This window comes from Curvibacter sp. EU05-FHT14A10 (assembly GCF_058791075.1).
Genome location: NZ_JBYTDE010000004.1, coordinates 56,566 through 281,008 on the forward strand (window position 1 = coordinate 56,566; position 224,443 = coordinate 281,008).

At 65.8% G+C, this 224,443-nt stretch carries 202 protein-coding genes and 1 pseudogene (1 of these 203 cut by a window edge); 116 read left to right on the forward strand and 87 right to left on the reverse strand.

Annotated features, from left to right (window positions below):
• Window positions 1-92 precede the first annotated feature (92 nt).
• Window positions 93-2,645 (forward strand): putative bifunctional diguanylate cyclase/phosphodiesterase, encoded by a 2,553-nt coding sequence (locus AC3WUT_RS08865; protein ID WP_492346723.1) that lies wholly within the window; start codon window positions 93-95, stop codon window positions 2,643-2,645.
• Between the two features lie 43 nt (window positions 2,646-2,688).
• Here the strand turns inward: AC3WUT_RS08865 and AC3WUT_RS08870 are convergent, their stop codons facing one another.
• Window positions 2,689-3,585, reverse strand: coding sequence for an NAD-dependent epimerase/dehydratase family protein (locus tag AC3WUT_RS08870; RefSeq protein ID WP_492346724.1), 897 nt, complete (start codon window positions 3,583-3,585; stop codon window positions 2,689-2,691).
• Between the two features lie 11 nt (window positions 3,586-3,596).
• On the reverse strand, window positions 3,597-5,663 hold the full coding sequence (locus AC3WUT_RS08875) for a sensor domain-containing diguanylate cyclase (RefSeq protein WP_492346725.1): 2,067 nt from the start codon (window positions 5,661-5,663) through the stop codon (window positions 3,597-3,599).
• 169 nt (window positions 5,664-5,832) lie between these two features.
• On the opposite strand from AC3WUT_RS08875, the gene AC3WUT_RS08880 reads away from it, so the two are divergent.
• Both AC3WUT_RS08880 and AC3WUT_RS08885 read left to right on the forward strand, forming a co-directional pair.
• Entirely contained in the window at window positions 5,833-6,738 is a 906-nt protein-coding gene (locus AC3WUT_RS08880) for a dienelactone hydrolase family protein (RefSeq protein WP_492346726.1), read from the forward strand.
• 144 nt (window positions 6,739-6,882) lie between these two features.
• On the forward strand, window positions 6,883-7,803 hold the full coding sequence (locus AC3WUT_RS08885; protein WP_492346727.1) for a ZIP family metal transporter: 921 nt from the start codon (window positions 6,883-6,885) through the stop codon (window positions 7,801-7,803).
• Between the two features lie 2 nt (window positions 7,804-7,805).
• On the opposite strand, the gene AC3WUT_RS08890 is transcribed toward AC3WUT_RS08885, so the two are convergent.
• From AC3WUT_RS08890 to AC3WUT_RS08900, 3 genes are all read right to left on the reverse strand, one after another.
• Window positions 7,806-8,819, reverse strand: a complete 1,014-nt coding sequence (locus AC3WUT_RS08890; protein WP_492346728.1) for a Bug family tripartite tricarboxylate transporter substrate binding protein — start codon at window positions 8,817-8,819, stop codon at window positions 7,806-7,808.
• A gap of 75 nt (window positions 8,820-8,894) precedes the next feature.
• On the reverse strand, window positions 8,895-9,731 hold the full coding sequence (locus AC3WUT_RS08895; protein ID WP_492346729.1) for a class III extradiol dioxygenase family protein: 837 nt from the start codon (window positions 9,729-9,731) through the stop codon (window positions 8,895-8,897).
• 44 nt (window positions 9,732-9,775) lie between these two features.
• A complete protein-coding gene (locus AC3WUT_RS08900) occupies window positions 9,776-10,144 on the reverse strand; it encodes a protocatechuate 4,5-dioxygenase subunit alpha (RefSeq protein WP_492346730.1) in 369 nt (122 codons plus the stop codon).
• Between the two features lie 86 nt (window positions 10,145-10,230).
• Here AC3WUT_RS08900 and AC3WUT_RS08905 point away from each other — a divergent pair, with 86 nt between their 5' ends.
• Window positions 10,231-11,157 carry a LysR family transcriptional regulator gene (locus AC3WUT_RS08905; protein WP_492346731.1) on the forward strand — a complete coding sequence of 309 codons (927 nt, stop codon included), beginning with the start codon at window positions 10,231-10,233 and terminating at the stop codon, window positions 11,155-11,157.
• Here AC3WUT_RS08905 and AC3WUT_RS08910 read toward each other — a convergent pair.
• Window positions 11,124-12,101 (reverse strand): helix-turn-helix domain-containing protein, encoded by a 978-nt coding sequence (locus tag AC3WUT_RS08910; RefSeq protein ID WP_492346732.1) that lies wholly within the window; start codon window positions 12,099-12,101, stop codon window positions 11,124-11,126. The genes AC3WUT_RS08905 and AC3WUT_RS08910 overlap by 34 nt on opposite strands.
• 114 nt (window positions 12,102-12,215) lie before the next feature.
• On the opposite strand from AC3WUT_RS08910, the gene AC3WUT_RS08915 reads away from it, so the two are divergent.
• From AC3WUT_RS08915 to AC3WUT_RS08930, 4 genes are all read left to right on the forward strand, one after another.
• Window positions 12,216-13,394 (forward strand): cytochrome P450, encoded by a 1,179-nt coding sequence (locus tag AC3WUT_RS08915; RefSeq protein WP_492346733.1) that lies wholly within the window; start codon window positions 12,216-12,218, stop codon window positions 13,392-13,394.
• Window positions 13,395-13,409: 15 nt separating this feature from the next.
• Window positions 13,410-13,733, forward strand: coding sequence for a 2Fe-2S iron-sulfur cluster-binding protein (locus tag AC3WUT_RS08920; RefSeq protein WP_492346734.1), 324 nt, complete (start codon window positions 13,410-13,412; stop codon window positions 13,731-13,733).
• Complete coding sequence (locus AC3WUT_RS08925) at window positions 13,730-14,995, forward strand: NAD(P)/FAD-dependent oxidoreductase (RefSeq protein WP_492346735.1); 1,266 nt, start codon at window positions 13,730-13,732, stop codon at window positions 14,993-14,995. Before AC3WUT_RS08920 ends, AC3WUT_RS08925 begins: the two co-directional genes overlap by 4 nt.
• A gap of 139 nt (window positions 14,996-15,134) precedes the next feature.
• Window positions 15,135-16,598: a flavin-containing monooxygenase gene (locus AC3WUT_RS08930; protein WP_492346736.1), complete on the forward strand. Its 1,464-nt coding sequence runs from the start codon at window positions 15,135-15,137 to the stop codon at window positions 16,596-16,598.
• A 49-nt stretch (window positions 16,599-16,647) separates the two neighbouring features.
• Here the strand turns inward: AC3WUT_RS08930 and AC3WUT_RS08935 are convergent, their stop codons facing one another.
• The 11 genes from AC3WUT_RS08935 to AC3WUT_RS08985 all read right to left on the reverse strand — a co-directional run bounded on the left by AC3WUT_RS08935 (window position 16,648) and on the right by AC3WUT_RS08985 (window position 25,875).
• Entirely contained in the window at window positions 16,648-17,637 is a 990-nt protein-coding gene (locus AC3WUT_RS08935) for a Bug family tripartite tricarboxylate transporter substrate binding protein (protein WP_492346737.1), read from the reverse strand.
• Window positions 17,634-18,647, reverse strand: a complete 1,014-nt coding sequence (locus tag AC3WUT_RS08940) for an aldo/keto reductase (RefSeq protein ID WP_492346738.1) — start codon at window positions 18,645-18,647, stop codon at window positions 17,634-17,636. Before AC3WUT_RS08940 ends, AC3WUT_RS08935 begins: the two co-directional genes overlap by 4 nt.
• Window positions 18,648-18,671: 24 nt before the next feature.
• On the reverse strand, window positions 18,672-19,085 hold the full coding sequence (locus tag AC3WUT_RS08945; protein ID WP_492346739.1) for a putative toxin-antitoxin system toxin component, PIN family: 414 nt from the start codon (window positions 19,083-19,085) through the stop codon (window positions 18,672-18,674).
• Window positions 19,082-19,354, reverse strand: coding sequence for a type II toxin-antitoxin system Phd/YefM family antitoxin (locus tag AC3WUT_RS08950; RefSeq protein WP_492346740.1), 273 nt, complete (start codon window positions 19,352-19,354; stop codon window positions 19,082-19,084). The genes AC3WUT_RS08945 and AC3WUT_RS08950 overlap by 4 nt, the downstream gene beginning before the upstream one ends.
• Before the next feature lie 87 nt (window positions 19,355-19,441).
• Window positions 19,442-20,404 (reverse strand): Gfo/Idh/MocA family oxidoreductase, encoded by a 963-nt coding sequence (locus AC3WUT_RS08955; protein WP_492346741.1) that lies wholly within the window; start codon window positions 20,402-20,404, stop codon window positions 19,442-19,444.
• Window positions 20,401-21,273 carry a class III extradiol dioxygenase subunit beta gene (locus AC3WUT_RS08960; protein ID WP_492346742.1) on the reverse strand — a complete coding sequence of 291 codons (873 nt, stop codon included), beginning with the start codon at window positions 21,271-21,273 and terminating at the stop codon, window positions 20,401-20,403. The genes AC3WUT_RS08955 and AC3WUT_RS08960 overlap by 4 nt, the downstream gene beginning before the upstream one ends.
• 1 nt (window position 21,274) lies before the next feature.
• A complete protein-coding gene (ligA, locus tag AC3WUT_RS08965; protein WP_492346743.1) occupies window positions 21,275-21,712 on the reverse strand; it encodes a protocatechuate 4,5-dioxygenase subunit alpha in 438 nt (145 codons plus the stop codon).
• 1 nt (window position 21,713) lies between these two features.
• Window positions 21,714-22,646: an amidohydrolase family protein gene (locus AC3WUT_RS08970; protein ID WP_492346744.1), complete on the reverse strand. Its 933-nt coding sequence runs from the start codon at window positions 22,644-22,646 to the stop codon at window positions 21,714-21,716.
• A 75-nt stretch (window positions 22,647-22,721) separates the two neighbouring features.
• Window positions 22,722-23,405 carry a 4-carboxy-4-hydroxy-2-oxoadipate aldolase/oxaloacetate decarboxylase gene (ligK, locus tag AC3WUT_RS08975; RefSeq protein WP_492346745.1) on the reverse strand — a complete coding sequence of 228 codons (684 nt, stop codon included), beginning with the start codon at window positions 23,403-23,405 and terminating at the stop codon, window positions 22,722-22,724.
• Window positions 23,406-23,431: 26 nt separating this feature from the next.
• The gene (locus AC3WUT_RS08980; RefSeq protein ID WP_492346746.1) at window positions 23,432-24,460 is read right to left on the reverse strand and encodes an amidohydrolase family protein; all 1,029 of its coding nucleotides are present in this window, start codon (window positions 24,458-24,460) and stop codon (window positions 23,432-23,434) included.
• Between the two features lie 44 nt (window positions 24,461-24,504).
• Window positions 24,505-25,875 (reverse strand): MFS transporter, encoded by a 1,371-nt coding sequence (locus tag AC3WUT_RS08985; RefSeq protein ID WP_492346747.1) that lies wholly within the window; start codon window positions 25,873-25,875, stop codon window positions 24,505-24,507.
• 208 nt (window positions 25,876-26,083) lie between these two features.
• Between AC3WUT_RS08985 and AC3WUT_RS08990 the strand changes: the two genes are divergently transcribed.
• Window positions 26,084-27,094 carry a LysR family transcriptional regulator gene (locus tag AC3WUT_RS08990; protein ID WP_492346748.1) on the forward strand — a complete coding sequence of 337 codons (1,011 nt, stop codon included), beginning with the start codon at window positions 26,084-26,086 and terminating at the stop codon, window positions 27,092-27,094.
• Window positions 27,095-27,116: 22 nt separating this feature from the next.
• Here the strand turns inward: AC3WUT_RS08990 and AC3WUT_RS08995 are convergent, their stop codons facing one another.
• The 5 genes from AC3WUT_RS08995 to AC3WUT_RS09015 form a co-directional block, all read right to left on the reverse strand.
• On the reverse strand, window positions 27,117-28,280 hold the full coding sequence (locus AC3WUT_RS08995; protein WP_492346749.1) for an acyl-CoA dehydrogenase family protein: 1,164 nt from the start codon (window positions 28,278-28,280) through the stop codon (window positions 27,117-27,119).
• On the reverse strand, window positions 28,277-28,690 hold the full coding sequence (locus AC3WUT_RS09000) for a cupin domain-containing protein (RefSeq protein ID WP_492346750.1): 414 nt from the start codon (window positions 28,688-28,690) through the stop codon (window positions 28,277-28,279). The genes AC3WUT_RS08995 and AC3WUT_RS09000 overlap by 4 nt, the downstream gene beginning before the upstream one ends.
• 23 nt (window positions 28,691-28,713) lie before the next feature.
• Window positions 28,714-29,709 carry a Bug family tripartite tricarboxylate transporter substrate binding protein gene (locus AC3WUT_RS09005; RefSeq protein ID WP_492346751.1) on the reverse strand — a complete coding sequence of 332 codons (996 nt, stop codon included), beginning with the start codon at window positions 29,707-29,709 and terminating at the stop codon, window positions 28,714-28,716.
• A 253-nt stretch (window positions 29,710-29,962) separates the two neighbouring features.
• Window positions 29,963-30,715 (reverse strand): LytR/AlgR family response regulator transcription factor, encoded by a 753-nt coding sequence (locus AC3WUT_RS09010; protein WP_492346752.1) that lies wholly within the window; start codon window positions 30,713-30,715, stop codon window positions 29,963-29,965.
• A 56-nt stretch (window positions 30,716-30,771) separates the two neighbouring features.
• Window positions 30,772-31,830: a sensor histidine kinase gene (locus AC3WUT_RS09015; protein ID WP_492346753.1), complete on the reverse strand. Its 1,059-nt coding sequence runs from the start codon at window positions 31,828-31,830 to the stop codon at window positions 30,772-30,774.
• A gap of 71 nt (window positions 31,831-31,901) precedes the next feature.
• On the opposite strand from AC3WUT_RS09015, the gene argH reads away from it, so the two are divergent.
• The 3 genes from argH (at window position 31,902) to AC3WUT_RS09030 (ending at window position 35,413) form a co-directional block, all read left to right on the forward strand.
• Window positions 31,902-33,344 (forward strand): argininosuccinate lyase, encoded by a 1,443-nt coding sequence (gene argH, locus AC3WUT_RS09020; protein WP_492346754.1) that lies wholly within the window; start codon window positions 31,902-31,904, stop codon window positions 33,342-33,344.
• A 78-nt stretch (window positions 33,345-33,422) separates the two neighbouring features.
• The gene (locus AC3WUT_RS09025) at window positions 33,423-34,082 is read left to right on the forward strand and encodes a response regulator (RefSeq protein WP_492346755.1); all 660 of its coding nucleotides are present in this window, start codon (window positions 33,423-33,425) and stop codon (window positions 34,080-34,082) included.
• Window positions 34,079-35,413, forward strand: a complete 1,335-nt coding sequence (locus tag AC3WUT_RS09030; RefSeq protein ID WP_492346756.1) for an ATP-binding protein — start codon at window positions 34,079-34,081, stop codon at window positions 35,411-35,413. The genes AC3WUT_RS09025 and AC3WUT_RS09030 overlap by 4 nt, the downstream gene beginning before the upstream one ends.
• A gap of 33 nt (window positions 35,414-35,446) precedes the next feature.
• Here the strand turns inward: AC3WUT_RS09030 and AC3WUT_RS09035 are convergent, their stop codons facing one another.
• Window positions 35,447-36,328 (reverse strand): alpha/beta fold hydrolase, encoded by an 882-nt coding sequence (locus AC3WUT_RS09035; RefSeq protein ID WP_492346757.1) that lies wholly within the window; start codon window positions 36,326-36,328, stop codon window positions 35,447-35,449.
• 259 nt (window positions 36,329-36,587) lie between these two features.
• On the opposite strand from AC3WUT_RS09035, the gene AC3WUT_RS09040 reads away from it, so the two are divergent.
• The 4 genes from AC3WUT_RS09040 to AC3WUT_RS09055 all read left to right on the forward strand — a co-directional run bounded on the left by AC3WUT_RS09040 (window position 36,588) and on the right by AC3WUT_RS09055 (window position 47,973).
• Window positions 36,588-38,108, forward strand: coding sequence for a DegQ family serine endoprotease (locus AC3WUT_RS09040; RefSeq protein ID WP_492346758.1), 1,521 nt, complete (start codon window positions 36,588-36,590; stop codon window positions 38,106-38,108).
• 193 nt (window positions 38,109-38,301) lie between these two features.
• On the forward strand, window positions 38,302-44,286 hold the full coding sequence (locus tag AC3WUT_RS09045) for an alpha-2-macroglobulin family protein (protein ID WP_492346759.1): 5,985 nt from the start codon (window positions 38,302-38,304) through the stop codon (window positions 44,284-44,286).
• Complete coding sequence (pbpC, locus tag AC3WUT_RS09050) at window positions 44,283-46,616, forward strand: penicillin-binding protein 1C (RefSeq protein ID WP_492346760.1); 2,334 nt, start codon at window positions 44,283-44,285, stop codon at window positions 46,614-46,616. Before AC3WUT_RS09045 ends, pbpC begins: the two co-directional genes overlap by 4 nt.
• A gap of 205 nt (window positions 46,617-46,821) precedes the next feature.
• Entirely contained in the window at window positions 46,822-47,973 is a 1,152-nt protein-coding gene (locus AC3WUT_RS09055; protein ID WP_492346761.1) for a LysR family transcriptional regulator, read from the forward strand.
• Window positions 47,974-47,982: 9 nt separating this feature from the next.
• Here AC3WUT_RS09055 and AC3WUT_RS09060 read toward each other — a convergent pair whose 3' ends face one another.
• The gene (locus tag AC3WUT_RS09060; RefSeq protein ID WP_492346762.1) at window positions 47,983-49,350 is read right to left on the reverse strand and encodes an MFS transporter; all 1,368 of its coding nucleotides are present in this window, start codon (window positions 49,348-49,350) and stop codon (window positions 47,983-47,985) included.
• A gap of 287 nt (window positions 49,351-49,637) precedes the next feature.
• Window positions 49,638-50,258 carry a phenylacetic acid degradation protein PaaY gene (locus AC3WUT_RS09065; protein WP_492346763.1) on the reverse strand — a complete coding sequence of 207 codons (621 nt, stop codon included), beginning with the start codon at window positions 50,256-50,258 and terminating at the stop codon, window positions 49,638-49,640.
• Window positions 50,259-50,453: 195 nt separating this feature from the next.
• Here AC3WUT_RS09065 and AC3WUT_RS09070 point away from each other — a divergent pair, with 195 nt between their 5' ends.
• The 18 genes from AC3WUT_RS09070 (at window position 50,454) to AC3WUT_RS09155 (ending at window position 67,480) form a co-directional block, all read left to right on the forward strand.
• Window positions 50,454-51,257, forward strand: a complete 804-nt coding sequence (locus tag AC3WUT_RS09070) for an enoyl-CoA hydratase-related protein (RefSeq protein WP_492346764.1) — start codon at window positions 50,454-50,456, stop codon at window positions 51,255-51,257.
• A 7-nt stretch (window positions 51,258-51,264) separates the two neighbouring features.
• Complete coding sequence (paaI, locus tag AC3WUT_RS09075) at window positions 51,265-51,702, forward strand: hydroxyphenylacetyl-CoA thioesterase PaaI (RefSeq protein WP_019575059.1); 438 nt, start codon at window positions 51,265-51,267, stop codon at window positions 51,700-51,702.
• A gap of 19 nt (window positions 51,703-51,721) precedes the next feature.
• Window positions 51,722-53,038, forward strand: coding sequence for a phenylacetate--CoA ligase PaaK (paaK, locus tag AC3WUT_RS09080; protein ID WP_492346765.1), 1,317 nt, complete (start codon window positions 51,722-51,724; stop codon window positions 53,036-53,038).
• 28 nt (window positions 53,039-53,066) lie between these two features.
• Entirely contained in the window at window positions 53,067-54,077 is a 1,011-nt protein-coding gene (gene paaA / locus AC3WUT_RS09085) for a 1,2-phenylacetyl-CoA epoxidase subunit PaaA (RefSeq protein ID WP_492346766.1), read from the forward strand.
• Window positions 54,078-54,101: 24 nt separating this feature from the next.
• Window positions 54,102-54,392, forward strand: a complete 291-nt coding sequence (gene paaB / locus AC3WUT_RS09090; RefSeq protein ID WP_019575056.1) for a 1,2-phenylacetyl-CoA epoxidase subunit PaaB — start codon at window positions 54,102-54,104, stop codon at window positions 54,390-54,392.
• An 8-nt stretch (window positions 54,393-54,400) separates the two neighbouring features.
• A complete protein-coding gene (paaC, locus tag AC3WUT_RS09095; RefSeq protein ID WP_492346767.1) occupies window positions 54,401-55,174 on the forward strand; it encodes a 1,2-phenylacetyl-CoA epoxidase subunit PaaC in 774 nt (257 codons plus the stop codon).
• A complete protein-coding gene (gene paaD, locus AC3WUT_RS09100) occupies window positions 55,168-55,701 on the forward strand; it encodes a 1,2-phenylacetyl-CoA epoxidase subunit PaaD (RefSeq protein ID WP_492346768.1) in 534 nt (177 codons plus the stop codon). The genes paaC and paaD overlap by 7 nt, the downstream gene beginning before the upstream one ends.
• A gap of 53 nt (window positions 55,702-55,754) precedes the next feature.
• Window positions 55,755-56,837, forward strand: a complete 1,083-nt coding sequence (gene paaE / locus AC3WUT_RS09105; RefSeq protein ID WP_492346769.1) for a 1,2-phenylacetyl-CoA epoxidase subunit PaaE — start codon at window positions 55,755-55,757, stop codon at window positions 56,835-56,837.
• A gap of 26 nt (window positions 56,838-56,863) precedes the next feature.
• A complete protein-coding gene (locus AC3WUT_RS09110; RefSeq protein ID WP_492346770.1) occupies window positions 56,864-57,481 on the forward strand; it encodes a TetR/AcrR family transcriptional regulator in 618 nt (205 codons plus the stop codon).
• Between the two features lie 81 nt (window positions 57,482-57,562).
• Complete coding sequence (locus tag AC3WUT_RS09115; protein WP_492346771.1) at window positions 57,563-58,708, forward strand: ABC transporter substrate-binding protein; 1,146 nt, start codon at window positions 57,563-57,565, stop codon at window positions 58,706-58,708.
• Window positions 58,709-58,813: 105 nt separating this feature from the next.
• A complete protein-coding gene (locus tag AC3WUT_RS09120) occupies window positions 58,814-59,842 on the forward strand; it encodes a branched-chain amino acid ABC transporter permease (RefSeq protein ID WP_492346772.1) in 1,029 nt (342 codons plus the stop codon).
• A complete protein-coding gene (locus AC3WUT_RS09125) occupies window positions 59,839-61,665 on the forward strand; it encodes a branched-chain amino acid ABC transporter ATP-binding protein/permease (RefSeq protein WP_492346773.1) in 1,827 nt (608 codons plus the stop codon). Before AC3WUT_RS09120 ends, AC3WUT_RS09125 begins: the two co-directional genes overlap by 4 nt.
• A gap of 11 nt (window positions 61,666-61,676) precedes the next feature.
• On the forward strand, window positions 61,677-62,408 hold the full coding sequence (locus AC3WUT_RS09130) for an ABC transporter ATP-binding protein (protein WP_043329808.1): 732 nt from the start codon (window positions 61,677-61,679) through the stop codon (window positions 62,406-62,408).
• Between the two features lie 39 nt (window positions 62,409-62,447).
• The gene (paaZ, locus tag AC3WUT_RS09135; RefSeq protein ID WP_492346774.1) at window positions 62,448-64,490 is read left to right on the forward strand and encodes a phenylacetic acid degradation bifunctional protein PaaZ; all 2,043 of its coding nucleotides are present in this window, start codon (window positions 62,448-62,450) and stop codon (window positions 64,488-64,490) included.
• Window positions 64,491-64,627: 137 nt separating this feature from the next.
• Window positions 64,628-64,984: a type VII toxin-antitoxin system MntA family adenylyltransferase antitoxin gene (gene mntA, locus AC3WUT_RS09140; protein ID WP_492346775.1), complete on the forward strand. Its 357-nt coding sequence runs from the start codon at window positions 64,628-64,630 to the stop codon at window positions 64,982-64,984.
• Complete coding sequence (locus tag AC3WUT_RS09145) at window positions 64,974-65,240, forward strand: hypothetical protein (RefSeq protein ID WP_492346776.1); 267 nt, start codon at window positions 64,974-64,976, stop codon at window positions 65,238-65,240. The genes mntA and AC3WUT_RS09145 overlap by 11 nt, the downstream gene beginning before the upstream one ends.
• A gap of 226 nt (window positions 65,241-65,466) precedes the next feature.
• The gene (locus tag AC3WUT_RS09150) at window positions 65,467-66,228 is read left to right on the forward strand and encodes a hypothetical protein (protein ID WP_492346777.1); all 762 of its coding nucleotides are present in this window, start codon (window positions 65,467-65,469) and stop codon (window positions 66,226-66,228) included.
• Between the two features lie 94 nt (window positions 66,229-66,322).
• Window positions 66,323-67,480 (forward strand): alpha-hydroxy acid oxidase, encoded by a 1,158-nt coding sequence (locus AC3WUT_RS09155; RefSeq protein WP_492346778.1) that lies wholly within the window; start codon window positions 66,323-66,325, stop codon window positions 67,478-67,480.
• Here AC3WUT_RS09155 and AC3WUT_RS09160 read toward each other — a convergent pair.
• Window positions 67,474-68,511, reverse strand: a complete 1,038-nt coding sequence (locus tag AC3WUT_RS09160; protein ID WP_492346779.1) for a BLUF domain-containing protein — start codon at window positions 68,509-68,511, stop codon at window positions 67,474-67,476. The two genes, AC3WUT_RS09155 and AC3WUT_RS09160, sit on opposite strands and share 7 nt — an antisense overlap.
• Window positions 68,512-68,638: 127 nt before the next feature.
• Here AC3WUT_RS09160 and dinB point away from each other — a divergent pair, with 127 nt between their 5' ends.
• The 3 genes from dinB to AC3WUT_RS09175 all read left to right on the forward strand — a co-directional run bounded on the left by dinB (window position 68,639) and on the right by AC3WUT_RS09175 (window position 72,627).
• A complete protein-coding gene (dinB, locus tag AC3WUT_RS09165; protein WP_492346780.1) occupies window positions 68,639-69,874 on the forward strand; it encodes a DNA polymerase IV in 1,236 nt (411 codons plus the stop codon).
• Between the two features lie 119 nt (window positions 69,875-69,993).
• Window positions 69,994-70,827 carry an enoyl-CoA hydratase-related protein gene (locus tag AC3WUT_RS09170; RefSeq protein WP_492346781.1) on the forward strand — a complete coding sequence of 278 codons (834 nt, stop codon included), beginning with the start codon at window positions 69,994-69,996 and terminating at the stop codon, window positions 70,825-70,827.
• 240 nt (window positions 70,828-71,067) lie between these two features.
• Window positions 71,068-72,627 (forward strand): methyl-accepting chemotaxis protein, encoded by a 1,560-nt coding sequence (locus AC3WUT_RS09175; RefSeq protein ID WP_492346782.1) that lies wholly within the window; start codon window positions 71,068-71,070, stop codon window positions 72,625-72,627.
• Between the two features lie 24 nt (window positions 72,628-72,651).
• Here AC3WUT_RS09175 and queF read toward each other — a convergent pair whose 3' ends face one another.
• The 5 genes from queF to AC3WUT_RS09200 form a co-directional block, all read right to left on the reverse strand.
• Window positions 72,652-73,500, reverse strand: coding sequence for an NADPH-dependent 7-cyano-7-deazaguanine reductase QueF (gene queF, locus AC3WUT_RS09180; protein WP_492346783.1), 849 nt, complete (start codon window positions 73,498-73,500; stop codon window positions 72,652-72,654).
• Between the two features lie 5 nt (window positions 73,501-73,505).
• Entirely contained in the window at window positions 73,506-74,378 is an 873-nt protein-coding gene (locus AC3WUT_RS09185; RefSeq protein WP_492346784.1) for a 2OG-Fe(II) oxygenase, read from the reverse strand.
• A 94-nt stretch (window positions 74,379-74,472) separates the two neighbouring features.
• Entirely contained in the window at window positions 74,473-75,276 is an 804-nt protein-coding gene (locus tag AC3WUT_RS09190; RefSeq protein ID WP_492346785.1) for a carbonic anhydrase, read from the reverse strand.
• Window positions 75,277-75,397: 121 nt separating this feature from the next.
• Window positions 75,398-76,174, reverse strand: coding sequence for a peroxide stress protein YaaA (gene yaaA / locus AC3WUT_RS09195; protein ID WP_492347056.1), 777 nt, complete (start codon window positions 76,172-76,174; stop codon window positions 75,398-75,400).
• A 204-nt stretch (window positions 76,175-76,378) separates the two neighbouring features.
• The gene (locus AC3WUT_RS09200) at window positions 76,379-79,405 is read right to left on the reverse strand and encodes an Rne/Rng family ribonuclease (RefSeq protein ID WP_492346786.1); all 3,027 of its coding nucleotides are present in this window, start codon (window positions 79,403-79,405) and stop codon (window positions 76,379-76,381) included.
• A 541-nt stretch (window positions 79,406-79,946) separates the two neighbouring features.
• Here AC3WUT_RS09200 and AC3WUT_RS09205 point away from each other — a divergent pair.
• From AC3WUT_RS09205 to AC3WUT_RS09220, 4 genes are read left to right on the forward strand one after another with little or no spacing between them, the layout of a single operon-like run.
• The gene (locus AC3WUT_RS09205; RefSeq protein WP_492346787.1) at window positions 79,947-80,960 is read left to right on the forward strand and encodes an RluA family pseudouridine synthase; all 1,014 of its coding nucleotides are present in this window, start codon (window positions 79,947-79,949) and stop codon (window positions 80,958-80,960) included.
• On the forward strand, window positions 80,957-81,628 hold the full coding sequence (locus AC3WUT_RS09210; protein ID WP_492346788.1) for an HAD family hydrolase: 672 nt from the start codon (window positions 80,957-80,959) through the stop codon (window positions 81,626-81,628). The genes AC3WUT_RS09205 and AC3WUT_RS09210 overlap by 4 nt, the downstream gene beginning before the upstream one ends.
• A gap of 42 nt (window positions 81,629-81,670) precedes the next feature.
• Entirely contained in the window at window positions 81,671-82,036 is a 366-nt protein-coding gene (locus AC3WUT_RS09215) for a Rieske (2Fe-2S) protein (protein ID WP_492346789.1), read from the forward strand.
• A gap of 1 nt (window position 82,037) precedes the next feature.
• Window positions 82,038-83,084 (forward strand): S49 family peptidase, encoded by a 1,047-nt coding sequence (locus AC3WUT_RS09220; protein ID WP_492346790.1) that lies wholly within the window; start codon window positions 82,038-82,040, stop codon window positions 83,082-83,084.
• A gap of 33 nt (window positions 83,085-83,117) precedes the next feature.
• Here AC3WUT_RS09220 and AC3WUT_RS09225 read toward each other — a convergent pair whose 3' ends face one another.
• Entirely contained in the window at window positions 83,118-83,930 is an 813-nt protein-coding gene (locus AC3WUT_RS09225; protein ID WP_492346791.1) for an SAM-dependent methyltransferase, read from the reverse strand.
• Window positions 83,927-84,541 (reverse strand): Maf family protein, encoded by a 615-nt coding sequence (locus tag AC3WUT_RS09230; protein ID WP_492346792.1) that lies wholly within the window; start codon window positions 84,539-84,541, stop codon window positions 83,927-83,929. The genes AC3WUT_RS09225 and AC3WUT_RS09230 overlap by 4 nt, the downstream gene beginning before the upstream one ends.
• Before the next feature lie 26 nt (window positions 84,542-84,567).
• Between AC3WUT_RS09230 and AC3WUT_RS09235 the strand changes: the two genes are divergently transcribed.
• The 22 genes from AC3WUT_RS09235 (at window position 84,568) to nagZ (ending at window position 104,199) form a co-directional block, all read left to right on the forward strand.
• On the forward strand, window positions 84,568-85,110 hold the full coding sequence (locus AC3WUT_RS09235; RefSeq protein WP_492346793.1) for a YceD family protein: 543 nt from the start codon (window positions 84,568-84,570) through the stop codon (window positions 85,108-85,110).
• A gap of 197 nt (window positions 85,111-85,307) precedes the next feature.
• Window positions 85,308-85,490 (forward strand): 50S ribosomal protein L32, encoded by a 183-nt coding sequence (gene rpmF, locus AC3WUT_RS09240; protein WP_005794249.1) that lies wholly within the window; start codon window positions 85,308-85,310, stop codon window positions 85,488-85,490.
• Between the two features lie 107 nt (window positions 85,491-85,597).
• Complete coding sequence (gene plsX, locus AC3WUT_RS09245; protein ID WP_492346794.1) at window positions 85,598-86,653, forward strand: phosphate acyltransferase PlsX; 1,056 nt, start codon at window positions 85,598-85,600, stop codon at window positions 86,651-86,653.
• On the forward strand, window positions 86,650-87,627 hold the full coding sequence (locus tag AC3WUT_RS09250; RefSeq protein WP_492346795.1) for a beta-ketoacyl-ACP synthase III: 978 nt from the start codon (window positions 86,650-86,652) through the stop codon (window positions 87,625-87,627). Before plsX ends, AC3WUT_RS09250 begins: the two co-directional genes overlap by 4 nt.
• Window positions 87,628-87,772: 145 nt before the next feature.
• Window positions 87,773-88,723, forward strand: coding sequence for an ACP S-malonyltransferase (gene fabD / locus AC3WUT_RS09255; RefSeq protein ID WP_492347057.1), 951 nt, complete (start codon window positions 87,773-87,775; stop codon window positions 88,721-88,723).
• Window positions 88,720-89,463 carry a 3-oxoacyl-ACP reductase FabG gene (fabG, locus tag AC3WUT_RS09260; protein ID WP_492346796.1) on the forward strand — a complete coding sequence of 248 codons (744 nt, stop codon included), beginning with the start codon at window positions 88,720-88,722 and terminating at the stop codon, window positions 89,461-89,463. The genes fabD and fabG overlap by 4 nt, the downstream gene beginning before the upstream one ends.
• 104 nt (window positions 89,464-89,567) lie before the next feature.
• The gene (gene acpP, locus AC3WUT_RS09265; RefSeq protein WP_019575021.1) at window positions 89,568-89,807 is read left to right on the forward strand and encodes an acyl carrier protein; all 240 of its coding nucleotides are present in this window, start codon (window positions 89,568-89,570) and stop codon (window positions 89,805-89,807) included.
• Between the two features lie 115 nt (window positions 89,808-89,922).
• A complete protein-coding gene (gene fabF, locus AC3WUT_RS09270) occupies window positions 89,923-91,170 on the forward strand; it encodes a beta-ketoacyl-ACP synthase II (RefSeq protein WP_492346797.1) in 1,248 nt (415 codons plus the stop codon).
• Window positions 91,171-91,238: 68 nt separating this feature from the next.
• Entirely contained in the window at window positions 91,239-91,706 is a 468-nt protein-coding gene (locus AC3WUT_RS09275) for a hypothetical protein (RefSeq protein WP_492346798.1), read from the forward strand.
• Window positions 91,707-91,728: 22 nt separating this feature from the next.
• A complete protein-coding gene (gene rpoE, locus AC3WUT_RS09280; protein WP_492346799.1) occupies window positions 91,729-92,364 on the forward strand; it encodes an RNA polymerase sigma factor RpoE in 636 nt (211 codons plus the stop codon).
• 18 nt (window positions 92,365-92,382) lie between these two features.
• Window positions 92,383-93,015 (forward strand): RseA family anti-sigma factor, encoded by a 633-nt coding sequence (locus AC3WUT_RS09285; RefSeq protein WP_492346800.1) that lies wholly within the window; start codon window positions 92,383-92,385, stop codon window positions 93,013-93,015.
• A gap of 23 nt (window positions 93,016-93,038) precedes the next feature.
• A complete protein-coding gene (locus AC3WUT_RS09290) occupies window positions 93,039-94,106 on the forward strand; it encodes a MucB/RseB C-terminal domain-containing protein (RefSeq protein ID WP_492346801.1) in 1,068 nt (355 codons plus the stop codon).
• A 95-nt stretch (window positions 94,107-94,201) separates the two neighbouring features.
• On the forward strand, window positions 94,202-95,686 hold the full coding sequence (locus AC3WUT_RS09295; RefSeq protein WP_492347058.1) for a DegQ family serine endoprotease: 1,485 nt from the start codon (window positions 94,202-94,204) through the stop codon (window positions 95,684-95,686).
• Window positions 95,687-96,189: 503 nt separating this feature from the next.
• On the forward strand, window positions 96,190-97,998 hold the full coding sequence (gene lepA, locus AC3WUT_RS09300; protein ID WP_492346802.1) for a translation elongation factor 4: 1,809 nt from the start codon (window positions 96,190-96,192) through the stop codon (window positions 97,996-97,998).
• A gap of 2 nt (window positions 97,999-98,000) precedes the next feature.
• A complete protein-coding gene (gene lepB / locus AC3WUT_RS09305) occupies window positions 98,001-98,981 on the forward strand; it encodes a signal peptidase I (protein ID WP_492346803.1) in 981 nt (326 codons plus the stop codon).
• Between the two features lie 64 nt (window positions 98,982-99,045).
• The gene (locus AC3WUT_RS09310; protein ID WP_492346804.1) at window positions 99,046-99,396 is read left to right on the forward strand and encodes a DUF4845 domain-containing protein; all 351 of its coding nucleotides are present in this window, start codon (window positions 99,046-99,048) and stop codon (window positions 99,394-99,396) included.
• Complete coding sequence (gene rnc / locus AC3WUT_RS09315) at window positions 99,397-100,080, forward strand: ribonuclease III (RefSeq protein WP_492346805.1); 684 nt, start codon at window positions 99,397-99,399, stop codon at window positions 100,078-100,080.
• The gene (gene era, locus AC3WUT_RS09320) at window positions 100,077-101,096 is read left to right on the forward strand and encodes a GTPase Era (RefSeq protein ID WP_492346806.1); all 1,020 of its coding nucleotides are present in this window, start codon (window positions 100,077-100,079) and stop codon (window positions 101,094-101,096) included. Before rnc ends, era begins: the two co-directional genes overlap by 4 nt.
• 11 nt (window positions 101,097-101,107) lie before the next feature.
• Window positions 101,108-101,872, forward strand: a complete 765-nt coding sequence (gene recO / locus AC3WUT_RS09325; protein WP_492346807.1) for a DNA repair protein RecO — start codon at window positions 101,108-101,110, stop codon at window positions 101,870-101,872.
• The gene (locus AC3WUT_RS09330) at window positions 101,869-102,642 is read left to right on the forward strand and encodes a pyridoxine 5'-phosphate synthase (protein WP_492346808.1); all 774 of its coding nucleotides are present in this window, start codon (window positions 101,869-101,871) and stop codon (window positions 102,640-102,642) included. Before recO ends, AC3WUT_RS09330 begins: the two co-directional genes overlap by 4 nt.
• Window positions 102,643-102,657: 15 nt before the next feature.
• The gene (gene acpS, locus AC3WUT_RS09335; RefSeq protein ID WP_492346809.1) at window positions 102,658-103,074 is read left to right on the forward strand and encodes a holo-ACP synthase; all 417 of its coding nucleotides are present in this window, start codon (window positions 102,658-102,660) and stop codon (window positions 103,072-103,074) included.
• A 42-nt stretch (window positions 103,075-103,116) separates the two neighbouring features.
• Window positions 103,117-104,199 carry a beta-N-acetylhexosaminidase gene (gene nagZ, locus AC3WUT_RS09340; protein ID WP_492346810.1) on the forward strand — a complete coding sequence of 361 codons (1,083 nt, stop codon included), beginning with the start codon at window positions 103,117-103,119 and terminating at the stop codon, window positions 104,197-104,199.
• 54 nt (window positions 104,200-104,253) lie between these two features.
• On the opposite strand, the gene AC3WUT_RS09345 is transcribed toward nagZ, so the two are convergent.
• Both AC3WUT_RS09345 and lysS read right to left on the reverse strand, forming a co-directional pair.
• On the reverse strand, window positions 104,254-105,249 hold the full coding sequence (locus AC3WUT_RS09345) for a GGDEF domain-containing response regulator (protein WP_492346811.1): 996 nt from the start codon (window positions 105,247-105,249) through the stop codon (window positions 104,254-104,256).
• 137 nt (window positions 105,250-105,386) lie between these two features.
• Window positions 105,387-106,922, reverse strand: a complete 1,536-nt coding sequence (lysS, locus tag AC3WUT_RS09350; RefSeq protein WP_492346812.1) for a lysine--tRNA ligase — start codon at window positions 106,920-106,922, stop codon at window positions 105,387-105,389.
• 227 nt (window positions 106,923-107,149) lie between these two features.
• Here lysS and AC3WUT_RS09355 point away from each other — a divergent pair, with 227 nt between their 5' ends.
• Window positions 107,150-107,704 (forward strand): YggT family protein, encoded by a 555-nt coding sequence (locus tag AC3WUT_RS09355; RefSeq protein WP_492346813.1) that lies wholly within the window; start codon window positions 107,150-107,152, stop codon window positions 107,702-107,704.
• Window positions 107,705-107,716: 12 nt separating this feature from the next.
• Here the strand turns inward: AC3WUT_RS09355 and chrA are convergent, their stop codons facing one another.
• The 16 genes from chrA to grpE form a co-directional block, all read right to left on the reverse strand.
• Complete coding sequence (gene chrA, locus AC3WUT_RS09360) at window positions 107,717-109,063, reverse strand: chromate efflux transporter (protein ID WP_492346814.1); 1,347 nt, start codon at window positions 109,061-109,063, stop codon at window positions 107,717-107,719.
• 62 nt (window positions 109,064-109,125) lie between these two features.
• Entirely contained in the window at window positions 109,126-109,998 is an 873-nt protein-coding gene (gene accD / locus AC3WUT_RS09365; RefSeq protein WP_019575003.1) for an acetyl-CoA carboxylase, carboxyltransferase subunit beta, read from the reverse strand.
• A 28-nt stretch (window positions 109,999-110,026) separates the two neighbouring features.
• Window positions 110,027-110,845 carry a tryptophan synthase subunit alpha gene (gene trpA, locus AC3WUT_RS09370; RefSeq protein WP_492346815.1) on the reverse strand — a complete coding sequence of 273 codons (819 nt, stop codon included), beginning with the start codon at window positions 110,843-110,845 and terminating at the stop codon, window positions 110,027-110,029.
• Window positions 110,842-112,125, reverse strand: a complete 1,284-nt coding sequence (gene trpB / locus AC3WUT_RS09375) for a tryptophan synthase subunit beta (protein ID WP_492346816.1) — start codon at window positions 112,123-112,125, stop codon at window positions 110,842-110,844. Before trpB ends, trpA begins: the two co-directional genes overlap by 4 nt.
• On the reverse strand, window positions 112,103-112,828 hold the full coding sequence (locus AC3WUT_RS09380; RefSeq protein ID WP_492346817.1) for a phosphoribosylanthranilate isomerase: 726 nt from the start codon (window positions 112,826-112,828) through the stop codon (window positions 112,103-112,105). Before AC3WUT_RS09380 ends, trpB begins: the two co-directional genes overlap by 23 nt.
• Complete coding sequence (gene truA / locus AC3WUT_RS09385) at window positions 112,825-113,658, reverse strand: tRNA pseudouridine(38-40) synthase TruA (protein WP_492347059.1); 834 nt, start codon at window positions 113,656-113,658, stop codon at window positions 112,825-112,827. The genes AC3WUT_RS09380 and truA overlap by 4 nt, the downstream gene beginning before the upstream one ends.
• Window positions 113,659-113,687: 29 nt before the next feature.
• On the reverse strand, window positions 113,688-116,255 hold the full coding sequence (locus AC3WUT_RS09390; protein WP_492346818.1) for a motility hub landmark protein FimV: 2,568 nt from the start codon (window positions 116,253-116,255) through the stop codon (window positions 113,688-113,690).
• A 196-nt stretch (window positions 116,256-116,451) separates the two neighbouring features.
• Window positions 116,452-117,588 carry an aspartate-semialdehyde dehydrogenase gene (gene asd, locus AC3WUT_RS09395; RefSeq protein ID WP_492346819.1) on the reverse strand — a complete coding sequence of 379 codons (1,137 nt, stop codon included), beginning with the start codon at window positions 117,586-117,588 and terminating at the stop codon, window positions 116,452-116,454.
• 81 nt (window positions 117,589-117,669) lie between these two features.
• Entirely contained in the window at window positions 117,670-118,758 is a 1,089-nt protein-coding gene (gene leuB / locus AC3WUT_RS09400; protein ID WP_027475758.1) for a 3-isopropylmalate dehydrogenase, read from the reverse strand.
• Between the two features lie 61 nt (window positions 118,759-118,819).
• Window positions 118,820-119,470 (reverse strand): 3-isopropylmalate dehydratase small subunit, encoded by a 651-nt coding sequence (gene leuD / locus AC3WUT_RS09405; protein WP_492346820.1) that lies wholly within the window; start codon window positions 119,468-119,470, stop codon window positions 118,820-118,822.
• Between the two features lie 21 nt (window positions 119,471-119,491).
• Entirely contained in the window at window positions 119,492-119,620 is a 129-nt protein-coding gene (locus AC3WUT_RS09410; RefSeq protein WP_019574995.1) for an entericidin A/B family lipoprotein, read from the reverse strand.
• A 20-nt stretch (window positions 119,621-119,640) separates the two neighbouring features.
• Window positions 119,641-121,062: a 3-isopropylmalate dehydratase large subunit gene (leuC, locus tag AC3WUT_RS09415; protein WP_492346821.1), complete on the reverse strand. Its 1,422-nt coding sequence runs from the start codon at window positions 121,060-121,062 to the stop codon at window positions 119,641-119,643.
• Window positions 121,063-121,095: 33 nt separating this feature from the next.
• Window positions 121,096-122,085, reverse strand: coding sequence for a LysR family transcriptional regulator (locus AC3WUT_RS09420; RefSeq protein ID WP_492346822.1), 990 nt, complete (start codon window positions 122,083-122,085; stop codon window positions 121,096-121,098).
• Window positions 122,086-122,274: 189 nt separating this feature from the next.
• Entirely contained in the window at window positions 122,275-123,408 is a 1,134-nt protein-coding gene (gene dnaJ, locus AC3WUT_RS09425; protein WP_492346823.1) for a molecular chaperone DnaJ, read from the reverse strand.
• Between the two features lie 87 nt (window positions 123,409-123,495).
• Window positions 123,496-125,451, reverse strand: coding sequence for a molecular chaperone DnaK (gene dnaK, locus AC3WUT_RS09430; protein ID WP_492346824.1), 1,956 nt, complete (start codon window positions 125,449-125,451; stop codon window positions 123,496-123,498).
• A 126-nt stretch (window positions 125,452-125,577) separates the two neighbouring features.
• On the reverse strand, window positions 125,578-126,138 hold the full coding sequence (grpE, locus tag AC3WUT_RS09435; protein ID WP_492346825.1) for a nucleotide exchange factor GrpE: 561 nt from the start codon (window positions 126,136-126,138) through the stop codon (window positions 125,578-125,580).
• A 214-nt stretch (window positions 126,139-126,352) separates the two neighbouring features.
• Here grpE and rpsF point away from each other — a divergent pair, with 214 nt between their 5' ends.
• From rpsF to AC3WUT_RS09465, 6 genes are all read left to right on the forward strand, one after another.
• The gene (gene rpsF, locus AC3WUT_RS09440; protein ID WP_019574989.1) at window positions 126,353-126,727 is read left to right on the forward strand and encodes a 30S ribosomal protein S6; all 375 of its coding nucleotides are present in this window, start codon (window positions 126,353-126,355) and stop codon (window positions 126,725-126,727) included.
• 38 nt (window positions 126,728-126,765) lie between these two features.
• Window positions 126,766-127,053 carry a primosomal replication protein N gene (priB, locus tag AC3WUT_RS09445; protein WP_019574988.1) on the forward strand — a complete coding sequence of 96 codons (288 nt, stop codon included), beginning with the start codon at window positions 126,766-126,768 and terminating at the stop codon, window positions 127,051-127,053.
• A gap of 16 nt (window positions 127,054-127,069) precedes the next feature.
• On the forward strand, window positions 127,070-127,351 hold the full coding sequence (rpsR, locus tag AC3WUT_RS09450; RefSeq protein ID WP_011794373.1) for a 30S ribosomal protein S18: 282 nt from the start codon (window positions 127,070-127,072) through the stop codon (window positions 127,349-127,351).
• Window positions 127,352-127,362: 11 nt separating this feature from the next.
• Window positions 127,363-127,815, forward strand: coding sequence for a 50S ribosomal protein L9 (gene rplI / locus AC3WUT_RS09455; RefSeq protein WP_019574987.1), 453 nt, complete (start codon window positions 127,363-127,365; stop codon window positions 127,813-127,815).
• Window positions 127,816-127,993: 178 nt separating this feature from the next.
• On the forward strand, window positions 127,994-129,484 hold the full coding sequence (gene dnaB / locus AC3WUT_RS09460) for a replicative DNA helicase (RefSeq protein ID WP_492346826.1): 1,491 nt from the start codon (window positions 127,994-127,996) through the stop codon (window positions 129,482-129,484).
• 19 nt (window positions 129,485-129,503) lie between these two features.
• Window positions 129,504-130,424 (forward strand): alpha/beta hydrolase, encoded by a 921-nt coding sequence (locus tag AC3WUT_RS09465; protein ID WP_492346827.1) that lies wholly within the window; start codon window positions 129,504-129,506, stop codon window positions 130,422-130,424.
• Between the two features lie 96 nt (window positions 130,425-130,520).
• On the opposite strand, the gene AC3WUT_RS09470 is transcribed toward AC3WUT_RS09465, so the two are convergent.
• The 3 genes from AC3WUT_RS09470 to AC3WUT_RS09480 form a co-directional block, all read right to left on the reverse strand.
• The gene (locus AC3WUT_RS09470) at window positions 130,521-132,314 is read right to left on the reverse strand and encodes a PhoH family protein (protein WP_492346828.1); all 1,794 of its coding nucleotides are present in this window, start codon (window positions 132,312-132,314) and stop codon (window positions 130,521-130,523) included.
• Window positions 132,315-132,501: 187 nt separating this feature from the next.
• The gene (locus AC3WUT_RS09475; RefSeq protein WP_027475765.1) at window positions 132,502-132,987 is read right to left on the reverse strand and encodes a peroxiredoxin; all 486 of its coding nucleotides are present in this window, start codon (window positions 132,985-132,987) and stop codon (window positions 132,502-132,504) included.
• Window positions 132,988-133,107: 120 nt separating this feature from the next.
• On the reverse strand, window positions 133,108-133,497 hold the full coding sequence (locus AC3WUT_RS09480; protein ID WP_492346829.1) for an Mth938-like domain-containing protein: 390 nt from the start codon (window positions 133,495-133,497) through the stop codon (window positions 133,108-133,110).
• A gap of 124 nt (window positions 133,498-133,621) precedes the next feature.
• Between AC3WUT_RS09480 and AC3WUT_RS09485 the strand changes: the two genes are divergently transcribed.
• The 7 genes from AC3WUT_RS09485 to AC3WUT_RS09515 all read left to right on the forward strand — a co-directional run bounded on the left by AC3WUT_RS09485 (window position 133,622) and on the right by AC3WUT_RS09515 (window position 141,034).
• Complete coding sequence (locus tag AC3WUT_RS09485) at window positions 133,622-134,851, forward strand: pyridoxal phosphate-dependent aminotransferase (RefSeq protein ID WP_492346830.1); 1,230 nt, start codon at window positions 133,622-133,624, stop codon at window positions 134,849-134,851.
• 27 nt (window positions 134,852-134,878) lie between these two features.
• Window positions 134,879-135,895 carry a DUF1176 domain-containing protein gene (locus AC3WUT_RS09490; protein WP_492346831.1) on the forward strand — a complete coding sequence of 339 codons (1,017 nt, stop codon included), beginning with the start codon at window positions 134,879-134,881 and terminating at the stop codon, window positions 135,893-135,895.
• Between the two features lie 41 nt (window positions 135,896-135,936).
• Entirely contained in the window at window positions 135,937-137,259 is a 1,323-nt protein-coding gene (locus tag AC3WUT_RS09495) for a homoserine dehydrogenase (RefSeq protein WP_492346832.1), read from the forward strand.
• A gap of 120 nt (window positions 137,260-137,379) precedes the next feature.
• Window positions 137,380-138,810 carry a threonine synthase gene (gene thrC / locus AC3WUT_RS09500; RefSeq protein ID WP_492346833.1) on the forward strand — a complete coding sequence of 477 codons (1,431 nt, stop codon included), beginning with the start codon at window positions 137,380-137,382 and terminating at the stop codon, window positions 138,808-138,810.
• A gap of 147 nt (window positions 138,811-138,957) precedes the next feature.
• Window positions 138,958-139,506, forward strand: a complete 549-nt coding sequence (gene mobB / locus AC3WUT_RS09505; RefSeq protein WP_492346834.1) for a molybdopterin-guanine dinucleotide biosynthesis protein B — start codon at window positions 138,958-138,960, stop codon at window positions 139,504-139,506.
• Complete coding sequence (locus tag AC3WUT_RS09510; RefSeq protein ID WP_492346835.1) at window positions 139,503-140,774, forward strand: molybdopterin molybdotransferase MoeA; 1,272 nt, start codon at window positions 139,503-139,505, stop codon at window positions 140,772-140,774. The genes mobB and AC3WUT_RS09510 overlap by 4 nt, the downstream gene beginning before the upstream one ends.
• On the forward strand, window positions 140,771-141,034 hold the full coding sequence (locus AC3WUT_RS09515) for a MoaD/ThiS family protein (RefSeq protein WP_492346836.1): 264 nt from the start codon (window positions 140,771-140,773) through the stop codon (window positions 141,032-141,034). The genes AC3WUT_RS09510 and AC3WUT_RS09515 overlap by 4 nt, the downstream gene beginning before the upstream one ends.
• Here the strand turns inward: AC3WUT_RS09515 and AC3WUT_RS09520 are convergent, their stop codons facing one another.
• Both AC3WUT_RS09520 and AC3WUT_RS09525 read right to left on the reverse strand, forming a co-directional pair.
• On the reverse strand, window positions 141,035-141,382 hold the full coding sequence (locus tag AC3WUT_RS09520) for a hypothetical protein (RefSeq protein ID WP_492346837.1): 348 nt from the start codon (window positions 141,380-141,382) through the stop codon (window positions 141,035-141,037).
• Between the two features lie 21 nt (window positions 141,383-141,403).
• Window positions 141,404-141,658, reverse strand: a complete 255-nt coding sequence (locus AC3WUT_RS09525; RefSeq protein WP_492346838.1) for a hypothetical protein — start codon at window positions 141,656-141,658, stop codon at window positions 141,404-141,406.
• Between the two features lie 99 nt (window positions 141,659-141,757).
• Between AC3WUT_RS09525 and AC3WUT_RS09530 the strand changes: the two genes are divergently transcribed.
• Window positions 141,758-141,985, forward strand: coding sequence for a hypothetical protein (locus tag AC3WUT_RS09530; protein WP_492346839.1), 228 nt, complete (start codon window positions 141,758-141,760; stop codon window positions 141,983-141,985).
• Between the two features lie 15 nt (window positions 141,986-142,000).
• Window positions 142,001-142,960: a methylglyoxal synthase gene (locus AC3WUT_RS09535; protein ID WP_492346840.1), complete on the forward strand. Its 960-nt coding sequence runs from the start codon at window positions 142,001-142,003 to the stop codon at window positions 142,958-142,960.
• On the opposite strand, the gene AC3WUT_RS09540 is transcribed toward AC3WUT_RS09535, so the two are convergent.
• Entirely contained in the window at window positions 142,948-144,261 is a 1,314-nt protein-coding gene (locus AC3WUT_RS09540; RefSeq protein WP_492346841.1) for a DUF4397 domain-containing protein, read from the reverse strand. The two genes, AC3WUT_RS09535 and AC3WUT_RS09540, sit on opposite strands and share 13 nt — an antisense overlap.
• Before the next feature lie 187 nt (window positions 144,262-144,448).
• On the reverse strand, window positions 144,449-145,363 hold the full coding sequence (gene dapA / locus AC3WUT_RS09545) for a 4-hydroxy-tetrahydrodipicolinate synthase (RefSeq protein ID WP_492346842.1): 915 nt from the start codon (window positions 145,361-145,363) through the stop codon (window positions 144,449-144,451).
• A gap of 303 nt (window positions 145,364-145,666) precedes the next feature.
• On the opposite strand from dapA, the gene AC3WUT_RS09550 reads away from it, so the two are divergent.
• Window positions 145,667-146,155, forward strand: coding sequence for a molybdenum cofactor biosynthesis protein MoaE (locus tag AC3WUT_RS09550; protein WP_031255025.1), 489 nt, complete (start codon window positions 145,667-145,669; stop codon window positions 146,153-146,155).
• A 15-nt stretch (window positions 146,156-146,170) separates the two neighbouring features.
• Here AC3WUT_RS09550 and AC3WUT_RS09555 read toward each other — a convergent pair whose 3' ends face one another.
• The gene (locus AC3WUT_RS09555; RefSeq protein WP_492346843.1) at window positions 146,171-146,779 is read right to left on the reverse strand and encodes a hypothetical protein; all 609 of its coding nucleotides are present in this window, start codon (window positions 146,777-146,779) and stop codon (window positions 146,171-146,173) included.
• 87 nt (window positions 146,780-146,866) lie between these two features.
• Between AC3WUT_RS09555 and clpB the strand changes: the two genes are divergently transcribed.
• The 4 genes from clpB (at window position 146,867) to AC3WUT_RS09575 (ending at window position 152,403) form a co-directional block, all read left to right on the forward strand.
• Window positions 146,867-149,473, forward strand: coding sequence for an ATP-dependent chaperone ClpB (gene clpB, locus AC3WUT_RS09560; RefSeq protein WP_492346844.1), 2,607 nt, complete (start codon window positions 146,867-146,869; stop codon window positions 149,471-149,473).
• A gap of 108 nt (window positions 149,474-149,581) precedes the next feature.
• Complete coding sequence (locus AC3WUT_RS09565) at window positions 149,582-149,938, forward strand: hypothetical protein (RefSeq protein WP_492346845.1); 357 nt, start codon at window positions 149,582-149,584, stop codon at window positions 149,936-149,938.
• Between the two features lie 159 nt (window positions 149,939-150,097).
• On the forward strand, window positions 150,098-150,985 hold the full coding sequence (locus AC3WUT_RS09570; RefSeq protein WP_492346846.1) for a formyltransferase family protein: 888 nt from the start codon (window positions 150,098-150,100) through the stop codon (window positions 150,983-150,985).
• A 74-nt stretch (window positions 150,986-151,059) separates the two neighbouring features.
• Entirely contained in the window at window positions 151,060-152,403 is a 1,344-nt protein-coding gene (locus tag AC3WUT_RS09575; RefSeq protein ID WP_492346847.1) for an amidase, read from the forward strand.
• A gap of 54 nt (window positions 152,404-152,457) precedes the next feature.
• Here AC3WUT_RS09575 and AC3WUT_RS09580 read toward each other — a convergent pair whose 3' ends face one another.
• The gene (locus AC3WUT_RS09580) at window positions 152,458-154,626 is read right to left on the reverse strand and encodes an FUSC family protein (RefSeq protein WP_492346848.1); all 2,169 of its coding nucleotides are present in this window, start codon (window positions 154,624-154,626) and stop codon (window positions 152,458-152,460) included.
• 95 nt (window positions 154,627-154,721) lie between these two features.
• Window positions 154,722-155,639, reverse strand: coding sequence for an AraC family transcriptional regulator (locus AC3WUT_RS09585; protein WP_492346849.1), 918 nt, complete (start codon window positions 155,637-155,639; stop codon window positions 154,722-154,724).
• Between the two features lie 111 nt (window positions 155,640-155,750).
• Between AC3WUT_RS09585 and AC3WUT_RS09590 the strand changes: the two genes are divergently transcribed.
• A complete protein-coding gene (locus AC3WUT_RS09590; protein WP_492346850.1) occupies window positions 155,751-157,010 on the forward strand; it encodes an MFS transporter in 1,260 nt (419 codons plus the stop codon).
• A 22-nt stretch (window positions 157,011-157,032) separates the two neighbouring features.
• Here AC3WUT_RS09590 and AC3WUT_RS09595 read toward each other — a convergent pair whose 3' ends face one another.
• Window positions 157,033-158,094: an ABC transporter ATP-binding protein gene (locus AC3WUT_RS09595; protein ID WP_492346851.1), complete on the reverse strand. Its 1,062-nt coding sequence runs from the start codon at window positions 158,092-158,094 to the stop codon at window positions 157,033-157,035.
• 52 nt (window positions 158,095-158,146) lie between these two features.
• Here AC3WUT_RS09595 and AC3WUT_RS09600 point away from each other — a divergent pair, with 52 nt between their 5' ends.
• The 8 genes from AC3WUT_RS09600 (at window position 158,147) to AC3WUT_RS09635 (ending at window position 167,509) form a co-directional block, all read left to right on the forward strand.
• Window positions 158,147-159,763: an ABC transporter permease gene (locus tag AC3WUT_RS09600; protein ID WP_492346852.1), complete on the forward strand. Its 1,617-nt coding sequence runs from the start codon at window positions 158,147-158,149 to the stop codon at window positions 159,761-159,763.
• 156 nt (window positions 159,764-159,919) lie between these two features.
• Window positions 159,920-160,966 carry an extracellular solute-binding protein gene (locus tag AC3WUT_RS09605; RefSeq protein WP_492346853.1) on the forward strand — a complete coding sequence of 349 codons (1,047 nt, stop codon included), beginning with the start codon at window positions 159,920-159,922 and terminating at the stop codon, window positions 160,964-160,966.
• A 142-nt stretch (window positions 160,967-161,108) separates the two neighbouring features.
• A complete protein-coding gene (locus AC3WUT_RS09610) occupies window positions 161,109-163,361 on the forward strand; it encodes a TonB-dependent receptor (RefSeq protein ID WP_492346854.1) in 2,253 nt (750 codons plus the stop codon).
• A gap of 12 nt (window positions 163,362-163,373) precedes the next feature.
• On the forward strand, window positions 163,374-164,060 hold the full coding sequence (locus AC3WUT_RS09615) for a Fe2+-dependent dioxygenase (protein WP_492346855.1): 687 nt from the start codon (window positions 163,374-163,376) through the stop codon (window positions 164,058-164,060).
• Complete coding sequence (locus AC3WUT_RS09620; protein WP_492346856.1) at window positions 164,045-165,148, forward strand: alpha-hydroxy acid oxidase; 1,104 nt, start codon at window positions 164,045-164,047, stop codon at window positions 165,146-165,148. Before AC3WUT_RS09615 ends, AC3WUT_RS09620 begins: the two co-directional genes overlap by 16 nt.
• Window positions 165,149-165,217: 69 nt before the next feature.
• Complete coding sequence (locus AC3WUT_RS09625; RefSeq protein WP_492346857.1) at window positions 165,218-166,930, forward strand: thiamine pyrophosphate-binding protein; 1,713 nt, start codon at window positions 165,218-165,220, stop codon at window positions 166,928-166,930.
• Between the two features lie 76 nt (window positions 166,931-167,006).
• The gene (locus AC3WUT_RS09630) at window positions 167,007-167,249 is read left to right on the forward strand and encodes a type II toxin-antitoxin system Phd/YefM family antitoxin (protein WP_492346858.1); all 243 of its coding nucleotides are present in this window, start codon (window positions 167,007-167,009) and stop codon (window positions 167,247-167,249) included.
• Window positions 167,246-167,509, forward strand: a complete 264-nt coding sequence (locus AC3WUT_RS09635) for a Txe/YoeB family addiction module toxin (RefSeq protein WP_492346859.1) — start codon at window positions 167,246-167,248, stop codon at window positions 167,507-167,509. The genes AC3WUT_RS09630 and AC3WUT_RS09635 overlap by 4 nt, the downstream gene beginning before the upstream one ends.
• Before the next feature lie 42 nt (window positions 167,510-167,551).
• Here the strand turns inward: AC3WUT_RS09635 and AC3WUT_RS09640 are convergent, their stop codons facing one another.
• Window positions 167,552-168,604 carry an MBL fold metallo-hydrolase gene (locus AC3WUT_RS09640; protein ID WP_492346860.1) on the reverse strand — a complete coding sequence of 351 codons (1,053 nt, stop codon included), beginning with the start codon at window positions 168,602-168,604 and terminating at the stop codon, window positions 167,552-167,554.
• A 17-nt stretch (window positions 168,605-168,621) separates the two neighbouring features.
• Window positions 168,622-169,548 carry a LysR family transcriptional regulator gene (locus AC3WUT_RS09645; protein WP_492346861.1) on the reverse strand — a complete coding sequence of 309 codons (927 nt, stop codon included), beginning with the start codon at window positions 169,546-169,548 and terminating at the stop codon, window positions 168,622-168,624.
• Window positions 169,549-169,716: 168 nt separating this feature from the next.
• On the opposite strand from AC3WUT_RS09645, the gene AC3WUT_RS09650 reads away from it, so the two are divergent.
• From AC3WUT_RS09650 to AC3WUT_RS09665, 4 genes are all read left to right on the forward strand, one after another.
• Complete coding sequence (locus tag AC3WUT_RS09650) at window positions 169,717-170,583, forward strand: alpha/beta hydrolase (protein ID WP_492346862.1); 867 nt, start codon at window positions 169,717-169,719, stop codon at window positions 170,581-170,583.
• Between the two features lie 206 nt (window positions 170,584-170,789).
• Window positions 170,790-172,070, forward strand: a complete 1,281-nt coding sequence (locus AC3WUT_RS09655; RefSeq protein ID WP_492346863.1) for an efflux RND transporter periplasmic adaptor subunit — start codon at window positions 170,790-170,792, stop codon at window positions 172,068-172,070.
• A gap of 31 nt (window positions 172,071-172,101) precedes the next feature.
• Window positions 172,102-175,341: an efflux RND transporter permease subunit gene (locus AC3WUT_RS09660; protein ID WP_492346864.1), complete on the forward strand. Its 3,240-nt coding sequence runs from the start codon at window positions 172,102-172,104 to the stop codon at window positions 175,339-175,341.
• A 12-nt stretch (window positions 175,342-175,353) separates the two neighbouring features.
• Window positions 175,354-176,862, forward strand: a complete 1,509-nt coding sequence (locus tag AC3WUT_RS09665) for an efflux transporter outer membrane subunit (RefSeq protein WP_492346865.1) — start codon at window positions 175,354-175,356, stop codon at window positions 176,860-176,862.
• On the opposite strand, the gene AC3WUT_RS09670 is transcribed toward AC3WUT_RS09665, so the two are convergent.
• From AC3WUT_RS09670 to ppsR, 7 genes are all read right to left on the reverse strand, one after another.
• Window positions 176,850-179,081 (reverse strand): TonB-dependent siderophore receptor, encoded by a 2,232-nt coding sequence (locus AC3WUT_RS09670; RefSeq protein WP_492346866.1) that lies wholly within the window; start codon window positions 179,079-179,081, stop codon window positions 176,850-176,852. The genes AC3WUT_RS09665 and AC3WUT_RS09670 overlap by 13 nt on opposite strands.
• Window positions 179,082-179,181: 100 nt before the next feature.
• Window positions 179,182-179,547, reverse strand: a complete 366-nt coding sequence (locus tag AC3WUT_RS09675; RefSeq protein WP_492346867.1) for a DUF3325 domain-containing protein — start codon at window positions 179,545-179,547, stop codon at window positions 179,182-179,184.
• Window positions 179,540-181,135 carry a PepSY-associated TM helix domain-containing protein gene (locus AC3WUT_RS09680; RefSeq protein WP_492346868.1) on the reverse strand — a complete coding sequence of 532 codons (1,596 nt, stop codon included), beginning with the start codon at window positions 181,133-181,135 and terminating at the stop codon, window positions 179,540-179,542. The genes AC3WUT_RS09675 and AC3WUT_RS09680 overlap by 8 nt, the downstream gene beginning before the upstream one ends.
• 12 nt (window positions 181,136-181,147) lie before the next feature.
• Window positions 181,148-181,423: an iron transporter gene (locus AC3WUT_RS09685; RefSeq protein ID WP_492346869.1), complete on the reverse strand. Its 276-nt coding sequence runs from the start codon at window positions 181,421-181,423 to the stop codon at window positions 181,148-181,150.
• A gap of 12 nt (window positions 181,424-181,435) precedes the next feature.
• The gene (locus AC3WUT_RS09690; RefSeq protein WP_492346870.1) at window positions 181,436-183,565 is read right to left on the reverse strand and encodes a TonB-dependent receptor; all 2,130 of its coding nucleotides are present in this window, start codon (window positions 183,563-183,565) and stop codon (window positions 181,436-181,438) included.
• A gap of 348 nt (window positions 183,566-183,913) precedes the next feature.
• Entirely contained in the window at window positions 183,914-184,390 is a 477-nt protein-coding gene (bfr, locus tag AC3WUT_RS09695; RefSeq protein ID WP_492346871.1) for a bacterioferritin, read from the reverse strand.
• A 78-nt stretch (window positions 184,391-184,468) separates the two neighbouring features.
• On the reverse strand, window positions 184,469-185,290 hold the full coding sequence (gene ppsR, locus AC3WUT_RS09700; protein ID WP_027475805.1) for a posphoenolpyruvate synthetase regulatory kinase/phosphorylase PpsR: 822 nt from the start codon (window positions 185,288-185,290) through the stop codon (window positions 184,469-184,471).
• Window positions 185,291-185,499: 209 nt separating this feature from the next.
• Here ppsR and ppsA point away from each other — a divergent pair, with 209 nt between their 5' ends.
• The 4 genes from ppsA (at window position 185,500) to AC3WUT_RS09720 (ending at window position 191,038) form a co-directional block, all read left to right on the forward strand.
• Window positions 185,500-187,893: a phosphoenolpyruvate synthase gene (ppsA, locus tag AC3WUT_RS09705; protein ID WP_492346872.1), complete on the forward strand. Its 2,394-nt coding sequence runs from the start codon at window positions 185,500-185,502 to the stop codon at window positions 187,891-187,893.
• 85 nt (window positions 187,894-187,978) lie between these two features.
• The gene (locus AC3WUT_RS09710; protein WP_492346873.1) at window positions 187,979-188,287 is read left to right on the forward strand and encodes a DUF4212 domain-containing protein; all 309 of its coding nucleotides are present in this window, start codon (window positions 187,979-187,981) and stop codon (window positions 188,285-188,287) included.
• On the forward strand, window positions 188,287-190,392 hold the full coding sequence (locus tag AC3WUT_RS09715; protein ID WP_492346874.1) for a VC_2705 family sodium/solute symporter: 2,106 nt from the start codon (window positions 188,287-188,289) through the stop codon (window positions 190,390-190,392). Before AC3WUT_RS09710 ends, AC3WUT_RS09715 begins: the two co-directional genes overlap by 1 nt.
• 133 nt (window positions 190,393-190,525) lie before the next feature.
• Window positions 190,526-191,038: a hypothetical protein gene (locus AC3WUT_RS09720; RefSeq protein WP_492346875.1), complete on the forward strand. Its 513-nt coding sequence runs from the start codon at window positions 190,526-190,528 to the stop codon at window positions 191,036-191,038.
• Between the two features lie 23 nt (window positions 191,039-191,061).
• On the opposite strand, the gene AC3WUT_RS09725 is transcribed toward AC3WUT_RS09720, so the two are convergent.
• From AC3WUT_RS09725 to AC3WUT_RS09740, 4 genes and pseudogenes are all read right to left on the reverse strand, one after another.
• Entirely contained in the window at window positions 191,062-191,391 is a 330-nt protein-coding gene (locus tag AC3WUT_RS09725; RefSeq protein WP_492347060.1) for an FKBP-type peptidyl-prolyl cis-trans isomerase, read from the reverse strand.
• Between the two features lie 27 nt (window positions 191,392-191,418).
• A pseudogene (locus AC3WUT_RS09730) lies at window positions 191,419-191,763 on the reverse strand (FKBP-type peptidyl-prolyl cis-trans isomerase); the annotation flags it as partial.
• 85 nt (window positions 191,764-191,848) lie between these two features.
• Window positions 191,849-192,160, reverse strand: coding sequence for a winged helix-turn-helix transcriptional regulator (locus AC3WUT_RS09735; RefSeq protein WP_492346876.1), 312 nt, complete (start codon window positions 192,158-192,160; stop codon window positions 191,849-191,851).
• Window positions 192,161-192,325: 165 nt separating this feature from the next.
• The gene (locus tag AC3WUT_RS09740; protein WP_492346877.1) at window positions 192,326-192,787 is read right to left on the reverse strand and encodes a MarR family winged helix-turn-helix transcriptional regulator; all 462 of its coding nucleotides are present in this window, start codon (window positions 192,785-192,787) and stop codon (window positions 192,326-192,328) included.
• Between the two features lie 180 nt (window positions 192,788-192,967).
• On the opposite strand from AC3WUT_RS09740, the gene ahpC reads away from it, so the two are divergent.
• From ahpC to AC3WUT_RS09755, 3 genes are all read left to right on the forward strand, one after another.
• On the forward strand, window positions 192,968-193,531 hold the full coding sequence (gene ahpC, locus AC3WUT_RS09745; protein WP_019574930.1) for an alkyl hydroperoxide reductase subunit C: 564 nt from the start codon (window positions 192,968-192,970) through the stop codon (window positions 193,529-193,531).
• A 175-nt stretch (window positions 193,532-193,706) separates the two neighbouring features.
• Window positions 193,707-195,275, forward strand: coding sequence for an alkyl hydroperoxide reductase subunit F (gene ahpF, locus AC3WUT_RS09750; protein WP_492346878.1), 1,569 nt, complete (start codon window positions 193,707-193,709; stop codon window positions 195,273-195,275).
• Window positions 195,276-195,378: 103 nt separating this feature from the next.
• A complete protein-coding gene (locus tag AC3WUT_RS09755) occupies window positions 195,379-195,597 on the forward strand; it encodes a SlyX family protein (protein WP_492346879.1) in 219 nt (72 codons plus the stop codon).
• A gap of 305 nt (window positions 195,598-195,902) precedes the next feature.
• Here AC3WUT_RS09755 and AC3WUT_RS09760 read toward each other — a convergent pair whose 3' ends face one another.
• Window positions 195,903-197,126, reverse strand: a complete 1,224-nt coding sequence (locus AC3WUT_RS09760; RefSeq protein ID WP_492346880.1) for an HD-GYP domain-containing protein — start codon at window positions 197,124-197,126, stop codon at window positions 195,903-195,905.
• 131 nt (window positions 197,127-197,257) lie between these two features.
• Window positions 197,258-198,157: a LysR family transcriptional regulator gene (locus AC3WUT_RS09765; RefSeq protein ID WP_492346881.1), complete on the reverse strand. Its 900-nt coding sequence runs from the start codon at window positions 198,155-198,157 to the stop codon at window positions 197,258-197,260.
• Between the two features lie 111 nt (window positions 198,158-198,268).
• Here AC3WUT_RS09765 and AC3WUT_RS09770 point away from each other — a divergent pair, with 111 nt between their 5' ends.
• A complete protein-coding gene (locus AC3WUT_RS09770; RefSeq protein WP_492346882.1) occupies window positions 198,269-199,267 on the forward strand; it encodes a Bug family tripartite tricarboxylate transporter substrate binding protein in 999 nt (332 codons plus the stop codon).
• A 10-nt stretch (window positions 199,268-199,277) separates the two neighbouring features.
• The gene (locus AC3WUT_RS09775) at window positions 199,278-200,483 is read left to right on the forward strand and encodes a M20 aminoacylase family protein (RefSeq protein ID WP_492346883.1); all 1,206 of its coding nucleotides are present in this window, start codon (window positions 199,278-199,280) and stop codon (window positions 200,481-200,483) included.
• Window positions 200,484-200,589: 106 nt separating this feature from the next.
• Here AC3WUT_RS09775 and AC3WUT_RS09780 read toward each other — a convergent pair whose 3' ends face one another.
• Complete coding sequence (locus AC3WUT_RS09780) at window positions 200,590-200,892, reverse strand: c-type cytochrome (protein ID WP_492346884.1); 303 nt, start codon at window positions 200,890-200,892, stop codon at window positions 200,590-200,592.
• A gap of 64 nt (window positions 200,893-200,956) precedes the next feature.
• Entirely contained in the window at window positions 200,957-203,662 is a 2,706-nt protein-coding gene (locus AC3WUT_RS09785) for a molybdopterin-dependent oxidoreductase (protein WP_492346885.1), read from the reverse strand.
• A 366-nt stretch (window positions 203,663-204,028) separates the two neighbouring features.
• Between AC3WUT_RS09785 and AC3WUT_RS09790 the strand changes: the two genes are divergently transcribed.
• Window positions 204,029-205,135 carry a sensor domain-containing diguanylate cyclase gene (locus AC3WUT_RS09790; RefSeq protein ID WP_492346886.1) on the forward strand — a complete coding sequence of 369 codons (1,107 nt, stop codon included), beginning with the start codon at window positions 204,029-204,031 and terminating at the stop codon, window positions 205,133-205,135.
• A 63-nt stretch (window positions 205,136-205,198) separates the two neighbouring features.
• Here AC3WUT_RS09790 and AC3WUT_RS09795 read toward each other — a convergent pair whose 3' ends face one another.
• The 5 genes from AC3WUT_RS09795 to AC3WUT_RS09815 form a co-directional block, all read right to left on the reverse strand.
• Window positions 205,199-206,944, reverse strand: a complete 1,746-nt coding sequence (locus AC3WUT_RS09795; RefSeq protein WP_492346887.1) for an acyl-CoA dehydrogenase family protein — start codon at window positions 206,942-206,944, stop codon at window positions 205,199-205,201.
• A 76-nt stretch (window positions 206,945-207,020) separates the two neighbouring features.
• Entirely contained in the window at window positions 207,021-208,016 is a 996-nt protein-coding gene (locus AC3WUT_RS09800; protein ID WP_492346888.1) for a Bug family tripartite tricarboxylate transporter substrate binding protein, read from the reverse strand.
• Between the two features lie 44 nt (window positions 208,017-208,060).
• Window positions 208,061-208,825 (reverse strand): SDR family NAD(P)-dependent oxidoreductase, encoded by a 765-nt coding sequence (locus tag AC3WUT_RS09805; RefSeq protein ID WP_492346889.1) that lies wholly within the window; start codon window positions 208,823-208,825, stop codon window positions 208,061-208,063.
• A gap of 2 nt (window positions 208,826-208,827) precedes the next feature.
• Window positions 208,828-210,714, reverse strand: a complete 1,887-nt coding sequence (locus AC3WUT_RS09810; RefSeq protein WP_492346890.1) for a feruloyl-CoA synthase — start codon at window positions 210,712-210,714, stop codon at window positions 208,828-208,830.
• A gap of 38 nt (window positions 210,715-210,752) precedes the next feature.
• On the reverse strand, window positions 210,753-211,547 hold the full coding sequence (locus AC3WUT_RS09815) for a crotonase/enoyl-CoA hydratase family protein (protein ID WP_492346891.1): 795 nt from the start codon (window positions 211,545-211,547) through the stop codon (window positions 210,753-210,755).
• A 115-nt stretch (window positions 211,548-211,662) separates the two neighbouring features.
• Between AC3WUT_RS09815 and AC3WUT_RS09820 the strand changes: the two genes are divergently transcribed.
• Both AC3WUT_RS09820 and AC3WUT_RS09825 read left to right on the forward strand, forming a co-directional pair.
• The gene (locus AC3WUT_RS09820; protein WP_492346892.1) at window positions 211,663-212,538 is read left to right on the forward strand and encodes an amidohydrolase family protein; all 876 of its coding nucleotides are present in this window, start codon (window positions 211,663-211,665) and stop codon (window positions 212,536-212,538) included.
• 134 nt (window positions 212,539-212,672) lie between these two features.
• On the forward strand, window positions 212,673-212,957 hold the full coding sequence (locus AC3WUT_RS09825; RefSeq protein ID WP_492346893.1) for a late competence development ComFB family protein: 285 nt from the start codon (window positions 212,673-212,675) through the stop codon (window positions 212,955-212,957).
• A 9-nt stretch (window positions 212,958-212,966) separates the two neighbouring features.
• Here AC3WUT_RS09825 and AC3WUT_RS09830 read toward each other — a convergent pair whose 3' ends face one another.
• The 3 genes from AC3WUT_RS09830 to AC3WUT_RS09840 form a co-directional block, all read right to left on the reverse strand.
• A complete protein-coding gene (locus tag AC3WUT_RS09830; protein ID WP_492346894.1) occupies window positions 212,967-214,277 on the reverse strand; it encodes an MFS transporter in 1,311 nt (436 codons plus the stop codon).
• A 26-nt stretch (window positions 214,278-214,303) separates the two neighbouring features.
• Window positions 214,304-216,223, reverse strand: coding sequence for an alpha-amylase family glycosyl hydrolase (locus AC3WUT_RS09835; protein WP_492346895.1), 1,920 nt, complete (start codon window positions 216,221-216,223; stop codon window positions 214,304-214,306).
• 146 nt (window positions 216,224-216,369) lie between these two features.
• Entirely contained in the window at window positions 216,370-218,616 is a 2,247-nt protein-coding gene (locus AC3WUT_RS09840; RefSeq protein ID WP_492346896.1) for a TonB-dependent receptor, read from the reverse strand.
• A gap of 414 nt (window positions 218,617-219,030) precedes the next feature.
• On the opposite strand from AC3WUT_RS09840, the gene AC3WUT_RS09845 reads away from it, so the two are divergent.
• The 7 genes from AC3WUT_RS09845 to AC3WUT_RS09875 form a co-directional block, all read left to right on the forward strand.
• Entirely contained in the window at window positions 219,031-219,696 is a 666-nt protein-coding gene (locus tag AC3WUT_RS09845; RefSeq protein WP_492346897.1) for an energy transducer TonB, read from the forward strand.
• A gap of 65 nt (window positions 219,697-219,761) precedes the next feature.
• Window positions 219,762-220,583: a MotA/TolQ/ExbB proton channel family protein gene (locus tag AC3WUT_RS09850; protein ID WP_492346898.1), complete on the forward strand. Its 822-nt coding sequence runs from the start codon at window positions 219,762-219,764 to the stop codon at window positions 220,581-220,583.
• Window positions 220,584-220,632: 49 nt separating this feature from the next.
• A complete protein-coding gene (locus AC3WUT_RS09855; protein ID WP_492346899.1) occupies window positions 220,633-221,055 on the forward strand; it encodes an ExbD/TolR family protein in 423 nt (140 codons plus the stop codon).
• Between the two features lie 33 nt (window positions 221,056-221,088).
• Window positions 221,089-221,520, forward strand: coding sequence for an ExbD/TolR family protein (locus AC3WUT_RS09860; protein WP_492346900.1), 432 nt, complete (start codon window positions 221,089-221,091; stop codon window positions 221,518-221,520).
• Window positions 221,521-221,622: 102 nt separating this feature from the next.
• Complete coding sequence (locus AC3WUT_RS09865; RefSeq protein WP_492346901.1) at window positions 221,623-222,843, forward strand: hypothetical protein; 1,221 nt, start codon at window positions 221,623-221,625, stop codon at window positions 222,841-222,843.
• Between the two features lie 72 nt (window positions 222,844-222,915).
• On the forward strand, window positions 222,916-223,947 hold the full coding sequence (locus AC3WUT_RS09870) for a LacI family DNA-binding transcriptional regulator (protein ID WP_492346902.1): 1,032 nt from the start codon (window positions 222,916-222,918) through the stop codon (window positions 223,945-223,947).
• A gap of 49 nt (window positions 223,948-223,996) precedes the next feature.
• Window positions 223,997-224,443, forward strand: partial view of a carbohydrate kinase family protein gene (locus tag AC3WUT_RS09875; protein ID WP_492346903.1) — the 5' portion only. The gene runs 546 nt beyond the window's last position; the window shows 447 of its 993 coding nt (coding positions 1-447); its start codon is at window positions 223,997-223,999; its stop codon lies off the right edge, out of view.

Below are 224,443 nucleotides of genomic sequence, written 5' to 3' on the forward strand. Positions count from 1 at the left end.
GATTTCGCATCGGGCGCAATCAGTGTCAACGGGGCCTGCTATCGGGCAATTCGGCACCAGACGCCGATTGAAACTGGGTTTCAGGAGTTGTCATGTCCAGATGGAGGATGCCGCTGTGGGTCGCACTGGCACTGCCTTTCGGGGGCGTGCTGCTGACCACGATCGGCATCCTGATCGGTGCGCAGCGCCTCACCTCGGCCCGACTCATCGAGGCCAGTGGCCGCAACCTCCTGTTTGCCACCAGTGATCACATGCGTGCCGAGGTGATCAGTCACCTCAACGTCATCTACACCTTGCAACTCAGCATGGCTGACCTGCTGACGCGCCAGGACCTTGTCCACGGCGGCGACATGAGCGCTGTGCAGTCCCTTTTCAGCGGTCACTTCAAGTCCATCTACCGTCCCCACTTTCCCCAGGTCGGCATGATCCAGCTGGGCACCGAGCAGGGTGATTTCTTCGGCATCAAGATCGGCCCCGACGGTCGGCTGCAGACCTTTCTCAAAGACCGCCGCACGGCCGAGCGCCTGATCAGTTACGACACCGACAGCGGGACTGAGCAAGCCGTGATCCAGCGCTACGACCCGCGTCAGCGCCCTTGGTACACCCCAGCCGCCCGCCTGGGGCAGCCGCGCTGGACGGAGGTCTATGTCTCCAGCTTTGGCGACTCCACCTCGATTTCGGCCACCACGCCGGTGTACCGCGCCAATGGCCGCCTGTTGGGGGTGCTGGGCACCGACGTGTCCCTCAACGACCTGTCGGCCTTGCTGCGCCATCTGCCTTTGTTGCAAGAGCATCCCTCGGCCTTGGCCTATGTGGTGGATCCGCAAGGGCGCATGCTGGCCTATTCGCACGTGGAGGAGGCCCGACCGAGCGGCAAGGGGCAGATCCTGACCGCAACGCAAAGCCATCAACCCCTGGTCAAGGCCAGTTTTGAGGCGCTCGGCCCGCTGGGCGGGGCCGATGCGGCAGAGTTCAGTGTGGCGCAGGAGGGGCAGCGCTACTTTGGCCGCAGCACCCTGTTGCACGATGCGCGCGGTCTCAACTGGCGCCTGGTGGCCCTGGTGGCCGAGTCCGACCTCAATGGGAAGGCGCGTGACACCGCTCGACTCGCGCTGGTGCTGGTGCTGTCGATCTCGGGCGCTGGCCTGCTGGTCGGGCTGCTGGTGCTGCGCCGCATCGCCCATCCGATTCGCCAGGCCGCCCGGGCCGCCACCCTGCTGGCGGCTGGCCCCGAGGCGCCGCCGGCCGTGATCGAGGCCAGCCACGTGCACGAGATTGCCACCCTGACCCATGCCTTCAATGCCATGTCGCAACGCATCCGGGCCCAGTTGGACAAGCTGCATGACATGGCCCTGCTGGACGCCGTCACCGGCCTGCCCAACCGCGAAGGCTTGATGGCGGCCTGCCGTTGGCCTGAACACCGTGACGTGACCCTGTTGCTGTTCGGTGTGGACCGGTTTCGGGCCGTCAATGCCTCGCTGGGCCCGCGCGCGGGTGACGAACTGCTGCGCCTGATCGGCATGCGGTTGCGTTCGATCTGCCCGGACGAGGCCTTGGTGGGGCGGGTTTCGGGTGACGAGTTCCTGGTGGTGCTTTTCGGGGCCGCAGACGAGGGCCGTACCGAGTCTTTCATCCGCCTGCTGCGGGGCTGCTTCAACGAGCCTTTTCAGACCGACACCGACGAGGTGCTGGTGGGCGCCAGCCTGGGTGTGGTCAGCGCCCAGGCGAGCGGGCAGACGTTCGAGCGCGACCTGCTGCGCTTTGCCAGTGCCGCGTTGCAAAAGGCCAAGTCGGGTGAGCGCGGCCAGCGGGTCGATTTTGATGAATCGCTGCTGGAGCGCAATCGCCTGGCCGCCGAATTGACGGCTGACATGCATGTGGCCCTCGCGCAGGGCCAGTTCCAGGTTTACTTTCAGCCGCTGGTCAGCCTGGACACCGGCGCCCTGTGCGGCTTGGAGGCCCTGCTGCGCTGGCAGCACCCCCAGCGCGGTGCCATCGGCCCGGCCCAGTTCATTCCACTGGCCGAAGAGTCTGGCCTGATCATCGAACTGGGGCATTGGGTGATGCGCCAGTCGGCTGTCGAGGTGGCCCAGTTGATGCGCGAGCACCGGCTGGCCGACGGCTTCATCGTGCACGTCAATGTGTCCCAGCGGCAACTGGTGCAGGCCGACTTCGTCGACCGGGTGCGCGAGGTGCTGGCGCGCAGCAGCCTGCCGGCCCAGGCCTTGGTGATCGAGATCACTGAAAGCCTGCTGGTCGAGGACGACCCGGTGATGCGCGCCACGCTGGGCGAACTGCAGGCGCTGGGCGTGGGCCTGGCCCTGGACGACTTCGGGACCGGGTACTCCTCGCTGTCCTACCTGAACAAGTTTCCTTTCACCGAGATCAAGATCGACCGCAGCTTTCTGGTGGCGGCCCAGCAAAATGCGCGCAGCGCGGCCATTCTCAAGGCCTTCATCGACATCACCCACGGCTTGCAGGTGCCAGCGATTGCCGAGGGGGTGGAGACCGAGGAGCAGGCCGAGCTGCTCAGGTCACTCAACTGCACCCTGGGGCAGGGTTACCTGTTCGGACGCCCGGCGCCCATGGCCGAGATGTGGCGGCAGTGGGTGCAGTCGCACCCCGTGGCCGACGTCAGCGCATGACCTGTCCCTGACCAGCCCTTGACCCTGGGCGCTGCTGGCCTCTTCAGCCGCGCCAGGCCCGGGCCACCAGCTCGCCGCTGGGGGTGGCCGCATGGCCCAGCAGGGCCTCGAAGCGGGCAGGGTCACCCACGTTGTCGCTGCCCAGCATGGCCAGGGTCTCGCTGCACCAAGGCACCGAGGCCGGGGCCAGGTCACCCAGGCGGGCGCTCAGTGCGGTCAGCGCATCCGGCAGGCGCAGCACCCAGGCCGGTCGGTGGCCCGACTGGGCCCGCAGGCTGGCCACCAGGTCGCCCAGGCTCAGGGGGGCCGGCCCGGTGCATTCAATGATGCCGCGCTGGTCCAGCGCCGGGCCCAACAGGGCCACCACGGCCTGGGCCAGGTCGTGCACCGACACCGGCTGCACCCGCGCCGTCAGCATGGGGCCCGGAAACACCGCCACGGGCAGCCGCGCCAGGCCCATGAACATCGCGCTGCTGGCCCCCCCGTGGCCAAACACCACGCTGGGGCGCAGCACCACCGCGCCGGGCCCACCGGGGGCGGCGGCCAGGGCCAGCAGGTGCTGGTCGGCGGCGCGTTTGGTGCTGGCGTAGCGGGTCGGACTGCCCTCGATGCCCAGCGCTGAGATCTGCACCACCCGCTGGACACCGGCCTGAGCGCAGGCGCTGAACAGGGCCATGGGCGTGTCACGGTGCACCGCATCGATCGGGCGGCTGCGGCTGTCGCGCAGCACACCCACGGTGTTGATGACGGCATCCACCCCTTGCAGCCGGGGCAGCCACACCTCGGCACGGGTGTCGCGGGCAAAGTCCATCGTGCATTCGCCCGGTCCGGGTGGGCGGCCTGGCGAGATCCCGCCCAGCACCGTGTGGCCCGCCCGCTCAAGCGCCTGTTTGAAGGTGCGACCGATGAAGCCGCGTGAACCGGTGATCAGGATGTGCATGGGGCGCATTGTCAGTGATCGGTGCCTGACAAGGTGGGCGGTTCGCTCGTGTCCTTCAAGTCGCTGGCCAGGACATAGCGGGCTCGTCCGTTCTGCTTGGCGTGGTAGAGCGCGGCATCGGCCGCGTTGATCAGTCGGTGCGTCTGGTGCACATGGGCTTTGCCGTCCGGCACCCAGGCGGCCACGCCGATGCTCAGCGTCAGCCGGGGGCTGGTGGGCGAGGCGGCATGGGGAATGTTTTCGGTGCGGATGCGCTCCAGGCAACGTTGGGCCACCTCGCGGGCGCCCTCCAGCGCGATGCCGGGCAGCAGCAGCACAAATTCTTCGCCGCCATAGCGTGCCACCACCTCACCAGTGCGCCTGAAATCGGCATTCAGCACCTGGGCCACCCGCCGCAGGCAATCATCGCCCGCCAGGTGGCCGTAATGGTCGTTGTAGAGCTTGAAGTGGTCGATATCGACCAGCAGCAGGGCCAGTGGCAACTCGTGGCGGGCACAGCGCTGCCACTCGGCCGCCAGGGCCTCGTCAAAGCTGCGCCGGTTGTGCAGTCCGGTCAGGCCGTCGGTGGCCGACAGCGTGGCCAGCAATTGGTTGGCATGGGCCAGTTGCTGCTCTTTGAGCACCAGCTCGGTCACGTCCACATGCACGCCCACGGTCATCTTCTCGGCGGTCTTGCGCTCGTGCACCCGGAACCAGCGCCCATCGTGCATGGGCACCAGCATGGCGGGCCCGGGCTGGCGGTGTGAGGCCAGGCGCTGGGCAGCCCAATCTTCGGCCGTTTCGCCGCTTTGCGGGGCCCGCCCGAAATGCTGGTGAGCCACTGAATATTCGATGAGTTCTTCGAAGGATCGGCCGGCTTGCAGCAGGTGGGCCAGCCCGCTGTACATCACCCGGTACTGGGTGTTGCACAACAGCAGGCGGTCGTCGGTGTCGTACACGGCCAGGCCTTCGGGCAGGGCCTCCAGTGCGTCCATCAGCAGTTGCCGAACGCGCTGGCCCTCCAGTTGGGCCTGTTCCAAGGCCTCGCGTTGTTTCACCTGTTCGGTCATGTCCAGCCGGATCGCCACCACATAGCCCTCGGGCGTGCGGCTCTCGTAGGCCTGCACCCAGCGCCCACCCGACAGCTCTTGCAGAAAGCTGCGGTTGCTCATGCTGGCACGGGTCTGCAGGCGCTGCGCCAGCCATTGTTCTTCCTGGCCCACGGCCTCGACCACCGCATGGTGGCGCAAGCTTTCGGCGGCCATCTCGGCAAAGGGGCGCCCCACCGATCGCGGGTAGTCGATGTGCGGGAACATGTTCTGCAGGGCCCGGTTGTAGATCACCAGGTGGTCTTGCTCGTCAAAGATCTCCAGCGCCGCGGGCAGGGCGTCCAGGGCCCGCACCAGCAGCCGGCGGGCCTGCTGCGCATCGCTGCGGGCTTCTTGCAGGGCCTGTTGCTGGCGCACGAAGTCGGTCACATTGGTGCGCAGGCCGATCAGCCCACCGTCCGGCGTACGGCATTCATTGACCCGCACCCAGCGGTTGCCTGCCAGGCTCTGCAGAAAGTCCTGCCGCAGGCTCTGGTGCTGGCTCATGCGCTGGCGCACCCAGTTTTCTTCGTTGCCCACGGCCTCCACGACCTCACCCGCGGCCGCGGCGGCACGCAAGATGCGCTCAAAAGGCACGCCGGGCTGCAGCAAGGGGGCCACTGCGGGGTTCATGCTGCGGTAGCGGTCGCTGGCCAGCACCAGACAGTCTTGGGCGTCGAACAGGGCCACTGCGTCCGGAAAGCAGCGCAGCGCACCCTCCAGTCGTTCACTGCGCGCCTGGGCCTCGATCAATGCCGCCTGTTGCTGTTGACTGTGCTCGCGCACCTGCCGAACGTGTTGCCACAGCCACATCAGCCCGATGCCGGGCAGGACCATGGCCAGCACGCACAGGACCAGGCCTGCGGCATCGTGTTCCAGCGCCAACAGCCAGGCCGAGCGGGCCAGCGCCACCAGGATCAGCAAGGCCCCGGCCGTGCACAGGATCAGGGGCCTGCCCAGGCGGTGCAACAGGGGGTCGGGGGTGGGGGCTGGGCTGGAGGTGGCTGGCATGGCGTGAGGGGCAGGTGTCTCAGTCTACGTCTTTGTCATTAATTGTTACAAAAAGCCGGGGTAGGGGGCTCACCGAACGCCTTCCCGAGGCCGATCGTCGGCAGGGTTGGCGCGAATTGCCTACACTGCCATGCCTCATCGACCTGCACCTCATCACCTGGAGCGTTTCATGCTGTCTGACGATCTGAAGACTGAATTCGAGGCCTTGCTGCCGGCCGGCCAGAGTGGCGTGGCGGGCCCCAGTCGGCGTACTGCGCTGCAGGCGGCACTGGGCATCGGGCTGGGTTATGCGGCCGCAGCGCAGCCGCTGCAGGCCCAGACGGCCATCCACACCACCGCCGAAGGCCTGGAGGCCGGGCGTGTGAGCATCGACGTCAACGGTTTTGCCCTGTCGGCCTACTGTGCCTCGCCCACCGGAAAGACCCACCTGCCGGTGGTGCTGGTGGTGCAGGAGATCTTCGGGGTGCACGAGTACATCGCGGATGTGTGCCGACGCCTGGCGCGCCATGGCTACATGGCCATTGCCCCTGAGCTGTACAGCCGCCAGGGCGATGCCTCCAAGTACACCGACATGGCCCGGCTGATGAGCGAGTTGGTGTCCAAGGTGCCGGATGCCCAGGTGCTGTCCGATCTGGACGCCACCCTGAAGTGGGCCGGTGCCAACGGCGGCAACCTCGACAAGACGGCCATCACCGGCTTTTGCTGGGGTGGCCGCATCGCCTGGCTGTATGCGGCGCATGCACCCGTCAAGGCGGCGGTGGCCTGGTACGGCCGCCTGGTGGGTCAGCCCAGCGAGCTGACCCCACAGCACCCGATCGACCGTGTGGCCAGCCTCAAGGCGCCGGTGCTGGGCCTGTACGGTGGTGCCGATACCGGCATCCCGCTGGACACCGTGGAGCGCATGAAGACCGCGCTGGCGGCGGGCCCGGAGGCCGCCCGCGCCTCGCAGTTCGTGGTCTACCCCGACACCCCGCACGCCTTCCATGCTGACTATCGCCCCAGCTATCGCAAAGAAGCCGCCGAAGAGGGCTGGAAACGCATGCTGGAATGGTTCAAACAGCATGGGGTGGCCTGAACCCGGCCGGCCCAGCCGCTAAACTGCCCCAAGGCCTGGTTGGCCTGCCGGGCCCAGGCAAGCGGTTTGCCTGATGCGGCGGGCCCGGTCCAGATGCGCAGGGCCCGGCCGTGACCCGTGACCGGCCCCGCCCGACGATTGCTTATGACTTTGCTCCAAATCATTCTTGCCACCCTGACTGCCGGCATCGGCAGTGTCTGGGTGGCCGCTTTCCTGATGCGTGCCGGCGTGGACTCGGGGCGTGGCGGCATCAATGCCCAGCACCTGCTGAGCCTGGCGGCCGGTGCCCTGCTGGCCACCGCCTTCATGCACCTGTTGCCCGAGGCCTTTGAGGGCCAGGCCAGCCCGCACGCCTTGTTTGCCACCCTGCTGATCGGGGTGGTGTTCTTTTTCCTGCTCGACAAGGCCGAACTGTGGCACCACGGGCATGAACATGGGCATGACCACGGGCCGGCTGCGACGGACCCGGCGCAGGCTGACGCGCATGGGGGGGTGCTCCCGCAGGGGCACGCCCACGAAGGGCATGCCCACGCGCACGCCGCCTCCCATGCCCACTCTCACGCCCATGCGAACGCCCATGTGAACGCCCATGCACACGACGCCCGCCCCAGCCTGTCCGGCGGCTGGTCGCTGATCACGGGCGACAGCGTGCACTGCTTCGGTGACGGCATCCTGATCGCCTCGGCCTTCGTGGCCGATCCGCGCCTGGGCGTGGTGTCGGCGCTGGCCGTGCTGGCCCACGAGGTGCCACACCACATGGGCGACCTGGTAGTGCTGCGGCGCGCCAGCCGCAACCGGCGTCTGGCGCTGATGAAGGTGTCGCTGGCGGGCGCCGTGACGGCCCTGGGCGGGCTGGTGGGCTTTTTCCTGGTCGAGCAGTTGGAAGACCTGCTGCCTTACTTTCTGACCGTGGCCTCCAGCAGCTTCATCTATGTGGCCCTGGCCGACCTGATCCCGCAACTGCAAAAGCGCCTCACGGCCCGCCAGACCCTGGCCCAGGTGTTCTGGCTTGGGCTCGGCATCGTCTTGGTCACCTGGGCCAGCGGCCTGGCCCATGGGCACTAGCCTCAATCCGGCTTGATGTTCCCGGCGCGGACGGCCTTGTCGTAGCGGGCACGTTCGTTGTGCAGCAGGGTGGCAAAGGCGTCGGCGCTGCCGGGTTCGACCTCGCCGCCGGCGGCGCTCAGTTTGTCGCGCACATCTTTCTGGGCCAGGACCTTTTGCAGGGCCGCATTCAGTTGGGCCAGCACGGGCTTGGGGGTGGCGGCGGGGGCCAGCAGGCCATACCAGACCGAGGCTTCAAAACCGGCAAAGCCCGATTCGGCCAGGGTCGGGGCCTCAGGGAACAGGCTGCTGCGTTTGGCGCTCATCACCGCCAGCACCTTGAGTCTGCCGGCGCGCACCTGGGCCACGGCTTCGAGCGCGTTGACCGCCACCAGGGGTAACTGGCCGCCCACCACATCGGTGATGGCCGGGCCGCCGCCGCGATAGGGCACATGGGCCAATTGCACGCCGGCAGCGCGCTCGAACAGTTCCACCGCCAGATGCGGGGTCGAGCCATTGCCCGGGGTGGCGTAGTTCACGCTGCCCGGCTTGTCCTTGGCGGCTTTCAGCAATTGGGCCAGGGTGTCGAAGCCGGCACCGGGGTTGACGGCCAGCACCACCGGTACGCGGCCAATCAGGCCCACCGGGGCCAGGTCGCGCTCGGCGTCAAAGGGGGCCGGTTGGTACAGCGCCATGTTGGCGGCCAGCGCATTGGCGGCCACCAGCAGGGTGTAGCCATCAGCCGGGCTGTCGATCACCGACTTGATGGCGATGTTGCTGCCCGCGCCGGGCTTGTTGTCGACGATCACCGGCTGGCCCAGCAGCGTGGCCATGGCCTGGCCCACGGTGCGGCCCACGATGTCCACCGCCCCCCCGGCGGGGTAACCGACCACCAAGTGCACGGGTTTGGCCGGGTAGCTGCCTTGGGCCTGGGCGGCCTGCCCGCATGAAAACGCCGCCAGGGCCCCTGCGGTCTGCAGGAGGGCCTGGCGGCGGTTGGGGGTCGCAGTGCCCGGGCGGGCTTGGCGTTCGGTCATGTTCGAGTCTCCAACGAGGGTTGTCGCCGCGATTCTAGGCAGAACGCCCGCACTCGGCGGGCAGGCCGGCGAGCTTTACGCGGCGGCAAAGGCCATGGTGCCGGCCGCGGTGTTGGAGATCGGGATGTGGTAGTTGGTGTGCACCTTGCGCACCTGGCCCGGCACGGCGGCCCGGGTGGCCAGCCACATCAGCAACTCCACGCCCTGGGTGCCGGTCTTCTCGACCAGTTCGGGGATGCTGAACTGGGTGGCCCACTCGGGGTCATTGAACAGGCTGTCCATGAACTTCAGGTCGAAGGGCTTGTTGATGAAGCCGGCACGCTCGCCATCGAGCTGGTGGCTCAGGCCACCGGTGCCGATCACCACCACCTTCTTGTCGCTGTCCCAGTTGGCGATGGCCTGGCCCACGGCCTTGCCCAGGGCCAGGCAGCGCTTGGCGCTGGGCAGGGGAAACTGCACGGTGTTGATGCAGATCGGCACGGTCAGCACCGGGCACTCGCCTTCGGGCCAGAACAGCTTCAGCGGCAAGGTGAAGGCGTGGTCCACCAGCATTTCCTGGCAGGTGGTGATGTCGAACTCCTGTTCCACCAGGTGGTTGATGATGTGCCACGACAGGTCGGTGGCGCCTTTGAACGGCGGCAGGGTGGGGATGCCCCAGCCTTCATCGGCATTGTTGTACTGAGGCGCGGCCCCCACGGCGAAGGTGGGCATCTTGTCCAGGAAGAAGTTCAGGCCGTGGTCGTTGTAGAACACCACGGCGATGTCGGGCTTGACGTCGTCCAGCCACTGGCGCACCGGCAGAAAGCCATCGAAAAAGGGCTTCCAGTAAGGCTCGTTCTGAATGCCCTTGGCCATGGCGCCACCGATGGCGGGCACGTGGGAAGTGGTCATGCCACCAACAATCTTTGCCATTTTGTTTCTCCGTTGTCGTTGTGATCGTGCTTGTGGGGGATGGCTCAGGCGGCCAGGGTGTCGGGTTGCTGGTTGTGGGCCACCAGCATGGCCTTGAAGGCGTCCTTGCTCATGCCGGTCTGGGCCGCGCCCAGGTCTTGCACGTCCAGGCCCAGGATGCCGGCAAACTTGGCCAGGTAGTACACGTTGCCGCCGGCAGCCAGCAGGCCCAGCACGTCGCGTTCACGGATGGCTCGCGACTGTTCTTCGTTCAGGCCGTAGGCGGCCATGTAGGCAGCTTCGTTGGCCTTGAAGGCGTTGCGCTGGTCGGCGCTGTTGAACGAGAAGCACATCTTGTTCAAGGCGTAGCCTTTCTGGGCCTGGTCGCCGTCAAACAAGGTGGTGCCCGGAATCTGGGGCTTGGTGGCGGTCATCGGGGTCTCCTGCGGTTGATCTGTGTCAGGGCTGGAGTATTCCGAGGCCATTGCCAAAGATAAACAGATGGATACTCATACATCTCATGAACAAAATCGATTGGTTGAGCCTGGATGCCCGTCTGCTGCAGCTGCTGGTGACGGTGCAGGAGGCCGGCAGCGTGACCGGTGCGGCGCAGCGCCTGGGCCTGACCCAGTCGGCGGTCAGCCACGGCCTGGACCGGCTGCGCGCCATCGTGGGCGACCCCCTGTTCGTCAAGTCGGGGCGGGGCATCGTGGCCACGGCGCAGGCGGGCCTGCTGGCCCAGCGGGCCCGGCACCTGCTGGATGAACTCGAGGCCTTCAGCGTGGCGGCCGGCTTCGAGCCGGCCCGGCTCAACACCTGTTTCACCATCGCCGCCAATGACTTGCAGCGCGATCTGCTGCTGCCGCCTCTGCTGCGAAGCCTGCGCGAGCAGGCCCCGGGTGTCACCTTGCGGGTGATCAAGTCGGGCGCGCCCGGCCCAGCCTTGCTGCGCGACGAGGTGTGCCAGTTGATCATCACGCCACGCCCCCCCCAGGGCTCTGACATCCTGCAAAAGCGCCTGTTCGAAGACCGCTACGGCGTGTTCTACGACCCCAGCCAGCGGGCCGCGCCCAGCAGCCGCGAGGCCTACCTGGCAGCCAACCATGTGACCGTGCTGTACGAACCCCGCCGTGCCCTGGACATCGACCAATGGATGCTGGGCCAGGGCCTGGAGCGTCGCTTCGTGGCCAGCGTGCCCGGCATGGCCGCGCTGGGCTCGATGTTGCGCGGCAGCGACTGGCTGGCCACGGCCCCTTCACTGCTGGCGCGCCACAGCCTGCTGGGCCTGGCCATGGCCCCGGTGCCCCTGGCCACCCCGCCCATGCCCATGTACCAGGTGTGGCACCTGCGCCATCACAGCGACCCGGTGCACCAGTGGCTGCGCGCCGCCCTGGAGCGGGTGGCCCGCGAGGTTCAGCCGCCCGACACGGGAGCGGTCAGGCCCTGAGCCTGCTGGCGATAAGCGCGGGGCGACTGCCCGGTGTGGCGCTTGAAGAAGCGGCAGAAGTAGGCCGGGTCTTCAAAGCCCAGATCGAAGGCGATGCGCTGCACCGGGGCGGCGATGTGCACCAGCCGGCGGCAGGCCTCGCGGGCCAGGCGGGCGTGCAGCAGTTCTTGCGCGTTGCGCCCGGTTTCGGCCGCCACCATGCGGTTCAGCCGCTCGGTGGACAGGCCCAGTTGCTCGGCATAGCGCGACACCGGCCAGTGTTCGCGGTAGTGCGACTCCAGCAGCACCACCCAGCGCGTGTACAGGGCCTGCCGGCGTGAGGGCCGGTTCTCGCCTGGCCCGCCCTGGGGGCTGCCCACCTCGGGCTGGTCGGGCTGGCCGCGCTGGCCCAGTTGCGCCAGGCGCCAGACCACGGCCCGCGCCAGCCACAGCGGCACCGGGGCATCCGCGGCATCGTCAGCGCTGTTTTCGGCCTGCAGGGCCTCGAACAGGGGCTGCAGGCGAGACACATCGGGCGAGCCGGCCTCCAGCGGCAGGGCGCGGGGCCGGGCGAACAATTGCTGCAGGGCCTGCCCCATGCCGGCGGCCTCGCCCTCGGCCAGCAGGTGGGCGTTGACGGTCAGCACATGGCCGTCGCTGTCGGACGAGAAACGGAAGGCGTGCGCCACACCGGGCGGGATCAGCACCGCCGTGGGGCCCACGCAGCGGCTGCGGCTTTCGTCCAAGACGACCTCGGCCCAGCCCGAGCGAAGCCACAGCACCTGGTGCAAACCCTGATGCACATGGGCATCGATCTCCCAGTCGTAAAGGCGGCTGCGGGATTCGATGGATTCGATGTGCAGCAAGGCTGCGCCAGGGCTGCCGGCTTCACCATACAGCGCAAAGGCCGGCAGCGTGTTGAAGCGGCGGCGCACGGGCGCGGGTGAGCGAGGCGAGTGGGGCATGTCAGTCAGGGCGCGTCAAAAGTGCAAGTATTGGCCGGCTTCCGTCCACTGTGCTTTGCCCCAGGTCAAAACAGAATCCAGTCCAGCCCCACAGCGGGTGCCCCAGGAGACAACATGAGCTTCAGTTTCGACCCCTACTCACCGGCCATCGATGCCGACCCTTTCCCGTACTACAAGATCCTGCGCGATGAGCAGCCTTGCTTCTGGAGCCCCGAGGCCCAGATGTGGGTGCTGTCGCGCTATGCCGACATCGTGACGGCGGGCCAGGACTGGCAGACCTATTCCTCGGCCAGCGGCAACCTGATGACCGAGCTGCCCGGTCGCGCCGGCGCCACGCTCGGCAGCTCCGACCCACCACGCCATGACCGCCTGCGCGGCCTGATCCAGCACGCCTTCATGAAGCGCAACCTGATGGCGCTGGACGAGCCCATCCGTGCCGTGGCGCGCCAGGTGTTCGGCCAGCTGCGCGGGGTGGAACGCTTTGATTTCAAGGAGGTGTCGTCGCAGTTCACGGTCAAGGTGCTGATGGCGGCGCTGGGCCTGCCCATGGGCGACGAGGCCATCGTCGACGAGCAGACCGTGCGCGACAACGCCGTGCTGATGGTGCAAAGCGATGCCCGCACCCGCACCAAGGGCCCCGAGCACATCGCGGCCTACAACTGGATGCAGGAATACGCCTCCAAGGTGATTGCCATGCGCCGCGCCGAGCCGCGTGACGACCTGATCAGCCACTTTGCCATGGCCGAGATCGATGGCGACCGCCTGGACGAACGCGAGGTGCTGCTGACCACCACGACCTTGATCATGGCCGGTGTCGAGTCGCTGGGCGGCTTCATGATGATGTTTGCCTACAACCTGGCCACCTTCGACGAGGCCCGCCGCGCCGTGGTGGCCAACCCGGCCCTGCTGCCCGATGCCATCGAGGAGTCGCTGCGCTTCAACACCTCGGCCCAGCGCTTCCGCCGCCGTCTGATGAAGGACGTGACCCTGCACGGCCAGACCATGAAGACCGGCGACTTTGTCTGCCTGGCCTATGGTTCGGGCAACCGCGACGAGCGCCAGTACCCCAACCCGGATGCCTACGACATCACGCGCAAGCCGCGGGGTCACCTGGGCTTTGGCGGTGGGGTGCACGCTTGCCTGGGCACGGCGATCGCGCGCCTGGCGGTCAAAACCGCCTTTGAAGAGTTCCACCAGGTGGTGCCCGAGTACCGCCGCATGCAGGACCAACTGGCCTGGATGCCTTCGTCCACTTTCCGCAGCCCCCTGGTGCTGGACCTGAGCACCCGCTGAACCTGGAGCCCACCCATGACCACACTCACCTACATCGAAGCCTCGGGCAGCCGCACCGACGTCGACGTGCCTGACGGTTGGAGCCTGATGCAGGCCGCCATTGCCAACGGCATTGACGGCATTTTGGGCGAATGCGGCGGCTCCTGCGCCTGCGCCACCTGCCACTGCTATGTGGATGACCTGCTGATGGCCGCCTTGCCCGCACCCAGCGCCGGCGAACTCGACATGCTGGACAACGTGGCCGCCGAGCGGCGCCCCAACAGCCGCCTGGCCTGCCAGATCAAGGCCAGCCCGGCCCTGGCGGGCGGTACCCTGACCCTGCCCGAGGTCCAGGAGTGAGCGCCGGGCCCGAGGCGGGCGCACCGGACGCCGGGGCGCACATCGTCATCGTCGGCGCCGGCCAGGCCGGGCTGATGGCGGCCGAGGCCCTGCGCAGCGGCGGCTTCAGCGCCGCCATCACCCTGCTCGGCGACGAGCCCCATGCGCCTTACCACCGCCCGCCGCTGTCCAAGGCCTGGCTGGCCGGCGAGGTGGAAGCGGCTCAGTTGCTGATGCGCGCGCCCGAGATGCTGGCCCGCAAGCAGATCACCCTGCGCACCGGCAGCCCGGTGCAGGCCATCGACCGGGCGACGCAACGCGTGCGGCTGGCCGACGGCAGCGCGCTGCACTACAGCGGCCTGCTGCTGGCCACGGGTGCCACACCGCGCCGATTGCCGCTGGCGGGCGCCGAGGCCGCGAATGTGCTGACCCTGCGCAGCCGAGACGACGCCGTGGCCATCGCTGCCGGCCTGGCCCGGTGCCAGGCCGAGGGCTTGCCCCTGGTCGTGATTGGCGGCGGCTTCATCGGCCTGGAGGTGGCGGCCACCGCGCGCAAGAAGGGCGTGGCCGTGACCGTGCTGGAGGCGGCACCGCGCCTGCTGGGCCGGGTGCTGAGCCCTCAGCTGTCCGAGTGGTACGCCGCACTGCACCGCCGCCATGGCGTGGCGCTGGCGCTGGGCGCAGCCATCGAGCGCCTGGTGGTGCAAGACGGCCAGGCCCGGGCCGTGCAATTGGCCGATGGCCGCGAACTGCCGTGTGGTCTGGTGGTGCTGGGGGTGGGCGTGCAGCCCAACGATGCCCTGGCCCGAGAGGCGGGCCTGGCGGTGGACCGTGGCATCGTGGTGGACGCCTGCGGGCGCACGTCGGACCCGCTCATCGTGGCGGCCGGCGATTGCGCGGCGCGCCGCCTGCCCGACGGTCGGCTGCTGCGCCTGGAGTCGGTGCAAAACGCCTCCGAGCAAGGCAAATCGGCCGCGGCGGCGCTGCTGGGCCAGGAGCGACCCTTCACGGCCACCCCCTGGTTCTGGTCCGACCAGTACGACCGCAAGCTGCAGATGGCCGGCCTGTCCGAAGGGGCTGACCAGGCGGTGCTGCGTGGGAGCCTGGAGGACGGCCCGTTCTCGGTCTTCCAGTACCGCGCCGGGCGTCTGGTGGCGGTCGATTCGGTGAACGCCGCCAAGGACCACCTCACGGCGCGCAAGCTGCTGGAGGCCGGCGTATCGCCGACGCCCGAGCAGGCGGCGGATCTGGGCTTCAACCTGGCGGGGCTGCTGGCGGGCTGATGGCGTTCTGACCCTGCAGGCCCCCGGGAGGGGGCCTGCAGGCGCGTCCAGCCACTCGGGACTTCTGTCGCGTGGGTGCGTGCGGGTTTTGGTCTGGGCCCTAGGATGACCCTGGTCAGCCAACCAGGAGGCCTCGGACATGACGCAAGACTTCGACGTTCTCATCATCGGCGCCGGCATCTCCGGCCTCGGCGCGGCCTGCCATCTGCGCCAGCGCCTCCCCGATCGTTCCTTCTGCCTACTTGAGTCCATGCCAGGCTTTGGCGGCACCTGGTGGACCCACCGTTACCCGGGTGCGCGCTCGGACAGCGACCTGTTCACCTATGGCTACGGCTTCAAACCCTGGAAAGGGCGCGCCATCGCGACCGCCGAGGAGATCCGCGCCTACCTGGACGAGGTGATCGCAGAAAACGAGCTGGCCCCGCGGATCCGTTATGGCCATCAGGTGCGGTCGGCCAGCTGGTCCTCCGAGCGCAGGCGCTGGACGCTCACCGTGACCCGCGAGGGGTCTGACGAAAGCCAGACCTTCACCACCGCCTTTCTCTGGATCTGTGCGGGCTATTACGACCATGATCAGGGCTACACCCCGGAATGGCCGACGCTCAAGGACTTCCAGGGGCAGGTGGTGCACCCCCAGCATTGGCCAGCAGATTTGTCCTGCGCAGACCAGCGCGTGGTGGTCATCGGGTCGGGGGCCACGGCGGCCACCCTGATCCCCAGCCTGGCGGGTGAGGCGGCGCACGTCACGATGCTGCAGCGCTCCCCCACGTTCTTTGCGGCCGAGCCCTGGGAGCATCCGCTGGCGGCTCAGCTGCGCCCGCTCAATCTGCCCGATGCCTGGTTTCACGAGATCATGCGCCGGGCCTTCGTGGCCCGATCGGACGAGGTCATCCGACTGTCTTTTGAGCAGCCCGAGGCCTTGCGGGCCCTGCTGATCGACGAGGTCCGACCCCAACTGCCCGAGGGCTACGACCTGGATCGGCACTTCAACCCGCGCTACCGCCCCTGGCAGCAACGCATCGCCAAAGTACCGGATGGGGATCTGTTCCAGGCCATCCGCTCGGGGCGGGCCTCGGTGGTCACCGACACCATTGAATGCTTCGATGCGCAAGGCATTCAGCTGGCCAGCGGTCAGCATCTGGAGGCCGACATCATCGTCACCGCGACGGGCTTCAAGCTCAAGCTGTTCGGCGGCATCCGCTTCGAGGTCGACGGGGTGCCAGTGGCCTGGCCCGAGCGCATCACCTACCGGGGCCTGATGGTGGAGGGGGTGCCCAACATGGCTTACACGCAAGGCTATTTCCGCTCCAGCTGGACCTTGCGCTCCGATCTGGTGTGCGACTGGGTGTGCCGCCTGCTCACCCACCTGCGCGAACAGGGCTGCACCATGGTGCAAGCCACCGTGCCTGCTGCGGATGCTGACATGTCCCGCCGGCCCTGGAGCGAGGCCGACAACTTCAATGCCGGCTATGTGATGCGCACACAGTCCCAACTCTTCGGCCAGGGGGATCGCCATCCGTGGCGGCACGGCCTGGAGTACGCTGAGGAGCGCGTCACCCTGCCCGCCGCATCGCTGCAGGATGAGGCGCTGGTCTACCGGTGATGCCGTGCAGGGGCCTGCGGATCCCATTACTGGGGCCCTTGGCGCGCCCTCACTCTGGCGTGATGCCTGCCTTGCGCACCACCTCGCCCCAGTGCGTGATCTCTTGCGCCAGCAACTGGGCCAGCTCGGCCGGCGAGCCGGCCTGAGGGGTGACGCCCAGCTTGCGCAGGCCATCCTGCACCGCGGTTTGGGCCAGGGCCTCTTTGGCGGCCCAGGCCACGCGGGCGATCACGCTCTCGGGGGTGCCGGCGGGGGCGGCCAGCGCGTTCCAGCTGTCCACCTCGTAGTTCGTCAGCCCCAGTTCCTTGACTGTGGGCACCTGGGGCAGGCTGGCAAAGCGTTTCGGCCCGGTCACGGCCAGCAGGCGCAGCGCCTGGCCGCTCAGCTGGGGCAGCAGGGGGCTGAGGATCTCGAAGCCCACATCAACCTCGCCGGCGCGCAGCGCATTCATCAGCGCGGGCGAGCCTTTGTAAGGCACCACGGTGGCCTCGATGCCGGCGCGCCACTTGAACAGCTCGGCGGCCAGGTGCTGGGTGCTGCCGGGGGCGATGCTGCCCAGGGTCAGGCGCCCGGGCTGGGCTTTGGCGTAGCTCAGCACATCGCCCAGGGTCTTGAAGCGCGAGTGGGCCGGCACCGCCAGCCCCAGGTCAAAAAAGCCCAGCGTGCTGATGGGTGCCAACTGGCGCGTCACGTCGTAAGGCAGCTTCTTGAACAGGTGCACGCTGACGGCGCTGGCATTGCTCATCAGCAGCAGGGTGTGGCCGTCGGGCTGTGCATTCACCACCAGGCTGGTGGCCACCACGCCGCCCGCGCCCGGGCGGTTGTCGATCACCAGCGGCTGCTTGAGCAGCGCGCCCATGGCCTGGCCCACGATGCGTGCAGTGAGGTCGGCCACGCCGCCGGCGGCAAAGGGCACCAGCAGCGTGATGGGGCGCTGCGGAAAGGCCGCGCCCTCGGCCCGGGCGCCGGTGGCGCCCAGCAGGGCCAGGGCCGGCAGGGCGGCCAGGTGTTGCAGGCCCTGGCGTCGGGTGGTCTTCATGCCGAAAACTCTTCGGTGTCGATCTCGACCTGGTTGCCCGCGTTGTAGCGTGGGCCTTTCACCGTGTGGCGGTTGATCAGCTCGTCCAGCCGGGCCATCTGGGCCGGGCCCAGGGTGACCTGCAGGGCGCCCAGGTCTTCTTCGAGGTGATCGATGCGGGTGGTGCCCGGGATGGGGATGATGTGCTCGCCGCGCTGCAGCAGCCAGGCCAGGGCCAGTTGTGCCAGGGTGCAGCCGGCGGCCTGCGCCACCTCGGCCACGCCGTCGAGCAGGGCCAGGTTGGCGGCGTAGTTGTCGGGGGCAAAGCGCGGCATGGCGCGGCGGATGTCCTTGGCGTCAAAGGCGGTCACGTCGCGAACCTGGCCGGTCAGGTAGCCGCGCGCCACGGGGCTGAAGGCGACAAAGGCGGCGCCGATATCGCGGCAGGCCTGCAGCACGGCGATCTCGGGGTTGCGTGTCCACAGCGAATACTCGGTCTGCACGGCGCTGATCGGGTGCACCGCATGCGCCTTGCGCAGCGTGGTGGCCGAGACTTCGCTCAGGCCGATGGCGCGCACCTTGCCGGCGCGCACCAGGTCGGCCAGCGCGCCCACCGAGTCTTCGATGGGCACCTGCTTGTCCCAGCGGTGCAGGTAGTACAGGTCGATCACCTCGGTGTTCAGGCGCTTCAGGCTGGCTTCGCAACTGGCGCGCAGGGTCTCGGGGCGGCCGTCGATGACACGCTTCATGCCGTCGGGGAACTGCACGCCCTGCATGCCGCACTTGCTGGCCAGGATGAACCGGCTGCGGTGCTTGGCCAGCACCTGGCCGACCAGGGTTTCATTGGCGCCAAAGCCGTACAGGGCGGCGGTGTCGAACAGGGTCACGCCCAGATCGAGTGCGCGCAGCAGCAGGCGCTCGGCGTCTGCGAAGGCGGGCGGCTGGCCGTAGGCGTGGCTGAGGTTCATGCAGCCCAGGCCGATGGGGCTGACCTGGAAGGGGCCGATGGAGCGGGTGCTTGTGAGGGTCATGGTGGTGATACCGGAAGGAAGAATTCAAAAGCCATGCCGGGCCCAGAACTGGGCTGGCGTGACGATGGGATAGCGGTCGGCCAGCGCCAACAGGTCTTTGTCGCCGGTGATCAGGTACTGGGCTTCGGCAGCCAGCAGGGTGCCCAGCACAGGCAGGTCACAGGTGTCGCGCAAGGCGGGTTCCTGGAGGTTCGCCGGTTCGACGATCTGGGCCTGCAGCGCCAAGGTATCGGCCAGGTCACGGGCCTCGTACGGTGCGAAACCAGCGGTAGGCATGCGTGGCAGGACACGGGCCACCTCGTCAAAGATGAATCTGGAAAGTAAGACCTCAACCGATCCCAAATGCCAAGCCTGCAGGATGCGCCCCGGCACGCTGTGCGGATAGGCCACACCCGACACCAGCACATGGGTGTCGATCACGACGCGCAAGCGGTTCACGATGCCCGACGCGCTTGCGCCACCACGGCATCGATCTCGGCCATGCCGTCTTCTTCGCTCAAATGGGCAAAGTTGTCGGCCAGTCGCTGGCTCAAGGCCTCAAACCGGTCCTGCATCTGCCGTATGCGCTTGAACAGTTCGGCATCGATCAGGGCCGCGACTGGTTTGCCGTCTTTGTTGATGATGATGCTGTCGTGGCGGTACTGAACCTGGTTGAGCATCTCGCCCAGGTTTTGACGGAAGTTGACGGCGCTGACTTCGGTGATCATGAAGGGCTCCTGACCATGCTGATCGATATGGTCATTATGGGTGGGGCAGGGGTGCCAGTCCAGTTCGTTGGCACCCCTTGACCGACCTCAGCCCGCGTTCAGTTGCTGCTCCAGATCGTGCAGCACCTGGTAGCAGGGCAGCACCTGGGCCACGCTCGAGTTGGGCTCACGGCCTTCTTTGATGGCGGCGAAGAACTCGCGGTCTTGCAGTTCGATGCCGTTCATGGACACGTCCACCTGCGACACATCGATCTTTTCTTCCTTGCCATTGACCAGGTCGTCGTAACGGGCAATGTAGGTGCTGGTGTCACCGATGTAGCGGAAGAAGGTGCCCAACGGGCCGTCGTTGTTGAACGACAGGCTCAGGGTGCAGATGGCGCCGTTGGCGGCCTTGAGCTGGATCGACATGTCCATGGCGATGCCCAGGGTCGGGTGGATCGGGCCCTGCACGGCGTTGGCCTTCACGATGGGGCTGCCGCACTGGTAGGCGAACAGGTCCACGGTGTGGGCAGCGTGGTGCCACAGCAGGTGGTCGGTCCAGCTGCGCGCCTGGCCCAAGGCGTTCATGTTGGTGCGGCGGAAGAAGTAGGTCTGCACATCCATCTGCTGGATGTTGAATTCGCCGGCCTGGATCTTCTTGTGCACGTACTGGTGGCTGGGGTTGAAGCGACGGGTGTGGCCGCACATGGCCACCAGGCCACTGCTCTTGGCCAGCTCCACCACCTCTTGCGCGTCCTTCCAGCTGTCGGCCAGCGGGATCTCGACCTGCACATGCTTGCCGGCCTTCAGGCAGGCCAGGCTTTGCGAGGCGTGCATCTGTGTGGGGGTGCACAGGATCACGGCGTCGACTTCGGGCAGGGCCAGGCTGTCGGCCAGGTCGGTGGTGACGTGGCCGATGCCGTACTTGGCCGCCACTTCACGGGTTTTTTCGAGGTCGCGGCTGATCAGCGACACCACTTCGACGCCATCGATGTTCTTGATGCCGTCCAGGTGCTTGATGCCAAAGGCACCGGCACCGGCCAGGGCGACTTTGATGGTTTTGTTGCTCATGCTTGGTTCTCCAGAATCAGGTGGCCGACGGCCGTGTTGGATGCAGGGACGTGGTAGAAGCGGTGCGTCACCTTGGGCGCCGGGCCCTGACCGTTGACGTCGTCCATGGCGCCGCGGGCGATCAGCCACATCACCAGCTCGATGCCTTCCGAGCCGGCTTCGCGCACGTAGTCGACATGGGGCTTGTGCGACAGGGCTTCGGGGTCGGCGATCAGCTGATCCAGGAAGGCGTTGTCCCATTCCTTGTTGATCAGGCCGGCGCGCGGGCCTTGCAGCTGGTGGCTCATGCCGCCGGTGCCCCAGATGTGCACATTGAGGTTTTCATCGAAGCTGTCGACCGCCTTGCGGATGGCCTTGCCCAGGTTGTAGCAGCGCCGGCCCGAGGGCACGGGGTACTGCACCACGTTGACGGCGAAGGGGATGACGGGGCAGGGCCAGGCGTCCTTCTGCGGGTCCAGCTCACCGCACATCAGCGACAGCGGCACCGTCAGGCCGTGGTCCACGTCCATCTTGTTGACGATGGTGAGGTCGAAGTCGTCCTGGATCACGCTTTGCGCGATGTGGCTGGCCAGGTCGGGGTGTCCGATCACCTTGGGCACGGGGCGTGGGCCCCAGCCCTCGTCGGCGGGCTGGAACTCGGCCGCGGTGCCGATGGCAAAGGTGGGGATCATCTCCAGGCTGAAGGCCGTGGCGTGGTCGTTGTAGACCAGAAACACCACGTCAGGCTGGTTGTCCTTCATCCATTGCTTGGAGAACTCATAGCCCTTGAACAGCGGTTGCCAGTAGGCCTCTTCGGTCTTGCCGAGATCGATGGCGGCGCCGATGGCCGGCACGTGTGAGGTGAATACGGAAGCGGTGATCTTGGCCATGTCAGGCTTTCTTGTGGGCGCTGCCCTGGGGTTGTCGATGCGCCTGGGCGTCGCCGTCTTCGCCGATGAAGCGGTTGCCCTCGACGGAGCGGCCGCCGCTGATCATCATGTTGCGGTATTCCTCTTCGGTCATGCCGGTCATCGAGCCCGCCATCTGCTGGAAGCTCTTGCCATCGGTGGCGCCGATCTTGGCCAGGAAGTAGATGTTGCCGCCTGCGGCCATGCAGCGGTTCAGGTCACGCGTGAGCACGCCCTGCTTCTGCTCTTCGGTCATGGCCCATTCGTCGAGGTAGGCGCGTTCATCGGCCTTGAAGCGTTCGCGGTTCTCGGCCTTCATCAGGCTCATGCAGAACTGGTTGAGCCAGTAGCCCTTGCGCGATTGCTCGGCGTCGAAGATGGTCGTGCCGGGCACGTCCAGGTAGGGTTTGTTGAGGGCCATGTCAGACTTCCTCGGGCCAGTAAAGGCGCATGGGGTTTTCGACCAGCAGTTTTTGCTGCAACTCGGCCGTGGGCGCGATGTGCGGGATGAAGTCGACCAGCAGGCCGTCGTCGGGCATGTGGTCCTTCAGGTTGGGGTGGGGCCAGTCGGTGCCCCACAGCACGCGGTCCGGGAACTCTTGCACCACGGCGCGGGCGAAGGGGATCACGTCGGTGTAGGCGTTCTGTTCACCGTTCAGGGCCTTGGGGCCGGTCACGCTCAGGCGCTCGGGGCAGCTGACCTTGCTCCACACGTTCTGGTGTTCGCGCATGAACTTCAGGAACAGCTGGAACTCGGGGCCGTCGATGGGCTTGCTCACGTCGGGGCGACCCATGTGGTCGACCACCACGGTGGTGGGCAGGGCGGTGAAGAAGTCCCACAGCTCGGGCAGGTCCACCGCCTCGAAGTAGATCACCACATGCCAGCCCAGCTTGCCGATGCGGCCAGCGATTTCCAGCAGCTCGTCCTTGGGCGTGAAATCGACCAGCCGCTTGACGAAGTTGAAGCGCACGCCGCGCACGCCGGCGGCGTGCAGGGCCTGCAGCTCTTCATCGGTGACCGAGCGCTTGACGGTGGCCACGCCGCGGGCCTTGCCGCCGCTGGACAGGCAGGCATCGACCATGGCGCGGTTGTCGGCGCCGTGGCAGGTGGCCTGCACCACCACGTTGCGGGCAAAGCCCAGGTGGTCGCGCAGCGCGTACAGCTGTTGCTTGCTGGCGTCGCAGGGGGTGTATTTGCGCTCGGGGGCGTAGGGGAACTCGGCCCCCGGGCCGAACACGTGGCAGTGCGCGTCAACCGCGCCGGCCGGCAGCTGGAAGCGCGGCTTGGCCGGGCCTTCATACCAGTCCAGCCAGCCGGGGGTCTTGGTGAAATCACCTGTGGTGGGTTTGCTCATGTCAATCTCTGTGGGGGTGGGTAGGCCAAAGAGGCGGCCAGCAGCAGGCCGCCTGCGGGGGCATCAGTCGATGTATCAGTCGATGTACTTGAGGCCGGCGGCCGCCAGCGGCTCGCGCATCTTGTACATGTCCAGGCCCAGCACGCCCGAAGCCAGCTTGGCGCGCTTCTCGCCTTCAAACGATTCACGCTTGATGGCGGCGGCCAGGGTTTCGGCCGCCCGGGCCGCGGGCACGCACACCACGCCGTCGTCGTCGGCCACGATCACGTCGCCCGGGGTGACCAGCATGCCGGCACACACGATGGGAATGTTCACCGAGCCCAGGGTGGCCTTGATGGTGCCCTTGCTGCTGATGGCCTTGCTCCAGACCGGGAAGTTCATCTCCTGCAGCGTGGCCACATCGCGCACGCCAGCGTCGATGATCAGCGCACGGGCGCCGCGGGCCTGGAAGCTGGTGGCCAGCAGGTCGCCAAAGTAGCCGTCGGTGCATTCGGCGGTGACGGTGGCCACCACGATGTCGCCCGGCTGGATCTGTTCAGCGGCCACGTGCATCATCCAGTTGTCGCCGGGCTGCAACAGCACGGTGACCGCGGTGCCAGACACTTTCTGGCCGGCGTAGATGGGGCGCATGTAGGGCTTGAGCAGGCCGACGCGGCCCATGGCCTCGTGCACGGTGGCCGAGCCCAGGGCGGCCAGGCCGTCGGCGGCCGCGCGGTCGGCGCGGGTGATGTTGCGGTAGACGACTCCGAGTTCGTACATGGTGTTGGCTCCTGATCGGTGTGGGGTTACAGGCCCTTGGCCTTGAGTGCCTTGTCCAGGCGCGGGAACACGCGGCGGGCGTTGCCTTCGTAGACCTTGTAGCGGTCTTCGTCGCTCAGGTTGGGCGTGGCGGCCACGTAGCGCTTGGTGTCGTCGTAGTAGTGGCCGGTTTCGGGGTCGATGCCGCGCACGGCGCCAATCATCTCGCTGGCGAACAGGATGTTGTCCACCGGGATCACCTTGGTCAGCAGGTCGATGCCCGGCTGGTGGTACACGCAGGTGTCAAAGAAGATGTTGTTGAGCAGGTGGTCCTTCAGCAGGGGCTTCTTCAGCTCTTGCGCCAGGCCACGGAAACGGCCCCAGTGGTAGGGCACCGCGCCGCCGCCGTGCGGGATCAGGAACTTCAGCGTGGGGAAGTCCTTGAACAGGTCGCTGGTCAGGCACTGCATGAAGGCCGTGGTGTCGGCGTTCAGGTAGTGGGCGCCGGTGGTGTGGAAGCAGCTGTTGCAGCTGGTGCTCACGTGGATCATCGCCGGGATGTCGTACTCGACCATCTTTTCGTAGATGGGGTACCAATGGCGATCGCTCAGGGGCGGGCTGGTCCAGTGGCCGCCCGAGGGATCGGGGTTCAGGTTGATGCCCACGTTGCCGTACTGCTCCACGCACTTGACCAGTTCGGGGATGCAGGTGGCCGGGTCCACGCCGGGTGATTGCGGCAGCATGGCGGCCGGGATGAAGTGCTCCGGAAACAGCTCGCTGACGCGGAAGCACAGCTCGTTGCAGATGGCGGCCCAGGTGGACGAGGTTTCGAAGTCGCCGATGTGGTGCGCCATGAAGCTGGCGCGCGGGCTGAAGATGGTCAGGTCGCTGCCGCGCTCTTTCATCAGCTTGAGCTGGTTGGTCTCGATGGACTCGCGCAGCTCGTCGTCGCTGATCTTCAGCTCAGAGGCCTTGGGGGCCTTGCTGGGGTCTTTCAGGGCGGCGATCTGCAGGTCGCGCCAGGCGCCCAGGGCAGCCGGGGCGGTGGTGTAGTGGCCGTGAACGTCGATGATCATCGGGGATTCTCCAGAGGGTCGAAAACAAAAAGGGTTCGCAAGGCTCAGTGCGCCGCCACCGGCACGAGGCGGGCGCTGCTGTCATCGCCCCCCTTGGGGCGCTTGAATTCTTTCAGCATCAGGGCGGCGGTGGCAATGATGCCGGGGATGGCCACCACGGCAAAGATGTCACCAAAGCTCAAATGTCGGGCCGACAGCTCAGCCACCAGGAAAGAGCCGGCAATGCCGCCAAAGCGGCCGATGCCCAGCATCCAGGCCACGCCGGTGGCACGGCCACGCGTCGGGTAATAAGCCGCGGCCAGGGCCGGCATTGACGATTGCGCCGTGTTCATGATGGTGCCGGCGACAAACACCACCACCACCAGCCAGCCCACCTGGCCAGCAGCCTGGCCGATGGCCCAGATCGACACCGCAGTGAGGGCGTAACCGGCGGCAATGATGCGGTTGGCGTTGAAACGGTCCATCAGCCAGCCAAAGAACACGGCACCCACGCCGCCCAGCGGAAACAGGGCCGCGATCAGCGTACCGGTCTTGGGGTCGATGCCGGCATCCTTGAACAACACAGGCATCCAGTTGATCAGCGCATAGAAGATCACCAGGCCCATGAAATAGGCCAGCCAAAGCATGAGCGAGCCCACGCGGTAGGGCGCCGACAGCACCACGCCGATGCCGCTCTTGGCATCGGAGTGGGCGGCCGTCTCAGTCAGCACAAAGCGCTTGGCACCCTGCACGGCGGGGCCGGCAATGCGGGCCAGCACCGCGCGGATGCGCTCCACCGGCTGGCCATTGGCCACCATGTAGCGCACCGATTCAGGCAGCAAGACCACCAGCAGCAGCACCAGCAGCAAAGGCACGCCGCCGCCCAGGATCAGCACACTGCGCCAGCCGAAGTTCGGGATCATCCAGGCGGCCAGAAAGCCGCCGAAGGCCGCGCCCAGTGGAAAGCCGCAGAACATGGCGTTGGTCAGGGTGGCGCGCCGGCTGTCCGGGCAGTATTCGCTCATCAGGGTCACGGCATTGGGCATGGCGGCACCCAGGCCCAGGCCGGTCACAAAGCGCAGCACGCTCAGCGTGGTGAGGTCGGGGGCAAAGCCCGAGGCCAGGCAGGCCACGGCAAAGATCAGCACCGATCCCACCAGCACCGTCTTGCGGCCCAGGCGATCAGCCAGCGGCCCGGCCAGCAGGGCGCCGGCGGCCAGGCCGAACAGGGCGGCACTCAACACCGGGGCCAGTGCGGGTTTGCTGACGCCCCATTCCTTGATCAGCGAGGGGGCGATGTAGCCGATGGCGGCGGTGTCAAAACCGTCCAGCAGCACAATGAAAAAGCACAGCGCAAAAATCACCCACTGAAAGGGCGAAAACGGGTGCTCGTTGAGCAGGGTCTGGACATTGACGTCCGTGTTATTGGGCTTCATGGCTTGTCTCTGGTTGATCCATCGGGGTGATTCCCTCCCTCGCCAAATCAGGCTGGCGCTGTCTCCGGATGGACAAGGGCCGCCCGGGCGCGCAATTCGTGTTGGCGCTGATTCTCGACAGCGCCGGCCGGCCTTGCCAGCCGCCCCCCACACTAGCTGGTATACCGAATTGATATAGTTCGATCAAAGGTATTCAAAATCACGTGTCATGGACCTCAAACAGCTCGAATACTTCGTTCGCGTGGCCGAACTGGGCAGCTTCACCCGCGCCTCGATCGCCCTCAACATTGCCCAGCCTGCGCTCAGCCGCCAGGTTCGCATGCTCGAGGTGGAGTTGCGCCAGAACCTGCTCGACCGCAACGGGCGCGGTGTCAAGCTGACCGAAAGCGGCAAGCTGCTGCTGGAACATGGCCGCGGCATCCTGCATCAGGTGGAGGTGGCGCGTGAGGAAATGGGCAGCGCCCGCGGCGCCCTGGCCGGCCGGGTGTCGGTGGGCCTGCCGCCCAGCCTGTCGCGCCTGATCACCGTGCCGCTGGCGCGCGCCTTCATGCAGCACCTGCCGCAGGCGCGGCTCACGCTCACCGAGGGCTTTTCGGTGCAGATGTACGAGGGCCTGCGCGTGGGCAACCTCGACATGGCCGTGCTGTACAACCCGGTGCGCTCGCCCGACCTGGAGATGAGCACCCTGCACGAAGAGCAACTGGTGCTGATCGCCGCCCGCGACCACCCCCTGCGCCAGGACACGCCGCTGCCGGCCACGCTGAGCCTGCGCGAAGTGGCGGCCCTGCCGTTGATCCTGCCCAGCCGGCCCAATGTGTTCCGCATCCTGATCGATGCCGAAATGGCCCGTTTCGGCCTCAAGCCCCAGGTCACCCTGGAGGTGGACGGCCTGAACGCCATCCTCAACCTGGTGCGAGAAGGCCTGGGCCACGCCGTGCTGCCGGCCTACACCCTGAGCAGTTTCAGCAACGCCACCCCGTTTGTGCTGCACGGCATCCACTCGCCGCGCATCATGAGCGAGCTGAACTTGGTGTGGTCCTCACGCCGCCCCTCCACCGAAACCCACAAGCGCGCCCTGGCCCTGATCCGCGAGGTGGTGCAGCAGGCGGTGGCGGGCCATGCCGGCGCCGACGGGCGCGAGGCGCCGCCGCAAGCCGCACCGGCCGAGCAGCCGCCCGTGGCCGAGCCGACCGGGCAGCGCCCGTCGCGCCGACGCTGAACAGGTCTGAGGGGCTGCCCCCTCAATACGACTTCGGCAGCCCCAGCACCTTCTCGGCAATGAAGCACAGGATCAGTTGCGGGCTGACCGGGGCCAGGCGCGGGATCCAGGCTTCACGCAGGTAGCGCTCCACGTGGTATTCCTTGGCGTAGCCCATGCCGCCGTGGGTGAGGATGGCGTTTTCGCAGGCGTGGTAGCAGGCTTCGGCGGCCAGGTACTTGGCGCTGTTGGCCTCGGCACCGCAGGGTTGGTGCTGGTCGTACAGCCAGGCGGCCTTGTGCACCATCAGGTGGGCGGCCTCCAGTTCCATCCAGGATTTGGCCAGCGGGTGCTGGATGCCCTGGTTCATGCCGATGGGGCGGTCGAACACCACGCGTTCCTTGGCGTACAGCGCGCCGCGTGCCAGGGCGGCGCGGCCCAGGCCCACGGCTTCGGCGGCGATCAGGATGCGTTCGGGGTTCAGGCCGTGCAGGATGTAGCTGAAGCCCTGGCCTTCTTCGCCGACGCGGTCTGCCACCGGGATGCGCAAGCCATCGATGAAGACCTGGTTCGAGTCGACGGCCTTGCGGCCCATCTTCTCGATCTCGCGCACCTCGATCTGGCGGCGGTCCAGGTCGGTGTAGAACAGGCTCAGGCCTTCGGTGCCGCGGCACTCTTCGACCGGGGTGGTGCGGGCCAGCAGCAGGATCTTGTTGGCCACTTGGGCGGTCGAGATCCACACCTTCTGGCCGGTCACCACATAGTGGTCGCCCTGGCGCACGGCGCGGGTCTTGAGCTTGAGGGTGTTCAGCCCGGTGTTGGGCTCGGTCACGCCGAAGCAGGCCTTGTCGCGGCCGGCGATCAGGGGCGGTAGCCAGCGCTGCTTCTGCTCGTCGCTGCCAAACACCACCACCGGGTGCAGGCCGAAGATGTTCATGTGCACCGCCGAGGCACCCGACAGGCCGGCGCCGGTGGCCGCGATGGTGTGCATCATCAGCGCGGCCTCGCTGATGCCCAGCCCCGCGCCGCCATAGGCCTCGGGCATGGCGATGCCCAGCCAGCCCGCGTCGGCCAGGGCCCGGTGAAAGTCGTCTGGAAAGCCGCCTTCGCGGTCGTGACGCAGCCAGTAGTCGGCATCAAAGGGGGCGCAGACGCGCTCGACCGCGTCACGGATCTGCTGCTGTTGCTCGGTCCAGCCGAAATTCATGCCGCACCTCCGACCGGGCCGGCCCGGCGCACGCGCTCGGGGTTCTCGCCGTAGGGCGGGCTGTAGATCACCAGCAGCTTCACCGGGGTGGCGCTGGTGACCTGGAACACATGCATCTCGTCGGCCGGAAAAAAGCAGGCATCGCCCGGCCCGAGCTCAAAAGACTGGCCGGCCACCTCGGCGTGGGCCGTGCCTTCCAGCAGGTAGCAGGCCTGCTCCATGCCGGGGTGCGCGTGGGGCAGGGCGCCACCGCCTGGGGCCAGGGTGCCCAGCACCACCTCCAGGTGGCGCGCGCCCACGTTGTCGGGGCCGATCAGGCGCTGGTTCTGGGTGTGGGCGTGGTTGGCTGGCTGGTAGCTGGGCACGCTGCCGGCGCGAACGCAGTAGTCGTATCGGGGGGCTTCAGACATGGCGGTCTTTCGGGTGGGGGGGCTCATTCGGGGCGGATGCCGGCCTGGCGGATCAGCTGCCCCCAGTGCCGCAGTTGCTCGGCCACATACTGGGCAAAGGCTTCGGGGGTGGCGCCCGGCCACACCTGAAAGCCGATCTGGGCCAGCTTGTCTTGCACGTCGGTGTCGGCCAGCACGGCGTTGATCTCGCGGTTGAGCCGCTCGACCACGGGCGGCGGCAGGCCGGCCGGACCGAACACCCCGTTCCACGAGGTCAGGTCGAAGCCCGCCACGGTCTTGCCGATCGGGGGCACGCCGGGCAACAGGCGCGAGGCCTCGGCCGTGGTGATGCCCAGGGTGCGCACCTTGTCGCTCTTGAGCATGCTCATGCCCGAGCCCAGGTCGGCCACATACATCTGCACCTGCCCGCCGACCAGGTCGGTCATGGCCTGGGGGCTGGATTTGTAGGGCACGCCCACGATGTCCAGGCCGGCGATGCGCTTGAGGGTTTCGCTGGCCACCAGCGAGGTGCTGTTGGGCGTGGCATAGCTGAGCTGGCCGGGGTGGGCTTTGGCGTAGGTGATGAACTCGCTCAGGCTGCGGGCCGGTACAGAGGGGTGAATCGCCAGCGCAAACGGCAGTTCACCGACGCCGGCCACGGGGGTGAAGTCTTTGATCGGGTCGTAGCGCAGTTGGGCGAACAAGCTGGGGTTGGCCGAGTGCGAGGTGTTGGTGGTCATGAACAGCGTGTAGCCGTCGGGCTTGGCCTTGGCCACGTACTGCGCGCCCAGCTGCGCGCTGGCACCGGGGCGGTTGTCGATCAGCACGGGTTGTCGCAGTCGTTCGGCCAGCTTTTGGCCCAGGGTGCGGGCCACCGAGTCGGTGCCGCTGCCGGCCGCAAAAGGCACGACCAGGGTGATGGGCCCTGTGGGGTAGGGGTTGGGCGCGGCCGGGGCCGTGCTCAGGCCTTGGGCACGGGTGGCCAGTGGGCCGCCCAGGGCCAGGGCGAACAGGGCCGCGCAGGCATGCAATCGGTTCATGGTGTTGTCTCCAGGAGGGGGCACCGGTCTGTGCCGGCTGCCAGGGCCTGTCGACAGGCCCCGGTGCGCCATCTTGGAGAGGGATGGCCTGCGGGTCCAATTCGAAAAAGAACGCCGCCGATTGCTTTTGTGAATCGTGGCCCTGGGTGGGCCCGCGTCCGCAGCCTGAGCCCATCGATCTGCCCCGTCGTTGAGGCGCTGGAGAGGTGTTGCCCCGGCTTGTGTGGGCCAGGGCATCCCGTGCGGCTCAGTTCTACCTGCTGGCGGCAATCGCCTCGCGCACCGAGGTCAGTTGACGGCGAGACACGGACAGGCGTTCATCGAGGCCCTGCAGGCGCACGGCCCAGCCATCGCCCTCTTCGCTGTCGTAGTGCTTTTCGAGGGCGCGCACCGCCTGGCGGGCCACCAGCGCGTTGCGGTGGATGCGCATGAAGCGGTTGGGGTAGCGGGTTTCGAGGTCGCTCAGCGAGCCGTCGAGGATGTAGCTGCGCACTGCTGTGCGCACGGTCACGTACTTGAGTTCGGCCTTGAAGTACAGCACCTCGGCCAGCGGCACCCGCTCGGTGCGCCCCCGGTCCTGGATGATCAAGTGCTCGGAGGGGTTGTTGTCGGCCTGTGGCTGGCTGCGCTGGGTCTGCAGTCGGCGCTGGGCCTTCAGCAGGGCTTCGCTCAGGCGGTCGGCGCGCACCGGCTTGGTGAGGTAGTCGACCGCGTCGAGGTCGAAGGCCTGCACTGCATGCTCGGCATAGGCCGTGACGAAGATCACCACCGGCGGCCGCCTCAGGGTGCGCAGGTGGTTGGCCAGGCCCAGGCCGTCGGTGCCGGGCATGTGGATGTCGAGCAAGACCACATCGATCGGCTCTCGATCGAGCACGGCCATGGCCGTGACGGCGTTGGTGGCCTCTTGGACGGTGAAGGGGTGGGCTGCGTGCAGGTCGCTGAGCAGCGTTCGCAGACGGGAGCGTGCCAATGCTTCGTCGTCAACGATCAGAAGGTGAAGCTCCATGGTGCTTTCTAGACGTTGATTGAATCCATGCGGCAAGGTTGTCTCCATGCCTCGACTCACGTCGGAAACGTGATTCGGACATGGTAGCGGTCGTCCCTCACGCCAGCACTGAACTCAATTTCGACGTCGTGCAACAAACGCAAGCGGTCGCTTACATTGGCGAGCGCTATCCCGTGACCAGCTGTTTGAGCGGTCGTTTTTTGGGCTTCCGGTGGTAGTGAGTTAATGATATCCAGACGCACTCGCGTCCCCTGAATGCGGGTTCGCACGATCAGCTCGCCGCCCACTGCGCTGGGTTCCACGCCGTGCTTGATGGCGTTCTCCACCAGGGGTTGCAACAACAGAGGCGGCAGCCGGGCCTGCCCGGCCTCGGGATCGAGGTCCCACTGCACGCTCAGGCGCTCGCCGAAGCGCACCTGCTCGATGGCCAGGTAGCGCTGGGCCAGCGCCACCTCCTCGTCAAGGGTGGCGGTCTCGCCGTGTTCGATCAGGGCGGCGCGGAACAGGTCGCTCAGGTCTTCCAGCAGGGTTTCGGCACGGGCGGGCTCGGCGCGCACCAGGGCAATGGCGCTGTTGAGGGTGTTGAACAGAAAGTGCGGCCGGATGCGCGACTGCAGTTCGGCCAGGCGGGCCGTGGTGGCTGCCGGGGTGCGTGCGCGGGCACGCCATACCAGGCTGGCCACCAGCAGCCCGGCCAGCAGGGCGCCAGTGCAGGCGCTGGCCAGCCAGGGCGAATGCTCGATGAAACCGGTCAGGGCCAGCAAGCCGCAGCCGTACAAGCCGGTGACGGCGCCCAGCAGGCTGCCGACCGCGTACTGGGCGGGTGCCGGCAGCCGGGCCAGCAGGTACTTGAGCAGGCAGGCCGAGACCAGCCAGGCCAGGGTTCCGGGCAAGGCGGCGCAGGTGAGCACCCCCGTCAGGCCGATCCAGGCCATGAAGGAGTCGACCGCGTACAACGCGGCCACACCCATCACGGTTTCGACGAACATCACGGCGCGCAGAACCACCCCCAGATGACAGGCGTCGAACACCAGCGCAGCGGTGCTGGCGGGGGGCTTGGGAGCGGTTTGCGCCGCGGTCGGACCGAAGGTCGATAAAATTTGCGAATCTTTCATGGCCTTTCGCCTATTCGGCGACCTCCTGGGCAGCGGCCCAGTGGCCCCCTCGACACGGATTATTGCTTTTCATGACCACCAGCTCCAACGCCAACACGGGTGCCCAAGCCCCTCAAACCGCCGTCAACCAACTCGACAACAAGTCGGAAGGGTGGTCGGCGCTGTTTTCCGAGCCGATGAGCGATCTGGTCAAGCGCTACACCTCCAGCGTGTTCTTCGACAAGCGCCTTTGGCTGGCCGACATCACGGGCTCGTTGGCCCATGCCGACATGCTGGCCACCCAGGGCATCATCGGGACCGATGATCTGGCCTCCATCCAGCGCGGCATGGCCCAGATCCGGGCCGAGATCGAAGCCGGCACGTTTGACTGGAAGCTGGACCTGGAAGACGTTCACCTGAACATCGAGGCCCGCCTGACCCAGCTGGTGGGTGATGCTGGCAAGCGCCTGCACACCGGCCGCAGCCGCAACGACCAGGTGGCCACCGATGTGCGCCTGTGGTTGCGCGGTGAAATCGACTTGATCAGCGGTTTGCTGGTGGACCTGCAAAAAGCCCTGCTCGACATCGCCGCGCGCAATGTCGAAGTGATCCTGCCGGGCTTCACCCACCTGCAGGTGGCCCAGCCGGTGAGTTTTGGCCACCACATGCTGGCCTATGTGGAGATGTTCAGCCGCGACGCTGAGCGCATGGCCGATGTGCGCCGCCGCACCAACCGCCTGCCCCTGGGTGCCGCCGCCCTGGCTGGCACCAGCTACCCGCTGGACCGCGCCCGCGTGGCTGCGACGCTGGGCATGGATGGCGTGTGCCAGAACAGCCTGGACGCCGTGAGCGACCGCGATTTCGCCATCGAGTTCACCGCCGCCGCCTCGCTGGCCATGGTGCACATCAGCCGCCTGTCTGAAGAGCTGATCCTGTGGATGAGCCAGAATTTCGGCTTCATCCAGATCGCCGACCGCTTCACCACTGGCAGCTCGATCATGCCGCAGAAGAAGAACCCCGACGTGCCCGAACTGGCCCGGGGCAAGACCGGCCGCGTGGTGGGGCACCTGATGGGCCTGATCACGCTGATGAAGGGCCAGCCGCTGGCCTACAACAAGGACAACCAGGAAGACAAAGAGCCGTTGTTCGACACGGTGGACACCCTGAAAGACACGCTGCGCATCTTCGCCGAGATGGTCGAAGGCATCACCGTGCGCCCGCAGGCCATGGAAGACGCGGCCAAGCGCGGCTACGCCACCGCCACCGATCTGGCCGACTACCTGGTCAAGAAGGGCCTGCCTTTCCGTGACGCCCACGAGACGGTGGCCCATGCCGTGAAGGCGGCCATCTCGCACAACGTGGACCTGTCCGAACTGCCGCTGGCCGTGCTGCAGCAGTTCAACCCCAGCATCGAGAAGGACGTGTACGAGGTGCTCAGCCTGCGCGGCTCGCTGAACGCCCGCAGTACCCTGGGTGGCACCGCCCCGGATCAGGTTCGCGCCCAGATCGAGCGCCATCGCGCCCGCCTGGCCTGAGCGACCGTCGGCGGTTTCAGCCTGGTCTAAGCCAGCCCGGCCATGCTGGGTGGGTCCAAGTGAACGGAGGGCTCCGAGATGCGTCTGTTGCTGGTTGAAGACGACCCCATGATCGGCCAGGCCGTGCTCGACGTGCTGCGCGCCGAGCACTACGCGGTTGACTGGGTGCGCGATGGCGAGATGGCCGACACGGCCCTGCGCAGCGCCAGCTATGACCTGTTGTTGCTCGACCTGGGCCTGCCGCGGCGCGACGGGCTGCAGGTGCTGCGCGACCTGCGCGCGCGGCGCAGCACTCTGCCGGTGCTGGTGGCCACGGCCCGCGATGCGGTCAGCGACCGCGTGGCGGGGCTGGATGCGGGTGCTGACGACTATGTGGTCAAACCCTTTGACACCGATGAGCTGCTGGCCCGCGTGCGGGCCCTGCTGCGGCGCCAGGCCGGGCAGGCCGGCCCGGTGTTTGAACAGCACGGGGTCAGCCTGAACCCGGCCACCCATGAAGCCCGACTCAATGGTCAGCCGGTGACCCTGTCGGCCCGCGAGTGGGCCGTGCTGGAGCCGCTGATCTCGCGCCCCGGGGTGATCTTTTCGCGTGCCCAGCTCGAAGAAAAGCTCTTCAGCTGGAAGGAAGACATCAGCAGCAACGCGGTCGAGGTCTACATCCATGGCGTGCGCAAAAAGCTCGGCGCCGGCCTGATCCAGACCGTGCGCGGCCTGGGCTACCTGGTGCCGCGCGAATGAGGTGGCGCTGGCGGGTTTCGGCGCGGCATTCGCTGCGGGCGCGCCTGCAGGCACTGGTGCTCGGCACCATCTTGCTGGCCTGTGCCGTGCTGGCCGCCACCGCTTACCGCAATGCCTTGTTCGAGGCCGATGCCCTGTTTGACGAGCACTTGCGCCAGATGGCCCAGGCGGTGCAGCAAGGCGTGCCACTGGGTTGGATCAACCCCGAAGAAGCCAGCGAAGACGCGGGCATCGAGGTACAGATCTGGGGGGCCGATGGCGATTCGCTGTTCCGCTCACCGCGCTCGGTGCTGCCGGGGCGCGCCGTGCTGGGGTTCTCAGACATCCAGAGTGGCGGTGTGCGCTACCGTGTCTACACCTTGCAGACGGCCTTGCAGACGGTGCAGATCGCGCAGGACATGAGTGCGCGCGATGCGCGGGCCCGGGCCCTGGCTTTCCGGGCCGTGCTGCCCTTGCTGGGCATCACCCCGATGCTGATGCTGGTGGTGGGCTGGATCATCGGGCGCGCCCTGCGCCCGGTGCAGCGCATGCAGCGCCAGGTGGCCAGGCGCAGCGCCGACGACCTGTCGCCCCTGCCCGAGCAGGGCCTGCCCGACGAGGTGCGCCCGCTGGTGGGCGAGCTCAACGCGCTGTTCGCGCGTGTGCAGAGCACGCTGCAGGCTCAGCGGCACTTTGTGGCCGATGCCGCGCATGAACTCCGTTCACCCCTGACGGCGTTGCGGCTGCAGATGCAGGCCCTGCAGCGCGCGGCCGACGAACCCGCGCGCGAGCTGGCGGCCCAGCGTCTGCGCCAGGGCATCGAGCGGGCCATCGACCTGGTTGGCCAGTTGCTGCTGCTGGCGCGCCAGGAGTCGGCCCCCGAGGCCCAGGCCCAGCCGGTTGACCTGCTGGCCCTGACCCGCGAGGTACTGGCCGAATGCCTGCCGCTGGCGGGTGCGCGGGGTCTGGACCTGGGGGTCGATCAGGCCGATGCGCTGACAGTGCCTGGCCAGGCCGAGGCCTTGCGCGTGCTGCTGCGCAACCTGGTGGACAACGCCATCAAATACACGCCGGGCCCGGGCACGATTGACGTCTCGCTGCTGCGCCAGGCGGATGGCACAGTCGCCTGGGTGGTTGAGGACAGTGGGCCTGGCATCCCGGCCGCCGATCGTGCCCGGGTGTTTGACCGCTTCAAGCGTGGCGAGGGCGTGGCCGAGGTGCCAGGCAGCGGCCTGGGGCTGGCCATCGTCGAGGCGGTGGCGCGTCAGCACGGCGCCCGGGTCAATCTGGATGAGTCGGAGCGCCTGGGCGGCTTGAAGGTGACCGTGGCCTTCGGGGCCGTGGCCGGCTGAGGCCGGCCCGGTCTGAGTTTGTTCTGAGCGCGCTCAGTGCATCTTCAGGTGCGGCAGCAGGGCCGCCAGCAAGGCCTGCACCACGCCCGGTGGCAGATCGTGGCCCATGCCCTCGATGGTGAGCAACCTGGCCCCCGGAATGCGCCGGGCGGTGTCTTCGCCGCAGGCCACCGGCAGCAACGGGTCTTGCCGACCATGCACCACCAGCGTTGGCACACGCAACTGGGCCAGCGCGTGGGCCCGCTGGGTGTCGGCCAGCACCGCCGCCAGTTGCCGTACCACGCCTTCGGGGTACACGGCCCGGTGAATGCCGGCCAGCAGCCGCTTGCGCTGGTCCTCCAGGTCTTGCGGAAAGCATGGACTGCGCAGCAGGTGGAACAGCGCCTGCTGGTTCGCCAGCAGGCTGGCCGTGTCAAGGCTGGCGGGGGGGCGCCGCAGCGCGGTGCGCACGGCCCGTTCGGGGCCTGGCAGGTGACGGGCGCCGCTGCTGCTCATCACGCTGCAAAGGCTGCGCACCCGGCCCGGGGCCAACAAGGCCATGTGCTGGCCGATCATGCCTCCCAGGTCCACCCCCAGCACATGGGTGCGCTCGATGTCCAGTGCATCCAGCAGCGACACGGTGTCCAGGGCCATGTCCTGCAGCGAGTACGGGGGGCGGATCGGCAGGCCCACCAAGCGGCGCAGCCAGGCCCACGGCAGCCCGGGCACGCCCAGTTCCGGAAAGCGCTGCGACAAGCCTGCATCGCGGTTGTCGAAGCGGATCACTCGGTAGCCCTCGGCCAGCAAGGTGTCCACCAGACGCGAGGGCCAGGAGATCAGCTGCATGCCCAGGCCCATGATCAACAGCACCACCGGGGCCTTGGCGGGTCCCTGGTCACGGATTTCAAGGTCAATCAGGCGGGTCTGGAGTTTCATGTCGTGCAGGGCGGTCCAAGGGGACTGCAGTGGAGGAGGGGCCTGCAATCCGGCGCGAATGTACTGGCTGGACGTGGCGAATGGGTAGCCAGAAGGCCTGTTTGAAACCATTGATGACGTGGCTTACAACACCCTTCGCGCTTGCATTGATTGGCTTCAGATGAGGTCGGACGGCTTCAAGGCGGGCGGTTTAAGACAGCGCTAAGACTGGCCGGGCACATTGCTTTCATCGCAACACCGTTTTGGTCAGGAGTCTTCGATGAAAAACACCGTTCAATGGCCCGCATCCCGCCTGGTCATGGCCCTGCTGGTGGCGGGCGCCCTTGGGGGCGCTGGCGTGTCGGCCGTGCAGATGGGCTTGGCCCACGCCCAGACGCCCCCGGCGCTGGTGGCCGCTGCCGGCCCTGCGGCCACTGCGCCGGTCGGCGCGGTGCAGGCGCCTGACTTTTCGGTCATCACCGAGCGTTACGGCCCGGCCGTGGTCAACATCAGCGTCGTGGGCACCACCCGCGTCAGCAATGAATTCAATGACGATGACGACGAGGCCAACGCCCAGGGGATGCCCCAGGACATGCCCCCGGCGATTGCCGAGTTCTTCCGCCGCTTCGGTGGCCCCATGCCCGGCCAACGTCAGGGTCCGCGTGCCCAGGAAACCCCCACCCGGGGCCAGGGCTCGGGCTTCATCGTCAGTGAGGATGGTGTGATCCTGACCAATGCCCACGTGGTCAAGGGCGCCAAAGAGGTCACGGTCAAGCTGACCGACCGGCGTGAATTTCGCGCCAAGGTGCTGGGCTCTGACCCGCGCACCGACGTGGCGGTGATCAAGGTTGATGCCAAGAACCTGCCGGTGGTCAAGTTCGGCCACATGGCCGATCTGAAGGTGGGCGAATGGGTGCTGGCCATCGGCTCGCCCTTCGGTTTCGAGAACACGGTGACGGCTGGCGTGGTCAGCGCCAAGGGCCGCTCGCTGCCGGACGACACGGCCGTGCCCTTCATCCAGACCGACGTGGCCATCAACCCCGGCAACTCGGGCGGGCCGCTGTTCAATGCCCGAGGCGAGGTGGTCGGCATCAATTCGCAGATCTACAGCCGCACCGGCGGCTACCAGGGCGTGTCCTTCGCGATTCCGGTGGATGTGGCGATCCGTATCCGCGACCAGATCGTGGCCACTGGCAAGGTTGAACATGCTCGCCTCGGCGTGGTGGTGCAAGAGGTCAACCAGACCCTGGCCGATTCGTTCAAGCTCGACCGGCCTGAGGGTGCGCTGGTGTCCAGCATTGAGAAGGGGGGCCCGGCGGAGCGCGCCGGCCTGCAACCCGGAGACGTGATCCGTCAGGTGAATGGCCAGCGCATCGTCTCTTCGGGGGATCTGCCGGCTCTGATTGCCCTGGCTTCGCCGGGCGACAAGGTCAGCATCGAGGTCTGGCGCAAGGGCAGCACCGAAAAGCTGCAGGCCCAGTTGGTGAAGGTGGGCGACAAGACCGCCAAGGCCGAGGGCGACAAGTCTGCGGACCAGGGCAAGCTGGGCCTGGCCCTGCGCCCACTGCAGCCGCAGGAGCGCGAACAGATCGGCGCTGAAAGCGGCCTGCTGGTGCAGGACGCCCGGGGTGCTGCGGCGCGGGCCGGTGTGCAGCAAGGCGACGTGCTGCTGGCCGTCAATGGCACCAACGTCCGCTCGGTGGATCAGGTGCGTGAGGCGGTGGCCAAATCAGACAAGTCGGTGGCCTTGCTGATCCAGCGCGGTGAGCAGCGCATCTTTGTGCCGATCCGGCTGGGTTGACCGGCCAGGGGCCTGGGTGCCCCACGCCCTTGAACACAAGCCCCCGCAGCGCGGGGGCTTGTTGCATTGAGGCCCTGATCGGGTGGATCGTGATCCATGCACTGGCCGATGGCCACCTGTTTCTCATACGATGCGATCCGGAGCTGGCTCGGGGGGATGCTTTTGTCCTCCAGAGCCGGTCGAGGAGGTGCGTATGAACAAGAAATCCCCCATACAGAAGGCCTTGCGACAGGCGCGAGCTGCGCTGTGGGCCGGCATGGTCTTGCTGGCCAGCGGCGCCCAGGCGCTGCAGATCAGCCAGCTTTCACCCCAGGGCGAGGTGGCCCAGGTGCGCCAGGTGCTGGCGCGCTTTGATGAGCCTGCCGTCACCTTTGGTGACCCGGCTGCGTCGGCCCCCCTGAGCCTGGTCTGTGACGACAGCGCCGCCAGCAAGGGCAGCGGACGCTGGCTCAGTGAGCGCGAATGGGCGTTTGATTTCGAGCGCGACCTGCCGCCCGGCGTGGCTTGTGAGCTGCAGGCCCGGGCCGGTTTCACCTCGCCCAAGGGCGTGGCCCTGAGTGGGCGCAACCGCTTCCGCTTCAACACGGGTGGACCGTTTGTGCAGAGCATCCGGCCCGGGAACTATGCGCCCATCGATGAGGGGCAGTTTTTTCTTTTGCAATTCAATGGCCCAGCCACAGCGGCCAGTGTGCAGGCCCGGGTGAGCTGTGAGATGCAAGGCCTGGGTGAGCGCATGCCCGTGAAGCCGCTGGACGCGCCGGATCGCACGGCCTTGTTGCAGGCACTGGGCCTCAGCAAGGCGGCTGCCGCGGAGCCCTTGCGCTACCACACGGTGCGTTGCCCGCGCCAGATGGCCTCCGGTTCGACGCTGGATCTGGTCGTCGGTCAAGGCGTGGCCACCCCGGGGGGGGTGCTCAGCAGTCAGGGCAAACGCTGGCGCTACCAGGTGCGTGAAGCCTTCACCGCCAGTTTCAGCTGTGAGCGCGAAAACGCGCAGGCCGCCTGCCTGCCGATCCGGCCCATGACGCTGCGCTTCAATGCGGCGGTGCCGCGGCGCCTGGCCGAGGGGGTGCGTCTGCAGCACGACGGCGGCAGCCTGAGCCCCAGCCTGGACCCGGCCGAGGACGGCGCCGACGGCGCGGTCACCTCACTGAGCTTCAACGGGCTGTTCCCGGAGCGCAAGAGTTACCGATTGACCCTGCCCGGTGGCTTTGCCGATGTCTCGGGGCGGCCGCTGAGCAATGCCGCCACCTTTCCGCTGGCGGTGGCCACCGGCGCCATGCCGCCGCTGGCCAAGTTTGCTGCCGCCCCGTTTGGGGTGATCGAGCGCCTCGCCGAGCCCGGCGGCCCGGCCTTGCTGCCGGTCACGCTGCGCCAGGTCGAACCCGCTTTGCAAGTGAAGGGCCTGAGCCCGGGCCAGGTGCGTGATCTGCAGCCGAAGAACGACGCTGACATCATTGCCTGGTACCGCAAGGTGCAGGCCTACGACGCTTTCTGGGTGCCCCGCAGCCGGGCGGCCCGCGACGTGAAGGGCCCCTTGCCCAAAGAGGTCTTGCCCGACACCCGTGGCCAGGTCGAGTCGCGCATGCTGTCGCTGATCGACGGCCTTGCGGGCGTGAAGGCGCTGGACCTGCCCAAGACCGAGGGCCCCGATCCACGCCCCTTCGAGGTGGTGGGCATTCCGCTGAGCCCGGGCTTCCACGTGGTCGAGATCCAGTCCCGCCGGTTGGGCGAAAAGCTGCTGGCCGAAGGCTACGGGCCTGGGCGCAGCATGGTGGTGCGCACCTCTGCCCTGGTCACCAACCTGGGGGTGCATTTCAAGCTGGGGCGTGAGAACGCCCAGGCCTGGGTCACCACCCTCGACAAAGGCACGGTGGTGGCCGGTGCGCTGGTGCGGGTGTCGGACTGCGCGGGCCGTGAGCTGGCCCAGGGCCGCACCAATGCCCAGGGGCTGATCGACTTTGGCAACCTGGCGCCCAAGCCCCCGGCCTGTCCACAACGCGGCCCCCGCACCCGGGACGGCGAAGAGTCGGATGACGCCGACTACCGCGAGGCCTACTTCGTCAGCGCCCGTGCCAAGGGCCCCGACGGTGTGGAAGACCTGGCCTTCACCTGGAGCGACTGGAACCGGGGCATCGAATCCTGGCGCTTCAATGTGCCCACCAGCCAGGAGGCGAAGGCCGACGTGCGGGCCCACACCGTGTTCGACCGCATGCTGTTGCGGGCCGGCGAGACGGTGGCCATGAAGCATTTCCTGCGCACGGAGACCCGCCAGGGCCTGGGCTTGCCCCCCCAGGGGCCGGCCACCGTGGTCATCACCCATGAGGGCAGTGGCCAGCAGTTCAGCCTGCCCCTGCATTGGCGCCAGACAGCCAGCGGCGGCTTCAGTGCCGAGAGCGAGTTCGCCATTCCCCCCGCGGCCAAGCTGGGGGTCTACAGCGTGAGCCTCAATGGTCAGCCAAGTGGGCAGTTCCGGGTGGAAGAGTTCCGGCTGCCGGTATTGCAAGGCCAGATCGGCCCCGTGGGCAAGGGCCCGCTGGTCCACCTGGACAGCCTGCCCACCCAGGTACAGATCAGCTACGTTTCGGGCGGGCCGGCGGCCCAGTTGCCGGTGCGGGTGTCGGCGCTGGTGCGCCCGCACGCCACGGCCTTTGCCGATTACGACGATTTCAGCTTCAACCCGCCGCGCGGGCCCCAGGTGGCCAGCGAGCAGGCGGACGAAGAACAACCCCAAGCCGCCCAGGACCAGCGGGTGGTGGCCGACAAGCTGCCGTTGTTGCTGGATCGCCAGGGCAGTGGGCGACTGACCCTGCCCGAGCTGCCTGCCTCGCGCCAGGCCCAGGACCTGCTGCTGGAGGCGCGCTACGCCGACCCCAACGGCGAGGTGCAGACCCTGCGCAGCCAGCAGGTGTTGTGGCCGGCGGCGGTGGTGCCGGGCCTCAAGACCGAAGGCTGGGTGGCCAGCGGCCAGACCCTGCGCTTCCAGGCCCTGGCACTGAACACGGCCGGCCGGGCCCAGGCCGATGTGCCACTGGAGGTGCGTGCCGTGGCGCGCCGCACCACCACCAGCCGCAAACGCATGGTGGGTGGCTTTTATGCCTATGACAACCAGAGCAGCCGCCAGGAGCTGGGCACGGTATGCAGTGGGCGCAGTGACGGCCGGGGCCTGCTGTTGTGCGAGACCACGCTGCGCGAGGCTGGCGAGATCGAGCTGGTGGTGACCGCCAAGGACGGCCAGGGCCACGAGGCCCAGGCCGCCGGCACGGTGTGGATCACGCGCCAGGGCGAGTTGTGGTTTGGTGGCGACAACCACGACCGCATCGATGTGCTGCCCGAAAAGAAGAGCTACCAGCCCGGCGAGACCGCACGCTTGCAAGTGCGCATGCCCTTCCGCTATGCCACTGCCCTGGTGTCGGTCGAGCGTGAGGGGGTCTTGCACTCCGAGGTGGTGCAGCTCAATGGGCAGGACCCGACGGTGCAGCTCAAAGTGCAGCCGGGCTGGGGCCCGAATGTCTATGTGAGCGTGCTGGCCCTGCGCGGGCGCCTGCGCGAGGTGCCCTGGTACAGCTTTTTCTCCTGGGGCTACAAGGCCCCGCGCGAGTGGTGGACCGCGTTCTGGTTCGAGGGCCGCGAGTACGTGGCCCCTTCGGCCCTGGTCGATCTCAGCAAACCCGCCTTCCGCCTGGGCCTGGCCGAACTGCGGGTGGGCACGGCGGCCCATCGCATCGATGTGAAGGTGGGCACCGACAAGGCCGGCTACGGGGTGCGTGGCCAGGCCCAGGTGACGCTGCGCGCCACGTTGCCGGATGGCCGGCCCGCAGCCAACGCCGAAGTCGCCGTGGCCGTGGTGGACCAGGCCCTGCTGGAGCTGATGCCCAACACCAGCTGGAACGTGCTGGACGCCATGCTGCAGCGTCGCGCCTGGGGGGTGGAGACGTCCACGGCCCAGATGGAGATCGTGGGCCGGCGCCACTACGGCCGCAAGGCGGTGGCGGCGGGCGGCGGTGGGGGGCGCAGCAACACGCGCGAACTGCTGGACACCCTGCTGCTGTGGCAGCCGCGGGTGCAGCTCGATGCGCAGGGCCAGGCCACGCTCAAGGTACCGCTGAACGACGCCATCACCACCTTCCAGGTGGTGGCGGTGGCCGATGCTGGCGCTGGCCTGTTCGGCACTGGCCAGGCGGCGATCCGCGTCACGCAAGACCTGCAGATCATCAGTGGCTTGCCGCCGCTGGTGCGTGAGGACGACCAGTTCCGCGCCCAGTTCACCCTGCGCAACACCACGGCCAAGCCCATGAAGGTGCAGGTCAGCGCACGCGCCACCTTGCTGGCACCGCCGCCTCAGTCCCTGGACATCCCGCCTGGCGAGGCGCGCGAAGTGGCCTGGACGGTGACGGCCCCTGCACAACTGGGCCAGACCCGCGCCCAGGCCCTGCTGTGGGAGATCGAGGCCAAGGACAGCCTCAGCGGCGCCCGAGACGCCTTGAAGGCCAGCCAGCGCCTGATCCCGGTCACCCCGCTCACGGTGCGCCAGGCCACCCTGGTGCAACTCGACGGGCCCTACAGCCTGGACGTGGCCTTGCCGGCCGGGGCCCTGCCGGGCCGCGGCGGCCTCAAGCTGGCCTTGCAGCCACGGCTGGCCGACGGCTTGCCCGGTGTGCGGGACTGGTTTGCGAACTACCCCTTCATCTGCCTGGAGCAGAAGACCAGCAAGGCCGTGGGCCTGCGTGATGCCCGCCTGTGGCAGACCGTGCTGGCCCAGATGCCTGGCTACCTCGACAGCGACGGCCTGGCCAGCTACTTTCCGCCGCGCGATGGCGATGCCCAGCGTGGCAGCGATGTGCTCAGCGCCTACCTGCTGGCAGCCACCGATGAGGCCGCCGGGCTGAACCCCGCCTTTGCGCTGCCCGACGCGCTGCGCGACGCCCTGGCCCGCGGTCTGACCGCCTTTGTCGAGGGGCGCATCAGCCGTGATTTCTGGAGCCCGCGCAAGGACCTGGACATGCGCAAGATCGCCGCCATCGAGGCCTTGTCGCGCTACGGCCTGGCCCCGGCACGGCTGCTGGGCAGCGTGACCGTGGCCCCCAACCAGTGGCCCACCCACACCGTCATCGATTGGTTCAACATCCTGCGCCGCGTGAAAGACATCCCGCAGCGCGAGCAGCGCCTGGCCGAGGCCAGCCAGGTGTTGCGTGCCCGCCTGTCCTACCAGGGCAGCAAGGTGGTGTTCAGCACGGAGGCCGACGATGCCTGGTGGTGGATGATGCAAAACGGCGACGTGAACGCCGCCCGGCTCTTGCTGGCCGTGCAGGACGACCCGGCCTGGAAGGACGATCTAGGGCGCCTGGCCGCCGGCTTCATCGGCCGTCAGCAGAACGGCGCCTGGCGCACCACCACCGCCAATCTGTGGGGCGGCCTGGCGCTGGAGAAGTTCTCGGCCCGATTCGAGACCGCTCCGGTCACCGGCAGCACCCGGGCCAGCCTGGGCCCCGCCAGCGGCAACGTGGACTGGGCCCGGGTCGAACGGGCCAAGCCTGCTGACAGCGCCGGTGCGCCCCACCAGACCACGGCCTTCGGGGCCCCCGCGGCGCCGGGCGGCTGGCGCAACAACACCCTGGAGCTGCCCTGGCCGGCAGAGGGCACCAAGGGCGCCCAGGCTGCGCTGGCGGTCAGCCAGGCGGGTAGCGGCAAGCCCTGGCTCACGGTGCAAGCCCTGGCGGCCGTGCCGCTCAAGGCCCCGGTCAACGCCGGCTACCAGATCCGCAAGACCGTCACGCCCCTGGAGCAGGCCGTCAAAGGCCGTTACAGCCGCAGCGATGTGCTGCGGGTCACGCTGGAGGTGACGGCCAGCGCCGACATGAGCTGGGTGGTGCTGAGCGACCCGGTGCCCGCTGGGGCCACCGTGCTGGGCAGCGGTCTGGGGCGCGATTCCGAGATCGCCACCCAGGGTGAAAGGCGGCAGGGCAATGCCTGGCCGGCCTTTGAAGAGCGCAGCTTCGAGGCCTTCCGCAGCTATTACGAGTACCTGCCCAAGGGCACGATCAAGCTGGACTACACGCTGCGCCTGAACAACGTGGGGCGCTTTGCCCTGCCGCCCAGCCGCGTGGAGGCCCTGTACGCGCCCGAGATGTTTGGCGAGGCTCCGAACGAGGTGCTGAAGGTGGAACCCACCCCATGAGGGGCCTGCTGCGCCGGGCCCTGAGCGGGGTCTTGCTGCTGACCACGACGGCCGCCCTGGCCTTGCCCAGCTTTGAGGAGGTGCGGCAAAGCCATCGCCCCAGCGACCTGCTGGTGCTGGACCGCGACGGTGAGCCCTTGCAGACCGTGCGCACCGACCCCTCGGTGCGCCGGGGCCCCTGGATCGCCCTGGAAGATGTGTCGCCTGCGCTGCGCACGGCCCTGTTGCTCAGCGAAGACAAGCGTTTTTACGAGCACAGCGGGGTGGACTGGCCGGCCGTTTCGGCGGCCGCCTGGGGGCAGCTGTGGCACGGCCGCACCCGCGGGGCCTCCACCGTGACCATGCAGCTGGCCGGCCTGCTCGATGGTGATTGGCGGCAGCGCAGCGGTGGGCGCAGCGTGGTGCAAAAGCTGGGGCAGACGGTGGCCGCCCAGGTGCTGGAGCGGCGTTGGCGCAAAGACCAGATCCTGGAGGCCTACCTGAACCTGCTGCCGTTTCGGGGCGAGTTGGTGGGCATCGACGCCCTGTCGCGCACCCTGTTCGGCAAGGCCGCGCAGGGCCTGGACCTGCGCGAAGCCGCCATCGCCACGGCGTTGGTGCGCGCCCCCAATGCGCCCGAGGCCCAGGTGGCCCGCCGCGCCTGCGGTGTGTTGGGGGCGGTGCAGGCAGCGCTCAAGCCAGACAAGCCAGATTGCGAGGCCCTTGACCTGCTGGTGGCCGGGGCCTTGCAGCGCCGCGCGTTGGAGGGCAGCAGCGGCGTGGCCCCGCACTGGGCGCGCCGGGTACTGAAGCGTCTGCCCGCGGGCGGGCGCGGCCTGGCCAGCGTGCGCAGCACCGTGCGGGCCCCCTTGCAGCGCTTTGCGGTGCAGACCCTGCAACGCCATCTGAGCGAGCTGGCTGGCCGCCATGTCGAAGACGGCGCCCTGGTGGTGCTGGACAACGCCAGTGGCGAGGTGCTGGCCTGGGTGGGCTCGTCGGGGGCGCTGAGCCGGGCCCGTGAGGTGGACGGTGTGCTGGCGCGGCGCCAGGTGGGCTCCACCCTCAAGCCTTTTCTGTATGCCCAGGCCCTGGCCGAACGGCGTTTGACTGCGGCCTCGCTGCTCGATGATTCGCCGGCCTACATCCCCACGCCGGGCGGGCTGTACATCCCGCAGAACTACGATCACCACTTCAAGGGCTGGGTCTCGGCGCGCAGCGCGCTGGCCGCCTCGCTCAACGTCCCGGCGGTGCGCGTGCTGGCCCTGGTGTCGCCCGATGCGCTGCACCGCCAATTGCGCGCAGCCGGCCTGCCGCTGCGTGAAAGCGGCGATTACTACGGCTACAGCCTGGCCCTGGGCAGCCCGGAACTGCCCCTGCTGGATCTGAGCAATGCCTACCGCACCTTGGCCAACGCGGGCCAGGCCGGCGAGCTGGCATCGCCTGTGCTGCCGGGCTTACCCGTCGCACCCGTCAGCAGGCCCTCGCGCCGCGCGCTGGACCCCGCGGCGGCCTGGCTGGTGGGCGACATCCTGAGCGATCCCAACGCCCGGGCCCGCACCTTCGGTACCGACAGCGTGCTGGCCACCCGCTTCTGGAGCGCGGTCAAGACCGGCACCAGCAAGGACATGCGCGACAACTGGGCTGTGGGCTGGTCGCAGCGCTACACCGTGGGGGTGTGGGTGGGCAATGCCAGCGGCAAGCCCATGCATGATGTCAGCGGCACCACCGGCGCCGCGCCGGTGTGGGCCGAGGTGATGAACTTTCTGCACGCCCGCCAGTCCAGCCTGCCGGCCAAGCCGCCGCCCGGCCTGGTGCAGGTCGAGGTGCGTTTTGCCCAGGTCCGGGCCGAGGGGCGCGACGACGCGGCCTGGGGCGGCTCGTCGGCCTGGCTGGAGGCGCCACGCCGCGAATGGTTTCTGGCCGGCACCGAGCAGGCGGTGTTCCAGGCGCGGGCGCCTTCGGCAGTGGACCGGCCTGCTGGCCACCCGACGGTCTCTGGGCAGACCGCCGAGCGTCGGCGGCGCAGCCCCGCGGCGGCGCCCCCTGTGCTGGAGGCCCGCATTGCCGAGCCGGCCACGGGCACCATCGTGGCCTTGGACCCGGACATTCCGCCGGCCCATCAACGGCTGAACTTTCGTGCCACCGCCGTCGCATCGGCGGACGGCGCCGAAGCCGACCTGCGCTGGCGCCTGGATGACCAGCCCGTCGGGCGGGGCCCGGTGTGGTCCTGGTTGCCCTGGCCTGGACGGCATCGGATGCAACTCACCAATGCACAAGGGCAGGTGCTCGATGAGATCCGACTGGAGGTGCGCGGCGCCGGACTGCGGGCGCAGGCCCCGGCTTCGCGTTGAACCAGGCGGGTTGTTATGAAAGCTTGAGCGGTAGCGTGGTGTTTTTATCAATAAATAGATGAATTTCGTACTTGCTGGCACTTCAAGGGGCTCGGTGAACCGCTTTCTTGTGGTTCAGTCCGCTTGCTCGCCCCCTGGCTCGGGCGGCTGTGCCACTCAAATCGCCTACCATCAGCGCCTCACAAAAAAATGACGCATTGCACACATGGATCGATTTCAGAGCATGGCCGTCTTTGTTGCCACGGTGGAGACCGGCAGCATGGCGGCCGCTGCAAGAGCCCTTGAGCTCCAGCCGGCCTTGATCGGCCAACAGATCCAGTCTTTGGAAGAACAACTGGGCACGCCCCTGTTCGAGCGCCATGGCCGTTGGCAGCGCCTGACCGCGGCGGGCGCTGCCTACCACCAGCAATGCCGCAGCATCCTCGAAATGGTTCGGGGTGCCGAGGCTGGCTTGCAGGCCACGGCCCGGCAGGCCAGCGGGTCATTGCGCGTGCACGCTCCGGTGCTGTTCGGCACCCGTGACCTGGCGCCGGCCCTGGCCGGCTTCCTGCAGGCCTATCCCAAGGTACAGCTGTCGCTGGTGTTGGACGATCGTGCCGCCAATCCGGTGGACGATGACTTTGATCTGGTCTTTCACCGTGGCGAGCCCCTGGACCATTCGCGTATCGAATGCTTACCTCTGAGTGAGCAGGTACTCAGCATGGTGGCTTCACCGGTTTATCTGGAACGCCAGGGCTGCCCCGAGCGTGCCGAGGAACTGGTGCGGCATCAATGCCTGGGCTTCCTGACCTCCGAGGAGCTGAGCGAAGACGAACGGGATGACGCGCACTTGTCCGAGGCACCGGCCTGCTGGCAGGAGGACGAGGACGAGGACTGGGATGGCCCCTTCAGTGGGCACGAAGACTGTTTCGAGACAGAGGCCGATGCCGATGCCGATGCAGAGGCCCCCTTGGCGCCGCGTGTGGTGGTGCAGGCCAACAATGCGCTGGCCCTGCATGCACTGGCTCTCCACGGGGCAGGCATTGCGGTGCTGCCGCAGGCCCTGGTGGCCGATGACCTGGCGGCTGGGCGCCTGGTGGCCGTGCTGCCCGGCCTGAACCTGGGGGTGGAGCCGCTGGGTCTGCTGCTGCGCTGCGACGAAACCGAGTCGCCGGCCCTGGCCGCGCTGGTGGATTGGGCGCTGGAGCGTTTTGGGCCCCAGGCCGCCGCCGCCGCACCCGCCTCGGCTGCCGCACCCGCAGCGCTGCCGCTTGCCGCTTCTGCGGCTCCGCCGGAGGCCGTGCCCGAAGAACACGTCGCCGACGAGCCGCGCTGCGGCGCGGCGTGCCAGTGTCAAGGCGCTGACAGCGTGGCCTGAGGGCCTCGGTCAGGCCGTGGCTGGCACCGGTGCCTTGGCGCCCGGTGCGCGCAGGGTGAGTGTCAGCAGCACCCCCGAGGCCAGCCAACTCAGGATCACGAAGTACAGGCTGTGGGTCATGCCTCCGGACTGCGTGTTGAGGTAGGCCATCACACTGGGGCTGGCGGCCGGGCCCAGGTTGCCCAGGCTGCTGATCAGCGCGATGCCGCCAGCGGCCACTGATTTGGGCAGGTACTCGGTCACGCTGGTGAAGAACAGCGGCGTGGCGCCGGCGATGCCGATGTAGCTGACCGCCATCACCGACATCTTGAGCAGGGGCGAGCCCTCCACCAGGGTGCTCAGGCCGACCCCCAGCATGGCCAGTGCGATGCAGAAGGCATAGTGCCAGCGCCTTTCGCCGTGGCGGTCGCTGTGCCCGCCGATCACGATCATGCCGACCAGGCCCAGCAGGTTGGGCAGCCCGGTGTACCAACCGATCTCCACGAGGTCTTGCACGCCCCAGGAGCGGATCAGCGAGGGGGCCATGAAGGTCAGGCCCATGGTGCTGGCCAGCAGGCAGGTGTAGGCGAGCGACAGCAGGTAAATGCGCGGGTCGGCCAACATGTGGCGCAGCGAGCCGTGCGCGGCGCTGCCCACGGTGCTGGACGAGCGGGCCATGGCCTCACGCACACAGCGCTTTTCAGCCTCGTTGAGCCAGGGCGCCTGCTCGGGTGTGTCGCGCAGCACCACAAAGGCCACCACCCCGAGCACCGCGGCGGGTAGGCCCTCGACCAGGAACAGCCATTGCCAGCCAGCCAGTCCACCGTGTCCGTTGAGGTATTTCATGATGGCGCCGCTCAAGGGGCCGGCGCTGAGGGCGGCCAGCGTGGTCGCGCACATGAAGATCGCGATCATGCGTGCGCGGCGGTCGGCCGGATACCAGTAGGTGAGGTACAGGATGATGCCGGGAAAGAAGCCGGCCTCGAATGCCCCCAGCAGAAAACGCGCCACGTAGAACTGGGTTGGCGTGCTGACAAAGGCCATGGCCGCGGCCACCACGCCCCAGCACACCATGATGCGCAGCAGGGTCTTGCGGGCGCCGATCTTTTCGAGCATCAGGTTGCTGGGCACCTCGAACAGCAGGTAGCCGATGAAGAAGATGCCGGCGCCCAGGCCGTACACCGCATCGCTGAAGTCGAGGGTCTGCCGCATCTGCAACTGGGCATAGCCGATGTTGATGCGGTCGAGGTAGGCCACGGCATAGCAGATCAGCAGCAGCGGCATGAGTCGCCAATTGATTTTTCGGAACACCGCCTGGGTGAAGGCCGCTGTGGCGGCAGGAAGCTCGGCAGCGGGGGCTGAGCCCGTCAAGGGAGGCCGGTTGGGGGCAGGGGTCATGCTTGTCTCCTTGTTGTGATGTCGTCGCGGCGCGGCCCCCGGCCCAACATCGGGGCCGTGCGGGCGAGGCGCCGCCTAGCATCACGGGAGCGGTGCAGACGGGTCTGTAAGTGTTTGCAAGCCGCTGTCGCGGGCTTGTCAGCCGCCGTTGGGCGACGAGTGGCGATGACTTTGATGATCGGTTGACGACCAGTGTTAGACGGTATTCACTGAGCCGATCATCGGCATCTAGGCGCCGTATGTGCTCGTTCTGGGGCTTGAAAGGGCAGGGCTCAAGCCCCTTTGAATCAGACAGCCGGTGGGGCCTCCTGGCGCCGGGTAGCGATCAGCGAGTGCACGTCGGTGGCCGGCAGGCGAGGGCGCTGGGCCTCGGGTTCCGTCAGAGGGCTGACCTCGACCATCGAGGCCAGGCAGCGGCGGGTCAAGGCCTGGTAAGTGCGCGTGCCTTCGAGCTTCCAGGCGATCTCTTCGTCACGCAAGGGGCGCAGGGCCTTGGCTGGCACACCTGCCATCAGGGTGCGCGCAGGCACCTTGGTGCCGGCCGGCACGAAGGCACTGGCCGCCACGATGGATTGTTCGCCGATCTCGGCCTCGTCCATCACCACCGCGTTCATGCCCACCAGGGCGTCGCGTCGCACCACACAGCTGTGCAGCACGGCGCCGTGGCCGATGTGGCCGTTTTCCTCGACGACAGTGTCCTGATTGGGAAAGCCATGGACCACGCAGGTGTCCTGGACGTTGGCGCCGCGGTGCAACACGATGCGCCCGAAGTCACCACGCAACGCGGCACAGGGCCCCACGTAACAGTCGGGGCCCACGATCACATCGCCGATCAGTACGGCCGTGGGGTGCACATAGGCACTGGGGTGGATGACAGGGACAACACCGTCGATCGCGTAGCAGGGCATGAAAGGGTCTCCTTGGAATCTGGGCGGTTCGTCTGGGCAGGGCCTAGGGTTTCCACCGGGGGTTTTGACTTGCATCAGAAAGAGTCCCGATAGTATTATCGACCGACTGGACGGTCAAACATAGATTTGAGCCAGCGCAAGCAATGACTGGACGCCCTCGCCAAGACGGGGCTCACCCCCACCCAAGGAGACACGATGAGCGACGACCTGATCCTGACCCACCAGAGCGGTGCGGTCCGGACCCTGACGCTGAACCGCCCGCAGGCTCTGAACAGCTTCACTGGCGAAATGCATGCCCAGTTGCTGGCCGCCCTCGATGCAGTGGCCGCCGACGCCAGTGTGCGTTGTGTGGTGCTGACGGGCGCGGGGCGAGGCTTCTGCGCCGGGCAGGACCTGGCCGACCCCAGCGTGGCCCCCGACACCACGCCCGGTGCGGCGCCCAAAGACCTGGGTCAGGTGATTGAACGCTTCTACCGTCCCCTGGTGCAGCGCCTGCGCAGTCTGCCGGTGCCAGTGGTGGCGGCGGTCAATGGCGTGGCCGCCGGTGCGGGTGCCAACCTGGCACTGAACTGCGACCTGGTGCTGGCCGCACGTTCGGCCAGCTTCATTCAGGCCTTCAGCAAGATCGGCCTGGTGCCCGACACCGGGGGCACCTGGCTGTTGCCGCGCCTGGTGGGCCGCGGCAAGGCCTTGGGCTTGACCCTGCTGGGCGACAAGCTGCCGGCCCCCGAGGCGGAGCAGATGGGCCTGATCTGGCGCTGTGTCGACGATGAGGCTCTGGCCGCTGAGGCCCAGACCCTGGCCGAGCGCCTGGCTGTCCAGCCATCACGCGCGCTGGTGGCCACCCGTCAGGCCCTGGATGAGGCGCAAGGCCTTTCGCTCGATGGCGCGCTGGCCCTGGAGGCCCGCCTGCAAAGCCAGCTGGGCGCTGCCCACGATTACCTGGAAGGTGTGGCCGCCTTTGGCCAGCGCCGCGCCCCCGTCTTCACCGATCGTTGAGCCCACCATGTCTGAACTCACCCCTCAACAAACGGCCGACCTGGTGCGCGTGGGCATGCTGGCCAACGACAACGTCACCCTGGGCTTTGGCATGCAGATCCACGAAGTGACACCCGGTGGCGCCGTGCTCAGCATGACCGTACGTGAAGACATGCTCAACGGCCACAAGACCTGTCACGGCGGGCTCATTTCCACCCTGGCCGACTCGACCTTCGCGTTTGCCTGCAATTCATACAACGAACTCACGGTGGCTTCGGGCTTCAGCGTCGACTTCATGGCCCCGGCCCGCGCTGGCGACGTGTTGACGGCCCGAGCCACCGAGGTGTCCAAGGCCGGCCGCACCGGCGTCTACGACGTAGAAGTGAGCAACCAGAACGGTGAGCGCATCGCGGTGTTCCGCGGGCGTTCCTACACCCTCAAAGGCAAGCCGGCTGTCGCTGGCTGAAGTATCAGGAGAGACCCACATGACCGCCAAGACCCCCGCCCCCGGAGAGCTCGACCCGATCGAGACCGCTAGCCGCGACGAGATCGCTGCCCTGCAACTGAGCCGCTTGCGCACCACGCTGCAGCGCGCCTACGACAACGTGCCGCATTACAAAAAGGCCTTCGATGCCAAGGGCGTGCACCCCGATGACCTGAAGCAACTCAGTGACCTGAGCAAGTTCCCCTTCACGGTCAAGACCGATTTGCGCGACAACTACCCCTTCGGCCTGTTTGCCGTGCCCCGTGAGCAGGTGTCCCGCATTCACGCGTCGTCGGGCACCACCGGCAAGCCGACCGTGGTGGGCTACACCAAGAATGACATCGACACCTGGGCTGACCTGGTGGCGCGCTCGATCCGTGCGGCCGGCGGCCGCCGGGGGGACACGGTGCATGTGGCCTATGGCTATGGCCTGTTCACGGGCGGCCTGGGCGCTCATTACGGCGCCGAGCGCCTGGGCTGCACGGTGATCCCGATGTCGGGTGGTCAGACCGAGAAGCAGGTGCAACTGATCACCGACTTCAAGCCCGACATCATCATGGTCACGCCCAGCTACATGCAGGTGATCATCGAAGAGTTTGCGCGCCAGGGCCTGGACGCCGCGGCCAGCTCGCTCAAGGTGGGTATCTTCGGGGCCGAACCCTGGACCGAGGCGATGCGCCGCGACATCGAGACCAAGGCCGGCATCGACGCGGTCGACATCTATGGCCTGTCCGAAGTCATGGGCCCCGGCGTGGCCTGCGAATGCATCGAGAGCAAGGACGGCCCGGTGATCTGGGAAGACCATTTCTACCCCGAGATCATCGACCCGCTGACCGGCGAGGTGCTGCCCGACGGTGCCGAGGGTGAACTGGTGTTCACCTCGCTGAGCAAAGAGGCGCTGCCCATCATCCGCTACCGCACCCGCGACCTGACCCGCCTGCTGCCGCCCACCTCGCGTGCCTTCCGCCGCATGGGCAAGATCGTCGGCCGCAGCGACGACATGCTGATCATCCGTGGCGTCAACGTGTTCCCGACCCAGATCGAAGAGATCGTGCTGCAGCACGCCAAGCTCTCGGGTCAGTACCAGATCCTGGTCAAGCGCGACGGCAACCTCGATGAGGTCGAGGTGCGCTGCGAGCTGCAACCCGCCGCTGGCCCGCTCAGCGCCGTCGAGCTCAAGGAGATCGCCGACTGGCTCAAGCACCGCATCAAGACCCTGGTCGGCATCTCGACCCGCGTCCAGGTGCAGGAACCCGAAACCATCGAACGCACGCTCACCGGCAAGGCCCGGCGTGTGATCGATACCCGGCCCCGTTGAGGCCACTTTCAAAAAGAGGAACTCCACCATGTACACCCAAGCAATGGACACCATGGCCCGCGAGCCCGGTGACGGGCCCAAAGTGGTCCGCTCTGCCGAGGAGGCCCTGCTCGAAGAGCGCTTCGAGGCCCGCATCGATGATGGCGACTTCATCGAGGCCAAAGACTGGATGCCCGAGCACTACCGCAAGACCCTGGTGCGCCAGATCAGCCAGCACGCTCACTCCGAGATCGTCGGCATGCTGCCCGAGGGCAACTGGGTCACCCGTGCGCCGACACTCAAGCGCAAGGCCATCCTGCTGGCCAAGATCCAGGACGAGGGGGGGCACGGCCTGTACCTGTATGCGGCGGCCGAGACCCTGGGCGTGTCGCGCGACGAACTGCTGGATGCCCTGCACACGGGCAAGGCCAAGTACAGCTCGATCTTCAACTACCCGACGCTGAACTGGGCCGACATGGGCACCATCGGCTGGCTGGTCGATGGCGCGGCCATCATGAACCAGGTGCCGATCTGCCGCTGCTCCTTCGCCCCCTACGCCCGCGCCATGATCCGCATCTGCCGCGAAGAGAGCTTTCACCAGCGTCAGGGCTACGACGCCCTGCTGACCATGATGCAAAACGGCACCGAGGCCCAGCGCGCCATGGTGCAGGACTCGGTCAACCGCTGGTGGTGGCCCTGCCTGATGATGTTCGGCCCGCCCGATGACCAGTCACCCAACAGCGCGCAGTCGATGCGCTGGGGCATCAAACGCGTCAGCAACGACGAGCTGCGCCAGAAGTTTGTCGACGCCACCGTCGAGCAGGCCAAGGTGCTGGGCGTGACCCTGCCCGACCCCGACCTGAAGTGGAACGAAGCCCGCCAGCACTACGACTTCGGCACCATCGACTGGAGCGAGTTCTGGCGTGTCGTGGGCGGTGACGGCCCCTGCAACCAAGAGCGCCTGGGCGCCCGCGTCAAGGCCTGGGAAGACGGTGCCTGGGTGCGCGAAGCCGCCCTCGCACACGCCGCCAAGCACACCCCGCAGCAACAGGCTGCCTGATTCAAGCAAGACAAGGAGACCTCCATGACAACCCAGAACGAATGGCCCCTGTGGGAAGTGTTTGTCCGCGCCAAGGCCGGCCTGGACCACAAGCATTGCGGCAGCCTGCACGCCGCCGACAGCAAGATGGCGATCCAGCTGGCACGCGACGTCTACACCCGGCGCCAGGAAGGCACCAGCGTGTGGGTGGTGCGCTCGGACCAGATCGTGGCCAGCGACCCCGGCGACAAGGGCATGTTCTTCGACCCGATGGAAGACAAGGTGTACCGCCACCCCACCTTCTATCAGTTGCCCGAATCCGTGAACCACATGTGAGCCGCGCCATGCAAGCCACCATCCAACCCGGCCGCGATGCGGCCACCCAGTACGTGCTGCGCCTGGGCGACACCTGCCTGATCCTGGGCCAGCGCATCGCCGAATGGTGCGGTCATGCGCCGGTGCTCGAAGAAGACATCGCGCTGACCAACATGTCGCTCGACCTGATCGGCCAGGCCCGTGCGCTGCTGACCCATGCGGGCCAGATCAGCGGCCTGGGTCATGATGAAGACCAACTGGCCTTTTTGCGCGACGAGCGCGATTACCTCAACCCCACCCTGGTCGAGCTGCCGCGCGGCGACTTCGCCTTCACCGTGCTGCGCAATGCCATGGTGGCCACGTTTTTGAAGCTGATGTGGCAGCGCCTGTCGGCCTCCAGCGATGCCGAGCTGGCCGCCATTGCCGGCAAGGCCCTGAAGGAGTCGCGCTACCACCAGCAGCACGCCTGCGACTGGGTGGTGCGCCTGGGTGACGGCACAGACGAGTCGGCCCGGCGCCTGAAGGCCGCTTTGGCCCAACTGTGGCGCTACAGCGCCGAGCTGTTTGAAGACGACGCCATTGACGAGCAGGCCGCGGCCAGTGGCCTGGGCCCGAAGTGGTCCGAGCTGCAGGCCGATTGGCGTGCCGAGATGACGGCGCTGCTGGCTGCTGTGAAGCTGCCGGTGCCCGCCGATTCGGTGTACCGCAGCACAGGCCGGCGTGGTGTGCACTCTGAGCACATGGGTTTCATCCTGGCTGAAATGCAGTACCTGCAGCGCGCCTTCCCCGGGGGCGTGTGGTGAACCAGGCTGCCGTGGTCCCCACCAGCGGCATCTTGGCACCGGTCTGGCAGGTGCTGGGCACCGTGCTCGACCCCGAGGTGCCCGCGTTGTCGGTGGTCGACCTGGGCCTGGTGCGCGAGGTGCTGGCCCATGAGGATGGGCTGGAGATTGTGCTCACGCCCACCTACTCGGGCTGCCCTGCCACCGAGCTGATCGAGCAGAACGTGCTGGCGGCGGTGGCCGCGGCCGGCCTGGGCCCGGCGCGTGTCACGATGCGCCGCGCCCCGGCCTGGACCACGGACTGGATCAGCGAACAAGGGCGGCAGAAACTGCTCGACTACGGCATTGCCCCGCCGGGCCCGGTGGATCTCAGCGAAGGGGTGCCCATGCACTTTGTGGGTCGGTCGCCTTCGGGGCAACGCCTGGCCTGCCCGCGCTGCGGCAGCTTGCAGACCGAACGTCTGAGCGCTTTCGGTTCGACAGCCTGCAAGTCGCTTTACCGCTGCATGAGCTGCCGCGAACCCTTCGAGCATTTCAAGCCGATCTGAACCCGCCCTCCAGCCGTCCATTCCTACAACAACCAGATTCAAGCGAGATCGCCATGAGCGTCATGTTCCATCCCCTGCCGGTCAAGGCCATCGAGGCAGACACGCCCGAGTCCCTGATCGTTTCCTTCTCTGTACCTGACAGCCTGCGCGAAGCGTTCGGCTTCACCCAGGGCCAGTACCTGACCCTGCGCAGCACCATCGACGGCAAGGACCTGCGCCGCTCGTATTCGATCTGTGCCGGCGTGGACGACGGCGAATTGCGCGTGGCCGTGCGCCGCGTCAATGGTGGGGCTTTCTCGACCTGGATCCACCAGCACCTCAAAGTGGGCGACAGCGTGCAGGTGATGGCGCCGCAAGGTCGATTCTTCGTGCCCATCGAGCCGGCTTCCCGCCGCCACCACGTGGGCATTGCGGGCGGCAGCGGCATCACCCCCATCCTGTCCATCATGAAGACCGTGCTGGCGCGGGAGCCGCACAGCCAGTTCACCCTGATCTACAGCAACCGAACCCCGGCCTCGACCATGTTCAAGGAAGAGATTGAGGACCTGAAGAACCGCTACATGGCGCGGCTGTCCTTGCACCACGTGTTCACTCAGGAGCATGTGGATGCGCCTCTGTACGCGGGGCGGCTGGACAGTGGCAAGCTGGGCACCTTCCTGGGCAAGGTGCTGGACCCGGCGGGCATCGACCATGTGTATGTGTGTGGCCCCTTCCAGATGAACGACGAGGCCGAGGTGGCCCTGAAGGCGGCAGGCGTGCCCGAGGAGCGCATCCACATCGAGCGCTTCGGCGTGGCCAGCGCCGGCCCGGCCGCAGGGGCCGTGGTGCACCAGGCCCAGCCGGGCGACGCCGAGACCGCCCGTGTGGTCATCGTGCGCGACGGCCTGCACCGCGAGATCAGCTTCAGCAAGGACCAGCCCAGCATCCTCGATGCCGCGTCGGCGGCCGGGCTCGAAGTGCCCTTCTCCTGCACCTCGGGCGTATGCGGCACCTGCCGTTGCAAGCTGCTCGAAGGTGAGGTGCGCATGGAGCGCAATTTCGCCCTCGACAAAGCGGAGGTCGAGGCCGGCTTTGTGCTGTCCTGCCAGGCCCATCCGCTGACCCCGCGGGTCGTCCTATCATTCGACGAACGTTGAACTGAACAAGACACAAGGACACACCGATGGGCCGAGGACGGGCTGCTGGTTACAACGACCAGCGCGAGATGATTCTGGAGCAGGCAGCGCACCTGTTTGCGCGGCGGGGCTACCCCTCGACCTCGATGAACCAGGTGGCCGAGGCCTGTGGCCTGTCCAAGGCCACGCTCTACCACTACTACAAAGACAAATACAGCCTGCTCGTGAGCATTGCCGAAGGCCATGTGTCGCGTCTGCAGGCGCTGGTGGTCGACGTTGAAGCCGAGCCCCTGGCGCCCGAGCAGCGCCTGCGTGAGCTGATCCGCCGCATCGTCGAGGAATACGCCGACGCCCAGGACGCCCATCGCGTGCTCACCGAAGACGTCAAGTTTCTCGACGAGGCCGATCGCGAGCGCGTTCTGGACCATGAACGCGACGTGGTCAGCGGCTTCGCCAGAGCCGTTGCAGAGGTGCGTGGCGAGTCCTTGCAGGCCGAGCTGAGCAAGCCTTTGACCATGCTGTTGTTCGGCATGATCAACTGGATGTTTACCTGGATGAAGCCCGAAGGGGAACTCGACTACGATGCCATGGCTCCGATAGTGGCGGATTTGTTCATGGGTGGATTGACTGCTGTCAAGCCTCCCGTAGCCCGTACGTCGGACTAACCTATCGCTGGTCTGAAACTAACCGATCAAACTGCCGGATCAAGCGGGGCCAAGGGCCCCAAAAACTGAAGGAGACAAACCATGAAACTGCTCAAACCCGTGGCCCTGGCCACCGCCTTGCTGGCCAGCCTGATGGCCCATGCCGACATCAATGTGGGCGTCACCGTGTCGGCCACCGGCCCGGCCGCTTCGCTGGGCATCCCCGAGAAGAACACCATTGCCCTGCTGCCCAAGACCATGGCGGGTCAGAAGGTCAACTACATCGTGCTTGACGATGCCTCGGACACCACCGCAGCCGTCAGCAACACCAAGAAGCTGATCGCCGAGAGCAAGGTCGACATCGTGATCGGCTCCAGCACCACGCCCAACTCGCTGGCCATGATCGATGCCGTGTCTGAAGCCCAGACCCCGATGATCACCCTGGGGGCCTCGGCCATGCTGATCGAGCCGCAGGACGCCAAGAAGCGCTGGGTCTTCAAGACCCCGCAGAACGACATCATGATGTCGCTGGCGGTGGCTGAGCACATGGCCAACCACGGCATCAAGACCGTGGCCTTCATCGGCTTCTCCGACGCCTACGGCGAAGGTTGGTACAAGGAGTTCGTCAAGGCCGCTGAACTCAAGAAGCTGCAGATCATCAGCAACGAGCGCTTCTCGCGCACCGACACCTCGGTGACCGGCCAGGCCCTGAAGATCATGGCCGCCAAGCCTGATGCGGTGCTGATCGCCGGCTCGGGCACCCCCGCTGCGCTGCCCCAGAAGACGCTCAAGGAGCGTGGCTTCACCGGCAAGTTCTACCAGACCCACGGTGTGGCCAACGCCGACTTCCTGCGCGTGGGGGGCAAGGATGTGGAGGGCACCTTCCTGCCCGCCGGCCCGGTGCTGGTGGCGGACCAACTGCCTGCGGACCACCCGGTGCGCAAATCGGCCCTGGCCTACGTGAGCGCCTATGCCGGCGCCTACGGGCAGGCCAATGTGTCCACCTTTGGCGGCCACGCCTGGGATGCCGGCCTGGTGCTCAATGCCGCCGTGCCCGGCGCGCTCAAGAAGGGCCAGCCCGGCACCCCGGCCTTCCGCACCGCCCTGCGCGATGAACTTGAGAAGGTCAAGGAAGTGGCCGGTGCCCACGGCGTGTTCAGCACCTCGGCGGCCGACCACCTGGGCCTGGACCAGCGCGGTCGCGTGATGGTCAAGATCGAGAACGGCGCCTGGAAATACCAGCCCTGAACCCTGCCCTGAGCGGGCTTGTGTGCCCCCCGGGTGGATGACACCTGGGGCGCCAGCCTGCCTTTTTGTCGCCGACCTCGGGTCGGCCTGAACGGGACTTTCAACATGGATCTTCAGATCGCCCTGATCCTGGGGCAGGACGGCGTCGTCAATGGCGCGGTGTACGGACTGATTGCGCTGGCCCTGGTGCTGGTGTTTTCGGTCACGCGGGTGATCTTCATCCCGCAAGGCGAATTTGTGGCTTTTGGCGCACTGTCGATGGCCATGATGCAGGCGGGCAAGGTGCCGGCCACGTTGTGGCTGCTGATTGCGCTGGCTGTGGCCACCCTGGTGGTCGAGGCATGGCGTCATCAGCGCGGCCAGCCGGTCGAATGGGCTGCCACGGCGGTCTGGACGCTGGCCTTGCCGGCGCTGGCCGCGGCCCTGGTGCTGCTGGTCAAGCCGGAGTCGCTGTTGTTGCAATCGGTGGCCACCCTGGCCCTGATCGTGCCCCTGGGCCCGCTGCTGTACCGCCTGGCCTATCGCCCGCTGGCCCACGCGACCGTGCTGATCCTGTTGATCGTCTCGGTGGCCCTGCACGGGGTGCTGGTCGGCCTGGGTCTGCTGTTCTTTGGCGCTGAAGGGTACCGCACGCCGGCCTTCTCGGAGGCCCGCTTCGACCTCGGCGGCATTCCCGTCACCGGCCAGTCGCTGGTGGTGGTGGCCATGGCCGCGGTGCTGGTGGTGGCCATGTTCGTGTTCTTTGAACGCTCGATCATCGGCAAGGCGCTGCGTGCCACCGCCATGAACCGGGTCGGGGCCCGCCTGATGGGCATCCCGACCGAACTGTCGGGTGACCTCAGCTTTGCCCTGGCCGGCCTGATCGGCGCCGTGTCGGGCCTGCTGATCGCGCCCCTGACCACGGTGTATTACGACACCGGCTTCCTGATCGGCCTGAAAGGCTTTGTCGCCGCCATCGTGGGCGGCCTGGGCAGTTACCCGCTGGCCCTGGCCGGCGCCGTGATGGTGGGCCAGCTGGAAGCGTTTTCATCGTTCTGGGCCAGTGCCTTCAAGGAGGTGCTGGTGTTCACCCTGATCATTCCCGTGCTGTGGTGGCGCTCACTCAACAGCCGCCATGTGGAGGACGAAGAATGAGCGCGCGTCAACTCACCCTGGCCTGCATCGCCGCGCTGGCGCTGGCCTGGGGTTTCCTGCCTGAATTCACGCTCACGGTGATGAGCTACATCGGCCTGTACGCGATGGTCGCTGCCGGCCTGGTGATGCTGACCGGCGTGGGTGGCATGACCTCCTTCGGCCAGGCTGCCTTTGTGGGCCTGGGCGCCTACGCCACGGCCTGGGTGTGCACCTCGCCCCTGGCCGCGGCCTGGCTGCCGGCCGGCTTTCCGCCCGCCTTGCTGCCTTTCGTGGGCCTGGTGCTGGGTCTGGTCGCCACTTATGCGGTGGCCCGCTTCCTCGGTGCGGTGACCCTGCGCCTGTCCGGCCACTATTTGCCGCTGGGCACGATCGCCTGGGGCCTGAGCCTGTATTACGTGTTCGGCAACCTCGACGTGCTGGGCGGGTTCACCGGCGTGTCCGGCCTGCCGCCGCTGACGTTGGCAGGCATCTCGCTGGCCTCGCCGCTGTACCTGGGGCCGCTGATCTGGGCCGTGTTGCTGTTTTGCCTGTGGGCCTTGCACAACCTGCTGGACTCGCGTGAAGGCCGGGCCATCCGGGCGCTCAAGGGCGGCCGGGTGATGGCCGAGTCGATGGGCGTGGACACGGCGCACTACCGCATCAAGCTGTTCGTGTTGGCGGCCCTGCTGGCCGCGATCTCGGGTTGGTTGTATGCCCACCTGCAGCGCTTTGTGAACCCCACGCCTTTCAACATCAACATCGGCATCGAGTACCTGTTCATGGCCGTGGTCGGCGGCGCCGGCCACCTGTGGGGCGCCGTGTTGGGGGCGGCCCTGATCACCCTGCTCAAGGAGCAATTGCAGGACTGGCTGCCCAAGCTGCTGGGCGCCAGCGGCAATTTCGAGGTGATCGTCTTCGGGCTGTTGATGCTGTTTGTGCTGCAGCGCTTTGCCGACGGCCTGTGGCCGCGCCTGCAGGCCGCCTCGGGCCGCTGGCTCAAACCGGAGGCGCGCCGTGCCGTGGCGCCCAGCGCTGCCGTGACGCTGCAACAGCGCGTGCTGCCGCCCGCCGGACAGGTGTTGCTGGACGCCCGCCAGGTGAGCCGCCGCTTTGGGGGGCTGTTGGCCAACAACAACGTCAACATGAACCTGAAGTCGCACGAGGTGCATGCCCTGATCGGTCCCAATGGCGCCGGCAAGAGCACGTTCTTCAACATGATCTCCGGCGTCGACGAGCCCACCTCAGGTGAGGTGCGCTTGATGGAACAGCCCATGCAGGGCCGGCCATCGCGCGACTTTGCGGCGCTGGGCCTGGGCCGAACCTTCCAGCACGTGCGCCTGCTGGGGCAGCGCAGCGTGCTCGAGAACGTGGCCCTGGGCGCGCACCGGCGTGGCCGCAAGGGCTGGATCGCCAGCATGCTGCGCCTGGACCGCGCCGAAGAGGCCGCCATCCTGGCCGAGGCGCGGCGCCAGATCGAGCGCTGCGGCCTGGCCGAATTTGCCGAACGGCCGGCCGCTTCGCTGGCCCTGGGCCAGCAGCGCGTGGTCGAGATCGCCCGCGCCCTGGCCGGTCAACCGGCCGCCCTGTTGCTGGACGAGCCCGCCGCCGGCCTGCGCCACCTTGAGAAGCAGGCCCTGGCCACCTTGCTGGACCAACTGCGCTCCGAAGGCCTGGGCATTCTGGTGGTGGAGCACGACATGGAGTTCGTGATGAACCTGGCCGACCGCATCACCGTGCTGGAGTTCGGTGAAGTGATCGCCGAAGGCACGCCCGCCGAAGTGCAGGCCAACCCCCGCGTGCTCGAGGCCTACCTCGGCGGCGAACTCAATGGAGGTGGCCTGTGAGCAGCGCGACCGTGAAACCCACGCTGCTCGACTTGCAGCAGTTCAGCGTCTCGTATGGCCAGGTCGAGGCCGTGCATCAGGTTCACCTGACGGTGGGCGAGGGCGAGATCGTCACCGTGATCGGCCCCAACGGCGCAGGCAAGACCACGCTGCTGTCGGCGGCCATGGGCCTGCTGCCTTCGCAAGGCGTGCTGACGCTGGCGGGCGAGCGCATCGACCGCCTCAGCGTCGAGGCCATGGTGGCGCGGGGCGTGGCCCTGGTGCCCGAAAAGCGTGAACTGTTCGGTGAGATGTCGGTCGAGGACAACCTCTTGCTGGGCGGCTTCTCGCGCTGGCGCAAGGGCCTGAAAGACCAGAAGCAGCGCATGGAAGAGGTGTTCGCCATCTTCCCTCGCCTGAAAGAGCGGCGAGCCCAGTTGTCGGCCACGCTGTCGGGCGGTGAGCGCCAGATGCTGGCCATCGGCCGCGCCCTGATGGCCCGCCCGCGTCTGCTGATGCTCGACGAACCCTCGCTGGGCCTGGCGCCGCTGATCGTGCGTGAGGTGCTGCAGGTGGTGTCTTCGCTGCGCGATCTGGGCGTGTCGGTGTTGTTGGTCGAGCAGAACGCCCGCGCCGCGCTGCAGGTGGCCGACCGCGCCTACGTGCTTGAAATGGGCGCCGTGGCCTTGAGCGGCGCCGCGGCCGACCTGTTGCACGACCGTCGGATCATCGACACCTACCTGGGCCTGGGCGGCAAGCACTGAGCCTGCGCTGAGCTTTTCACTTTTCGGGAGTATCCAATCATGACCTTACAAAGCTTCATCGGCGGCCGCTGGATCGGCCAACAGGCGGCGCAAGCGCTGCACAGCGCCGTCAACGGCGCCACCGTGGCCCACACCCATGCCGAGGCCCTGGACTTTGGCGAGGCCCTGCACTTTGCCCGCGGCACCGGCCTGCCGGCCCTGATGGCGCTTGATTTCCAGGAGCGCGCCGCGCGCCTGAAGGCGCTGGCCAAGTACCTCAACGAGCACAAGGAATCGCTCTACGCCATCTCGGCCCACACCGGCGCCACCCGCGCCGACAGCTGGGTGGACATCGAAGGCGGTACCGGCACCCTGTTTGCCTACGCCTCGATGGGCAGTGGCGAGTTGCCCAGCGGTAACCTGATCCACGAAGGCCCGGCCCTGCCCTTGGGCAAGAAAGGCAGCTTCGCAGGCACCCACATCCTGGTGCCGCGCGGCGGCGTGGCGGTGCACATCAATGCCTTCAACTTTCCCATCTGGGGCTTGCTCGAAAAGTTCGCCCCCAGCTTCCTGGCGGGCATGCCCTGCATCGGCAAGCCGGCCACGGCCACCAGCTACCTGACCGAGGCCGTGGTGCGCCTGATCGACCAGTCGGGCATCCTGCCGGCTGGCTCGCTGCAACTGGTGATCGGCGGCACGGGTGACCTGCTGGACCGCCTGGAAGGGCCGGACTTCGTCACCTTCACCGGCTCGGCCGATACCGCGGCCCGTCTGCGGGTGAACGCCAACCTGGTGCGCCACAGCGTCCCCTTCAATGCCGAAGCCGACTCGCTGAACTGCTGCATCCTGGCACCCGATGTCACGCCCGATGACGAAGAGTTCGATCTGTTCATCAAGGAAGTGGCCCGCGAGATGACCGTCAAGGCCGGGCAGAAATGCACTGCGATCCGCCGGGCCATCGTGCCGCGCCAGCACCTGGATGCGGTGGCCGAGCGCCTGAAGGCCCGCCTGGCCAAGACTGTGGTCGGGGACCCGGCCCTGGAGGCCGTGCGCATGGGCGCCCTGGCCTCCAAGGCCCAGCAGGCCGACGTGGCCGAACGGGTGGCCCTGCTGCGCCAAGGGGCCGAACTGGTCTATGGCGGCGGTACAGCCGACTTCGCCCCGTTGGGCGAAGGCACGGCCCAGGGCGCGTTCTTCCAGCCCACGCTGCTGCTGAGCCGCCAGCCCCTGAGCCACGATGCCGTGCACGATGTCGAGGCCTTCGGCCCGGTCAGCACCCTGATGCCTTACGACGGCCTGGACGAGGCTCTGCAATTGGCCGCCCGGGGCAAGGGCAGCCTGGTGGGCTCGCTGGTCACCAAGGACCCGGCCACGGCCGCCCGCGTGATCCCGGTGGCCGCCGCCCACCATGGCCGCCTGCTGGTGCTGGACCGCGAGGCCGCGGCCGAGAGCACCGGCCATGGCTCGCCCCTGCCCATGCTCAAGCACGGCGGCCCTGGCCGCGCCGGGGGCGGTGAAGAGCTGGGCGGCATCCGCGCCGTCAAGCATTACCTGCAGCGCGCCGCGGTGCAGGGCTCGCCCAGCATGCTGGCCGCAGTCACCGGCGAGTACGTGCGCGGCGCCCGCCGCATCGAGACCGAGGTGCACCCCTTCCGCCGCCATTTCGAAGACCTGCAGATCGGCGAGTCGCTGCTCACGCATCGCCGCACGGTGGGCGAGGCCGACATCGTGGCCTTTGGTGGCCTGTCGGGCGACTACTTCTACATGCACTTCGATGAAATCGCCGCCAAGGACAGCCCCTTCGGCAAGCGCATCGCCCATGGCTACTTTGTGCTGTCGGCCGCGGCCGGCCTGTTTGTCTCGCCAGCCCCCGGCCCGGTGCTGGCCAACTACGGGCTGGACACGCTGCGCTTCGTCAAGCCGGTGGGCATCGGCGACACCATCCGTGCCCGCCTGACCGCCAAGCGCAAGATCGACCGCCAGAAGAAAGACGCCAACGGCGTCGGCCAGGGCGTGGTGGCCTGGGATGTGGAGGTCACCAACCAGCACGACGAGCTGGTGGCCAGCTACGACATCCTGACCCTGGTGGCCAAGCGCGCTTGAGGTGGGGCCGCCGGTCGGCTATCAGCATGGCAGGGTTCCCGCGCCGTCTTGGTGCGGGGCTTGTCACTTTTTCACCCAGGTCGGCCGAACTTCATGCCCAACTTGTCGCCCAGGTCGTGTCCTTGCTGAGGCGGCGCTTGCCTGGGCTGCTGTCCGTTGATGCCTTTGGCAGCCGCATCACAGGGCAGGCCAGGCTGGACAGCGATCTCGACCTGGCCGTTCTGGTGTCGGGTTATGCCGATGTGGCGGGCTTGTGGCACCTGGCCAGTGAGGTGGCTGACCAGGTGGGTTGCGATGTCGATATGCTCGACATGCGTGCCGCCTCCACGGTGTTGCAGTACCAGATCCTGACCCAGGGCCCGCGCCTTTGGGTGGCTGACCCCCTGGTGGGCGTCTGGGAGGCCGCTGTCTTGAGCGACAAGCTTGATCTGGATGTGGCCCGTGCCGGGTATGCCCAGGACATATTGCGTGAGGGGCGTGTGCATGGCCGATGACGTGCTATTGAACAAGGCCTCCACCGTCGAGCGCTGTGTGGCGCGGGTTCGGCAGGAGTACGAGAAGGACCCAGCCACTTTCGGGGCCGATTTCACGCGCCAGGATGCGGCCATCCTCAACCTTCAACGCGCTTGTGAGGCCTATCAAGCGCTGCAGTTGCCGATCACGCTCAACATCATCGAGCACCCCCTGGGCGACTTCCTGGCTTATACAGAGCATCTCCTGAAGCGCGACAGCCCTCACCCACCCCGATAAAGTTTGTAAGACCTGCATGCAGGCTTGCGGGCGCTTGGGGCTCAAGGCGCTTGCTGTTTGGCGGGCCCAGGGCGCCCCCTGGCTTGGCTGGCGCCGCTTGGTGGCCACCGCAGCCCGCTTTGTCGCCTGCTTCGGCGCGAACATCTGATTTCGCTTCGCTCATCTCCTTCGCTGGCGGCGCGTCAGCATCGCATCGGCCAATGACGGCCTGATGCGGAGATCGCCCATGTTGACCCTGCCGAACCCCACTTCCGTCTGGGGCCCCCATCATCATCGGTGGCCGCCGCGCAGCCACGATCTGCTGCAACTGGCGCCTGCCGCCTGTGCCAGACTCGCGCGCAGCGGGCCGGTCTGGCTGGCGGAGGCCTTGCAGGCCGTGCCCTGGGGGCTGGTGCGCCAGGGCCCGCAGCCGGCCGGGGCGGTGCCGATCGAGTTGCAGGGCCTGGGGCCGGCCCAGCGCCATGCCGACTGGGTGGAGGCGCCTCAGGTGCTGGCCTGCCTGCAGCCGGCCGAGTTGCTGCAGCGCTGGTGCGCCGGTGCTGCGCGCCGCGGTGCGGCTTGGCCCGCAGGGCTGCAGGCGGCGGGCCAGCGACTGCATGAGGCCCTGATGGCCTTGGGGCTGCACGACGCCGGTCCGACCGGGTCTTGGGCCCTGGGGCTGGCGAGCGCCGGGGCGGGGGCCTCCGGTGAGGCCCCGGCCGTCTGGCCGCTGGCGCTGGTGATCCGCCCCGCAGCATTGCCCACCCCCGCCAAGGCGGCCGGGTGGCGCTGCGTGTTGGAGCAGGCGGCCGCGCCTTGGATGCTGCAGGTGACCCTGGACAGCCCGGCGGGGGCGTTGGCCTTGGCCGAGCTGTCCAGCCTGGCGGAGGACCTGCGCCAGTTGCAGGGGCCGGTGCGCATCGGGGTGCGGGATGCCCGGGGCGAGCAGCAGCTGTCCTGGGCGGAATTGCAGGCCCGTTGTCGCCCGACGGAGCAAGCGCCGGTCTGAGGCCGCTTGAGAGAATTTGAGGTGCGGATCAAAAATCTTCACGTGCGCCGCCGGGCCGAATCGCTACCATTTCGCATCCCAAGGAGAACGCCTCGTGACCGATCTGTCCAAAATCACCTGCATCGAAGATTTGCGCCGTGTGGCCCAGCGGCGGGTGCCGCGCATGTTCTACGACTACGCCGATTCGGGCGCCTGGACCGAAGGCACCTACCGCTCTAACGAAAGCGATTTCCAGGGCATCAAGCTGCGCCAGCGCGTGGCCGTCAACATGGCCGGGCGCAGCACCCGCAGCACCATGATCGGCCAGGACGTGGCCATGCCCGTGGCCATCGCCCCCACCGGCCTGACCGGCATGCAGCACGCCGACGGCGAGATCCTGGGCGCGCGGGCTGCCAAGGCCTTTGGCATCCCGTTCACGCTGTCGACCATGAGCATCTGCTCAATCGAGGACATCGCTCAGCACACCCAGGGGCATCCGTTCTGGTTCCAGCTGTATGTGATGAAAGACCGTGACTTCATCGAGCGCCTGATCGATCGCGCCAAGGCCGCCAACTGCTCGGCCCTGCAACTCACGCTGGACCTGCAGATCCTGGGCCAGCGGCACAAGGACATCAAGAACGGCCTGTCGGCACCGCCCAAGCCCACGATCCGCAACCTGATCAACCTGGCCACCAAGCCGCGTTGGTGCCTGGGCATGCTGGGCACGCCGCGCCGCTCGTTCGGCAACATCGTGGGCCATGCCAAGGGGGTGGGTGACCTGTCTTCGCTGTCGTCCTGGACAGCCGAGCAATTTGACCCCTGCCTGAACTGGGGTGATGTGGAGTGGATCAAGAAGCGCTGGGGTGGCAAGCTGATTCTCAAGGGCATCATGGATGCCGAGGATGCGCGACTGGCCGCCAACAGCGGCGCCGATGCGCTGGTGGTGTCCAACCACGGTGGGCGCCAGCTCGACGGCGCGCCTTCGTCGATCAAGGCCCTGCCCGCCATCGCCGAGGCCGTGGGCAAGGACATCGAGGTGTGGATGGATGGCGGCATCCGCAGCGGTCAGGACGTGCTCAAGGCCCGTGCCCTGGGCGCCCGCGGCACCCTGATCGGCCGCAGCTTTCTGTATGGCCTGGGTGCCTATGGCGAGGCCGGCGTGACCCGCGCCCTGCAAATCATCCACAAGGAACTGGATGTGACCATGGCCTTCTGCGGCCACACGCAGATCGACACCGTGGACAAGGGCATTCTGCTGCCGGGGACTTACTGAGTTTGGCCAGGGGGGCTGGGCGCGTCATCCTGGGGTTTGAGGAGGGGCGCCTGCCTGAACAGGCCCTGCAAGCCGGGCCACAACCCTGACCAGGGGGTGTCGGTGGCGCCTGGGGCTTGGCCGTCGAGGGGGCGGAAGCTCAGCCCGGCTTGCGCGGCCAGGGCGATCAGTTCGTGTTGCAGGCTGGGCGCCAGGCCCAGGCCGATCAGGCTGGGGCGCTGCTGCGGGTCCAGCAGGGCGAGGCAACGCAGGGCGTCTTGCATCAAGCAGCGGTCGTGCTCCGCATCGCCCTCGAACAAACACAGCAAGTGGCCGTAGTCGGCCAGCAAGGCCTGCACGATCCCGAGTCTCAAGCCGGATGGCGGCAGGCTGACCACGCGCCGGGGCTGACCCTGCTGTCCGAAATCGACATAGTGGATCGACAGGGTGGGGGCGGCCCCGCCGTTGAAGCGGCCGTGGCCGACCTTGCGCCGGTGTTTTTTGGCCAGCCAGTGCACCAGGCTGGTGGCGCGCTCGCTTTGCCGGGCACAGACCATCAGGCGCTGGATGGGCTGCGGTGGCAGGAAAGGGTTGCCACCGGTGCCGGCCAGGGGGGTGGACAGAAGGCGCAGCAGCTGGCTTGGCGCCAGCGCCAGCCGCTCGCGCCGGGCATGGCGGAACTGGTCGATGCGGCGGCCCAGGCTGTCGGGGGTTTCCGGGCTTTCCATGACAGCGCTGGACCAGGGCACCAGCAGCCGACGTTGGGCGGGTTCGCGGTGCAGCAGGCGCATGTGGCGGTGACGGGCATCGCGGGCGATGCGGGTCAGTACCTGGTCGATGGCCGAACCCGGGCCTTCCAGCCAGTGCACGAACCAGCCGCTCTGATAGAGCAGGGTGGAGGCCACCCCCATGGCCGTGTTGCGTGTGGCGGCCGAGGCACCGATGTGCCGGACCTGGGCCAGGGGGGTGCCTTCGAAGCAGGCACGGCTGGCGTAGACCACCGAGTCAACCGTCTCGGATCGGGTCAGCAGAAAGTTGTCTGGCGTGAGCATGGTGCGCAAGCATCTCAGGTTTGCCGGCTCCTTATCGGGCCTGGCTGCGGCATCTCTGACCGCCTTGGCGGGGTGGCCGTCCTGCGGTTGGTTTGGAGGGATGTCTGGGGCGCTATGCTTGGCTGCCATGAACCAGCCGGCCATCACGCCCCCTCATTTGCGCCGCATCGCGCACCTGGACATGGATGCGTTTTATGCGTCGGTCGAGTTGCTGCGCTATCCGCAGCTCAAGGGGCTCCCGGTGGTGATTGGCGGCGGGCGCCGCCAGGAGGACGCGGTGCTGGCGGCAGGCGCCGCCTTGCCGCTCGAAGCGTTTGCCCGCCTGTCGGGCTACACCGGGCGGGGCGTGATCACCACCGCCACCTACGCGGCGCGCCAGTTCGGGGTTGGCTCGGCCATGGGGCTGATGAAGGCGGCCCGCTTGTGCCCGCAGGCCATCCTGCTGCCAGTGGATTTTGACGAATACCGCAAGTACTCGCGCCAGTTCAAGCAGGTGGTGACGGAGATCGCGCCGGTGATGGAGGACCGCGGGGTGGACGAGGTGTACATCGATTTCACCGAGGTACCCGGTGGCCAGCGCGAGGGCGGGCGGGTGCTGGCCCGCCTGATCCAGAAGCGCATTTTTGACGTGACGGGCCTGACCTGTTCGGTGGGGGTGGCGCCCAACAAGCTGATGGCCAAGATGGCCAGCGAGTTCAACAAGCCCAACGGCATTTCGGTGGTGCAGGAGGCCGATCTGCAAACGGTGATCTGGCCGCTGGCCTGTCGCAAGTTGAACGGCATTGGTCCCAAGGCTGAGGCCCGTCTGGCGGCGCATGGCATCCACACCTTGGGCGATCTGGCGGCCCGCGACCGCGTCTGGCTGGTGGCCCATTTCGGTCGCAGCTACGGGGCCTGGTTGCACGATGCCGCCTGGGGCCGCGATGAGCGCCCGGTGGTGACCGAGAGCGAGCCCGTGTCGGTGAGCCGTGAAACCACGTTCGAGCGTGATCTGCATGCGGTGCACGACAAGGCGGAATTGGGTGCGGTGTTCACCCACCTGTGCGAGCGCGTGGCGGCCGACCTGCAACGCAAGGGCTATGTGGGGCGCACCATCGGCGTGAAGTTGCGCTACGACGACTTCAAGAGCGTGACGCGCGACCAGACCTTGTTGCAGCCGACCTCGGATGCGGCTCTGATCCGACGGGCTGCTGGCCAATGCCTGAAGCGGGTGGATCTGACGCGGCGTTTTCGGCTGCTGGGCGTGCGGGTCGGCAGCTTGCAGCGCCTGGGGCCGGATGGCCAGCCGCTGCCCCCTGAGACAGGGGGGGCTGATGCGGGTGGGCAACGCAGCCTGGACTTGCTCACTGAGCCCTTGTTCTGACGTGTTCAGTGTTGCGGTGTCGCCCGTTTGCCAGTGGCTGGGCTGGAGCGCACGTTAAATTGAAACGTTTGGTCGCGAGCGGTTTGCGGCCCCCCACACCCCCACAAGACGGAGACCTCATGAAGTGCTTTTCTCTGACCCAGTCCGACCACATCGCCCACCTGGTGCTGAACCAGCCCGAGGCCTTGAACACCATGCACCCCACCTTCTGGCGTGAGCTTGATGAGGTGCTGGACCAGTTGAACCGCGAGGGCCAGGCGCGTGCCTTGGTGATCTCGAGCACGGGCAAGCATTTCAGCGCAGGCATGTCTTTGGACACTTTTGCCGGTGCCATCAGCATGGACGACCAGAGTCCCGAGGGGCGGGCGGCTGTGTTTGACCTGCTGACCGACATGCAGGCCACCTTCACCCGTCTGGAGACCTTGCGCATGCCGGTGATCGTGGCCATCCAGGGCGGCTGCATTGGCGGTGCGGTGGACATGGTGACGGCCTGCTGCATCCGCTATGCCAGCGCCGATGCCTTCTTCTGTGTGCAGGAAATCAACATCGGCATGGTGGCGGACGTGGGCACGCTGCAGCGCCTGCCCAAATTGTTGCCACAGGCCCTGGTCAAGGAGCTGGCCTATACCGGCCGCCGCTTGCCCGCCGATCGGGCCCTGGCGCATGGCTTGGTGAACGAGGTGTTCGACAACGCCGAAGCCACGCTGGCCGCGGCCCTGCAGTGTGCGCGTGAGATCGCGGCCAAGCCCCCCGTGGCCATCTGGGGCACCAAGCAAGCCATCCACTATGCCCGCGACCATTCGGTGGAGGATTCGCTGCGCCAGATGGGCTGGCTGCAGGGCGCCATCTGGAGCAATGCTCATGTGCGCGAGGCCGTGCTGGCCATGAAGCAAAAGCGCGCAGGGGCCTTCCCATCGCTGTCGGCACTGACACCTTTCAAATCTCTGGGTTGACGATTGGGGGTGTTCGACTGACGGACGTTGCATGTTGTTTTTCTTGCCCCGAATCAACCGCTGACGAGTCGTAAGCGCTACAGTCATTTATTACAAAAAAAGAGTCCAGTCGCCAACGATGCGTCGGGCTCAGGGGAGGTTGGTGTTCTGCTGCAGCGTGTGCGGCACAGCCCCGTTGAGGCTGATGAGCGCCAATCCTGTCGGTGCTACTTTTGTAGTTGTTACTGGATGGGGGTTCACATGCGCGTCAATTTGCCGGTCTCGCAGCACGAATACGTGTTCGATGAAGATCAACTGCTGGTGTCCACCACCGACACCCGTGGCGTCATCACCCACTGCAACCCGGCCTTTGTGCAGGTCAGCGGCTTCACTTACGACGAGCTGATCGGGCAGCCCCACAACCTGATCCGCCACCCGGACATGCCCGCGGCGGCCTTCAAGGACATGTGGGCCACGATCGGCCGTGGTCGGCCCTGGACAGGCCTGGTGAAGAACCGGCGCCAGAACGGTGACCACTACTGGGTGTTGGCCAATGTGACGCCCGTGATGTCCAACGGCAAGCCCACCGGGTACATGTCGGTGCGCATCAAACCCAGCCGTGAACAGGTGCAGGAGGCCGAGCGCCTTTACGAGCGGCTGCGGCGTGACGAAGAGCAGGGGCGTACCACGGTGATGCTGCGTGGTGGCAAGGTGATCAACCGCGACTGGGGTTCACGCCTGATTCGCCTGACCCGCCTGGACTTGCCCAGCACCCTGGGGCTGTGGTTGTTTCTGATCGCCTGTGGCGTGGTCTTGCCTGATGTGACCGGCGTGTCGAGCGACATGGCACTGGGGATCCGACTGGCCGTGTTGCTGCTCGGGGGGGCTGGGGTGGTGGCCTGGTTCCATGCCCGGGTCAGCCGCAGCCTGGATGAGGCGGTGCGTTTTGCGGGGGATCTGTCGGGTTGCAATCTCTCTACCTCGGTGGCGCTCAATTACCCTGAGCCACTGGGGGGGCTGATGCAGCGTCTGCAGCAGATCCAGGTCAACCTCAAGGCCGTGGTGGGCGATGTGCGCTTTGAGGTGGCCGGCTTCACCCAGGCGGCGAGCGAGATTGCCCAGGGGGCCGACGATCTGTCCGGCCGCACCGAAACCCAGGCCAGCAGCCTGGAGGAGACGGCGGCATCGATGGAGGAGATTTCCAGCACCGTGCGTCAGACGGCAGACACCTCGGGCAAGGTGTCGCATGAAAGCGAGCAAAGTCTGGCTTTGGCAGAGCGTGGGGGCGCTGCGATGCGTGAGGCCGCCGAGGCCATCGGCACCATCGAGCGTTCGTCGGCCAAGATGAGCGAGATCATCGCGGTGATCGAGGGCATCGCGTTTCAAACCAACATCCTGGCGCTCAATGCGGCGGTCGAGGCGGCCCGGGCGGGCGAGCAGGGTCGGGGCTTTGCGGTGGTGGCCTCCGAGGTGCGGGCCCTGGCCCAGCGCAGTGCCACGGCCGCCAAGGAGATCCGGGAGCTGATCGGCAACTCGGCCCAGCAGGTGGGAGACGGGGCCCGTCAGGTGCAGGGCGTGGGCCACACCATCGACGAGGTGGTGGCGTCGGTGTCGCGGGTCAGCACCCTGGTGGCTCAGATCAGTGCGGCGGCCCGCGAGCAGTCGACCGGTCTGTCCCAGATCAACGAGGCCGTGACCCAACTCGATGTGACCACGCAGCAGAATGCCGCCTTGGTAGAAGAGTCTGCCGCGGCGGCCCAGACCCTGAGCCAGAGCGCGCGCTCTTTGCAGCGTTCGGTCAGCGTGTTCCGGCTCCATTGAGACGGGCGCTGCCCACCGCCTACCTCACTGGCGGGCCGTGCGGGTGTTGGCAGGCAGCGCCTGGGGGTGGCTGGTGCGGAAGGGGTTGATGTCCAGGCCCCCGCGCCGTGTGTAGCGCGCATACACCGACAGCTTGATCGGTTGGCAGCGGCGCCAGAGGTCCATGAAGATGCGCTCCACGCATTGTTCATGGAACTCGTTGTGGTTGCGGAAGCTCACCAGGTAGGCCAGCAGCCCAGCCTGGTCGATCTGGGCGCCGCTGTAGCGGATCTGCACGCTGCCCCAGTCGGGCTGGCCGGTGACCAGGCAATTGCTTTTGAGCAGGTGGCTGGTCAGGGTCTCGGTGACGGGGGCTTCGCCCACCTGGGCGCTCAGCAGCTCCGGGGCCGGTGTGTAGTGCTGGCATTCGATGTCCAGTCGGTCCAGATTCAGGCCGTCGAGTTCATGCACCGGTTCACGGTCGAAGGCCTCTGGGGCCAGCAATTTCACGCCCACGCTGCCGGGGTGGGGGGCCCCTCGCCAGGCGGCCTCACTGAGGTCGGCCCGAAGCCGGGCCTGCACCTCGGCGGCGTCAGCGAAACGGGTGTTGTTGAAGCTGTTGAGGTACAGCTTGAACGACTTGCTCTCGATGATGTTGGGGCTTTCGCAGGGCACGGTGACATGGGCGATCGCCACCTGTGGCTTGCCGCGCAGGTTGAGCCAGGACAGCTCGAAGGCCGTCCACAGGTCGGCCCCGAAGAACGGTGGGTGGCCGCTGATGCCGATCTCCTCGCGCTTGCCGAGGCGTGGGATCGGGAACAGCAGACCGGGTTGGTATTGGTCGACGTAGGCCGAGGCCTTGCCGAGCTGGGATTGTTCGGGGGTGTTGTTCATGAGGTTCAGTTGAATTCGCGTTCGCGCAGCCACTTGGTGGCGATCCATTTCTCGCCGGCGATCACCGGCGCGCCGCCATGCAAGGTGCGGGTGCTGGGGTGGGGGCGCTCGTAGCTGAAGAACACCGCATTGCCACGCTGCGGGGCCACTTCGAGGTGCACGTCGGGGAAAGTGGTGCCCCCGCCTTGTTCGGGCTCGTTCAGGTACATGACCAGGGTGCCCACGCGCTGGCCACCGCGTTGCAGGATGGTTGGGGTGCCTGGCTCGTGTGGGTCGAAGTAATCGTAATGGGGCTTGTATTCGGCGCCGGGCCGGTAGCGCAGCACCTGCAGGCCTTCGCCATTTTCGAGGGGCCAGTTCAACAGCCGTGCGATGCGTTGTTCGATGCGCTGGATCAGCGCACTTTCGCCGCGCGAAAAGAACATGCCATCACTGGTGCGGTCGACGCTGACTTCTTCGCCCCCGGTCTGGGTGGCCACGGTGCGTGAGCGTGCCAGGCGTGGGCTGGCGGCGGCGATCAGGGCCTCGCATTCTTCGTCCGACAGGAATTGACCGAACACCACGATGCGGGGCTGGACCATGGCCAGCAGCACCGGCACCGGCCGGTCGCCGGCATCCACGCGCAAGGGGGCATCGGCCAGTGCGGGTTCGGGCACCGGGCTGCGCGCTGGCAGGCCTTGTTGCAGGGCCTGGGCTTCCAGGTGGTCGCTGAGGGTGGCCTCCATCGCCTCGATGGCCACCTCTTCAGACCAGCCCGATGCCAGCATGGCCTTGAGCACGCTGGGCGCGTCATGGCCGGCTTCGGCCTGTTCCACGATCCACTGGCGCAGGGCAGGGGTGATGGTTTGCGTGGCGGTGCTGCTGGAGGTGAGTGTCATCGGGAGTCGGCGAGGGCTGGATGAGGCGCCAATGCTAACGCCAAGCCAGCCTGAGCGCCGCCAAGCCGAAGCCGATTGACAAGGCCCCAGGGCCCTAGTTGGCTTCGACCTTGCGACCGTGCAGGGGCTGAACCGGGCGGGCGTTGAACGGGTACAGGCGCTGAAAGGCCCGAATTTGCTGAGCCGAAGCGGTGATGGGCTGCTGCAGCACCTGCCAGCGCACGCCTTCGCTGCAAGGTGGGGTGGTCAGCGAGCCCCGGTAGCGGTAGTAGCGCCGGGACGTGGGCAGCCAGTCGCTGACTTGCACGGGGCTGGCCAGCGGCTGGACCTCACCCGCTTTGGGGGGCAGATGCTCGAACACGGTCTGCAGGGCGGCATTGGCAGGCCCTTGGTCAATGAAGACGGCCAGCACAGCCAGTTCGCCCTCGGCATTGCGGTGCACCAGATGGGCCTCCAGAGGGTGGGTACGGCCGTTGACCCGCTCTTCGCTGGGCGTGTGGAAGTGAAACTGCTGCAGCTCAAAGCGTTGACCATCCAGCAGCAGGGCGCCGGCCTGGCTCAGGTTGACCTGGACGGTGTGGCCGTTGTTGATCACCGTGGCGGGGCTGGCAAGGTAGTCCCATGCCAGCGGGGGCAGGTCGGCCTGGATGGCGTGGCGGATGTCGATGGGGGATTGTTGATGGCCGGTTTTGCAGCCCTTGAAGTCGGGTTCGATCTCGGCCCAGTGGGCGGCGTTGTGGGGGCCACGGTAGGCCCAGTGGGCGTGGCCTGGCTCTTCGGCCTGGGTCGTGCAGGCCCAGCTCAGGGCCAGGGTCAGGCCGATGGTGCGAAGTGCGGTCTGGAGCGCAGTCTGGCGTGCGCTTTGGTGTGTGGCCTGGAGGGGGTCTAGGGTGAACATGAGGGTGCCTTTCAAAAACGAAAGGCACTCTAGGTCGACCCGACGGTCATGCAGGCGGACTTGGGGCCCCGGCTGGCGCAAAGGCCGTTCAGGCTGTCCGGGCGGACCGGCGCCAGACCTGTCAGCTCAGGCGCCGCCGGAAGACAAGGCGGTCAGCTTCCGAGGCCGCGGCCTGGAAGGCATAGCCATCGAGGTCAAAGCCTTCGAGCTGGCTGGGCAGTTGAATCCGGTGGGTGATGGCGTAGCGCGCCATCAGGCCCCGAGCGCGCTTGGCGTGAAAGCTGATGATTTTGTAGACGCCGCCTTTCCAGTCTTCGAACACGCATTCGATCACCCGGGCCTTGAGCACTTTTTGCTGCACGGCCTTGAAGTACTCCTGCGAGGCGAGGTTGACGACCACCGGCGAGGCGTCGGCCTGCAGGCGCTGGTTCAGGTGTTCGGCAATCTGCGGGCCCCAGAACTGGTACAGGTCTTTGCCGCCCGGGTTGGCCAGGCGGGTGCCCATCTCAAGCCGGTAGGGCTGCAGTTGGTCGAGAGGACGCAGCACTCCGTAGAGGCCGCTCAGGATGGCCAGGTGCTGTTGGGCCCATTGCAGGTCGGCAGCCGACAGGCTGCGAGCCTGCAGGCCGTCGTACACATCGCCGTTGAAGGCCAGCACGGCCTGGCGCGAGTTGTCGGCGGTGAACTGATCCGACCAGGCCTCGTAACGGGCCACGTTGAGGCTGGCCAGCTTGTCACTGAGGCTCATCAGGCTGGCGATGTCGGCCGGCGTCTTCTGGCGCAGCACGTCGATCAATTGCCGGGACTGGGGCAGGAACTGGGGCAGGGTGTGCGGCAGCCCGGCCGGCACAGGGGTGTCGTAGTCAAGGGACTTGGCTGGAGAGATCAGGAACAGCATGGCGTGGGTGTCGAAGCGAGTAAGGCAGTGGGGCATCGGGCAACTGAAGGCGCCACCCGCTTGGCTTGGCAGCGTCCGATTGTGCCCACAAGCCGGAGACCCGGCAGGGCACCCTGGATTGCGCCAAGGCCCAAGAAAAAGCCCGGCACCCCCAAGAGGGGCCGGGCTTGATCAGATCGGCGGCCGGTTCAGGCCGGCCGGGGCTTAGGCTTGCTGTTCAAAGGGCAGCTTGAGCTCGCTCAGGTCGCGGCGGGTTTCCACCAGGATCAGCGGGCCTTCGTCGAGCACCACCAACGGGGGGCGTTCGCGTGGCACGTGCACCGGCTTGGGCTCGGCGGCGATGGCCGCCTGCACGGTGGCCACCTTGTCAGCGTCCGAGTTGACCCACTCCAGGCCGGCGCTTTGTGCCAGTTCCTGCAGCGTGGGGATCGGCAGCTCAAAGGCTTGCACCTTGGGCAGGCCGGCTTCCACCGGGCTGGGGACAGGCGCGGCGACAGGCGCTGGAGCGGCTGCCGGGGGCGCGATCTCGGCGATCACCGGGGCCACGACTTCGGCTTGGGTCGGTGCTGGCGCTGGCGCAGCAGCTTCGACCGGGGCCATAAAGGCTTCGGCGGGCGCTGCGGTGGGTTCGGCCGGTGTCACGTTGCTGAAGTAGCTGGCGCGGGGTTCGAACTCGGCCTGCTCCTGGCCTTCACGGCCTTCCGGGTTGGCCTGGCCGTCACGCGGCGCGCGCTCACCTTGGCGTTCACGACGGTCGCGGCCATAGCGGTCACGCGAACGGCGTTCACGGCGTTCTTCGCCGCCACCTTCCACCGGGGTGCTGAACGCCTGGCCTTCAGCCTGGGCATCTGCCGATGCGTTGACGGCGTTTTGGCCTTCCAGGGGCTGGGGCACATCGCCCTGGCCTTCGGCGCGCGGGGCGCGGTCTTGACGTGGGCCACGTTCACGGCGCTCGCCACGCTCACCGCGTTCGCCACGCTCACGGCGTGGGCGCTCGGCGCGGGCTTCGGTGTTCACCGGATTACCAGCTTCGTCCAGGGCCAGGTTGGCCACGGCGGCTTCCGGGGCACCTTCGCTCAGACCTTGGCTGCGCAGTTCGGCCGGGGCGCCATTGGCACCCTGGTTCTCGGGGCGGCGCTCACGGGGGGCGCGGTCCGGGCGGCCTTCGCGGCGCGGAGCCTCACCCTCGGGGCGTTCGGTGCGCGGGGCGCGGGCTTCACCGTCACGCGGGGCACGCGGCTCACCGCGCTCACCGTTGCGGCCTTCGCCACGCTCGCCGTTGCGGCGCGGGCCACGGCCTTCGCCACGTTCCGTGCGCTCACCGTTGCGGCCTTCGCCACGTTCACCGCGGCGGCCACCACGGCCTTCGCCGTTGCGCGACTCGCCGCGTTCGCCGTTGCGGCCTTCACGCTTTTCGTCCTTCTTGGCCTCGGCAGCCACAGGCGCCGGAGCGGGTGCCGCCACGGGCTTCACGCCGAACAGGCCCTTGAGCCAGCCGAAGAAGCCGGTGTCTGCGGGCGCAGCCGGGGCGGGCGCGGCAGCCGGTGCGGCCGGAGCGGCCTTGTCGGCTTGGCGGCCACGGGCGGCCGAGGGCGCACCTTCGGGCTTGGGCAGGGCCTGGGGCGCCGGGGCGTCCGGCAGCACGCCCTTGATCACCGGGGTTTGCTTGTTGGTGGGCTCTTGCGAGCGGCGGGTGACGGTGGTCGGGTCCTCGATCACTTCGGCCATCTTGTAGCTGGCTTCCATGTGGTCCAGGCGCGGGTCGTCGTGCTTGAGGCGTTCCAGCTTGTAGTGCGGGGTTTCCAGCGCCTTGTTGGGCACCAGCATCACGCTCAGGCGCTGCTTGACCTCGATCTTGGCGATCTCGGTGCGCTTTTCGTTGAGCAGGAACGAGGCCACCTCGACCGGCACTTGCACGTGCACGGCCGCGGTGTTGTCCTTCATGGACTCTTCCTGGATGATGCGCAGGATCTGCAGCGCCGAGCTTTCGGTGTCGCGGATGTGGCCCGAGCCACCGCAGCGCGGGCAGGGGATGGACGAACCCTCCGACAGCGCCGGCTTCAGGCGCTGGCGGCTCATTTCCATCAGGCCGAACTTGCTGATGGTGCCGAACTGCACGCGGGCGCGGTCCTGCCGCAGCGCGTCGCGCAGGCGGTTTTCCACTTCGCGGCGGTTCTTCGACTCTTCCATGTCGATGAAGTCGATCACGATCAGGCCACCCAGGTCGCGCAGGCGCATCTGGCGGGCCACTTCGTCAGCGGCTTCCAGGTTGGTGCGGGTGGCGGTTTCTTCGATGTCGCCGCCCTTGATGGCGCGGGCCGAGTTGACGTCCACCGACACCAGGGCTTCGGTGTGGTCGATCACGATGGCGCCGCCCGAGGGCAGGGTCACCGTGCGGGCATAGGCCGATTCGATCTGGTGTTCGATCTGGAAGCGGCTGAACAGCGGGGCATCGTCGCGGTAGCGCTTCACGCGGGCGGCATGCTCAGGCATGACATGCGCCATGAACTGGTGCGCTTGTTCGTAGATGTCGTCGGTGTCGATCAGGATGTCGCCGATGTCGTGGTTGAAGTAGTCACGAATGGCTCGGATGACCAGGCTGGATTCCTGGTAGATCAGGTAGGCGCCCTTGCCGCCCTTGGCCGCGCCGTCGATGGCGGTCCAGAGCTTGAGCAGGTAGTTCAGGTCCCACTGCAGTTCAGGGGCGCTGCGGCCGATGCCGGCCGTGCGGGCAATGATGGACATGCCGTTGGGGTAGTCCAACTGGTCCATGGCTTCTTTGAGCTCGGCCCGGTCTTCGCCTTCGATGCGGCGCGAGACACCGCCACCGCGGGGGTTGTTGGGCATCAGCACCACGTAGCGGCCGGCCAGGCTCACGAAGGTGGTCAGGGCCGCGCCCTTGTTGCCGCGTTCTTCTTTTTCGACCTGGACCAGCAGTTCCTGGCCTTCACGGATCACGTCGTTGATACGCGCCTGGCTGGGCGACACGCCCGGGGCAAAGTACTGGCGCGAGATTTCCTTGAAGGGCAGAAAGCCGTGGCGGTCTTCGCCGTAATCGACGAAACAGGCTTCGAGGCTGGGCTCGACGCGGGTGACGACGGCCTTGTAGATGTTGCCCTTGCGCTGCTCGCGCCCTTCGATTTCGATTTCGTAGTCGAGCAGTTTCTGCCCGTCCACGATGGCCAAACGGCGTTCTTCTGCCTGGGTGGCGTTGATCAGCATCCGCTTCATGATGCGTGTCCTTCCTGGACCCTGTAGGTCCATGCAATCGTCAAATCTTCAACAGGCCCGAAATGAGCCAACGATGCCGGAACAGACGCTTTGAAACGAAGGGAATTGCCGTGGGTGCACAGACGCCTGAGCTGGTGGCTCAGGTATCGGGCGGGGGCGCGTGGATGGGGGCGAGTGAGTGTAGGGGCTGTGTGGCCGCAAAGGGTGCGGCGTCAGGTGACCGGTAGGCGGGCACCATGGGCGATTGCATGCCATTTGACGGTGGCATAAGCCACCGCAAGCAGGTCTGAATCAGCGCCATCAGCACAGGTTGTCTCGCTTTGATCCGCCCGAGACCCCGGCAATTTCAGCGGGCTCTCAGGCATGGGTATTCCGTATCGGTGTTTCAAAGTGCCGGCCCATCTGGCTTTGGGACACTGTCATCACGAACTCTGGTGCGTGATCTACAGTTCACAAGTCAGTCGGCATCGACCTTGCCAGCGCTGCGGAGGTGGGACTGGACTAAACTCCAGACGAATCAACCAGTTACAGCAAAGCGCTAGTGAAACACATTATAGAGGGCAAAGTCGGCCCTCAAATCAAGCCCGCCGCCGCTGCGGCCAGCCTCTTGCTGGTGGACGAAGAATCCGCCGGCCAGCGCCTCGACAACTTTCTGATCCGGCACCTCAAAGGGGTGCCTAAAACGCATGTCTACCGCATCATTCGCAGTGGTGAAGTGCGCATCAACAAGGGGCGGGTGGCCGCCGATACCCGGGTGCAGGCCGGCGATTCGGTCCGTGTGCCGCCCGTCCGTCTGTCTGATCGTGCCGTTGAAAAGGCGGAAACCCCGGCACCAGCCCGTGAATTTCCGATTCTTTTTGAAGATGATCATGTGCTGGCCATTGCCAAGCCGGCCGGGGTGGCCGTGCACGGCGGCAGTGGCGTGAGTTTTGGTGTGATCGAGCAGTTGCGCCAGGCACGACCCCAGGCGCGCTTTCTGGAACTGGTGCACCGGCTGGATCGAGAGACCTCGGGCATCTTGCTGCTGGCCAAGAAGCGCTCGGCGCTGACGCATCTGCAAGACCAGTTCCGCGACCGCGAGACCGGCAAGACCTACCTGGCGCTGGCCATCGGGGCCTGGCCGGCCAACAAGAAGGTGATCGATTCGGCTTTGCACAAATACCTGCTCCCGGACGGCGAGCGGCGTGTGAAGGTGGTCGACAAGGATCATCCGGACGCCATGCGCGCCGTCACCCTGGTCCGCGAGCGTTCGGCTTTGCCGCCAGTTCAGTGGGCGGGGCTTCCTGCGTTCTCGCTGCTGGAGGTGACGATCAAGACCGGGCGCACCCACCAGATCCGGGTGCACCTGGCGAGCAGTGGGCACGCGATTGCGGGTGATGACAAATATGGCGATTTCGAACTGAACAAGCGCCTGGTCAGGCATGGCCTCAAGCGCATGTTTCTGCACGCATGGCGGTTACAGTTCAAGCACCCTGCCAGCGGCGAGGCCATTCAGTTGGAATTGCCCCTGCCACCCGAATTGCAATCTTTCATTGACGCCCAACCCCGCCCATGACCGCCTCCAGCCGACCCCGCCAGTTCGATCTGATTGCCTTCGATTGGGACGGCACCCTGTTTGACTCCACCCAGATCATCGTGCGCTGCATCCAGGCGGCCGTGGTGGACGTGGGGGGCGCGCGTCCCAGCGACGAGGCGGCCTCGTATGTGATCGGGATGGCCTTGATGCAGGCCTTGGCCCATGCGGCACCCGATGTTCCGCCTGAGAAGTACGCCGAGCTCGGGAATCGTTACCGCTTTCACTATTTAAAGCATCAGGACGACATTGCGTTGTTCGACGGGGTGTTGCCGCTGCTGGCCGCCCTGCGCGAACGCCAGCACCTCATCACGGTGGCCACGGGCAAGAGCCGGCGGGGCCTGAACGAGGCGCTGCATTCTGTGGCCTTGCGCGGGGTGTTTGATGGGTCGCGCACGGCCGATGAGACGGCAGGCAAGCCCGACCCTCGCATGCTGCACGAGTTGATGGCCGAGTTTGACGTGGCGCCCGAACGAACCTTGATGATTGGCGATACCACGCATGATCTGCAGATGGCGCTGAACGCCGGCTGTGCCAGCGTGGGGGTGAGTTATGGTGCCCATGAGCCTGATGCGTTTGAGGTCCTGCGACCGCGCCATGTGGCGCATTCGGTGGCTGATCTGCACCAGTGGCTGCTCAATAACGCTTGAACTTGAAGGCCACGCCAGTGCTGGTGGGGTCAGGGAGGGGTGATGGAAGTGATGATTCCGTTGTGTAGCAGCAACGATCTGATCGACGGCGGGGACGGAGTACCCTTTGATGTGGCCTATGCCGGGCAGACCTGCCGTGCCTTTGCCATACGCTATGAGGGTCGTGCCCACGCCTACCTGAACCGCTGCACCCATGTGGCCATGGAAATGGACTACCAGCCGAATCGTTTTTTTGATGATTCGGGCCGGTGGCTGCTCTGTGCCACCCATGGTGCGGTCTATGCGCCCGACACGGGGCAGTGCCGAGGCGGCCCCTGCCGAAGCGGCTTGATCCGCATCGAACTGTCGGAAAGGGATGGCGTGGTGCACTGGCATACTGCCTATAACCTGCACCCTGTTGAATTCTGAGATGACGGATCCCCGCACGCCCGAACCCACCGATGAGCCCGTGTTGACGCCGGCTCCTGAGCCTGTTGCGCCGACGGTGTCTGCTGCGGCACCTGCTTCCTCTGCAACGGCTTCGCCCCTGCCGTCCGGTTGGGAGCGTGAAACCCTTGAAAAGCTGGCCTTTGCTTCGCTGCGTGAGCAGCAGGCGGCGCGGCGCTGGCGCAATATCATCCGGCTGGCCTGGCTGCTGCTGCTGTCGGTCAGTGCCTGGATGTTGTTCAGTCGGGCCGCCCCAGTGACCGACAAAAGCTCTCCCCACACGGCCGTGGTTGAAATCAAAGGCGAGATTGCCGCAGGGGCTGATGCCAGTGCCGAGTTTGTGGTGGCCGCCATGCGCAGCGCCTTTGAGGACGACGGCGCTCAGGCGGTCGTGTTGCTGATCAACTCACCCGGTGGCAGCCCAGTTCAGGCCGGCATCATCAATGACGAGATCCGGCGGCTGAAGGCCAAGCATTCCAAGCCGGTGTATGTGGTGGTGGAGGAGTCCTGTGCTTCGGCCGCTTATTACATCGCTGCGGCGGCAGATCAGATCTTTGTCGACAAGGCCAGCATCGTGGGCAGCATCGGTGTGCTCATGGATGGTTTCGGCTTCACGGGGCTGATGGACAAGCTGGGCGTGGAGCGGCGCCTCATGACGGCCGGCGAGAACAAGGGCTTTCTGGACCCATTCAGCCCCCAGACCGAGCGCCAGCGTGTGTTCGCCCAGGCCATGCTCGACCAGATTCACCAGCAGTTCATCAAGGCGGTGAAGGATGGGCGCGGCAAGCGCCTGAAAGAAACACCGGAGATGTTCAGTGGGTTGTTCTGGACCGGTGAGCAGGCCGTTGAGATGGGGCTGGCCGATCAGCTTGGCAACCTCGACTACGTGGCCCGTGAGGTGGTCAAGGCCGAAGATCTGGTGGATTACACCCGCCGTGACAACGTGGCCGAACGCCTGGCCAAGCGCTTTGGTGCGGCTTTTGGAGAGGGTGCCGTGCGTGCCCTGCGCTCTGTACCTGCCTTGCGCTGAGGTTTGAGAGCACAGGGTGCTTGCACGGGGCGTTCAGCGCCCGATGCCGAAGACCGCCGGCAGGTCATTGGGTGGAAAGTCCTTGGTTTTTCCGGAGGCCTTCGGGTCTTGATGGGCCTGTTGGCGCCAATCCTTCACCAGCTTGCTGCGGTTTTTCCCCTGGTCCAGGGTCAGGCCGTAACTGATGGCCAGGCGGGTATTGGGTTGCAGGCTCTGCAGCAGGCCCTGCCACAGGGCTTGATTGCGGTAGGGCGTTTCAATGAACAATTGGGTCTGTCCGGTCTTGAGTGCCAGTGATTCGAGTTCTCGCAGGCGCTGGTTGCGTTCTCCGTTGTCTTGGGGCAGGTAGCCCACAAAGGCGAAGTTCTGTCCGTTCAGCCCGCTGGCGGCCAGGGTCAACAGCAGAGAGATCGGGCCTGTCAGTGCCACCACCTCAATGCCCAGGTCGTGGGCGGCGCGCACCACCGATGAGCCTGGGTCTGCCACAGCGGGCATGCCCGCTTCGCTGATCAGCCCCATGTCGTGACCCGCCAGGGCTGGCGCCAGCAGGGGGCGGGCGTCAAACTGGCCGGCTTGGTGGTCCCCTTTTTTGTGCACGGCACGCGGCAGTTCTTGCAGGGATTGCTCTTGAATGGGCGCTGCCAAGGGGTGGTGTTCGCCGATGCGCTTGAGGTAGGCGCGCGTGCTTTTGGCGTTCTCGCACACCCAATGACGCAATCCGGCGGCCGTGAGGAGGGTCTTGCTTGGGATCACATCGGTCACCGGCGCTTGCTGGTTGCAGCCGAAATCCAGCGGCGCTGGAACCAGGAACAGGCGGCCTGCAGGGCTTGAATGGGTGTTGCTCATGTCAGTACCTCGATGCCGGCGGCCTGGATCAGTCGGCAGGTGCGGATCAGCGGCAGGCCGATCAGGGCGGTGGGGTCATCGTTCTCGATCGAGGAGAGCAGGGCAATGCCCAGCCCTTCGCTTTTGGCGCTGCCTGCGCAGTCATAGGGTTTCTCGCGCTGCAGGTAGGTTTCGATTTCAGCGTCACTGAGTTGGCGAAACTGCACCCGCACCGCGGCCAGATCGCTTTGGGCAAAACCGGTGGCCTGGCAGACCACGGCCACCGCCGTCTGGAACACAACAGTCTGGCCTCGCATGCGCCGCAACTGGGCCACGGCACGCTCGTGGTTGCCAGGCTTGCCCAGGGGTTCGCCATGGAGGTCGGCCACCTGATCGGAGCCGATGACAACGGCCGAGGGGAACTGCCTGGCCACGGCGTGGGCTTTGGCGAGGGCCAGGCGTTTGGCCAGTTCGGCCGGGGCTTCGCCGGCCTGCGGCGTCTCGTCCACTTCGGGGGAGGCCACTTCAAAGGGCAGGCCGAGTCGACTCAGCAACTCTTTGCGATAGCGGGAGGTGGAGCCCAGCACCAGTGTGCGCGATGGGCTGGGGTGGGTGGGTGCGCTTGGGGTCATGCCGGGGATTCTCTTACACTGCGCGCATGAAGAAAGAGTATTTCATGGAGCGCCTCGACCTGAAGGCGTTGGCGCAGGCTGGCGACACCCTGTCTGGGCAGGCGCCTTTGCTGTCTTTTGCGCGCTTGGCTGAAGAGGCTGTGACGGCGCATATTGACGAGCACGAGGTTCGTTGGTTGGCGCAAGGTGAATCGCGGCCCGTGACCGGTGGCGCCGATCAGGTGTGGCTGCACCTGGAGGCTCAGGCCAGCCTGGTGCAGATCTGTCAGCGCTGCCTGGGGCCGGTGGAGGTGTTGCTGTCGTGTCAGCGTTCCTTCCGCTTTGTGCGTGATGAGGCCACAGCAGAAGCTGAAGATGATGAATCCGAAGAAGATGTGTTGGTGCTCAGTCGCGAGTTCAATCTGCATGAGCTGATTGAAGATGAGTTGTTGATGGAGTTGCCCGTGGTGCCGCGCCATGAGGTCTGCCCCGAGGTGTTGCCCATGGCGGTGGAGGACGAGGAATACCAGGCTGCCGAGGCCGCCAAGCCCAATCCGTTTGCGGCATTGGCCAAGCTCAAAAAAGAGTGACTGGGCTTGCCTTTTGAGATGAGCTATAATCAAAGGCTTCGCGCGAATTCCTCGGCGTCTTTTTGATCTGGTTGCCGCGCTGATTGAGTTGATTGTGAGTTGATTTCTCACTGATTTCGCACAGAACTGCCTGTGCTGGCGTGATTTTCTCGCTGGCCCCAGGCTCATGTAACAACCCTTTAGTCCAGGAGCCTGACATGGCCGTCCAGCAAAACAAAAAGTCCCCTTCCAAGCGCGGTATGCACCGCTCGCACAATGCCCTGAACGTGCCGGGCATCGCCGTGGAACCTACCACCGGTGAAACCCACCTGCGTCACCACATCAGCCCCAACGGCTTCTACCGTGGTCGTCAGGTTCTGAAGAACAAGTCCGAAGCCTGATCTGCTTCCGGAGCCATCGAAGCCCGATGCTACATTCCAAGTAGCGCGGGCTTTTCTTTTGTTGGCTATCCATTTCGAAGCCGCTTGGGCGGTTGATTGAGCTCTGAATGATCACACTGGCTGTTGACTGCATGGGGGGCGACCATGGCCCCCGCGTCACGCTGGCTGCATGCCGGCATTTTCTGGAGCAGCATGCGGATGCGCGGCTTTTGCTGGTTGGCAAGCCTGAGGCGCTGACGGGTTTGGTGCATGACCGCGCCGAGGTGTTGGCGGCCTCTGAAGTCGTCAGCATGGACGATACGGTGGAAGTGGCGCTGCGCAAGAAGAAGGATTCTTCGATGCGTGTGGCCATCCAGCAGGTCAAGGACGGCCGTGCCGATGTGGCGGTCTCTGCTGGCAATACTGGGGCCTTGATGGCCATTGCCCGCTATTTGCTCAAAACCCTCGATGGCATTGATCGCCCGGCGATTGCTGCCTTGATGCCCAACATCAAAGGCCAGGCTACCACCGTGCTGGACCTGGGCGCCAATGTGGATTGCACGGCCGAGCACCTGTTGCAATTCGCGGTCATGGGGTCGGCTCTGGTGTCTGTCCTCAAAGATGAGGCTCATCCGTCTGTGGGTTTGCTCAACATTGGTGAGGAAGTCATCAAGGGCAATGACACGATCAAAAAAGCGGGTGAGTTGCTGCGATCTGCTGCGGGTTCAGGGGATCTGAATTTTTTTGGCAACGTTGAAGGCAATGACATCTTCAAGGGTACGATCGAGATCGTGGTCTGTGATGGCTTTGTCGGCAACGTGGCTTTGAAGGCCACGGAGGGCTTGGCCTTCATGATCGTCGGCTTCTTGCGTGAAGAGTTTTCTCGCAACATCTTTCGAAAAATAGCGGCCATCTGTGCTTATCCGGTCCTTTCTTCTTTGAAGAAGCGAATGGACTATCGTCGCTACAACGGGGCGGCTCTTTTGGGTTTGCGGGGCCTGGTGTTCAAGAGCCACGGCTCGGCAGATGAGTTCGCTTTCGAGCAGGCCTTGAACCGGGCGTATGATGCGGCCCGAAACAACCTGCTTGACCGCGTGAAGGTCCGGATTGCTCGCGCTGCGCCTTTGTTGGCGGCGGTGCCGGGTGAAGCCGGGGCCGGCGTGGCGGGCTCCTCCGCACAATGAGACGTTATTCGCGCATAGCCGGTACCGGCAGTTATCTCCCCCCCCGCAGACTGACGAATGCAGATCTGGCTGCCGAACTGGCTGCCAAGGGTGTCGAAACTTCAGATGAGTGGATTGTCGAGCGCACTGGAATTCGTGCCCGGCACTTTGCAGCGCCCGACATGGGCAGCAGCGATCTTGCTTTGCAAGCCAGTCGACGGGCCTTGGAGGCCGCAGGCCTGGAAGCTTCGCAGATTGATTTGATCATTGTGGCCACGTCGACGCCCGACATGGTGTTTCCTTCCACGGCTTGCATTCTTCAGCATAAATTGGGTAACGCCGGTGCGGCGGCCTTTGACGTGCAGGCTGTCTGCAGTGGCTTTGTGTACGCGCTGACGGTGGCGGATGCCATGATCCAGTCTGGCGCGGCGCAGCGCGCCCTGGTGGTGGGCTCAGAGGTTTTCTCGCGTCTGCTGGACTTCACGGATCGCACGACCTGTGTGCTGTTTGGCGATGGTGCGGGTGCTGTGGTGCTGGAGGCTTCGGATGAGCCGGGCATTCTGGCTTCGGACTTGCATGCGGATGGCAAGCATGTGGGGATTCTTTGTGTGCCGGGGCATGTCTCGGGTGGTCAGGTCCTGGGCGATCCTTTGCTCAAGATGGATGGTCAGGCCGTCTTCAAGCTGGCAGTGGGGGTGTTGGAAGATGCTGCACGTGCCACTTTGGCCAAGGCCGGTAAGACAGATGCTGACATTGACTGGCTGATTCCGCACCAGGCCAATATCCGCATCATGCAGAGCACGGCGCGCAAATTGAAGCTTCCCCTCGACAAGGTGGTTGTAACGGTTGACCAGCATGGCAATACCTCGGCAGCCTCCATTCCCCTGGCGTTGGACACGGCGGTGCGCGCCGGCCAGGTCAAGCGAGGCCAGCACCTGATGCTGGAAGGGGTGGGGGGTGGTTTTACCTGGGGTGCGGTTTTCCTGCGCTATTGATAGGTACCGTTAGGGGGTATCTGCAGGCCGGCATGAGGGCTGGCCTGAGCAGATTGGCCTCTGTCTGGGTGTCGCCTCCCCTGTGCTCTATCGCAGCCGGGTGTTGGGGTGACGTGGTTCTCGTTTGTCCAGTCTCCAAAAAAACATGACTCCATTTGCATTTGTATTTCCGGGCCAGGGCTCCCAGTCGGTGGGCATGCTGGATGCCTGGGGTGATCACCCCGAAGTGCGCAGCGCCTTGAGTGAGGCGTCCGACGCCTTGGGTGAGGATGTTGCTGCATTGATCCATTCAGGCCCCAAAGAGGCTTTGGCGCTCACCACCAACACGCAGCCTGTGATGTTGGTGGCTGCGGTGGCGGCCTACCGGGCATGGATGGCAGAGACGGGCATGGCGCCTGCGGTGGTGGCGGGTCACTCCCTGGGTGAGTATTCCGCGCTTGTGGCCTCTGGTGTGTTGACTTTGGCGCAGGCCGCGCCTTTGGTTCGTTTCCGTGCCGCGGCGATGCAGGAGGCTGTGCCCGTTGGTGTGGGGGCCATGGCCGCCATTCTGGGTATGCCTGCGGTGCAAGTCGTGGCAGGTTGCCAGGCTGTGACGGCCGAATTTGGCGCAGGCTCGCCGGAGGTCGTGGAGGCGGTCAATTTCAACGATCCGATGCAGACGGTGATTGCCGGTAGCAAGGCGGGGGTCGAAAAGGCATGCGAGTACCTCAAGTCTCAAGGCGCCAAGCGGGCTTTGCCTTTGCCGGTGTCGGCGCCGTTCCATTCGAGTCTGATGAAGCCTGCTGCAGAAAAACTGCGCGAAAAATTGGCAACCCTGACGCTGGGGCTGCCACAGATTCCTGTGGTCAATAACGTCGATGTGCAAGTCGAGGCGGATCTTGAGCGAATCCGGGATGCTTTGTACCGCCAGGCTTTTCAGCCTGTTCGCTGGGTGGAGTGCATCCAGGCGATCAAGGCCCGCGGTGTGGCGCATGTCATTGAATGCGGTCCCGGCAAAGTCTTGGCTGGCATGACCAAGCGCATCGATGCAGAGATGGTGGGTGGCGTGGTGCTGGATCCCGCAACACTGGCAGAAACCAAAGGATTGTTGGCATGACTGACGTGAAATTTGAAGGACAGGTTGCCCTGGTCACGGGTGCATCCCGCGGGATTGGTGCGGCGATCGCCATGGAGTTGGCTCGGCGGGGTTTGAAGGTGATCGGTACGGCCACGACGGATGAGGGTGCCGACCGAATCTCCGCCACGCTGGCCCCCGTGGGTGGGTTGGGAGCCACGCTGGACGTCAATGATGGTGCCGCCGTCGATGCGCTGATCGATCGCATCGTGAAAGAGCAGGGCGCTCTGCAGGTCCTGGTGAACAATGCTGGCATCACGCGCGACATGTTGGCCATGCGCCTCAAGGATGCGGATTGGGATGCGGTGCTTGATACCAATTTGAAGTCGGTCTTCCGCATGAGCCGTGCCGTGATGCGTCAGATGATGAAGCAGCGTTATGGACGCATCATCAGCATCACCAGTGTCGTCGGTGCCTCGGGCAATCCCGGGCAGGCCAACTATGCTGCCGCCAAGGCGGGGGTGGCTGGCATGACGCGTGCGCTGGCCCGTGAATTGGGCAGCCGCGGCATTACTGTGAACTGTGTGGCCCCGGGCTTCATCGACACCGACATGACGGCTTCGCTGCCTGAAGAGCAGCAAAAAGCCTTGCTGACCCAGATCCCTTTGGGTCATCTGGGTCAGCCCGCCGACATCGCTCATGCCGTCGCTTACCTGGCCTCGCCGCAGGCCTCGTATGTGACTGGGCAAGAGTTGCATGTCAATGGCGGCATGTACATGTAAATTAACAGCAAATCAAAGCCGATTGGTCCGTGCGGCAAATGCTTCGGGATTGTTCTCCGGGGCGGCTAAAATCACGGATCTTTTCACAACCCTCAGAGGGAACCATGAGCGATATCGAAGCACGTGTCAAAAAAATCATCGCCGAACAACTCGGCGTGGAAGAGTCTCAAGTGACTAACGAAAAAGCCTTTGTCGCAGACCTCGGCGCAGACTCTCTGGACACGGTGGAACTGGTGATGGCTCTGGAAGACGAGTTCGGCATCGAAATCCCGGACGAAGATGCCGAGAAGATCACCACGGTGCAAAACGCGATCGACTACGCCAACACGCACCACAAGGCCTGAGTCCCTGGCGGACCGGTCCTACACTTTTGGAGTGCGGGCCGGCAGGGCCTTGCGGCTTTGCCTGGCTTGTCACAGACCGCCGGCGCTTTGCGTCCGGCCAAACTGAGATTTTCATATGTCCCGTCGTCGCGTTGTCGTCACTGGCCTGGGTTGTATCAGCCCCGTAGGCAATACGGTTGCCGAGTCCTGGAACAATTTGCTGGCCGGCCAGTCTGGTATCGACCTGATCAAGTCGTTCGATGCCAGCTCTTTCGCCTGCAAGTTTGCTGGCGAAGTGAAGGGGTTTGACATCACCCAGTACATCCCGGAGAAAGAAGCGCGTCACATGGATCGCTTCATTCACCTGGGGATGGCTGCTGCCATGCAGGCGGTGGTTGACTCGGGTTTGCCCACCGGCGACGCGTTGACCGAAGAGCAGGCAGCCCGTATCGGCTGCAACATTGGTTCTGGCATCGGCGGCTTGCCGATGATCGAACAGACCCATGGCGAATACACCAACCGGGGCCCGCGTAGAATTTCGCCGTTCTTCGTGCCGGCCTCGATCATCAACATGATCTCGGGTCATGTTTCCATTCAATACGGCTTCAAGGGTCCCAATGTGGCCGTGGTCACCGCTTGCACCACCGGTCTGCACGCGATCGGTTTGTCGGCTCGCATGATCGAGTATGGCGACTGTGATGTCATGGTGGCGGGCGGCGCCGAGTCGACCGTGTCGCCTCTGGGCATCGGGGGCTTTGCCGCAGCCCGTGCGCTGTCCACCCGCAACGATGATCCCAAGACGGCTTCTCGCCCCTGGGACAAGGACCGTGATGGTTTTGTTCTGGGTGAGGGCTCTGGTGTCATGGTGCTCGAAGAGTATGAGCACGCCAAGGCGCGGGGTGCCCGCATCTACGCTGAGATCATAGGCTTTGGCATGTCCGGCGATGCGTACCACATGACTGCCCCCAACGTGGACGGCCCGCGTCGTTCCATGGAAATGGCCTTGCGCAATGCGGGGATCAATGCGGATCAGGTCCATTACCTGAATGCGCATGGCACCTCGACCCCCTTGGGTGATGCCAACGAAACCAATGCCATCAAGGCGGCGCTGGGCGATCACGCCTACAAGACCGTGGTCAATTCGACCAAGTCGATGACCGGGCACTTGCTGGGTGGCGCGGGTGGTATCGAAAGTGTCTTTACCGCGCTCGCGGTCCACCACCAGAAGAGCCCACCCACCATCAACATCTTCAATCAGGACCCGGATTGCGATCTGGACTACTGTGCCAATGAGGCCCGTGATCTGAAGATTGATGTGGCCGTCAAGAACAACTTCGGTTTTGGCGGTACCAACGGCACGCTGGTCTTCAAGCGTCTGGCTTGATCCGGCGGCACAGGGCGGCTCGCCCTGTGGCCTCTGATCAATACACACTTCATGCCGGTTGCTGATTGATGCATGCCGCGCCCCCTGTCCGCTATCCGATCAAGCCCTCGCGGCTTCGACGGCTTGGTGAAGGGGGCGTTTTCGTTTTCACCCTGTTCTGCCTGGGTCTCTGGGTCTATCAGACCACGCCTCCCATGGCTTGGGGGCTGAGCGCCTTGTGCCTGTGTCTTCTTGCTTTGGCGCTCATGGTGCAGTCAACCTGGGGTGCCCTGCCTGGGGAGCTTGCTTGGGACGGCATGGCCTGGTCGCTCCATTTGCAGACGCGTCGCGCGTCTGTCTGGGTCGGGCATGGCTCGCTGAATGTGCTGTTGGATTTGCAGGTCGTCCTGTTGCTGCGTTGGCGGGCAGAGGGCTTGCTGGCCGGTAAATGGATCTGGCTGGAACGCCGAACCCAGCCTTCTCGCTGGCACCTGCTGCGCTGTGCGGTATATTCGCGCGCTGCACACGAGCCGTCAAAAGAGCCCATCGGGCCTTGAGCTCGGTGTTGTCTTCGTTTTCATGACCCTCACCCCCACAACCCTATTGCCAGTGCCGGACGACAGTGATCTGTTGTTGGTTCAACGCGCGGTCGCTGGTGATCAGCGCGCATTTGAGCTTCTGGTTCTGAAGTACCAGCGGCGCGTTGCCCGCCTGGTGGCGCGCATGGTCCGGGATTCCGATCTGGTCGATGACGTGGTGCAGGAGACCTTCATCAGGGCATACCGCGCGCTGCATCAATTTCGGGGTGATGCGCAGTTTTATACGTGGCTTTATCGGATCGCGGTCAACACCGCCAAGAAGGCCCTGGTCGATCTGCGCCGCAACCCGGTGATGAACGAAAGCGCGCTGCGCGGTCGTGACGATGACGATGAAACTTCCCCGGTTTCAAACGAACTAAGCAGCGATGAAACCCCGGAAACCGTCTTGGCCGCCAAAGAAATCGGCGAAGCGGTGAACTCTGCCATGGAAGCCTTGCCTGAAGACTTGCGGCAGGCCGTCACGCTGCGGGAGATCGAAGGACTCAGTTACGACGAAATCGCTGAGGTGATGAATTGTCCGATTGGTACGGTGCGCTCCCGGATTTTTCGCGCCCGGGAGGCCATTTCGGCCAAGGTCAAGCCGTTGCTGACCAATCAGACTGGGAAACGTTGGTGATGAACCAAGGGATTGCAAATGGACCGAAAGCTTGAAAACCGCGAGTTGATCTCTGACTTGGCTGATGGACGCCTTGATGACGCCGATGCTGCCAAGTTGTTGGATCAGTTGAATGCAGACGACGATGCTGCCGTCTCGTGGGAGGTCTACCACCTCAGCCGGGATGTGCTTCGTGGTGAGTGGGGTTCAAGTGCAGATGTGGCCGCTGCCGTGCCAGACCTGTCGCCTGACTTCATGGTGCGTTTGCGTGCCCGTCTGGCTGACGAGCAGATTGAACCCCTGGTGCCTGCCTTGCAGCCCCAGCCAGAGGCGCCGCGAACATTTCAGGCGGAAGCAGCCAATCAACCTCTTTTCCGCTGGCGTATGGTTGCCGGCTTGGCTTCAGTGGTGGCGGTTGCGGCTGTGGGCTGGGGCGTGATTGCCCACCAGCAGCCCGCGCGCTTGGGTGAGCAAATGGCCGCGAACGGCGGCGCGGCTGCCGGTGTGCAGGCCGTGGCCGTCTCGCTGCCGGGTGACGAGCGTGCTGTCATGCTGCGCGATCCTCGTCTGGATGAGTTGTTGGCCGCTCACAAGCAGGCAGCCGGAGCCTCTGCTTTGCAGACGCCGGCCGGCTTTCTGCGCAACGCGACTTTTGAGGGGGCATCACGGTGAGCCTTGCCCCTGGTGCCGATGGCATGCCCCGGAGGATCGGTCGTGCATTGCTGCCTCTGATGGTGGCATTGGGTCTGCAGTCTGGCGCTTTTGCGGTGCAGGCGCAGCCGCCCGTGCAGGCCACCGTGGGGCCAGCGCCGATCGCCAAGCCGGCCGCGCCAGAGCTTGACTTGAACCAGTGGTTGTTGCGCATGCACAATGCGTCGAGCCGCAAAGCCTATGTCGGGACGTTTGTGGTCATGTCGGCTGCAGGTGGCATGTACAGCTCGCGCATCTGGCACGTTTGTGATGGCGATGTGCAGATGGAACGCATCGACGCTCTGACCGGCCCCCCCCGTTCGACTTTGCGTCGCAACGATCAGGTCATCACCTTTTTGCCCGAGTTGAGGGTGGCGAGGGCTGAGAAACGCGAGTCTTTCGGCGTCTTCCCCAATTTGCGCCGAGGCGGCGATCCGGCCTTGGCCACTCTGTACCAGGCCAGCGCTCAGGGCGTGGACCGTGTGGCAGGCTTCGATGCCGATGTGGTGCTGATCCAGCCCAAGGACGCCCAACGATTTGGTTACCGCATCTGGAGTGAAAAAAAGTCTGGGTTGGTGGTCAAGATCCAGACCCTGGATGCCGACGGGCGTGTTCTGGAGCAGGCGGCCTTCTCCGAACTGGACCTCGATGCCAGTGTCAAAATGGAAAAGCTCGCCCAGATGATGGCGGCCACCAGCGGCTACCGGGTGGAGCACCCCGATCTGACCAAGACGACGGCTCAGCAAGAGGGCTGGGCCCTCAAGAGTCCTGTGGCTGGCTTTCAGACGGTCAGTTGCTACAGGCGCGGGATGGCCCCTGCGCCCACGATCGGCCCCAAGGGCCCGCCGGAACCCACCCTGCAATGGACGTTTTCTGATGGCCTGGCCACCGTTTCGCTGTTCATTGAGCCCTACGATCGTCAGCCTCGCGCCGCCGATGAGGTGCAGCTCTCCATGGGCGCCACACAAACCCTGGGCAAGCGTGTGCTCGGCGATTGGTGGGTAACCCTTGTTGGCGAGGTTCCCGCACAGACCTTGAAGTTGTTTGCTCAGAACCTTGAGCGGCTCAAATAAATCCCTCCCCAGAGTCCATCGGCTCGTTGCTGATCCGGCGACGGGCCTGAGCTGTTTCGGACCTGGTGCATGAATCGATTCTTGAAAGGACCATGATGCCGATCGTCCCTTGGAAAAAAAAACTGAATGCCTGGGTGCTGTTGGCTGCGGTGGGCAGTGCTTCCGCACTGTCTCTGTTCCCGGCCCACGCTGCCCAAGCCCAAAGTGCCCCGACGCAGCGAACCTTGCCTGACTTCACGGACCTCGTGGACCAGGTGGGGCCATCGGTGGTCAATATCCGAACGCTTGAGAAGGTCTCAAGCCGGCCTGGCGCCGGCACGGGTATGGACGAAGACATGCTGGAGTTTTTCCGGCGTTTCGGCTTGCCGGTGCCCCAGGTACCTCGACAAGGCCCCAAGCAGCCTCAGCGCCCCCAGCCCGAAGAAGAGGCCCAGCCTCGTGGTGTGGGCTCGGGTTTCATCTTGACGCCGGACGGCTTCATCATGACGAATGCTCATGTGGTCGAGGATGCGGATGAGGTGCTGGTCACTTTGACTGACAAACGCGAATTCAAGGCCCGCATTGTTGGCTCGGACAAACGCACCGATGTCGCTGTCGTCAAGATTGAAGCCGCAGGCCTGCCGGCTGTGAAGCTGGGTGAGGTGTCCCGTCTGAGAGTCGGCGAATGGGTGATGGCCATCGGCTCTCCCTTTGGCCTGGAGAACACGGTCACGGCCGGCATCGTGAGTGCCAAGCAGCGTGAAACAGGTGATTACCTGCCTTTCATTCAAACGGACGTCGCGATCAACCCGGGTAACTCGGGCGGCCCCCTGATCAATATGCGCGGTGAGGTCATTGGCATCAACAGCCAGATCTACTCCCGATCGGGTGGTTTCATGGGCATCTCCTTTGCGATTCCGATCGACGAAGCCATCCGGGTCAGTGACCAGTTGCGTGTCAGTGGCCGGGTCTCCCGGGGCCGGATCGGCGTGCAGATCGATCAGGTGACCAAAGAGGTTGCCGACTCTGTGGGCCTGAGCAAGGCGCAGGGCGCCCTGGTCAGGGGGGTCGAGTCTGGATCACCGGCAGACAAGGCGGGCGTGGAGCCGGGTGATGTGATTCTGCGTTTTGACGGCAAGCCGATTGAGAAAAGTGCCGATCTGCCACGTCTGGTGGGTAACACCAAGCCTGGCTCGCGCAGTACATTGACGGTCTTCCGGCGAGGGGGCAATCGCGATCTGGCGATCACCGTCGCTGAGATCGAGCCTGATTCGGTGGCCGCACGCAAAACCGAACGTGACGACAAGCCGCGCAGCTCGTCGGCGGCTCAGTCCTTGGGGCTGGTGGTCACCGAGCTGACGGCTGCCCAGAAGAAAGAGCTCAAGCTCAAAGGCGGCGTCCGTGTTGACGCGGCGACTGATGTTGCCGCCCGGGCTGGTTTGCGCGAGGGCGATGTGATTCTCTCTGTGGCCAACAGTGAAACACTTTCCGTGAAGGATTTTGAGCAGGCCTTGGCCAAGGCTGACCGCAACAAAGTCATCAGCATGCTGTTCCGTCGTGGCGAGTGGACGCAGCTGGCGACGTTGCGACCCGCACGCTGAGCGGGACGCCGGGCTTGTTTCAACCCTGCTGACCGCTCGGGTTTGTTCGGTCTCAGGCCCTGTTTTTCATGGGCTCGGCGCTTTTTTCAAACAGCGGTGGGCTTGGGGATAAAAAGTTTGCGGGTACTTACCTATTCAAGTCCTAATGCGCCGTTTAGGTAGAATCGCGCTGTTGACCGATGCGCCAAGGCATATCGAGAAGACTGAAAACCACGATACGGGAAGCCAGGCCCTCCAAGGAGAGTGATCCACAGATCGCCCACATGTGACTCAGAACGTTCTGAAGAAATTTGTGGATAAGCTGTTGATAAGTTTCCTGTTGCAACGTTGCAACGACAGGGTCTTGGTCTTGCTCGGGCTGTACGTCCCAGGCTTTTTGCCTACAATGAAGCTCCAACTATCGCAGTTGCCATAGATTGTTGGTTCAGGGCGCGTCGCCACAAGACGCGCCCTTTTTTCTTGCGTCTCTCCCAGACAATTCAATTACTTAAGCGTTCTCGTTGATGAATCACATCAGAAATTTTTCGATCATCGCCCACATCGACCATGGCAAATCAACGCTGGCCGACCGCTTGATTCAGCGCTGCGGAGGGCTTGAAGAGCGTGAGATGGAGGCGCAGGTGCTCGATTCGATGGATATCGAAAAAGAGCGTGGGATAACCATCAAGGCACAGACCGCGGCGCTGCAATACAAGGCCAAGGACGGGCAGATCTACAACCTGAATTTGATCGATACCCCGGGCCACGTGGACTTTTCTTATGAGGTGAGTCGGTCCTTGTCAGCCTGTGAAGGCGCGCTGCTGGTGGTTGATGCCTCGCAGGGTGTCGAGGCCCAGACCGTGGCCAATTGCTACACCGCGCTCGACCTGGGTGTCGAGGTGCTGCCCGTGCTCAACAAGATGGATTTGCCACAGGCTGATCCCGAGAACGCCAAGGCTGAAGTCGAGGATGTGATTGGCATTGATGCCACCGATGCCATTCCCTGCTCGGCCAAGACAGGCATGGGCATTGACGAGATTCTTGAAGCCATCGTCGCCAAGATCCCGGCCCCCAAGGGCAACCCGAACGCGCCCCTGCGGGCCATGATCGTCGACAGCTGGTTTGACAGTTACGTCGGCGTGGTGATGCTGGTGCGTGTGGTCGATGGTCGTCTGGGGCGCGGCGAGCGCTTCAAGATGATGGCCACGGGCACGGTTTACAACGCCGACAACCTGGGGGTGTTCACGCCCGCCAACCTGCCGCGCGAGTCGCTTGAGGCCGGTGAGGTGGGGTACATCATCGCCGGCATCAAGGAGTTGCAGGCTGCCAAGGTCGGCGACACCATCACGCTCGAAAAGAAATTGCCCAACAACCTTGGCCCGGCCTCCGAAGCGCTGCCAGGTTTCAAGGAAATCCAGCCGCAGGTGTTTGCAGGTCTGTACCCGACCGAGGCCAACCAGTACGACTCTCTGCGCGACAGTCTGGAGAAGCTCAAGCTCAACGACGCCTCATTGCAATTTGAGCCCGAGGTGTCACAGGCGCTGGGTTTTGGTTTCCGTTGCGGCTTTCTGGGCCTGTTGCACATGGAGATCGTGCAGGAGCGTCTGGAACGCGAGTTCGATCAGGATCTGATCACCACCGCGCCCAGCGTGGTCTACGAGGTGGTGAAGGGCGATGGCGAGGTCATCATGGTGGAGAACCCTGCCAAGATGCCTGACCAAGCTCGCATTCAGGAGATCCGCGAGCCCATCGTGACGGTGCACCTGTACATGCCACAAGACTATGTCGGTGCCGTGATGACGCTGGCCAATCAGAAGCGTGGCGTGCAGATGAACATGGCCTACCACGGTCGCCAGGTGATGTTGACCTACGAACTGCCGCTCGGCGAAATCGTGCTCGACTTCTTCGACAAGCTCAAGTCGGTCAGTCGCGGCTACGCTTCGATGGACTATGAGTTCAAAGAGTACCGGGCCTCTGACGTGGTCAAGGTGGACATCTTGCTCAATGGCGAAAAGGTCGACGCCTTGTCCATCATCGTGCACCGCAGCCAGTCCCAATATCGAGGCCGGGCGGTCGCAGCCAAAATGCGTGAAATCATCAGCCGGCAGATGTTCGACGTGGCCATCCAGGCCGCCATTGGTGCCAACATCATTGCCCGCGAATCCATCAAGGCCCTGCGCAAGAACGTGCTGGCCAAGTGCTACGGCGGTGACGTCAGCCGCAAACGCAAACTTCTCGAGAAACAAAAGGCGGGTAAAAAGCGCATGAAACAGATCGGTTCGGTCGAGGTGCCACAAGAGGCGTTCCTGGCCATTCTGCAGGTGGAGGATTGATGATGAATGCCATGTCAACGGTCACGGCCATCATCCTGGCCGGCTTTGCGGCCTACATCGGGGCCTGGTACCTGAACATCGGTGGCATCGAAGGCAACTTTGCGCTGCTGCTGTTCCTGGCCACGCTGGTCACCGGTGCGTACTGGTTGGCGGAGCGCCTGTACTTTCTGCCACGCCGGCGCCAGGCTGTGGTGGCTGTGGAAGCGGCTCAAATCCAGCGCCGCGAGGAACTCACCCGCATGGGCATCAAGCAGGTCGATGGCGATGTCGAAGACACCAAGAGCCGCTTGCTGATGCAACCCTGGTGGCTCGATTGGACCGCCGGCCTGTTCCCGGTGATCGCGGCGGTCTTCGTTTTGCGGTCTTTTCTGTTTGAGCCGTTCAAGATCCCGTCGGGCTCGATGATTCCGACTTTGCTGGTGGGTGACCTGATCCTGGTGAACAAGTTCACCTACGGCGTCCGCTTGCCGGTGATCAACAAAAAAATCACCGATGGCACCCCACCGCAGCGGGGCGATGTGATGGTGTTCCGCTACCCTCCCAAGCCGAGCCTGGACTACATCAAGCGTGTTGTCGGCGTGCCCGGCGATGAAGTGGCCTACCTCAACAAGCGCCTGACCATCAACGGCAAGCCCCTTGAGACGACAGCCGTCCCTGATTTCTTCGACGAAGATGCCGTGCGCTACTTCAAGCAGTTCGAGGAAGCCTTGGGTGACCGGCCTCACCGTCTGCTCAACGACCCGGACCGTCCTGCCTTTGTGCCAGGCGTGGAAGACTTTCCGTTCAAGGCCAACTGCCACTACACCGTTGAAGGTGTGACCTGCAAGGTGCCTGAAGGCCATTACTTCATGATGGGCGACAATCGCGATAATTCGCTCGACTCACGGTATTGGGGCTTTGTGCCTGATGCCAACATCGTCGGCAAGGCCGTGTTTGTCTGGATGAACTTCGGCAATCTGAAGCGCATCGGGCCATTCCATTGAGTCGGGCGCAGGTGTGCATGCACCGTTTCCGGGGCACAGGAGGGGTTTAAATATGAAAAGACGCATGTCAATTGGCCGCTCGTCACAGCGCGGCATGTCGTTCATCACCTTGGTTCTGATGGCAGCGCTGATCGTGTCTGTTCTGGTCGTGGGCGCTCAAGTGGTTCCCACGGGCATTGAATATGTCGCGGCCAAGCGGGCCATTGACCGGGCCAAGTCGGGCGACACGGTGGCAGAAATCCAGCAGGCGTTTGATCGCTCTGCGGCCATCGACGACATCACATCGATCACGGGCAAAGACCTCGACATTCGGAAGAACGGCGACAAAATCATTGTCTCCTTCGCCTATGTCCGTGAAATTCATCTCATCGGGCCAGCTTATCTGGTCATGAAATACAGCGCGCAGACCAACTAGGTGGACCCTCGACTTCAAACCCTGCAGCAGAAGCTGCAACACACATTTGCGGACCCGAAGCTGTTTCAGCGGGCGGTGACCCACCGCAGTTTTTCCGCTGACCACAACGAGCGTCTTGAATTCCTGGGCGACTCCGTGCTCAACCTGGCGGTGTCCAGCCTGCTGTACCGGCGCCTGGGCACCTTGACCGAGGGCGATCTGTCCCGCACCCGGGCCAATCTGGTCAAGCAAGACACCCTGCACCAACTGGCGCTGGACCTTGATCTGCCCGGCGTGCTTCGCCTGGGTGAGGGGGAGTCGCGCTCTGGAGGACAGAAGCGCCCCTCCATCCTGGCCGATGCCGTAGAGGCCCTGATCGGCGCGGTGTTCCTCGACGCTGGTTATGGCTCGGCTGAGGCCTTGGTGCATCGGCTTTACCAGGCCGTGGAGATCAACCCTCAGATGCAAGCCATGGGCAAGGACGCCAAGACGGGCTTGCAGGAGTGGTTGCAGGCTCGCAAAATGAAAGTGCCGTCCTACCGCGTGGTGCTCACCACCGGGGTGGCGCATCGCCAGACCTTTGATGTCGAGTGTGAAATTCCCGAACTGGGCCTGACCGAGCGAGGCATCGGCGGCTCCCGGCGTGCCGGCGAGCAGGCCGCCGCAGCAGCGATGCTGCTCACCCTGAAAGCGAAATACAAATGAACGACGCTACAAAGCCTGTAGCCGGCACGAATGCCGACCTCGAAGCCATGCTGGCCGCGGCCAAGCCAGGCGCAGCCCCAGTGACCGCTGCTGATGTGGTGGCTGGCGCCGCCCCGATCGAAGGTCAGCGCTGCGGTGTGATCGCCATCGTGGGCAAGCCCAACGTCGGCAAGTCCACACTGCTCAACGCCTTGATCGGGCAGAAGATCAGCATCACCTCGCGCAAGGCTCAGACCACGCGTCACCGCATCACCGGCATCCGCACCCTGGGTCAGACCCAATACGTGTTTGTGGACACCCCCGGCTTCCAGACGCGTCACAGCACGGCGCTCAACAAATCGCTCAACAAGACCGTGATGGGTGCCATCGGTGATGTGGACTTGGTGCTGTTCGTGGTTGAGGCGGGTAATTTCACGTTGGCCGACGCCAAAGTGCTGTCCTTGCTCAAGCCGGGCATCCCGGCCCTGTTGGTGGCCAACAAGCTCGACACCGTGAACCGCCGCGCCGAACTGGCCCCTTGGCTCAAGGGCATGCAGGAGCGCCACCCCTTCAATGAGTTTGTGCCCATGTCGGCCAAGAACAAGGGCGACATCGAACGCTTGTTTGGCATCTGTGAGAAATACCTGCCCGAACAGGCCTGGTTCTATGGCGCCGATGAGCTGACCGACCGCAGCGAGAAGTTCCTGGCCTCCGAAACGGTGCGTGAAAAGCTGTTCCGCTTCACCGGTGACGAGTTGCCTTACACCTCCACCGTGGTCATCGACAAGTTCGACGAAGAAAAAAGCAAGACCCATAACCGCATGCTGCGCATCTCGGCCACCATCGTGGTCGAGCGCGACGGCCACAAGGCCATGGTGATCGGTGACAAGGGCGAGCGCCTCAAGCGCATTGGTACCGAAGCCCGTCAGGAGCTTGAGAAGCTCATGGATGCCAAGGTGTTCCTGGAGTTGTGGGTCAAGGTCCGTTCGGGTTGGGCTGACGATGAAGCCCGTGTGCGCAGCTTCGGCTACGAGTAAGCGACCTCGCCGTGGCGCCCCCGAAGCGCATTGCGGACGAACCCGCCTTCGTTCTGCACCGCTACGACTGGAGTGAGTCCAGCCTGATCCTTGAGGTCATGACCCGGCACCACGGCCGCCAGGCCTTGGTGGCCAAGGGTGCCAAGAAGCCCACCTCCAATTTCCGGCCCGTGCTGTTGCCGCTGCAGCCACTGCGCCTGGGCTACAGCCTGACACCGGATCCGCAGGCCGAAATCCACACCCTCAAAGCGGCTGATTGGGTGGGCGGGCACATCATGCCCACCGGCGATGCCTTGTTGTCAGGCTACTACCTCAACGAGCTGTTGATGCGTCTGCTGGCGCGTGACGACCCGCATCCGGGCCTGTTCGATGCCTATGCCGCGGTGGTGCGTGTGCTGGCCAGTGAACATGGCGATGCCTTGCAGCCCGTGCTGCGGGCGTTTGAGCTGGTGCTGCTGCGCGACCTGGGCCTGCTGCCTGCGCTGGACCAGCAAACCGCTACGCTGGCCCCCTTGAGCGCCCAAAGGCTTTACGTGCTGGTGGCCGAGGGGGGGCTGCGCGAAGCCGGACCTCAGGAGCGTGGCGGTCTGCCCGGTGCCTGGTGGATCGGACTGCAGCGGGCCCTCGATGAGCCCGCGCCACTGGCGGCCACCTTGCGCGCCAGCGCAGATGGCACGGCCGAGCTCAAGCACCAACTGCGGGCCTTGCTCCACTACCATTGCGGTTCGCGCACCTTGCGCACCCGGCAACTCATGATCGACCTGCAAAACCTATGAACGCTGCGACCTCCTCCCTGCATCCGCTCACCGCCCTGTCGGTCAACCTCAACAAGGTGGCACTGGTGCGCAACACCCGACACCTGGGCATCCCCAGCGTCACCCGGGCGGCAACGCTTTGTTTGCAGGCCGGTGCAGCCGGCATCACCGTGCACCCCCGTCCTGATGAGCGCCACATCCGCGCGGATGATGTGGGCGACTTGGCGGCCTTGCTCAAGCAGTGGCCGGCGGCAGAGTTCAACATCGAAGGCAATCCCTTCCACAACCTGATGGACTCTGTGCGCCAGTTCCGGCCGCACCAGGCCACGTTTGTGCCCGATACCGAAGGTCAGTTCACCAGCGACCATGGCTGGAGCTTTCCTCAGGATGCCGGCCGCCTCAAACCGCTGATTGACGAAGCCCACGCCCTCGGCGTTCGGGTCAGCTTGTTCATGGACCCGATTCCGGAAGCCATGGCGGCCGCACGCGCCCTTGGCGCGGACCGTGTCGAGCTCTACACCGAGACCTGGGCGCGTGCCCATGGCACCCCTGATGAAGCCCGCGTGCTGGCGCAGTTTGCCGACACGGCGAAGGCTGCACTGGCGGTTGGCCTGGGGCTCAATGCCGGCCACGATCTGTCCCGAGACAACCTCAGTGCCTTTCTGCGGGGCGTGCCTGGCGTGTTGGAGGTCTCGATCGGACACGCCTTGATCGCCGATGCCCTGGAGCTGGGCTACGAGGCCACGGTGCGTGATTACCTGCGCTGCATCGTGGCGGCCCAGCCAGCCTGAGTCGCGGGTCTTGTCATGATCTACGGCATCGGTACCGACATTTGCGACGTCCGTCGCATCCAGGCCAGCCTGGCCCAGCATGGCGATCGCTTTGCCGAGCGTGTGCTGGCGCCCGCCGAGCTGCAAACCTGGCGTGAACGCACTGAACGCTGGCCTGAGCGTGGTGTTCGCTACCTGGCCACCCGTTTCTCGGCCAAGGAGGCCTTCAGCAAGGCCGTGGGCATGGGCATGCGCATGCCCATGACCTGGCGTTCCTGCGAGATTGCCAAGCTGCCCAGTGGGCAGCCGGTGATCGTGCTGCACGGCGAACTCAAGACCTGGTTTGAAGCCCGCGGGCTGTGTGCCCATGTCACCGTGACCGATGAGACCGATTACGCCGCCAGCTTTGTGGTGGTGGAGCACACCGCACCTGGCGCCGCCACTGCGGCCTGAACCCGATTTCTTTTTCTGTTTCCCGTTGGAAGACCCCGCACCATGTCCGACCATGCCCCTCTGATTCTCGACGTCGCCGGCACCGAACTCAGCGCCGCGGACCGCCGCCGCCTGGCCCACCCGTTGACCGGCGGCGTGATCCTGTTTTCACGCAACTGGCAAAACCGGTCTCAGTTGCTGGCGCTCACCAGTGCCATCAAGGCGGTGCGCGACGACTTGCTGATCTGCGTGGATCACGAAGGGGGGCGTGTGCAGCGTTTCCGCTCGGATGGTTTCACCCACTTGCCGCCCATGCGCGCCTTGGGTGATCTGTGGATGAAGGACGGCAAGGGTGGTCCGGGCAGCGGTGCGCTGGCCGCCACCAACGCTGCCACCGCGGTGGGCTATGTGCTGGGCAGCGAGTTGCGGGCCTGTGGCGTCGATTTCAGCTTCACCCCGGTGCTGGACCTGGATTGGGGCGAGAGTGGCGTGATCGGTGACCGGGCTTTCCATCGTGATCCGCGTGTGGTGGCCCTGCTGGCCAAGAGCCTGATGCACGGCCTGCTGCAGGCGGGCATGGCCAATTGCGGCAAGCACTTCCCCGGCCATGGCTTCGTCAAGGCGGATTCACACACCGAGATCCCGGTGGACAAGCGCAGCCTCAAGGCCATCCTGGCCGACGATGCTGCACCTTACCCCTGGTTGTCGAGCACGCTCACCAGCGTCATGCCGGCCCATGTGATCTACCCCAAGGTGGATCGCCGCCCGGCGGGCTTTTCCAGCCGCTGGCTACAGGAGATCCTGCGCCGTCAACTGGGCTTTGATGGGGCGATCTTCAGCGACGACCTCAGCATGGCTGGTGCCCGGCTGTTGGATGGCCGGGAGGTGAGCTACACCGAGGCCGGTGCGGCCGCCCTGAACGCGGGCTGCGATCTGGTGTTGTTGTGCAACCAAAGCCTGGGCGATGGCAGTGCGGTCGACGGTTTGCTGGACGGCCTGACTGCGGCGCGGGCTGCTGGCCTCTGGCACCCCAGCCAGGACAGTGAGTCGCGCCGACTGGCCTTGCTGCCCGAGACCCTGCCGCAGGCCTGGGATGAGCTGATGCTGCAGCCGGCCTATCTGAACGCGCTGGCATTGCTGCCCTGAAGGGCGCGCTGTCAGGGCCGCACGTCTGCTGCCCTGAGGCTGTGCGGGGCCCGCTCAGCTTTGCAGGTGCTCCACCGTGTCCATCTGGAACTCGAAGCTGAAGAAGCGGTTGCGGCCCTGGGCCTTGGCCGCATAAAGTGCCTCGTCTGCCCGCATCAGCATGCCTTCCGGGCTGGTGGACTCGTCGGGCAGGCAGGTGGTGATACCGCCCGATATCGTCACCCAGGGTTCGGTGGGTGAGTCGGGGTGCGCCAGCTTCAGGCCCCGCAGCATCTTGGCGCAGGCCCGGGCAAAGGTCATGGCTCCCGATTTAGGGGTGTCGGGCAGGATCAGGGCGAATTCTTCGCCACCGTAGCGAGCCGCCACATCTGAGGGCCGCTTGCAGATCGTGCTGAGCATGCCTGAGATCTTCTGCAGGCACTGGTCGCCCTCGACATGCCCCAGGCGGTCGTTGTAGAGCTTGAAGTGGTCAATGTCGCACAGCATCAAGGTCAGGGGTTTGCTGTCGCGTCGGGCCTGCCGGATCTCGGCGTAAAGCAGCCTGTCCAGGCCGCGGCGGTTCACCAGGCCGGTGAGCGGATCGCGCTCGACCAGTTCGTTGAGCTTCTGATTGGCGAGGTTCAGCTCTTCTGTCACTGCCACCAGGCGGCGCTGCATCCCCAGCAGGCGTTGCATGGCCCGCAGCTTGGCAGCCAGCACGGTGGAGGTCACCGGCTTGATCAGGTAGTCATCGCCGCCCGCCTCGATGCCTCGCCAAAGGTCCTCGTCGCGGTCCATGCCCGATAGAAAGATGATGGGTGTCCAGTTGCCCGGCTCGCTGTCGCGGATCTTCTGGGCGGTCCAGTAACCATCATGGCCGGGCATGCGGATGTCGAGCAGCACCAGATCAGGGCGCTTGGTGGCAAATACTTCCAGTGCTTCCTCGGCAGAGCCGGCCTGCCACACGGTTTGTACGCCCACTTGTCTGAGCTCCAGCGCCAGCGCCAAGCGAATGGCCTCCTGATCGTCGACCACCAGAACCGTGAAGGGGCTTCCGTAAGAAAGAGGCATGTTGGGTCTCACTTCAGGCATTCGATCTAGGGCCCCATGCTAAGGGGCTTTGGGGTCACTTGAACTGTCGAATCCGGCATTTCTCCCTGGTTTGACCGTCTTGACCTACCAGGGGAGGGCTTTCCCTCCCCCCACTGTCACGCCTCGCGGCGCAGTGCCGGGAACAGGATCACGTCGCGGATGCTGGGGCTGTCGGTGAGCAGCATCATGAAACGGTCGATGCCGATGCCGCAGCCGCCGGTAGGGGGCAGGCCGTATTCGAGGGCTCGCACAAAGTCGTGGTCGAAGAACATGGCTTCGTCATCGCCACCGTCTTTGGCGGCCACCTGGGCGTGGAAGCGTGCGGCCTGGTCTTCGGCATCGTTGAGCTCGGAGAAACCATTGCCGAACTCACGGCCGGTGATGTACAGCTCGAAGCGCTCTGTCACTTCGGGGCGCTGGTCATTGGCACGGGCCAGGGGCGAGATCTCGGTCGGGTGTTCCATGATGAAGGTCGGCTGCCACAGCTTCTCTTCGACGGTTTCCTCGAACAGCAGGACCTGCAGGCTGGCCACGCTGCGGCCGCTGAGCTTGTTTTTTTCTTCCGACAGGCCGATCTTCTTCAGGCTCTGGATCAACCAGGCCGCGTCGTCCACCTGGGCGTCGGGGGTGTGCTTGAGGATGGCCTCACGGATGGTCAGGCGTTCGAAGGGCTGGGCCAGGTCCACGGCCTTGCCCTGGTAGGTCAGTTGCAGGGTGCCAACGGACTTCTGGGCGGCGTCGCGGATCAGGGCTTCAGTGAAGCTCATCAGGTCCTGGTAGTTCCAGTAGGCCGCATAGAACTCCATCATCGTGAACTCGGGGTTGTGGCGCACCGAGATGCCTTCATTGCGGAAGTTGCGGTTGATCTCGAAGACGCGCTCGAACCCACCTACGATCAGGCGTTTGAGGTAAAGCTCGGGCGCGATGCGCAGGTACATCTCCTGATCGAGCGCGTTGTGGTGCGTCACGAAGGGCTTGGCGTTGGCGCCACCCGGGATCGGGTGCAGCATGGGGGTTTCAACTTCCAGAAAGCCGTGCTGCACCATGAATTCACGGAGTCCGCTCACTGCCTTGCTGCGGGCCGCGAAGCGCTTGCGGGCATGCTCGTCGGTGATCAGGTCCACGTAGCGCTGGCGGTACTTCTGCTCTTGGTCGCTCATGCCATGGAACTTGTCGGGCAGCGGGCGCAGGCTCTTGGTCAGCAGGCGCAACTGGGTCACATGGATCGACAGTTCGCCAGTCTTGGTCTTGAACAGGGTGCCCACGGCGCCCACGATGTCGCCCAGATCCCAGTGCTTGAAGGCCCCGTAATGCGCTTCGCCAAGGGCATCGCGGGTCACATAAAGCTGAATGCGGCCGGTGGCGTCCTGCACCGTGGCAAAGCTGGCCTTGCCCATGACGCGCTTGAGCATCATGCGGCCTGCCACGCTGACGGTCACGGGGCGGGCGGTCAGGTCTTCGGCCTCGGAGTGGCCGTAGGCCGCATGCAGGGCATCGGCATGGTGTTCGGGCTTGAAGTCGTTCGGGAAGGCCACACCTTCACCGCGGGCCTGGGCTTCGCGCAGGGCTTTGAGCTTTTCGCGGCGTTCTGCGATCAGCTGGTTGTCGTCCTGGGCGGGGGTGGCGTGCGCGGTGTGTTGGTTTTCAGACATGGAATGCGTTCGTTGAACGGGTCAAATGGGGGTCTCTAAGGACCAAACCGCGTATTTTAGTTTTTTGCCGGTGCCTTGGTACAGATCGAAGCGGATTCGATGTGTTCGCAGCGCTGGATCCAGCGCTTGTTCGCATGGCTTGCAGGGCTGCAGCCAGGTCACCGCTGTGCTGCGTTGATAATCCGCTGGGTGCGGCATTGCACGTCTTCAAAGGTTCTGCTCCGATCATGCTTTATCAAATCGCTTCACTTTTGTTGGATGTGGTGGCCGGCCTGTTCGGCGGCGCCTGTTTGTTGCGCTGGTACATGCAACTGCAACGCGTGCCCTTCGGCAATCCGGTGGGGCGGATGGTATTTGCCTTGTCCGATTGGTTGGTGCTGCCTTTGCGCCGGGTGGTGCCGCCAATCGGGCGATGGGATGTGTCCAGCCTGCTGGGCGCCTGGTTGATCGAGTTGCTGCAATTTTTGCTGCTGTGGGCTTTGCTGGGCGGTCATGCCAGCTTGGTCAGTCTGCCGGTGCTGGCGGTGTTCGGCATGCTCAAGCTGGCCCTCACGGGCATGACGGGGCTGGTCATCGTGTTTGCCATCTTGTCCTGGGTGCAGTCGCCCAACCCCATGTTCCATGTGCTGCAGCGCCTGTGTGACCCTTTGCTGACCCCATTCCGGCGCGTGATTCCGTTGGTCGGCGGGGTGGATCTGGCGCCACTGGCCTTGCTGGTGGCGCTGCACATTGGCAACCTGGTGCTGGGGTATGTGCAGGCGTCGGTGTTGATGGGCTTCTGATCGGGTTCTGAGTCAGCGCAGCCACTGCAAGGCCAGGCCGGCCATCAGGGCCGCCCCGACCACGGTCATCACGCCCACTTTGTAGCGGATCAGGGCGGCCAGCGCCGCCAGCCCAATCACTGCGGCAGGCCATTCAAACGGCCCCTGCCAGCCAGCGGGCCACAGCACGTGCCAGGCAAAAAACAGCGCCAGGTTGAGGATCACGCCCACCACGGCGGCCGTGATGCCCGTCAGCGGCGCCGTGAAATGCAGCTTGCCATGGGTGGATTCGATGAAAGGCCCTCCCAGGAAGATGAACACAAAGGAGGGCAGAAAGGTGAAGAAGGTCACCACGGCTGCACCGGCCATGCCGGCCGCCAGCAGGGCCTCAGGCCCGTACAGCGATTGCCCCCAGCCGCCCACAAAACCCACAAAGGACACCACCATGATCAGGGGGCCCGGTGTGCTTTCACCCAGGGCCAGGCCGTCCATCATCTGGGTGGCATTCAGCCAGTGGAAGTGCTCGACCGCCCCCTGGTAGACGTAGGGCAGCACGGCATAGGCACCGCCAAAGGTCAGCAGGGCGGCCTTGGTGAAGAACCAGGCCATCTGTGTGAGTGGGCCGTCCCAGCCTTGCAGGGCCACGAGGCCGCCAAGTGCCAGGGCCCACAAGCCGAGGCCTGCCAGCAGCACCCGTGCGAAGCCGCCCCAGCTGAAGCGCGCGTGGGCCGGGGTGGGGGTGTCATCATCGATCAGGGCGGGGGCGTGCCGGGCTTGATGGGCGCTGGCGTGGCCGCCCCCCAGGCTGAAGGCGGCCGGTGCCCAGCGGCCACCGAGGTACCCGATCCCGGCAGCGCCCAGGACGATCAGCGGGAACGGCAGGTTCAGGGCAAAAATGGCCACGAAGGCCGCCAGCGCGATCAGGCGCAGTGAAGTGTTCTTGAGGGCGCGCCCCCCGATGCGGTGGGCTGCCGCCAGCACGATGGCGGTCACTGCAGGTTTGACGCCATACAGGGCGGCGGCCACGGCCGGCGTGCTGCCAAAGCGCATGTACAACCACGACAAGCCCATCAGCAGCAGCAGCGAGGGCAGCACGAACAGCCCCCCCGCCACCAAACCGCCCCAGCGCCGGTGGAGCAGCCAGCCGATGTAGGTGGCCAGTTGCTGGGCTTCCGGCCCGGGCAGCAGCATGCAGTAATTGAGGGCGTGCAGAAAGCGCTGCTCTGAAATCCAGCGCCGGCGTTCCACCAGCTCCTCGTGCATCATCGCGATCTGCCCGGCTGGCCCGCCGAAGCTGATGCAGCCCAGCTGGAACCAGTAACGCAGGGCCTGCCAGAAGGTGGGGGCAATGGGTGACGTGGGCGGGGTGGATGATTCCATGGGCTGGGCCGGATAAAGCAAAAGGCCTTCGAAAAGGCCTTTTGAGGGGGGAGGGGAGGGGCTCAGAGCACGGCGTCGGCCGGCTGGCGCTGCAGCATGGCCAGTGCGCTGGCCACGGTCTTGCGCAGTTCCCGGCGGTCGCAGATGAAGTCGACGGCCCCCTTGGACTGCAGGAACTCGGCCCGCTGGAAGCCCTCGGGCAGCGTCACCCGCACGGTGGACTCGATCACGCGAGGGCCGGCAAAGCCGATCAGGGCCTTGGGTTCGGCAATCACGATGTCCCCCACAAAGGCGAAGCCAGCGCTGACGCCACCCATGGTCGGGTCGGTCAGCACGCTGATGTAGGGCAGGCCCTTCTTGGCCAGGCGGGTCAGGGCCGCATTGGTCTTGGCCATCTGCATCAGGGACAGCAGGCCCTCTTGCATGCGCGCACCACCAGTGGCTGTGAAGCACAGGAAGGGCACTTTTTGCTCGATGGCGGTCTCGACACCGCGCACAAAGCGCTCGCCGACCACCGAGCCCATGCTGCCGCCCATGAAGTCGAATTCAAAGCAGGCCGCGACCAGGTTGATGCTGTGCACCGAGCCGCCGATCACCACCAGGGCGTCGGTTTCGCCGGTGTTCTCAAGCGCTTCTTTCAGGCGCTCGGGGTACTTGCGGCTGTCCTTGAACTTGAGAGCGTCGACCGGGATCACCTCCTGGCCGATCTCGTAACGGCCCTCGGCATCGAGGAAGGCATTGAGCCGGGCCCGGGCGCCGATGCGGTGGTGGTGACCGCAGGTGGGGCAGACGTTCTGGTTGTGTTCCAGATCGGTCTTGTACAGCACCGATTCACAGCTGGGGCACTTGATCCACAGCCCTTCGGGCACGCTGCGGCGCTCGCTGGGGTTGGTCTGTTGGATTTTGGCCGGTAGCAGTTTTTCGAGCCAGCTCATGCGTTTCTCCTTGATGCCAGGGGCTTGTTCAGGCCTGGCTTTGGTTCAGTGCCGATCGGACGCCGGCGAGGAAGCTGCTGCACTGGGCAATGGCTTCTTCTCGAGGCAGGTCTTCGATCAGCTGGATGATCTTGCTGCCGATGACCACGGCATCGGCAACGCGGGACACCGCGACAGCGGTCTGGGCATCACGGATGCCAAAGCCCACGCCAACCGGGATTTTGACATGCTTGCGGATCTTGGGCAGCGCAGCCTCCACCGCATCGGTGTCCAGGTGGCCTGCGCCTGTCACGCCCTTGAGCGACACGTAGTACACATAGCCCGTGGCCACTTCGGCGACTTGCTGGATGCGTTCATCGGTGCTGGTAGGGGCCAGCAGGAAGATCAGGTCCAGGCCGGCCTCTTTGAGGCGACTGGCAAAGTCGCGGCATTCTTCGGGCGGGTAGTCGACGATCAGCACGCCATCGACACCGGCGGCTGCAGCGTCGCGGATGAAGGCATTGTCGCCGTGCTTCTGGTCGTAGCGCTCGACCGGGTTGGCATAGCCCATCAGCACGACGGGCGTGCGGTTGTCGCGTTCGCGGAAGGCTTTGACCATGGCCAGCACCTGGGCCGTGCCGATGCCGAAGGTCAGGGCCTTTTCGCCAGCACGCTGGATCACCGGGCCATCAGCCATCGGGTCCGAGAACGGAACCCCCAGCTCGATGATGTCGGCCCCGGCGGCTGCCATGGCGTGCATCAGGTCGGGGGTGATGTCGGCTTGCGGAAACCCGGCCGTCACGTAGGGGATGAGGGCCTTTCGACCTTGGGCTTTCAGAGCCTGGAGGGTTGCTTCGATTCGGCTCATTTCACCACCTGCATGACTTGTTCGGCGCCTTTGACGGATTGGCCGCGGCAGCTGGGGCGGCAGAAGAACTCGGCCTGGCTCAGGTCGGCCACGGTGCCGATGTCCTTGTCGCCTCGGCCCGACAGGTTGACCAGGATGGATTGGTCGGAACGCATGGTCTTGGCCAGTTTCATGGCATAGGCCACGGCATGGCTGGACTCCAGAGCCGGGATGATCCCCTCGGTGCGGCACAGGTAATGGAAGGCGTCAAGCGCCTCGCGGTCGGTGATGCCCACGTACTCGGCCCGGCCGATGTCCTTCAGGTAGGCATGCTCGGGGCCCACGCCGGGGTAGTCCAGACCGGCACTCACGCTGTGGGTTTCGGTGATCTGGCCGTTGTCGTCCTGGAGGATGTAGGTCCGGTTGCCGTGCAGCACGCCCGGGCTGCCTTTTTGCAGTGAGGCCGAGTGCTTGCCGCTGTCCAGGCCTTCGCCCGCGGCCTCGACCCCGATCAGCCGGGTTTTTTCATGCGGGATGTAGGGGTAGAAGATGCCCATGGCATTGCTGCCGCCCCCCACGCAGGCCACCACGGCGTCGGGCTGTTCCGAGGCCATGTTCAGGTGCCTGAACAGCTGGGGCATCTGGGTGAGGCATTCCTCGCCGATCACGCTCTGGAAGTCGCGCACCATGGCCGGGTAGGGCGCCGGGCCGGCCACCGTGCCGATGATGTAGAAGGTGTTTTCGACGTTGGTGACCCAGTCGCGCATGGCTTCATTGAGCGCGTCTTTCAGGGTCTTGCTGCCGGACTCGACCGGCACCACCTTGGCACCCAGCAGGTGCATGCGGTACACGTTGGGGCTTTGGCGCTTGACGTCTTCACTGCCCATGTACACCACGCATTCCAGTCCATAGCGGGCGCAGATGGTGGCTGTGGCCACGCCGTGCTGGCCGGCACCGGTTTCGGCAATCACGCGGGGCTTGCCCATGCGTTTGGCCAGCATGGCTTGGCCGATGGTGTTGTTGACCTTGTGGGCCCCGGTGTGGTTCAGGTCTTCTCGCTTGAGAAAGATCTGAGCGCCACCCATTTCGCGGCTCATGCGGGCGGCATGGTAAACCGGCGAAGGGCGACCCACAAAGTGGGCCAGCTCATAGCGGAATTCGGCCTGGAAATCCGGGTCGTGCTGGTATCTGGCGTAGGCCTCGCGCAGCTCGGTCAGTGCATGGGTGAGGGTTTCACTGGCAAAACTGCCGCCATAGGGGCCGAAATGGCCGGAGGCATCAGGTTGGTGGTACTCGAACATGTTGAAAACTCTTTGCAAGTTGTTCGTCGGCGGCGCGCACGGCGGCGACGAACTGGAAGATCTTCTCGGGTGACTTGATGCCCTTGGACACCTCGACACCCGAACTCACATCAACGGCCAGCGTGGGGCAACGCGGGCGCACTTGCAAAATGCCATCGGTCACGTTTGCAGGCGTGAGTCCACCAGACAAAACGAGGTGAGAGCTGACGTTTGGTGGAAGAAGTGACCAATTGAATGTTTTGCCGCTGCCACCGTAGCCGTCGACATGGGCGTCTAGCAGGATGGCACTGGCTTCTGAGTAATCTGCTGCGTATTTTACGAGGTCGAAGGCCTGGGCTTCAGGTCCGAGCGGAATTCGCGCCGCTTTGACCCATGTGCGACCGGCGGGGCCCGCCGCAGCGAGGCAGTCTGCCTGGCTTTCATCGCCATGGAACTGCAACAGAGCACCTGGGATCTGGGCGCAGGCGGTTTGCACGTCGGTGGCGCTCGCATTGACGAACAGCAGCACTGGCGTCACGAAAGGCGGCAGTCTGCGTGCCAGTTCGGCCGCGCGTGCGGGGTTCACGAAACGTGGGCTGGGGGGGTAAAGCACAAAACCGACCGCGTCGGCACCCGCGGCCACCACGGCATCCAGGTCTTCTTCGCGGGTGATGCCGCAGATCTTGATTCGGGTGCGGTGCGAGGGGAGGGCAATCGTCTTCATGGCAGCCAATCATAGGCTGGAGTGCGCTCGGGCAAGCCCCATTGCGGCCCATAGATGGGTCCCGCGAAGTAGAGGCCATCGGGCGAGAAGGTGGGGGCCGCTGCATCCCGTGAGCGGGCTGCCAGCACCTGGGCCATCCACTCCGGGGGCTTGAGACCCTGGCCGATCATGAGCAGGCAACCCATGATGTTGCGGATCATGTGGTGCAGAAAGGCATTGCCTTCAAACTCGAAACGCCAGTAACAGGGCTCGAAACTGTGGCGGGTGTCGGTGCTGCCATCTTCGAGTGCGCGAGCAGGTCGGCGGTGGATGTGGATGTGGTACAGCGTCTTGATGGGCGTCAGCGCCTGGCAGGCAGATGCCCTGAAGGAACTGAAGTCATGCTCACCCACCAGCAACTGCGCGGCCTTGTCCATCGCGGCGTGGTCGAGTTTGCGGAACACCCAGCCCACGGCGCCGGCCTCCAGGCTGGGCCGCACCGGCGACTGCAGCACCACGTAGACATAGCGGCGCCGCAGTGCACAGGCCCGCGAGTGGAAGCTTTGCGGCACATGGCGGGCCCACTGAACGGCGATGTCCGAAGGCAGGAAGGTGTTCGTGCCACGCACCCAGGAGAAGTCGGGGCGGTCGGAATGCGTGTCGAAATGCACCACCTGCATCAGACCGTGCACACCCGCATCCGTGCGACCGGCGCACAGCGTGACGATGGGGGCGTCAACGAAGCGAGCCAGTGCTTTTTCCAGTGCGTCTTGTACGGTGGGCACCGTGGGCTGGCTTTGCCAACCCGCGTAGGCACGGCCCTGGTAGCTCAAACCCAGGGCCATGCGCACGGGGGGCCTGGGTTCGGTGGGTTGCGCCTTCAAGCCAACTGGGCGAGCAAACGCTCGGCTTTGGTCTTCAGCGCGCCGGAGGCTTCGGAAATGACTTCCTCGACCAGGGCGCGAGCACCATCGGCGTCGCCAATGGCGTTGAACTCTTCGGCCAGTGCCAGCTTGGTGGCCAAGGGATCTTCGGGGTGGATGTCGAGTTCGTCATCCTCATCTTCGAAGTCCAGTGTGGGCTCGACCTGAGGGGCGGGCTCCGAAATCTCGGGCAGAGGCTCCGGCAGCGGAGTGACCTGGGTGGGCTCCGGGCTCTTTTCAAGTTCCATCGACAGCGAATCGAGGTCGAATTCAATCATGCCCGGGTCACTCGGAGCCGGCGCAAGCTCGGGCTCAACCGGGGTCAGTCGCGCCGGTTCGGTGGTATTGCTGCTGGGAAAGTCGAGTTCCTCGGTCAGGTCGATGCTGATGTCATCGGACGTTGGCAGTGGCGCTTCCTCAGGTTCGAGAACGGCAGCCGGTGGTGGTTCCAGGTCCAGATTCAGGTCGCCAAACGGGTCATCCGAGGGCAGCGGGGCCGGTGCGGGCTGCGAGGGCACATCGTCCAGTGGCAGGTCCAGATCGAGGTCCAGATCGAGGTCTGGGCCGAGCGGCTGCGTAGGTGCCGAGAACGGCACAGACGCGGGCCCTTCTCTGGGGGGCGGTGCTTCTGGCAAGCCGCCATCGGTGTACAGCGGGTTGGTTGGGTCCAGCTCATGGCCCAGCTCGCGGATGCGGTCCCATTCGGGGGCTTTGCCCTGGGTGAGCTTGAAGGCCTCCAGTGCCATTGCGTTGACGGCCACCACATCGCGCCGCTTGGCATAGATTTCAACCAGCTTGGCGTGGATCGCCACACGGCTTGGGTTGATTTTCAGGGCTTCCTTGAGAATTTCCTCGGCTTGCAGGTCCCGGCCATAGGCCAGGTACACATCGGCTTCGGCCACGGGGTCAACGTCGCCAGCGTCGAGCTGGCTGGGCGAGTAGGCCATGGACGACGAGCCATTGGTCGAATCATTGGTGTCAATGCGTTGACCACCGCTGGCGCCAAAGAACGAATCGGGCTGCAGCTTGCTCTCCAGGAAGGAGCTGTCCACGTGGTTGGCTCGCCGACGCTTCACGTATCGGTAGGCGACCAGGCCTGCCAGCAGGGCCAGGATGCCGCCGCCCGCGGCAGGGATCAGCGGATCGTCACCAAGGAAGCTGAGCAGGCCGGCCTCTTCTTGGGGTGCCGGCACGACGGGGGGCGCCGCAGGTTTGGGCGGGGCGGGTGGGGGCGCCTTGGGCGCTTCGGGCGGCACGGCGGGCGCGGGCGCAGGAGCTGATGGCGCAGTGACCGCCGGTGTTGCGGGGGTCGATGGGGCTTCTGCTGGTGCTGGTGCTGGTGCTGGTGCTGGTGCGGCGGCACTTACCTTGTTCAGATCGGCCAGATTCTTGTTCAGCTCGGCGGTCCGTTCGGCCTGCGCCTTGGCTTGTTTTTCTTCGGCAACCTTTTGTTCTGCGGCGGCGTCGGCCTTCTTCGCTTCCAGCGCACCCTTGGACAGGGTGAGTTTGTCCGGGGCCGCGGTGGCTGGCTTCTTTTCTTCGACCTGGGTCTGCACCTGCCCGCTGGCACTGCGCTCAGCTGCGGCCACCTTCACGTGAGGGGCCTGATCTGCCAGCTTGCGACGGAAATCATTGAAGTCGCGGCTTTGCGCCTGGATGATCTGGCGGGCTTCGGCTGCTGGCACCGAGGCGGCGCTGGCGTTGTCAGGCAAGGCCAGCACAGCGCCGGCTTTGATGCGATTCACGTTGCCACGCAGGAAGGCCTCGGGGTTGGCTCGCATCAGGGCGACCAGCATCTGATCGAGAGAGACCTGAGGCTGTTTGATGCTGGCGGCAATCCGTCCCGCGGTGTCGCCCTGCTTCACGGTCAGGGTGTCTCCGTTGGGGGCCGCTGCTGGGGCTGGCGCCTGCTTGGCCACCACCGCGGGTGAGACCGGCCGACTGGGGGCCGCCGGGGCGGGTGCGGGTTGGGGTGCCAGCACCACGGGCGGTGCCGACCGGATGGATGGGCTCGCAGATGGGCTGGCCACTGAGGCCTGTGCCGGATTGATCGGGCTGGGCGCGGCCTGGCGCGCTGCTGGGGGGTCAAACAGCAGGGTGTAGTCGCGCACGATGCGACCCGATGCCCAATTGGCCTCCAGAATCAGATCCAGAAAGGGGTCATTGATGACGCGGTCGCTCTTGATTTGCAGAAAAGCACGCCCGTCAGCCCGGCGTACCACGTCGATGTTCATGCCCGAGATAGCGGGGTTGTACTCAAAGCCGGCCGCTCTGAAGGCCGACGAGTTGGCTGGGGTGGCCTTGAGGCTTTCGAATTCAGTGCTGGTGATGTCGGGCAGTTCGATGTCGGCGCGCAAGGGTTCGCCGAGGGCCGACTGAACCGTCAGCTTGCCCAGTGTCAGTGCCTGGGCTTCAACCCCCCACAGTCCTGCCGAGCAGACCAACAGGGCTGCCAGGGCCGTGCATTGCCAACGATTCTTGCGTGCGGGGTTCTTCATGCCTTGGTGCTCGGGAGCAGGTTGCATGGCAAATCTTTTTTCAACATTTGTAACTTGTCCCGAACTCAAATAGTGAAAAAGCACCATAGCATCAAGGCCTTATGCTGACAAGCTGACGTGCCTTGGAAGCTTGCGGCACGCTTTGAGGCCCGCTGAACGAGCCGTTTGGACGTTGCCAATTGACAACGTCCGAACGGTTTCGTTTAGTTACCTTTGTAAATGATCACGCGTCCAGCAGGATGCGCAGCATGCGGCGCAACGGTTCCGCCGCCCCCCACAGCAACTGGTCGCCGATGGTGAAGGCGCCCACGTACTCCGGTCCCATGGCGAGCTTGCGCACGCGGCCCACGGGAATCGTCAGGGTGCCGGTCACGGCCACGGGCGTCAGGTCCTTGATGGTGGCTTCGCGGGTGTTGGGAACCACCTTGGCCCAGGGGTTGTCAGCGGCGATCATGGCTTCGATGTCAGCCACCGGCACATCCTTCTTGAGCTTGAAGGTCAAGGCCTGGCTGTGGCAGCGCATGGCGCCCACGCGCACGCAGAAACCGTCGACCGGGATGGCGGGGGCGCTGAAGCCTTCGCCGATGCCCAGGATCTTGTTGGTTTCGGCCATGCCCTTCCATTCTTCGCGGCTGACGCCGTTGCCCAGGTCCTTGTCGATCCAGGGGATCAGGCTGCCGCCCAGGGGCACGCCGAAGTTGGCGGTTTCGGTGTCGCTCAGGCTGCGCTGCTTGGCGATGACCTTGCGGTCGATTTCCAGGATGGCGCTCTTGGGGTCATCCAGCAGGTTGCGCACTTCGGCGTTCAGGGTGCCGAACTGGGTCAGCAGTTCACGCATGTGCTGAGCACCGCCGCCCGATGCGGCCTGGTAGGTCTGGGTGGACATCCACTCCACCAGGCCCGCCTTGTACAGTGCGCCCACGCCCATGAGCATGCAACTGACCGTGCAGTTGCCGCCCACCCAGTTGTTGCCGCCCTTGGCGAGCGCGCTCTGGATCACGGGCAGGTTCACCGGGTCCAGGATGATGACGGCATCATCCTTCATGCGCAGGGTGGACGCGGCGTCAATCCAGTGGCCATTCCAGCCGGCGGCGCGCAGCTTCGGGAAGACTTCGGTGGTGTAGTCGCCGCCTTGCGCGGTGATGATGATGTCGCAGCGCTTGAGGGCAGCGATGTCGTAGGCGTCTTGCAGAACGGTTTCGTTCTTGGCTTGCGCGGGGGCCTTGCCACCGGCATTCGACGTCGAGAAGAAAACGGGTTCGATCAGGCCGAAGTCGCCTTCAGCCGTCATGCGGTCGATCAGCACCGAGCCGACCATGCCGCGCCAACCCACCAAACCTACAAGATTACCTACCTTCATCACATTGCCCTTTCAGAAAAATGAAATCTTCTTCACCCCGGCTCGTCGGGCCGGGGAGGGCGTGACGAACCGGGCTACTGCTTAGCCTTTAATGGTCGTCTTGGTAATGGCGGCCACCACGGCATCACCCATCTCGCGGGTGCTGACCTTGGTGGTGCCTTCCGAGTAGATGTCAACGGTTCTGAGGCCAGCAGCCAGCACCGATTGCACCGCGGACTCGATTCGGTCGGCGGCTTCGGCTTGGTTGAGGGAGAAGCGGAGCATCATGGCAGCGGACAGTATTGTAGCCAAAGGATTGGCAATGCCCTTGCCCGCGATGTCGGGTGCGCTGCCGTGGCTGGGTTCATACAGGCCCTGGTTGCTCGAATTCAGGCTGGCCGAGGGCAGCATGCCGATGGAGCCGGTCAACATCGCGGCTTCGTCGGACAGGATGTCGCCGAACATGTTGCCGGTCACCACCACGTCGAATTTCTTCGGCGCCTTGACCAGTTGCATGGCGGCGTTGTCGACGTACATGTGGTCCAGTTCCACGTCGGGGTACTGCTGGCCCACCTCGATCATGATGTCCTTCCAGAACTGGAAGGTCTCGAGCACGTTGGCCTTGTCCACGCTGGTCACGCGCTTGCTGCGCTTGCGGGCTGCCTGGAAGGCGACGTGGGCAATGCGTTCCACCTCAGGGCGCGAGTAGCGCATGGTGTCGAAGGCCTCTTCGGCGCCGGGGAAGTGGCCATCCACGGCGGTGCGGCGGCCCCGGGGTTGACCGAAGTAGATGTCACCCGTCAGTTCACGAATGATCAGGATGTCCAGGCCGGCGATCAGTTCAGGCTTGAGGCTGGAGGCGCCAACCAGCTGCTCATAGCAGATGGCAGGGCGGAAGTTGGCGAACAGGCCCAGGTTCTTACGCAGGCCCAGGATGGCCTGCTCAGGGCGCAGCGGGCGGTCGAGCTTGTCGTATTTCCAGTCACCGACAGCACCAAACAGGATGGCGTCGGCTTCTTTGGCCAGCTTCAGGGTCGATTCGGGCAGCGGATGGCCGTGGGCTTCGTAGGCGGCGCCGCCGACCAGGGCGGTCTCGGTTTCGAACTTCAGGTCGAGAACATTCAGGACCTTGACGGCCTCGGCGACGATTTCGGTGCCAATGCCGTCACCCGGCAGGATTGCGATTTTCATGGGATGGATCAGGTGAGGCCGACCCGATGGGGCGGCCTGGGTTGAAGTGGACGTGAGGTGGTCAGCCGACCATGGTCTGGGCCAGCCAGGGCTTCTGGGCCAGGCGTTCGGCCTCGTACAGCCGGATCTTGTCGGCATGACGCAGGGTCAGGCCGATGTCGTCCAGGCCGTTGAGCAGGCAGTACTTGCGGAAGGCGTTGACCTCGAAGGGGATCTCTTCGCCTTGCGGGCGCACGATGACCTGGCGATCCAGATCAATGGTGAGTTGGTAGCCCGGGAAAGCCAGCACTTCGTCGAACAGTTGGGCCACGGTGCTTTCGGGCAGCACGATGGGCAGCAGGCCATTCTTGAAGCTGTTGTTGAAGAAGATGTCGGCAAAGCTGGGCGCAATGATGGCGCGGAAGCCGAACTGGTCCAGAGCCCAGGGGGCGTGTTCGCGTGAGGAGCCGCAGCCGAAATTCTTGCGCGCCAGCAGCACGGACGCGCCGGCAAAGCGGGGCTGGTTCAGCACGAAGTCAGGGTTGGGCTTGCGGCTGGCGGGGTCCTGGCCGGGTTCGCCGTGGTCCAGGTAGCGCCATTCGTCAAACAGGTTGGGGCCGAAGCCGGTCTTGCGGATCGATTTCAGGAACTGCTTGGGGATGATCGCGTCGGTGTCGACGTTCTCGCGGTCCATCGGGGCCACGATGCCCTTGTGTACGGTGAATTTTTGCATGATGAGTCAGGGCCTTGTGGCTTATTTCTTGGCCGCGTTTTCGATCGCCGAGCCGGCTTTCTGGACGTCTTCGCCCAGGCCCTTGACGGTGTTGCAGCCCATCAGGGCGACCAGGGCGGACAGGGTCAGGAAGGTGGTGATGCGGTTCATGGCAAGGGTCTCCTTCGGGGTCAGGCGAATTGACGGATGTCGACGAAATGACCGTGCACGGCGGCGGCGGCGGCCATGGCCGGGCTCACCAGGTGGGTACGGCCACCGGCGCCTTGACGGCCTTCGAAGTTGCGGTTGCTGGTGGAGGCGCAGCGCTCGCCGGGTTCGAGGCGGTCGGCGTTCATGGCCAGGCACATCGAGCAGCCGGGCTCGCGCCATTCAAAGCCAGCGGCCTTGAAGATTTGGTCGAGGCCTTCGCGCTCGGCCTGTTCCTTCACCAGGCCAGAACCTGGCACGACCATGGCCACCTTGATGTTCTTGGCCACTTTCTGGCCGAGCTTTTTCACCACGGCAGCGGCTTCGCGCATGTCTTCGATGCGGCTGTTGGTGCAGGAGCCGATGAACACCTTGTCGACAAAGATGTCATTGATGGGCTTGCCGGGCTCCAGCGCCATGTAGGTCAGGGCGCGTTCGATGGCGCCACGCTTGTTGGCGTCCTTTTCCTTGTCGGGATCCGGCACGCGGGCGTCCACGCCCAGCACCATTTCAGGCGAGGTGCCCCAGGTGACCTGCGGCACGATCTGGGCGGCATCCAGCTCGACCACGGCGTCGAACGTGGCGTCGGCGTCGGAGTGCAGGGTCTTCCAGTAGGTGATGGCGTGCTCCAGCTCGACACCCGCGGGCGCCAGCGGGCGGCCCTTGACGTATTCGATGGTCTTGTCGTCGACCGCCACCAGGCCGGCGCGCGCACCGGCTTCGATGGCCATGTTGCAGACCGTCATGCGGCCTTCCATGGACAGCGCCCGGATGGCCGAGCCGGCAAATTCGATCGTGTAGCCGGTGCCGCCGGCCGTGCCGATCCTGCCGATGATGGCCAGCACGATGTCCTTGGCCGTGACGCCCTTGGCCACGGTGCCATCGACCTTGATCAGCAGGTTTTTGGCCTTCTTGGCCAGCAGCGTCTGGGTGGCCATCACGTGTTCGACTTCGCTGGTGCCGATGCCGTGGGCGAGTGCGCCAAAGGCGCCATGGGTGGAAGTGTGCGAGTCACCGCAGACCACGGTCATGCCGGGCAGGGTGGCGCCGTTTTCCGGGCCGATCACGTGCACGATGCCCTGCCGCTTGGACATGAAGGGGAAGAAGGCGGCAGCGCCGAATTCCTTGATGTTGGTGTCCAGGGTGGTGATCTGCTCTTTGCTGATCGGGTCGGTGATGCCGTCGTAGCCCAGTTCCCAGCCCGTGGTGGGGGTGTTGTGGTCGGCGGTGGCCACGATGGAGCTCACGCGCCAGACCTTGCGGCCGGCCTCGCGCAGGCCTTCGAAGGCTTGCGGGCTGGTCACTTCGTGCACCAGATGGCGGTCGATGTAAAGCACGGCGGTGCCGTCTTCTTCGGTGTGGACGACGTGCTCGTCCCAGATCTTGTCGTAAAGGGTGCGTCCCATGGTGGTCTCTGGTCTTTCGTGAGGAGGGTGATTTTAGGCGGGCAGGGGCTCGGCGGGCAGGGCGGTGTCCGCGATGCTGGCGGCATGAGGCCGTGGCGGCGGACTGCTGGCGCGCAGGTGGTCGGCCAGCAGGCGTGCGGTCATCGGCAGGGCCTGGAAGTCGCGGGCCACGATGCGCAGCTCGCGGTGGGCCCAGTCATCTTTGAGTGCCACGGCCTGCAGTTGGCCAACGCCTTGCATCAGGGCAAAGGCCCGGTCAGGCAGCACGCCCACGCCCAGGCCGTTGTCGATCATTCGGTACATGGCATCCAGCCCCGTGACCTGGATGCGCAACTTCAGTGCCCGTCCTGCGCGTGCGGCAGCCTGCTGCATGGCCAGGCTGATGCTGCTGTTGGCGTGCAGGCCCACGATGTCGTGGTCAAGCACGTCGGCAAAGTGGGCGCTGTCCTGTTGTGCCAGGGGGTGGTGGTGTGGCACCACCAGCACCAGGCGGTCTTCCCGGTAGGGCAGGGTCTGCAATGGCGCACCGGTGCTGGCTTGATCGCGCACATGGCAGATGCCCAGGTCGGCAGCACCCTCGGTCACGGCCTGCATGACGTCGGGGCTCAGGTGTTCTTCGAGGTCGATCTTGATCTGCTCGTGCTCACGGGTGAAGGCGCCCAGGTCTTCGGGCAGAAACTGAACGATGGCCGAGATGTTGGCGTGGATGCGCACATGGCCGCGCACGCCGTCGGCGTATTCGCTCAATTCGCCCTGCATCTTTTCCAATCCATACAAGACGGTTCGGGCGTGGTGCAGCAGGCTCTCGCCGGCCGGGGTCAGGCGCACACCGCGGCTGTGTCGGTACAGCAATTGGGTGTCGACGGTCGCCTCCAGGTCACTCAGGCGCTTGCTGACGGCCGAGGCGGCGATGAATTCACGCTCTGCGGCCTTGCCAATGCTGCCCAGCTCGCAGACAGCCACAAACAGCTGCAGCGAGGTCAGGTCGATTCGGCGGGCAAAGTTGCGCTCGGAGCTTTTCATGGGGTGTTTTCATCTCGGATTGAGATGTGATGAGTATTTTCGTGGCTATTCTAGGGCCTTGGCATCTCTATCGGCGATGGCTTCCGTCGTTGAGAGTGGGAGCTGGGTTCGCCTGGGGGCAGGCCGTGCTCCCGGATTCAGGCGAAAAAAAGCCCGCTTTGAAGCGGGCTCGGGCTTTGGGGGCTGGGATCAGCTGAAGAAATTCTTCAGTCGGTCGGTCCAGCTGTCGCCGCTGGGGGAGTGCTTGCCGCCCCCCTTCTTCAGCGATTCTTCCAGTTCGCGCAGCAGCTTGCGCTGGTACTCGGTGAGCTTGACCGGCGTTTCGACCGCGATGTGGCAGTACAGGTCGCCAGGGTAGCTGGAGCGCACGCCCTTGATACCCTTGCCACGCAAACGGAACTGCTTGCCCGCCTGGGTGCCTTCAGGGATGTCAATGGCAGCCTTGCCTTGCAGTGTGGGCACTTCGATCTCGCCACCCAGGGCGGCGGTGATGAAGCTGACCGGAACGGAGCAGTGCAGGTCATCTCCGTCGCGCTCGAAGATGTCGTGCTTCTTGAGGCGGATTTCGATGTACAGGTCGCCCGGTGGCCCGCCATTGGTGCCGGGCTCGCCATTGCCGACGCTGCGGATGCGCATGCCATCGTCGATGCCGGCCGGGATTTTCACTTCCAGCGTCTTCTGCTTCTTGATCTTGCCCTGGCCATGGCACGCGGTGCAGGGCTCGGGGATCACCTTGCCGCTGCCGCGGCAGGTGGGGCAGGTCTGTTGCACGCTGAAGAAGCCCTGGCGCATCTGCACGCTGCCCTGACCGTTGCAGGTGCCGCAGGTCTTGGCGCTGGTGCCGGGCTTGGCGCCGGAGCCGTGGCAGGTGTCGCAGGTGTCCCAGCTCGGGATGCGGATCTGCGCATCCTTGCCACGGGCCGCCTCTTCGAGAGTGACCTCCATGGCATAGCTGAGGTCGCTGCCGCGGTAGACCTGGCGCCCGCCCGCACGGCCACCACGCTGCTGGCCGAACATGTCGCCAAAGATGTCACCAAAGGCCTCGGCAAAGCCGCCAAAGCCTTCGGCGCCACCGGGGCCGCGCATGTTCGGGTCCACGCCGGCGTGGCCGTGCTGGTCATAGGCGGCCCGCTTTTGCGGGTCGCTGAGCATTTCATAGGCTTCCTTGGCTTCCTTGAATTTCTCCTCGGCAGCCTTGGCCGCATCGCCCTGATTGCGGTCAGGGTGATGCTTCATCGCCAACTTGCGATAAGCCTTCTTGATTTCTTCATCCGAGGCAGTCTTGCCGACACCCAGGACTTCGTAATAGTCTCGTTTAGCCATTGGTTTTCCGAGCCGTATTCAACACAAACGCCGCGCAGGTCCCAGGCCTGGGTCCGGCGCGGCGGGCGAAGTGGCCGTAGCCGGGGATCAGCCCTTCTTCACTTCCTTGACTTCAGCGTCCACCACGTTGTCGTCAGCGGGCTTGGAGGCAGATTCCGTGCCAGCGGCGCCGGCACCTGCTGCACCGCCGGCGGCGGCCTGCTGGGCAGCTTGCTCGGCTTGCATGTCGGCGTACATCTTCTCGCCCAGCTTCTGGCTGGCGGTCATCAGCGCGTTGCTCTTTTCTTCGATGGCCGCCTTGTCTTCACCCTTCAGGGCCTCTTCCAGGTCCTTGATGGCGGCTTCGATCTTTTCCTTCTCGCCAGCTTCGAGCTTGTCACCGTAGTCGGTCAGGCTCTTCTTCACGCTGTGCACGGTCGCTTCACCCTGGTTGCGGGCTTGCACGATTTCGAGCTTCTTCTTGTCTTCGGCGGCGTTCAGCTCCGCATCCTTCACCATCTTCTGGATTTCCTCTTCGGACAGACCCGAGTTGGCCTTGATGGTGATCTTGTTTTCCTTGCCCGTGCCCTTGTCCTTGGCGCCCACGTGCAGGATGCCGTTGGCATCAATGTCGAACGACACTTCGATCTGGGGCAGGCCGCGCGGTGCGGGCGGGATGCCTTCGAGGTTGAATTCGCCAAGCAGCTTGTTGCCCGAGGCCATTTCGCGTTCGCCCTGGAACACCTTGATGGTCACGGCCGGCTGGTTGTCGTCGGCGGTGGAGAAGGTCTGCGCAAACTTGGTCGGGATGGTGGTGTTCTTGTTGATCATCTTGGTCATGACACCGCCCAGGGTCTCAATGCCCAGGGACAGCGGGGTCACGTCCAGCAGCAGCACGTCCTTGCGGTCGCCCGACAGCACCTGGCCCTGAATGGCAGCACCCACGGCCACGGCTTCGTCGGGGTTCACGTCCTTGCGCGGATCCTTGCCGAAGAACTCTTTCACCTTTTCCTGCACCTTGGGCATGCGGGTCATGCCGCCGACCAGGATCACGTCGTGGATCTCGCCCACCGTCACGCCGGCATCCTTGATGGCGGTGCGGCACGGAGCGATGGTGCGCTCGATCAGCTCTTCCACCAGTTGCTCCAGCTTGGCGCGGGTCAGCTTGATGTTCAGGTGCTTGGGGCCCGATGCGTCTGCAGTGATGTAGGGCAGGTTCAGGTCGGTTGCGGCCGAGGAGGACAGCTCGATCTTGGCCTTTTCGGCGGCTTCCTTCAGGCGTTGCAGGGCCAGCACGTCCTTGGACAGATCGACGCCTTGTTCCTTCTTGAACTCGGTGATGATGTAGTCGATGATGCGTTGGTCAAAGTCTTCGCCACCCAGGAAGGTGTCGCCGTTGGTGGACAGCACTTCGAACTGCTTTTCGCCATCAACGTCGGCGATTTCGATGATGGACACGTCAAACGTGCCGCCACCGAGGTCATACACGGCGATCTTGCGGTCGCCCTTGTCGGTCTTGTCCAGGCCGAATGCCAGCGCGGCGGCGGTGGGCTCGTTGATGATGCGCTTCACTTCCAGGCCGGCGATGCGGCCAGCGTCCTTGGTGGCCTGGCGCTGGGCGTCATTGAAGTAGGCGGGCACCGTGATCACGGCTTCGGTGACTTCTTCGCCAAGGTAGTCTTCGGCGGTCTTTTTCATCTTGCGCAGAATGTCTGCCGACACCTGCTGAGCCGAAAGGCGCTTGCCGCGCACTTCCACCCAGGCGTCGCCGTTGTCGGCGGCCACGATGGAGTAGGGCATCAGGTTGATGTCCTTCTGCACTTCTTTTTCGGTGAACTTGCGGCCAATCAGGCGCTTGATGGCATACAGCGTGTTCTTGGGGTTGGTCACGGCCTGGCGCTTGGCCGAGGCGCCCACCAGCACTTCGCCATCTTCCTGGTAAGCCACGATCGACGGGGTGGTGCGTGCACCCTCCGAGTTCTCGATCACCTTGGTGGTGTTGCCTTCCATGATGGACACGCAGCTGTTGGTGGTGCCCAAGTCAATACCGATGATTTTTCCCATGATTTACTCCTGTATTTCGATTGCACGCCGGGCGATTTGCCGGCGTGTGTTGTTTGGTTCGTCTTGTTGATGAGTTGTGGATAACTTTTGGGGTTTCAAGCCCCGGCGGCTTCCAGAACTGAAAATTTATTTGGGCGCGGCCACTGTCACCAGGGCCGGGCGCAGCACGCGCTCGGCAATCAGGTAGCCTTTTTGCAGCACGCTCACCACCGTGTTGGCTTCTTGGTCGGCGGGCACCATGCTGATGGCCTGGTGCTGGTGCGGATCGAATTTGCTGCCTGCTGCCGGTGCAATGGCCAGCACCTTGTTGCGCTCGAGTGCGGCGGTCAGTTGACGCAAGGTGGCTTCGGCGCCTTCGCGGATCTGTTCGGGCTTGGCATCCTTGATGGCCAAGCCGGCTTCCAGGCTGTCGCACACGGGCAGCAGGCTTTCGGCGAAGCTCTCGATGCCGAACTTGCGGGCCTTGGCGATTTCTTCCTCGGCACGGCGACGGGCGTTTTCGGCCTCGGCCTTGGCGCGCAGGAACTGGTCGGCGAGGTCCGCGCTCTTGGCCTTGAGGGCTGCCAGCTCGGCCTGCGCCTGGGCCAGTGCCTCGACGTCGTTGGCAGCCTGGGCGGCTTCTTGCTCTTCGGGGCTCATCGGGCCGCCTGGCATGGCCTGATTCTGGTGTTCTTGGTTTTCAGACATTCGGATTCGGGTCGATAAGTTGACGAAAAGAGGATGTCGCGGCAGATGGGGCCGCTGTTGAACTTTTCAAGGCGTGGATTGTCCACTGGATTCGTCCCAGCCAAAAAAGCGATGGGCGCTTGTGTTTTGAGAATCAGTGGCGCTATACTCGTGGGCTTTGCCTTGCCGTACTGCTACAGACGCAGCGGACGGCTTCACCCGTAAGGAGTACTCAATGCGTCATTATGAAATCGTTTTGCTGATTCACCCGGATCAGAGCGAACAGGTTCCGGCCATGCTGGAGCGCTACAAGGGCATGATCACCGCCGGCGGCGGCAAGATCCACCGCGTGGAAGACTGGGGCCGTCGTCAACTGGCGTACCTGATCAACAAGCTGGCCAAGGCCCACTATCTGTGCGTCAACATCGAAGCCGATCAGGCTGTGATGGCTGAACTGGAACACGCGTTCAAGTTCAACGATGCCGTGCTGCGTCACCTGACCGTCGTCAAGAAGAAGGCTGATACCGGCCCGTCTTCGATGATGAAGACCGTCGAGCGTGAAGAGGCCCGCAAGGCCCAGCAAGCTGAATTCGCCGCTGCCAATAACTAAGGCCTGCGTCCAGTTCGTTTGACTGATTCAAAGGGGAAGTGAACCACGTCGCTCTGACCGCCGTGATCGTTGAGGCCAAGCCGATGCGATTCACACCTGCCGGTCTGCCCGCCATTGACCTGCGGCTCGAATCCGAGTCGGAGGTTGAAGAAGCTGGGCAGAAGCGCAAAGTGCAGGTGGCCATCAGGGCTGTTGCGCTCGGTAGTAACGCCGAACGGCTTGCCAAGCAGGCCCTCGGCTCGGTCTGGAAATTCTCCGGATTTCTGGCCACACCGCGCAACGTCAAGACCGTCGTTTTTCACATCCAGGAATTCCAGCAAGATTAAATTTCAGGAGGCCAACATGGCCACGTTCAAGAAGTTCAACAAAGATAAGCGCCCGAAGCGCAACACCCAGTCCCTGCTGTTCAAGCGCAAGCGCTTCTGCCGCTTCACCGTCGCTGGCGTCGAAGAAATCGACTACAAGGATGTCGACACCCTGCGTGACTTCATCGCTGAAAACGGCAAGATCATCCCCGCTCGCCTGACCGGCACGCGCGCCATCTATCAGCGTCAGCTGAACACTGCCATCAAGCGCGCCCGCTTCCTGGCTCTGGTGCCTTACAGCGACCAGCACAAGATCTAAGGAGAACAACCATGCAAATCATCCTGCTCGAAAAGGTTGTGAACCTGGGTAACCTCGGCGAAATCGTCAAGGTCAAGGACGGCTACGCCCGCAACTTCCTGATCCCGTCGGGCCGCGCTCGCCGTGCTACCGAAGCTGCCAAGGCTGAGTTCGAAGCCAAGCGCGCTGAGCTGGAAAAGGCCGCAGCCGCCAAGCTGGCCGAAGCCCAAGCCCAAGGCGAAAAGCTGGCTGGTACGACCGTCAAGGTCACCCAGAAGGCTGGCGTTGATGGCCGTCTGTTCGGTTCCGTCACCAACCACGACATCGCTGAAGAACTGATCAAGCAAGGCTACCAAGTGGTCAAGGCTCAGATCCGTCTGCCCAACGGCCCCCTGAAGGTGGTTGGCGACAGCACCATCAGCGTTGCCCTGCACACTGATGTGGTCGTTGAAGTGAATGTTTCCGTGTACGGCGAAACCGCCTGATCACCGAAGCCACTGCTTCTGTCAAGCCGCCTTCGGGCGGCTTTTCTTTTGGGGAAGTCGCCAGGGTCGAAGTGCGTTTATCCCCTTGATTTCCCCTCATCATGCACAGCTTATCCCCAGCCCTGGGGCTGACGGAAGGCGTTGAAACGCTTACGATTTAAGGCTGCCAAGGAAACCCATGTCTGCCATTTTTCCGCCTGTCGACTCTGATTTCGAGCCTGATTTCCATCTTCCTGTCGGAATCGAGATGCCGCCGCCACTTGAGTCGGCGCCGGCGCAGCACGCGATTGAGCGCACGGTGGACCGTGAGGTGGCCAAGCTGCGCGTGCCGCCGCATTCGATCGAGGCCGAGTCCAGCGTGCTCGGGGGCTTGCTGTTGGACAACAGTGCCTGGGATCGTGTGGCCGACGTGGTGAGCGAAGGTGACTTCTACCGCTATGAGCACCGTGTCGTATTCGGGGTGCTCAGTTCGCTGATCAACTCAGGCAAGCCTGCCGACGTGATCACGGTCTATGAAAGCCTGCAGAACCTGGGCAAAGCCGAAGAGGTGGGGGGGCTTGGTTACCTGAATTCACTGGCCCAGTATGTGCCCAGTGCCAGCAACATCCGCCGTTATGGCGAGATCGTTCGCGAGCGCTCGATCCTGCGCAAGCTGGTCACGGCCAGTGATGAGATCGCCACCGTGGCGTTCAATCCGCAGGGGCGCGCCGTCGACAAGATTCTGGACGAAGCAGAGCAGAAAATCTTCAAGATTTCGGAAGAAGGTTCGCGCAACAAGCAGGGCTTCCAGTCCATGGATTCACTGGTGGTTGACCTGCTGGACCGCGTCCAGGAGATGGCCGACAACACCAATGACATCACCGGTGTGCCCACGGGCTTCTATGACCTGGATCGCATGACCTCGGGTCTGCAGGCCGGTGACCTGGTGGTGCTGGCGGCCCGTCCCTCGATGGGTAAAACGGCTTTTGCCATCAACATTGCCGAGCACGTGGCCTTGAACGAAGGTCTGCCGGTGGCGGTGTTCTCCATGGAAATGGGGGCCGCTCAGCTGGCGGTGCGTATTGTGGGTTCCATTGGCCGCATCAACCAGGGCAACCTGCGCACCGGCAAGCTCACTGATGATGAGTGGCCGCGTCTGACCGAGGCGATCGAGCGTCTGCGCACGGTGTCGCTGCACATTGACGAGACGCCAGGCCTGTCGCCCAGCGAGCTGCGGGCCAACTCCCGCCGGTTGGCGCGCCAGTGCGGCAAGATGGGCTTGATCGTGGTCGACTACCTGCAGCTCATGAGTGGCTCCGGCTCGGCGGCCAGTGCCGACAACCGTGCCACCGAGCTGGGCGAAATCTCCCGCGGCCTGAAGATGCTGGCCAAGGAGTTGCAGTGCCCGGTGATCGCGCTTTCGCAGCTGAACCGAAGCGTGGAGCAGCGCACCGACAAGCGTCCCATGATGAGTGACTTGCGTGAATCCGGCGCCATCGAGCAGGATGCGGACATCATCATGTTCATCTACCGTGACGACTACTACAACAAGGAAAGCAAGGACCAGAACATGGCCGAGGTCATCATCGGCAAGCAGCGTAACGGCCCGACGGGTACGGTGAAGCTGTATTTCCACAAGTCGCAGACCCGGTTTGAAAGCCTGGCCCGCGGCTCTGCCGACGATTTCTGAGCAGGCCTCCTGTTTCTGCATGATCTCAAGCACATCGGCGTGGCTGAGCCGGCACCCCTTGGGTGTGGTGTTGTGGGCCTTGCTGGGGGGGCTGCTGCTGTTGGTGGCCCTGCTTGTCTGGCGGCACGACGAGCTGATGCGGCATCTGCTGCATCCAGAGCGTCGACCCATCAGCGCACAGGCGCAGGCCGATGCCCGGCGCCGCTTGCCGGGGCTCGAATCGGTGGCTTTTCCCAGTGCCGATGGCATCACTCTGCAGGGCTGGTATGTGCCCTCGCGCAATCGCGCGGCGGTGGTGTTGGTGCACGGCGCGGCCGAGAATCGCCTGTGGCTGCTGGACGAAGCTGAGTCGCTGGCCAGGCTGGGGTTTGGTGTGCTGCTGTACGACAACCGGGCCGCTGGCGAAAGTGGCGGTGACCTGCAGACCTGGGGTGATCGTGAGCAAGAGGATGTGATCGGCGCCCTCGATTTTCTGCAGCAACGCCCCGATGTCGATCCTGGCCGGCTGGGTGCGGAGGGTTTCTCCATTGGGGCCTCTACCGTGGCCTTGGCGGCCGCGCGTGATCAGCGGGTGCGAGCCGTCGTCTTGAAGGCGGTTTGGACGGGTTTGTCGGAGGAGCTTTCGCACATGCTGGGTGGCGGTTGGCAGGCACGCTGGGTCTTGCGCGACTTTGCCCGGGCGGGTGTGCGGTTGGAGCAGGTCAATCCTCTGGCCCGGATCGCGAGCCTGGCCCCCAGGCCCGTGATGGTGGTGGTGGGTGACCGTGATCACCACGTGCCCCTGGAGGTGGCCAGGGCCGTGTTCGAGGCTGCGGGCCAGCCCCGCATCTGGCGTGTGATTCCCGATGCCGACCACGTGGATTACGAGCGCCTGGGCGGCGATCCCCTGCGTGCCGAGGTGGGGGCTTTCTTTGCCAAGGGGCTGTTGCCTTGGCCGTGATCCAGTGATTCTGGTGCCTTGAAATGCAAAACGCCCGGGCATGCCGGGCGTTTGACTGGGGTTGTCCGGCCGCTGGCCGGTCCGCTCAACGCTTTGTCAGAGCACTTCGCTCGCAAAATCAGCCAGGCGTGATCGCTCGCCACGTGCCAGGGTGATGTGCCCGCTGTGCGGCCAGCCCTTGAACTTGTCGACGGCAAAGGTGAGTCCGGACGAGCCTTCGGTCAGGTACGGTGTGTCGATCTGGGCCAGGTTGCCCATGCAGATGATCTTGGTGCCCGGGCCGGCCCGCGTGATCAGTGTTTTCATCTGCTTGGGCGTCAGGTTCTGTGCCTCGTCGATGATCACGTACTTGTTCAGGAAGGTGCGTCCGCGCATGAAGTTCATGCTCTTGATCTTGATGCGGCTGCGGATCAACTCATTGGTGGCGGCGCGGCCCCATTCGCCCGCATTGCCGCCGTCACCCTTGGCCAGAAATTCGAGGTTGTCGTCGAGGGCCCCCATCCAGGGACCCATTTTTTCTTCCTCGGTGCCCGGCAGAAAGCCGATGTCCTCACCCACGCTCACGGTGGCGCGGGTCATGATGATCTCGGTGTACCGGCGGTCATCCAGCACCTGGGTCAGGCCTGCGGCCAGTGCCATCAGGGTCTTGCCGGTACCGGCGGTGCCTGCCAGGGTCACGAAATCGATCTCAGGATCGGTCAGGAGGTTCATCGCGAAGTTCTGTTCGCGGTTGCGCGTGGTCACGCCCCACACGGCGTTCTTGGCGTGGGCAAAGTCCTTCAGGGTCTGCAGCACCGCGGTCTTGCCGCGGATCTCGGTCACCCGCGCATACAGGCTGGGCTCACCCGGGGCTTCGAAAAACACGAACTGGTTGATCAGCAGATTGGGCACGATGGGGCCCGCAATGCGGTAGTAGGTGTGCGAACCGCTTTGCCAGCTCTCGATCGATTTGCCATTCTTGGCCCAGAAGTCGGCAGGCAAGGCCATGGCGCCGGAGTACAGCAGGTCGCCGTCCTCCAGCGTCTTGTCGTTCTGGTAGTCCTCGGCGGTCAGGCCCAGGGCGCGGGCTTTCACGCGCATGTTGATGTCTTTGGACACCAGCACCACTTCGCGTGTGGGTTGGCCCTCCTGGCCTTGTGGGCTGTGCAGGTGGCGCAGCGCCTCCACCACACCCAGGATCTGGTTGTCGGCCTTGCCCTGGGGCAGGCTGGTGGGCAGTGTGTAGTTCAGTGGCCGGGTCTGGAAGAAAAGCTTGCCACCGGCTTCGCGGTGGCCGGTGGTGTCCAGTTTCAAGCCGGCCGTGATGTCGGCTCCTTGGGCGGCGGCCAGCGCATCGAGTGAGCGGCTGGTCTGGCGCGCGTTGCGAGCCACTTCGGTCATGCCCTTTTTGTGGCTGTCGAGTTCTTCCAGCACGATCATCGGCAGGAAGATGTCGTGTTCCTCAAAGCGGAACAGGCACATCGGGTCGTGCATCAGCACATTGGTGTCGAGCACGAAGAGCTTGGTCGGCCCGGTATGCCGCGCCTTGCGGCTGCGTGCTGCGACGGCCGGCGCCTCGGCTGCCACCGGTGTGACGGCGATGGGGGTGGCTGTCGGGGTGCTGGGAGTCGATTTGGTGACGGCGGGGGCTGCTGCCGGGGGGCTCAGAAGGGCCGATACCTGGGTGGAGGCAGTCTTGCGTCGGCTGGGGGTCTTGACCGGCGCGGGGGCGGCTGGTGCAGCGGGGATGGCCAGCAGGGCCTCGGGTGCCTCACCCTTGGCCTCGGGGTGGGCTGAATCGGCCGCGCGGCCGCGTGATCCGGCCTTGCGCGCTTTGTCCTCGCCGGGGTTGGCGTAGGCGCTGGTGGGCAGGATGGTGGCTTTCTTCGATGGGGCGGGAGGCAGGGGCATGGAAGGTCAGTCTCCAGAAAAAGCACTGAAAGTGGGAATGCGAGTGCACGGATTGGTGCAGGAAGCAAAAAAGCCGCCAGGAGACCTGAGCGGCTTTTGCGGAGGAGGGTGGCGGTGCGAAACCAGCAACATATGCGAGCCATTATGCATGACTCGACAAGCCCTCCCGGGATCGGGCTGAGGGTTCTCAGGCGGCCTTTTTGAGGGCTTTGAGTTCCTTGACCGACTTCAGAACTTCGTCCACGTGACCCGGCACCTTGAGGCCGCGCCATTCTTCTTTGAGAATGCCGTCTTCGCCAATCAGGAAGGTGCTGCGTTCGATGCCCTTGACCTTCTTGCCGTACATGATCTTGTTCTTGACCACGCCGAACATGTGGCACATTTTTTCTTCGGTATCAGCGATCAACTCGAAGGGCAGTTCCAGCTTGAGCTTGAACTCATCGTGCGATTTCATGTTGTCGCGCGACACACCGAACACGGTGGCGCCGGCCTTCACGAAATCCTTGTATTTGTCGCGGAACTGCATCGCTTCGGTGGTGCAGCCCGGGGTGTTGTCCTTCGGGTAGAAGTACAGCACCAGGATCTGGCCCAGGTGGGAAGAGTTCGACACCTTGATCCCACCCGTGGCGTTCGCTTCGAATTCAGGGATGGACTTGTTGACAACGATCGCCATAGAACTTCAATCTCGTGTGACAGGTGTGACCTAAGATGGGCTGGGTCCGGAGGCATTGCACCTCTCTTTTGATTGCCCGCTCCATCCGCAACCCAAGATTTTACCTCTAAATCGGTCGACTCAGGGTTGCGCGGGCTCGTTGCCCTCGATCAACAGTGCTGCCGCCACCTTGCGGCCCTCTTGCGCCAGGATGTTGTAGGTGCGGCAGGCGGCCTGGGTGTCCATGGTTTCCAGCCCGATGCGGCGGGCCATCAGTGCCTTCAGCCAGGCCGCCGGCGGAAAACGGTTGCGTCGGCCACTGCCAAATACGATCAGTTCGCAATCAATGGCGGCCAATTGCTCGAAATGATCTTCGGTCAGGTCTTCAAAACGGCTCACGGGCCAGTTCAGGCGCTGCCCCTGAGCGCTGATGATGAGGCTGCCGGCGTGTTTCTCGCCGTTGATGGCCACCCAGCCCTCGCCGTAAGCGGTGATGGATTGAACGTCGAATTGGTCGGGTTGCAGCTTCATGGGGCACTGTGTTGGGGCGAAGAGGCGCGACTGTGGGGCGCGCTGCAGGCTGCGGTGCAGAACTGTGGTCAAATTATAGGTTTCGCTTCTGACGACTTACCCAGGAGGGGGCTTTCCCGTCACCATGAAAACTGTCCAGAAATCTGCCAAGCTTGCCAACGTCTGCTATGACATCCGCGGTCCCATCATGGACCGAGCGCGTCAAATGGAAGACGAAGGCCAGAAGATCATCAAGCTCAATATTGGCAATCTGGCGGTATTTGGTTTTGACTCGCCCGAGGAAATCCAGCAGGACATGATCCGCAACCTGCCCAATTCGGCAGGCTATTCGGACAGCAAGGGTATTTTTGCCGCTCGCAAGGCGGTGATGCACTACACCCAGCAGCAAGGCATCAAGGGTGTCACGCTTGACGACATCTACCTTGGCAACGGCGCCAGCGAGCTCATCGTGATGGCCACCAATGCCCTGCTCGACAACGGTGACGAGGTGCTGCTGCCTTCGCCCGACTACCCTTTGTGGACGGCGGCGGCCAGCCTGTCGGGCGGCACCCCGGTGCACTACCGCTGTGACGAGGCCAACGGCTGGATGCCTGACCTGGATGACATCCGCAGCAAGATCACCTCGCGCACCAAGGGCATCGTGGTGATCAATCCCAACAACCCGACTGGCGCCCTGTACTCCGACGACCTGCTCAAGGCCATCGTGGTGATCGCCCGCGAGCACGGTCTGGTGATTTTTGCCGATGAGGTCTACGACAAGGTGCTGTACGACGATGTCAAGCACACCGCCATCGGCTCGCTCAGCGAAGATGTGCTGACCCTCACCTTCAATTCGCTCTCCAAGAGCTACCGCAGCTGCGGCTACCGGGCTGGCTGGATGGTGGTGTCGGGCGACAAAAAGCCTGCCAAGGACTACATCGAGGGCCTGAACATGCTCTCGAACATGCGCCTGTGCTCCAACGTGCCCGGCCAGTGGGCCATCCAGACCGCGCTCGGTGGCTACCAGAGCATCAATGACCTGGTCTGCGAAGGGGGCCGGCTGCGCCGCCAGCGCGATCTGGCCTATGAGCTGATCACGGCCATCCCGGGCGTCAGCTGCGTCAAGCCCACGGCGGCGCTGTACATGTTCCCGCGCCTGGACCCGGCGGTCTACCCGATCAAGGACGACCAGCAGTTCTTCCTCGAACTGCTGGAAGAGACCCGCGTGATGCTGGTTCAGGGCACCGGCTTCAACTGGCCGGACACCGACCACTTCCGCATCGTGTTCCTGCCCCATGAGGACGACCTGCGCGAGGCCATCGGCCGCATCGCCCGTTTCCTCGAGCATTACCGCAAGCGGGTCAACGCGGCCTGATCCGTCACCCTCTGGAGCCCGTGAACCATGCGCCGTCTGACAGCACCGATCCTGCTCTGTTGGATTGCCTGCGCCATGGGCACGGCCCAAGCGGCAGAGGTCTCCCCGGATCCGGTCAGCTTTGCCTACAAAGACTGGTTGCTGCAGTGCGACAACACCCGAACCTGCCGAGCCGTCGGCTACCAGGAGGAGGAGGGGGGCGCTGACTCTGACCCCGTGAGTCTGATGCTGACCCGGGCTGCCGGGCCATCCACCCCGGTGCTGGCTCAACTCATGGTGTCCAGCGAGAACCCCGTGCAGGGGCCTCTGAAGCTCAGCGCAGGGCGTTTCAGTCTGGGCGGTCTGGAAGGCGAAAACCCGCAGATCCCGAGCGAAAAAGTGCCTGAGCTGTTGCGTGAGCTCCTGCGCAGTTCCCAGGCCAGGGTCAGCGCTGGACCTGGCAAAGCCTCCTGGACCCTCTCCCTGGCTGGCCTGAATGCGGTGTTGCTGAAGATGGACGAGGCCCAGGGGCGGCTCGATACCTCCGGGGCGCTGGTGAAGCGTGGCCGGCGTGACGAGGCTGCGGTTCTACTCCCCTTGCCGGAACCCAGGCTGCCCGCGTTCAAGCCTTTGCCGCCGGCGCGCCCCAGCGATGCCGCACTGCTCAAGCCCCTGCTGGCGTCGATCGATCCGAAGGTGGTGGCCGATCAGTGCAACACGCCCGAGATCGATGCCGACACGGCCGCTGTGACCCGTCTGACGGGTCACAGCGTGCTGCTGTCTGTACCCTGCAGCATGGGGGCCTACAACTTCACCACACTGCTTTGGATTGCCCGCGATCAGCCGCCTTACCGCCCCGAAGCGCAAGACGCCAAGGGTGATTTCGACGCCAAGACCGGCACGGTCTCCTTCAGCATGAAGGGGCGCGGGCTGGGCGATTGCTGGACCGAACAGAAATGGCGGTTCAACGGACAGGGCTTTGCGCTCTCGGGCATCTCCAGTACTGGCTTGTGCCGGGGTTTTCCGGGCGGTGCCTGGAACCTGCCCGAATTCGTGACACGTTGAGTCCCCCATATCGGTATTTTTCAACTTTTGAAGTGAACTCCATGAAACCCATCCAAGTAGGCCTTTTGGGCATTGGCACCGTTGGCAGTGGCACCTTCCACGTGCTGCAACGCAACCAGGAAGAAATCCGCCGCCGTGCGGGCCGTGGCATCGAGATCACCATGGTGGCCGATCTGGACGTCGAGCGAGCGCGCGCCGTGGTGGGTGAGCAGGTGCAGGTCGTCAATGACGCCCGCGCCGTGATTGCCAACCCAGAAATCGACATCGTGATCGAACTCATCGGCGGCTATGGCGTGGCCAAGGCTCTGGTGCTCGAAGCCATTGCCGCCGGCAAGCACGTGGTCACGGCCAACAAGGCCCTGCTGGCCGTGCATGGCACCGAGATTTTCGCTGCGGCTTCGGCCAAGGGCGTGATGGTGGCCTTCGAGGCCGCTGTGGCGGGGGGCATCCCCATCATCAAGGCGCTGCGTGAAGGCCTGACCGCCAACGCCATCCAGTGGATCGCCGGCATCATCAACGGCACCACCAACTTCATCCTGTCCGAAATGCGTGACAAGGGCCTGGACTTTGAAGTGGTGCTCAAGGAGGCCCAGCGCCTGGGCTATGCCGAAGCCGATCCGACCTTCGACATCGAAGGCGTTGATGCGGCCCACAAGGCCACGCTGATGAGCGCCATCGCTTTCGGCATCCCGGTGCAGTTCGACAAGGCCTATGTCGAAGGCATCACCCGCCTCTCGGCCGCCGACATCCGCTACGCCGAGCAACTGGGCTACCGCATCAAGCTGCTGGGCATCACCAAGCGCGCTGCCAACGGCATCGAGCTGCGCGTGCACCCCAGCCTGGTGCCGGCCAAGCGCCTGATCGCCAACGTCGAAGGCGCCATGAACGCCGTGATGGTGCAGGGCGATGCCGTGGGCACCACGCTTTACTACGGCAAGGGCGCGGGCTCCGAACCCACCGCCAGTGCCGTGATTGCCGACCTGGTCGACATCACCCGCCTGCACACGGCCGATGCTGCCCAGCGCGTGCCCCATCTGGCCTTCCAGCCCGATGCCATGAGCGACGTGCCGGTGCTGCCCATGAGCGAGGTCGTCACCAGCTACTACCTGCGCCTGCGCGTGTCCGACGAGGCCGGCGTGCTGGCCCGTGTGACCGGCATCCTGGCCACGGCCGGCATCAGCATCGATGCGGTGCTGCAGCGCGAGGCCGACGAGGTCGGCGGCGAGGGCTCGACCCAGACCGATCTGATCATCCTGACCCACGACACCCGCGAAGGCATCATGAATGCCGCAATGGCCGAAATGCAGGGCCTTCCCACCGTGCTGGCCCCCATCACCCGCATCCGCAAGGAAGAGCTGGCCTGAGGGCTCAGCCGCCTGTCGTGTTCGGCCACCCATTGATTCGGGTGGCGATCGCGTCAAAATGGCAGTCTGACCGGTGAGCACCGGCGGGTTGCCCTTGAATTGTTGGAACAGGAACTAAACGTGAAGTACCTGAGCACACGAGGTCACGCCGACCGCAAGCGCTTTTGTGAAATCCTGCTGGAGGGCCTGGCGCCCGATGGCGGGCTCTACCTGCCCGAGCACTACCCCCAGGTAGATGACGCCACCTTGACGCGCTGGCGCCAGGTCTACCACCAGCAGGGCTATGCCGAACTGGCCTTCGAGATCCTGTCGCTGTACATCGACGACATCCCGGCCGCCGACCTGCGCGCCCTGTGCCACAAGACCTACACCGCCGAGGTGTTCGGCACCGGCGAGATCGTGCCCCTGCGCCACCTCGAAGATGGTTTGTGGCTCGAAGCCCTGTCCAATGGCCCCACGCTGGCCTTCAAGGACATGGCCATGCAATTGCTGGGTAACCTGTTCGAGTACGAACTGGCCCGCCGTGGTGAAGAACTCAACATCCTGGGCGCCACCTCGGGTGACACCGGCAGTGCGGCCGAGTACGCCATGCGCGGCAAGAAGGGCGTGCGCGTCTTCATGACCAGCCCGAACGGTCGCATGAGCCCCTTCCAGCAGGCCCAGATGTTCAGCCTGCAGGACGACAACATCCACAACCTGGCGGTCGAAGGCGTCTTTGACGACTGCCAGGACATCGTCAAGGCCGTCTCCAACGACCTGGCCTTCAAGCGCAAGTACAAGATCGGCACGGTCAACTCGATCAACTGGGCGCGTTTGCTGGCCCAGGTGGTCTACTACTTTGCCGGTTACGTGCAGGCCACCGAATCGAACCAGCAAAAGGTGAGCTTCACCGTGCCTTCGGGCAACTTCGGCAACGTCTGTGCCGGCCACGTGGCGCGCATGATGGGCCTGCCGATCGACCGGCTGGTGGTGGCCACCAACGAGAACGACGTGCTCGACGAGTTCTTCCGCACCGGCATCTACCGCGTGCGCGGCAGCGCCGACACGCATGAGACGTCCAGCCCCTCGATGGACATCTCCAAGGCCAGCAATTTCGAGCGTTTCGTATTCGACCTGTTGGGCCGCGACGCCGCTCGCACTCAGGATCTGTTCGGTGCCCAGCTGTCCAGCCAGGGCCGTTTTGACCTCAGCGCCGACCCCTTGTTCGCCCAGGCGGCCAGCCGCTATGGCTTTGTCAGTGGCCGCAGCACCCATGCCGATCGCTTGGCCACCATTCGCGACAACTTCCAGCGCCATGGCGTCACCATCGACACCCACACTGCCGATGGGGTGAAAGTGGCCCTGGAGCAGCGCGGAGACCCGTCGGTGCCGATGATCGTGCTCGAGACCGCTTTGCCGATCAAGTTTGCCGCCACCATCGCCGAAGCCCTGGGCCATGAGCCCGAGCGCCCGGCCCGCTTCGAAGGCATCGAACAACTGCCCAAGAAGGTTCAGGTGATCCCGGCCGATGTCGCGGTGGTCAAGGCTTACATCGAACGCCATTGCGACTGATCGCAGACGCTGTGGCGGCTGCGACCCCTGCGCTTTGGCGCTGAAGCTTGAAGCCAGCGCCCCGCGCTGGCTTTTTGCCATCTGACACCCTATCAACAGCTCTGACCCACGGCCATCATCCTCGTGCGGCAGACCCAGGAGACTTGCATGAAAGTTGTCGGCTTTGCGGGCTATTCGGGCTCGGGCAAGACCACGCTGCTGGAGCGCGTGATCCCAGCCTTGCGCCAGCGCGGGCTGCGCGTGTCGGTGGTCAAGCATGCGCACCATCGCTTCGACATCGATCACCCCGGTAAAGACAGCTGGCGCCATCGCCAGGCCGGTGCCTTCGAGGTGGTGGTGGCCAGCGAGCACCGTCTGGCGCTGATGCGCGAGTACGAGCAGCCTTACCGGCTGTCGGTGCATCAGATGCTGGCCGAGCTGTATGACGGGGTGGACTGGGTGCTGGTGGAGGGCTTCAAGGAAAGCGATCTGCTCAAGGTCGAGGTTTGGCGTGCACCCGGGGGGGACTTCGCTGGCCACCCCGTGCGTTACCCCGAAGACGATTTCATCGTGGCCATCGCCACGGACGTGCCCGCAGCGGAACTGCCCGAGCCCACCGGGCGCCCGGTGCTCGACCTCAACCAAGCCGAGGCGGTGGCCGCCTGGCTGGTCGACAATGGCGACCGCTTTGAATACTCTTTCGAAAACCGAACATGAACGCATCCACCGTCGCCCTGCAGCCTGCCAAAGCGCTGCGCCCGCTTGATGACGTGCTGGCCGAGTTGCTCGGCCATGCCCGACCTTTGGATGGCGCCGCCTGGCCGGACGAGTGGGTGTCCACCTTCGAGGCCGACGGCCGTGTGCTGACCGAATCGGTGGTCTCCCCGCTGCAGGTGCCTCCGCATGACAACAGCGCCATGGACGGCTATGCCCTGCGCGCCGCCGACGCCGGCACGGCAGGCACGGTGCTGCCGGTGTCGCAGCGCGTGGCCGCGGGCGAGGTGCCCGTGCCCTTGCAGCCCGGTACGGCCGCGCGCATCTTCACCGGGGCGCCGGTGCCCCCGGGGGCCGATACCGTCGTGATGCAGGAAGACTGTGAAGCCCTCGCGGACGCGCAAGGGGCGCCCCAGGTCCGCTTTACCAAGGCGGTTCGCGTCGGCATGGCAATCCGCCGTTCTGGCGAAGACGTTCAACTGGGCGCCGTGGTGCTCGCCGGAGGGCAGCGCCTGAGTCCGGCCAGCCTGGGCCTGGCTGCCAGCGTCGGACGGGCCCGCTTGCAGGTGGCGCGGCGCCCCCGCGTGGCCTTGTTTTCGACCGGCGATGAGCTGGTCATGCCGGGCGATGTGCCGCCCGAACAATTGCCAGCCGGCGCCATCTACAACTCCAACCGCTTCTTTCTGCGTGCCCTGCTGCTGCGCATGGGCTGCGAGGTCACCGACTTCGGCATCGTGCCCGACCAACTTGAGCGCACCCGCCAGACCCTGGCCGAGGCGGCTCAGGGGCACGATCTCATCCTCACCAGCGGCGGCGTCAGCGTGGGGGAGGAAGACCACGTCAAGCCGGCCGTGCAGTCGCTGGGCGAGTTGCATCTGTGGCAACTGGCCATCAAGCCCGGCAAGCCCTTTGCCTATGGCCGCGTCGCCCAAAGCCACTTTGTCGGGCTGCCGGGCAACCCGGTGTCCAGCTATGTCACCTTCCTGATGCTGGTGCGCCCCTTTCTGTTGCGCCTCCAAGGCGTGCAGGAGGTCCGGCCCAAGACGGTGGCCCTGCCGGCCCATTTCTCCTGGGGCAAGGCCGACAAGCGTCGCGAGTTCCTGCGAGTCTGGCGCAACCCGCAGGGCGGGCTGGACCTGTTCCCCCACCAGGGTTCGGGGGTGCTGACCTCGGCCGTCTGGGGCGATGGCCTGGTTGACAACCCCGCGGGCACCACCATCGCCCCGGGCGATCTGGTGGCCTTTGTCTCGTTCACGGAGCTGCTGTCATGAGCGTTGAACTCGAATTGTGCGTGCGCTATTTCGCCTCCATCCGCGAGGCGCTGGGCCGGGGTGACGAGACGGTGCGCACCTGCGCCACCACCTTGGGCGAGTTGCGCGACGAACTGATTGCGCGGGGCGGTGCCTATGCGGATGCGCTGGCCCGCCAGCGCCCGGTGCGGCTGGCGCTGAATCAGGATCTGCGCGACGAGTCGACCGCGTTGGTGGCAGGGGCCGAGGTGGCTTTCTTTCCGCCGGTCACCGGCGGCTGATCAGGACGGCTCTGCGTCCGCCAAGGGGGTAGGCGTGGGCGCCAGTGCCGGGCTGGCCCATTCCAGCAGTTCGGCCAGGCGCAGCACCACCCAGGTGGCCTCAGCGCCCGAAAAGCCGGATTCCGGGTTGCTCAGGCCGGCATGGATGCTGCGCAGAATGCCCGACTCCGAGGGGGCCTCGGCGTGGTACAGGGTCTGGGCGTGGCCCACCAACTGGCAGGCCAGGTCTTCGCACAACTCATAGCGCTGGCGCACCACGGCCGCGGGCTCGCTAAGGCGCTGTCTTGCATCGCTGTACACGGCGATGAACGAGGACGGGACAATGATCTGGTTGTCGTCTTCGGTCATGGGATGGGTGTGGGGCACAGCTCAGTCGGGCACGAAGCGGCGTTCAAAACGCTCCTGATCGGCCAGCAGTTCAAAGGTCACCATCTGTCCCATCTTCATGTCCTCCAGGCGGCAGGCGGCAAACAGGCTGTATTTGCCCGCCAGGTCAAAGCTGGGCAGGTCGATCAGTGCGTAGGGATAGGGCACAAAAAGCTGGTGCTCAAAGACCACCCGGTGCACATTGCGCGGGTTGGGGAACAGCTTGTAGCCGTCGATGGTGATGGTTTGTGTGGCCATGGGGCGTGTGCGCGTTACAGTGCTGCCGAATGCTAAAGCAATCTTGCGTGCCCGAACGCCACGCCGCAGGAAAGAACTCGATCGATGCGAAAGGAACCCATGGCCAAAAACAACAACGAATGGACCCTCAAGGTGATGGCGCTGCTCAAAAGCGGCAATGCCCAGGCCGCCATCGGCCAGATCAAGGTGGCCCCCACCGTGGCCGACCTCCAACGCCTGCAGGCCGCCTTGCTGGCGCCGGGTGCGCCGCGGCTGCCCAATGTGGCCGAGGTGCTGGTGGAACAGATCGCATTGCAATCGGCGCCGCGCCTGCACCGCGCGCCCTGACCCCGGAGGTGCCCCATGTCCGAATCGTCCTCTCTCCAGGCCCGGCCTGTTCCGGCGCCGCTGCAGTCCTGGCAGCAGGCGGTCTCAGGCCAGCGCCGCTTTGGCCTCATTGCGCACCGCCTGCACCGCACGGGCAGCGACAGCGCGCTGGCCCAATGGGCACGCAGCAGCGAAGACCTGGTGCGGCAACTGGGGCTGCAACTGGTCACGGTCGGGGCGGCTTTTGACGCTTTGCTGAATGAAGAACTGCTGGTGGATTACCCCGGCCTGCACCGCCTGCCCAATGGGCGTGAAGGTGGGCTCATGCGGGTGGTTTCGCGCATCGCAGGGGGGCTGACCCCGGGGGAGTCGCTGGACGGCGTGATTTTTTTGATGGACCCGGTGGACCCTTCGTCCACTTTCCCGGAGGCCCAGGCCCTGAAGCGGCAATGTGTCACCCATGGCAAGCCCTTCGTCCCGACCCTGGCGGGTGCCCTGGAGTGGGTCTGGGTGGAGGCCTTGGTGGCCGGCCTGGCACCGGAGCGCCTGGGGGCCACGGCGGTGGCCGAGCTGGACCCGGCGGACCAGACCCTGGCCCTGATCGCCCATGATGCCCGCAAAACCCAGATGGTCGACTTCGTCGGCCAGCACTTTGATCTGCTGTCGCGCTTTGAATCGCGTGTGGCCACCGGCACCACGGGTGGCCTGCTCAATGAGCTGGCCTGGTCGCGCGGCTGGCCCGCGGGTCAGCCCTGGGTCACCCGCTACCAGAGCGGCCCCCTGGGGGGCGATGCCCAGATTGCCGAGCTGGTGCTGGATGGCGCCTGCCAGAAGGTGATCTTTTTTGAAGACCCCCACGTGGCTCGCCAGCACGAGGCCGACATCCAGCTGATGGAGCGGGCCGTCTGGAGCGCAGGCGCCCGTTGCAGTTGCCTGAACTCACCGGCCATGGCGGCCCTCTGGGCCCAGGGCCTGGAGCGGATTCAGCCGTCCTGACGCATCGTGAATTTGCTGACCGCGCTGGTGCCGAAGGCAAACGCGGTGTACACCACGCCCGCCACGCTGGTGTAGCTGGCCACCGTCTGGGTGCTGCCGCCGCTGGCGCTGATCACGAAATCGTATTCGCCCGCCGTGAAGCTGGTGTAGCTGGAGGCGCTGTTGGCCGCAGTGTAGTCGGCCAGCAGCGAGCCGCCGTTGTAGGTCAGCTGCGCGCTGCCCGCCGTGGCGGCCAGGTTGACCAGGCGGATCTTCGACTTGGTGCTGGAGGTCGAGGGGAAGTTGTTGTCCACAAAGCTCACCACCGTGTAGGCCCCGCTGCTGTCCAAGGCCAGGGCCACGGTCATGTCATCGCCGGCCACCAGCGTCATCTGGCTGCTGACCGTGCTGCCGCTGAGGGTGAAGCCCACCAGGCGTGAACCCGCCGTGACTTGCGAGTAGGACGACACCCCATAGGCCCCGATGGCCGCGCTCGAGACCGCGGTGCCGTCCAGCGTGGCCTGGGCCGACGCGGAGGCCGAGGCCGCATTGACAAAACGCACCCGGGTCAGGGTGCAGGCATAGGTCGTGCTGGTGCCCTTTTGCGGCAGGCGCAGCACGCTGGCGAGTGTGGTGCTGTTGGTGGGGATCAGCACAAAGGTATCGATGCCCTGGTCCGACAGCGTGATGCTGGCCACGTAGGCGCGCAGGTCGCTGGTGTCACCGTTGCCGGTGATCCACAGGCTGTAAGTGCCCTTGCTCACCTTGCTGAACGAACTGGTGCCGCCTTCGGTCACGTTGCTGATGGCGGCCGACTGATTGTCCAGGCTGGTGGTGCTGGTGGTGGTGATGTAGACGTCGACGCCATCGCCTGTCTGCAAGCCGTTGATCAGGCGCAGCTTGGCGTAGCCGCTGCTGGGGGTGCTTTCGTTTTCGGTGTAGATGGTGGTGCTCAGTGCGCTCTGGGTGCCCGTCACCACCACCGAGGTGGAGGTGTCTTTGCTCAGGGTGAGCGACGACTCCAGGCTGTTCACGGCCCCGCCCGCGCTGCGCAGGCCCAGGGTGTAGGTGTCGGGGTCGGCGCCGTAGTAGCTGCTGGCAGCTGCGCTGGCCACGCTGCTGGCGATCGAGGTGGTGTCCAGGTAGGCGTCCAGCGCGCTCAGGCCCTGCGTGGCGTTGATCACCCGGATCTTGGAGCTGCCGTCGTCACCACTGCCGCAGGCGGTCAGCACAGGTGCGATGCCCAGACTGCCCAGGGCCATCAGCCAGCTGCGGCGGCTCAGTGCGTGGGGGGCAAGTGAAAAGCTTGGAGAGGGTTTCATGCGTAGGCTTCGAAAGAGGGGACACGGTGTCGGCGCCAAGGGCCAAAGCGCCGGCTCTGGCCCTTGGCGCCTGCGTATCGCGATCTTCGACGGGCCCCGTCACAAGCGAATGTCATCATGGTGAGGTTTTGTGAACCCCTCGCCTGCAACATGTCGCCCGGGTGAAGCTGTGTGAAGCCGGCCCTGTTCAGCCTGCGGTGCGGTCCAACGCCAGCAGGCGCTGTACCAAGGCGGGCGACGCCGCCGTCATGGGCGCGCGCAAATGGGGCTGCAGATGCCCTTGTGCGGCCAGCAAGGCCTTGATCGGGGCGGGGTTGGGCTCGGCGAACAGCAGGGGGATCATGGGCAGCAGGCTTTGCCACAGCCCCCGCGCGGCCTGCAGATCGGACGCGGCCAACAGGGCCAGCAGGCGCGCAAAGCGCGCGGTCTGCCAATGGGCGCTGGCCGCGATGGCGCCGTGGCCACCCAGGGCCAGCGTGGTGAAGATCTGGGCGTCTTCCCCCGCCAGCACCTGCAGCCGGCCGTCCTCGATCAGGGCCTGGGTCTTGGCCGGGTCGCCGCCACAGTCCTTGATGGCCTGGATGCGGGGGTGTTCCGCCAAGGCCAGCAGGGTGGCCAGGCTCAGCGTGGAGCCGGTGCGGTAGGGGATGTCGTAGACGATCAGTGGCGCCCGGGCCTGGTCCGCGATGCGTTCAAACCAGCCCTGCAGACCCGCTTGGGAGGGGCGGATGTAATGGGGCGCGGGCACCAGCCAGCCGGCCAGCGGGTACGGGGTCAGGGCGGCCACACGTTCCAGGGTGTGGCCCAGGTGGTAACCCGTCAGCCCCATCACCACGGGCAGCGAGGTGTGGGCCAGCACCGTGTCGAGCACGGCCTCCTGCTCCTGTTCGGTCAGCGAGGCGGCCTCGCCGGTCGAGCCACACACCACCAGGCCATTCAGGCCCTGCGTCGGTTGACTGTAGTGCCGGGTTAGGGTGGCCAGGCTGGCGTGGTCCACCTGGCCGGATTCATCGAAGGGCGTGATCAGGGGCAGCCAAAGACCCTGGAAGGGGGGATGGGCCGTGGCGGGCTCGGGCGGGGTCTGGCGGGTGGGTGATGGCATGCGTGTTTCCTTGGCAAAGGTTGAAGACCCGGGGGTGAACCGGCCTCGAAACGCGCAACAGGGGCGGGGCAAAAAACAGAGTGGGCTCTTGCCGTGCGGCTCCATCGCTCATCCGAGGACGGAACCGCAGCTCCGGTCAGATGAGCTGGGGTTTTTTGCTTTTGTTCACGCCGCAGGCCTGCGCGGGCGCGCCGGGCGCGCCGGGCGCGTGGCGCTCGGTGGCAGGCTGGGCTGGGGCGGTGAACATCGGCGCAGTATAAACGCCGCCGCCGGGGCCTTGCCTGCGGTGCCAAAATACCGACCATGAGCCGATTACCCCGTGTTGCCATCCAGACCGCCGACTTTGATGTTTCTGCCGAATTGGCCGCGCTGCGCGCCCATGACCGGCGTGTGGGGGCGGTGTGCAGTTTTGTGGGCACCGTGCGTGGCGGCAACGAGGGCAACAACGGCGCGCCCGTGCTGTCCATGGAGCTGGAGCACTACCCCGGCATGACCGAGCGCGCCATCGAGGCCATGATCGACCAGGCCCACCAGCGCTTTGACCTGTATGGCGCCCGGGTGGTGCACCGCGTGGGCCTGTTGCAGCCCGGCGAGCAGATCGTGCTGGTGGCGGTCACCTCGGCGCACCGGGGGCAGAGCTTTCTGGGCTGCGAGTTTCTGATGGACTACCTCAAGACCCAGGCGCCGTTCTGGAAGAAAGAGCAAACCCCCCAGGGGGCGCAGTGGGTGGATGCCCGTGTCAGCGACGACGCTGCGCTGGCGCGCTGGGGCATCGAAGCGCGCAATGCCTGAGGGGTTCGGGCCTCGTCAGTGCAGGTAGCCTGAGCGGCCGTGTGAGGGGCTTAACGCGTTATCGGCCGGGCCGGTGTCAGTGGCGGTGGCGGTGGCGGTGGCGGCCTCGGGTGGTTTCAGCGGTGTATCGGGCAGGTTCCAGTCGGTCTGGCCCAGTGTCAGGATGAGCAACTGGCGCAGGCCTTGCTGGAGGCCGGGCTCGAACTCCACATCCACGGTGCGGCCAGGGGTCTGCGGGTCCAGTCGCTCCAGAAACGAGATGGCCAGCTTGTCCCCGCGGCGCTGCTGGCTGACCTCGGTCACCAGCAAAGGCGCCTCGCCCAGCGGCAGGGTGACGTAATCAGCCCGAAAAGGTTGGCCATAGTCAGCGTGGGGCGTGGGCGCCGGCATGGCCTGAATGGGGGCCGCGTCCTGCGCCTGCGCCAGTCCTGCAGCGCCTGCGTTCGCCTGTGGCGTGCCAGGTTCGGCTGGTGCGGGCACCTCGCCCAGCAACAAGGGCCACCAGCCCTTGAGCAGCAGGCGGGTCAGCCACAGCCGCAACTCCTCGCGCGAGGTGGTGTTGAAGCGCATCAGGATGCGGTCTTGCTCGCGCTGGTACTGAAGCGACAGTTGGTGGATGTCCATGCTTTGATTTTAGTCAGCACCCAGGCGGCGGCCGGCCCTTGAAATAAGCCTGTTGGGCACAAGTTGCTGATCAACTGGAGATCACCCATGCGAATCGATAAATTCACCACCAAGTTTCAAGAAGCCCTTGGCGAGGCTCAGAGTCTGGCCCTGGGGAACGATCATGCCTACATCGAACCGGCCCACCTGCTGGTGGCCTTGCTGCGTCAGGACGACGGCCCCAAAGCCCTGTTGCAGCGCGCCGGTGTCAACGTGGCCGGCCTGCTGAGTGCCGCCGAGGCGGCCGTCAAGCGCCTGCCCCAGGTGCAGGGCCAGGAGCAGGTGCAGGTCAGCCGTGACCTGGCCGTGCTGTTCCAGGCCACCGAAAAAGAAGCCCTCAAACGGGGCGATCAGTACATTGCCAGCGAGTTGTTTCTGCTGGCCCTGACCGAAAGCAAGATCGATCTGGCCGCCACCGCCAAGACCCATGGCCTGACCCGCAAGAGCCTGGAGTCGGCCATCGAGGCCGTGCGCGGCGGCCAGAACGTCAACAGCCCCGAGGCCGAAGGCCAGCGCGAGGCCCTCAAGAAATACTGCCTCGACCTGACCGAGCGGGCCCGCCAGGGCAAGCTCGACCCGGTGATCGGCCGCGACGACGAGATCCGCCGCGCCATCCAGGTGCTGCAGCGCCGCAGCAAGAACAACCCGGTGCTGATCGGCGAGCCCGGCGTGGGCAAGACCGCCATCGTCGAGGGGCTGGCGCAACGCATCGTGGCCGGCGAGGTGCCCGATTCCCTCAAGGGCAAACGTGTGCTGTCGCTGGACATGGCCTCGCTGCTGGCCGGCGCCAAGTTCCGCGGTGATTTCGAGGAACGCCTCAAGAACGTGCTGACCGAACTGGCCAAGGACGAGGGGCAGACCATCGTCTTCATCGACGAACTGCACACCATGGTGGGCGCCGGCAAGGCCGAGGGCGCCATGGACGCCGGCAACATGCTCAAGCCAGCGCTGGCCCGCGGCGAACTGCATTGCGTGGGCGCCACCACCCTGGACGAGTACCGCAAGTACATCGAGAAAGACGCTGCGCTGGAGCGCCGTTTCCAGAAAATCCTGGTCGGCGAGCCCTCCGTCGAGGCCACCATCGCCATCCTGCGCGGCCTGCAAGAAAAGTACGAGGTGCACCATGGTGTGGACATCACCGACCCGGCCATCGTGGCCGCGGCCGAGTTGAGCCACCGCTACATCACCGACCGCTTCCTGCCCGACAAGGCCATCGACCTGATCGATGAAGCCGCAGCCAAGATCAAGATCGAGATCGACTCCAAGCCTGAAGCCATCGACAAGCTGGACCGCCGCATGATCCAGTTGCAGATCGAGCGCGAGGCGATGAAGAAAGAGACCGACGAGGCCTCGCAGAAGCGCCTGGAGCTGATCGAGGAAGAGATTGCCAAGCTGCAAAAAGAGATCGCCGACCTCGAAGAGATCTGGAAGTCTGAAAAAGCCCAGGCTCAGGGCAGCCAGCAGGTGCGTGAAGCCATCGACAAGCTGCGCCAGCAGATTGAGGAGCTGACCCGCAAGGGCGATTTCAACAAGGTGGCCGAGTTGCAGTACGGCAAGCTGCCCGAGTTGGAAAAGCAGCTGAAGGAAGCCCAGGACAAGGAGGCCGGCAAGGCCGCCACCCAGGGCGCGCCACGCCTGCTGCGCACCCAGGTGGGTGCCGAAGAGATCGCCGAGGTGGTGAGCCGTGCCACCGGCATCCCGGTGTCCAAGATGATGCAGGGCGAGAAAGACAAGCTGCTGCAGATGGAAGACAAGCTGCACGAGCGTGTGGTGGGCCAGGACGAAGCCATCAGTGCGGTGGCCAATGCCATCCGCCGCTCACGTTCGGGTCTGTCCGACCCCAACCGCCCCACCGGCTCCTTCCTGTTCCTGGGCCCCACGGGCGTGGGCAAGACCGAGCTGTGCAAGGCGCTGGCGGGTTTTCTGTTCGACTCCGAAGAGCACCTGATCCGCATCGACATGAGCGAGTTCATGGAGAAGCATTCGGTGGCCCGCCTGATCGGCGCGCCTCCGGGCTACGTGGGCTACGAAGAAGGGGGCTACCTGACCGAGGCGGTGCGTCGCAAGCCCTACAGCGTGGTGCTGCTCGACGAGGTCGAGAAGGCGCACCCCGATGTGTTCAACGTGCTGCTGCAGGTGCTCGACGATGGCCGCCTGACCGATGGCCAGGGCCGCACCGTGGACTTCAAGAACACCGTCATCGTGATGACCAGCAACATCGGCTCGCACCACATCCAGGCCATGGTGGGGCAGTCGTATGACGACATCAAGGACGCCGTGTGGGACGAACTGAAGAACCACTTCCGCCCTGAGTTCCTGAACCGCATTGACGAGACCGTGGTCTTCCATGCGCTCGATGCCAAGCACATCGAATCGATTGCCGGCATCCAGCTGCAGATCCTGCAGGCCCGCCTGCAGAAGATGGACCTCACTTTGCAGGTGTCGCCCGCGGCACTGGCCGAACTGGCCAAGGTGGGCTTCGATCCGGTGTTTGGTGCCCGGCCGCTCAAGCGTGCGATCCAGCAGCGCATCGAGAACCCGCTGTCGAAGTTGCTGCTGGAAGGCAAGTTTGCACCCAAGAGCGTGATCCCGGTCGATGTCGATCCGGTGCAGGCGCCCGGGGTGTTCCACTTCGGTGCGGCCAGCGCGGCCTGACCGCGGGGCCGTCCCGCGACCGCTTGAACTTTGAGGCTTCGGCTCTATCTGAGCCATGCACAGCCCGACGCGCCTGGCGAGTCGGGCTTTTCGTCTTGAAAGGAACCCATGTCCGGACTCAACCAGGCCCTGGCCACTTTGTCCCGTCTTTTGTTGCGCCTGCTGCTGGTGGCCGGTGCGCTGGTGCTGGTGCTCAGCCTGCTCGCGGCCATGGCCTTGCTGGCCCTGGCCTGGACCCTGCGGGCCGGCTGGGCCCGGCTCACTGGGCGCCCTGTCACGCCCTGGGTGCGGCGCTTTGATCTGGGCCAGCAGTTTGGCGACGTGCTGCGGCGGGGCCAGGCCGGGGCAGGCGGGGCGGGGCGTCGCGCCCCGGCCGATGTCACCGACGTCGAGGTGCGCGAGATCATCGAGGTGACCGAAGTGACTGATTTGGGCGACCGCAGCCCTCGCTTGCCGCCGCGCTGAACCGCCTGGGCGGCCTGAGCGGCTCGGCGTTCCGGTGCCAGCCAGGGCTACCAGCCGTTTACCAAAACCTCAATCAGGCTTTACCTGCGGCTTTCAAAATGGTGAAACCGGCCCCCGGGGCCGCCACCGGTCAGGTGGCGCCTGCTGGCTGGCGCACCCTTGAACCAGCCCAGGAAGCCCATGCCAGCGCGGCGCTTTGCCATCACGGCCACCGACCGTTACCTCGGTGTTTTCAAGGCCTTTGTCGAGGCAGGCTGGCAGCCGGTGAAGCTGTTCACCGCCCCCACCGACGAACGCATCTCCCACAACAAGGCCACCATCGCCTATGCCCGCAGCCTGGGGTTGGACATCCAGCTCTCGCCGCTGGACCCGGCCGCCATGGCCGATCTGCAGGCCCGCGATTGCGAGCTGCTGGTGCTGGCCAGCTACCAGTGGCGCATCGGCGACTGGGCGCCTTATCTGCGCTATGCCATCAACTTCCACCCCTCGCCGTTGCCGCGTTACCGTGGACCCTATCCTCTGGTGCAGGCCTTGTTGGACCGGCAAAAGCGCTGGGCTGTGAGCTGCCACCAGGTCACGCACGAGTTTGATGCCGGCGATGTGCTGGCCAGCCGCAGCTTCGAGCTGACCGACGACGAGTGTCACGAGAGCCTGGACCTCAAGACCCAGATCGCCGCCGGGCAACTGGCCACGGCCGTGGCGATGAATCTGGACGCCCTGTGGGCGCAGGCCCAGCCCCAAGGCGAGGGGCACTACGTGAAGCTCTGGAGCGACGACGACCGCCTGCTGGATTTCGAACGTGGTGTGGACGAGTTGCAGACCCAGTTGCGTGCCTTTGGCCGTTTTGAATGCCTGGCGAGGGTCAACAACGTGCTCTTCCATGTGCGCCGCGCCGCGGCCTGGAAGCAAGGGCATCGTTTTCCGCCCGGGGCCGTGGTGCACAGCGACGGGCCCCGGCTGGTGCTGGCCTGTCGCGACGGGTATGTGGCGCTGCTGGAGTGGAGCCTGCTGGCCCCGGGCACACCGACCGAGACCCCGGCGCGCTGAAAGCTCTGTGGGCCCGGGCTGCAGCACGGCCCACCCCGCCCGATAATGCCCGCTGGCTGAATTGCGAGGGGCCCATGCGCTTCATCACCGACACCATTCCCGTTCTCAAGGCCCGCCTGGCGCGCGGCGAAACCAGTTGCGAGGCCCTGGTGGCCGGCGCCCTGGAGGCCGCGGCTGCACCGGCGGCAGCCAGCGTCTTCACCACCTTGTACCCCCAGGCCGCCCTGGCTGCCGCCCGCCACGCGGATGCGCAGCGCGCTGCCGGTGTGGCCCTGCCGGCCCTGGCGGGCCTGCCCGTCAGCATCAAGGACCTGTACGACGTGGCCGGCGAGACCACGCTGGCCGGCTCGGTGGTCTGCCGCGGCGAGCCTGCGGCCGGTGCAGACGCGCCGGCCGTGGCCCGGCTGCGCAACGCCGGTGCGGCGCTGCTGGGCAAGACCAACATGACCGAGTTCGCTTTCTCGGGTGTGGGCATCAACCCCCATCACGGCACGCCACGCAACCCGGCCGATGCCGGGGTGGCGCGCATTCCCGGGGGCTCTTCGTCGGGGGCCGCCGTCTCGGTGGCCCTGGGGCTGGCCGTGGCGGGTCTGGGCTCGGACACTGGCGGCTCGATCCGCATTCCTGCGGCCTTGTGCGGCCTGGTGGGCTTCAAGAGCACGCAGTCGCGCGTGCCACGTCAGGGCGCACTGGAGTTGTCGCGCAGTCTGGACACCGTGTGCGCCATGACCCGCAGCGTGGCCGACTGCCTCACGGTGGATGCTGTGCTGGCCGGTGCGCCGCTGCCCGTGCAACGGCGCCCGCTGGCCGGCCTGCGTCTGGCCCTGCCGCAGACCGTGCTGCTCGATGGCCTGGCGCCCGAAGTGGCCCAGGCCCATGCCCGTGCGCTCACGCGGCTGTCGGCGGCTGGCGCTCAGTTGATCGACATCCCCCTGAGCGAGCTGGCCGAGATCCCGCGCTTGAATGCGCCCGGCGGGTTCTCGCCGGTCGAGGCCTATGCCGTGCATCACCAGCGCCTGGCCCGGGCGCGGGGGCAGTTCGACCCCCGCGTGGCCGCCCGCATCGAGTTGGGGGCGCCCGTCACGGCCCGCGAGTACATCGCCATGCAGGACCACCGAGCTGACTGGATCGCCCGGGTGGAGGCGGTTCTGGCGGGCTTTGACGCGGTGCTGTGCCCAACCGTGCCCGTGTTGGCGCCGGCCATCGACGAGCTGGTGGCGTCTGACGAGGCCTTCTTCAAGGCCAATGGCCTGCTGCTGCGCAACACCTTTGCCTTCAACTACCTCGATGGCTGTGCGTTCAGCCTGCCCTGCCAGCCCGCGGGCGAGCTGCCGGTGGGGCTGATGCTGGCCTCGGTGCGCGGCGACGATGCGCGCCTGGCCAGCGTGGCGCTGGCGGTGGAGCAGGCGCTGGCCTGAGGCGCCTTGAGGCGCCCTTGGGCGCCAGGCTTGTCAGCGTCGCCTGGTGCGTTTTCAGCCCGGCGGGCGGCGCAGTTCGCCCAGCGCCTCGCGGGCCGATGACGCCACCCGCGCCGCATCGCGCAGGGCCACCTGCAGGCGTCGGTTCATCCAGGGCAGCACGTCCTCACTGAGCGGTTTTTCCGGCAGCAGGTCCAGCCCAGCGTCCAGGGCGGCTGCTTCAACCTGGGTTTCCACCTCGCTGTTGCCCGGTGGCCGTTGGCCTGGGGTCAGCAGCGTGTCCAGTGTCTTCTGGGCCGCCTGCACGGCGGCCTGTGCTTGCGCCCGTTGCAACTCGGAGCCCTCGCGCAACTGCATCATGCGCAACATCGACAAGTGGGCCATCAGGCGCTGGGCGTGGTCCAGCAGGCGGGTCAGGGGCTGAAGCGGCAGTTGCACCTGGCGCGGCTCGAAGCTGCTGCGTTGCAGCGCGGTGGCCAGCAGGCTCAGGGCGTCGTAGGCCTGGCGCCGGGCCAGGCGCTGGGCCACCGTGCGCTCGGGGTGGGCCGGGTCGTGCGGGGCCAGTGCCGCATGGGCATAGGCGCGCAGCGCCAGCAGCAGGCGCGGTAGCGCGCGGGGCAGGGCCCGCCGCTCCCACGAGGGCAGCACAAAGCAGAAAGCCCAGGCCATCAAGGCGCCCAGCAGGGTGTCGCCCAGGCGCTCGGCAATCGGAAAGCCGATCGCCGGGTGGGCCAGATGGGCCTGCAACAGCGCCATCACCGTGGCCGCCGAGGCGGTGACCAGGTAGCGTTCCACGGCGAAGCTGTGCGCCAGGCCGACGGCCATCAAAAAGGCCAGTGTCAGCACCCAGGGGGCGTGTACATGGGCCAGCCCCATCACGATCAGGCAGCCCAGCAAGGTGCCCAGCACCCGGATGTTGCGCCGCGACAGCGTCTGTTCCAGGTTGCCACGCAGCACCACGGCCACGCTCAACACCAGCCATTGGGGGTGCGCGGTCCAGGGCAGGGCCAGTGCGATGTAGTAGGCCGCGCCCAGCGCCAGCGCGGCCCGCAGGGCGTGGCGCAGCACGGGCGAGGCCAGGCTCAGATGGGGCTTGAAGGCCGACAGCGGCCAGCCTTCAGGGGCCACGAAAAGTTGCAGTTCCTTGCGTGTCAGTGGCAGTTCACCGTCGCCTTGGCGCAGCAACTCATGGATGGCGTCCACGTCATCGGCCAGGTGTTGCACCCGGTTCACCAGTGCGGGCAGCAGGCGCGCCCGCACGTCGTCCGATTGCAACAGCGGGTGGGTCATGAATTGGTCGCGCAAGGCCAGCCGCAGCGGCGGCTCGTCTTCATCCGGGGGCGGCAGGCCACGCACACCGGCCTGGGCCTGGTCCAGCCGGTAAGCCAGGTGCCGCAGGCGTGCTGCCAGGGCGGCCCGCACCTGCAGGGCCAGTTCGTCGCTGCCCAGCAGCTCCAGGTCGAGGCGGCTGGCCAGCAGGATGTCGCGCAGGTCGATGGCCCGCAGCAGCATGCCGGTGTCGCGGCGTGCGCGGGCCGAATCCGGGGCGGCAAACAGCAGGTCGCGGGCGGCCTGCAGGCGTTCGGCCAACACGGCTTCGTCGCGCACCCAGGTCTGCAGCGAGTCCCGCGCCTGGTCGGTCTCAGCGGCCCCTTCCACGACCCCGGCCCTTGAGCGCAGCAACTGGGCCGTGGCGTCCAGTGCCGTCGCCAGGGCCAGGCTGCGGTAGCGCGGTTGCAGCAGGCGCACCAGGACCTGGGCCCAGACCAGGTAAACGGCCGAGCCTGCGAGGGTCCAGAGCAGCAGTTCGCCGGGTGGGGTGCCCGGGGGCATGCCCATGGTGAAGACGATGGCCAGCACGGCCGAAAACGACACCGGCCCGGCCCGGGGGCCCCAGGCCAGGGTCATCATGCCCAGGAACACCAGGCCCATGATGGCCAGGCCGAGCACCCTGGGGTAGGGGTCAAGGGCGGCCACCGTCCAGGTGGCCAGGGCGCCCAGGGCGGCCGCCAACAGCACCCGGTGCAGCGAGCGCCGCGGTGTGGTGGGCACATCGGCCAGGCTGGAGAACACCGCGCCGCTGCTGGCCAACTGCGCCAGGTGCAGCGTGGTTTGGCTGCCGAACAGCCACTGGATCAGGCCGATGCCGAGCGCCACCCCCAGGCCGTTGAGAACATGGGGGGGCAGGCGGAGCAGCCAGGTCAGGGGGTAGAAAGAACGCATGGGCAAGGCAAGAGGGGGCTGTCGGAGACCTGCGGCAGCATAGCGTGAGCCGGCGGCCTTGTCTGTGAGGATGTAACCGGATGAACGGCTCGCCTTCAGGCCACGCCTGGGCTGCTTCGGGCCTTGCCGCTGAAGTGGCTGGGGGGCTGTCCCATGGCGGCTCGGAACATGGCCGTGAAAGCACTCTCGCTGGCGTAGCCGCTGGCGGCCGCCACCAGGCTCACCGGCTGGCCGCGGGCCAGCAGGGGCAGGGCATAGGCCAGCGTGGCCTGCTGGCGCCACTGCTGGTAGCTCAGGCCCAGTTGCTCGCGGAACAGGCGAGCCACGGTGCGCTCGCTGGCGCCCACGCTGGCCGACCACTCGGCCAGCGTGGCCCGTTCACCCGGGGCCCTCAGCACCGCTTCGCACAGGGCCCGCAGGCGCTTGTCGCCGCCCTCGCGCGGGGGCAGGGGTACGCCCATGCGGATCTGCGGCGCCTGCAGCAGTTCATCGCACAGCAGGGGCTGGATCAGGCGCTCGCGTTGCAGCAGCGCCTGTTGCCTGATTGGCTCGACCCGGCTCAGCTGGGCGTCGGAGTGGGTGTCCAGGCTCAGCACCAGGGCGCGCATCAGCTCGGTGACCTCGATCACCACGCAGCCTTGCCAGGGGGCCTGCTGCGGGGCCGCCAGGTGGTGCAGGTAGAGGGTGTGCAAGTCGGCGTCTTCCACCACATTGATTGAATGGCTCATGCCCGCCGGCACCCAGACCGCCCGGGAGGGCGGCACGATGAAGGTGCCGTCGTCGGTGCTGAGGCGGCACACGCCATTGAGCGAGAAGGTCAGCTGGGGCCACTCATGGTGGTGCGGCACCACCTTGGTCTCGGCCTGCAGGTGGCGCATCTTGGCGCGCAACGGCCGATCCGCCGTGGGCAGGTAAAGGTGTGGGGTGAGGCTGTCGACCACGTCGCCGGCGGGGCGCACGGCCACCGGCCGGAGGGCGCTGCGTCGGGTGAGGGGGCGTCGGGTGGCGGGCATGTCGGCGGGCTGATTTGTCTTGATTTCGATGGATTATGTCTTTTCATCGTCAACAAGACGAGCGCGCTCCCCCTAACATGACCCTCGTCAAGCCACTCGGGAGCCTGTTTCATGTCCACTACCGCCCACGCCTTGCCCGTGCCCACTGTTCGTCAGGATGCCACCCTGATCGGCCTGGTGGGTCTGGCCCACGGCATCAGCCATTTCAGCCAGCTGGTGCTGGCGCCCTTGTTTCCCTGGCTCAAGGACGCCTTTGGCGTGAGTTACACCGAGCTGGGTTTTGTGCTCACGGTGTTCTTCGTGGTGTCATGCATCGTGCAGGCGCTGTCGGGCTTTGTGGTCGACCGCTACAGCCCGCGCCCGGTGCTGTTTGCCGGCCTGGGCCTGCTGGGTGTGGCCCTGCTGGGCTATGCCGCGGCGCCCAGCTACTGGATGCTGCTGTGCTGTGCCGTGCTGGCCGGCATGGGCAACGGGGTGTTCCACCCGGTGGACTACACCTTGTTCAACCGCAAGGTGGCCACCACCCGCCTGGGTCATGCCTACAGCGTGCACGGGATCACGGGCAGCCTGGGCTGGGCGCTGGCCCCGGCCCTGGTGGTGCCCTTGGCCATGGCTTTTTCCTGGCGCGTGGCGTTGGCCAGCGCGGGTGGGCTGGCGCTGGTCGTGCTGGCCGTGCTGTGGTTCAACCGTGAGGTGCTGAGCTTGCCCGGCGCCGCAGCCGTGCCCAAGCCTGCATCCTCTTCCTCGGCCAAGAGCACCGCTGCGGCGGCTGGCGGCCTCGATTTCTTGCGCATCCCGGCGGTGTGGATGTGTTTCGCGTTCTTCCTCTTCTATGCCATGGCGCTCAGCGTGGTGCAGACCTTTGCGCCGGAGGCCGCCCGGCAATTGCATGCCGTGCCCGTGACCCTGGTGGCGGTGTGCCTGACCATCTACATGGTGGCCAGCGCCGGTGGCATGGTGCTGGGGGGCTTTCTGGCCTCCGATCCCACGCGTTGCGAGCGCATCGTGGCCGTGGGCATTGGCCTGGCGGCCCTGGTGGCGCTCAGCCTGGCGCTGGCCCCGGTGCCGGCCAGCCTGGTGCCGGTGCTGTTCGGCTTCATGGGCTTTGCCAATGGCATTGCCGGCCCTTCGCGCGACCTGCTGGTCAAGCGCTCCACGCCCGAGAACGCCACCGGCCGTGTCTATGGGGTGGTGTACGCGGGGCTGGACATCGGCCAGGCCATCTCGCCGCTGGTGTTTGGTCGGATGATGGACCACGGGCAGTACACCAGCGTGCTGGTGGGCCTGGCCGTGGTGCAGGCCGTGTTGATCGCCAGTGCCTTCAATGTGCGGCGGGTGCGCCGCACTGCAGCGGGCCTGCAGCCGGCCTGAGCCCGGGGAGGGCAGGGCCGTTTCAGGCCGTTGGGGCGACGGGGTCGAACACCACCGGGTGGGCGGGGCATGCACGCACGCCGATCCAACTGCCCACGGGGTGCTCCAGATGGCTGGGCACCTGGGCCAGCAGCCGCTGGCCGTCGGCCAGGCGCAGCTCGTACAGCGATTCGGCGCCGCGGAACAGTTTGCGAACAATCTCGGCCTGGGGCGCACCCGGGGCCGGGTCGCAGGCCACATCGCTGGCGCGCAGCAGCACGTCGCAAGGGCCGTCGGCGCGGTGCGCCGGGGCTGGCAGGGGCCCCAGGGCGGTGTCGATCCAGCGCTGGCCGGCCTGATGTTGCACGCGGCCGGGCGCGAACACCCCGTGCCCGATGAAATCGGCCACAAAGCGGCTGGCCGGTTCGCGGTAAACCGTGCCGGCGTCGGCCCACTGGTGCATCCGGCCTTGTGACATGACCCCGATCAGGTCGCCCAGGGCAAAGGCTTCCATCTGGTCGTGGGTGACAAAAAGCGCGGTGGTCTGGGCTTCCTTGAGGATGCTGCGCACCTCGTGGGCCAGGCGCTCGCGCAATTCCACATCCAGGTTGGAGAACGGTTCGTCGAGCAGCATCAGGTGGGGCTTGGGCGCCAGGGCCCGGGCCAGGGCCACCCGTTGTTGCTGGCCGCCCGAGAGCTCATGCGGAAAGCGCTGGGCGCTGGAGCGCAGCCCCACCAGGCCCAGGACCTCATCCACCCGCTGGGCCTGCTGGGCCCGCGGCTGGCGGTGCAGTCCGAAGCGGACGTTGTCCGCCACGCTGAGGTGGGGGAACAGCGCGTAGTCCTGGAACACCATGCCGATGCGCCGCCCCTCCGGTGGCACATGCCCGCCCTGGCCGCTGACCCACTCGCCGGCCAGCCGGATGGTGCCGGCACTGACGGGTTCGAGGCCGGCCACGGCGCGCAGCAGCGTGGTCTTGCCACAGCCCGAAGGGCCCAGCAACACCCCGATCTCGCCGGCCTTCAGGCCCAGGCTGGCGCGGTCCACCGCCAGGTGTTCGCGGCCGGGATAGCGGATCTCCAGATCAAGGACTTCAAGAAACATGGGGCGATTGTAGGGAGTCCATGGGCCGTCATATTGGCTCCTACAATGCCGCATGATTTTTCGTCCGGGCTTCTTCTCGCGTGCCGTTCTCTGGGGGATTGCGCTGTTGCTGGCCCTGCCGGTGCTGGTGGTGATCGGGGCCTGGCTGCAGTGGAATGAAGGCTCGCACGACCTGCTGCGCAACATGCTGGACACGGTGTTGCCCCGCTATGCTGCCACCACCGTGCTGCTGTCGCTGGGGGTGGGTGTCGGGGTGGTGTTGCTGGGCAGCCTCTGCGCGGTGCTGGTGTCCCTGTTCGACTTTCCACTGCGCCGCACCTTTGAATGGGCCTTGCTGCTGCCGCTGGCCATGCCAGCTTATGTGCTGGCCTATGCCTACACCGACTTCCTGCAGTTCAGCGGCCCCTTGCAGACCTGGATGCGTGCGGCCTGGGGCCTGGAGGGGCGCCTGCTGCCCAACATTCGCAGCGTGGGGGGCGCGATCGGCGTCTTCATCCTGGCCTTGTACCCCTATGTCTACCTGCTGGTGCGCACGGCCCTGGCACAGCGGGCCCAGTTGCTGATGGAGGCGGCCCGCCTGCTGGGGGCGTCGCTTGGCCGGCGGGTGTTCCGTGTGGCCTTGCCGATGGCCCGGCCCGCCATGGCGGCCGGGGCGGCCCTGGCCCTGATGGAGACCCTGGCCGATTACGGCGTCTCCAGCTACTTCGGCATCCAGACCTTCACCGCCGGCATTTACAAGGCCTGGCTGGTCATGGAGGACCACATTGCCGCGGCTCAACTGGCCACTGTGTTGTTGCTGATCGTGGCACTGTTGTTGACCTTGGAACAACGTTCCCAGGCTCGCCTGCGATTTGCCAGCCAGCGGCTGGACCGGGCTTCGGCAGGCTCGACCGTGCTCAGGCTGGGGGGGTGGCAAGCCGGGCTGGCGATCGGCCTTTGCGCGCTGCCCGTGCTGCTGGGCTTTGTGTTGCCGGTGGGCTTCATGCTGCGCGCCCTGCACGCCGCCGGCGAGGTGGCTCTGCCCTGGGCGCGCTTCGGTCGCTGGGCCTTTGACAGCCTCGCATTGGGCCTGGGCACCGCCGTGCTGGCCAGCTTGCTGGCCCTGTGGCTGTCGGCCCAGTCGCGCCTGTACCCCGGCACCCAGATGCGTTCACTGTCCTATGTGATCGGCCTCGGGTATGCCGTGCCCGGTGCCGTGATCGTGGTCGGACTTCTGCTGCCTGTGGGCTGGGTGCAGTCGCGCTGGCCGCAAGGGTCGGTGGGGTCTTTGTTGACCACCACCTTTCTGGGGCTGATCTGGGCCTACCTGGTCCGCTTCGTGGCCGTGGCCTTGCAATCGGTGCAAAGCGGCTACAGCCGGGTGCCGGTTCACCTCGATGACAGCGCCCGCATGCTGGGTGTGGCGGGCTGGGGCCTGCTCAGGCGGGTGCACCTGCCGCTGCTGCGCCAGCCCATGATGGCCGCCATCCTGCTGGTGATGGTGGATGTCATGAAGGAGCTGCCCGCCACCCTGGTGTTGCGGCCCTTCAACACGGACACCCTGGCTGTGATCACCCACCAGCTGGCGCGCGATGAACGCTTGGGCGAGGCGGCCTTGCCGGCCCTGGCCCTGGTGCTGGCAGGCCTGGTGCCGGTGATCATGCTGAGCCGGACACTGCGCCGCCGTTAGTCTCGCGCAACACCTTGTATCGCGTGTGTTGATCTTCATGAGAATCATTCTTGTTCGTGATAGCATTTGCTTTCCTTTGCGTTGATTCGCAAAGTGATTGCAATTTCTTCACCCGAATCGACACCTTCTGAGCTGACCTTGGCGAGGCCCTCACACATGCGACGCATCCTTCCGATCTTCTTGTTGGCCCTTGCGGCGCCGTGGCTGTCCGCGCATGCGGACGAGGGCTCGGTCAACCTCTACTCGGCACGCCATTACCAGAGCGACGATGCCCTCTACAGTGCCTTCACCAAGGCCACCGGCATCAAGATCAACCGGGTCGACTCGGATGACGCCGGCATCCTCAGTCGCCTCAAGGCCGAAGGCAGCGCCTCGCCTGCCGATGTGATTTTGCTGGTGGATGCGGCCCGCTTATGGCGTGCCGAGAACGACGGCCTGTTCCAGCCGATCCGCTCCAAGACGCTTGAAGAAGCGATCCCTGCGCAGTTCCATGCCCAGCCCAAGGCCGATGGCGGCATCGCCTGGTTCGGTTTCTCGACCCGTGCCCGCGTCATCGTCTTCAACAAGATCAAGTACCGCAAATCCGATTTCGACACTTACGAAAAGCTCGCCGATCCCCAGTTCAAGGGCAAGCTCTGTACCACCACCGGTTCCTCTCCCTACAACGTGAGTCTGTTTGGTTCGATGATCGAGCACATCGGGGCCGCGGCCACCGAAACCTGGTTGCAGGGCCTGGTCAGCAACATGGCCCGTTCCCCCCAGGGCGGTGACACGGACCAGATCCGCGCCGTCGCCAGTGGGGAATGCAGCGTGGCCCTCTCCAACAGCTACTACTACGCCCGCCTGATGCGCTCCAGCAACCCCGAAGACCGTGCGGTGGTGGAGAAGGTGGGGGTGGTGTTCCCCAACCAGTCGAGTTGGGGCACGCACGTCAACGTGGCCGGCGGTGCCGTGGCCCGCTACTCGAAGAACCAGGCCAATGCCGTCAAGTTCCTGGAGTACCTGGCCAGCCCCGACGCACAGAAGCACTTTGCCAATGGCAACAACGAGTGGCCGGTGGCCAAGGGCGTGCAGTTTGACAACGCCGCCCTCAGGTCGATGGCGGGCGGCGGCACGTTCAAGAGCGAAGTCATCCCGGTGAGTGCCGCTGGCCAGAACCAGACCAAGGTGCAGCAGATGCTGGACCGCGTCGGCTACCGCTGACCCTTTTCCCCAGGTTGTGGCCGCCGCTTGCGGGGGGCGCCACGCCATTTTTCAAATCAGCCAGCGACTGCACAGCGCAATGCGGGTCGTCAGCCATCGGCCTGGGCTTTGGCCTGGGGCCCACCCACACACTGGAGTTTTCATGCAACGCAAAAAGATGTCCCGAAATCAGCCTGCTGCGACGCGTCAGGCCGTCACCGTGCCCGGCAAGGTGCTGCCCCTGGCGGCGCTCATGTTGGCAGGTTCGCTGGGCACGGCCCAGCAGGCGCTGGCGCAGAGCGAGGAAAAGTCCCTCAGCACCGTGACCGTCAAGGACACCAAGGAGGGCCCGACCATTGCCAAGGAGAGCCTGCTCGTCAAGCAGACCGGCATCGCCAAGGGCAACCAGGACATCCGCGACATTCCCCAGACCGTGACGGTGATGACCGAGCACTACATGGACGACCGCAATTTCGATGATCTGCGCGAAGTGCTGAAGTCGGTCTCGGGCGTGACCTTCCAGGCTGGCGAGACCGGTGAGGAAGACGTTCGCATCCGCGGCTTCTCGCTGCAGCAGGCCGGCGACATCTATGTCGATGGCCTGCATGACAACGCCATGGTCCAGCACGACACCTTCAACCTCGACCGGGTCGAAGTGCTCAAGGGTTCGGCCTCCATGCTGTTCGGCAAGGGCTCGACTGGCGGGGTGGTCAATCAGGTCAACAAGCAGCCTTTCCTGATGGACCAGAGCGAGATCAACGCCACGGTGGGCAACGGCCGCTCGGCCCGGGTCTCGGCGGACATCAACCGCCAGACCGGCGAGTCGTCGGCCTTCCGGGTGAACATCATGCGCCAACAGGCCGACAACTGGGGCGCCACGGTCAAGAAGGAGGGCGTGGCCCCCACCTACCGCTGGGGCATCGGCGAGCGCGACGAGTACTCGATCGGCATGTACCACCTGCGCACCGAGGGGCGCCCGATGTACAACCACCCCTGGCTGATCAACAACGGCAGCACCACCGCCAGCAACAACAGCAGCGGCACCATCACCCCCGTGCTCGACGCCACCGCCTACTACGGGCTGGCCAGCGACTACCTGCGCACCGAGTCCAATTACGGCACGGTCACCCACAAGCGCCGTCTCGATGGCGATGCCGAGATCAAGACCACGCTGCGCTATGGCCACTACTCGCGTGACCTGTTGGCCAGCAACATCAGTTGGGGCAGTGTGACCACCGCGTCCAGCCTCAGCGACAGCACGGTGCTCAACCGCCGCTTCAAGGCGCGTCGCAACGACTCCAACATGCTGCAGGTGCAAAGCGAGTACACCGGCAACGCCCACTGGGGCGGCCTCAAGCACAGCCTGGTGGGCGGCGTCGATTACTACGACCAGCGTGCGCTGCAGAACAACAATGCCACGACCGGCCTGGCCACGCCCCCCACCACCACGGTGGGCAACCCCGACAGCGGCGCCTATGTTCAAGACACCCGCTCGGTCGCCATGGCGCCCTTCCGCGCCCGTTCGCTGGGCTTCTACGGCCAGGACGTCATGAGCCTGACCGAGCAGATCAAGCTGGTCGGTGGCCTGCGCTACGACCGCTTCATGGGCAAGTATGGCGACACCAGCGGCAACAGCTTCAGCATGGACAACAACCTCTGGAGCCCGCGCCTGGGGGCCATCTGGCAGCCCAACGACACCTCGTCGTACTACGCCTCGTACGGCACCTCGTACAACACCTCGGGCGACACCTACCAGTACGGCACCGTCAACCTGAGCCTGTCGGGCACCAGCGCCACGCTGCTCAACACCCCGCCGGAAAAGAGCCGCAACTTCGAGCTGGGCGCCAAGTACGACGTGTTCGACAAGAAGGGCCTGTTCGGCGTGGCCTTGTTCCGCAGCGAGAAGTACAACGAGCGCAACACCGACGTCGACACGGCGGCCAACCAATACCTGCTCTCGGGCAAGCGCCATGCCACCGGCATGGAGTTCAATTTTGCCGGCCGCCTGACCTCGGCCTGGGAGGTGTTCTACAACCACACCTGGATCCCCTCGGCCAGCATCGACGTGAGCAGTGTGGCCTCTACCAGCGCCGCCCAGCGCCAGGGTGACCGCCCGGCCCTCACGCCCAAGCACAGCGCCACCCTCTGGAGCACCTACCGCGTGCTGCCGGGCTGGCGTGTCGGCGGTGGTTTGAACTACCGGGGGGCTCAGAATCCTGACCAGAACCGCAACGTCGTGGCCCCGGCCTTCACCACCGTCGATGCCATGGTCGAGCACAACCTGACCAGCAACACCCTGCTGCGCTTGAACGTGAGCAACCTGACCAACAAACTGTATGCTGACCAGCTCTACCGAGGCTTTTACGTGCCCGGTGCGCCGCGTCGCATCGAGCTGAGCGTCAAGGCCCTGTTCTGACCTGGGGAGTCCATGCTGCTGCAACTCAAGAACCTGCTGAGCGCCGAAGAGCTCAGCACCGCCCGTGCCCTGCTCGGGGACGAGGCCCCTTGGATCGATGGGCGCAGCAGCGCGGGCATCCAGGCCCTGACCCAAAAGAACAATGAGCAGCTGGCACAGGACAGCGAGGCCTCACATGCCCTGCAGGCCCTGATCCTCGGGGCCTTGCGACGCGATCCGCTGTTCTTCTCGGCGGCCCTGCCGCGCAAGATCTTCAACCCGCTGTTCAACCGCTATGGCGGGGGCAGCAATTTCTATGGCCCGCATGTGGACGGGGCGGTGCTGCACTCCAAGGCCTCGCAGGAGTGGGTGCGCACCGATGTTTCGTGCACCGTCTTCCTCAGCGACCCAGCCGAGTACGACGGCGGCGAGCTGCTGGTGCAGGACACCTATGGCAGCCGTGGCGTCAAGCTGGCGGCCGGCGACGCGGTGCTGTACCCCGGCACCAGCGTGCACCAGGTCACCCCGGTCACGCGCGGCCACCGGGTGGCCAGCTTCTTCTGGATCGAGAGCATGGTGCGCAGCGATGAACAGCGCCGCATCCTGTTCGACCTTGACATGAACCTGCTCAAGCTGCGCGCCCAGTTGGGCGAGACCCCCGAGACCACGGCCCTGACCGGGGTCTATCACAACCTGTTGCGGCAATGGGCCCAGACCTGAAGGCCCTGCCCACCACCTTGCCCGACTACGCTCTGCGGGCGCGGGAGCGCCTGACGCCCGAGGCCTGGGCCTATTTCGATGGCGGCGCAGGCGATGAATCGACCCAGCGCCGCAACGTGGCCGCCTGGGCCCGCTGGGGCTTGCGTCCCCGGGTGCTGCAGGACCTGCGCGAAGGCCACACCCGCGTGACGCTGCTGGGTCGCGAGCTGTCCACCCCCCTGATCGTGGCCCCCATGGCCTACCAGTGCTGGGCTCACCCTGACGGCGAGCGCGGCATGGCCCTGGCAGCGGCCAGCCAGCAGTGCGGCTTGGTGCTGAGCCAGCACAGCACCACCCCATTGCAGCAGGTGGCTGCCTTGGTCCGCGCTGAGCCCGAACGCGGGCCGCTGTGGATGCAGTTGGCCAATGGCGCAGACCGGGCGGGGCTGCTGGAGGTGGCCGCCGAGGCCGAGCGCGCCGGCTACGAGGCCCTGGTGCTGAGTGTGGACGCGCCGGTGCAGGGTAGCCGAGATCGCGTGCGCCGCCTGGCGGCACAGCCCCCCGCCAGCCTGGTCACACCGCACTGGCGAGCCGCCACAGCGGCGGCGGCCGGCCTGTGCGGCGGCACCGTTGAACACGCCTTGCGCTGGGACGATCTGGCCTGGCTGCAAGAGCGCACCCGCCTGCCGATGCTGCTCAAGGGCATCACCCACCCGCTCGATGCCTGCCAGGCGGCGCGGCTGAACGTGGCGGGCCTGGTGCTCAGCAACCATGGTGGTCGGGTGCTGGACACCCAGGAAGCCACGGCCGAATGCCTGGCCGAAGTCGCGCAGGCGCTGCAGGGCGATGTGCCCTTGCTGGTGGACGGCGGCCTTAGGCGCGGCACCGATGTGTTCAAGGCCCTGGCCCTGGGCGCCCAGGCCGTGCTGATCGGCCGGCCCTGCCTGTGGGGCCTGGCGGCGCATGGCGCCATGGGCGCGGCCCATGTGCTGCGCCTGCTGCGCGATGAGTTCGAGATGGCCCTGGCCCTCTGCGGCTGCCGTTCGCCCGCCGACATCCGCCCCGACCATCTGAGGTGGCTGGCGGCCCTGCCTGCTGAATCCGACTGAAGCCGGCGCACTGGCGGCGCGAAGCCATTACGATCCGGAGTTCTTCCATTTCACCTGAGAGAACTCCGCATGGCTGAGCAGCAAAGCGCAGGACATTTGTTGGTTGAATGCCTGATCGCCCAGGGCGTGGACACCGCCTTCGGCGTGCCCGGTGAAAGCTACCTGGCCGTCCTGGACGGCTTCCACCGCTACCGCGACCAGATCCGCTTCATCACCTGCCGACAGGAGGGGGGCGCCGCCTTCATGGCCGAGGCCGCCGGCAAGCTCACGGGCCGCCCCGGGGTTTGCCTGGTCACCCGCGGGCCGGGGGCCACCAATGCCTCCATCGGCGTGCACACCGCGTTCCAGGATTCGACGCCCATGGTGCTGCTGGTGGGCGATGTGGGCAGCGATTTTCGTGATCGCGAGGCCTTCCAGGAGATCGATTTCCAGAGCTTCTTCGGCCCCAGCACCAAGGGCATGGCCAAGCGGGTCGAGCGCATCGATGATGCCCGCCGCATCCCCGAGTACATCGCCCGCGCTTTTGCCACCGCCATGAACGGCCGCCCGGGCCCCGTGGTCCTGGTGCTGCCCGAAGACATGCTGACCCAGACCGTGAGCGCCACCCCGCTGCCGCGGGTCGATGCCGTACAGGCCTGGAGCGACCCGGGCTCGCTGCGCGATCTGCGCGGCCTGCTGCTGCAATCGCAAAAGCCCTTTGTGATCGCCGGCGGCGGCGGCTGGACCCCGCAGGCCGCCCAGGCCCTGCAGCGCTTTGCCGAGAACTGGCAATTGCCGGTGGGCAATGCCTTCCGCTTCCAGGACACCTTCGACAACCACCACCCGCTGTACGCCGGCGATGTGGGCATCGGCATCAACCCGCGCCTGGCCGCCCGCATCCGCGAGGCCGATCTGGTGATCGCCATCGGCCCGCGCCTGGGCGAGATGACCACCAACGGCTACACGCTGCTGGAGGCGCCGCGCCCGCGCCAGAAGCTGGTGCACATCCACGCCAGCGCCGAAGAACTCAACCGGGTCTACCAGGCCGACCTGGTCATCAACGCCAGCATGAATGCCGCCGCCCGCAGCCTGGAGGTGCTCAGTGCCCCGGTCAGCCTGCCCTGGGCCGACTGGACCGCTGCCGCCCACGCCGACTACGAGGCCAACCTGCAACCCCAGGCCTTGCCAGGCCTGGACACGGCGCAGCCCGGCGCGATCGACATGCCCGCCGTGGTGGCCCTGCTGCAAAAGCACCTGCCGGCCGATGCGGTGCTCACCAATGGCGCAGGCAACTTTGCCAGCTGGGTGCACCGCTACTTCCGGCACTTCGGCCTGGCCCGGGGTCACAAGACGCAGCTGGCGCCCACGGTCGGGGCCATGGGCTATGGCGTGCCGGCCGGCATTGCGGCCAACCTGCTCACTGGCCGGGTGGCTTTCACCATCGCGGGCGACGGCGACTTTCTGATGAACGGGCAGGAGCTGGCCACGGCCAGCCAGCACGGCGGCAAGAGTCTCATCGTGCTGCTCAACAACGGCATGTACGGCACCATCCGCATGCACCAGGAGCGCGAGTACCCCGAGCACATCAGTGGCTCGGCCCTGGCCAACCCCGACTTCTGCGCCCTGGCCCGCGCCTACGGCTATGCGGCCGAGCAGGTCACGCGCACCGAAGACTTCGAAGCCGCGCTGCTGCGCGCCCTGGCCTGCGAGCGCGGCACCGTGATCGAGATCCCGCTCAGCCCCGAGGTCATCACCACACGCAGCACCCTCACCGCGATCCGCGAGGCGGCGCTGAAACGCTGACGCGCTGATGTGCCCCCTGGGGCTCGGTTTGACCTTGCGTACCTTTTGACGTACGCTTTTGAGCAAGGAGCCCACCATGGTCACACTCACCGCCAGCGAAGCACGCGCCAATCTGTATCGCCTCATGGATCAGGCGGCCGAGTCCCATCAGGCCATCACCATCTCCGGCAAGCGCCATGATGCCGTGCTGGTGTCGGCCGAGGACTGGCAGGCCATTCAGGAGACGCTCTACCTGCTGTCGGTGCCCGGCATGCGAGAGTCGATCCGAGAGGGCATGGCCACGCCGGTCGAGTCTTGCGCTCAGGAGCTGGACTGGTGAGCTGGCAGGTGGTCTACACCCGGCATGCGCAAAAAGATGCCCAAAAGTTGTTGGCCAGCGGACTCAAAGCCAAGGCTCAGGAACTGCTGACCCTCCTTCGGGACAACCCATTCCAGAACCCGCCGCCCTTTGAAAAGCTGGTGGGCGACCTGACGGGCGCCTACTCGCGTCGCATCAACATCCAGCACCGTCTGGTCTACCAGGTGCTGCAGGAGCAGGGCGTGGTCAAAGTGCTTCGCATGTGGTCGCACTATGAGTGAGCGGGCTGTGCTGGCCTTGCCCGTGGTCCCAAAGGCCTGAGCTCACGCCACCGCCGTCCACCAAGCCTGTGACAGCGCCGGTGCGCGCAGGTCCAGGCGCTCGCCCATCTGCGGCGCCACCAAGGGCACGCCGGCCTGCCGGGCCAGGCCGGCGATGCGATCGAAGGGCTCGTGCCAGGGGTGCAGGGCCAGGTCGAAGGTGCCGTTGTGGATGGGCATCAGGTGCCGCGCCCGCACGTCCAGATGGGCCTGCAGGCTTTGCTCGGGCTGCATGTGCACATCGGGCCAATCGGCGTTGTAGGCGCCTGTTTCCATCAGGCTCAGATCGAAGGGGCCAAAGCGCTCACCGATGGTTTTGAAGCCCTTGAAGTACCCCGTGTCACCGCTGAAGAACACCCGCACCTCGTCCTGGATCAGCACCCACGAGGCCCACAGCGTGCGGTTGCCATCGTTCAGGCTGCGGCCCGAGAAATGCTGGGCCGGCGTGGCCACCAGGCGCAGACCCTGCACCTGGGTCTCCTGCCACCAGTCCAGTTGTTGCACCTTGGCGGCCGGCACGCCCCAGGCGATCAGGCGCTCGCCCACGCCCAGCGGTGTCACAAAGTGCGCCACCTTGGGTGCCAGTTGCTCGATGGCCGCCCGGTCCAGGTGGTCGTAGTGGTCGTGCGACAGCAGCACCCCGGTGATCTCGGGCAGGTCTTCGATGCGCAGCGGTGGCGCGTGGAAGCGCTTGGGGCCCATGAAGGTGAACGGCGAGGCGCGTTCGGAAAACACCGGGTCGGTCAGCCAGAACTGCTGTCCCAGTTTCATCAGCATGGTGGAGTGACCGAGCCGCCACAGGCTCATGTCGGGGGCGGCCAGCAGCTCGGCCCGGCTCAGCGCCTGCACCGGGATCGGCCGGGCCGGCACCGTGTCGGCCGGCTTGCCGAACAGAAAGCGCCACATCACGGCGAGGGTCTTGAGGGTGCCCATGGCATGGCGCGGGGCCGCGTTGCGGAACTTGCCGTTGCGCCATTGGGGGGAGTCGGCGTAAGTGGCCTCATCGGTCGGGGCCGGGCGGGCGCAGGGACGGACACACAGGCGGGATGAGCTCATGTCAGGGGGCCTTGGGTTCAGGAGGGCAGGGCTTGGCCCTGCAGCAGGGGTTGGCTGGCAAACAATTCGGCCGCCCAATCGACAAAGGCGCGCACCTTGGCGCTCAGGTGCCGGTTGGGCGGGTACACCACATAGACCGGCAGCAGCGGGTGGCCCCACTCGGGCAGCAGGCGCTGCAAGGCGCCGCTGGCCAGGTAGGGGCGGGCCTGGAAGGTGGTGATCTGCCCGATGCCCAGGCCTTGCAGCAGGGCTTCGGTGTAGGCGTTCGATTCGTTCAGGCTGATGCGGTAGGGGCCGGGGATCTCGATCACCTCTTCGCCCTGGTGAAACTCCAGCGGGTACTGGCGGCTGGTGTGGGCCCCGAAGTAGGTCACCACGGTGTGCTCGCGCTCAATGTCCAGCGGGTGTTCGGGCACGCGGCGGCGCTGCAGGTAGCTGGGCGCGGCCACCGTGATGAATTCGAGGTTGCCGATGCGCCGCGCCACCAGCGATTGCTCGATCAGGTTGCCGCCCCGGATCACGCAGTCCACGTTGTCCGAGATCATGTCCACGATGCGGTCGCTCACGCCGAGGTCGAGCTGGATGTCGGGGTAGCGCTCCTGAAAGCGGGCCAGGTTCGGGATGATCAGCAGGCGGGCAATCGTGCTGCCCACGTCCACGCGCAGGCGCCCGCGCGGGTTGGCGCGGGCCTGGCTCATGCTGGCCTCGATGTCGTCGAGCTCGGCCAGCAGGCGCACGGTTCGCTCGTAGTAGGCGGCGCCGTCGGCCGTCACGGTGACACGGCGCGTGGTGCGGTTGAGCAGTTGCACCCGCAGCCGGGCCTCCAGGGCCTGGATGTGCTTGGTCACGGTGGCCTTGGGCAGGTTCAATGAATCGGCCGCGCGCGTGAACGTGCCGGCTTCCACCACGCGGGTGAATATGCGCATGGCCTGGATCTGGTCCATGGGCCCTCCTGTTGTTGTGCCCGGTTGGGTCTGGCACAAATTCTCACACGACGACCGGTCGGCATTGTTGGGCGTTTGGAAACACTGCTGTGGCGAACCAGGTGTTTATGACCGGGTCTTCTGCCACTAAAGTCGCACCATCCCATCTTGTTGCGAGCCTTGCCCACCATGCCCAGCACCCCTGAAACCGAATCGCCCCGCGCCGCCTTGGCCACGCCGCCGCTCCACCCCGGGGTCGACAGCGAGGTCGACCTGCCCGGCGGCAAGCGCGTGGCGGTTCGCGTCTACGGTCGCAAGACCCCGGGCGCGGCGAGCCCCCTGGTGGTGCACTTCCATGGGGGCGCCTTTGTCTCGGGTGACCTGGACAACGGCTGCACCGTGGCCCAGTTGCTGCTGGGGGCGGGCGCGGTGGTGGTGTCGGTGGCTTACCCGCTGGCGCCGCAGCATCCTTTTCCCAACGCGGCCGAGGCCGGCTACGAGGTGCTCAAATGGGTGTTCCGCCAGCGCAACCGACTGGCCGGCCAGGGGGCTTTGGTTTACCTGGCGGGTGAAGAGGCCGGTGGCAACGTGGCGGCGGCCGTGAGCCTGATGGCGCGCGACCAGGCGCATCCCCCGCTGGCCGGGCAGATCCTGCTCTCGCCCATGCTGGATCCTTGCGTGGGTACGGCCTCGTTGCGCCAGGCCACCGGCAGCGCCACCTGCTGCAAGTGGGTCGAGGGCTGGCTCAGCTACCTGCGCAGCCCGCGCGACGCCGAACACCCCTATGCCGTGCCGGCCGGCTCGATGCGCCTGCAAGGCCTGCCCCCCACCCTGGTGCTGGTGGGCCCGGACGACCCCATGCGCGACGAGGCCATGGCCTATGTCACGCGCTTGCAGGCGGCGGGCCTGCAGGCCCGGGGCGAGGTGTTGAGTGCGGCTCAGCACTGGCCCGATGCCCTGTTGGCTGCCCAGGCCCAGGCCTGCCCCTGTGCCGGTGCGGTGCAGGCGCAGTTCCAACGTTTCTTCGAGGACACCCGCAGCCCGGTGCCTTCCTAGCACCCCCGTCGGCCCGGCCTGACACCGCGGTGTGGACCGGGCGGCCGTCAAGGCCTTGCCTGCCCTCTTGCTGATCACCGGCCCCGGTCGGTGATTCGGGCGTTGCTCGCCCGAAATTCTGTTTTCCTGTCTTGCGGTTCTGCCTGCGGGCCTGCGTGGCCCGGGGGGTGGGCTGCGTCCCGTTTTTTCTGTCTTGGAGGATTGCCATGAACCCCACACCTGAATCCAAACCCGCTCTCGCCGCCCAGGTCCAGGCGGCCGCCGCATCGCGCCGCCCGCTGTGGCTGTCGGCGGTGGCCCTGGCCGTGCTGGCCACCACAGGGGCGGCCTTCCTGGGCCTGCCCAACTCGCACGCCGATGCACCGGTTGAACAGGCGCCCGCCGCCACCCCGGTTTCGGTGGCCACGGTGGCCGAACAGCCCATCGCCTTGTGGGATGAGTTCTCGGGTCGGCTGGAGGCCGTCCAGCGCGTGGACCTGCGTCCCCGCGTGGCGGGTGCGGTGCAGACCGTGAACTTCCGCGAGGGCTCGCTGGTCCAGGCCGGCGACCTGTTGTTCAGCCTGGACCCGGCGCCCTTTGCCGCCGAGGTGGACCGGGCCCAGGCCCAGGTGGCCGCGGCCCAGGCCCGCGTGGCCTACAGCCAGAGCGAGCTGGAGCGCGCCACCCGTCTGTGGGAAGAGCGCGCCATCGCCCAGCGCGAGCTCGACGAGCGTCAGAACGCCCAGCGCGAGGCGGATGCCAACCTGCGGGCCGCCCAGGCCGCACTGCAGAGTGCCCGCCTGAACCTGGGTTACGCCCAGGTGCGTGCGCCCATCACGGGCCGCATCGGGCGCATCGAGGTGACCGCCGGCAACCTGGTGGCGGCCGGTGCCGGGGCCCCGGTGCTCACCACCCTGGTCTCGGTGAATCCGATCTATGCCAGCTTCGAAGCCGACGAGCAGCTGATTGCCCAGGCCTTGCAAGGGCTGGGCAGCGGCCAGAGCGCGCGCGCCCGCATTGAGCGCATCCCCGTGCAGATGGGGACGGCAGAAGGGGGCACGGCCGAAGGTGGCAGCACCCCTTACAGCGGCCACCTGCAACTGGTGGACAACCAGGTCGATGTGCGCAGCGGCACGGTGCGGGTGCGCGCCGTGTTCGACAACCCCGATGGCCGCCTGATGCCGGGCCAGTTTGCCCGCCTGCGCATGGGCCAGGCCCAGACCCGGCCCGCCCTGCTGGTGCATGAACGCGCCGTGGGCACCGACCAGAACAAGAAGTTCGTGCTGGTGGTGGGCGCCGACCGCAAGGCCGAGTACCGCGAGGTGACCCTGGGCGCGCCGGTCGACGGCCTGCGCGTGGTCAAGAGCGGCCTCAAGGCGGGCGAACAGGTGGTCGTCAACGGCCTGCAGCACGTCCGCCCTGGCGCCCTGGTCAGCCCCCAGACCGTCCCCATGAAGCCGGAGGCGGCCGCCGCCACCCCGGCGGCACCCGTCACGCCGGCGGCCTGAAGCAGGCCCGCCGCGACACGAGATCGAACCCATGAACCTGTCCAAATTCTTCATTGACCGCCCCATCTTTGCGGGCGTGCTGTCGGTGCTGATGCTGATCGCCGGCCTGCTGGCCCTGCGCGTGCTGCCGGTGTCCGAATACCCCGAGGTGGTGCCGCCCCAGGTGGTGGTGCGCGCCAACTACCCTGGCGCCAACCCCAAGGTGATCGCCGAGACCGTCGCCACCCCGCTGGAGGAGGCCATCAACGGCGTCGAAGGCATGCTCTACATGGGCAGTCAGGCCACCACCGACGGCCTGTTGACGCTGACCGTGACCTTCCGCCTGGGGACCGACCCCGACAAGGCGCAGCAACTGGTGCAGAACCGGGTGGCCCAGGCCGAGGCTCGTCTGCCCGAAGAGGTGCGCCGCCTGGGGCTGGCCACCGTCAAGAGTTCGCCCGACCTGACCCTGGTGGTGCACTTGCTGTCGCCGGGTGGCCGCTACGACATGACCTACCTGCGCAACTATGCGGTGCTCAACGTGAAAGACCGTCTGGCCCGCGTCAAGGGCGTGGGCGAGGTGCAGTTGTTCGGCTCGGGCGACTACTCGATGCGCGTCTGGCTGGACCCGCAGAAAGTGGCCCAGCGCGGCCTGTCGGCGAACGACGTGGTGCGCGCCATCCGCGAGCAGAACGTGCAGGCCGCCGCCGGTGTGGTGGGGGCTTCGCCCGGCCTGCCCGGGGCGGATCTGCAACTCTCCATCAACGCCCAGGGCCGCCTGCAGAGCGAAGAAGAGTTCGGCGACATCATCGTCAAGACCGGCAGCGACGGTGCGGTCACCCGGCTGCGCGATGTGGCCCGGCTGGAGCTGGGCGCGGCCTCGTATGCGCTGCGCTCGCTGCTCGACAACAAGGATGCGGTGGCCGTGCCCATCTTTGCCGCCCCGGGTTCGAATGCGATCCAGATCTCGGACGACGTGCATGCCGCCATGGCCGAGCTCAAGAAGGGCATGCCCGATGGCATGGACTACCAGATCGTGTACGACCCGACGCAGTTCGTGCGCGCCTCGATCGACTCAGTGGTGCACACCCTGCTGGAGGCCGTGGCCCTGGTGGTGCTGGTGGTGATTCTGTTCCTGCAGACCTGGCGCGCCTCCATCATCCCGCTGCTGGCGGTGCCGGTGTCGGTGGTGGGCACCTTTGCCGTGATGCAGGTGTCGGGCTTTTCCATCAATGCGCTGAGCCTGTTCGGCCTGGTGCTGGCCATCGGCATCGTGGTGGACGACGCCATCGTGGTGGTGGAGAACGTGGAGCGCAACATCGAAGCCGGGCTGTCGCCGCGCGAGGCCACCTACCGCGCCATGCGCGAGGTCTCGGGCCCCATCATCGCGATCGCCCTGGTGCTGTGCGCGGTGTTTGTGCCGCTGGCCTTCATCAGCGGCCTGACCGGCCAGTTCTACCGCCAGTTCGCGCTGACCATCGCCATCTCGACCATCATCTCGGCCGTCAACTCGCTCACCCTGTCACCGGCCCTGGCCGCCCTGCTGCTCAAGGGGCATGACGCACCCAAGGACGCGCTCACCCGTGGCATGGACCGCGTGCTGGGCCGCTTCTTTGCCGGCTTCAACCGCCTGTTCGGGCGCGGGGCCAAGGCCTACAGCGGCGGCGTCACGCGGGTGATTGCCCGCAAGGGCGCCATGATGGGCCTGTACCTGGTGCTGGGCCTGCTGACCCTGGGCCTGTTCAAGAGCGTGCCAGGCGGCTTTGTGCCGGCGCAGGACAAGCAGTACCTGATCGGCTTCGCCCAATTGCCCGATGGCGCCACGCTGGACCGCACCGAGCAGGTGATCCGGCGCATGAGCGAGATCGCCCTGGCCCAGCCGGGGGTGGAGCACGCCGTGGCTTTTCCGGGCCTGTCCATCAACGGCTTCACCAACAGCTCCAACTCGGGCATCGTGTTCGCCACCCTCAAGCCTTTTGAAGAGCGCCGCGACGCCAGCCTGAGCGCAGGGGCCATCGCCGGCCAGCTCAACCAGAAGTACGCCGGCCTGCAGGACGCCTTCATTGCCATGTTCCCGCCGCCCCCCGTGGCCGGCCTGGGCACCACCGGCGGCTTCAAGCTGCAGATCGAAGACCGTGGCTCGCAAGGCTATGCGGCCCTGGATGGCGCCGTGAAAGCCTTCATGGCCAAGGCCTACCAGACGCCCGAGCTGGCCGGCCTGTTCACCAGCTTCCAGGTCAACGTGCCCCAGTTGTATGCCGACATTGATCGCACCCGGGCGCGCCAACTGGGCGTGCCGGTGACCGAGGTGTTCGACACCCTGCAGATCTACCTGGGCAGCCTGTACGCCAACGACTTCAACCGCTTTGGCCGCACCTACAGCGTGCGCGTGCAGGCCGATGCGCCCTACCGCGCGCGGGCCGAAGACGTGGGCCTGCTCAAGGTGCGCTCCAGCAGCGGCGAGATGGTGCCCCTGTCGGCGGTGCTGAAGATCGAGCCCAGCTTCGGGCCTGAGCGCGCCATGCGCTACAACGGCTACCTGTCGGCCGACATCAACGGCGGTCCGGCACCGGGCTTTTCCAGCGGCCAGGCCCAGGCTGCGGTGGCCCGCATCGCGGCCGAGACCCTGCCGCCGGGCTTCAGCTACGAATGGACCGAGCTGACCTACCAGGAGATCCTGGCTGGCAATTCGGCGGTGTGGGTGTTCCCGCTGGCCATCCTGCTGGTGTTCCTGGTGCTGGCCGCGCAGTACGAGAGCCTGACGCTGCCGCTGGCCATCATCCTGATCGTGCCCATGGGCCTGTTGGCGGCCATGACCGGGGTGTGGCTGTCACGCGGTGACAACAACGTCTTCACCCAGATCGGGCTGATGGTGCTGGTGGGGCTGTCGGCCAAGAACGCGATCCTGATCGTCGAGTTTGCCCGCGAGCTGGAGTTTGCCGAACGCAGCCCGCTGCAGGCCGCCATCGAAGCCAGCCGCCTGCGCCTGCGCCCCATCCTGATGACCTCGCTGGCCTTTGTGATGGGGGTGCTGCCCCTTGTGTTGTCCACCGGGGCGGGCGCCGAGATGCGCCGCGCCATGGGCGTGGCGGTGTTCGCCGGAATGATCGGCGTGACCGCCTTCGGCCTGTTCCTGACCCCGGTGTTCTATGTGCTGCTGCGGCGGCTGACGGGCAACCGGCCCTTGATCCAGCATGGCAGCCATGTCGCACCCGTGGGGCCGCTGGATCTGGCCGCCTCCGGTGCCCAGGCCCGGCCCGTGCTGGCGGCTCCGCGCCGTGACCCTGATTGAAAGCCACACGCCATGACTGATTTCTTGATTCCCCGCACCCTGCGTGTTCTGACTCCGCTGTGGGCGGCCCTGTGGCTGGCCGGCTGTGCCAGCACGCCTTTGCCCGGCGCTGAGCAGGCCCTGCCTCCACTGCCGGCCACCTTCAGCCAGACCCAGCCGGCCGGCCTGGGCGCAGACGGCACCCGTTGGACCGTGGCTCCTGGCGCCGAGGCCCAGTCCCGGGGCGCCTGGTGGCTGGATTTCATGGACCCGGTGCTGACCGATCTGGTGCTGCGCGCCGACGGGGCCAACACCCGGCTGCAGGAGGCGTCGGCCCGGCTGGCCGAGGCCCGGGCTTTGCTGGGCACGGCCGAGGCCGCCCGGGCGCCGCAGGTGGGCGTCAACGCCGGCCTGAGCCGCCAGGCCGGTCGCGGCACGCTGACGGGCGAGGTGCCCAGCACCACGGCCAGCCTGGGCCTGGGGGCTTCGTATGAACTGGATGTGATGGGTCGCCTGCGCCAGGCCAGCCAGGCCGCCGGCCAGGACGCGCGGGCCCAGGCTGCGCTGCTGCAGAGCACCCGCCTGCTGGTGCAGGCCGATGTGGCCCAGACCTACCTGCAGCTGCGCTCGGTGCAGGCCGAGCAGGTGCTGGTCGACGAGAGCCTGCAGGCCCTGCGCGAGATGCTGGCCTTGACCACCCGGCGCGAGCGGGCCGGCGATGTGGCCGAGCTGGACCTGGCCCGGGCCCGCTCCGAGGTGGCGGCCACCGAGTCGGAGGCCCTGGCCCTGCAACGCCAGCAGGCCTTGCTGACGCACGCGCTGGCGGTGCTGGTGGGCGAGGTGGCCACCGGTTTCAGCCTGCCCCAAGCCGGGCCCCTGGCCAGCATCCCGGTGGTGCCGCCCGGGGTGCCGGGCACGGTGCTGGCGCGCCGTCCCGATGTGGCGGCCGCGCAGGCCTCGGTGCTGGCGGCCCAGGCGCGGCTGGGCGTGGCCCAGACGGCCTGGTTCCCGGCGGTGACCCTGACCGGCAGTGCCGGCCAGGCCTCACCCGAGCTGGGCGATCTGTTCAAGTGGTCGGCCCGGGCCTGGAGCGCCGGGGCCCTGCTGTCGCTGCCGCTGCTCGATGGCGGCCGGCGCGAGGCGGCCGTGCAGGGCGCCCAGGCGCGACTGGATGCGGCCCTGGCGGTCTACCGCGGTCAGGTGCTGAACGCCTTCGGCGAGGTCGAGGACCAGCTCAGCAACCTGAACCTGCTGGCCGCCCAGGCTGAGGCCCAGGCCCGGGCCGTGGCGGCCGCGCGCCGTGCCACGGCCTTGTCCGAATCACGTTACCGGCATGGCTTTGTGAGCCAGATCGAACTGCTGGACGCGCGTCGGGCCGAGCTGCGCAACCGCCGAGCCGAGCTGCAGGTGCGCACCGGCCAGGCCGTGGCCACGGTGGCCCTGGTGCGGGCCCTGGGGGGCGGCTGGGGCGATGGCCCGGGTGCGGCGGCGGCCTCCGCGAGAGACCCCCTCCCGACCCTGGCCCGGCTTCAGAACCGATAAGTGGCCGTCGCCACCACCGTGCGGCGCTGACCGTAGAAGCAGTCGCCGCGGGTCAGGCAGGTGGTGATCTGCACCTTGTCGGTCAGGTTCACCGCGTTCAGGGCCAGGCGCCAGTGGCCCTGGTCGTAGGCCACCATCGCGTCGAGCAGGGTGCTGGCCGGCGTGCGAAGGCTGTCGGTGCCATCCCACGATTCACCGAGGTAGCGCAGCCCCAGGCCGGCCGACAGACCGCCGCGGCCCTGGCCGGCAAAGCGGTGCATCAGCCACAATGCCGCACTGTGTTCGGGCACCCCTTGCAAGCGCTTGCCCTGGTCGGCGCCGGTGCTGCGGCTCACCCGGGCGTCGGTCCAGGCATAGCTGCCGGTCCAGTCCCAATGCCGGCTCAGGCTGGCCGTCACCTCCAGTTCGGCCCCGCGCACCCGGGCCTCACCGATCTGCAGGCTGTTGAGCGGGTTGGCCGGGTCCGTGGTCTTGCGATTGGTGTCGCGCAGCTCGTACAGCGCGGCATAGGCCGTGATGCCGCCACCCGGTGGTTGCCACTTCACCCCCGCCTCCCATTGCTTGCCGCGCTGGGGCTTGTAGGCGCTGCCGTACACGTCCACTCCGCCCAGCGGCAGGAAGGATTCCGAGTAGCTCAGGTAGGGCGCCCAGCCGCCCTCGGCCAGGTAGCTCAGGCCGGCGCGCTTGCTCCAGGCCTTGTCGTCGATCGCGGCGGCCGGCCGGCCTTCGGTGTCGGTCTGGGCGCTGTCGTGGCGCAGCCCCAGGGTCAGGCGCCAGCGCTCCCAGGCGATCTGGTCCTGGGCGTAGAGGCCCAGTTGGCGTTGTGTCACCGAGGGCTGGCGAGTGAGGGTGGCCGGCGGGGTGTAATTGCCATAGACCGGCTGGTACACATCGATGTCACCGGCCTTGCCACGGCCGGTCCATTGGCCGGTCTGGTTGCGCTGCAGGTCCAGGCCCAGCAGCAGCCGGTGGCCGACGGCGCCGCTTTGCCAACTGCGCTCGGCCTGGTTGTCGATCAGCACCATGCGCCCGGTGTTGAGCTGTTGCACCAGGTCGCGGGCCACGGTGCGGTTGTCGGCGTTGAACACCGGCCGCGCCGGGCGGCCGGTGGCGGCATTGGCCGTGAAGCTGGTGTAGGCGGTGCGGTAGTCCACCTCGCTTTCTGTGGCGCGCAGGTTTTGCCGCAGGGTCCATTGCTCGTTCAGGCGGTGGCTGAACAGGTAGCCCAGAGAACTCTGGCGGGTGTTGTAGGCGTCCCAACCCGGTTCGCCGATGAAGGTGCTGGTGGGGATCTGCCCGTAGGCACTGGGCAGCAGGGTGCCTTGCCACGGGAAGAAGCCGATGAGAGAACCGCTTTGGTCGCGCTGGTACAGGCCCTGCAGCGTGAGCGAGGTGTCGGCGCTGGGGCGCCAGGTGAGCGTGGGGGCGACCACGGTGCGGTCGTCGGCCACGTGGTCGACCTGGGTGCCACTGTCGCGGCCGACCAGGATCAGGCGATACAGCCACTGGCCCTCGGCGTCCAGTGGCCCGGTCAGGTCGGCCGCGATCTGACGCCGCTGGCGGTTGCCCAGCTGCAGCTGGATCTCGCGCTGGGTTTCAGCCTGCGGACGCTTGGAGCTGAGGTTGAGCACCCCGCCGATCTGGCCCTGGCCGTACAGCACCGAACTGGGCCCGCGCAGCAACTCCACGCGCTCCAGGGTGTAGGGGTCGGGGCGGGTGGTGTTGTAGGTGCCGTAGCTGCGCAGCAGGCCGTCCAGGTACTGGGTCACGTCGCCACCACGGGCCTTGAAGCTGTCGACGCGGCTGTCGAAATAGCTGGAGACGATGCCGGCGCTGTAGGCCGTGGTCTGGCGCAGGGTGGTGGCGCCCTGCGCTTCGATCTGGTCGCGGGTGACCACCGAGATGGCCTGGGGTGTTTCCAGCACCGGGGTGTCGGTCTTGGTGGCGCTGGCGCTTTGCCGGGCCACGAAGCCTGTCACCGGGGTGGTGGCGCTCTCGGGCTCGGGCCGGGCCTGGATGGTGACGGAGGACAGGGCTTTTTCGGCCACCCCATCGGTGGAGGCCGTGCCCTGGGCCTGCGACAGACCGGGCAGCGCCAGGCTGCAAAGGGTCAGTGTCGCCTGGGTGATGGCGCGCAGGCGTTGGGGCCTGGGCGCGAGAGCGGAGAGGCGGTGGGCCGGGCTGGGGGGGCGACCGGCATGTAGCGTGCAGGGTGTCATGGTCAAGGGTTCATCCTCTGGGCTGCGAGTCATTGGCTGGGGCGGCACCTGCCGAGGCGGGCGGCCTGGACACCTGGCTGAAAAGGGCGTCAGGGGGGCTTCAGCCCGTGCCTGCGCTTGTGCGGGTGTTGGTGTTGGTGGGCGGTTTGTCTTGCCCGCCCAGCAAGCAGCGCAGCGTGTTGGGGCCAAAGCTCAGTTGCAGGGCCACGGCGAGCGCGCCCGCGCTCAACAACATCAGCCACAGCAGGCTGCCGAAGGCCGCGCCGTCTTGCCACAGGCACAGGCCCAAGGCCAGGGCGAGCAGGGCCGCGCCCTGCAGGCGCCAGCGGCGCAAGGTCGCGTGCGTCGGGGGCTGATGGCGTCCGATGCCGAGCGTGTCCCGGTGGCGTTCCTGGCTGAGGGCCAGGCAGGCCATGCCCAGCGTGTTGAGCAGGCCGGCGGCCCCCATCCAAATGGCGTCATGCATGTCGTTCTCCAGGGGCCGGCACAGCGCTTGCCAGGCCTGCTGCCCCGCGGTGGGGTACGGGGCGGTGCAGCCGCGATGCGGTCCAGGCGCTCAGGGCCGCCAGGCACAGCAGGGCGGAGTCCACGCCGGCCACGCCCCATTGGCCTTGCTGCAGGCTGCGCCACAGGGGCATGCCGGTGGTGAGGGCGTTGAGCAACACGGCGGCCGCCGCCGCGATGGCCACCGCCCGCACCTGGGTCGCCCAGGCCGGGTGGCCGCGCCAGGCCGCATGGGCCAGGCTGAGCAGCCAGCACAGGTAGAAGGCGGCCACCTCCAGGTCGGCGCGGCCCAGCCCGCCGAATCCGACCTGGGCCGGCAGCAGCCGGTTGGCGATCAGAAAGGCCAGGGTGGCCCCGATCACACCGGGCAGGGTGGCGATGCTCAGGGCCTCGACCAGGCGCACGCCGCGAAGGCCCTGACGGGTGTGGCGGACACGCCGGCTTTCGAGCCAGAACACAAAGCCGGTGCCGATCATCACGCAGCCGCCGAGGCCGGCCGCAAAGTACAGCCAGCGCAGCGTCCAGTGCTTGAACTGCACATAGTGCAGGCCGCTGATGAAGCGCTGCACGCGCATCACCGGGGCTTCGTTGAACTCGTGCAGCAGGGTGCCGCTGGCCGCATCGAAATAGAGCTGTTCCAGGCCCAGGGGCACCTGGTCCTGAGGCGAGCGGCGCAGCTCCACATAGCTGTTGGCGTCGCCTGGGTGCCAGACCCGCAGGAAGTAGGCCTCGCTGCCGGGCCAATGCTGGCGGGCTTGGGCCAGCAGCTCGTCCAGCTTGGGGGCGTGCTCGGCGGGTCGGCCCGCGGGGGGGCGTCGATAGACCCCCATGCCTTCGGCCTGGAAGGCCCGTTGGGCCGCCACCGGCCCGGCGCCCGGGTAGGCGGCCCAGGGCGCGGCAGGCCAGTAGATGCCCATGAAGACGATCAAGCCCGACAAGGCGATGGCAAAGTGAAACGGCAGCAACAACACGCCTGTGAGGTTGTGCAGGTCCAGGCTGGCGCGGGGCAACTGCTTGCGTGGGCGGAACAGAAAGAAGTCGGCCAGCAGCTTGCGGTGGATCACCACGCCGCTGACCACGCCGACCAGCATGGCCAGGCCCGCCAGGCCGGCCAGCCAGTAGCCCAGGTCTTTCCATTTCAGGTGCAGGCTGTAGTGGAACGGGTAGATGAAGCCTGAGCCACCCAGGGTCTCGACCTCGTTGAGCACGGCACCGGTGCGCGGGTGCAGGTAGCGCCGCTCGGGCAGGGCGCTGCCTGGCGGGCGCCAGCTCAGGCGCAGCACCGGCGCACGCTCGTAGGGCAAGACCACGGACCATTGCGAGGCGCCCTGGGTCAGGCGTTCGATCTGGGCGCCGACCGGGCCTTCCAGCACCAGCGGGGTTTGCAACACGGCGGTGTCCAGGCGGGTGTCGGGCATCATCCAGCGGTCGATTTCGCGGTCGAACACGCTCAACGTGCCCATCCAGAACACCACGAACAACAGGCTGCCGACGAGCACACCGGCCCAGCTGTGCAGCCAGGTCATGGATTGGCGGAAATGGGGGTGCATGGTGGGGCTTTCTCAGGGCAGGCAGGCCAGCAGGGCCAGGCAGGCGGCGCTGCCCAGCAGCACGGTGGCCCACAGACGGCGAAGGCGCCGCACGCTGAAGGCCCACAGCAACCAGGCGAGGTAGATCAGAAAGCCCAGCATGGCGGTGGCCACCACGGCCTCGCTGCGGGGCAGGCCGGCCAGGACCAGCAGGCGGCTGAGCAGGCCCATGCTGCAGGCACTGATCAGGTAGCCGCCCGGCAGGGCGGCCACCACCCGGGCCGCCACATGAAGGGGTTTGGCGTGCATGGGGCCCCGGGCTCAGAAGGTGGTGCGCAGCGTCATCTGCAGGGCGCGTGGCGAGCCCGGCAGGATCAGGTTGTCATTGCTGCCGTGGCTGGACACGTAGTACTTGCGGTTGGCCACATTCTTCAGGTTCACGTCCAGCGCCCAGGTGCCGCGCTCGTAATGCGCCGCGGCGTCCAGGGTGGTGTAGCCCGGCAGGGTGACCAGGTTGGTCAGCGAGGTGTAGCGGGCGCCCACCGCGCTCAGGCCGCCGCCCAGGCGCAGGCCCTGGCCCAGGTCCTTCATGGCCCAGACAAAACCCGAGTGGCGCGGCGTGAGCGCGGGCACCTTGCCCAGCGCCGACACGTTGACCACGGGCAACTGGCTGGAGGCCGTGGTGGCCACCGACTCGACCATGCGGCCGTTCAGCCAGGCGTAACCGGCGCTCAGGTCCCAGCGGCCGGGCAGGCGGCCGGTGGCGGTCAGCTCCAACCCATCGGTGCGCTGCTTGCCCACATTGATCATCACCGAGGGGCGGTTCGGGTCGGTGTTCTTGATGTTGGCGCGCTCCAGGCGGAACAGGGCCCCGGTCAGGTTGAGCTGGCCATCCAGCAGGTCGAGCTTGGCGCCGATCTCGCGGTTCTCCGTGATCTCGGGGGCGCTGGCGGCGTTGCTGGACGACAGGGCCAGGCTTTCGCCCGAGGGCTGGAAGGAGCGGCTGTACGAGGCGTAGTAAGACAGCCAGTCGGCCGGCTGCCAGACCAGACCGGCGCGGGGGCTGAACTTCTTGTCGGTGCGGCTCAGTGGGCTGAGCTTGCGCTCGAAAGCCGTGTCCTGGCTGAACACGTCGTAGCGGGCGCCGAGCAGGGCCTTCCATTGCGGCGACAGGGTGATCTGGTCTTGCGCATACAGCGCGCTGGTGCCCAGCGAGGTGTGGCTGGGGATGGCGCTGTCGGCCGCGTAGGCGCTGGCCGCGATGGCGGGCGGCACCACGTTGCCGGGGTTGAACAGGTTGACCCGGTCGACTGTGCCGCCGGAGACCGACCAGGCGGTCTTTTTCTGCGAGCCCAGCTCCAGGCCCATCAGCCACTCTTGCTGGAAGCCGCCCAACTGGTTGCGCCAGGTGAGGTCGGTCTGGTTGAACAGGCTCGATTCGTCGCGGAAGATGAAGGAGCGGGTGCGCCCCACCGTCTGGGTCACCGGGTCGGTGGTGCCGCTGGGCAGGGTGTTGAAGCGACGCAGGTCGTAGCCCTGGATGCGGGTGACGTTGCGCAGCGACAGGGCCTCGTCGAAGCGGTGGTTGAACGTGGACGTGAAGGCGCGCACATGGCTGGTGGTGGTGTCGTCGCGCGCGGCCTGGCCCGAGCCGTAGTAGGTGCTGGCGGCCACATTGACCGGGCGCCCGTTCAGGGCCGGGATGCCGAAGTCGGTCAGGCGGCGGTCGTCGGCGTCGGTGTACTGCAGCAGCAGATCGGTTTCGCGGGCCAGCTTCAGGGCCAGCGAGGGGGCGAAGTTGTAGCGCTTGAGAAATTGCTGGTCGCGGTAGCTGCCCGAGTCTTCCTTGGCCACGTTCAGCCGGAAGGCGGCGCTCTCGTTCAAGCCCAGGTTCAGGTCGGCGGTGGCGCGGCGGTAGTCAAAGCTGCCCAGGCCCAGCGTGGCTTCGCCGCGGGTCACGCCAAATTGCGGCTTCTTGGTCACGCGGTTGATCAGCCCGCCCGAGGAGCCACGCCCGTACAGCACGGCGGCCGGGCCCTTGAGCACTTCGATGCGTTCGATGTCAGCCAGGTCGCGGAAGTACATCGCGTCGTCGCGCACGCCGTCGATGAACTGATCCGCCAGGGCCGTGAAGCCGCGGATCACCACCTGGTCGCGCTGGCCGTCGCCGGTGCTCATGGCCACGCCGGGCACGTTGCGCAGGGCATCTTCCATCGAACGGGCGCCCTGGTCGCGCAGCAACTGGGCCGGCACCACCTGCACCGATTGCGGAATGTCGCGCAAGGGCGCGCTGGTCTTGGTGGCACTGCGGCTGCTGGCGGGTGAATAACCCTCATCCTGGGCCCCGTTGACGGTGACTTCCTGCAGGGTCTGGGCCAGGGCTGGCAGGCCGAAGGCGGTGAACAGGGCCAGGGCGAGCGGGCCACGGCGGAAAATGCGTTGCTGAAACATGGTTGGGCCTCGGGGCACGGGGTGGGTCCGGGGGCAGGGGGCAGTGCGCCCTGCGTGAGCCGGAGCCGGCGTGCCGAGGTCGGAGGCGCCCCACGGCGCGCCCGATCCGTGAGGGGCCGCGCGCAGGCCAGAGGCCCGCCAGGCGCCCGGGGCCACGAGGGCCGGCACACAGGATCCGGGGCTGGCGGGGCCCGTGTCGGGCTTGGCTGGCGTGGCGCAAGTTTACATTACAAATGAGAAGTATTCGCAACAACTTGATGCAACAGGAGTCAAGATCGGCGCGATGGATTGGGGCCGAGCAAAAAAAATGGGCCCGAAGGCCCATGGAAAGTGGCACCGCGGGGGTGCTTATTCGTGTTCGCCCATCTGCGACTGCAGGTAATTGGGCAGGCCCACCTTGTCGATCAGGTCGATCTGGGTCTCCAGGAAGTCGATGTGCTCTTCGGTGTCGTCGAGGATCTTCTGCAGCAGGTCACGCGAGACGTAGTCGCGCACGCTTTCGCAGTGGGCCATGCCGGCCTTGATGGTGGCCTGGGCGCCTTGCTCGGCGCCGAGGTCGCAGCGCAGGATTTCGGGCACGTCCTCACCCACCGACAGCTTGCCCAGATCTTGCAGATTGGGCAGGCCGTCCAGCATGAAGATGCGGTCCATCAGCCAGTCGGCGTGTTTCATCTCGCCGATCGATTCGGCGTATTCCTTCTTGGCCAGCTTGTCGAAGCCCCAGTGCTTGAGCATGCGGTAGTGCAGAAAGTACTGGTTGATGGCGGTCAGCTCGTTCTTGAGCTGGGCCTGCAGGTGGGCTATGACTTGAGGGTCGCCTTTCATGGGGTGTCCTTCCGGTTGGGGTGATCGGTGGATTGTGGTGCAGAACAAGGCGCTGTTGCACCCGATTTGGCGGGGATCTCAGTAAATCAGGCGCTCGGGCCGGATCTCCTGCAGGATGGTGGTGGCGATCTCCTCGATCGACTTGGTGGTGCTGCTGAGCCAGCGGATGCCGCTGCGCCGCATCATGGCCTCGGCTTCATTGACCTCGGCGCGGCAGTTCTCCAGGCTCGCATAGCGTGAGTTGGGGCGACGCTCGTTGCGGATCTCGGACAGGCGCTCGGGGTGGATGGTCAGGCCGAACAGCTTTTTGCGATGCGGCAGCAGGGCCGGCGGCAACTGGCGGCGGTCGAAGTCTTCGGGGATCAGCGGGTAGTTGGCGGCCTTCAGGCCGTGCTGCATGGCCAGGTACAGGCTGGTGGGGGTCTTGCCGCTGCGGCTCACCCCGACCAGGATCACATCGGCGGCCTCCAGGTCGCGGTTGGACTGGCCGTCGTCATGGGCCAGGCTGAAGTTGATGGCCTCAATGCGGTCGTGGTATTCCTTGCTCTTGCTGACATCCGAGAAGCGGCCCACCCGGTGGTGCGACTTGATGCCCAGCTCTTTTTCGAGCGGGTGCACAAAGGTACCGAACATGTCCAGCAACATGCCCTGGCAGCCTTCCTGGATCACGGCCAGTACCTCCATGTTCACCAGCGTGGTGAAAACGATGGGCTTGCGGCCCTCGATCTCGCCCGTGTGGTTGATCTGGCGCACGGCCTGGTGGGCCTTGTCGACGGTGTCGATGAAGGGCAGGCGCACGTGGCGGGTGCTCATGTCGAACTGGGCCAGGATGGCGTTGCCGAAGGTTTCGGCGGTGATGCCGGTGCCGTCCGAGATGTAGAAGACTGTGCGGGTGTGCATTTGCGAAGGGGGTTCCAAAAAGAGTCTGTCAGCCTGACGCCAGCAGGTCTTGGCGCGCCAAGCCTACAATCGCGCATTATCCAAATTCTCACCATGCGCTGTCTTGACCTACAAGCACAAATACAAAGTCGCCCGACGCGCATGGGCCGCAGCTGCCATGGCCGAAGCGCTGGCAGCGCAGACCCGGTTTTAACTTCTGGAGCTTTCCCATGTCTGCACTTTTCAGCCCGACCGCCCTGGTCGTACCGTTTGAAAACCTGAGAATGAGCGATGTCGAGGCCGTTGGCGGCAAGAACGCCAGCCTCGGCGAGATGATTTCGCAACTGCCGCAAGGCGTGCGGGTGCCCACCGGCTTTGCCACCACCGCCCATGCCTTCCGCCAGTTCCTGGCCCATGACGGCCTGGCCGACAAGATCAATGCCCGACTGTCCAGCCTGGACACCGAGGACGTCAACGCGCTGGCCAAGGCCGGCGCCGAGATCCGTGCCATGGTCGAGGCCCAGCCCTTCCCGGCTGACCTGGAAAAAGCGATTGCCGACGCCTTTGCCACGCTGAGCGCAGGCAATGCCGCCGCTTCGTTCGCGGTGCGTTCCTCGGCCACCGCCGAAGACCTGCCCGACGCTTCGTTCGCCGGTCAGCAAGAGACCTTCCTGAACGTGGTGGGCCTGAGCGACATCCTGCACAAGATGAAGGAGGTGTTCGCCAGCCTCTACAACGACCGCGCCATCAGCTACCGCGTGCACAAGGGTTTTGCCCATGCCGACGTGGCCCTGTCGGCCGGCGTGCAGCGCATGGTGCGCTCCGATCTGGGCGCCGCCGGCGTGATGTTCACCATCGACACCGAGTCGGGCTTTGAAGAGGTGGTCTTCATCACCTCCAGCTACGGCCTGGGCGAGACCGTGGTGCAAGGTGCGGTGAACCCTGACGAGTTCTATGTGCACAAGCCCATGCTCAAGGCCGGCAAGCGTGCCGTGATCCGCCGCAACCTGGGCTCCAAGCTGATCCAGATGGTGTTCTCGAGCGCTGAAGAAAAAGCCGCTTCGGGCAAGCTGGTCCAGACCGTGGATGTGCCCACCGAGTTGCGCAACCGCTATTCGCTGACCGATGCCGACGTCGAGCAACTGGCTCAGTACGCGCTGGTGATCGAACAGCACTATGGCCGCCCGATGGACATCGAGTGGGGCAAGGACGGCACCGACGGCCAGCTTTACATCCTGCAGGCCCGCCCCGAAACCGTGAAGAGCCAGCAGCAAGGCAAGGCTGAGCAGCGCTACAAGCTCAAGGGCCAGGGCGCCGTGCTGGCCGAAGGCCGTGCCATCGGCCAGAAGATCGGTACCGGCCCGGTGCGCCTGGTGCACCACATCAGCGAAATGGACAAGGTGCAGGCCGGTGATGTGCTGGTCACCGACATGACCGACCCGAACTGGGAGCCGGTGATGAAGCGCGCCAGTGCCATCGTCACCAACCGGGGTGGCCGCACCTGCCACGCCGCCATCATTGCGCGCGAACTGGGCATCCCGGCCGTGGTGGGCTGTGGCAACGCCACCGACCTGCTCAAGGACGGCACCCTGGTGACCGTGAGCTGCGCCGAAGGCGACACCGGCCGCATCTATGACGGTCTGCTGGAGACCGAGGTGACCGAGGTGGAGCGCGGCGTGATGCCCAAGATCGACACCAAGATCATGATGAACGTGGGCAACCCGCAACTGGCCTTTGATTTCTGCCAGCTGCCCAACGAGGGCGTGGGCTTGGCCCGCCTGGAGTTCATCATCAACAACAACATCGGGGTGCACCCGAAGGCGATCCTGGACTACCCGAACATCGACACCGACCTGAAGAAGGCGGTCGAGTCGGTGGCCCGGGGTCATGCTTCGCCGCGTGCCTTCTATGTGGACAAGGTGGCCGAAGGCGTGGCCACCATTGCTGCGGCCTTCTGGCCCAAGCCGGTGATCGTGCGCCTGTCCGACTTCAAGAGCAATGAGTACCGCAAGCTGATCGGCGGCAGCCGCTACGAACCCGAGGAAGAAAACCCGATGCTGGGCTTCCGTGGTGCGGCGCGCTACATCAGTGCCGATTTCGGCGAGGCCTTTGCCATGGAGTGCGAAGCCCTCAAGCGCGTGCGCAACGACATGGGCTTGACCAATGTGCAGGTGATGGTGCCGTTTGTGCGCACCTTGGGCCAGGCCGACCGCGTCACCCAGCTGCTGGCCGATCACGGCCTGAAGCGTGGCGAGAACGAGCTCAAGGTCATCATGATGTGCGAGGTGCCGAGCAACGCCATCCTGGCGGATGAGTTCCTGCAGTATTTCGATGGCTTCTCGATCGGCTCCAACGACCTGACCCAGCTCACGCTGGGCCTGGACCGTGATTCGGGCCTGGAACTGCTGGCCGCCGACTTCGACGAACGCGATCCGGCCGTCAAGGCCATGCTGAGCCGCGCCATCGCCGCCTGCAAGGCGCAAGGCAAGTACGTCGGCATCTGTGGCCAGGGCCCCAGCGACCACCCCGACTTTGCCCAGTGGCTGGCGGATCAGGGCATCGCCTCGATCTCGCTCAACCCGGACAGCGTGATCGACACCTGGAAGCGCCTGGCCGGCCTCTGAGCCAGTGCATGAGGGGGCATCGGAGCCGCCGTCGCCGGGGTAAGACCTAGGCCTGACGGGCGGTATCCGGTGCGATCATGCGGGCATGTCTCCACCCGTGGCTTCCGAACTCTCTGCGCCGACCCCGGCTGTGCTGACCCAACACCGCTTCTGGTGGTTGCGGGCCTCGCTCCTGGGCGTGTGGGCGGCGGTGTCCTTTGGGGCCTGTTACTTCGCCCGTGATCTGCAGCAATGGCCCTTGCCCGCCTGGGGCGGATCGCTGGGCTACTGGATGGCCTCGCAGGGGGCTGTGCTGGTGTTCATCGCCATCGTGGTGCTGTATGCCTGCGTTCTCAACCGCGCCGACCGCCGCAGCGCCCAGCCCCCTGCAGGGGTTGGTGCCGAGGCCGACTGATGCCGGAGCGGCCGGCGGTGTTGGCAGATTCGGGTGTGCGGCGTCGCTACGAGCGACGCCTGTACCGCATCTTGGGCCTGTTTGTCCTGGGCCTGCTGGGCTTTCTGCTTCTGATGGGCTGGGCCGAACAGCAGGGGCTGTCGCGGCGCTGGATCGGCCCCATCTTCCTGTTTTCGAGTGTGATGGTGTGTGCCGGCATCGGCATTTACAGCCGAACCACCGACGCCGAAGACTATTACGTGGCCGGGCGGCGCATTCCGCCGTTCTTCAATGGCATGGCGGCGGCGGCCGACTGGATGAGCGCGGCCTCTTTCATCAGCCTGGCTGGTGCTCTTTACCTGCAGGGGTTTTCGGGCACCGAAGGGCAGCCCGGCGGGCTGGCCTATGTGCTGGGCTGGACCGGCGGATTCTGTCTGGTGGCCATGCTGATCGCGCCCTACCTGCGGCGCATGAACCTCTACACCGTGCCCGATCTGTTCGAGCAGCGCTTTGGTGGGCGCTGGCCTCGCGTGATTGCGGCGCTGGCGGCGGTGGTGTGCTCTTTCACCTACGTGGTGGCCCAGATCTACGGCGTGGGCCTGATCGCCTCGCGCCTGACCGGCGTGCAGTTCGAGATCGGCATCATGCTGGGCCTGGGCGGCGTGCTGCTGTGTTCCTTTCTCGGGGGCATGCGGGCCATCACCTGGACCCAGGTGGCTCAGTACATCATCATGCTGCTGGCCTTTCTGATCCCGGTGTCCTGGCTGGCGTACAAGCAATTGGGCAATCCGCTGGCCCCTCTGGTGTATGGGCGTCAGCTGGCCAAGATCGAGGCGCTGGAGCAACAGCTCATCGATTCACCGGCCGAGCGGCAGGTGGCGGCTGAGTTCCTGCGCCGGTCGCACGAGTACGAAGCCAATCTGAACAACGTTCCGCAGTCTTTGGTGCGCGAGCGCCAGGCCGCCCAGGAACACCTGCGTGAACTGCGCCAGCGCAATGCCGATGTGGCCAGCATCGTGGCTGCCACCCGCGAGGTGGCCAGTCTGCCACGCGACGCCGCTGCCGCCCGCGAACAATGGACCCGGGCCATCCATGAGAACCGCGAGCGCGCCACCCCGCTCGGGGGCATGCCAAGGCACAGCCAGGCCTTTGCCGGTGACCCGGAAGGCACGCCAGCCGAGCGCGAAGCGTTTCACCTGTCTCGCCTCAACTTTCTGGCGCTGATGTTCTGTCTGATGGCCGGAACGGCGGGCTTGCCGCACCTGTTGATCCGATACTGCACCACGCCCACGGTAGCCGATTCGCGCACCTCGGTGGCCTGGTCGCTGGTGTTCATTGCCCTGCTGTACCTGAGTGCGCCCGCGCTGGCGGTGCTGGTCAAGTTCGAGATCATGAACAACCTGGTGGGCAGCACATTCGGGGCCTTGCCGACCTGGATCGTGCAGTGGTCCAAGGTGGACCCCTCCCTGGTGTCGGTGAGCGACGTGAATGGCGATGGGTTGCTGCAGTTTGCCGAACTGAGGTTGGGGGCCGACATCGTGATGCTGGCCACCCCGGAGCTCGGCGGCTTGCCCTATGTGCTGTCGGGCCTGGTGGCGGCGGGCGGCCTGGCGGCGGCGCTATCGACCGCGGACGGTCTGCTGCTGACCATCAGCAATGCGCTGGTGCATGACCTGCACCTGTTCCGCAAGGCGGCCTCCAAGGTCGCGCTGGGCGAGCGGCGCGTGATCCTGTCCAAGTTCGTGCTGCTGGCCGTGGCCATGCTGGCGGCCTTCATTGCGGCGCTCAAGCCGTCCGAGATCCTGCCCCTGGTGTCGGCTTCGTTTTCGCTGGCAGCATCGGCCCTGCTGCCGGCGATGGTGCTGGGCATCTTCTGGCGGCGCACCACCCGGCAGGCGGCGGTGGTCGGCATGCTGGCGGGCCTGGCGGTCACGGTGTATTACCTGCTGTCCAATTCGGCCACGCTCATGCTCTGGCTGGGCTGGCCCCCCGGGCCCCGCCTCTGGTACGGCATCCAGCCGGTGTCGGCCGGCGTGTTTGGTGTGCCGGTGGGCTTTGCCGTCATCGGGTTGGTCAGTGCGCTCACGCCGCGTCGACCCAGCCAGGTTCTTGAAGTGCACAGCTGAGCGTGGCCTGCCAACGGGCCTGCTTATGGAAAAACCCCAATACAAAAGCCCCCCAGCGCATGCCAATCTGGGCTGACAATGCGGCAGGCCCCGGTGGGCCTGCACAGACCTGTTCCCGCAACGCACACTGCCGATGATCTATACCAAGACCGAATTGGGTCAACGCCTTTTCAAGGCACGCGACCCGGTGCTGACGCCTCGTCAGCGGTCGGCCTTCATCCTGTTTGACGGGGTGCGGCGGCTGGATGAGGTCCTGCTGGCCACCACCGCGCTGGGCATCACCCAGGCCGATGTCCGGCACATGCTGGCGTCGGGCTTGCTGGCCCAGGTCAGCCCGGTCGCGGTCGAGTCGGTGGCCAGCCCTTTGCCCAAGGGGCCAGAACCCTTCGAAGAGGGGGAGGCCGCGGTTGATTTTTCATTGTCCCTGCTGCCGCATGACAGTGCTCGCAGCGAGCGCCAGCGTTTCAATGACGCCTACCCGGTGGCGGTGGCGCTGACGGCCTCTCTGGGCTTGCGGGGGTTTCGCCTCAACCTGGCGGTGGAGGCTGCGGGCAATTACCAGGCCCTGCTGTCGGTGGCGCCGCGCATCCGCGAAGCGGTGGGGGCCACCCAGTACCGGGCCCTGGAGCGCGCCCTGCTGGGCTGAGCGCTCCGGGCCCGGGATCAGGCTCAGGCGACAGCCAGCAGTTCGACGTCGAACTTCAGGGTGGCATTGCCCGGGATCACGCCACCGGCGCCGCGGGCACCATAGCCCAGCTTGGCCGGGATGATCAGGGTGCGCTTGCCGCCCACTTTCATGCCTTGCACGCCCAGATCCCAGCCCTTGATGACCATGCCGGCACCCAGGTGGAATTCAAACGGCGAATTGCGGTCCACGCTGGAGTCGAACTTGGCACCTTGGGCGCCGCTGTTGTACAGCCAGCCGGTGTAGTGCACACGCACCTTGCGGCCGGCCACGGCCTCGGTACCGTCACCGACCACGGTGTCCACGATCTGCAGGTCGGCGCTGGCCGATTCGGGGGATTCCACACCCAGCAGCTCGACATCGAATTTCAGGGTGGCGTTGGGCGGGATCACGCCGCCCGCACCGCGCGCACCGTAGCCCAGTTCGGGCGGGATGATCAGGGTGCGTTTGCCGCCAACCTTCATGCCCTGCACGCCTTCGTCCCAACCCTTGATGACCATGCCGGCCCCCAGGGCGAATTCAAACGGGTCGTTGCGGTCGACGCTGGAGTCGAACTTGGCGCCTTGAACGCCGTTTTCGTAGAGCCAGCCGGTGTAGTGCACGCTCACCTCGACGCCGGCGCGCGCTGCTGCGCCCTCGCCAACCGTGGTGTCTTCGTATTGCAGGCCAGAGGGAGTGGTGGGCATTGGATTTCCTTGCGTCAAGTGCTTCAATTCGAGAGCCAGGATTATCCCTGAAACCCAGGACGCGCCCCGGCTGGGAGGGCCGTGCCTAGGCGGTGCGCCGGGCCCGGTGGGCCGCCCAGCGAGCGGCAAAGGGTTGCACATCGTGCAGGCGCCGCAGCAGGTCCTTGCCACTGTCCGTGACCAGGTAGCCGCTGGGACCGTGGTCGACCAGACCGGCCTCGCGCAGTTCTTTCAGCCGGGTGTTGAGGGTGTTGGGGGTGATGCCACCGACGCTGTCCTGCAGCAGCCGGAAGGTCTGGGCGTGTTCGTCGCGCAAGGCCCACAACACGCGCAATGCATAACGCGATTCAAGCAGGTCGAACAACTGGCTGATGGCGCTGACTTCCTTGGCACTCATGGTCGCAATCTCCGGCTGATGCGCTGGACGGGCGGGCGCATCGGGCGGTCGCCTGCCATCACGGCGCGACTATAGCCCAAATTGCACAGTCTGCTACGTCTTTCATAGCTGCCGATTCAGCGTGAATCAAGCCCGGATCCGGGCGCTGGCTGGCGCTCGGGCGGGTCAGAGGTAGATTTTCTGCAGCAGCCGGATCAGGGTTTTGCGTTCGTTGGCCGTGAGCCGGCTGGTGGCATCGTCTTCGAGGTCGGCGGCGGTCTGTTCGGCGTCTTTCATCAAGGCCAGGCCGGCGTCAGTCAGGTGCAGACCCATCGCCCGGCCATCACTGGGGTGGGGCCTGCGCTCGATCAGGCCGCGCCGGTCCATGCTGGCGATGATGCCGACCAGGTTGGGCGGCAGGATGTTGAGGGTGGTGCACAACTGGCGCGAGGTGATGCCCGGGTTGTGCGCGACCAGTGACAGCACCGAGAAGTCGACCACCTTGAGGCCATAGACCGACATGCGCTCCATGAAGACCTCGATGATCGTCAGTGCGGCGCGGCGGGCGTTGTAGCCCATCAGGGTTTCGAGGTAGCGGGTGTCCACGCTTTCCACGGCAACAGAGGGGGCAGGTTTCTTCGTAGCCATGCCGCCATTGTGGCGGCAAGCCCAGGGCCGACTGCAGCGGCTTGTGACTCTGTGGTGACAAATGGCGCTCAATGATAGTTATATGTAATCGTATGAATACGATCAATTAATGGGCTCAATGGCTTCGGCTGCGATAAAGTCACGGCTGTCGTTCAACCAACCCCAAGTGAGGAAACAGCAATGTCCCTGATCAACACCCAAGTCCAACCCTTCAAGGCCCAGGCTTTCCACAATGGCAAGTTCATCGAAGTCACCGAGCAAAGCCTGAAGGGCAAGTGGTCGGTTCTGATCTTCATGCCGGCCGCCTTCACCTTCAACTGCCCGACCGAAATCGAAGACGCCGCCGACAACTACGCTGAATTCCAGAAGGCTGGCGCCGAGGTCTACATCGTCACCACCGACACCCACTTCTCGCACAAGGTGTGGCACGAAACCTCGGCTGCTGTCGGCAAGGCCAAGTTCCCCCTGGTCGGCGACCCGACCCACGCCCTGACCAACGCTTTCGGCGTGCACATCCCTGAAGAAGGCCTGGCACTGCGCGGCACCTTCATCATCAACCCCGAGTTGCTGATCAAGACCAGCGAAATCCACTCCAACGAAATCGCTCGCGATGTCAAGGAAACCGTGCGCAAGCTGAAGGCTGCCCAGTACACCGCCGCTCACCCCGGCGAAGTCTGCCCCGCCAAGTGGAATGAAGGCGCCAAGACCATCGCTCCGTCGATCGACCTGGTCGGCAAGATCTAAGTCACTGCCGGATGACGGCCGAGCACGCCGCGGCGTGCTCCCCCGCCGGACAGCGTCATGGCCCTGCGCCATGCCGTCCGGCTTTTTTTCGCCCAAAAATTGGCGCGCGCGCCCCGGTGGATGTCCCCGGTGCCTGTCCGCAGCGCCCTCAACCGAATTCAAGAAGGAAGCCATCATGCTCGACGACCAACTCAAGACCCAACTCGCCGCCTACCTGGAGCGCGTGACGCAACCGTTTGAGCTGGTGGCGTCCCTCGACGACAGCGACACCGCCCGCGAGATGCTGCAACTGCTGCAGACCATCCAGTCGCTGCGTGCTGACAAGATCAGCCTGCGCACCGATGGCAGCGATGCCCGCCGTCCCTCGTTCAGCCTGCAGCGCGTGGGCAGCAGCAGCCAACTGCGCTTTGCCGGTCTGCCGCTGGGCCATGAGTTCACCTCGCTGGTGCTGGCGCTGCTGTGGACCGGTGGTCACCCGCCCAAGGTCGAGGCAGATGTGATCGAGCAGATCCAGGCCCTGGATGGCGATTACAACTTCGAGGTCTACATGAGCCTGAGTTGCCACAACTGCCCGGACGTGGTGCAGGCGCTGTCGCTCATGGCCATCCTCAACCCGCGCATCAAGACCACCGTCATCGAAGGCGGTGCCTTCCAGGAGGAAGTCACGCGCCGCGAAATCATGGCTGTGCCCATGGTGTTCCTGAATGGCGACGTGTTTGCCTCGGGGCGCATGACCGTGGAAGAGATCGTGGCCAAGCTGGACACCGGTGCTGCGGCCCGCGACGCCGCCAAGCTGTCGGCCAAGGCCCCGTACGATGTGCTGGTGGTAGGCGGAGGCCCGGCCGGCGCCGCCGCGGCGGTGTACGCGGCCCGCAAGGGCATCCGCGTGGGGGTGGCGGCCGAGCGTTTCGGCGGCCAGGTCAACGACACGCTGGCCATCGAGAACTACATCTCGGTGCTCGAGACCGATGGCCCCAAGTTCGCCGCGGCCCTGGAGGCCCACACCCGGGCCTACGACGTGGACATCATGAACCTGCAGCGCGCCGACAAGCTGATCCCGGCTGCCCAGCCCGGCGGTTTGACCGAGGTGGTGCTGGCCAATGGCGGCAGCCTCAAGGCCAAGACCGTGATCCTGTCGACAGGCGCACGCTGGCGCAATGTCAACGTGCCCGGCGAGGCCGAGTACAAGAACAAGGGCGTGGCCTATTGCCCGCACTGCGATGGCCCTTTGTTCAAGGGCAAGGACGTGGCGGTGATTGGTGGCGGCAACTCGGGTATCGAGGCGGCCATCGATCTGGCCGGTGTGGTTCGCCACGTGACCGTGATCGAGTTTGCGCCTGAGCTGAAGGCTGACGCCGTGCTGGTCAAGAAGCTGCACAGCCTGCCCAATGTGGTGGTGCACACCAATGCCCAGACCACCGAGATCACCGGGGCCGACGGCAAGGTCAATGGCCTGCGCTACAAGGACCGCGTCAGCGGCGAAGAGCAACTGGTGGCCCTCGAGGGGGTGTTTGTGCAGATCGGCCTGGTGCCCAACACCGAGTGGCTCAAGGGCACGGTCGAGTTGTCGCGCTTCGGCGAGATCGTGGTCGACGCCAAGGGCCAGACCAACCTGCCCGGCGTGCTGGCTGCGGGGGACTGCACCACGGTGCCTTACAAGCAGATCGTGATCGCGGCAGGAGACGGTGCCAAGGCCGCCTTGAGCGCCTTCGATCACCTGATCCGCACCCCGGCGATCGCCTGAGCCGCGCTGAGTTGATTTGAATTGAACGACGCCACCCCGCACCTGCCTCGCAGGTGTGGGGTTTTGTCATCTGCGGCGCTGATTTTTCAGGTCCAATCGGGGCATGGATATCCCTGCCCACATCGACAGCCGGCTGACCGAGCTGGAAATCAAGACCAGCTTCAACGAAGACCTGCTGGAACAACTCAACCAGACCGTGTTCCGCCAGCAGGAGCAGATTGATGCCCTGATCCGCGAAGTGCACGAACTGCGCCGCCAGACCCCCGACAGCGGCGTGCAGCGCGGCACCAGCCTGCGCGACGAACTGCCGCCTCACTATTGAGCGCTTTGTAGGACAGATGGAGTCTCCCGTCTCTGGGGCGGGATCAAGTACCCAACGCTGATGCCGGGTGTTGAGCATGGAGTCTGAGCGAGCACCGGCCTCACCGTTCAAAAGGCCGCGGAGCAGGCCATGCCAGCGGACACCATGGAGCTGGCTTTGCCAGGCCATGGGTGTCGTCCCCCTTGGGGGCTGAGCCCTGCGGCTCCAGGCCTGCCTGCGCAGGGCTGGACAGGGCGAAGAGCGTCCGCGTCTCGCGGCCGCACGGTGGCGCCGAAGGCGGCTCAGGGGGGATCAAGCTCTGGGGGCTAAGTCAACGCCAGCAGGCGCACCAGGTCCGTCCGCACCCGGATGTCGCGGTAGTTCACGCTCGACAGGATGCGGAAATCGCTCACCCGCGTGTCGCGGATGGCAGGCTCCAGCATGGGCATGCCTTCGCGGTTCACCAGCACGGCCACGCGCGGTGTGAGGGTGTTGGCGCCACGGCGCACCACGGTCGCCACCTCGTTGCTGGCCAGTTTCACGAACGACCCCGGGGGGTAGATGCCCACGGCCTTGATCAGTGAGGCGCCGGCCTCATCCACCTTCTTGCGCTCATCGAAATAGGTGGCATGCATGGCTGCCGACGGCGCCATGGGAGGGCGTGTGGCCCGAGGTGACAAGCGGGCCGCGAAACCGTCAGCCCGGTGGATCAGCCGGGCGATCTGCTCGGCCGCGCTGCGCCCGCCCAAAGGGCCCGCCATGGCGTCGTGGTGCAGGCTGATGGCATCCAGCCAGACGGCATCCTGCACGCCGCGGTCACGCAGCAGATTCACCGAACGCTCGGGGTGCTGGTCGATCACGGCACGTTGTTCGGGTGTGGGCGGGTCGTGCTGCTGGGTCAACTGGTCCTGCAGCTCGGTCATGCCGATGTTCATGGTCAGGCAGGCCCGCACCATCGAGGTCTCCAGCTCGGGCGACCAGTTCAGCACGTCGCGCGCGGCCAGCGAGCACATGGCGCACACCAGCATGGCATGGGTGGCGCTGTAGAAGCGGGTCTCACTGGCCGTCAGGTGGATCAGCGCAAACAGCACCGTGTCGGGGTTGCTGCGCAGCATGCGGCTGAGGTCGCGTTGCAGCTTGTCCAGGCGGAACATGAAGCGTTGGCTGCGCGGGTCGCGCATGATCGCGTTGGCGCGGCTTTGCATGTCCAGCCAGTCGATCGGGGCGTCGGCGTCGCTGTATTCGTCCGTCGTCTTGGGGGCGGCGGTCATCAGATCCGGCGCCATGATCTGGGTGTCGGCAATCTGGCCCAGCGTGGTGTTTTTGTCGTTCACCATCGCATGCATCTGGGCCTCCATCGCACGGCGGTACTGGCGCACCTCCTGTGGGTCGACAAACAGGGTGCCGTGGGCCGCCAGGGTGTCCAGTGCCTCGCGTTCGGTGAAGATGTAGCCGCGACTGGCCAGCAAGGTCCCGTCGGCATTGTGCAGGCCGAAGGGCAGCGGGCGACCGAGCGGAATGTTGCTGAAGCTGACGGGCGCTAATTTCATGGGTGGCGTTGATTATGTGACAGGATGTCAGCGCTTCAACAGACCTTAACCGGGCATCAGCGGGGCCTTTACCTGCCAGTGACCTGTCTATGACCGGCCCTGTCTCGGGCGTGTCGATCGCCACCGCGCCCTCACTCGCAAAGGTGCTGGTCCACAAACTGGCGCAGCAGGTGCATGACCGGCGAAGGGGTGCGCCCGCGCAGGGTAATGAGGCCGAAGCGTGCCGTGGCCAGCAGAGGGGGGTGCACGGGCAGGGCCACCAGCGCGCCTGATTGCAGGTGGGCCTTGGCAGCCGCCTGCACGCCCAAAAAGATCGCATCGGTGTTCAGGGTCGTGTCCACCAGGCTGCTCACATCTTCACAGCGCAGCGAGGCCAGGCGCTCCGGGTGGGCCTGCACGCCATACCGGTCGACCAGCAGGCGGGCCACCTCATCGCTCAGCGGGGTGGTGGCAATCGGGTAGGCCAGCAGTTCATCAAAGGCCAGGCTGCCGCGCCCGGCCAGAGGGTGGCTGGCACGGCAGATGAAGCCGGCGCTCAGTTCGATCAGAGATTCAATCTGCAGATCGTCGGCGGGTACCACGCGGCGCAGGTCGATGACCAGCGCATCGAGTTGGCGCGCGCGCAGCATCTGCAACTGAAGCTCGGTGGGCCCGCGCGAGACGCTGACCCGCACCGCGGGGTGCTCGCGCGCCATGTGGCTCAGCAAGGGCGTCATCAGCAAGGCCCCAGGGCCCGAGCCCAGGCCCAGCCGCAGCGAGCCCAGCCCCCCCTGGGCCAGGCGTTTCAGGTTCTCCTTCAGTTCGTCGGCCTCGAACAACATGCGTCGCCCATGCGTGACCACCACCTCGCCCAGCGGCGTGAGCTCGTTGCGTTTGCCCAGCCGGTCGATCAGCCGGGCATCCAGCGTGCGCTCCAGGGCCTGGATGCTGCGGCTCAGGGCCGATTGGGTCAGGTGCAGTTGTTCGGCAGCCCGACTGAACGAGCCCGTTTCAGCCAGGCAGATCAGATGCTGGAGTTGGCGCAGGTCCATGGCTTTGGTATGAGGTGATTGAATGGGTTTCAGGAAAATTATGCATTGGACACATCTTCTGAGCATTTCTAGCATGGACTCCTCATCTCTTACTTGATGGCAAGGAACCCCATGAAATCGATTCTTCGTCGTGCGTCCCTGAAAACCGGCCTGGCCCTGGCGGCCGTGACCCTGGCTGGCGGCAGCTGGGCCCAGAGCTTTCCGCAGCGCCCCGTCACGTTGATGGTGCCGTACCCTGCGGGTGGGGTGTCTGATGTCATCGCGCGCACCGTGAACACGGCCCTGGGCAAGCACCTGGGTCAGCCGGTGGTGGTCGAGAACCTGGGGGGTGTCAGTGGCGCGATTGCCGCCCAGAAGACCCTGACTGCGCCTGCCGACGGCTACCTGCTGTTTCAGGGGTCGCCCAATGAGCTGATCCTGTCGCCATTGGCCAACGCGGCCGTCAAGTTCAAGAGCGAGGACTTCCGCCTGCTGCAGATGATCTCGGTGGCCCCGCTGGCCGTCATCGCGCGTGCTGACCTGCCTGTCAGCAATGGCGACGAACTGGCCGCCTATGCCGCCCGCGTGGCCCGCGAGGGGCGCCCGCTCACCTATGCCAGCGTGGGGCCGGGCTCGTTCTACCATTTCATGGGCGAGCACATGTCGCACACCCTGGGCGTGCCTATGACCCATGTGCCTTACAAGGGCGGGGCACCGGCCTTCACGGACCTGATGGGGGGCCAGGTCGACATTTTCATCACCGTGTTTGGCAAGGCTCAGCTCGAGATGGTGCAGCAGGGGCGCCTCAAGTTTGTCGCCACCCTCAGTGAGGAGCGGCTGGAGGGCCTCAAGCAGGTGCCCACGCTGCGCGAGAGCCGGGCCTTGAAAGACTTCAGCTACAAGCTCTGGACCGGTTACTTCGTGCGCAAGGACACGCCTGAACCCATTGTGCAGACGCTGTACAAGGCGCTCACCGCCACCTTGTCGGATCCCGCTGTGCGCGCCGGGCTGGAGGCCCAGAGCCAGCAGGTGTCACGCCCCCTGAGCCTGCAGGAGGCTGCGCAGGCTTATGCCGATGGCACAGCTCAGTTCAGGGCCCTGGCCAAGACCATCCAGTTGCAGCCCCAGTGAGGACCGGGACATGAGCATTGACATTGCTGACCTGCTGGCGAGTGCCCAGGCCCTGGCCCCCGAGTTCGAGGCCTGGCGCCGCGACATCCATCAACACCCCGAACTGGGCTTTGAGGAGCACCGCACCAGCGAGCGCGTGGCTGAAGCCCTGCAGCGCTGGGGTTATCAGGTCACCCGTGGTCTGGGCGGCACCGGGGTGGTGGGCCAACTGCGCCGCGGCAGGGGCACCCGGCGCCTGGGCCTGCGCGCCGACATGGACGCTCTGCCCATCACCGAGACCAGTGGCCTGCCCCACGCCAGCCAGCACGCGGGGGTGATGCACGCCTGCGGGCACGATGGGCACACGGCCATGCTGCTGGCGGCGGCGAAACTGCTGGCCGAGTCAGAGCGATTTGATGGCACGCTGAACCTGATCTTTCAGCCCGCCGAAGAGGGGCTGGGCGGTGCGGTTCGGATGATGCAGGATGGCTTGTTCGAGCAGTTCCCTTGCGATGCCGTGTTTGCCATGCACAACATGCCAGGCTATCCGCAAGGGCATCTGGCCCTGCGCGAAGGCCCGGCCATGGCCTCGTCTGACTATGTCGAGATCACCCTGCATGGCGTGGGGGGGCATGGCGCCATGCCGCACCGTGCCGCCGACCCCGTGGTGGCCGGGGCCAGCCTGGTGATGGCCCTGCAGACGGTGGTGTCGCGCAACGTCGACCCCCTGGGCATGGCGGTGGTCACGGTGGGGGCCTTCCACGCCGGGCAGGCCAACAACGTGATCCCCGAGACCGCCACGCTCAAACTCAGTGTGCGCGCCCTGGACCGCCAGGTGCGAACCCTGCTGCGCGAGCGCATCACCGCGCTGGCCCAGGCGCAGGCCGCGAGCTTTGGCTGTTCGGCCACGGTTGACTACCGCGATGGCTATGCCGTACTGGTCAACACGGCGGCCGAGACCGCGCTGGCGCGCGAGGTGGCTTTGGAGCTGATCGGGCCGCAGCAGGTCACGCTGCAGGCACCGGCCCTGCCGGGCAGCGAAGACTTTGCCTTCATGCTTGAAAAAGTGCCGGGCAGCTACCTGCTGATCGGCAATGGTGACGGGCAAGATGCAGGCCACCCGTTTGCCGGGCACTGTGCCTGCATGGTGCACAACCCGGGCTATGACTTCAATGACCGCAACCTGGTGCGAGGGGCGGCTTACTGGGCCTTGCTGGCACAGCGTTTTCTGGCCTGACGCCTGCCACCCCAGGCACGCGGCCTGCCCAGCCCGGCGCTCGGGCCGCGACCGCCAGGGCCGGGGGGAGGCTGGGCCCGCTTGGGAGCGGGCGCTTGGGCGGGGCTTACTTCTGTGACAACACCCAGTTCACCAGCTTCTTGGCGTCGGCCTCGTTGACCTGTGCATTGGGTGGCATCGGCACCGGTCCCCAGACACCTGAGCCGCCTTTGATGACCTTGGCGGCCAGTTTGTCCGGGGCGTCTTTCTGGCCCGCGTACTTGGCCGCCACGTCCTTGAAGGCCGGGCCGACCATTTTCTTGTCGACCGAGTGGCAGGCCATGCAGGCCTTGCTGGTGGCCAGGGCTTGGTCGGCCATGGCGGGGGCTGCCGCCAGGGCGGCGGCCAAAATCAATGAAACACGGTACATGTCAGAACTCCTTCTAGGGATGGGTGCAGGGGATGAGGTGGAATGGAGGGGATAGGGGGGGCGCTCAGTGCTTGGCGTTCTTCAGCAGGAAGTCGAGCACCATCTTGCGTTCGTCATCGTTCAGTCCGGCCCGTTGGAACATGCTGGGCGTGATGCCCAGCCATTGCTTTTCGGTGAACTGGCCTGGATCGCGTGGGCCGTGGCAGACCGTGCAGCGTTGGTAGAAGATCTTTTCGGCTGGCGTCAACGAGGCCGTGGCTTTTTCACGCAAGGCAAATGCCCGGTCGGCACCGAAGAACTTTTCGTCAAAGTGGACATCGCTGCGCGTGATCCTGGGCGGTTGAAAGGCCCGGGTGCCGCCGGGGTCGGCATCGGTGCATTTGCGGATCGAGGCGACACAGGTGTTGGCTGTCGTGGCCTGGGTCAGGCCACTGGCCTGGCGGCTGGAGGTCAGGAAGTTGATCAGGCCGTTGTTGCAGCGCCCCTTGCTGTCCAATTGGGGCCAGGCGCCTTCGTACAGGCTGACCACACCGGGCATGATCTTGTCGGACACCCGGGCGCCGACCACCACGGCACCGCGCTCGTTGTAGAGCTCCACCAGATCGCCATCCTGGATGCCGTGTGCCTTGGCGTCCTCGGGGCTGAGGGTCAGGGGCTCGCGGGTCTGTACCGTGTAGCGCTTGCGCAGCGTTTCGGAGTTGTTCATCTGCGAGTGCAGGCGCCAGTAGGGGTGCGGGCTGACCACATGCACCTGGCCCTTGCGGGCGTTGCCCAGGTACTCGGCAGGGGCTTGCCATTTGGGCATGGGCGGCATGTCGGGAATGTTCATTTTCTCGATCGTGCTGGAGTACATCTCCACCTTGCCGCTGGTGGTGTGCAGCGGATGCTTTTGTGGGTCCTGACGGAAGTCGCCATGACGCACCCACTGATGAGCCGATGCGGGCACGGGAATGCGAGCGATGCCTTCGGCCCAGAATTGGTCAAACGGCGTGTGTTTGGCCGCACTGCTGGCCTCGTAGGCCGTCTTGACGTAGTCCAGTGCCGTTTTACCTTCTGTGAAGGCGTATTCGACCCCGCACAGTGCAGACAGGCGGCGGAAGATCTCGAAGTCGTCCAGCGCATCGTGCTGCGGTGCAACCACCTGCTTCATCGCATAGACCTTGTCGATGCTGTAGGTGCCGGCCGAGGAGATGTCGTTGCGTTCCAGGGTGGTGGTGGCCGCCAGCACGATGTCAGCCCAGCGTGCCGAGCCATTCCACCAGGGTTCCTGGCAGACGTAGGTGTCCACGGTCTGGAGGGCCCGGGCCAGTTCGTTCAGGTCTTGCTGGTGCGAGAACAGGTTGTTGCCTGCGTTGTAGATCAGCTTGACCTCGGGGTAGGTGTAGCGGCTGCCGTTGTAGGTGAACTCTTTGCCGGGGTTGAGCAGCATGTCATTGATGCGTGAGGCCGGGCAGATCTTGCGGACCGGATTGCGACCCTGCGACAAGCCTGTGGGTGCCGTGCCACCCGATTGAGCCATGCCGCCACCGCCGTAGTGCCACGAGAAGCCCACGCCCTGACCCGGCAGGCCGATGTTGCCCAGGATGCAGGCAAAGTTGACGATGGCCCAGTAAGGCATCTCGCCGTGGTGGGCGCGCTGGATGGCCCACGAGCCGCACAGCTGGGTGCGCTTGGAGGCCATCAACTCGGCCAGTGCGCGGATCTTGGCGGCCGGGATGCCTGTGATGGCCGCGGCCCATTCGGGCGTCTTGGGGGGCGAGCCATCGGCGTCCTTGCCTTCGAGGTAGGCACGGTATCGATCGAAGCCGACGGTGTACCGGTCGATGAAGGCCTGGTTGTGCTTGTTCTGGCTGATGAGGTGGTAGCCCATGGCCAGGAACAGCGCGGTGTCGGTGTTGGGGATGATGCGCACCCATTCCGAGCCCATCTTCTCGTCGGTGGTGGTGAGTTGCGGGTTGATGGAGACGAAGCGGCAGCCGGCCTGCTTGATGGCGTCCCAGCCGGCATACATCTCGTGATCGCAGACGGTGTACTCGATGCGGTTGTTCTTGTCGGGGTCGCAACCGATGAAGACCACCAGTTCGGTGTGATCGCGCAGCTGTTCCCAGGCGGTCTGGGCGGAGTAGACCTCCATGTCACCGATGACCATCGGCATGATGATCTGCCCTGCACCGGCCGAGTAGTCGCCCGTGGTGATCGACGAGCCGCCCAGCAGGTTGAAAAAGCGCCCCTGCAGCACGTTGGGCCGGAAGATGCCCGCATGGGACCAACCGCCGTAGGAGCTGGAAAAGCAGCCCTCATTGCCGTGCTTTTCGATGGTGTCCAGGATGGCCTTGGCGGTCAGACCCAGTGCGGTGTCCCAGCTCACCTGCACCCATTCGTCGCGCCCGCGCAGCTCAGGTTTGTTGCTGCCCTTGCGCCCGTTCATTTCCCACTCCAGGTAGGACTTGCGCACCATCGGGCCCGCGATGCGGGTCTTGTCGTAGGTCCGATCCAGCACGCCCTCGGTCAGCATGGGGGTGGGGCGCTTGTCGGTCGCCTGGGCCTCCACCTTGACGAGCCGGCCGTTCTGGACCGTGGCGATCAAGGGCCCGTAGTGGGTCGCATGGGTGACTTGTCCAGTGAACGAGGCAAGCCCGTCCAGGCCTGCAGCCTCTGGCGACGTGGCGGCCATGGCCTGCGCCAGCGGTGACAGCCTGGTCCCGGCTCCCAGGGCCCCCAGCAGGCCGACGGCGCTGGCCCCCATCCATTGACGGCGAGTGAAATTCATAAAGTCCCCTATCGCGGTTGTGGTCTTTCTTTCGTTCGTCAGATGCTAAGAACTGCCTTTAAAGCGTCAAGATTTGCCGCTAAAAATTGAAATTACTTACATTGCCTCACACGATGTGTCGGACCTGTTGCTGCTCAGGCTTGATGAGTGGTCTTGAGGGCGCGGCCTCGCTGCCGGGGCGAGGGCTGGCACCCACAAAATTGCGGCCATGGGGTGGCGCTGGCAACGGCCTGTGGGCCGCTTTGCAAGGCCTTCAGTCCGGGTGCAGGTTTGGTTACCAACTGATACAGTTGAAGACTCTGATATCTGGCCTGTCTGCTGCCCATGTCGCCCTTTCCGCCACGCCCCCCGCATTGGGTGGTTCGCATGAATTACCGCAACCGCGCCGTGTCCTGGCTTGCGGTGATGGTGGTGGTCGCATGGCAGTGGTGGGCAAGCCCCTGGCCCTGGTTCTGGTGGGCTGGTTTGGGCCTGCAGTTTGTGCTGTACCCCCAACTGGCCTATCTGCTGGCCCGCCTGGCCAAGGATCCACTGGCCTTTGAATTGAGAACACTGACCGTCGATTCACTGGCCATCGGCTTTTGGGTGGCCTGGCTGGGGGCGCCTCTGTGGCTGGCCTATGCCCTGTGTGTCTGCGGTGCCATGAACCTGGCGGCCTTCAAGGGCCCCAGGGGCCTGCTGATCTCCGTGTTGCTGCAGGGGGGCGGAGCGGTTTTGGCCGTGCTGGTGCATGGCTTTCGCTTTCAGCCTGATCTGGCCCCGGTGCCGACAGCCTTGTGCATGCTGGCCTTGTCGGGTTACCTGCTGGCCTTTGCCCATGGCGCCAACGACCGCACCCGCAAGCTGCATGCGATCCGCCTGCGCCTGACCGACAGCGAGCGGGCGCTCCAGCGTCAATTGGCCGAGAACCAGGTGCTGCAGGTGCGCCTCAGCGAGCAGGCCAACCGGGATTCGCTCACCGGCCTGTTCAATCGGCGCTTTCTGGATGCCACGCTGGGCCGCGAGCTGATCCGCTGCCAACGCGAGGGCCAGCCTCTGGCACTGATCGTGATCGACATCGATCACTTCAAGAAAGTCAATGACAACGCAGGCCACCCCGTGGGCGATGAGGTGTTGCGGCGCGTGGCATTTTTACTGAGCCATGATTCGCGGGCCAGTGACGTGGTGTGCCGCCATGGGGGTGAGGAATTTCTGCTGATGCTGCCCAACATGCCGGTGGCGGCGGCGCTGCAGCGCGCTGAGCACTACCGCGAGAGCCTGGCTTCGTCCCTGTTGCTGATTGAAGGGCAGCGCCTGCGCATCACGCTGTCGGCGGGGGTGGCGTCCTACCCGGAGCATGGGCAATTGCCGGGTGAGCTGCTGGCTGCGGCCGACAAGGCCCTTTACCGGGCCAAGAGTCGGGGGCGCAACCGGGTCGAGCTGGCGCAGCCGCTGCGGTACGACGAGCCCGCGCTGCCCCTGGAGCCAGCTTGAGCCTGCGCGTCGACCGGGGCTGAACCGAGGCTTGCAGCGGCCCCGATCTGATGGGGGGCCGCCTCAGGCCGGGTGCAGCGGGGTGGCCGGGATCTGCTGGCGGATCATCTTCAGTCGCATGTCGAACTCAGGCATCACGCGCTGCTGCAGTGCCTGCAAAGGCCCTTGCCAGCGTGCGCCGTCGGCGCCCGGGGTGTGTTCGATCTGGGCCCAGGCCCAGGCCAGCAGCACCAGGGCCACGGCGCGCAGGTAGTCGTCGGCGCTCAGGCTGGCCAGCATCGGGTCATTGGCGCAGGCCGCGGCCAGCGTGGTGCTCAGGTAACGCATTTCGGCCAGACGGCGCAGCACCTCGGCATCGAAGGGGCGGCTGGCATCCAGGGTGGCGCGCAGTGACAGCAGCAGGGCCCCCAACGCCTCACCGCCGTCAGGCAGCACCTTGCGCTGCAGCAGGTCGATGGCCTGGATCTCGTTGGTGCCCTCATAGATCATGGCCACGCGCGAGTCGCGCACGATCTGCTCGATGCCCCATTCGCGCACGTAGCCGTGGCCGCCGAACACCTGCAGGCATTCGCTGGCGCCGTAAAAGGCCTGGTGCGTCCAGGCCGCTTTCAACACCGGGGTGACCAGGCTGCACCAGCGCTGGGCCTGGGCGCGCTCGTCCGCGTCGGGGTGGTGGCGGGCGATGTCCAGGGCCAGACCGGTGCGGTAGGCCAGCAGGCGGCCGCCGTCGATCCAGGCCCGCTGCACGTCCAGGATGCGGCGCATGGCCGGGTGCTCGATCAGCAGGTCGGCGCTGTCCTTGTCGCCACGCGAGGCGGGGCGGGGCCCGGGCGCGCGCATCTGGCGGCGCTCATGGGCGTAGGCATCGGCCTTCTGCCAGGCGGCGTCCAGCAGGCCGATCCCTTGCAGGGCCACGTGCAGACGCGCCGCATTCATCATCACAAACATGGCGTTCAGGCCGGCGCCGGCTTGGCCCACCAGCCAGCCGGTGGCGTCTTCAAAGCGCATCACGCAGGTGGGGCTGCCGTGCAGGCCCATTTTTTCTTCGATGCGATCACAGTGCGCGCCGTTGCGCGAGCCATCTGGCAAGAACTTCGGCGCCAGGAACAGCGACAGGCCCTTGGGCCCGGCCGGCGCGCCGGGCAGGCGGGCCAGCACCAGGTGCACGATGTTGTCGGTCAGATCGTGCTCGCCGCCCGAGATGAAGATCTTGCTGCCGTTGAGTCGATGTTCGCCGGGCAGGCTGCCGTCCTCGACCGGCTGCGCCTGGGTGCGCACCAGACCCAGATCGCTGCCGGCATGGGGTTCGGTCAGGCACATGGTGGCCAGCCACTCCCCGCTGGCCACCTTGTCGAGGTAGCGCGCCTTGAGTTCGTCCGAGGCGTGGTGCTTGATGCATTCGTAGGCGCCATGCAGCAGGCCCGGTGCCATGGTCCAGCCGTGGTTGGCGGCACTCAGCCATTCATAAAGCACGCCTTCCAGCACCCAGGGCAGGCCCTGGCCACCGTCCTCCGCCGCGCCGGCCAGGGCGGGCCAGCCGGCCTGCCAGAAGGCCTGGTAGGCCTCGCGAAAGCCCGGTGGGGTGGTGACGCGGCCGGCCTCCCAGCGGCAGCCGATCTCGTCGCCGTCACGCGACAAAGGGGCCACCACCTCGCCGACAAACTTGCCGGCTTCGTCCAGCACCTGCGCCATCAAGGCCTGGTCGGCCTCGGTCAGGGCGGACAGTGGCGCCAGTTGCTGCGGCGCCTGCAGCACGTTGAACAGCAAGAAGGCGTTGTCGGCGGGGCGGGGCTGGTAAGAGGAAGACATGGTGCGGAGAAAGTGGGTGGGCTAAGACAACAAGGGGCCCCGCGGGGCCCCATGGCGGGATCAGGAGGTCACGCGATCACGATTCGGCGCTGAAGCCGATGCGCTTGACCAGGGGGCCCCAGCGCTCGAACTCGTGCTTTTGCGAGCGGCCCATCTCCTCGGCGGTCGAGCCTTGGGCGATCAGGCCGACCAGCGCCAGGCTGTCGATCACGATCTTCTCCTTGAGGGCCGCGTTGATCGCGGCGTTGGCGGCAGCAACCACCGGCGCAGGGGTCTTGGCCGGGGCGTAGAAGCCGAACCATTCTTCGGTGGTCAGGTCGGCAAAGCCCTGCTCGGCGAAGGTGGCCACGTCGGGCAGGAAGGGCGAGCGCTTTTCGCCCGAGGTGGCCAGGATGCGCAGCTTGCCGGCCTTGGCATTGGCGATGAAGTCGCCGCTGGGGGTCAGCATGGCGGCGATCTGCCCGCCCACCAGGTCGGTCACGCCGGGGATGGAGCCGCGGTAGGGCACGTGGCGCATCTCGACGCCGCTGTTCAGGCCCAGCAGGGCGCCCAGAAAGTGCGGCGTGGAGCCGGCGCCCGGCGAGCCATAGCTGGCATCCTTGGGGTTGGCCTTGGCCCAGGCCAGGAAGTCTTTGAGTGTCTTCACGCTGGCCGGCACCAGCGGGCCCACGGCCAGGCCATGGTGCATCACGGCGCCGATCGAGACAGGCACGAAGTCCTTCATCTCGTAGTTCATCTTGCTGTAGATGTGCGGGTAGATGGCCAGGGCCGAGAAGGGCGACAGGGCCAGCACCGAGCCATCAGCGGGTGCGGGCTTGAGCGATTCCAGGGCGATGCGGCCGCCGGCGCCGGGCTTGTTCTCGACCACCGCGGGGTTCTTGCTGAAGGCCGTGCCAGCCATCTTCTCGCCCACGCGGCGGGCCACGCTGTCGCCCGAACTGCCGGCCGGAAAGCCGTAGAAGATCTTGCACTGGTCGACCAGTTGGGCGAAGGCGTTGGGGGCCAGCAGGCCGCTGCCGCCCAGGGCGCCGAGGGCGCTCAGGGCCTGGATGAATTGACGACGATTGCTCATGATTTGTCTCCGTTATTTTTGAAAAGTTGCTGAATCGATCGATTTCAGCGCGGCGCCATGCGCAAGGCACCATCGAGCCGGATCACCTCACCATTGAGGTGGCCGTTGGTGACGATGTGGCAGGCCAACTGGGCAAATTCTTCGGGCTTGCCCAGGCGCGAGGGGAAGGGGATGGAGGCCGCCAGCGAAGCCTGCACCGGCTCGGGCAACTGCTTCATCAGTGGCGTGGCGAACAGGCCCGGGGCCACGGTGCAGACCCGGATGCCATGCTGCGCCAGATCGCGCGCCATCGGCAGCGTCATGCCCACCAGGCCGCCCTTGGAGGCGCTGTAGGCCTGCTGGCCGACCTGCCCGTCAAAGGCCGCCACTGAGGCGGTGAACATCATCACGCCGCGCTCGCCGTCTTCCAGCGGGGTCAACTTGGCGCATTGGGCGGCAAACAGGCGGCTGATGTTGTAGGCGCCGATCAGGTTCACGGTCACCACGCGGCTGAAGTCTTCCAGCGGCGCGGCGCTGCCATCCTTTTGCACCACGCGCTTGGCGGTCCCGATGCCGGCGATGTTCATCAGGATGCGGGCCGGGCCATGGGCCTCGGTGGCGCGGGCCAGGGCGGCCTGCACGCTGTCGGTGTTGGTGATGTCGCAGACGCAGGCGATGCCGCCGATGTCGGCGGCCACCTTGGCGGCCAGTTCGGCATTCACGTCGAGCACGGCCACGCGTGCGCCCAGGCGGGCCAGTTCGCGGGCGGTGGCTTCGCCCAGACCCGATGCGCCGCCGGTGACGAGCGCGGCTTGTCCTTGGATGTCCATGGTCAGTTTCCTTGAGGTTGGAAGATATGGGGCAGGCTGCCCTCGTGCAGGCCCTGCACCAGGGCATCGCGGTGCTTGAGCACGGCGCGCTGGTTGATCGAGCCCTTGTCGGTCACCTCGCCGCGGTCGATCGAGGGCGGCTCGGTCAGCAGGGCGGCGCGCGCGATGCGGTTGGCGCTGCCGGTGGCGTGGCTGGCCAGCTCATCGACGATCTGCTGGAATTTGGCCAGCACCGGGGCGCTGCTCAACACCTCGGCCCAGGGCGTGTCAGCGGGCAGCCCGCTCAGGGCACGGCAGGCCTGGGTCGGGAACAGCAGGGCGCCCACCTCCTTGAGGTTGATGCCGGTCAGCACGGCGTCCTGCACATAGGGGGCGCCGGCCGCGATGATCTTGGCCCGCAGCGGACCCACGCTCACAAAGGTGCCCGTGGCCAGCTTGAAGTCTTCGGCGATGCGGCCGTCAAAGCGCAGGCCGAGGTGGATGTTGCTGTCATCGATCCACTGCACGGCATCGCCGCTGCAGAAGAAGCCTTCTTCGTCGAAGTGGGCGGCCGTTTCTTGCGGGGCGCGCCAGTAGCCCGGCGTGATGTTGGGGCCGCGGTAGCGCACCTCGACCTTGCCATCGCTGTCCACCAGCTTGAGCTGCAGGCCTGGGGTGGGCACGCCCAGGTCGCCCGACTTGACTTGTGGGTTGGTGATGTAGAGCGCAAACGGCCCCGATTCGGTCATGCCCAGGCCGGTGCCCATGACGATGCGTTCGCCCACCTCGGCTTCCTGCAGCGCGTGCAGATCGTCCCAGATCGGCTGGGCCAGGGCAGCCCCGGCGTAGAAGAACATGCGCACCCGCGACAGCAGGGTCTTGCGCAGCAGATCGTCGGTCTTCATCGCATTGGCGATGGCCTCAAAACCGGTGGGCACGTTGAAGTACACCGTGGGGGCGATCTCACGCAGGTTGCGCAGGGTCTCGCCGATCATGGCTGGCGTGGGCTTGCCGTCGTCGATGTAGAGCGTGCCGCCGTTGTAGATCGTCAGGCCCACGTTGTGGTTGCCGCCAAAGGTGTGGTTCCAGGGCAGCCAGTCGATCAGCACCGGAGGCTGCTCCGGATCACCCAGCACCGGCATGGACTGGCGCATCTGCTGCTGGTTGGCACACCACATGCGGTGGGTGTTGATCACCGCCTTGGGCAGCTTGGTCGAGCCCGAGGTGAACAGGAACTTGGTGATGGTGTCCGGCCCCGTGGCCTGCATGGCCGTGTCCACCGTGTCGGTGGCCTCGGTGGCGATCAGATCGCTCCAGGCCGTGTGGGCCCGGCCCGGCACCTCGCCCGAGACCAGCACCACTTCCACCCGCTCCGGCACCGCCGCGGCGATGGCTTTGGCGAAGCGGCTGCCCTCGGTGGCAAACACCAGGCCGGGCGTGAGCGTGTTGATCACGTGGCGCAGCTTGTCGTAGTCCTGGCTGATGGTGGAGTACGCCGGCGAGGCCGGCGAGTGCGGGATGCCCGCATACACACAGCCCAGCGCCAGCAGCGCGTGCTCCAGGCTGTTTTCGCTGAGGATCACCACCGGGTGTTCGGCGCTCAGGCCCCGGTTGAGCAGGGCCTGGCCGATGCGCCGCGCCGTCTGCAAGGCCTCGGCATAGCTCACACGGCGCCACTCACCGGTGCGGCCCTGGCTGTCGCGTTGGCGCTGGGCCATGAAGGTGCGCTCGGGCTCGGTCTGCGCCCAGTGCAGCAGCCGGTCGGTCATGCGCTCGGCATGCGACGCCAGCGGCTGTTCGGCCTGCAGGTAGCGGGTACCGGGTTGGCCGGTGTGCAACTGAACCCGGGTGACACCGAATTCCAGGGGGCGGTAGCGGGCCGGGGCCGCAGCTTGGTTTGTCTCGCTCATGTTCTTCTGCTCGGTGGTGGTTGTTGGGGCGGCTGGGTTCAGTCCTTGCGCACCTTGTCGGCACGGCCTTCGAGGAAGGCACGCACGCGGTCCTTGGCCTCGGGGGCGCTTTGCGCGATGGCGGCCATCAGGGCTTCGGTGAAGAAGCCCTGGTCGGCTGGCTGCTCGGCAATGCGGGGCAGCGCATGCATCAGGGCGTAGTTGGTCAGCGGGGCGTTCTGGGCCACGCGCAGGGCCAACTCCAGGGCCTTGTCGAAGGCGGTGCCCTCAGGCACCAGGTACTGGGCCATGCCGATGCGTTCGCCGTCGGCGGCGTTGTAGACGCGGCCGGTCAGCATCATGTCGGTCATGCGGGCCGCACCGATCAGGCGCGGGATGCGCACCGCGCCGCCGCCGCCCACAAAAATGCCGCGCGAGCCTTCAGGCAGCGCGTAGAAGGTGGTCTCGTCGGCCACCCGGATGTGGCAGGCGCTGGCCAGTTCCAGCCCGCCCCCCACCACGGCGCCATGCAGGGCCGCAATCACCGGCACCGGGCCATGCTGCACACGCTCCAGGGCCGCATGCCACATGCGGGAGTGGTGCACCCCCTGACCGGCATCGCGCTCCTTGAGCTCGCTCAGATCCAGGCCGGCGCAGAAGTGCGGGCCCTGGCCGTCGATCACGGCAGCGCGCACGGTCTCGGGCAGGCCATCGAAGGCATTGCGGATCGCGATGATCAGCCCGTCATTGAGCGCATTGCGCTTGGTCGGACGGGTCAGTCGCAGCACGGCCACTTGCTGTTCGTCGCCATGAAATTCGATTTGAAGGTCGGGATGGGAGGATGTCTGGTTCATGATTGCGTTCCGTTGTTGAATCGATTATGGTTATAAAAAATAACCAATTCAAGCCAACAGAGCCGCTTTGATCTTGGTGAAAACCCTTGTTTCTATCCACCCCAGGAGACCGTCAATGGACTACAAGAACCTGATTGCCATCGATATCCACACCCACGCCGAAGTGAGTTGCTGGAACCCCTTTGACAACTACGGCGAGGAATACGACCGTGCTGCCGACAAGTACTTCGGCAGCAACCGTCGCCCCACCATCGAAGAAACCGTGGCCTACTACCGCGAACGCAAGATCGGTCTGGTGATGTTCACGGTGGACAGTGAATCCAAGCTGGGCCGCAAGCGCGTGCCCAACGAAGAGATCGCCGAGGCGGCCAAGGCCAACAGCGACATGATGATGGCCTTCGGCAGCATCGACCCGCACAAGGGCAAGATGGGCGCGCGTGAGGCAGAGAAGCTGATCACCGAGCACGGCATCAAGGGCTTCAAGTTCCACCCCACGGTGCAGGGCTACCACCCCTACGACAAGATGGCCTGGCCGATCTACGAGGTGATCAACCACTACAAGCTGCCTGCCATCTTCCACACCGGCCACAGCGGCATCGGCAGCGGCATGCGCTGCGGCGGCGGCCTGCGCTTGGAGTACAGCAACCCCATGCACCTGGACGACGTGGCCATCGACTTCCCTGACATGCAGATCGTCATGGCCCACCCCAGCTTCCCCTGGCAGGACGAGGCCCTGTCGGTGGCCACGCACAAGCCCAATGTCTGGATCGACCTGTCGGGCTGGAGCCCCAAGTACTTTCCGAAGCAACTGATCCAATACGCCAACAGCTTGTTGAAGGACCGCATCCTGTTCGGCAGTGACTACCCGCTGATCACGCCCGAGCGCTGGATGAAGGATTTCGAGGTGGCCGGCTTCAAGCCCGAAGTGATGCCCGGCATCCTGAAGGACAACGCGGTGCGCCTGCTGGGTCTGGACCGCCAGGACGCCTGAGCCCGCGGCCAGGGCCAGCCCGAGGGCAGGCCCTTTCTGTCTTGTGGCGGCCGGGGCTCGCTGTTAATGTTGGAGTCTGGCCGCTAAACAGGCCTCCAACAAAACAGGCCCCCAACAGCGCGAAGGAGACCACCATGAGCACCGACTTTGAGCAGATCCACAATTTCTATGAGCGGCTGGTGTTCGAGGAAGTCAGCCACCGCTCCGAGAAATACCCTGATTTCACCCACGACATGCTGGCCGATGTGGCGTGCGTGGCCTTGAACCGTCTGCCGGCACGCTATGTGCGTCACGATGTGGACCTGATGTTCTACCTGACCGAGAAAGAGCGCCACGGTATCGAGCAGGCCATGGAAGACGCCCTCAGTTTCGGTTTCCGTTTTGTGGCCGAGCGCGTCGCCAAACGCCAGGCCGCTTGAGCTGCCGCTTCAGCGAGGCTGGCGATGCAGCCGCCAAGAAAAGGCGGCCGCCACCACCAGCAGCCCACCGGCCAGGCGCAACACGTTGCGCGGGTCGCTGGCCAACAGACTGTCGTAGTAAAGCGGCAGCGTCAGCATTTGCAGGATCATGGGCAACACGATGAACATGTTGAACAGGCCCATGTACACCCCGGCGCGCTCCTTCGGAATGCTCGACGCCAACAGGATGTAGGGGTTGCCCATGATGCTGGCCCAGGCCAGGCCCACGCCCAGCATCGGGATGAACAGCAGGGCCTTCGACTGCAAAGAGGGCAGAACGGCCATGCCCAGGCCCGCCAGGGTCAGGCACAGCGCGTGCACCCGGGCCGGGCCGAAGCGCCTGCTCAGAGGCACCAGTGCGAAGGCGGACAAAAAGGCCACAAAATTGTAGAACCCCCCGATCTCACCGTTGAGCAGGCTGGCATCGCGAAAGCCCTCCGACTGGGCGTCGGGGGTGTCAAACACCGAGCGGGCCAGGCACGGCACCACGTAAATCCAGTAGCAAAGCATGCCGTACCACTGGAACAGCTTCATCCACCACAGGCGGCGCATCATCTGGGGCATGTCGCGCACGGCCTCGACGATCTCTGTCAGGGTGGCGCGCCACCCTGAGGGCCTGGCGCGCAGCTCGGCCAGTGCCTCGGGGCTCAGGGGCAGCTCCGGTGTGGACCAGACCGACCAGGCCACGGTGCCGATGGAGAACACCGCCCCGATCACAAAGGCAATCACGGTGATCTGGGGGATGTGGTTGGCACCCAGGGCGTTTTTGTCCAGCCCCCACATCACCAGCAAAGAGGGGGTCAGGTAGGCCAGGGTCTGGGCCAGCCCGGTGTAGGCACTCTGGCTCAGGAATCCCAAGGCATGTTGACCCGGGTTGAGGCGGTCGCTCACGTAGGCCCGGTAGGGCTCCATGGTCACGTTGTTGGCTGCATCCAGAATCCACAGCAGGCTGGCGGCAAACCACAGGCTGGGGCTGAAAGGCATCAGCAGCAGGCCCAGACTGCACAGCACGGCCCCAACCAGGAAGTAAGGCGTGCGCCGCCCCCAGCGGCCGGTGGTTCGATCGCTCAGCGCGCCAATGATGGGCTGTACCAGCAGGCCGGTGATGGGGCCGGCCAGCCAGAGAAACGGCAGGCTGCCCTCATCGGCGCCCAGGTATTTGTAGATCGGGCTCATGTTGGCCTGCTGCAGGCCAAAGCTGTACTGGATGCCGAAGAACCCCAGGTTCATCTGCAGGATCTGCCACAGCGTCAGCCAGGGCTTCTGATGCTTGTCTCGCATTCGTTGGTCTCCTTGGGGGGGCTGTGTCAGGCACCGAGCCAGACGCAGCCATGGCCCTCCAGGTGCACTGAGCTCACAGGGTGGCTTTCATTCAGGCTCAGATTCTGCAGCGCGGGCTTGCTCAGCTCTGACAGCTCGATGCTGCACGGCTCCGGGCTGAAATTGAACAGGCCGACTTCCTGATTGCGTTGCAAGGCCAGCAAGCCTGGGTACCGGCACGGCAGCACTTGCAGGCGGATCGGGCCGTCCAGGCTCAGGCGTTCACGGCGCAGGCGGTTCAGGCCTTGCAAAAGCGAAAAGACATGTGCGGCCACCGTACCGGGTTGGTGCCGGCGTGCCAGGGCGGCTTCGTCAAGTCGTGGGCGGTGGAGTTCGCGCCCATCAGCGCCTTGGCGTGCTTGCACCTCTGCCTCCGATGTGTTGTCCAGACCCAGTTCGTCGCCCATGTAGATCAGGGGTAGGCCGCCCACAAAAAAGCTCAGCGACATCATCAACCCGAGGCGACGCAGGGGCGCCTGCTGGTCGGGGTGGTCGGCGGGCAGATCGGGATGCAAACCCACCAGTGCGGCGGTCATGCCGTTGCTGCCATGCACCGTCCCTGGTGTGTTGGCCTGAAAGCGCGCACCTCGCGCATAGCTGCCCGGGGTCTCGCCAGCCAGGAAGGCGGCAGCCCGGCCCAGACGAGCCACAGGGTCGGCGCCCAGTGCCAGCAGTTCGGGACGCAACACATTCCAGCCGATATCGTCGTGGCAGCGCACGTAGCTCAACCAACTGGCGCCCACGGGCAGTTCGGGCGTATTGCGCAACACCTCCTCGATCAGCTGCGGACTTTCCTCGGTCAGGGCGACCCAACTGGCCGCCATCAGGCTGGAGTGGTAAGCAATGTGGCATTCAGGTCCGGCCACCGGCCCCAGCCCGAAGTAGGGCGGCAGTTCCCGGGTCGGCATGATGGCTTCTGCCTTGAGCAGCACGCCCGGGGCGGCAATGGCGCACAGGCTGCGCAAGGCTTGCACGATCAGGTGCACCTCGGGCTGGTTCATGCAGTTGGTTCCTGCGCGCTTCCACAGAAAGCCGGTCGAGTCGAGTCGGAAGGACTCCACGCCCTGGTTGGCCAGGTTCAGCAGCGCGGCCGCGATGTCGGCAAAGACGGCCGGGTGGGCGTAATTCAGGTCCCACTGGTAGGGGTAGAAGGTGGTCCAGACCCAGGCCTGGCGTTCTGCAATCCAGGTGAAATTGCCGGGTGCGGTGGCCGGAAAGATCTGGACCAGATGCTGCTCGCGGGCCCGGACTTCAGCCTCATTGGGCAGCCAGTGAAAGTACGGCAGATAGCGCGGGTCACCGGCCCGGGCCGCCTTGGCCCAGGGGTGCTCGTGCGACACATGGTTCAGCACAAAGTCGCTGCACAGGCTGATGTCCGATTGGCGCAGTGCCTGGCACAGCGAGCGCAGGTCGGCCAGGGTGCCCAGGGAGGGTTCCACCTCATCAAAGCTGGCGACTGCAAAACCGCCGTCATTGGGGGCGGTGCCGGCTTTCAAGAAGGGGAGCAGGTGCAGGTAATTCACGCCCAGTTCGCGCAGGTAATCGATGCGCTGCTGTACCCCTGCCAGGGTGCCGGCCAATTTGTCGACATAGGTGCAATAGCCGCTCAGGCCTCTTTGATGCCAGGCGGGGTCAGCCTCGCGGTGCAGGTCCAGTTGCCAGAGGTCGGCGTCGCGCTGCTCGGCGGATGCGAGGGCGTTCAGTAGGACGGTATTGAAAAACGATTCGAAGCAGGGTGTCTGGCCATACAGCGGGTCCAGGCACCGCCGAAGCCGGGGGAGTTCGCGCTCCAGCCGCTCGCGCAACAGCGTGGCCCGCGCCGGTGGGATGGACTGCAGAAAGTCCGACACGCTGGGCGACACAGACTCGCTGGCTTGGAGAGGGTGGCTGGCTCCGACGAAATTCATAGGGTGCAATCAGGGAAAAGAGCGCCGCACGGACACGGCTGGCCGGGGGTCGACCGTGCCGCACGGGCTTCAAGAGAGGTTTGGAGATACCGCGTTAAAACTCATCAGGCCGGCGCCGGGGCAGCCAGCGACGGCCTGCCTTCTCATCAGAAGTTGTAGCGAACCGACAGACGCACCGTGCGTGCGGTGATCGAGCGGGCTGCAGCACGGTCGGTGTTGATCTCGGTGTAGCCCAGCGTGTTGAACAGGTTGTTCACGCCCAGCATCACCGTGGTGGCCGCGTTCACGTCGTACTTGGCAAAGGCGTTCACATAGGTGTAGCCCGGCAGCGTGGCCTGCAACGCCGTGGTCTGGCCATCCAGCGAAGAGGTGGTTCCGATGATGGAGGCCCCGACGGTGGCCGCACCAAAGCGGTAGCTTGGTGCCAACTGGAAGATCACTTTGGCCTGACGGTTCGGGGTCAGACCCGCATAACCGGCAATGTTGGAGTCGGTCACCTTGGCATTGGTCACGGTCAGGCCGCCGTTCAGACGGAAGTTGCCGGCCTTGTAGCTGGCTTCCAGTTCCACACCCTTGGCGTCGTACTTGTTGGCCGAGGAAACGCCCGTGGTCACGTCGTAGTTCGTCTCGTCGGTCTTGGCCTGGAACAAGGTCACAAAGGTGGTCACCGGACCATTGCGCCACTTCAATCCGCCTTCGTACTGGGTGACGGTGTTGGGGGTCTGGTTGCCGTTTTGCAGGCAGTTGTTGCCGCAGGCACCGCCGTAGGCCAGGATGCGATCGCTGGGCAGGGCGCCGCCTTTGCTGATGCGGGCAAACAGGGCGGTGTCCTTGCTCAGGCTGTAGTTGGCACCCACCGAGTACGAGTTGAGATCGGAGTGGTAGCCGATGCCCAGGCCGCCCTTGGAACCACTGTCAGCCCAGCTGCCAGTCACCTTCTGGCGATCGAAGCGCACGCTGGCGTCAATGTTCAGCGGGCCGCTTTCATAGCCCAGCGCGGCGTAAGGTGCGAGGCTGTTGAAAGTCTCGTTCACGTTGCGCTGATACCAACTGCTGTAGGGGCCATAGGTGCTGTTGCCATTGACTGGCAGGCTCGCGTTGAAGCCGCCGATTTCCCAGTCCATGTTGAGCTTCTGGCTGGCCATGAAGACACCGACCGTGCTGGTCAGTTTGGCCTTGTCGGCCATCTGGAAGGTCTTGGAGGCCTTCAGGTCGTTGACGGCCAGGCCGGCATCGTTGAAGCGTGAACCCAGGAACAGGGCCTGATAGCCGCTGGCGTTCGACGAGGTCGGATTGGTCAGGTTGTTGGTGGGGCCATAGGCGGCCGGCATGATGCCGTTGAACGAGCCGCCGTTGGACGAGATGCGGAACTTGTCGTTGAGGCGCCAGCCGCCACCCAGGTCCAGGTTCACCTCGGCGCCGAAAGCCTTGGACACGGCGCGCAGACCATCATTCATGTTGCCTGGGCCGCCGCCATACAGGCCCCAGTTGGCAATGCGGGGAAGACCTCCGGCATAGGGGGAGAAGGTGCCGGGATTGACGCCATTGAGCTGAACAATCTGACCGTTCACGATGCGCACCGGGGCATCCATGATCAGGGGCGTCTTGTCGTCCAGGAACTTGGCGTAGACCTTGATGTTGTTGCCACCCCCCAGGTCCTTGTTCAGTGCCAGTCGGATCTGGCCGCCGCCCTCCATGTTGACGCCTTGGGTGGCGCGAGGCCCTTGGCCGTCGCGTGCATAGCCACTCACGTTGAAGGTGGCGGTGTCAGAGATGCGCACACCGTAGTTCAGGTCCAGGCGGCGGCTGGTCGAGCCGCCGACATTCGTGGTGAGGCCGATCGTGCCGCCTTCGACTTCGCCTGTTTTGCTGATGAAGTTGATCACACCGCCCGGGGCGTTGGTGGCCATGGTCGAGGCCGAGCCACCGCGCACCACTTCGACGCCTTCCGTGCCCATGTCGGCGCGCATGTACACGTCGGGCGTCAGAAAGTTGTAGTCACCGTTCAGCAGAACGGGCAGGCCATCCTCCTGGAACTGCACATAGCGCGAGCCGCCAGCTGAAATCGGCAGGCCGCGCACGGTCACATTGGCATTGCCTTCGCCACTGCTGGCTTCAGCGCGGATGCCCGGGATGGAACGCAGGATTTCGGCCGAGCTGGCGGGCATCGCGTCCTGGATCTGGTCGCCGTCCATCGAACTGACGGACAAGCTCTGCTTCATCTTGGAGCGTGCTTCCGGGGTGGCAGTGATCACCATCTCGTCCAGATTCAGGCCAGAGCCAGCCGTGGCGGGCTGGGCGTTCTGGGCCCATGCGGCGCCGAGTTGCAGGACCGCGATCGAGGCGGCGATCGCCACCTTGGTGGGAACGATGGCTGGGTGCTTCTTTTTCACAAAAGTCTCCTTCTACGTTTCATGAGTGAGCCGAAACCTCGCTGCAAGCCCGGTTGTCGGCTGGGGTGACTCTCGGCACACAAGGCATGCCTACCGCGAGTGATCGCATTGTGTTGGATCATGCAAACGATTGCAAAGATGGTTTTATCATTTAAATCAAATTGGCATGAAGCCGTTATTGAAAATGAGGCTGCCAAGGTGCCTTGCTTCCTCTGTAGTGGGTTGAAAATTAAGTGATTTCCCTAGTGTATCTGGCTTGCAACAGAGGGGGTTCACTTCGAAAGAGCTTGTGCAAGTGTGTCTAGGGTTATCACTAGTATTGATTTTTTCGGCACAAACTACGATTGCAAACGTTTGCACGATGAATCAATTCGCGTGCTGTTGAGAAGTCCAAACCAGAGGAGACCCTGTTTGATGAATGACTACGCCAGTCGGCAACGCACCCCTCGCAAGCACGTCGTCGGCTTGTGCCTGGTGCTGGTGCTGCATGCGTTGATCTTTTGGGCGATCAATTCGGGCCTGGCCCGCAAGTTCGTCAAAGTGATCAAGGGGCCCGTTGAGGCCCAGTTGCTGGAGGAGGCCAAACCCGACATTCCGCCGCCGCCACCGCCGCCTCCACCCAAGAACGCACCGCCACCGCCACCGCCGGCCTATGTGCCGCCTGCGGCCGTGGTGAGCAACGCGCCGGCGGCCGCCAATGCGATTGCTGCGGTGTCGAACACGCCTCAGCCCCCCGCGCCACCACCACCGCCGCCGCCACCACCGGCACCTCCCGCGCCACCGCCACCGCCTGCGGCGCCTGTGCGCACCGCCGCTGTGATCAGCGCTCAGAACTGCGAGAAGCCTGCTTATCCCGCCGCGTCGCGCCGGGCCGAAGAAGAGGGCACGGTGCAGCTGCGTTTCCTGGTTGACGTGGATGGTCGCGTCGTGGATTCGCAGGTCGAAAGCACCTCGGGCTTCAAACGCCTGGATGAGGCGGCCCGGCTGGCCCTGGCGCGCTGCCAGTTCAAGCCGGCGAGCACCGATGGCAAGCCCGAACAGAGCTGGGCCAGCATGAAGTACACGTGGCGTCTGGAATGAGCCGGCTGGCCACCCTGATCGCCACAGAAAACAAACGACATCATTTTTCGAGGAGTTCTTCCACCATGTTCAAAATCATCAAGTCCATCGCTGTGATCTGCGGCCTGAGTGCCAGCCTGTGGCTGGGCCAAGGCGCTGTCTGGGCGGCCGACGCGGCTGCCCCCGCAGAAACGACAGCCACCCAGGTGGCATCGGTACCGGCACCGGCCGGCGCGGCCGCCGAAGCCAGCACCGACAACCCCTATGGCCTGGGGGCCCTGTGGGCCCAGGGCGATGCCGTGGCCAAGGGCACGCTGTTGATCCTGGTGCTCATGAGCATGGGCAGCTGGTACGTGATCGTCACCAAGTTCTTCGAGCAGAACCGCAACGCCGGCTTTGCCCGCAAGGCGCAAGACAACTTCTGGACCAAGGGCTCGGTGCGCGAGGGCACCGACGAACTGCACGCCGACAGCCCCTACCGCTTCATTGCCGAGAAAGGCCTGGAAGGTGCCAGCAAGCACGAGGGCATGCTCGGGGCGGTCGACTTCAACACCTGGGTCACGATGAGCATCCAGCGCGCCATTGGCAATGTGCAAAGCCGCATGCAGGACGGCCTGGCCGTGCTGGCCACCGTGGGGTCCACCGGTCCGTTCGTTGGGCTGTTCGGCACGGTCTGGGGCATTTACAACGCGCTGGTCAAAATCGGCATGTCGGGTCAGGCCAGCATCGACAAGGTGGCGGGCCCGGTGGGTGAATCCCTGATCATGACGGCGATCGGCCTGGCGGTCGCTGTGCCTGCCGTGCTGGGCTACAACTGGTTGGTGCGCCGCAACAAGTCGGCCATGGAAGACATCAACGCCTTTGGCAACGACCTGCACTCGGTGCTGCTGGCCACTGCCAAGAAGTGAATCCCATTGACATCAGAGCCGCTTCGGCGGCGCGCAGGAGACCCCAACCATGGCCATGAATGTCGGTGCCGACTCGGGCGAAGACGAAGTCCTCAGCCAGATCAATACCACGCCGCTGGTGGACGTCATGCTGGTGTTGCTGATCATTTTCCTGATCACGATCCCGGTGGTGACCACCTCGGTCAAGGTGGATCTGCCCAAAGAGAAAAACGTGGTGCGCGAGACCAAGCCCGAGAACGTGATCATCTCGGTGGATGCCTCAGGCCATATTTTTCTGTACGACACGCCCATCAAGAACTCCACCGACCTGCTGGACCGCATGAAGACCTTCGCCGTCAAGGTGCCTCAGCCTGAAGTCCAGATCCGGGGTGACGCGCGCAGCGACTTCGAGTCGGTGGGCCGGGTCATGTATGCGGTGCAGCGTGCGGGCATCACCAAGGTGGGCTTCATCACCGAGCCCGCCTCCAACTGAGCCCGGGCTCCGTTTCAAAGACAAGGATTCATCATGGGAATGAACATAGGTAGCGGGGGCGGCAACAGCGAACCCGAGGTGATGATGGACATCAACACCACGCCCCTGATCGATGTGATGCTGGTGCTGCTGATCATGCTGATCATCACCATTCCGGCACAACTGCACTCGGTCAACCTCGACATGCCGGTGTCCACGCCACCCACCAAGAAGGTGGATCCGGTGGTGGTGCACATCGACATCGACAAGCAAAGTGTCATCCACTGGAATGGCGCTGCGCTGAGCAACCGGGCTGAGCTGGAAGCGCATCTGGGCGAGGCGGCGCGACTGCAGCCTCAGCCAGAAATCCACATCCGTTCGGATGCCAAGGCCAAGTACGAGGCGGTGGCCGCGGTGATGGCCAATGCCCAGCGCATCGGTTTGACCAAGCTGGGCATTGTTGGCTCAGAACAGTTCGTCAACTGAGCGTCAACTGAGCGTCAACTGAGTTTCTCCAAGGTAGTGACTTGCCCCGCGCTTTCGGGCGCGGGGTCTTTTTTGACTGATTTTGGATCGATGTCCCTTGTCATGACTTCCACCGCTTTTCCCTTGCCCGGCTCGGGCCGCTTCATGCCCGTGGTGTTGGCCGCTCTCCTCTGGGTGACCACCGCCCAGGCCGACGATGCACTGCGCCGTGAGGTGGCCCAGCCGCTGCAGGCGGCCCAGGACGTGTTGAAGGCGCGCCACCCCGAAGAGGCCCTGGCCTTGCTGGCGCCTGTGCGTGCGCGCACCGATTTGACGGACGCCGAGCGGGCGCTGCTGGACCGCACGACCGCCGCGGCGGCCATGCAGGCGCGCCAGTTTGCGCTGGCCGTGCCGGCCTTCGAAGCGCTGCTGCAACGACCCGACCTGCCGGAGGCTGATCGCCGTGCTTTGGTGCAGTCCCTGGTCAACGCCAGCATCAACCTCAAGGATTACACCCGGGCAGCCCGTTGGGCCCAGGCTGGTTGGCAGGCCGGCGGGCCCGAGGCGGCCCGATTCCGCCAGGTCAGGCTGCAGTCGCTGGGCATGCTGGGCCAGCATGCCGCGGTTCTGGCCGAAGCCCGGCAGGCCCAGTCTGACGCCGGCAGCCCCCCTTTGAATGAGGCCGAGTGGCGTGCCCTGGGGGCCAGCCAGCTCAAGCTCAAGGATGAAGCCGGTTACTTTCAGACCTTGCGCCAGTTGCTGCGCCAATCGGCCACGCTGGAGGCCAGCCGTGATTACTGGTCCGACCTGTTGCCCAGGGTGACCCAGCAGCCTGGCTTCAACAGTCGCCTTGAGTTGGATGTCTACCGCCTGTATGAGGCCACGGGCAACCTGGAAGACGCGGCGGAATTCAGCAGCTTTGCCAGCCTGGCGATCAAGGCCGGCTTGCCGGCCGAGGCGAGCCGTGTGCTGGCCATGGGCGTTGAACGGCGGGTTCTGACGGATGCACCTGCTCAGGCGTCATTGGCACAGGCCCGCAAGCGCGCTGCGGAGGATGAGCAAGCCCTGGCAGCACTGCGCGAGGCCGCGCGCCAGGGCAACGATTGGGCGCAACTGGGCGACCTGCTCGGCTCGGCACAACAGTGGCCCCAGGCTGCCGAGGCCTATGAAAAAGCACTGGGCCTGGGGGAGCTCCGCCGGCCTGAAGAAGTGCGCTTACACTACGGCCGCAGTCTCATCGGGGCAGGCCGCAAAGCACAAGCACGTGAGGTGCTGGGGGCGGTTGGCGGTGATGCCCTGCTGGTCGCTCAACTATGGCTTCTGTATGCGCAGCAGACCCCCTGATGCATCCACTTGCCCTGGTTTTCAGGCTGGGTCCGAATCGACCTGCACCGCTGTTCAATCCCTTGAGCCGACATGACACGACCTGACTCCGATAAGCGACGCGTCCAGATGATGGACATCGCCCGCCTGGCGGGCGTGTCCGCCTCCACCGTGTCGCGCGCGCTCAATGGCAGTGCGCTGATCAACCCCGAGACCCGCCAACGGATCACCGAACTGGCACGCTCGTTGAACTATTCGATCAACGTTGGAGCCAAGAACCTGCGCCTGGGCGAGAACCGCACCATCGGTGTGGTGATTCCATTCGACCGCAAAACCCGTCAGCATGTGTCGGATCCGTTTTTTCTGGGCATGTTGGGTAGCCTGGCCGACGCCTTGACCGACCACGGGTACGACCTGCTGTTGTCGCGCGTCGACTCAGAGCACCTGGACGACCTGGCCGGCCTGTACGACACCGGTCGAGCGCGTGGCATCGTGGTCATCGGCCAGTGGGGCCACCATGATCAACTCAATGCGCTGGCGGTGCGCCAGGTGCCTTTTGTGGTCTGGGGGGCGCAATTGCCGAGGCAACTCTATTGCAGCGTGGGCACCGACAACTTCTCGGGCGGGCGCATGGCCACCGAGCACCTGCTGGGTCTGGGGCGACGCCACATCGCCTTCATGGGGGACGTGGCGTTTCCTGAGGCCGAGCAGCGCTTTGAGGGTTACCTTCAGGCCCACCGTGACCGTGGCCTGACCCCCGATCCGGCGCTGCGCATCGTGGCGCCTTTCACGGCCGTCGAGGCCCAGCAGGCCATGCGTGAGTTTTTGGCCCGAGGCGTGGGTCTTGATGCGCTGTTTGCGGCCAGTGACCTGATCGCCATGAACGCCATGGGCGTGCTGCTGGCGCAGGGCCTGGACGTTCCCCGCGATGTCAGCGTGGTGGGCTACGACGACATCGAGGCCGCCGCGCATTGCCACCCCTCCCTGACCACCGTGCGCCAGCCCATCGAGCTGGCCGGCACCGAGATGGTGGATTGCCTGCTCCGACTCACCGCAGGCGAGCGGCCAGAGCCCCGCATTCTGGCGGCCACGCTGCAGGTGCGGGGCTCGACCTGCCCGCGCTGATGCCAGATCCCTTTTGATTTCAACAGGCGCCGCCTTGGCGTTGATGGCCATGTCCGATTTTTCTGCCGCTCAGGTGGCCATTGCTGGCGAAGCCCTGATCGATCTGATTGCACGCGCCGATGGCGCTTTTGAACCCTGTCTTGGGGGGGCGGTCTATAACCTGAGCCGGGCCATCAGCCGCCAGGGCGTCAGCACCACCTACTTGAACCCCTTTGCCCGCGATCGCTTCGGGCGGGCGCTGGCGAGTCAGATACAAGCCGATGGCGTGCATCTGGCCCATCCGCAGCCGGTGACTCAGGCGACCTCGCTGGCCGTGGTGTCGCTGAACGAGCACGGTCATCCCGACTACGCGTTCTACCGCGAGGGCGTGGCCGATCGCCAGGTCAGTGCAGAGGGCTTGAACGCAGACTGCGCCGCCTTGCCAGGCTTGCAATGCGTTTGCACAGGGGGGCTGGCACTGGACGCACGCGATGCCTCGGTCTATCTGCCCTGGCTG

What these genes read in the sequence shown, in the direction of transcription:
- AC3WUT_RS08865 (WP_492346723.1), top strand. Translation starts at nt 93, where the DNA reads ATGTCCAGATGGAGGATGCCGCTGTGGGTCGCACTGGCACTGCCTTTC.
- AC3WUT_RS08870 (WP_492346724.1), bottom strand. Translation starts at nt 3,585, where the DNA reads ATGCACATCCTGATCACCGGTTCACGCGGCTTCATCGGTCGCACCTTC.
- AC3WUT_RS08875 (WP_492346725.1), bottom strand. Translation starts at nt 5,663, where the DNA reads ATGCCAGCCACCTCCAGCCCAGCCCCCACCCCCGACCCCCTGTTGCAC.
- AC3WUT_RS08880 (WP_492346726.1), top strand. Translation starts at nt 5,833, where the DNA reads ATGCTGTCTGACGATCTGAAGACTGAATTCGAGGCCTTGCTGCCGGCC.
- AC3WUT_RS08885 (WP_492346727.1), top strand. Translation starts at nt 6,883, where the DNA reads ATGACTTTGCTCCAAATCATTCTTGCCACCCTGACTGCCGGCATCGGC.
- AC3WUT_RS08890 (WP_492346728.1), bottom strand. Translation starts at nt 8,819, where the DNA reads ATGACCGAACGCCAAGCCCGCCCGGGCACTGCGACCCCCAACCGCCGC.
- AC3WUT_RS08895 (WP_492346729.1), bottom strand. Translation starts at nt 9,731, where the DNA reads ATGGCAAAGATTGTTGGTGGCATGACCACTTCCCACGTGCCCGCCATC.
- AC3WUT_RS08900 (WP_492346730.1), bottom strand. Translation starts at nt 10,144, where the DNA reads ATGACCGCCACCAAGCCCCAGATTCCGGGCACCACCTTGTTTGACGGC.
- AC3WUT_RS08905 (WP_492346731.1), top strand. Translation starts at nt 10,231, where the DNA reads ATGAACAAAATCGATTGGTTGAGCCTGGATGCCCGTCTGCTGCAGCTG.
- AC3WUT_RS08910 (WP_492346732.1), bottom strand. Translation starts at nt 12,101, where the DNA reads ATGCCCCACTCGCCTCGCTCACCCGCGCCCGTGCGCCGCCGCTTCAAC.
- AC3WUT_RS08915 (WP_492346733.1), top strand. Translation starts at nt 12,216, where the DNA reads ATGAGCTTCAGTTTCGACCCCTACTCACCGGCCATCGATGCCGACCCT.
- AC3WUT_RS08920 (WP_492346734.1), top strand. Translation starts at nt 13,410, where the DNA reads ATGACCACACTCACCTACATCGAAGCCTCGGGCAGCCGCACCGACGTC.
- AC3WUT_RS08930 (WP_492346736.1), top strand. Translation starts at nt 15,135, where the DNA reads ATGACGCAAGACTTCGACGTTCTCATCATCGGCGCCGGCATCTCCGGC.
- AC3WUT_RS08935 (WP_492346737.1), bottom strand. Translation starts at nt 17,637, where the DNA reads ATGAAGACCACCCGACGCCAGGGCCTGCAACACCTGGCCGCCCTGCCG.
- AC3WUT_RS08940 (WP_492346738.1), bottom strand. Translation starts at nt 18,647, where the DNA reads ATGACCCTCACAAGCACCCGCTCCATCGGCCCCTTCCAGGTCAGCCCC.
- AC3WUT_RS08950 (WP_492346740.1), bottom strand. Translation starts at nt 19,354, where the DNA reads ATGATCACCGAAGTCAGCGCCGTCAACTTCCGTCAAAACCTGGGCGAG.
- AC3WUT_RS08955 (WP_492346741.1), bottom strand. Translation starts at nt 20,404, where the DNA reads ATGAGCAACAAAACCATCAAAGTCGCCCTGGCCGGTGCCGGTGCCTTT.
- AC3WUT_RS08960 (WP_492346742.1), bottom strand. Translation starts at nt 21,273, where the DNA reads ATGGCCAAGATCACCGCTTCCGTATTCACCTCACACGTGCCGGCCATC.
- ligA (WP_492346743.1), bottom strand. Translation starts at nt 21,712, where the DNA reads ATGGCCCTCAACAAACCCTACCTGGACGTGCCCGGCACGACCATCTTC.
- AC3WUT_RS08970 (WP_492346744.1), bottom strand. Translation starts at nt 22,646, where the DNA reads ATGAGCAAACCCACCACAGGTGATTTCACCAAGACCCCCGGCTGGCTG.
- ligK (WP_492346745.1), bottom strand. Translation starts at nt 23,405, where the DNA reads ATGTACGAACTCGGAGTCGTCTACCGCAACATCACCCGCGCCGACCGC.
- AC3WUT_RS08980 (WP_492346746.1), bottom strand. Translation starts at nt 24,460, where the DNA reads ATGATCATCGACGTTCACGGCCACTACACCACCGCCCCGGCTGCCCTG.
- AC3WUT_RS08985 (WP_492346747.1), bottom strand. Translation starts at nt 25,875, where the DNA reads ATGAAGCCCAATAACACGGACGTCAATGTCCAGACCCTGCTCAACGAG.
- AC3WUT_RS08990 (WP_492346748.1), top strand. Translation starts at nt 26,084, where the DNA reads ATGGACCTCAAACAGCTCGAATACTTCGTTCGCGTGGCCGAACTGGGC.
- AC3WUT_RS08995 (WP_492346749.1), bottom strand. Translation starts at nt 28,280, where the DNA reads ATGAATTTCGGCTGGACCGAGCAACAGCAGCAGATCCGTGACGCGGTC.
- AC3WUT_RS09000 (WP_492346750.1), bottom strand. Translation starts at nt 28,690, where the DNA reads ATGTCTGAAGCCCCCCGATACGACTACTGCGTTCGCGCCGGCAGCGTG.
- AC3WUT_RS09005 (WP_492346751.1), bottom strand. Translation starts at nt 29,709, where the DNA reads ATGAACCGATTGCATGCCTGCGCGGCCCTGTTCGCCCTGGCCCTGGGC.
- AC3WUT_RS09010 (WP_492346752.1), bottom strand. Translation starts at nt 30,715, where the DNA reads ATGGAGCTTCACCTTCTGATCGTTGACGACGAAGCATTGGCACGCTCC.
- AC3WUT_RS09015 (WP_492346753.1), bottom strand. Translation starts at nt 31,830, where the DNA reads ATGAAAGATTCGCAAATTTTATCGACCTTCGGTCCGACCGCGGCGCAA.
- argH (WP_492346754.1), top strand. Translation starts at nt 31,902, where the DNA reads ATGACCACCAGCTCCAACGCCAACACGGGTGCCCAAGCCCCTCAAACC.
- AC3WUT_RS09025 (WP_492346755.1), top strand. Translation starts at nt 33,423, where the DNA reads ATGCGTCTGTTGCTGGTTGAAGACGACCCCATGATCGGCCAGGCCGTG.
- AC3WUT_RS09030 (WP_492346756.1), top strand. Translation starts at nt 34,079, where the DNA reads ATGAGGTGGCGCTGGCGGGTTTCGGCGCGGCATTCGCTGCGGGCGCGC.
- AC3WUT_RS09035 (WP_492346757.1), bottom strand. Translation starts at nt 36,328, where the DNA reads ATGAAACTCCAGACCCGCCTGATTGACCTTGAAATCCGTGACCAGGGA.
- AC3WUT_RS09040 (WP_492346758.1), top strand. Translation starts at nt 36,588, where the DNA reads ATGAAAAACACCGTTCAATGGCCCGCATCCCGCCTGGTCATGGCCCTG.
- AC3WUT_RS09045 (WP_492346759.1), top strand. Translation starts at nt 38,302, where the DNA reads ATGAACAAGAAATCCCCCATACAGAAGGCCTTGCGACAGGCGCGAGCT.
- pbpC (WP_492346760.1), top strand. Translation starts at nt 44,283, where the DNA reads ATGAGGGGCCTGCTGCGCCGGGCCCTGAGCGGGGTCTTGCTGCTGACC.
- AC3WUT_RS09055 (WP_492346761.1), top strand. Translation starts at nt 46,822, where the DNA reads ATGGATCGATTTCAGAGCATGGCCGTCTTTGTTGCCACGGTGGAGACC.
- AC3WUT_RS09060 (WP_492346762.1), bottom strand. Translation starts at nt 49,350, where the DNA reads ATGACCCCTGCCCCCAACCGGCCTCCCTTGACGGGCTCAGCCCCCGCT.
- AC3WUT_RS09065 (WP_492346763.1), bottom strand. Translation starts at nt 50,258, where the DNA reads ATGCCCTGCTACGCGATCGACGGTGTTGTCCCTGTCATCCACCCCAGT.
- AC3WUT_RS09070 (WP_492346764.1), top strand. Translation starts at nt 50,454, where the DNA reads ATGAGCGACGACCTGATCCTGACCCACCAGAGCGGTGCGGTCCGGACC.
- paaI (WP_019575059.1), top strand. Translation starts at nt 51,265, where the DNA reads ATGTCTGAACTCACCCCTCAACAAACGGCCGACCTGGTGCGCGTGGGC.
- paaK (WP_492346765.1), top strand. Translation starts at nt 51,722, where the DNA reads ATGACCGCCAAGACCCCCGCCCCCGGAGAGCTCGACCCGATCGAGACC.
- paaA (WP_492346766.1), top strand. Translation starts at nt 53,067, where the DNA reads ATGTACACCCAAGCAATGGACACCATGGCCCGCGAGCCCGGTGACGGG.
- paaB (WP_019575056.1), top strand. Translation starts at nt 54,102, where the DNA reads ATGACAACCCAGAACGAATGGCCCCTGTGGGAAGTGTTTGTCCGCGCC.
- paaC (WP_492346767.1), top strand. Translation starts at nt 54,401, where the DNA reads ATGCAAGCCACCATCCAACCCGGCCGCGATGCGGCCACCCAGTACGTG.
- paaE (WP_492346769.1), top strand. Translation starts at nt 55,755, where the DNA reads ATGAGCGTCATGTTCCATCCCCTGCCGGTCAAGGCCATCGAGGCAGAC.
- AC3WUT_RS09110 (WP_492346770.1), top strand. Translation starts at nt 56,864, where the DNA reads ATGGGCCGAGGACGGGCTGCTGGTTACAACGACCAGCGCGAGATGATT.
- AC3WUT_RS09115 (WP_492346771.1), top strand. Translation starts at nt 57,563, where the DNA reads ATGAAACTGCTCAAACCCGTGGCCCTGGCCACCGCCTTGCTGGCCAGC.
- AC3WUT_RS09120 (WP_492346772.1), top strand. Translation starts at nt 58,814, where the DNA reads ATGGATCTTCAGATCGCCCTGATCCTGGGGCAGGACGGCGTCGTCAAT.
- AC3WUT_RS09125 (WP_492346773.1), top strand. Translation starts at nt 59,839, where the DNA reads ATGAGCGCGCGTCAACTCACCCTGGCCTGCATCGCCGCGCTGGCGCTG.
- paaZ (WP_492346774.1), top strand. Translation starts at nt 62,448, where the DNA reads ATGACCTTACAAAGCTTCATCGGCGGCCGCTGGATCGGCCAACAGGCG.
- AC3WUT_RS09145 (WP_492346776.1), top strand. Translation starts at nt 64,974, where the DNA reads ATGGCCGATGACGTGCTATTGAACAAGGCCTCCACCGTCGAGCGCTGT.
- AC3WUT_RS09150 (WP_492346777.1), top strand. Translation starts at nt 65,467, where the DNA reads ATGTTGACCCTGCCGAACCCCACTTCCGTCTGGGGCCCCCATCATCAT.
- AC3WUT_RS09160 (WP_492346779.1), bottom strand. Translation starts at nt 68,511, where the DNA reads ATGCTCACGCCAGACAACTTTCTGCTGACCCGATCCGAGACGGTTGAC.
- dinB (WP_492346780.1), top strand. Translation starts at nt 68,639, where the DNA reads ATGAACCAGCCGGCCATCACGCCCCCTCATTTGCGCCGCATCGCGCAC.
- AC3WUT_RS09170 (WP_492346781.1), top strand. Translation starts at nt 69,994, where the DNA reads ATGAAGTGCTTTTCTCTGACCCAGTCCGACCACATCGCCCACCTGGTG.
- AC3WUT_RS09175 (WP_492346782.1), top strand. Translation starts at nt 71,068, where the DNA reads ATGCGCGTCAATTTGCCGGTCTCGCAGCACGAATACGTGTTCGATGAA.
- queF (WP_492346783.1), bottom strand. Translation starts at nt 73,500, where the DNA reads ATGAACAACACCCCCGAACAATCCCAGCTCGGCAAGGCCTCGGCCTAC.
- AC3WUT_RS09185 (WP_492346784.1), bottom strand. Translation starts at nt 74,378, where the DNA reads ATGACACTCACCTCCAGCAGCACCGCCACGCAAACCATCACCCCTGCC.
- AC3WUT_RS09190 (WP_492346785.1), bottom strand. Translation starts at nt 75,276, where the DNA reads ATGTTCACCCTAGACCCCCTCCAGGCCACACACCAAAGCGCACGCCAG.
- yaaA (WP_492347056.1), bottom strand. Translation starts at nt 76,174, where the DNA reads ATGCTGTTCCTGATCTCTCCAGCCAAGTCCCTTGACTACGACACCCCT.
- AC3WUT_RS09200 (WP_492346786.1), bottom strand. Translation starts at nt 79,405, where the DNA reads ATGAAGCGGATGCTGATCAACGCCACCCAGGCAGAAGAACGCCGTTTG.
- AC3WUT_RS09210 (WP_492346788.1), top strand. Translation starts at nt 80,957, where the DNA reads ATGACCGCCTCCAGCCGACCCCGCCAGTTCGATCTGATTGCCTTCGAT.
- AC3WUT_RS09215 (WP_492346789.1), top strand. Translation starts at nt 81,671, where the DNA reads ATGGAAGTGATGATTCCGTTGTGTAGCAGCAACGATCTGATCGACGGC.
- AC3WUT_RS09220 (WP_492346790.1), top strand. Translation starts at nt 82,038, where the DNA reads ATGACGGATCCCCGCACGCCCGAACCCACCGATGAGCCCGTGTTGACG.
- AC3WUT_RS09225 (WP_492346791.1), bottom strand. Translation starts at nt 83,930, where the DNA reads ATGAGCAACACCCATTCAAGCCCTGCAGGCCGCCTGTTCCTGGTTCCA.
- AC3WUT_RS09230 (WP_492346792.1), bottom strand. Translation starts at nt 84,541, where the DNA reads ATGACCCCAAGCGCACCCACCCACCCCAGCCCATCGCGCACACTGGTG.
- AC3WUT_RS09235 (WP_492346793.1), top strand. Translation starts at nt 84,568, where the DNA reads ATGAAGAAAGAGTATTTCATGGAGCGCCTCGACCTGAAGGCGTTGGCG.
- rpmF (WP_005794249.1), top strand. Translation starts at nt 85,308, where the DNA reads ATGGCCGTCCAGCAAAACAAAAAGTCCCCTTCCAAGCGCGGTATGCAC.
- plsX (WP_492346794.1), top strand. Translation starts at nt 85,598, where the DNA reads ATGATCACACTGGCTGTTGACTGCATGGGGGGCGACCATGGCCCCCGC.
- AC3WUT_RS09250 (WP_492346795.1), top strand. Translation starts at nt 86,650, where the DNA reads ATGAGACGTTATTCGCGCATAGCCGGTACCGGCAGTTATCTCCCCCCC.
- fabD (WP_492347057.1), top strand. Translation starts at nt 87,773, where the DNA reads ATGACTCCATTTGCATTTGTATTTCCGGGCCAGGGCTCCCAGTCGGTG.
- fabG (WP_492346796.1), top strand. Translation starts at nt 88,720, where the DNA reads ATGACTGACGTGAAATTTGAAGGACAGGTTGCCCTGGTCACGGGTGCA.
- acpP (WP_019575021.1), top strand. Translation starts at nt 89,568, where the DNA reads ATGAGCGATATCGAAGCACGTGTCAAAAAAATCATCGCCGAACAACTC.
- fabF (WP_492346797.1), top strand. Translation starts at nt 89,923, where the DNA reads ATGTCCCGTCGTCGCGTTGTCGTCACTGGCCTGGGTTGTATCAGCCCC.
- AC3WUT_RS09275 (WP_492346798.1), top strand. Translation starts at nt 91,239, where the DNA reads ATGCATGCCGCGCCCCCTGTCCGCTATCCGATCAAGCCCTCGCGGCTT.
- rpoE (WP_492346799.1), top strand. Translation starts at nt 91,729, where the DNA reads ATGACCCTCACCCCCACAACCCTATTGCCAGTGCCGGACGACAGTGAT.
- AC3WUT_RS09285 (WP_492346800.1), top strand. Translation starts at nt 92,383, where the DNA reads ATGGACCGAAAGCTTGAAAACCGCGAGTTGATCTCTGACTTGGCTGAT.
- AC3WUT_RS09290 (WP_492346801.1), top strand. Translation starts at nt 93,039, where the DNA reads ATGCCCCGGAGGATCGGTCGTGCATTGCTGCCTCTGATGGTGGCATTG.
- AC3WUT_RS09295 (WP_492347058.1), top strand. Translation starts at nt 94,202, where the DNA reads ATGCCGATCGTCCCTTGGAAAAAAAAACTGAATGCCTGGGTGCTGTTG.
- lepA (WP_492346802.1), top strand. Translation starts at nt 96,190, where the DNA reads ATGAATCACATCAGAAATTTTTCGATCATCGCCCACATCGACCATGGC.
- lepB (WP_492346803.1), top strand. Translation starts at nt 98,001, where the DNA reads ATGAATGCCATGTCAACGGTCACGGCCATCATCCTGGCCGGCTTTGCG.
- AC3WUT_RS09310 (WP_492346804.1), top strand. Translation starts at nt 99,046, where the DNA reads ATGTCAATTGGCCGCTCGTCACAGCGCGGCATGTCGTTCATCACCTTG.
- era (WP_492346806.1), top strand. Translation starts at nt 100,077, where the DNA reads ATGAACGACGCTACAAAGCCTGTAGCCGGCACGAATGCCGACCTCGAA.
- AC3WUT_RS09330 (WP_492346808.1), top strand. Translation starts at nt 101,869, where the DNA reads ATGAACGCTGCGACCTCCTCCCTGCATCCGCTCACCGCCCTGTCGGTC.
- acpS (WP_492346809.1), top strand. Translation starts at nt 102,658, where the DNA reads ATGATCTACGGCATCGGTACCGACATTTGCGACGTCCGTCGCATCCAG.
- nagZ (WP_492346810.1), top strand. Translation starts at nt 103,117, where the DNA reads ATGTCCGACCATGCCCCTCTGATTCTCGACGTCGCCGGCACCGAACTC.
- AC3WUT_RS09345 (WP_492346811.1), bottom strand. Translation starts at nt 105,249, where the DNA reads ATGCCTCTTTCTTACGGAAGCCCCTTCACGGTTCTGGTGGTCGACGAT.
- lysS (WP_492346812.1), bottom strand. Translation starts at nt 106,922, where the DNA reads ATGTCTGAAAACCAACACACCGCGCACGCCACCCCCGCCCAGGACGAC.
- AC3WUT_RS09355 (WP_492346813.1), top strand. Translation starts at nt 107,150, where the DNA reads ATGCTTTATCAAATCGCTTCACTTTTGTTGGATGTGGTGGCCGGCCTG.
- chrA (WP_492346814.1), bottom strand. Translation starts at nt 109,063, where the DNA reads ATGGAATCATCCACCCCGCCCACGTCACCCATTGCCCCCACCTTCTGG.
- accD (WP_019575003.1), bottom strand. Translation starts at nt 109,998, where the DNA reads ATGAGCTGGCTCGAAAAACTGCTACCGGCCAAAATCCAACAGACCAAC.
- trpA (WP_492346815.1), bottom strand. Translation starts at nt 110,845, where the DNA reads ATGAGCCGAATCGAAGCAACCCTCCAGGCTCTGAAAGCCCAAGGTCGA.
- trpB (WP_492346816.1), bottom strand. Translation starts at nt 112,125, where the DNA reads ATGTTCGAGTACCACCAACCTGATGCCTCCGGCCATTTCGGCCCCTAT.
- AC3WUT_RS09380 (WP_492346817.1), bottom strand. Translation starts at nt 112,828, where the DNA reads ATGAAGACGATTGCCCTCCCCTCGCACCGCACCCGAATCAAGATCTGC.
- AC3WUT_RS09390 (WP_492346818.1), bottom strand. Translation starts at nt 116,255, where the DNA reads ATGCAACCTGCTCCCGAGCACCAAGGCATGAAGAACCCCGCACGCAAG.
- asd (WP_492346819.1), bottom strand. Translation starts at nt 117,588, where the DNA reads ATGAAGGTAGGTAATCTTGTAGGTTTGGTGGGTTGGCGCGGCATGGTC.
- leuB (WP_027475758.1), bottom strand. Translation starts at nt 118,758, where the DNA reads ATGAAAATCGCAATCCTGCCGGGTGACGGCATTGGCACCGAAATCGTC.
- leuD (WP_492346820.1), bottom strand. Translation starts at nt 119,470, where the DNA reads ATGCAAAAATTCACCGTACACAAGGGCATCGTGGCCCCGATGGACCGC.
- AC3WUT_RS09410 (WP_019574995.1), bottom strand. Translation starts at nt 119,620, where the DNA reads ATGAACCGCATCACCACCTTCCTGACCCTGTCCGCCCTGGTCGCCCTG.
- leuC (WP_492346821.1), bottom strand. Translation starts at nt 121,062, where the DNA reads ATGGGACGCACCCTTTACGACAAGATCTGGGACGAGCACGTCGTCCAC.
- AC3WUT_RS09420 (WP_492346822.1), bottom strand. Translation starts at nt 122,085, where the DNA reads ATGAAAAGCTCCGAGCGCAACTTTGCCCGCCGAATCGACCTGACCTCG.
- dnaJ (WP_492346823.1), bottom strand. Translation starts at nt 123,408, where the DNA reads ATGGCTAAACGAGACTATTACGAAGTCCTGGGTGTCGGCAAGACTGCC.
- dnaK (WP_492346824.1), bottom strand. Translation starts at nt 125,451, where the DNA reads ATGGGAAAAATCATCGGTATTGACTTGGGCACCACCAACAGCTGCGTG.
- grpE (WP_492346825.1), bottom strand. Translation starts at nt 126,138, where the DNA reads ATGTCTGAAAACCAAGAACACCAGAATCAGGCCATGCCAGGCGGCCCG.
- rpsF (WP_019574989.1), top strand. Translation starts at nt 126,353, where the DNA reads ATGCGTCATTATGAAATCGTTTTGCTGATTCACCCGGATCAGAGCGAA.
- rpsR (WP_011794373.1), top strand. Translation starts at nt 127,070, where the DNA reads ATGGCCACGTTCAAGAAGTTCAACAAAGATAAGCGCCCGAAGCGCAAC.
- rplI (WP_019574987.1), top strand. Translation starts at nt 127,363, where the DNA reads ATGCAAATCATCCTGCTCGAAAAGGTTGTGAACCTGGGTAACCTCGGC.
- dnaB (WP_492346826.1), top strand. Translation starts at nt 127,994, where the DNA reads ATGTCTGCCATTTTTCCGCCTGTCGACTCTGATTTCGAGCCTGATTTC.
- AC3WUT_RS09465 (WP_492346827.1), top strand. Translation starts at nt 129,504, where the DNA reads ATGATCTCAAGCACATCGGCGTGGCTGAGCCGGCACCCCTTGGGTGTG.
- AC3WUT_RS09470 (WP_492346828.1), bottom strand. Translation starts at nt 132,314, where the DNA reads ATGCCCCTGCCTCCCGCCCCATCGAAGAAAGCCACCATCCTGCCCACC.
- AC3WUT_RS09475 (WP_027475765.1), bottom strand. Translation starts at nt 132,987, where the DNA reads ATGGCGATCGTTGTCAACAAGTCCATCCCTGAATTCGAAGCGAACGCC.
- AC3WUT_RS09480 (WP_492346829.1), bottom strand. Translation starts at nt 133,497, where the DNA reads ATGAAGCTGCAACCCGACCAATTCGACGTTCAATCCATCACCGCTTAC.
- AC3WUT_RS09485 (WP_492346830.1), top strand. Translation starts at nt 133,622, where the DNA reads ATGAAAACTGTCCAGAAATCTGCCAAGCTTGCCAACGTCTGCTATGAC.
- AC3WUT_RS09490 (WP_492346831.1), top strand. Translation starts at nt 134,879, where the DNA reads ATGCGCCGTCTGACAGCACCGATCCTGCTCTGTTGGATTGCCTGCGCC.
- AC3WUT_RS09495 (WP_492346832.1), top strand. Translation starts at nt 135,937, where the DNA reads ATGAAACCCATCCAAGTAGGCCTTTTGGGCATTGGCACCGTTGGCAGT.
- mobB (WP_492346834.1), top strand. Translation starts at nt 138,958, where the DNA reads ATGAAAGTTGTCGGCTTTGCGGGCTATTCGGGCTCGGGCAAGACCACG.
- AC3WUT_RS09510 (WP_492346835.1), top strand. Translation starts at nt 139,503, where the DNA reads ATGAACGCATCCACCGTCGCCCTGCAGCCTGCCAAAGCGCTGCGCCCG.
- AC3WUT_RS09515 (WP_492346836.1), top strand. Translation starts at nt 140,771, where the DNA reads ATGAGCGTTGAACTCGAATTGTGCGTGCGCTATTTCGCCTCCATCCGC.
- AC3WUT_RS09520 (WP_492346837.1), bottom strand. Translation starts at nt 141,382, where the DNA reads ATGACCGAAGACGACAACCAGATCATTGTCCCGTCCTCGTTCATCGCC.
- AC3WUT_RS09525 (WP_492346838.1), bottom strand. Translation starts at nt 141,658, where the DNA reads ATGGCCACACAAACCATCACCATCGACGGCTACAAGCTGTTCCCCAAC.
- AC3WUT_RS09530 (WP_492346839.1), top strand. Translation starts at nt 141,758, where the DNA reads ATGGCCAAAAACAACAACGAATGGACCCTCAAGGTGATGGCGCTGCTC.
- AC3WUT_RS09535 (WP_492346840.1), top strand. Translation starts at nt 142,001, where the DNA reads ATGTCCGAATCGTCCTCTCTCCAGGCCCGGCCTGTTCCGGCGCCGCTG.
- AC3WUT_RS09540 (WP_492346841.1), bottom strand. Translation starts at nt 144,261, where the DNA reads ATGAAACCCTCTCCAAGCTTTTCACTTGCCCCCCACGCACTGAGCCGC.
- dapA (WP_492346842.1), bottom strand. Translation starts at nt 145,363, where the DNA reads ATGCCATCACCCACCCGCCAGACCCCGCCCGAGCCCGCCACGGCCCAT.
- AC3WUT_RS09550 (WP_031255025.1), top strand. Translation starts at nt 145,667, where the DNA reads ATGAGCCGATTACCCCGTGTTGCCATCCAGACCGCCGACTTTGATGTT.
- AC3WUT_RS09555 (WP_492346843.1), bottom strand. Translation starts at nt 146,779, where the DNA reads ATGGACATCCACCAACTGTCGCTTCAGTACCAGCGCGAGCAAGACCGC.
- clpB (WP_492346844.1), top strand. Translation starts at nt 146,867, where the DNA reads ATGCGAATCGATAAATTCACCACCAAGTTTCAAGAAGCCCTTGGCGAG.
- AC3WUT_RS09565 (WP_492346845.1), top strand. Translation starts at nt 149,582, where the DNA reads ATGTCCGGACTCAACCAGGCCCTGGCCACTTTGTCCCGTCTTTTGTTG.
- AC3WUT_RS09575 (WP_492346847.1), top strand. Translation starts at nt 151,060, where the DNA reads ATGCGCTTCATCACCGACACCATTCCCGTTCTCAAGGCCCGCCTGGCG.
- AC3WUT_RS09580 (WP_492346848.1), bottom strand. Translation starts at nt 154,626, where the DNA reads ATGCGTTCTTTCTACCCCCTGACCTGGCTGCTCCGCCTGCCCCCCCAT.
- AC3WUT_RS09585 (WP_492346849.1), bottom strand. Translation starts at nt 155,639, where the DNA reads ATGCCCGCCACCCGACGCCCCCTCACCCGACGCAGCGCCCTCCGGCCG.
- AC3WUT_RS09590 (WP_492346850.1), top strand. Translation starts at nt 155,751, where the DNA reads ATGTCCACTACCGCCCACGCCTTGCCCGTGCCCACTGTTCGTCAGGAT.
- AC3WUT_RS09595 (WP_492346851.1), bottom strand. Translation starts at nt 158,094, where the DNA reads ATGTTTCTTGAAGTCCTTGATCTGGAGATCCGCTATCCCGGCCGCGAA.
- AC3WUT_RS09600 (WP_492346852.1), top strand. Translation starts at nt 158,147, where the DNA reads ATGATTTTTCGTCCGGGCTTCTTCTCGCGTGCCGTTCTCTGGGGGATT.
- AC3WUT_RS09605 (WP_492346853.1), top strand. Translation starts at nt 159,920, where the DNA reads ATGCGACGCATCCTTCCGATCTTCTTGTTGGCCCTTGCGGCGCCGTGG.
- AC3WUT_RS09610 (WP_492346854.1), top strand. Translation starts at nt 161,109, where the DNA reads ATGCAACGCAAAAAGATGTCCCGAAATCAGCCTGCTGCGACGCGTCAG.
- AC3WUT_RS09615 (WP_492346855.1), top strand. Translation starts at nt 163,374, where the DNA reads ATGCTGCTGCAACTCAAGAACCTGCTGAGCGCCGAAGAGCTCAGCACC.
- AC3WUT_RS09620 (WP_492346856.1), top strand. Translation starts at nt 164,045, where the DNA reads ATGGGCCCAGACCTGAAGGCCCTGCCCACCACCTTGCCCGACTACGCT.
- AC3WUT_RS09625 (WP_492346857.1), top strand. Translation starts at nt 165,218, where the DNA reads ATGGCTGAGCAGCAAAGCGCAGGACATTTGTTGGTTGAATGCCTGATC.
- AC3WUT_RS09630 (WP_492346858.1), top strand. Translation starts at nt 167,007, where the DNA reads ATGGTCACACTCACCGCCAGCGAAGCACGCGCCAATCTGTATCGCCTC.
- AC3WUT_RS09640 (WP_492346860.1), bottom strand. Translation starts at nt 168,604, where the DNA reads ATGAGCTCATCCCGCCTGTGTGTCCGTCCCTGCGCCCGCCCGGCCCCG.
- AC3WUT_RS09645 (WP_492346861.1), bottom strand. Translation starts at nt 169,548, where the DNA reads ATGGACCAGATCCAGGCCATGCGCATATTCACCCGCGTGGTGGAAGCC.
- AC3WUT_RS09650 (WP_492346862.1), top strand. Translation starts at nt 169,717, where the DNA reads ATGCCCAGCACCCCTGAAACCGAATCGCCCCGCGCCGCCTTGGCCACG.
- AC3WUT_RS09655 (WP_492346863.1), top strand. Translation starts at nt 170,790, where the DNA reads ATGAACCCCACACCTGAATCCAAACCCGCTCTCGCCGCCCAGGTCCAG.
- AC3WUT_RS09660 (WP_492346864.1), top strand. Translation starts at nt 172,102, where the DNA reads ATGAACCTGTCCAAATTCTTCATTGACCGCCCCATCTTTGCGGGCGTG.
- AC3WUT_RS09665 (WP_492346865.1), top strand. Translation starts at nt 175,354, where the DNA reads ATGACTGATTTCTTGATTCCCCGCACCCTGCGTGTTCTGACTCCGCTG.
- AC3WUT_RS09670 (WP_492346866.1), bottom strand. Translation starts at nt 179,081, where the DNA reads ATGACACCCTGCACGCTACATGCCGGTCGCCCCCCCAGCCCGGCCCAC.
- AC3WUT_RS09675 (WP_492346867.1), bottom strand. Translation starts at nt 179,547, where the DNA reads ATGCATGACGCCATTTGGATGGGGGCCGCCGGCCTGCTCAACACGCTG.
- AC3WUT_RS09680 (WP_492346868.1), bottom strand. Translation starts at nt 181,135, where the DNA reads ATGCACCCCCATTTCCGCCAATCCATGACCTGGCTGCACAGCTGGGCC.
- AC3WUT_RS09685 (WP_492346869.1), bottom strand. Translation starts at nt 181,423, where the DNA reads ATGCACGCCAAACCCCTTCATGTGGCGGCCCGGGTGGTGGCCGCCCTG.
- AC3WUT_RS09690 (WP_492346870.1), bottom strand. Translation starts at nt 183,565, where the DNA reads ATGTTTCAGCAACGCATTTTCCGCCGTGGCCCGCTCGCCCTGGCCCTG.
- bfr (WP_492346871.1), bottom strand. Translation starts at nt 184,390, where the DNA reads ATGAAAGGCGACCCTCAAGTCATAGCCCACCTGCAGGCCCAGCTCAAG.
- ppsR (WP_027475805.1), bottom strand. Translation starts at nt 185,290, where the DNA reads ATGCACACCCGCACAGTCTTCTACATCTCGGACGGCACCGGCATCACC.
- ppsA (WP_492346872.1), top strand. Translation starts at nt 185,500, where the DNA reads ATGTCTGCACTTTTCAGCCCGACCGCCCTGGTCGTACCGTTTGAAAAC.
- AC3WUT_RS09710 (WP_492346873.1), top strand. Translation starts at nt 187,979, where the DNA reads ATGTCTCCACCCGTGGCTTCCGAACTCTCTGCGCCGACCCCGGCTGTG.
- AC3WUT_RS09715 (WP_492346874.1), top strand. Translation starts at nt 188,287, where the DNA reads ATGCCGGAGCGGCCGGCGGTGTTGGCAGATTCGGGTGTGCGGCGTCGC.
- AC3WUT_RS09720 (WP_492346875.1), top strand. Translation starts at nt 190,526, where the DNA reads ATGATCTATACCAAGACCGAATTGGGTCAACGCCTTTTCAAGGCACGC.
- AC3WUT_RS09735 (WP_492346876.1), bottom strand. Translation starts at nt 192,160, where the DNA reads ATGAGTGCCAAGGAAGTCAGCGCCATCAGCCAGTTGTTCGACCTGCTT.
- AC3WUT_RS09740 (WP_492346877.1), bottom strand. Translation starts at nt 192,787, where the DNA reads ATGGCTACGAAGAAACCTGCCCCCTCTGTTGCCGTGGAAAGCGTGGAC.
- ahpC (WP_019574930.1), top strand. Translation starts at nt 192,968, where the DNA reads ATGTCCCTGATCAACACCCAAGTCCAACCCTTCAAGGCCCAGGCTTTC.
- ahpF (WP_492346878.1), top strand. Translation starts at nt 193,707, where the DNA reads ATGCTCGACGACCAACTCAAGACCCAACTCGCCGCCTACCTGGAGCGC.
- AC3WUT_RS09755 (WP_492346879.1), top strand. Translation starts at nt 195,379, where the DNA reads ATGGATATCCCTGCCCACATCGACAGCCGGCTGACCGAGCTGGAAATC.
- AC3WUT_RS09760 (WP_492346880.1), bottom strand. Translation starts at nt 197,126, where the DNA reads ATGAAATTAGCGCCCGTCAGCTTCAGCAACATTCCGCTCGGTCGCCCG.
- AC3WUT_RS09765 (WP_492346881.1), bottom strand. Translation starts at nt 198,157, where the DNA reads ATGGACCTGCGCCAACTCCAGCATCTGATCTGCCTGGCTGAAACGGGC.
- AC3WUT_RS09770 (WP_492346882.1), top strand. Translation starts at nt 198,269, where the DNA reads ATGAAATCGATTCTTCGTCGTGCGTCCCTGAAAACCGGCCTGGCCCTG.
- AC3WUT_RS09775 (WP_492346883.1), top strand. Translation starts at nt 199,278, where the DNA reads ATGAGCATTGACATTGCTGACCTGCTGGCGAGTGCCCAGGCCCTGGCC.
- AC3WUT_RS09780 (WP_492346884.1), bottom strand. Translation starts at nt 200,892, where the DNA reads ATGTACCGTGTTTCATTGATTTTGGCCGCCGCCCTGGCGGCAGCCCCC.
- AC3WUT_RS09785 (WP_492346885.1), bottom strand. Translation starts at nt 203,662, where the DNA reads ATGAATTTCACTCGCCGTCAATGGATGGGGGCCAGCGCCGTCGGCCTG.
- AC3WUT_RS09790 (WP_492346886.1), top strand. Translation starts at nt 204,029, where the DNA reads ATGAATTACCGCAACCGCGCCGTGTCCTGGCTTGCGGTGATGGTGGTG.
- AC3WUT_RS09795 (WP_492346887.1), bottom strand. Translation starts at nt 206,944, where the DNA reads ATGTCTTCCTCTTACCAGCCCCGCCCCGCCGACAACGCCTTCTTGCTG.
- AC3WUT_RS09800 (WP_492346888.1), bottom strand. Translation starts at nt 208,016, where the DNA reads ATGAGCAATCGTCGTCAATTCATCCAGGCCCTGAGCGCCCTCGGCGCC.
- AC3WUT_RS09805 (WP_492346889.1), bottom strand. Translation starts at nt 208,825, where the DNA reads ATGGACATCCAAGGACAAGCCGCGCTCGTCACCGGCGGCGCATCGGGT.
- AC3WUT_RS09810 (WP_492346890.1), bottom strand. Translation starts at nt 210,714, where the DNA reads ATGAGCGAGACAAACCAAGCTGCGGCCCCGGCCCGCTACCGCCCCCTG.
- AC3WUT_RS09815 (WP_492346891.1), bottom strand. Translation starts at nt 211,547, where the DNA reads ATGAACCAGACATCCTCCCATCCCGACCTTCAAATCGAATTTCATGGC.
- AC3WUT_RS09820 (WP_492346892.1), top strand. Translation starts at nt 211,663, where the DNA reads ATGGACTACAAGAACCTGATTGCCATCGATATCCACACCCACGCCGAA.
- AC3WUT_RS09825 (WP_492346893.1), top strand. Translation starts at nt 212,673, where the DNA reads ATGAGCACCGACTTTGAGCAGATCCACAATTTCTATGAGCGGCTGGTG.
- AC3WUT_RS09830 (WP_492346894.1), bottom strand. Translation starts at nt 214,277, where the DNA reads ATGCGAGACAAGCATCAGAAGCCCTGGCTGACGCTGTGGCAGATCCTG.
- AC3WUT_RS09835 (WP_492346895.1), bottom strand. Translation starts at nt 216,223, where the DNA reads ATGAATTTCGTCGGAGCCAGCCACCCTCTCCAAGCCAGCGAGTCTGTG.
- AC3WUT_RS09845 (WP_492346897.1), top strand. Translation starts at nt 219,031, where the DNA reads ATGAATGACTACGCCAGTCGGCAACGCACCCCTCGCAAGCACGTCGTC.
- AC3WUT_RS09850 (WP_492346898.1), top strand. Translation starts at nt 219,762, where the DNA reads ATGTTCAAAATCATCAAGTCCATCGCTGTGATCTGCGGCCTGAGTGCC.
- AC3WUT_RS09855 (WP_492346899.1), top strand. Translation starts at nt 220,633, where the DNA reads ATGGCCATGAATGTCGGTGCCGACTCGGGCGAAGACGAAGTCCTCAGC.
- AC3WUT_RS09860 (WP_492346900.1), top strand. Translation starts at nt 221,089, where the DNA reads ATGGGAATGAACATAGGTAGCGGGGGCGGCAACAGCGAACCCGAGGTG.
- AC3WUT_RS09865 (WP_492346901.1), top strand. Translation starts at nt 221,623, where the DNA reads ATGACTTCCACCGCTTTTCCCTTGCCCGGCTCGGGCCGCTTCATGCCC.
- AC3WUT_RS09870 (WP_492346902.1), top strand. Translation starts at nt 222,916, where the DNA reads ATGACACGACCTGACTCCGATAAGCGACGCGTCCAGATGATGGACATC.